The sequence below is a fragment of the Bosea vaviloviae genome (assembly GCF_001741865.1).
GTDB classification, from domain to species: Bacteria; Pseudomonadota; Alphaproteobacteria; order Rhizobiales; family Beijerinckiaceae; genus Allobosea; species Allobosea vaviloviae.
This window is the reverse complement of the sequence record NZ_CP017147.1, coordinates 4997590-5217687: the sequence shown is the minus strand read 5'-3', so window position 1 is coordinate 5217687 and position 220098 is coordinate 4997590. Positions and strand designations below refer to the sequence as shown.

229 protein-coding genes, 5 tRNA genes, 2 pseudogenes and 1 riboswitch (1 of these 237 only partly in view) are annotated in these 220098 nt (G+C 65.2%); of the genes and pseudogenes, 154 read left to right on the top strand and 82 right to left on the bottom strand.

The annotated features are described in order from the left end of the window. Positions 1 to 209 carry the beginning of an NAD(P)/FAD-dependent oxidoreductase gene (locus tag BHK69_RS24045; protein ID WP_069693923.1) on the bottom strand. 1039 nt of this gene lie to the left of the window's left edge, so the window shows 209 of its 1248 coding nt (coding positions 1-209); the start codon lies at positions 207 to 209; its stop codon lies beyond the left edge, outside the window. Positions 210 to 585: 376 nt separating this feature from the next. Here BHK69_RS24045 and BHK69_RS24040 point away from each other — a divergent pair, with 376 nt between their 5' ends. From BHK69_RS24040 to BHK69_RS24005, 8 genes are all read left to right on the top strand, one after another. After that, positions 586 to 1551 (top strand): hypothetical protein, encoded by a 966-nt coding sequence (locus tag BHK69_RS24040; protein WP_069692303.1) that lies wholly within the window; start codon positions 586 to 588, stop codon positions 1549 to 1551. Positions 1552 to 1661: 110 nt separating this feature from the next. Further along, positions 1662 to 2339 (top strand): glutathione S-transferase family protein, encoded by a 678-nt coding sequence (locus BHK69_RS24035; protein ID WP_244548303.1) that lies wholly within the window; start codon positions 1662 to 1664, stop codon positions 2337 to 2339. A 54-nt stretch (positions 2340 to 2393) separates the two neighbouring features. After that, on the top strand, positions 2394 to 3077 hold the full coding sequence (rpe, locus tag BHK69_RS24030) for a ribulose-phosphate 3-epimerase (protein WP_069692302.1): 684 nt from the start codon (positions 2394 to 2396) through the stop codon (positions 3075 to 3077). 158 nt (positions 3078 to 3235) lie between these two features. After that, the gene (gene purB, locus BHK69_RS24025) at positions 3236 to 4543 is read left to right on the top strand and encodes an adenylosuccinate lyase (RefSeq protein ID WP_069692301.1); all 1308 of its coding nucleotides are present in this window, start codon (positions 3236 to 3238) and stop codon (positions 4541 to 4543) included. A gap of 4 nt (positions 4544 to 4547) precedes the next feature. Continuing rightward, on the top strand, positions 4548 to 5027 hold the full coding sequence (locus BHK69_RS24020; RefSeq protein ID WP_069692300.1) for a hypothetical protein: 480 nt from the start codon (positions 4548 to 4550) through the stop codon (positions 5025 to 5027). A gap of 31 nt (positions 5028 to 5058) precedes the next feature. Then, positions 5059 to 5337: a type II toxin-antitoxin system Phd/YefM family antitoxin gene (locus tag BHK69_RS24015; RefSeq protein WP_069692299.1), complete on the top strand. Its 279-nt coding sequence runs from the start codon at positions 5059 to 5061 to the stop codon at positions 5335 to 5337. Continuing rightward, positions 5337 to 5741, top strand: coding sequence for a type II toxin-antitoxin system VapC family toxin (locus BHK69_RS24010; RefSeq protein ID WP_069692298.1), 405 nt, complete (start codon positions 5337 to 5339; stop codon positions 5739 to 5741). Before BHK69_RS24015 ends, BHK69_RS24010 begins: the two co-directional genes overlap by 1 nt. Positions 5742 to 5744: 3 nt before the next feature. Then, a complete protein-coding gene (locus tag BHK69_RS24005; RefSeq protein ID WP_069692297.1) occupies positions 5745 to 6299 on the top strand; it encodes an RBBP9/YdeN family alpha/beta hydrolase in 555 nt (184 codons plus the stop codon). Positions 6300 to 6539: 240 nt separating this feature from the next. Here the strand turns inward: BHK69_RS24005 and BHK69_RS24000 are convergent, their stop codons facing one another. From BHK69_RS24000 to BHK69_RS23950, 11 genes are all read right to left on the bottom strand, one after another. Next, the gene (locus BHK69_RS24000; protein WP_148663564.1) at positions 6540 to 7655 is read right to left on the bottom strand and encodes a branched-chain amino acid ABC transporter substrate-binding protein; all 1116 of its coding nucleotides are present in this window, start codon (positions 7653 to 7655) and stop codon (positions 6540 to 6542) included. Positions 7656 to 7784: 129 nt separating this feature from the next. Next, on the bottom strand, positions 7785 to 8159 hold the full coding sequence (locus tag BHK69_RS23995; RefSeq protein ID WP_069692296.1) for a DUF6867 family protein: 375 nt from the start codon (positions 8157 to 8159) through the stop codon (positions 7785 to 7787). Between the two features lies 1 nt (position 8160). Continuing rightward, on the bottom strand, positions 8161 to 8892 hold the full coding sequence (locus tag BHK69_RS23990; protein ID WP_069692295.1) for an ABC transporter ATP-binding protein: 732 nt from the start codon (positions 8890 to 8892) through the stop codon (positions 8161 to 8163). Next, complete coding sequence (locus BHK69_RS23985) at positions 8892 to 9728, bottom strand: ABC transporter ATP-binding protein (protein WP_069692294.1); 837 nt, start codon at positions 9726 to 9728, stop codon at positions 8892 to 8894. Before BHK69_RS23985 ends, BHK69_RS23990 begins: the two co-directional genes overlap by 1 nt. Continuing rightward, positions 9728 to 11107: a high-affinity branched-chain amino acid ABC transporter permease LivM gene (gene livM / locus BHK69_RS23980; RefSeq protein ID WP_148663563.1), complete on the bottom strand. Its 1380-nt coding sequence runs from the start codon at positions 11105 to 11107 to the stop codon at positions 9728 to 9730. The genes BHK69_RS23985 and livM overlap by 1 nt, the downstream gene beginning before the upstream one ends. A 4-nt stretch (positions 11108 to 11111) precedes the next feature. Beyond that, positions 11112 to 12029 carry a branched-chain amino acid ABC transporter permease gene (locus tag BHK69_RS23975; protein ID WP_069692293.1) on the bottom strand — a complete coding sequence of 306 codons (918 nt, stop codon included), beginning with the start codon at positions 12027 to 12029 and terminating at the stop codon, positions 11112 to 11114. Positions 12030 to 12499: 470 nt separating this feature from the next. Then, positions 12500 to 13510 carry a 4-hydroxyproline epimerase gene (locus BHK69_RS23970; RefSeq protein ID WP_069693919.1) on the bottom strand — a complete coding sequence of 337 codons (1011 nt, stop codon included), beginning with the start codon at positions 13508 to 13510 and terminating at the stop codon, positions 12500 to 12502. 9 nt (positions 13511 to 13519) lie between these two features. Next, complete coding sequence (locus BHK69_RS23965; RefSeq protein ID WP_069692292.1) at positions 13520 to 13927, bottom strand: DUF3574 domain-containing protein; 408 nt, start codon at positions 13925 to 13927, stop codon at positions 13520 to 13522. Between the two features lie 127 nt (positions 13928 to 14054). Next, the gene (locus BHK69_RS23960) at positions 14055 to 15287 is read right to left on the bottom strand and encodes an NAD(P)/FAD-dependent oxidoreductase (protein WP_069692291.1); all 1233 of its coding nucleotides are present in this window, start codon (positions 15285 to 15287) and stop codon (positions 14055 to 14057) included. 10 nt (positions 15288 to 15297) lie between these two features. After that, entirely contained in the window at positions 15298 to 15624 is a 327-nt protein-coding gene (locus tag BHK69_RS23955) for a cupin domain-containing protein (protein ID WP_069692290.1), read from the bottom strand. A gap of 15 nt (positions 15625 to 15639) precedes the next feature. Continuing rightward, entirely contained in the window at positions 15640 to 16542 is a 903-nt protein-coding gene (locus BHK69_RS23950; RefSeq protein ID WP_069692289.1) for a dihydrodipicolinate synthase family protein, read from the bottom strand. A 135-nt stretch (positions 16543 to 16677) separates the two neighbouring features. Between BHK69_RS23950 and BHK69_RS23945 the strand changes: the two genes are divergently transcribed. From BHK69_RS23945 to BHK69_RS23930, 4 genes are all read left to right on the top strand, one after another. After that, positions 16678 to 17382 carry a GntR family transcriptional regulator gene (locus BHK69_RS23945; RefSeq protein ID WP_083269645.1) on the top strand — a complete coding sequence of 235 codons (705 nt, stop codon included), beginning with the start codon at positions 16678 to 16680 and terminating at the stop codon, positions 17380 to 17382. A 141-nt stretch (positions 17383 to 17523) separates the two neighbouring features. Next, positions 17524 to 17736, top strand: coding sequence for an AbrB/MazE/SpoVT family DNA-binding domain-containing protein (locus tag BHK69_RS23940; protein WP_069692288.1), 213 nt, complete (start codon positions 17524 to 17526; stop codon positions 17734 to 17736). 171 nt (positions 17737 to 17907) lie between these two features. Continuing rightward, positions 17908 to 18117, top strand: coding sequence for a PIN domain-containing protein (locus BHK69_RS33515; RefSeq protein WP_342029738.1), 210 nt, complete (start codon positions 17908 to 17910; stop codon positions 18115 to 18117). Positions 18118 to 18238: 121 nt separating this feature from the next. Next, positions 18239 to 18757, top strand: coding sequence for a flavin reductase family protein (locus BHK69_RS23930; RefSeq protein ID WP_069692287.1), 519 nt, complete (start codon positions 18239 to 18241; stop codon positions 18755 to 18757). A 40-nt stretch (positions 18758 to 18797) separates the two neighbouring features. Here the strand turns inward: BHK69_RS23930 and pcaC are convergent, their stop codons facing one another. The 5 genes from pcaC to pcaB are packed head-to-tail and all read right to left on the bottom strand — an operon-like array spanning position 18798 to position 23086. After that, entirely contained in the window at positions 18798 to 19193 is a 396-nt protein-coding gene (gene pcaC / locus BHK69_RS23925) for a 4-carboxymuconolactone decarboxylase (RefSeq protein WP_069692286.1), read from the bottom strand. A 54-nt stretch (positions 19194 to 19247) separates the two neighbouring features. Next, on the bottom strand, positions 19248 to 20027 hold the full coding sequence (gene pcaD / locus BHK69_RS23920) for a 3-oxoadipate enol-lactonase (protein WP_069692285.1): 780 nt from the start codon (positions 20025 to 20027) through the stop codon (positions 19248 to 19250). A 32-nt stretch (positions 20028 to 20059) separates the two neighbouring features. Then, complete coding sequence (locus BHK69_RS23915) at positions 20060 to 20470, bottom strand: aconitase X swivel domain-containing protein (protein ID WP_069692284.1); 411 nt, start codon at positions 20468 to 20470, stop codon at positions 20060 to 20062. Beyond that, on the bottom strand, positions 20461 to 21720 hold the full coding sequence (locus BHK69_RS23910; RefSeq protein ID WP_083269644.1) for an aconitase X: 1260 nt from the start codon (positions 21718 to 21720) through the stop codon (positions 20461 to 20463). Before BHK69_RS23910 ends, BHK69_RS23915 begins: the two co-directional genes overlap by 10 nt. Then, on the bottom strand, positions 21713 to 23086 hold the full coding sequence (gene pcaB / locus BHK69_RS23905; RefSeq protein ID WP_069692283.1) for a 3-carboxy-cis,cis-muconate cycloisomerase: 1374 nt from the start codon (positions 23084 to 23086) through the stop codon (positions 21713 to 21715). Before pcaB ends, BHK69_RS23910 begins: the two co-directional genes overlap by 8 nt. Before the next feature lie 176 nt (positions 23087 to 23262). Here pcaB and BHK69_RS23900 point away from each other — a divergent pair, with 176 nt between their 5' ends. Next, entirely contained in the window at positions 23263 to 23715 is a 453-nt protein-coding gene (locus tag BHK69_RS23900; RefSeq protein ID WP_069692282.1) for an SRPBCC family protein, read from the top strand. Positions 23716 to 23796: 81 nt separating this feature from the next. On the opposite strand, the gene BHK69_RS23895 is transcribed toward BHK69_RS23900, so the two are convergent. Further along, complete coding sequence (locus BHK69_RS23895) at positions 23797 to 25140, bottom strand: methyl-accepting chemotaxis protein (RefSeq protein ID WP_148663562.1); 1344 nt, start codon at positions 25138 to 25140, stop codon at positions 23797 to 23799. A gap of 338 nt (positions 25141 to 25478) precedes the next feature. On the opposite strand from BHK69_RS23895, the gene BHK69_RS23890 reads away from it, so the two are divergent. The 13 genes from BHK69_RS23890 to BHK69_RS23830 all read left to right on the top strand — a co-directional run bounded on the left by BHK69_RS23890 (position 25479) and on the right by BHK69_RS23830 (position 37401). Next, positions 25479 to 25991 carry a (2Fe-2S)-binding protein gene (locus tag BHK69_RS23890; protein ID WP_069692280.1) on the top strand — a complete coding sequence of 171 codons (513 nt, stop codon included), beginning with the start codon at positions 25479 to 25481 and terminating at the stop codon, positions 25989 to 25991. Between the two features lie 85 nt (positions 25992 to 26076). Further along, the gene (locus BHK69_RS23885) at positions 26077 to 28455 is read left to right on the top strand and encodes a xanthine dehydrogenase family protein molybdopterin-binding subunit (protein WP_244548302.1); all 2379 of its coding nucleotides are present in this window, start codon (positions 26077 to 26079) and stop codon (positions 28453 to 28455) included. Positions 28456 to 28553: 98 nt separating this feature from the next. Beyond that, a complete protein-coding gene (locus BHK69_RS23880) occupies positions 28554 to 29357 on the top strand; it encodes an FAD binding domain-containing protein (RefSeq protein ID WP_069692278.1) in 804 nt (267 codons plus the stop codon). Between the two features lie 121 nt (positions 29358 to 29478). Beyond that, the gene (locus BHK69_RS23875) at positions 29479 to 30408 is read left to right on the top strand and encodes an AAA family ATPase (RefSeq protein WP_069692277.1); all 930 of its coding nucleotides are present in this window, start codon (positions 29479 to 29481) and stop codon (positions 30406 to 30408) included. A 125-nt stretch (positions 30409 to 30533) separates the two neighbouring features. Then, positions 30534 to 30911 carry a nuclear transport factor 2 family protein gene (locus BHK69_RS23870; RefSeq protein ID WP_069692276.1) on the top strand — a complete coding sequence of 126 codons (378 nt, stop codon included), beginning with the start codon at positions 30534 to 30536 and terminating at the stop codon, positions 30909 to 30911. Positions 30912 to 31095: 184 nt separating this feature from the next. After that, positions 31096 to 32298 carry a vWA domain-containing protein gene (locus BHK69_RS23865; RefSeq protein WP_069692275.1) on the top strand — a complete coding sequence of 401 codons (1203 nt, stop codon included), beginning with the start codon at positions 31096 to 31098 and terminating at the stop codon, positions 32296 to 32298. Positions 32299 to 32473: 175 nt separating this feature from the next. Next, positions 32474 to 32827: an XdhC family protein gene (locus BHK69_RS23860; protein WP_069692274.1), complete on the top strand. Its 354-nt coding sequence runs from the start codon at positions 32474 to 32476 to the stop codon at positions 32825 to 32827. Beyond that, a complete protein-coding gene (locus BHK69_RS23855) occupies positions 32827 to 33456 on the top strand; it encodes a LysE family translocator (RefSeq protein ID WP_069692273.1) in 630 nt (209 codons plus the stop codon). The genes BHK69_RS23860 and BHK69_RS23855 overlap by 1 nt, the downstream gene beginning before the upstream one ends. 4 nt (positions 33457 to 33460) lie before the next feature. Further along, positions 33461 to 34153 (top strand): XdhC family protein, encoded by a 693-nt coding sequence (locus tag BHK69_RS33250; RefSeq protein ID WP_069692272.1) that lies wholly within the window; start codon positions 33461 to 33463, stop codon positions 34151 to 34153. Between the two features lie 12 nt (positions 34154 to 34165). After that, positions 34166 to 35764: an NTP transferase domain-containing protein gene (locus BHK69_RS23845; protein ID WP_069692271.1), complete on the top strand. Its 1599-nt coding sequence runs from the start codon at positions 34166 to 34168 to the stop codon at positions 35762 to 35764. Positions 35765 to 35833: 69 nt separating this feature from the next. Further along, positions 35834 to 36091, top strand: a complete 258-nt coding sequence (locus BHK69_RS23840) for a type II toxin-antitoxin system Phd/YefM family antitoxin (RefSeq protein ID WP_069692270.1) — start codon at positions 35834 to 35836, stop codon at positions 36089 to 36091. Between the two features lie 235 nt (positions 36092 to 36326). After that, a complete protein-coding gene (locus BHK69_RS23835) occupies positions 36327 to 36596 on the top strand; it encodes an usg protein (RefSeq protein ID WP_069692269.1) in 270 nt (89 codons plus the stop codon). A gap of 289 nt (positions 36597 to 36885) precedes the next feature. Then, entirely contained in the window at positions 36886 to 37401 is a 516-nt protein-coding gene (locus BHK69_RS23830) for an exopolysaccharide biosynthesis protein (protein ID WP_244546526.1), read from the top strand. A gap of 117 nt (positions 37402 to 37518) precedes the next feature. Here the strand turns inward: BHK69_RS23830 and BHK69_RS23825 are convergent, their stop codons facing one another. From BHK69_RS23825 to BHK69_RS23775, 11 genes are all read right to left on the bottom strand, one after another. Beyond that, complete coding sequence (locus tag BHK69_RS23825; RefSeq protein ID WP_069692267.1) at positions 37519 to 39729, bottom strand: putative bifunctional diguanylate cyclase/phosphodiesterase; 2211 nt, start codon at positions 39727 to 39729, stop codon at positions 37519 to 37521. Between the two features lie 87 nt (positions 39730 to 39816). Continuing rightward, positions 39817 to 40566 carry a proteasome-type protease gene (locus BHK69_RS23820; RefSeq protein WP_069692266.1) on the bottom strand — a complete coding sequence of 250 codons (750 nt, stop codon included), beginning with the start codon at positions 40564 to 40566 and terminating at the stop codon, positions 39817 to 39819. Between the two features lie 49 nt (positions 40567 to 40615). Continuing rightward, positions 40616 to 41443: a transglutaminase family protein gene (locus tag BHK69_RS23815; RefSeq protein ID WP_069692265.1), complete on the bottom strand. Its 828-nt coding sequence runs from the start codon at positions 41441 to 41443 to the stop codon at positions 40616 to 40618. An 84-nt stretch (positions 41444 to 41527) separates the two neighbouring features. Beyond that, a complete protein-coding gene (locus BHK69_RS23810) occupies positions 41528 to 42469 on the bottom strand; it encodes an alpha-E domain-containing protein (protein ID WP_069693916.1) in 942 nt (313 codons plus the stop codon). A gap of 73 nt (positions 42470 to 42542) precedes the next feature. Further along, a complete protein-coding gene (locus tag BHK69_RS23805; RefSeq protein ID WP_210188292.1) occupies positions 42543 to 43958 on the bottom strand; it encodes a circularly permuted type 2 ATP-grasp protein in 1416 nt (471 codons plus the stop codon). A 604-nt stretch (positions 43959 to 44562) separates the two neighbouring features. Continuing rightward, complete coding sequence (locus BHK69_RS23800) at positions 44563 to 45666, bottom strand: IS5 family transposase (RefSeq protein ID WP_069693320.1); 1104 nt, start codon at positions 45664 to 45666, stop codon at positions 44563 to 44565. A 77-nt stretch (positions 45667 to 45743) separates the two neighbouring features. After that, a complete protein-coding gene (locus BHK69_RS23795) occupies positions 45744 to 46661 on the bottom strand; it encodes a dihydrodipicolinate synthase family protein (RefSeq protein WP_069692263.1) in 918 nt (305 codons plus the stop codon). 56 nt (positions 46662 to 46717) lie between these two features. Beyond that, on the bottom strand, positions 46718 to 47602 hold the full coding sequence (locus BHK69_RS23790; RefSeq protein WP_069692262.1) for an ABC transporter permease: 885 nt from the start codon (positions 47600 to 47602) through the stop codon (positions 46718 to 46720). 17 nt (positions 47603 to 47619) lie between these two features. Continuing rightward, complete coding sequence (locus BHK69_RS23785; protein ID WP_069692261.1) at positions 47620 to 48579, bottom strand: ABC transporter permease; 960 nt, start codon at positions 48577 to 48579, stop codon at positions 47620 to 47622. Between the two features lie 75 nt (positions 48580 to 48654). After that, on the bottom strand, positions 48655 to 50226 hold the full coding sequence (locus BHK69_RS23780) for an ABC transporter substrate-binding protein (protein ID WP_083269898.1): 1572 nt from the start codon (positions 50224 to 50226) through the stop codon (positions 48655 to 48657). An 18-nt stretch (positions 50227 to 50244) separates the two neighbouring features. After that, on the bottom strand, positions 50245 to 50952 hold the full coding sequence (locus BHK69_RS23775; RefSeq protein ID WP_069692259.1) for a FadR/GntR family transcriptional regulator: 708 nt from the start codon (positions 50950 to 50952) through the stop codon (positions 50245 to 50247). Between the two features lie 136 nt (positions 50953 to 51088). On the opposite strand from BHK69_RS23775, the gene BHK69_RS23770 reads away from it, so the two are divergent. After that, a complete protein-coding gene (locus BHK69_RS23770; protein ID WP_069692258.1) occupies positions 51089 to 52042 on the top strand; it encodes a dihydrodipicolinate synthase family protein in 954 nt (317 codons plus the stop codon). Between the two features lie 76 nt (positions 52043 to 52118). Next, positions 52119 to 53318: a mandelate racemase/muconate lactonizing enzyme family protein gene (locus tag BHK69_RS23765; protein WP_069692257.1), complete on the top strand. Its 1200-nt coding sequence runs from the start codon at positions 52119 to 52121 to the stop codon at positions 53316 to 53318. A 121-nt stretch (positions 53319 to 53439) separates the two neighbouring features. Here BHK69_RS23765 and radC read toward each other — a convergent pair whose 3' ends face one another. Beyond that, a complete protein-coding gene (radC, locus tag BHK69_RS23760; RefSeq protein WP_069692256.1) occupies positions 53440 to 54174 on the bottom strand; it encodes a RadC family protein in 735 nt (244 codons plus the stop codon). After that, positions 54171 to 54995 carry a type I methionyl aminopeptidase gene (gene map / locus BHK69_RS23755; protein ID WP_069692255.1) on the bottom strand — a complete coding sequence of 275 codons (825 nt, stop codon included), beginning with the start codon at positions 54993 to 54995 and terminating at the stop codon, positions 54171 to 54173. The genes radC and map overlap by 4 nt, the downstream gene beginning before the upstream one ends. 156 nt (positions 54996 to 55151) lie before the next feature. Here map and BHK69_RS23750 point away from each other — a divergent pair, with 156 nt between their 5' ends. Continuing rightward, on the top strand, positions 55152 to 55628 hold the full coding sequence (locus BHK69_RS23750; RefSeq protein ID WP_069692254.1) for a CinA family protein: 477 nt from the start codon (positions 55152 to 55154) through the stop codon (positions 55626 to 55628). 6 nt (positions 55629 to 55634) lie between these two features. Here BHK69_RS23750 and BHK69_RS23745 read toward each other — a convergent pair whose 3' ends face one another. Next, positions 55635 to 56630, bottom strand: a complete 996-nt coding sequence (locus tag BHK69_RS23745; protein WP_069692253.1) for a TRAP transporter substrate-binding protein — start codon at positions 56628 to 56630, stop codon at positions 55635 to 55637. A gap of 133 nt (positions 56631 to 56763) precedes the next feature. Between BHK69_RS23745 and BHK69_RS23740 the strand changes: the two genes are divergently transcribed. The 4 genes from BHK69_RS23740 (at position 56764) to gpt (ending at position 61399) form a co-directional block, all read left to right on the top strand. After that, positions 56764 to 57615: an FkbM family methyltransferase gene (locus BHK69_RS23740; RefSeq protein ID WP_069692252.1), complete on the top strand. Its 852-nt coding sequence runs from the start codon at positions 56764 to 56766 to the stop codon at positions 57613 to 57615. Between the two features lie 124 nt (positions 57616 to 57739). Continuing rightward, the gene (locus BHK69_RS23735; RefSeq protein ID WP_069692251.1) at positions 57740 to 58495 is read left to right on the top strand and encodes a competence/damage-inducible protein A; all 756 of its coding nucleotides are present in this window, start codon (positions 57740 to 57742) and stop codon (positions 58493 to 58495) included. A 310-nt stretch (positions 58496 to 58805) separates the two neighbouring features. Beyond that, positions 58806 to 60725 carry a methyl-accepting chemotaxis protein gene (locus BHK69_RS23730; protein WP_069692250.1) on the top strand — a complete coding sequence of 640 codons (1920 nt, stop codon included), beginning with the start codon at positions 58806 to 58808 and terminating at the stop codon, positions 60723 to 60725. A 164-nt stretch (positions 60726 to 60889) separates the two neighbouring features. Then, on the top strand, positions 60890 to 61399 hold the full coding sequence (gene gpt, locus BHK69_RS23725) for a xanthine phosphoribosyltransferase (RefSeq protein ID WP_069692249.1): 510 nt from the start codon (positions 60890 to 60892) through the stop codon (positions 61397 to 61399). Between the two features lie 23 nt (positions 61400 to 61422). Here gpt and BHK69_RS23720 read toward each other — a convergent pair whose 3' ends face one another. After that, positions 61423 to 62385, bottom strand: coding sequence for a DMT family transporter (locus tag BHK69_RS23720; RefSeq protein ID WP_069692248.1), 963 nt, complete (start codon positions 62383 to 62385; stop codon positions 61423 to 61425). A 395-nt stretch (positions 62386 to 62780) separates the two neighbouring features. On the opposite strand from BHK69_RS23720, the gene BHK69_RS23715 reads away from it, so the two are divergent. Both BHK69_RS23715 and BHK69_RS23710 read left to right on the top strand, forming a co-directional pair. Beyond that, complete coding sequence (locus tag BHK69_RS23715) at positions 62781 to 63485, top strand: glutathione S-transferase N-terminal domain-containing protein (protein WP_069692247.1); 705 nt, start codon at positions 62781 to 62783, stop codon at positions 63483 to 63485. A gap of 91 nt (positions 63486 to 63576) precedes the next feature. Beyond that, positions 63577 to 64704 carry a D-alanine--D-alanine ligase family protein gene (locus tag BHK69_RS23710; protein ID WP_069692246.1) on the top strand — a complete coding sequence of 376 codons (1128 nt, stop codon included), beginning with the start codon at positions 63577 to 63579 and terminating at the stop codon, positions 64702 to 64704. 270 nt (positions 64705 to 64974) lie between these two features. On the opposite strand, the gene BHK69_RS23705 is transcribed toward BHK69_RS23710, so the two are convergent. Next, positions 64975 to 65874 carry an EamA family transporter gene (locus BHK69_RS23705; protein ID WP_069693915.1) on the bottom strand — a complete coding sequence of 300 codons (900 nt, stop codon included), beginning with the start codon at positions 65872 to 65874 and terminating at the stop codon, positions 64975 to 64977. Between the two features lie 84 nt (positions 65875 to 65958). On the opposite strand from BHK69_RS23705, the gene BHK69_RS23700 reads away from it, so the two are divergent. The 6 genes from BHK69_RS23700 (at position 65959) to BHK69_RS23675 (ending at position 74831) form a co-directional block, all read left to right on the top strand. Next, positions 65959 to 66435: an Lrp/AsnC family transcriptional regulator gene (locus tag BHK69_RS23700; protein ID WP_069693914.1), complete on the top strand. Its 477-nt coding sequence runs from the start codon at positions 65959 to 65961 to the stop codon at positions 66433 to 66435. Between the two features lie 230 nt (positions 66436 to 66665). Beyond that, positions 66666 to 67166: a MarR family winged helix-turn-helix transcriptional regulator gene (locus BHK69_RS23695; RefSeq protein ID WP_244548300.1), complete on the top strand. Its 501-nt coding sequence runs from the start codon at positions 66666 to 66668 to the stop codon at positions 67164 to 67166. A 7-nt stretch (positions 67167 to 67173) separates the two neighbouring features. After that, positions 67174 to 68394 (top strand): HlyD family secretion protein, encoded by a 1221-nt coding sequence (locus tag BHK69_RS23690; protein ID WP_069692245.1) that lies wholly within the window; start codon positions 67174 to 67176, stop codon positions 68392 to 68394. Further along, on the top strand, positions 68387 to 69937 hold the full coding sequence (locus tag BHK69_RS23685) for a DHA2 family efflux MFS transporter permease subunit (protein WP_069692244.1): 1551 nt from the start codon (positions 68387 to 68389) through the stop codon (positions 69935 to 69937). Before BHK69_RS23690 ends, BHK69_RS23685 begins: the two co-directional genes overlap by 8 nt. An 87-nt stretch (positions 69938 to 70024) precedes the next feature. Further along, on the top strand, positions 70025 to 71887 hold the full coding sequence (locus BHK69_RS23680; protein WP_069692243.1) for a putative bifunctional diguanylate cyclase/phosphodiesterase: 1863 nt from the start codon (positions 70025 to 70027) through the stop codon (positions 71885 to 71887). Between the two features lie 106 nt (positions 71888 to 71993). After that, positions 71994 to 74831: a phosphoenolpyruvate carboxylase gene (locus BHK69_RS23675; protein ID WP_069692242.1), complete on the top strand. Its 2838-nt coding sequence runs from the start codon at positions 71994 to 71996 to the stop codon at positions 74829 to 74831. Between the two features lie 651 nt (positions 74832 to 75482). On the opposite strand, the gene BHK69_RS23665 is transcribed toward BHK69_RS23675, so the two are convergent. Further along, the gene (locus tag BHK69_RS23665; protein ID WP_069692240.1) at positions 75483 to 75788 is read right to left on the bottom strand and encodes a hypothetical protein; all 306 of its coding nucleotides are present in this window, start codon (positions 75786 to 75788) and stop codon (positions 75483 to 75485) included. Positions 75789 to 75894: 106 nt separating this feature from the next. After that, positions 75895 to 76260: a hypothetical protein gene (locus BHK69_RS23660; protein WP_069692239.1), complete on the bottom strand. Its 366-nt coding sequence runs from the start codon at positions 76258 to 76260 to the stop codon at positions 75895 to 75897. Positions 76261 to 76585: 325 nt separating this feature from the next. Here BHK69_RS23660 and BHK69_RS23655 point away from each other — a divergent pair, with 325 nt between their 5' ends. The 3 genes from BHK69_RS23655 to BHK69_RS23645 all read left to right on the top strand — a co-directional run bounded on the left by BHK69_RS23655 (position 76586) and on the right by BHK69_RS23645 (position 79036). Next, positions 76586 to 78151 carry an AMP-binding protein gene (locus tag BHK69_RS23655; protein WP_069692238.1) on the top strand — a complete coding sequence of 522 codons (1566 nt, stop codon included), beginning with the start codon at positions 76586 to 76588 and terminating at the stop codon, positions 78149 to 78151. A gap of 28 nt (positions 78152 to 78179) precedes the next feature. Beyond that, a complete protein-coding gene (locus BHK69_RS23650) occupies positions 78180 to 78857 on the top strand; it encodes a DUF1190 domain-containing protein (protein WP_158516263.1) in 678 nt (225 codons plus the stop codon). A 91-nt stretch (positions 78858 to 78948) separates the two neighbouring features. Beyond that, positions 78949 to 79036, top strand: a tRNA-Leu gene (locus BHK69_RS23645). A gap of 49 nt (positions 79037 to 79085) precedes the next feature. On the opposite strand, the gene BHK69_RS23640 is transcribed toward BHK69_RS23645, so the two are convergent. From BHK69_RS23640 to BHK69_RS23630, 3 genes are all read right to left on the bottom strand, one after another. Continuing rightward, positions 79086 to 79562 (bottom strand): TIGR02391 family protein, encoded by a 477-nt coding sequence (locus BHK69_RS23640; protein WP_069692236.1) that lies wholly within the window; start codon positions 79560 to 79562, stop codon positions 79086 to 79088. Beyond that, complete coding sequence (locus BHK69_RS23635; protein WP_244548299.1) at positions 79559 to 80287, bottom strand: DUF5343 domain-containing protein; 729 nt, start codon at positions 80285 to 80287, stop codon at positions 79559 to 79561. Before BHK69_RS23635 ends, BHK69_RS23640 begins: the two co-directional genes overlap by 4 nt. 168 nt (positions 80288 to 80455) lie before the next feature. Next, positions 80456 to 81112 carry a DUF938 domain-containing protein gene (locus BHK69_RS23630; protein WP_069692235.1) on the bottom strand — a complete coding sequence of 219 codons (657 nt, stop codon included), beginning with the start codon at positions 81110 to 81112 and terminating at the stop codon, positions 80456 to 80458. Between the two features lie 210 nt (positions 81113 to 81322). Here BHK69_RS23630 and BHK69_RS23625 point away from each other — a divergent pair, with 210 nt between their 5' ends. The 3 genes from BHK69_RS23625 (at position 81323) to chrA (ending at position 84929) form a co-directional block, all read left to right on the top strand. Beyond that, positions 81323 to 82585 (top strand): hemolysin family protein, encoded by a 1263-nt coding sequence (locus tag BHK69_RS23625; protein ID WP_069692234.1) that lies wholly within the window; start codon positions 81323 to 81325, stop codon positions 82583 to 82585. Between the two features lie 121 nt (positions 82586 to 82706). Continuing rightward, a complete protein-coding gene (locus tag BHK69_RS23620; RefSeq protein WP_069692233.1) occupies positions 82707 to 83525 on the top strand; it encodes a chromate resistance protein ChrB domain-containing protein in 819 nt (272 codons plus the stop codon). A 9-nt stretch (positions 83526 to 83534) separates the two neighbouring features. Further along, positions 83535 to 84929, top strand: a complete 1395-nt coding sequence (chrA, locus tag BHK69_RS23615) for a chromate efflux transporter (RefSeq protein WP_069692232.1) — start codon at positions 83535 to 83537, stop codon at positions 84927 to 84929. Positions 84930 to 85046: 117 nt separating this feature from the next. Here the strand turns inward: chrA and BHK69_RS23610 are convergent, their stop codons facing one another. After that, positions 85047 to 85364: a hypothetical protein gene (locus BHK69_RS23610; RefSeq protein WP_148663560.1), complete on the bottom strand. Its 318-nt coding sequence runs from the start codon at positions 85362 to 85364 to the stop codon at positions 85047 to 85049. Between the two features lie 230 nt (positions 85365 to 85594). Between BHK69_RS23610 and BHK69_RS23605 the strand changes: the two genes are divergently transcribed. Beyond that, positions 85595 to 85873 carry a type II toxin-antitoxin system ParD family antitoxin gene (locus BHK69_RS23605; RefSeq protein WP_069692230.1) on the top strand — a complete coding sequence of 93 codons (279 nt, stop codon included), beginning with the start codon at positions 85595 to 85597 and terminating at the stop codon, positions 85871 to 85873. Continuing rightward, a pseudogene (locus BHK69_RS33245) lies at positions 85806 to 86158 on the top strand (type II toxin-antitoxin system RelE/ParE family toxin). The gene BHK69_RS23605 and the pseudogene BHK69_RS33245 overlap by 68 nt, the downstream one beginning before the upstream one ends. A gap of 94 nt (positions 86159 to 86252) precedes the next feature. On the opposite strand, the gene BHK69_RS23600 reads toward BHK69_RS33245, so the two are convergent. The 4 genes from BHK69_RS23600 to BHK69_RS23585 all read right to left on the bottom strand — a co-directional run bounded on the left by BHK69_RS23600 (position 86253) and on the right by BHK69_RS23585 (position 89055). Beyond that, the gene (locus tag BHK69_RS23600) at positions 86253 to 87437 is read right to left on the bottom strand and encodes an FAD-dependent monooxygenase (RefSeq protein WP_069692229.1); all 1185 of its coding nucleotides are present in this window, start codon (positions 87435 to 87437) and stop codon (positions 86253 to 86255) included. Positions 87438 to 87479: 42 nt separating this feature from the next. Then, positions 87480 to 87680 carry a hypothetical protein gene (locus BHK69_RS23595; protein WP_069692228.1) on the bottom strand — a complete coding sequence of 67 codons (201 nt, stop codon included), beginning with the start codon at positions 87678 to 87680 and terminating at the stop codon, positions 87480 to 87482. Further along, positions 87677 to 87928, bottom strand: a complete 252-nt coding sequence (locus BHK69_RS23590) for a zinc-finger domain-containing protein (protein ID WP_069692227.1) — start codon at positions 87926 to 87928, stop codon at positions 87677 to 87679. Before BHK69_RS23590 ends, BHK69_RS23595 begins: the two co-directional genes overlap by 4 nt. 146 nt (positions 87929 to 88074) lie before the next feature. Continuing rightward, complete coding sequence (locus tag BHK69_RS23585) at positions 88075 to 89055, bottom strand: acetyltransferase domain-containing protein (protein ID WP_069692226.1); 981 nt, start codon at positions 89053 to 89055, stop codon at positions 88075 to 88077. A 97-nt stretch (positions 89056 to 89152) separates the two neighbouring features. On the opposite strand from BHK69_RS23585, the gene BHK69_RS23580 reads away from it, so the two are divergent. After that, entirely contained in the window at positions 89153 to 89920 is a 768-nt protein-coding gene (locus tag BHK69_RS23580; protein ID WP_069693911.1) for an alpha/beta fold hydrolase, read from the top strand. A 179-nt stretch (positions 89921 to 90099) separates the two neighbouring features. Continuing rightward, on the top strand, positions 90100 to 90948 hold the full coding sequence (cysE, locus tag BHK69_RS23575; RefSeq protein ID WP_069693910.1) for a serine O-acetyltransferase: 849 nt from the start codon (positions 90100 to 90102) through the stop codon (positions 90946 to 90948). A gap of 71 nt (positions 90949 to 91019) precedes the next feature. Here cysE and BHK69_RS23570 read toward each other — a convergent pair whose 3' ends face one another. Beyond that, on the bottom strand, positions 91020 to 91979 hold the full coding sequence (locus tag BHK69_RS23570) for a LysR substrate-binding domain-containing protein (RefSeq protein WP_069692225.1): 960 nt from the start codon (positions 91977 to 91979) through the stop codon (positions 91020 to 91022). A 124-nt stretch (positions 91980 to 92103) separates the two neighbouring features. Here BHK69_RS23570 and glyA point away from each other — a divergent pair, with 124 nt between their 5' ends. The 4 genes from glyA (at position 92104) to BHK69_RS23550 (ending at position 95850) form a co-directional block, all read left to right on the top strand. Further along, positions 92104 to 93426 (top strand): serine hydroxymethyltransferase, encoded by a 1323-nt coding sequence (glyA, locus tag BHK69_RS23565; RefSeq protein ID WP_069693909.1) that lies wholly within the window; start codon positions 92104 to 92106, stop codon positions 93424 to 93426. 61 nt (positions 93427 to 93487) lie between these two features. Beyond that, positions 93488 to 93619, top strand: a riboswitch (TPP riboswitch). A 59-nt stretch (positions 93620 to 93678) separates the two neighbouring features. Then, complete coding sequence (gene thiO / locus BHK69_RS23560; RefSeq protein ID WP_069693908.1) at positions 93679 to 94863, top strand: glycine oxidase ThiO; 1185 nt, start codon at positions 93679 to 93681, stop codon at positions 94861 to 94863. Then, complete coding sequence (gene thiS, locus BHK69_RS23555) at positions 94860 to 95072, top strand: sulfur carrier protein ThiS (protein WP_069692224.1); 213 nt, start codon at positions 94860 to 94862, stop codon at positions 95070 to 95072. Before thiO ends, thiS begins: the two co-directional genes overlap by 4 nt. Position 95073: 1 nt before the next feature. Continuing rightward, positions 95074 to 95850: a thiazole synthase gene (locus BHK69_RS23550; protein ID WP_069692223.1), complete on the top strand. Its 777-nt coding sequence runs from the start codon at positions 95074 to 95076 to the stop codon at positions 95848 to 95850. A gap of 38 nt (positions 95851 to 95888) precedes the next feature. On the opposite strand, the gene BHK69_RS23545 is transcribed toward BHK69_RS23550, so the two are convergent. Beyond that, a complete protein-coding gene (locus BHK69_RS23545; RefSeq protein ID WP_069692222.1) occupies positions 95889 to 97262 on the bottom strand; it encodes a serine hydrolase domain-containing protein in 1374 nt (457 codons plus the stop codon). A 213-nt stretch (positions 97263 to 97475) separates the two neighbouring features. Between BHK69_RS23545 and BHK69_RS23540 the strand changes: the two genes are divergently transcribed. Then, the gene (locus BHK69_RS23540) at positions 97476 to 97688 is read left to right on the top strand and encodes a DUF3126 family protein (protein WP_069692221.1); all 213 of its coding nucleotides are present in this window, start codon (positions 97476 to 97478) and stop codon (positions 97686 to 97688) included. 162 nt (positions 97689 to 97850) lie between these two features. On the opposite strand, the gene BHK69_RS23535 is transcribed toward BHK69_RS23540, so the two are convergent. Further along, on the bottom strand, positions 97851 to 98570 hold the full coding sequence (locus tag BHK69_RS23535) for a hypothetical protein (RefSeq protein WP_148663556.1): 720 nt from the start codon (positions 98568 to 98570) through the stop codon (positions 97851 to 97853). Between the two features lie 278 nt (positions 98571 to 98848). On the opposite strand from BHK69_RS23535, the gene BHK69_RS23530 reads away from it, so the two are divergent. After that, positions 98849 to 99178: a DUF6949 family protein gene (locus BHK69_RS23530; protein WP_069692219.1), complete on the top strand. Its 330-nt coding sequence runs from the start codon at positions 98849 to 98851 to the stop codon at positions 99176 to 99178. Positions 99179 to 99235: 57 nt separating this feature from the next. Next, positions 99236 to 99766: a gamma carbonic anhydrase family protein gene (locus tag BHK69_RS23525; RefSeq protein WP_069692218.1), complete on the top strand. Its 531-nt coding sequence runs from the start codon at positions 99236 to 99238 to the stop codon at positions 99764 to 99766. 313 nt (positions 99767 to 100079) lie between these two features. Here BHK69_RS23525 and BHK69_RS23520 read toward each other — a convergent pair whose 3' ends face one another. The 4 genes from BHK69_RS23520 to BHK69_RS23505 all read right to left on the bottom strand — a co-directional run bounded on the left by BHK69_RS23520 (position 100080) and on the right by BHK69_RS23505 (position 103063). Beyond that, a complete protein-coding gene (locus BHK69_RS23520; RefSeq protein ID WP_244548298.1) occupies positions 100080 to 100712 on the bottom strand; it encodes a transglutaminase-like cysteine peptidase in 633 nt (210 codons plus the stop codon). A gap of 286 nt (positions 100713 to 100998) precedes the next feature. Next, positions 100999 to 101655, bottom strand: coding sequence for an HAD hydrolase-like protein (locus tag BHK69_RS23515; RefSeq protein WP_244548297.1), 657 nt, complete (start codon positions 101653 to 101655; stop codon positions 100999 to 101001). Between the two features lie 159 nt (positions 101656 to 101814). After that, on the bottom strand, positions 101815 to 102429 hold the full coding sequence (locus BHK69_RS23510) for a PilZ domain-containing protein (RefSeq protein ID WP_083269639.1): 615 nt from the start codon (positions 102427 to 102429) through the stop codon (positions 101815 to 101817). A gap of 61 nt (positions 102430 to 102490) precedes the next feature. Then, positions 102491 to 103063 (bottom strand): PAS domain-containing protein, encoded by a 573-nt coding sequence (locus tag BHK69_RS23505; protein ID WP_069692214.1) that lies wholly within the window; start codon positions 103061 to 103063, stop codon positions 102491 to 102493. Positions 103064 to 103459: 396 nt separating this feature from the next. Here BHK69_RS23505 and BHK69_RS23500 point away from each other — a divergent pair, with 396 nt between their 5' ends. Together BHK69_RS23500 and BHK69_RS23495 are read left to right on the top strand one after the other, a co-directional pair. Then, positions 103460 to 104281 (top strand): rhomboid family intramembrane serine protease, encoded by an 822-nt coding sequence (locus BHK69_RS23500; protein WP_069692213.1) that lies wholly within the window; start codon positions 103460 to 103462, stop codon positions 104279 to 104281. A gap of 299 nt (positions 104282 to 104580) precedes the next feature. Continuing rightward, positions 104581 to 105012, top strand: a complete 432-nt coding sequence (locus BHK69_RS23495) for a CBS domain-containing protein (protein ID WP_069692212.1) — start codon at positions 104581 to 104583, stop codon at positions 105010 to 105012. An 84-nt stretch (positions 105013 to 105096) separates the two neighbouring features. Here the strand turns inward: BHK69_RS23495 and BHK69_RS23490 are convergent, their stop codons facing one another. The 3 genes from BHK69_RS23490 to folE form a co-directional block, all read right to left on the bottom strand. Further along, on the bottom strand, positions 105097 to 106122 hold the full coding sequence (locus BHK69_RS23490; RefSeq protein ID WP_069692211.1) for a patatin-like phospholipase family protein: 1026 nt from the start codon (positions 106120 to 106122) through the stop codon (positions 105097 to 105099). A 203-nt stretch (positions 106123 to 106325) separates the two neighbouring features. After that, complete coding sequence (hisI, locus tag BHK69_RS23485) at positions 106326 to 106787, bottom strand: phosphoribosyl-AMP cyclohydrolase (RefSeq protein ID WP_083269638.1); 462 nt, start codon at positions 106785 to 106787, stop codon at positions 106326 to 106328. Positions 106788 to 106874: 87 nt separating this feature from the next. Further along, positions 106875 to 107516, bottom strand: coding sequence for a GTP cyclohydrolase I FolE (gene folE, locus BHK69_RS23480; RefSeq protein WP_069692210.1), 642 nt, complete (start codon positions 107514 to 107516; stop codon positions 106875 to 106877). A 181-nt stretch (positions 107517 to 107697) separates the two neighbouring features. Between folE and BHK69_RS23475 the strand changes: the two genes are divergently transcribed. Continuing rightward, a complete protein-coding gene (locus BHK69_RS23475) occupies positions 107698 to 108144 on the top strand; it encodes an iron-sulfur cluster assembly scaffold protein (protein WP_069692209.1) in 447 nt (148 codons plus the stop codon). A 59-nt stretch (positions 108145 to 108203) separates the two neighbouring features. On the opposite strand, the gene BHK69_RS23470 is transcribed toward BHK69_RS23475, so the two are convergent. Further along, on the bottom strand, positions 108204 to 108935 hold the full coding sequence (locus BHK69_RS23470) for a phosphatase PAP2 family protein (RefSeq protein ID WP_069692208.1): 732 nt from the start codon (positions 108933 to 108935) through the stop codon (positions 108204 to 108206). 119 nt (positions 108936 to 109054) lie between these two features. On the opposite strand from BHK69_RS23470, the gene yidD reads away from it, so the two are divergent. The 6 genes from yidD to BHK69_RS23440 all read left to right on the top strand — a co-directional run bounded on the left by yidD (position 109055) and on the right by BHK69_RS23440 (position 115681). Next, complete coding sequence (yidD, locus tag BHK69_RS23465; RefSeq protein ID WP_210185077.1) at positions 109055 to 109429, top strand: membrane protein insertion efficiency factor YidD; 375 nt, start codon at positions 109055 to 109057, stop codon at positions 109427 to 109429. A gap of 51 nt (positions 109430 to 109480) precedes the next feature. After that, positions 109481 to 111481, top strand: a complete 2001-nt coding sequence (gene thrS / locus BHK69_RS23460) for a threonine--tRNA ligase (protein WP_069692207.1) — start codon at positions 109481 to 109483, stop codon at positions 111479 to 111481. A gap of 102 nt (positions 111482 to 111583) precedes the next feature. Further along, on the top strand, positions 111584 to 112864 hold the full coding sequence (locus BHK69_RS23455; RefSeq protein ID WP_069692206.1) for a DUF2157 domain-containing protein: 1281 nt from the start codon (positions 111584 to 111586) through the stop codon (positions 112862 to 112864). Continuing rightward, complete coding sequence (locus tag BHK69_RS23450) at positions 112864 to 113484, top strand: GDYXXLXY domain-containing protein (protein WP_083269636.1); 621 nt, start codon at positions 112864 to 112866, stop codon at positions 113482 to 113484. The genes BHK69_RS23455 and BHK69_RS23450 overlap by 1 nt, the downstream gene beginning before the upstream one ends. 221 nt (positions 113485 to 113705) lie before the next feature. Continuing rightward, positions 113706 to 114914, top strand: coding sequence for an OpgC family protein (locus BHK69_RS23445; RefSeq protein ID WP_148663555.1), 1209 nt, complete (start codon positions 113706 to 113708; stop codon positions 114912 to 114914). Next, positions 114836 to 115681 (top strand): SGNH/GDSL hydrolase family protein, encoded by an 846-nt coding sequence (locus BHK69_RS23440; protein ID WP_244548296.1) that lies wholly within the window; start codon positions 114836 to 114838, stop codon positions 115679 to 115681. Before BHK69_RS23445 ends, BHK69_RS23440 begins: the two co-directional genes overlap by 79 nt. Positions 115682 to 115869: 188 nt before the next feature. Here BHK69_RS23440 and BHK69_RS23435 read toward each other — a convergent pair whose 3' ends face one another. Next, on the bottom strand, positions 115870 to 116724 hold the full coding sequence (locus BHK69_RS23435) for an RgsD C-terminal domain-containing protein (protein WP_425285580.1): 855 nt from the start codon (positions 116722 to 116724) through the stop codon (positions 115870 to 115872). A gap of 183 nt (positions 116725 to 116907) precedes the next feature. Between BHK69_RS23435 and BHK69_RS23430 the strand changes: the two genes are divergently transcribed. The 3 genes from BHK69_RS23430 (at position 116908) to BHK69_RS23420 (ending at position 118348) form a co-directional block, all read left to right on the top strand. Next, positions 116908 to 117477 carry a nitroreductase family protein gene (locus tag BHK69_RS23430; RefSeq protein ID WP_069692202.1) on the top strand — a complete coding sequence of 190 codons (570 nt, stop codon included), beginning with the start codon at positions 116908 to 116910 and terminating at the stop codon, positions 117475 to 117477. A 6-nt stretch (positions 117478 to 117483) separates the two neighbouring features. Further along, positions 117484 to 118089 (top strand): flavin reductase family protein, encoded by a 606-nt coding sequence (locus tag BHK69_RS23425; protein ID WP_069692201.1) that lies wholly within the window; start codon positions 117484 to 117486, stop codon positions 118087 to 118089. Positions 118090 to 118165: 76 nt separating this feature from the next. Then, on the top strand, positions 118166 to 118348 hold the full coding sequence (locus tag BHK69_RS23420; RefSeq protein ID WP_069692200.1) for a hypothetical protein: 183 nt from the start codon (positions 118166 to 118168) through the stop codon (positions 118346 to 118348). Between the two features lie 58 nt (positions 118349 to 118406). On the opposite strand, the gene BHK69_RS23415 is transcribed toward BHK69_RS23420, so the two are convergent. From BHK69_RS23415 to BHK69_RS23400, 4 genes are all read right to left on the bottom strand, one after another. Next, a complete protein-coding gene (locus tag BHK69_RS23415; protein ID WP_069692199.1) occupies positions 118407 to 118808 on the bottom strand; it encodes a type II toxin-antitoxin system VapC family toxin in 402 nt (133 codons plus the stop codon). After that, on the bottom strand, positions 118805 to 119071 hold the full coding sequence (locus BHK69_RS23410; protein ID WP_069692198.1) for an AbrB/MazE/SpoVT family DNA-binding domain-containing protein: 267 nt from the start codon (positions 119069 to 119071) through the stop codon (positions 118805 to 118807). Before BHK69_RS23410 ends, BHK69_RS23415 begins: the two co-directional genes overlap by 4 nt. A gap of 98 nt (positions 119072 to 119169) precedes the next feature. Then, a complete protein-coding gene (locus tag BHK69_RS23405; RefSeq protein ID WP_069692197.1) occupies positions 119170 to 120048 on the bottom strand; it encodes an HpcH/HpaI aldolase/citrate lyase family protein in 879 nt (292 codons plus the stop codon). Between the two features lie 4 nt (positions 120049 to 120052). Then, positions 120053 to 120550: a MaoC family dehydratase gene (locus BHK69_RS23400; protein ID WP_069692196.1), complete on the bottom strand. Its 498-nt coding sequence runs from the start codon at positions 120548 to 120550 to the stop codon at positions 120053 to 120055. A 152-nt stretch (positions 120551 to 120702) separates the two neighbouring features. On the opposite strand from BHK69_RS23400, the gene BHK69_RS23395 reads away from it, so the two are divergent. The 3 genes from BHK69_RS23395 to BHK69_RS23385 all read left to right on the top strand — a co-directional run bounded on the left by BHK69_RS23395 (position 120703) and on the right by BHK69_RS23385 (position 124322). Beyond that, positions 120703 to 121824, top strand: coding sequence for a hypothetical protein (locus tag BHK69_RS23395; protein ID WP_069692195.1), 1122 nt, complete (start codon positions 120703 to 120705; stop codon positions 121822 to 121824). Further along, positions 121821 to 123035: a DUF2336 domain-containing protein gene (locus BHK69_RS23390; protein ID WP_069692194.1), complete on the top strand. Its 1215-nt coding sequence runs from the start codon at positions 121821 to 121823 to the stop codon at positions 123033 to 123035. Before BHK69_RS23395 ends, BHK69_RS23390 begins: the two co-directional genes overlap by 4 nt. Before the next feature lie 183 nt (positions 123036 to 123218). After that, a complete protein-coding gene (locus tag BHK69_RS23385) occupies positions 123219 to 124322 on the top strand; it encodes an IS5 family transposase (protein ID WP_069693320.1) in 1104 nt (367 codons plus the stop codon). A gap of 147 nt (positions 124323 to 124469) precedes the next feature. On the opposite strand, the gene BHK69_RS23380 is transcribed toward BHK69_RS23385, so the two are convergent. Then, positions 124470 to 125396: a LysR family transcriptional regulator gene (locus tag BHK69_RS23380; protein WP_069692193.1), complete on the bottom strand. Its 927-nt coding sequence runs from the start codon at positions 125394 to 125396 to the stop codon at positions 124470 to 124472. 187 nt (positions 125397 to 125583) lie between these two features. Between BHK69_RS23380 and BHK69_RS23375 the strand changes: the two genes are divergently transcribed. Continuing rightward, on the top strand, positions 125584 to 127134 hold the full coding sequence (locus tag BHK69_RS23375; protein ID WP_069692192.1) for an MFS transporter: 1551 nt from the start codon (positions 125584 to 125586) through the stop codon (positions 127132 to 127134). A 90-nt stretch (positions 127135 to 127224) separates the two neighbouring features. Here the strand turns inward: BHK69_RS23375 and BHK69_RS23370 are convergent, their stop codons facing one another. From BHK69_RS23370 to rlmB, 6 genes are all read right to left on the bottom strand, one after another. Further along, positions 127225 to 127998, bottom strand: a complete 774-nt coding sequence (locus tag BHK69_RS23370; protein WP_069692191.1) for an NAD kinase — start codon at positions 127996 to 127998, stop codon at positions 127225 to 127227. Positions 127999 to 128234: 236 nt separating this feature from the next. After that, entirely contained in the window at positions 128235 to 129104 is an 870-nt protein-coding gene (locus BHK69_RS23365; RefSeq protein ID WP_244548295.1) for an MBL fold metallo-hydrolase, read from the bottom strand. Positions 129105 to 129362: 258 nt separating this feature from the next. Then, positions 129363 to 129791: a hypothetical protein gene (locus BHK69_RS23360; protein WP_148663554.1), complete on the bottom strand. Its 429-nt coding sequence runs from the start codon at positions 129789 to 129791 to the stop codon at positions 129363 to 129365. 127 nt (positions 129792 to 129918) lie between these two features. Next, positions 129919 to 129993 (bottom strand) — tRNA-Thr (locus tag BHK69_RS23355). Positions 129994 to 130168: 175 nt separating this feature from the next. Further along, positions 130169 to 131842, bottom strand: coding sequence for an MFS transporter (locus tag BHK69_RS23350; RefSeq protein WP_069692188.1), 1674 nt, complete (start codon positions 131840 to 131842; stop codon positions 130169 to 130171). 304 nt (positions 131843 to 132146) lie between these two features. Beyond that, entirely contained in the window at positions 132147 to 132956 is an 810-nt protein-coding gene (gene rlmB / locus BHK69_RS23345; RefSeq protein ID WP_148663553.1) for a 23S rRNA (guanosine(2251)-2'-O)-methyltransferase RlmB, read from the bottom strand. A gap of 117 nt (positions 132957 to 133073) precedes the next feature. Between rlmB and BHK69_RS23340 the strand changes: the two genes are divergently transcribed. The 10 genes from BHK69_RS23340 to BHK69_RS23295 all read left to right on the top strand — a co-directional run bounded on the left by BHK69_RS23340 (position 133074) and on the right by BHK69_RS23295 (position 144029). Then, positions 133074 to 133637: an AAA family ATPase gene (locus tag BHK69_RS23340; RefSeq protein WP_069692187.1), complete on the top strand. Its 564-nt coding sequence runs from the start codon at positions 133074 to 133076 to the stop codon at positions 133635 to 133637. A gap of 112 nt (positions 133638 to 133749) precedes the next feature. Beyond that, a tRNA-Tyr gene (locus BHK69_RS23335) sits at positions 133750 to 133834 on the top strand. Positions 133835 to 133968: 134 nt separating this feature from the next. Beyond that, positions 133969 to 134042, top strand: a tRNA-Gly gene (locus BHK69_RS23330). 148 nt (positions 134043 to 134190) lie between these two features. Next, on the top strand, positions 134191 to 135192 hold the full coding sequence (locus tag BHK69_RS23325; protein ID WP_069692186.1) for a toll/interleukin-1 receptor domain-containing protein: 1002 nt from the start codon (positions 134191 to 134193) through the stop codon (positions 135190 to 135192). A 297-nt stretch (positions 135193 to 135489) separates the two neighbouring features. Next, positions 135490 to 137733, top strand: coding sequence for a GmrSD restriction endonuclease domain-containing protein (locus tag BHK69_RS23320; RefSeq protein WP_069692185.1), 2244 nt, complete (start codon positions 135490 to 135492; stop codon positions 137731 to 137733). A gap of 104 nt (positions 137734 to 137837) precedes the next feature. Next, on the top strand, positions 137838 to 139358 hold the full coding sequence (locus BHK69_RS23315; protein ID WP_069692184.1) for a hypothetical protein: 1521 nt from the start codon (positions 137838 to 137840) through the stop codon (positions 139356 to 139358). A 22-nt stretch (positions 139359 to 139380) separates the two neighbouring features. After that, positions 139381 to 140220, top strand: a complete 840-nt coding sequence (locus BHK69_RS23310) for a GIY-YIG nuclease family protein (RefSeq protein WP_069693905.1) — start codon at positions 139381 to 139383, stop codon at positions 140218 to 140220. Positions 140221 to 140434: 214 nt separating this feature from the next. Further along, the gene (locus BHK69_RS23305; RefSeq protein ID WP_069692183.1) at positions 140435 to 140935 is read left to right on the top strand and encodes a hypothetical protein; all 501 of its coding nucleotides are present in this window, start codon (positions 140435 to 140437) and stop codon (positions 140933 to 140935) included. A 239-nt stretch (positions 140936 to 141174) separates the two neighbouring features. Continuing rightward, positions 141175 to 143043, top strand: coding sequence for a TRAP transporter large permease (locus BHK69_RS23300; protein WP_069692182.1), 1869 nt, complete (start codon positions 141175 to 141177; stop codon positions 143041 to 143043). Further along, positions 143043 to 144029, top strand: coding sequence for a TRAP transporter substrate-binding protein (locus BHK69_RS23295; RefSeq protein ID WP_069692181.1), 987 nt, complete (start codon positions 143043 to 143045; stop codon positions 144027 to 144029). The genes BHK69_RS23300 and BHK69_RS23295 overlap by 1 nt, the downstream gene beginning before the upstream one ends. Positions 144030 to 144100: 71 nt before the next feature. Here BHK69_RS23295 and BHK69_RS23290 read toward each other — a convergent pair whose 3' ends face one another. After that, the gene (locus BHK69_RS23290) at positions 144101 to 144394 is read right to left on the bottom strand and encodes an Rdx family protein (RefSeq protein WP_069692180.1); all 294 of its coding nucleotides are present in this window, start codon (positions 144392 to 144394) and stop codon (positions 144101 to 144103) included. Between the two features lie 260 nt (positions 144395 to 144654). Here BHK69_RS23290 and BHK69_RS23285 point away from each other — a divergent pair, with 260 nt between their 5' ends. From BHK69_RS23285 to BHK69_RS23270, 4 genes are all read left to right on the top strand, one after another. After that, positions 144655 to 145797 (top strand): alpha-D-ribose 1-methylphosphonate 5-triphosphate diphosphatase, encoded by a 1143-nt coding sequence (locus BHK69_RS23285; protein ID WP_069692179.1) that lies wholly within the window; start codon positions 144655 to 144657, stop codon positions 145795 to 145797. 120 nt (positions 145798 to 145917) lie between these two features. Beyond that, entirely contained in the window at positions 145918 to 146235 is a 318-nt protein-coding gene (locus BHK69_RS23280; RefSeq protein ID WP_069692178.1) for an ArsR/SmtB family transcription factor, read from the top strand. A gap of 47 nt (positions 146236 to 146282) precedes the next feature. Next, positions 146283 to 147794, top strand: coding sequence for an NAD(P)-binding domain-containing protein (locus tag BHK69_RS23275; RefSeq protein WP_069692177.1), 1512 nt, complete (start codon positions 146283 to 146285; stop codon positions 147792 to 147794). Next, complete coding sequence (locus BHK69_RS23270) at positions 147794 to 149017, top strand: MFS transporter (protein WP_069692176.1); 1224 nt, start codon at positions 147794 to 147796, stop codon at positions 149015 to 149017. Before BHK69_RS23275 ends, BHK69_RS23270 begins: the two co-directional genes overlap by 1 nt. 23 nt (positions 149018 to 149040) lie before the next feature. On the opposite strand, the gene glpD is transcribed toward BHK69_RS23270, so the two are convergent. From glpD to BHK69_RS23255, 3 genes and pseudogenes are all read right to left on the bottom strand, one after another. Next, positions 149041 to 150567, bottom strand: coding sequence for a glycerol-3-phosphate dehydrogenase (gene glpD / locus BHK69_RS23265; protein ID WP_069692175.1), 1527 nt, complete (start codon positions 150565 to 150567; stop codon positions 149041 to 149043). Positions 150568 to 150574: 7 nt separating this feature from the next. Continuing rightward, complete coding sequence (locus tag BHK69_RS23260) at positions 150575 to 151921, bottom strand: nucleotide sugar dehydrogenase (protein WP_083269634.1); 1347 nt, start codon at positions 151919 to 151921, stop codon at positions 150575 to 150577. 126 nt (positions 151922 to 152047) lie between these two features. After that, positions 152048 to 152230, bottom strand: a pseudogene (locus BHK69_RS23255) (transketolase family protein); the annotation flags it as partial. 142 nt (positions 152231 to 152372) lie between these two features. Here BHK69_RS23255 and pncB point away from each other — a divergent pair. From pncB to rpoC, 15 genes are all read left to right on the top strand, one after another. Next, positions 152373 to 153647, top strand: a complete 1275-nt coding sequence (gene pncB, locus BHK69_RS23250) for a nicotinate phosphoribosyltransferase (RefSeq protein ID WP_069692173.1) — start codon at positions 152373 to 152375, stop codon at positions 153645 to 153647. Positions 153648 to 153785: 138 nt separating this feature from the next. Then, complete coding sequence (locus BHK69_RS23245; RefSeq protein WP_244548294.1) at positions 153786 to 155888, top strand: TonB-dependent siderophore receptor; 2103 nt, start codon at positions 153786 to 153788, stop codon at positions 155886 to 155888. Continuing rightward, positions 155885 to 157123 carry an MFS transporter gene (locus BHK69_RS23240; RefSeq protein ID WP_244548293.1) on the top strand — a complete coding sequence of 413 codons (1239 nt, stop codon included), beginning with the start codon at positions 155885 to 155887 and terminating at the stop codon, positions 157121 to 157123. The genes BHK69_RS23245 and BHK69_RS23240 overlap by 4 nt, the downstream gene beginning before the upstream one ends. A 241-nt stretch (positions 157124 to 157364) precedes the next feature. After that, a complete protein-coding gene (gene tuf / locus BHK69_RS23235; protein ID WP_069692171.1) occupies positions 157365 to 158555 on the top strand; it encodes an elongation factor Tu in 1191 nt (396 codons plus the stop codon). A gap of 367 nt (positions 158556 to 158922) precedes the next feature. Then, complete coding sequence (locus BHK69_RS23230) at positions 158923 to 159825, top strand: dihydrodipicolinate synthase family protein (RefSeq protein ID WP_069692170.1); 903 nt, start codon at positions 158923 to 158925, stop codon at positions 159823 to 159825. 61 nt (positions 159826 to 159886) lie between these two features. Then, positions 159887 to 159962: transfer RNA gene (locus BHK69_RS23225), tRNA-Trp, on the top strand. Positions 159963 to 160011: 49 nt separating this feature from the next. Further along, positions 160012 to 160743 (top strand): class I SAM-dependent methyltransferase, encoded by a 732-nt coding sequence (locus BHK69_RS23220; protein ID WP_069692169.1) that lies wholly within the window; start codon positions 160012 to 160014, stop codon positions 160741 to 160743. A 180-nt stretch (positions 160744 to 160923) separates the two neighbouring features. Beyond that, positions 160924 to 161118, top strand: coding sequence for a preprotein translocase subunit SecE (gene secE, locus BHK69_RS23215; protein WP_069692168.1), 195 nt, complete (start codon positions 160924 to 160926; stop codon positions 161116 to 161118). 14 nt (positions 161119 to 161132) lie between these two features. After that, positions 161133 to 161666 carry a transcription termination/antitermination protein NusG gene (gene nusG / locus BHK69_RS23210; RefSeq protein ID WP_069692167.1) on the top strand — a complete coding sequence of 178 codons (534 nt, stop codon included), beginning with the start codon at positions 161133 to 161135 and terminating at the stop codon, positions 161664 to 161666. 208 nt (positions 161667 to 161874) lie between these two features. Continuing rightward, positions 161875 to 162306, top strand: coding sequence for a 50S ribosomal protein L11 (gene rplK, locus BHK69_RS23205; RefSeq protein WP_069692166.1), 432 nt, complete (start codon positions 161875 to 161877; stop codon positions 162304 to 162306). Between the two features lie 13 nt (positions 162307 to 162319). Further along, positions 162320 to 163018, top strand: a complete 699-nt coding sequence (rplA, locus tag BHK69_RS23200; protein WP_069692165.1) for a 50S ribosomal protein L1 — start codon at positions 162320 to 162322, stop codon at positions 163016 to 163018. A gap of 505 nt (positions 163019 to 163523) precedes the next feature. Continuing rightward, positions 163524 to 164039, top strand: a complete 516-nt coding sequence (gene rplJ, locus BHK69_RS23195; protein WP_069692164.1) for a 50S ribosomal protein L10 — start codon at positions 163524 to 163526, stop codon at positions 164037 to 164039. Positions 164040 to 164093: 54 nt separating this feature from the next. After that, the gene (gene rplL, locus BHK69_RS23190; protein WP_069692163.1) at positions 164094 to 164468 is read left to right on the top strand and encodes a 50S ribosomal protein L7/L12; all 375 of its coding nucleotides are present in this window, start codon (positions 164094 to 164096) and stop codon (positions 164466 to 164468) included. A gap of 258 nt (positions 164469 to 164726) precedes the next feature. After that, entirely contained in the window at positions 164727 to 168848 is a 4122-nt protein-coding gene (gene rpoB / locus BHK69_RS23185; RefSeq protein ID WP_069692162.1) for a DNA-directed RNA polymerase subunit beta, read from the top strand. 127 nt (positions 168849 to 168975) lie between these two features. Further along, positions 168976 to 173193: a DNA-directed RNA polymerase subunit beta' gene (gene rpoC / locus BHK69_RS23180; protein WP_069692161.1), complete on the top strand. Its 4218-nt coding sequence runs from the start codon at positions 168976 to 168978 to the stop codon at positions 173191 to 173193. Positions 173194 to 173896: 703 nt separating this feature from the next. On the opposite strand, the gene BHK69_RS23175 is transcribed toward rpoC, so the two are convergent. Both BHK69_RS23175 and BHK69_RS23170 read right to left on the bottom strand, forming a co-directional pair. Further along, the gene (locus tag BHK69_RS23175; protein WP_069692160.1) at positions 173897 to 174883 is read right to left on the bottom strand and encodes an OmpA family protein; all 987 of its coding nucleotides are present in this window, start codon (positions 174881 to 174883) and stop codon (positions 173897 to 173899) included. After that, a complete protein-coding gene (locus BHK69_RS23170; protein ID WP_148663552.1) occupies positions 174880 to 175419 on the bottom strand; it encodes a hypothetical protein in 540 nt (179 codons plus the stop codon). The genes BHK69_RS23175 and BHK69_RS23170 overlap by 4 nt, the downstream gene beginning before the upstream one ends. Positions 175420 to 175857: 438 nt before the next feature. Between BHK69_RS23170 and rpsL the strand changes: the two genes are divergently transcribed. The 46 genes from rpsL to BHK69_RS22940 all read left to right on the top strand — a co-directional run bounded on the left by rpsL (position 175858) and on the right by BHK69_RS22940 (position 209499). Beyond that, complete coding sequence (gene rpsL / locus BHK69_RS23165) at positions 175858 to 176229, top strand: 30S ribosomal protein S12 (protein WP_038358286.1); 372 nt, start codon at positions 175858 to 175860, stop codon at positions 176227 to 176229. A gap of 72 nt (positions 176230 to 176301) precedes the next feature. Continuing rightward, the gene (rpsG, locus tag BHK69_RS23160; RefSeq protein ID WP_069692158.1) at positions 176302 to 176772 is read left to right on the top strand and encodes a 30S ribosomal protein S7; all 471 of its coding nucleotides are present in this window, start codon (positions 176302 to 176304) and stop codon (positions 176770 to 176772) included. Between the two features lie 34 nt (positions 176773 to 176806). After that, a complete protein-coding gene (fusA, locus tag BHK69_RS23155; protein WP_069692157.1) occupies positions 176807 to 178882 on the top strand; it encodes an elongation factor G in 2076 nt (691 codons plus the stop codon). Between the two features lie 54 nt (positions 178883 to 178936). Next, positions 178937 to 180127, top strand: coding sequence for an elongation factor Tu (gene tuf / locus BHK69_RS23150; protein WP_069692156.1), 1191 nt, complete (start codon positions 178937 to 178939; stop codon positions 180125 to 180127). 67 nt (positions 180128 to 180194) lie between these two features. After that, on the top strand, positions 180195 to 180503 hold the full coding sequence (rpsJ, locus tag BHK69_RS23145) for a 30S ribosomal protein S10 (RefSeq protein WP_043237115.1): 309 nt from the start codon (positions 180195 to 180197) through the stop codon (positions 180501 to 180503). A 125-nt stretch (positions 180504 to 180628) separates the two neighbouring features. Then, on the top strand, positions 180629 to 181354 hold the full coding sequence (gene rplC, locus BHK69_RS23140; RefSeq protein ID WP_069692155.1) for a 50S ribosomal protein L3: 726 nt from the start codon (positions 180629 to 180631) through the stop codon (positions 181352 to 181354). After that, positions 181354 to 181974, top strand: coding sequence for a 50S ribosomal protein L4 (rplD, locus tag BHK69_RS23135; protein WP_069692154.1), 621 nt, complete (start codon positions 181354 to 181356; stop codon positions 181972 to 181974). The genes rplC and rplD overlap by 1 nt, the downstream gene beginning before the upstream one ends. Then, entirely contained in the window at positions 181971 to 182282 is a 312-nt protein-coding gene (locus BHK69_RS23130; protein WP_069692153.1) for a 50S ribosomal protein L23, read from the top strand. Before rplD ends, BHK69_RS23130 begins: the two co-directional genes overlap by 4 nt. A 16-nt stretch (positions 182283 to 182298) precedes the next feature. After that, positions 182299 to 183141: a 50S ribosomal protein L2 gene (rplB, locus tag BHK69_RS23125; RefSeq protein WP_069692152.1), complete on the top strand. Its 843-nt coding sequence runs from the start codon at positions 182299 to 182301 to the stop codon at positions 183139 to 183141. An 8-nt stretch (positions 183142 to 183149) separates the two neighbouring features. Continuing rightward, positions 183150 to 183428: a 30S ribosomal protein S19 gene (gene rpsS, locus BHK69_RS23120; RefSeq protein WP_069692151.1), complete on the top strand. Its 279-nt coding sequence runs from the start codon at positions 183150 to 183152 to the stop codon at positions 183426 to 183428. 3 nt (positions 183429 to 183431) lie between these two features. Then, complete coding sequence (gene rplV / locus BHK69_RS23115; protein ID WP_069692150.1) at positions 183432 to 183815, top strand: 50S ribosomal protein L22; 384 nt, start codon at positions 183432 to 183434, stop codon at positions 183813 to 183815. Between the two features lie 10 nt (positions 183816 to 183825). Then, a complete protein-coding gene (rpsC, locus tag BHK69_RS23110) occupies positions 183826 to 184539 on the top strand; it encodes a 30S ribosomal protein S3 (protein WP_069692149.1) in 714 nt (237 codons plus the stop codon). Between the two features lie 18 nt (positions 184540 to 184557). Next, positions 184558 to 184971 carry a 50S ribosomal protein L16 gene (rplP, locus tag BHK69_RS23105; RefSeq protein WP_069692148.1) on the top strand — a complete coding sequence of 138 codons (414 nt, stop codon included), beginning with the start codon at positions 184558 to 184560 and terminating at the stop codon, positions 184969 to 184971. Positions 184972 to 184982: 11 nt separating this feature from the next. Beyond that, the gene (gene rpmC / locus BHK69_RS23100; RefSeq protein ID WP_069692147.1) at positions 184983 to 185195 is read left to right on the top strand and encodes a 50S ribosomal protein L29; all 213 of its coding nucleotides are present in this window, start codon (positions 184983 to 184985) and stop codon (positions 185193 to 185195) included. Between the two features lie 12 nt (positions 185196 to 185207). Beyond that, positions 185208 to 185450: a 30S ribosomal protein S17 gene (gene rpsQ, locus BHK69_RS23095; protein ID WP_069692146.1), complete on the top strand. Its 243-nt coding sequence runs from the start codon at positions 185208 to 185210 to the stop codon at positions 185448 to 185450. Positions 185451 to 185556: 106 nt separating this feature from the next. Beyond that, on the top strand, positions 185557 to 185925 hold the full coding sequence (gene rplN, locus BHK69_RS23090; protein ID WP_069692145.1) for a 50S ribosomal protein L14: 369 nt from the start codon (positions 185557 to 185559) through the stop codon (positions 185923 to 185925). Continuing rightward, positions 185925 to 186242, top strand: a complete 318-nt coding sequence (rplX, locus tag BHK69_RS23085; protein ID WP_069692144.1) for a 50S ribosomal protein L24 — start codon at positions 185925 to 185927, stop codon at positions 186240 to 186242. The genes rplN and rplX overlap by 1 nt, the downstream gene beginning before the upstream one ends. Further along, positions 186235 to 186801, top strand: a complete 567-nt coding sequence (rplE, locus tag BHK69_RS23080; protein ID WP_069692143.1) for a 50S ribosomal protein L5 — start codon at positions 186235 to 186237, stop codon at positions 186799 to 186801. Before rplX ends, rplE begins: the two co-directional genes overlap by 8 nt. 36 nt (positions 186802 to 186837) lie before the next feature. Then, positions 186838 to 187143 (top strand): 30S ribosomal protein S14, encoded by a 306-nt coding sequence (rpsN, locus tag BHK69_RS23075; RefSeq protein ID WP_066612317.1) that lies wholly within the window; start codon positions 186838 to 186840, stop codon positions 187141 to 187143. Between the two features lie 12 nt (positions 187144 to 187155). Continuing rightward, positions 187156 to 187551, top strand: a complete 396-nt coding sequence (gene rpsH, locus BHK69_RS23070) for a 30S ribosomal protein S8 (protein ID WP_083269633.1) — start codon at positions 187156 to 187158, stop codon at positions 187549 to 187551. 33 nt (positions 187552 to 187584) lie between these two features. Next, positions 187585 to 188118, top strand: a complete 534-nt coding sequence (gene rplF / locus BHK69_RS23065; RefSeq protein ID WP_069692141.1) for a 50S ribosomal protein L6 — start codon at positions 187585 to 187587, stop codon at positions 188116 to 188118. Between the two features lie 5 nt (positions 188119 to 188123). Next, positions 188124 to 188489: a 50S ribosomal protein L18 gene (gene rplR / locus BHK69_RS23060; RefSeq protein ID WP_069692140.1), complete on the top strand. Its 366-nt coding sequence runs from the start codon at positions 188124 to 188126 to the stop codon at positions 188487 to 188489. Between the two features lie 172 nt (positions 188490 to 188661). Next, positions 188662 to 189222, top strand: coding sequence for a 30S ribosomal protein S5 (gene rpsE, locus BHK69_RS23055; RefSeq protein ID WP_069692139.1), 561 nt, complete (start codon positions 188662 to 188664; stop codon positions 189220 to 189222). A gap of 10 nt (positions 189223 to 189232) precedes the next feature. Next, positions 189233 to 189427: a 50S ribosomal protein L30 gene (gene rpmD, locus BHK69_RS23050; RefSeq protein WP_069692138.1), complete on the top strand. Its 195-nt coding sequence runs from the start codon at positions 189233 to 189235 to the stop codon at positions 189425 to 189427. Positions 189428 to 189440: 13 nt separating this feature from the next. Then, positions 189441 to 189938 (top strand): 50S ribosomal protein L15, encoded by a 498-nt coding sequence (gene rplO, locus BHK69_RS23045; protein ID WP_069692137.1) that lies wholly within the window; start codon positions 189441 to 189443, stop codon positions 189936 to 189938. A 94-nt stretch (positions 189939 to 190032) separates the two neighbouring features. Continuing rightward, on the top strand, positions 190033 to 191370 hold the full coding sequence (gene secY, locus BHK69_RS23040) for a preprotein translocase subunit SecY (RefSeq protein WP_069692136.1): 1338 nt from the start codon (positions 190033 to 190035) through the stop codon (positions 191368 to 191370). Next, positions 191370 to 191948, top strand: coding sequence for an adenylate kinase (locus BHK69_RS23035; RefSeq protein WP_069692135.1), 579 nt, complete (start codon positions 191370 to 191372; stop codon positions 191946 to 191948). The genes secY and BHK69_RS23035 overlap by 1 nt, the downstream gene beginning before the upstream one ends. Before the next feature lie 240 nt (positions 191949 to 192188). Then, positions 192189 to 192557 carry a 30S ribosomal protein S13 gene (gene rpsM, locus BHK69_RS23030; protein ID WP_069692134.1) on the top strand — a complete coding sequence of 123 codons (369 nt, stop codon included), beginning with the start codon at positions 192189 to 192191 and terminating at the stop codon, positions 192555 to 192557. A gap of 126 nt (positions 192558 to 192683) precedes the next feature. After that, positions 192684 to 193073 (top strand): 30S ribosomal protein S11, encoded by a 390-nt coding sequence (gene rpsK, locus BHK69_RS23025; protein ID WP_043237079.1) that lies wholly within the window; start codon positions 192684 to 192686, stop codon positions 193071 to 193073. Between the two features lie 146 nt (positions 193074 to 193219). Further along, entirely contained in the window at positions 193220 to 194236 is a 1017-nt protein-coding gene (locus BHK69_RS23020) for a DNA-directed RNA polymerase subunit alpha (RefSeq protein WP_069692133.1), read from the top strand. A gap of 130 nt (positions 194237 to 194366) precedes the next feature. Continuing rightward, the gene (gene rplQ / locus BHK69_RS23015; protein ID WP_069692132.1) at positions 194367 to 194783 is read left to right on the top strand and encodes a 50S ribosomal protein L17; all 417 of its coding nucleotides are present in this window, start codon (positions 194367 to 194369) and stop codon (positions 194781 to 194783) included. A 113-nt stretch (positions 194784 to 194896) separates the two neighbouring features. Continuing rightward, on the top strand, positions 194897 to 195448 hold the full coding sequence (locus BHK69_RS23010) for a sugar O-acetyltransferase (protein ID WP_069692131.1): 552 nt from the start codon (positions 194897 to 194899) through the stop codon (positions 195446 to 195448). A gap of 116 nt (positions 195449 to 195564) precedes the next feature. Then, positions 195565 to 196530, top strand: coding sequence for a tripartite tricarboxylate transporter substrate-binding protein (locus BHK69_RS23005; protein WP_069692130.1), 966 nt, complete (start codon positions 195565 to 195567; stop codon positions 196528 to 196530). A gap of 104 nt (positions 196531 to 196634) precedes the next feature. Beyond that, positions 196635 to 198056: a Do family serine endopeptidase gene (locus tag BHK69_RS23000; protein ID WP_069692129.1), complete on the top strand. Its 1422-nt coding sequence runs from the start codon at positions 196635 to 196637 to the stop codon at positions 198054 to 198056. After that, complete coding sequence (locus BHK69_RS22995) at positions 198053 to 199360, top strand: replication-associated recombination protein A (RefSeq protein WP_069692128.1); 1308 nt, start codon at positions 198053 to 198055, stop codon at positions 199358 to 199360. Before BHK69_RS23000 ends, BHK69_RS22995 begins: the two co-directional genes overlap by 4 nt. A 280-nt stretch (positions 199361 to 199640) precedes the next feature. Next, positions 199641 to 200024 (top strand): fluoride efflux transporter CrcB, encoded by a 384-nt coding sequence (gene crcB / locus BHK69_RS22990; protein WP_069693902.1) that lies wholly within the window; start codon positions 199641 to 199643, stop codon positions 200022 to 200024. Beyond that, positions 200021 to 201346: an RluA family pseudouridine synthase gene (locus BHK69_RS22985; RefSeq protein ID WP_069692127.1), complete on the top strand. Its 1326-nt coding sequence runs from the start codon at positions 200021 to 200023 to the stop codon at positions 201344 to 201346. The genes crcB and BHK69_RS22985 overlap by 4 nt, the downstream gene beginning before the upstream one ends. Positions 201347 to 201461: 115 nt before the next feature. Continuing rightward, entirely contained in the window at positions 201462 to 201992 is a 531-nt protein-coding gene (locus BHK69_RS22980; RefSeq protein WP_148663551.1) for a hypothetical protein, read from the top strand. Between the two features lie 30 nt (positions 201993 to 202022). Continuing rightward, a complete protein-coding gene (locus tag BHK69_RS22975; protein WP_069692125.1) occupies positions 202023 to 202223 on the top strand; it encodes a hypothetical protein in 201 nt (66 codons plus the stop codon). 132 nt (positions 202224 to 202355) lie between these two features. Beyond that, positions 202356 to 203033 carry an HAD family hydrolase gene (locus BHK69_RS22970; protein ID WP_069692124.1) on the top strand — a complete coding sequence of 226 codons (678 nt, stop codon included), beginning with the start codon at positions 202356 to 202358 and terminating at the stop codon, positions 203031 to 203033. Between the two features lie 103 nt (positions 203034 to 203136). Further along, positions 203137 to 204219 carry a Tle-like phospholipase domain-containing protein gene (locus BHK69_RS22965; protein ID WP_148663550.1) on the top strand — a complete coding sequence of 361 codons (1083 nt, stop codon included), beginning with the start codon at positions 203137 to 203139 and terminating at the stop codon, positions 204217 to 204219. Positions 204220 to 204550: 331 nt separating this feature from the next. Continuing rightward, positions 204551 to 204988, top strand: a complete 438-nt coding sequence (locus BHK69_RS22960) for a hypothetical protein (protein ID WP_069692122.1) — start codon at positions 204551 to 204553, stop codon at positions 204986 to 204988. A 119-nt stretch (positions 204989 to 205107) separates the two neighbouring features. Next, on the top strand, positions 205108 to 207108 hold the full coding sequence (locus tag BHK69_RS22955; protein ID WP_069692121.1) for an acetyl-CoA carboxylase biotin carboxylase subunit: 2001 nt from the start codon (positions 205108 to 205110) through the stop codon (positions 207106 to 207108). Between the two features lie 27 nt (positions 207109 to 207135). Further along, the gene (locus tag BHK69_RS22950; protein WP_199578974.1) at positions 207136 to 207816 is read left to right on the top strand and encodes a glutathione S-transferase family protein; all 681 of its coding nucleotides are present in this window, start codon (positions 207136 to 207138) and stop codon (positions 207814 to 207816) included. A 175-nt stretch (positions 207817 to 207991) separates the two neighbouring features. After that, positions 207992 to 208519: a hypothetical protein gene (locus BHK69_RS22945; RefSeq protein ID WP_069692119.1), complete on the top strand. Its 528-nt coding sequence runs from the start codon at positions 207992 to 207994 to the stop codon at positions 208517 to 208519. Between the two features lie 191 nt (positions 208520 to 208710). Then, a complete protein-coding gene (locus BHK69_RS22940) occupies positions 208711 to 209499 on the top strand; it encodes a YdcF family protein (RefSeq protein ID WP_069692118.1) in 789 nt (262 codons plus the stop codon). A 76-nt stretch (positions 209500 to 209575) separates the two neighbouring features. Here the strand turns inward: BHK69_RS22940 and BHK69_RS22935 are convergent, their stop codons facing one another. Beyond that, on the bottom strand, positions 209576 to 209842 hold the full coding sequence (locus tag BHK69_RS22935; protein ID WP_069692117.1) for a DUF3253 domain-containing protein: 267 nt from the start codon (positions 209840 to 209842) through the stop codon (positions 209576 to 209578). Further along, on the bottom strand, positions 209835 to 210563 hold the full coding sequence (locus BHK69_RS22930) for a DUF599 domain-containing protein (RefSeq protein ID WP_069692116.1): 729 nt from the start codon (positions 210561 to 210563) through the stop codon (positions 209835 to 209837). Before BHK69_RS22930 ends, BHK69_RS22935 begins: the two co-directional genes overlap by 8 nt. Positions 210564 to 210797: 234 nt before the next feature. Here BHK69_RS22930 and BHK69_RS22925 point away from each other — a divergent pair, with 234 nt between their 5' ends. The 4 genes from BHK69_RS22925 (at position 210798) to BHK69_RS22915 (ending at position 213984) form a co-directional block, all read left to right on the top strand. Next, a complete protein-coding gene (locus tag BHK69_RS22925) occupies positions 210798 to 211220 on the top strand; it encodes a rhodanese-like domain-containing protein (RefSeq protein WP_069692115.1) in 423 nt (140 codons plus the stop codon). 9 nt (positions 211221 to 211229) lie between these two features. Continuing rightward, positions 211230 to 211406 (top strand): hypothetical protein, encoded by a 177-nt coding sequence (locus BHK69_RS32730; protein ID WP_158516262.1) that lies wholly within the window; start codon positions 211230 to 211232, stop codon positions 211404 to 211406. A gap of 42 nt (positions 211407 to 211448) precedes the next feature. Next, positions 211449 to 211790, top strand: a complete 342-nt coding sequence (locus BHK69_RS22920) for a hypothetical protein (RefSeq protein WP_069692114.1) — start codon at positions 211449 to 211451, stop codon at positions 211788 to 211790. 397 nt (positions 211791 to 212187) lie between these two features. Next, the gene (locus BHK69_RS22915) at positions 212188 to 213984 is read left to right on the top strand and encodes an ABC transporter ATP-binding protein (protein WP_069693901.1); all 1797 of its coding nucleotides are present in this window, start codon (positions 212188 to 212190) and stop codon (positions 213982 to 213984) included. A gap of 217 nt (positions 213985 to 214201) precedes the next feature. On the opposite strand, the gene BHK69_RS22910 is transcribed toward BHK69_RS22915, so the two are convergent. The 4 genes from BHK69_RS22910 to BHK69_RS22895 form a co-directional block, all read right to left on the bottom strand. Next, positions 214202 to 214720, bottom strand: a complete 519-nt coding sequence (locus tag BHK69_RS22910) for a gamma-glutamylcyclotransferase family protein (RefSeq protein WP_069692113.1) — start codon at positions 214718 to 214720, stop codon at positions 214202 to 214204. A 190-nt stretch (positions 214721 to 214910) separates the two neighbouring features. Then, complete coding sequence (locus BHK69_RS22905; RefSeq protein ID WP_069692112.1) at positions 214911 to 216083, bottom strand: isovaleryl-CoA dehydrogenase; 1173 nt, start codon at positions 216081 to 216083, stop codon at positions 214911 to 214913. A 173-nt stretch (positions 216084 to 216256) separates the two neighbouring features. Beyond that, the gene (locus BHK69_RS22900) at positions 216257 to 217069 is read right to left on the bottom strand and encodes an enoyl-CoA hydratase (RefSeq protein ID WP_069692111.1); all 813 of its coding nucleotides are present in this window, start codon (positions 217067 to 217069) and stop codon (positions 216257 to 216259) included. Continuing rightward, complete coding sequence (locus tag BHK69_RS22895; RefSeq protein ID WP_069692110.1) at positions 217066 to 217635, bottom strand: GNAT family N-acetyltransferase; 570 nt, start codon at positions 217633 to 217635, stop codon at positions 217066 to 217068. The genes BHK69_RS22900 and BHK69_RS22895 overlap by 4 nt, the downstream gene beginning before the upstream one ends. A gap of 132 nt (positions 217636 to 217767) precedes the next feature. Here BHK69_RS22895 and BHK69_RS22890 point away from each other — a divergent pair, with 132 nt between their 5' ends. Beyond that, positions 217768 to 218196 (top strand): PaaI family thioesterase, encoded by a 429-nt coding sequence (locus BHK69_RS22890; protein ID WP_069692109.1) that lies wholly within the window; start codon positions 217768 to 217770, stop codon positions 218194 to 218196. 195 nt (positions 218197 to 218391) lie between these two features. Here BHK69_RS22890 and BHK69_RS22885 read toward each other — a convergent pair whose 3' ends face one another. Genes BHK69_RS22885 through BHK69_RS22875 form a run of 3 tightly spaced genes read right to left on the bottom strand, consistent with a single transcriptional unit; the run spans position 218392 to position 220011 of the window. Then, positions 218392 to 219234, bottom strand: a complete 843-nt coding sequence (locus BHK69_RS22885) for an NHL repeat-containing protein (protein ID WP_148663549.1) — start codon at positions 219232 to 219234, stop codon at positions 218392 to 218394. Then, positions 219231 to 219677, bottom strand: a complete 447-nt coding sequence (locus BHK69_RS22880) for a carboxymuconolactone decarboxylase family protein (protein ID WP_244548292.1) — start codon at positions 219675 to 219677, stop codon at positions 219231 to 219233. Before BHK69_RS22880 ends, BHK69_RS22885 begins: the two co-directional genes overlap by 4 nt. Then, on the bottom strand, positions 219580 to 220011 hold the full coding sequence (locus BHK69_RS22875) for a MerR family transcriptional regulator (protein ID WP_069692106.1): 432 nt from the start codon (positions 220009 to 220011) through the stop codon (positions 219580 to 219582). Before BHK69_RS22875 ends, BHK69_RS22880 begins: the two co-directional genes overlap by 98 nt. Positions 220012 to 220098 lie beyond the last annotated feature (87 nt).

Below are 220098 nucleotides of genomic sequence, written 5' to 3'. Positions count from 1 at the left end.
ATCGCGTAGCGGATGAGCGCGCCGAAATCATGCGGGAAGCCGTAGGGGTAGACGCCCTCTCGCTGGATCAGCCCGGCATTGCCGTAGCTCGTCTCCTGGCCCGGACCGCGCTTGTCGACGAGCAGCACGGAGCGGCCCGCCTTTTGCAGATGCAGCGCCACCGAAATGCCGACGATCCCTGCGCCGAGGACGATGGTATCCGTCTGCATGTCATGCTCCTGCCAGATCACCTTTCTCACATTCGAACGAACCGTCCGAATGTGAGAAAGGTGATCGATTCTAAAAGTTTAGAGCATTGCTCACGCGAAAAACCGGTGCCCACTTTTTCGCGCAACGCTCTAGCTCGCTGCTGCAGCAAAATAGCCGTTTGCGGGACGATGTCAGCGCCACGGCGTATTTTTGCGGCCTTACGGCCAAAGTTTCGCAAGATTTGCGCCAATCGGCCTGACGCCGTGCGCGCGTCTCGCTTTGCCGGCTTTTTCTCGCAATTTTCTGCGCACGCAGGGCGGGCCTGCGGCGATAGTGCGTGACGCAAGGCGCCGGATCGGCGAGTGTCGCGGCTCTTCCAGTCCAGACCGGGCCTTCATGCTTTCGCGTTTCGCCGCTTCAATTGCCGCCGCTTTGGCCTGGCTCGGCCGTCATGGCACGCAGGGTTTCGCGCTCTCGATCTTCCTCGGACTGGCCTTGCCGCAGTTCTCGGCCGCGGCGCGCCCGGTGCTGCCGATCACGATCTTCTGCTTCACCACGATCGTGTTCATGCGGGCGGATTTCGGCATCATCGCCGGGCTCGTGCGGCGGCCGGGCAAGCTCATCCTGTCCTGTCTCTGGCTGGTCGCGGCGCCGGTCCTGCTGATCGGCGGGGCCTTCCTCCTGCTTGGCCGGGAGGCGCTCGATCCGGGTCTCCTGCTGGGGCTCGCCATCATGGGCGCCGCGCCGCCGATCATGTCGTCGCCGGCGGTCGCGATCCTCTATGGCTTCGAGCCGTCGCTGATCATCGCCTGCGTCATCCTGACCACGATCATCAGCCCTGTCGTCGCGCCCTTCCTGGTCGAATTGCTGGCGGGCACCGCGGTGCCGCTCGACAGCTGGGTGCTGGCGTTCAGGCTTCTGCTCTTCGTCGGCGGCGGCATGGCGGTCGCGGCGGCCCTACGGATCTGGCTCGGCGTCGAGCGGATCAAGGGGATGAAGGCCAATCTCGATGGCTTTGGCGTGCTGATGTATTTCATCTTCGCCATCGCCGCGATGGACGGCGTCACGCAGGCGGCGATCGACGATCCCAAGCGCGTGCTGCTCTTCCTGGCCTGCGTCTTCGCGGTCTCGGGCTTCGGGCTGCTTACGGCCTATCTCGTCTTGCGCCGCCTGCCGGCCTCGGAGCGCTTCATGATCGGCTACGGCTCGGGCCAGCGGAACATGGGCATGATCGTCGCGGCGCTCGGAGCCGGCGTGCCGCCCTCGACCTTCCTGTTCTTTGCCCTGGCGCAGTTCCCGATCTATCTGCAGCCTTGGCTGCTGCGCGGCCTCGCGACGCGTATTCGCCGCAGGGAGCCCTAAAGTCTTGGGCCTAAAGTCTTGGGCCTGCAGTCTGAGGCCTGAAGTCTCCTGCCGCGAGCTGACGGCCCGCTTTGCGAAGGTCGCCCCAACGCAACCGGGGCCTCGCCGTCATGATCACGCTCTATTCCGGGCCGCTCAGCCTGTTCTCCCGCAAGGTCGAGATCGCACTGCGCGAGAAGGCGCTGCCTTTCGAGCGCATCATGGTGCCCTTCAGCCAGACCGCGGGCTATGAGCCGAGGCATCCTGAAGTGCTGGCGCTGAACCCGAAAAGGCAGGTGCCGATCCTGAACGACGAGGGGCTGGTCGTCTATGATTCCACGATCATCCTCGAATATCTCGATGAAGCCTATCCGCAGCCGTCGCTCTATCCCAAGACCCCGGCGGAGCGTGCGCGCTGCCGGCTGGACGAGCTTTTCGCCGACGAAATCCTGTTCATGGCCGTGCGCCCGCTGATGCATCGCAGCGAGCCGCCGACGGCGGACCGCAACAAGCGGGTGGCGCAGGAGACCGATGCGCTGATCGCCGAGGCCGAGCTCGCGCGGCATTATTGCGGGCTCAATGAGCGATTGGCCGGCCGTGACTTCCTCGGCGAGGCGTTGTCCGTGGCCGATATCGGGCTGTTCATGACCCTGCTGTGGGCACTGCGTCTCGGCGCGCCGCCCCTGGCCGACTATGGCGAGCTCGCCGGCTGGTTTGACCGCTTGAGCGGCCGGCCGGCCTTCGCCGTGGCGGCGGAGGAAGTGGCTGAGGCCGACAGGCGGCTGTCATACCCGGTGAAGCGGCGTTGAAAAGCATCTGGATTTGATTGCGGCGCCGGCTTGCGGGCGTTAAACGCTTGGCGCATGAGCGCTCCCATCCGCATCGCCCCATCGATCCTCTCGGCCGATTTCTCGAAACTGGGCGAGGAAGTGCGCGCGATCGACGAGGCAGGAGCCGACTGGATCCATTGCGATGTGATGGACGGGCATTTCGTGCCCAACATCACCTTCGGGCCGGATGTATTGAAGGCGATCCGCCCCTGCACCAAGAAGCTCTTCGACGTGCATCTGATGATCGCGCCGGTCGATCCTTATGTCGAAGCCTTCGCCAAGGCGGGCGCCGATCTCATTTCCTTCCATGTCGAGGCCGGGCCGCATGCCCACCGGACGCTGCAGACGATCCGGGGTCACGGCAAGCAGGCCGGCATCGTGCTCAATCCCGGCACACATGAAAGCGCGATCGAACCGCTGCTCGACGATCTCGACTTGATCCTGCTGATGACGGTCAATCCCGGCTTCGGTGGGCAGAGCTTCATCCGCTCCGTGCTCGAGAAGATCGCCCGGGTGCGCGCCATGATCGGCGAACGGCCGATCGCACTCGAAATCGATGGCGGGGCCAGTCCCGAGACCGCGCCGCTTGCGGCAAAGGCCGGAGCGAATGTCCTCGTCGCCGGCTCTGCCGTGTTCAAGGGCGGGCCGGCCGCCTATGCCAACAATATCTCCGCGATCCGCAAGGCGGCCGAAGCCGCGCGCGGGCAGTGGGTTTGAGATTGACTGAGATGATCGCGTAACCGAACCACCCCGTCATGGTCGGGCTTGTCCCGACCATCCACGTCTTTGCCGCTTGCCATTCTCGTAACGGTTCAAGACGTGGATGCTCGGCACAGGGCCGAGCATGACGGCATGGCAAGAAGGCAAGACCGAACATGATCCCGCGTTATTCCCGCCCCGAGATGGTCGCGATCTGGGAGCCGCAGACCCGCTTCCGGATCTGGTTCGAGATCGAGGCGCACGCCACCGACAAGCTCGCCGAACTCGGCGTGGTGCCGAAGGAGGCTGCGGCCACGATCTGGGCCAAGGCCAAGGACGCGACCTTCGATGTCGCGCGCATCGACGAGATCGAGCGCGTCACCAAGCATGACGTCATCGCGTTTCTCACGCATCTGGCCGAGATCGTCGGGCCGGAAGCCCGCTTCGTCCATCAGGGCATGACCTCCTCCGACATTTTGGACACGACGCTTTCGGTGCAGCTCGCGCGCGCCACCGACCTGCTGATCGCAGATGTCGATGCGCTGCTTGCGGCGATCAAGCGCCGGGCTTTCGAGCACAAGCTGACGCCGACCATCGGCCGTTCGCACGGCATCCATGCCGAGCCGGTGACCTTCGGGCTCAAGCTGGCGCAGGCCTATGCCGAGTTCGACCGCTGCAAGGCTCGCTTGGTCGCGGCCCGGGCCGAGATCGCGACCTGCGCAATTTCGGGCGCGGTCGGCACCTTCGCCAATATCGACCCCTCGGTGGAGGCCTATGTCGCGGAGAAGATGGGGCTGAGTGTCGAGCCGGTCTCGACCCAGGTCATCCCGCGCGACCGGCATGCGATGTATTTCGCCACGCTCGGCGTCGTCGCCTCCAGCGTCGAGCGGCTCGCGACCGAGATCCGCCACTTGCAGCGCACCGAGGTCTATGAGGCGGAGGAGTTCTTCTCGCCTGGCCAGAAGGGCTCCTCGGCGATGCCGCACAAGCGCAACCCGGTGCTGACCGAGAACCTGACCGGGCTTGCCCGCCTCGTGCGCGGCATGGTCGTGCCGGCGCTGGAGAATGTCGCGCTCTGGCATGAGCGCGATATCTCGCATTCCTCGGTCGAGCGCATGATCGGCCCCGACGCCACAGTGACGCTCGATTTCGCGCTCGCCCGCCTCACCGGCGTCGTCGACAAGCTGCTGATCTACCCGCAGAACATGCGCAAGAACCTCGACAGGCTCGGCGGCCTGCACAATTCGCAGCGCGTGCTGCTGGCCCTGACCCAGGCCGGCGCCAGCCGCGAGGAGAGCTATTCGCTCGTCCAGCGCAACGCGATGCGCACCTGGGAGCATGGCGAGGATTTCCTCACCAACCTCAAGAAGGATGCCGAGGTAACAGCGAAGCTGTCAGTGGCGGAACTCGAGGCGATGTTCGACGAAGGCTATCACTTCAAGCATGTCGACACGATCTTCGCACGGGTGTTTGGAGAGGGGTGATGCAATGGCAATCGATCCGTCCGCTCAAAGTGCGGAGCAGCTGTCGACGCTAATTCAGCGCTACCAAGAGCGGGGACTTACAGATCGCGCCGAATACGCAGCCTATGTTGAAGCCTATGCAGCAAAGGCGGTGCCCAAGCTGAAGCTCGACACTACGATTTCGGCCATTCGGGAAGCTGCTCGGATGAAGCAGTTCATCAGCTACGGCGACCTTGCCAGTTCAAACAGTGTTGAATGGTCGTCGGTCCGCCGCTTGATGCCGAAGCACCTCGATAGCATTTTATGGAAATGTCATCATCTCGGCTGGCCCCTCATCACCGCCATAGTTGTCAATAAACAGCACTTGCAAACTGGCGCCATGGAAATGGAATCCCTCGCAGGTTTTTCAGAAGGCGCACGGCGCCTGGGAGTGTCCGTAACTGACGAACCATCGTTCCTACAGCAGCAACAGAAACTGACGTTCGACTGGGCGTCGGAAACTTGAATCAACCAGTCAACCAGTTTAAATTCCTCCGATGATCACCGTCGGCGCCTTTGAAGCCAAGACCAAATTCTCCGAGCTGCTCGACCGCGTCGAGCGGGGCGAGGAGATTGTGATCACGCGCCATGGTCATAGGGTGGCTCGCATCATCAGTGATCCGCCGCTTGACGCCATGGCCGAGCAGAAGGCGCGCGAGACCAAGGCGGCGGAAGTCATGGCCGAGTTTGCGCGCGTCAGGGAGATGCTGCGGGCCGAGGGCGTGAGTTTCACGGTCGATGATATTCTTTCCGCGAGAGATGAAGGCCGGCGTTGATGGCGGTTTTCGATGCGTCGGTCGTTGTCGCGGCGATGTCGCCCGATGAGGGGCAGCCGCGAGCTGTCGCAGCGCTTGCGCCTTATCTCGGGGGCGGCGGCCTGGTTCCCGGCCTCTGGTCTCTTGAGGTGGCGAATGTTCTGCTTACGAAACGTCGAAGGGGTGTCCTTACTCCCGACCATGTCGATGCTGTATGGCGCGCGATCATGCGCATTCCCGTCGAGACGCATCATGCGGCTGCCGCAGAGGTTCAATCCGCCGTGATGCCGCTGGCCGCATTGCATGGCCTGACGAGCTATGATGCCTGCTATCTCGAACTCGCGCTACGATTTACGGTCCCTCTCGCCACCCTCGACAGTAAACTGATCGCGGCTGCGCGAGCTGAAGGCGTCACGGTTCTATAAGCGATGAAATCCTCCGAAGCCGACATCCTCATTATCCCCGGCTGGTCCGGGTCCGGGCCTGATCATTGGCAAAGCCGCTGGGAGACCAGGCTCAAGACGGCGCGGCGCGTCGAGCAGGCGGATTGGCTCAAGCCGCAGCGCGAGGAATGGGCCGCGCGCATCGTCGAGGCGGTGCGGGCCGCCACGCGCCCCGTGGTGCTGGTCGCGCATTCGGCCGGCGTCAGCGCGGTCGCACACGCAGCCGAACATCTCAAACCCGGCGAGGTCGCGGGAGCGTTCCTGGTCTCTCCGGTGTCGGAGGACGCCAAGCGCGCCCTTCCGGATATGGAAGCCGAGTTCGCCGTGCATCGGCGCGAGACGCTGCCCTTTCCGGCCACGGTCATCGCCAGCGCGACCGATCCCTATTGTTCGCAGGACGAGGCCAGAGCGCTGGCCGAAGCCTGGGGCGCGACCTTCGTCGACGCCGGTGACAGCGGCCACCTCAACAGTGATTCCGGACATGGCCCCTGGCCGGACGGGCTCCTGCAGTTCGCGAGTTTTCTCAGGCGCTTGGGCTGAGCAGCTGCGGGCTTGATTCCGCCGTCATTACGAGCGCCCGGGTCTTGCCTTCGGCAAGCCCGAGTACAGGCTCCGCGAAGCAATCCAGGGGATGTGGAGCGAGCCCTCCTGGATTGCTTCGTCGCTCACGCTCCTCGCAATGACGCGGACATATGGTTCGGGCACCTCCAAAAACAAAACCGCCCCGGATTGCTCCGGGGCGGTCTCGTTTCACGCCAGGCGGCGATCAGCTAGTCGAGATCAATTCTCGACATAGGTGATCTTGCCGTCGGTGCCCTTCTTCCAGGTGTAGACGGTGTAATCCGGGCGGGTGATGTCGCCCTTCTTGTCGTAGGTGATGTCGCCGATCACGGTCTTGAAGGTCTTGCCCGAGCGCATGTACTCGGAGACCTTCTTGGGATCGAGCGACTTGGCGCCCTCGGCCGCCTGCTTGAGGATCTCGACGGCGGCGTAGGAGTAGAGCGTGTACGCCTCCGGCTTGAACTTGCGGGCCTCGAACTTCTTGAGGATGGCGGCGGCTTCAGGACGCTTCTGCGGGTCCGGCGGGAAGGTCATCAGCGTGCCTTCGACGCCGGGTCCGCCGATCGTGGCGAACTCGTCGGTGGTGATGCCGTCGCCCGAGATCATCACGGTCTTCAGGCCCTGGTCGCGCATCTGGCGGACGATCAGGCCGCCTTCAGTGTGCAGGCCACCCCAGTAGAGGTAGTCGGCGCCGACGGACTTCAGCTTGGAGATCAGCGCCGAATAATCCTTCTCGCCGGCGTTGACGCCTTCATAGAGCACGTCCTTGACGCCCGCCTTGGTCAGGCCCTTGCGGGTCTCGTCAGCGAGGCCCTGGCCGTAGGTGGTCTTGTCGTGGACGACGGCGATCTTCTTGCCCTTGAGGTTCTTGGCGATATAGGCAGCCGCGACCTCACCCTGCTGGTCGTCGCGACCGCAGGTGCGGAACACGTTCCAGAGACCGCGCTCGGTGATCTTCGGGTTGGTGGCCGAGGGCGAGATCATCGCGATGCCGTTCTCGGCATAAACTTCCGAGGCCGGCATGGTGACGCCGGAGTTGAAGTGGCCGATCACGAACTTGACGCCGTCGCCGACGAACTTGTTGGCGACGGAGACGCCCTGCTTGGGATCGGAGACGTCGTCGCCGACCGACAGCGCGATCTTCTGGCCCAGGATGCCGCCAGCCGCGTTGATGTCGTCGATCGCCTGCTCGGTGCCGTTCTTCAGCTGGGCGCCGAAGGCGGCGTTGGGGCCTGTGATCGGCCCGGCGACGCCGAACTTGATCTGTGCATTCGCCACGCCGGAGAAGGCGAGGACGGCGCCGAGCGCGATACCGCTCAACAGCAGTTTCTTCATGAGATCAGACTCCCCTGTGATTACTATGAACGGGCTGGATGGTCCGCCCGTCTCGGCGCGCGCTGCTACCGTGAAACGCAGTCTTGCGCTTTTTCAACGGTCTGTCACGCGTCAAGCTCGTCGCCATTTTCAGGCTATTTCGGCCTTGATTGTCACGCCTTCGCGCGCTTTCCAGCCGAATGGGCCGGTGCGTTCGAAGAGCCAGCGATATTGGGTCGTCATCTGCCTGGCGCGGTTGTAGCGCCAGCCGGCAAAGCCGAAGGCCATCAGCACGATCGTGTCGACGATGTAGTAGTGCAGCGTCAGCAGCGTCGCCTCGAACAGCGCAAAATGGATGAAGCGCACGGCGAGCCCGAGAACCAGGATGTAGAGCACAAGCTGGAAAGTCGGCTTCCATGCCTTGGCCACGGCGCGGCCCGACATCCAGGCGAGCCAGCCGCCCATCACCACCGTGACCAGCAGGAACAGCCAGACCGTCGGTTCTTCGTAGAGGATGCCTTGCATGTCAGTGCCTCCCGCCTTCGAGATAGGCGGCACGCACCTGCGGATTGGCAAGCAGTTCCTGGCCCGTGCCGCTCATGGTGATGAGGCCGTTGACCATGACATAGCCGCGATGGGCGAGCTTGAGCGCATGGAAGGCGTTCTGCTCGACCAGGAAGACGGTCAGCCCCTCCGTCTTGTTGAGCTCTCGGATCGCCTCGAAGATCTGCTTCACGATCAGCGGGGCAAGCCCCAGCGAGGGCTCGTCGAGCAGGAGGAGCTTGGGCCTGGCCATCAGGGCGCGCGCGATCGCCACCATCTGCTGCTCGCCGCCCGAGAGCGTGCCGCCGCGTTGCTGCAGCCGCTCCTTGATGCGCGGGAAGAGCACGCAGATCTTTTCGAGGTCCTCGTCGAAATGGGCGAGGTCGCGCACGGCCGCGCCCATCTGCAGATTCTCGAAGACGGTCATGCGCGGGAAGATGCGCCTGCCCTCCGGGGATTGAGCGATACCCAGCCTTGCAATCAGGTGGCTCGGCATCTTGGTGATGTCGCGCCCCTCATAGGTGATGCTGCCTTCGCGCGCCTGCGGGTTGCCGAAGATCGTCATCATCAGGGTGGATTTGCCGGCGCCGTTGGCTCCGATCATGGTGACGATCTCGCCGGCGCGGACATCGACGTCGACGCCTTTGAGAGCGATGATCTTGCCGTAATAGGTCTTGACGCCGCGTACGGTGAGAAGAGGCTGGGCTTCGGTCATCACAGTCCGACCTCTGCTTCCACGGCCGCGACCTCGTCGTCGTCGACGCCGAGATAAGCCGCGATCACCTTAGGATCGGCCTGGACCTCGGCTGGCGTGCCGTCGGCGATCTTGGTGCCGTAGTCGAGCACCACAACATGGTCCGAAATCTCCATCACCACCGACATGTCATGCTCGATCAGCAGGAGCGCCGTGCCGATATCCTTGCGGATCGAGAGCAGCAGCTCGTTTAGGTCATGGCTCTCGCGCGGGTTGAGGCCGGCGGCCGGTTCGTCGAGGCAGAGCAGGACCGGCTCGGTGCACATGGCGCGCGCGATCTCGAGGCGGCGCTGATCGCCATAAGGCAGGTCGGCCGCGGGGTCGTCGGCGCGGTCGATCAGCTTGATCTTCTCGAGCCAGAATTTGGCCTTCTCGATCGCCTCCTTCTCGCGCGCCTTGTAGCTGCCGACGCCGAGCACGCCGAGGAAGGTGAAGCCCGAGGCGATCATCAACGGATTGTGCTGGGCGACGAGAAGGTTCTCCAGCACGGTCATGCCGCCGAAGAGGCGGATGTTCTGGAAAGTGCGGGCGACCTTGGCCTTCCAGGAGATCCGGAAATCCGGCATGCGCTCGAGCAGATAGCTCGCGCCGCTGTCATGCGTCAGCGCCATCAAGCCTTCGGTGGGCTTATAAAAGCCGGTGATGCAGTTGAAGACGGTGGTCTTGCCGGCTCCGTTGGGGCCGATCAGCGCGGTGATGTCGCCCTTGCGGGCCTCGAAGGAGAGGTCGTTGACGGCGGTGAGGCCGCCGAAGCGCATGGTGACATGCTCGACCTGGAGAAGCGGAGGCGTCGTCATCAGCCGTGGCCCTCCTGGACCATGTCGGACGAAATCGCCTTCTTTTCCTTGAGGAAGGCCGTCGGCTCGCGCGTCGAGATCAGTCCGCGCGGCTTCCAGATCATGATCACCACCATGGCCAGGCCGAAGATCAGCATGCGGTATTTGGTCGGGTCGAAATCATTGCCGAAGATCGCCTTCAGCCAGTCGAGCTCGCGCAGCAGCTCGGTGCCGCCGATCATGGCGATCGCGGCGATGGCGCAGCCCCAGAGCGAGCCCATGCCGCCGAGCACGACGATCGCCAGGATGATGGCCGATTCCATGAAGACGAAGGATTCCGGTGAGATGAAGCCCTGCCGCGCCGAGAAGAAGGCGCCGGCGAAGCCGCCGAACATGGCGCCGATCGAGAAAGCGGTGAGCTTGGTGTTGGTGGTGTTGATGCCGAGGGAACGGCAGGCGATCTCATCTTCGCGCAAGGCTTCCCAGGCCCGGCCCACCGGTAATCGTCTGAGACGCAGCGAGACGAAGGCGGTCAGCAGGGCAAGCGCCAGGATCAGATAATAGAGGAAGATCGTTCGGTAGAGCGGCGAGAATTCCAGCCCGAACACGGCTGCGAAGCCCTCATCGCTGGCATTGAAGGGGATGCCGAAGAAGCTCGGCCGCGGAATGCCGGAGATGCCGGCATAGCCGTTGGAGAAATCGACCCAGTTGATCAGGACGAGGCGGATGATCTCGCCGAAGGCGAGCGTGACGATGGCGAGATAGTCGCCGCGCAGGCGTAGCACGGGAAAGCCGAGCAGCATGCCCCAGAAGGCAGCGAGAATGCCGGAGAGCGGCAGCAGGAGCCAGAAGGACAGGCCGAAATTCTTGGCCAGCAGCGCGTAGGAATAGGCGCCGACCGCATAGAAGGCGACATAGCCGAGGTCGAGCAGGCCGGCGAGGCCGACGACGATGTTCAGCCCCCAGCCAAGCATGACGTAGATCAGGATCTGGACGCCGAAATTGTCGATCCATTTCAGCGCGCCGCCCCAGCCGGTCAGCATGACCGCGATAAGCGGAAAGGTGATCAGGAAGCCCAGCCCCAGCGCCGAGAAGATGCCGGAGTGGCGCTGGAAGAAGGCGAAGGTGCCGTGCGGCAGGAAGCGCACCAGCGACTTCCTCTCGGCCTTGCCTTGCTGGCGCAGCACGACCAGGAAGCGCCCGATGAAGACGATTGCGACCGCCCAGGCAACGGCCTCCCAGCGCTGGTCGAGCACCAGCACGTTTTCCATGTTCTGGCGTGTGCCCCAGGCGATGATCGGGATGCACAGGCCGAAGGTGACGAGGGCGGCAAAGCCGGCCTCCTTGAGTGCCGTCTTCATGTCGCGCTTCGGCGCGACCGGAGTCGAGGTCGTCGTCATGGCTTCAGACCTTCTCGACTTCGGGGCGGCCAAGGATGCCCGAAGGCATGAAGACCAGCACGATCGCGAGAATGCAGAAGGCCGCGACGTCCTTGTAGTCGATGGTGAAATAGGCTGACCACATCACCTCGATCAGCCCGATCAGCAGGCCGCCGATGACGGCGCCGGGCAGCGAGCCGATGCCGCCGAGCACAGCGGCGGTGAAGGCCTTCACGCCGGGGATGAAGCCGTCATTGAAGCTGACCACGCCGTAGAGCACGAGGTACATCACGCCGGCGACCGCAGCGAGCGCCGCGCCCATCACGAAAGTGATCGAGATCGTGCGGTCGACGTCGATGCCAAGCAGCGCGGCCATCTTGCGGTCCTGCTCGCAGGCGCGCTGGGCTCGCCCGAGCGGCGTCTTCTGGACGATGTACCAGAAGGCCGCCAGCAGCACGGCCGTCGTCACGATGATGACGATCTGCTTGTAGGAGATCTGGACCGAATAGGTCGCGCTGTTGATGAGCGTGATCGAGTCGTTCAGCATCGGCGCGGTCGATTTGTTGCGCGGGCCCTGTACGACCTGGACGAAGTTCGACAGGAAGATCGACATGCCGATCGCCGAGATCAGCGGCGCGAGGCGGAAGGAACCGCGCAGCGGCCGATAGGCGACGCGTTCGATCGCCCAGTTCCACAGCGAGGTGAAGAACATCGCCAAAGCGAGCACGACGATGAGCGCCACCACGATCAGCCCGGCGCCGAACCAGGAGGCGATCAGCATGAAGAAGATCAGCGCGATGAAGGCCGACAGCATGAAGATATCGCCATGGGCGAAGTTCACCATGCCGATGATGCCGAAGACCATCGTGTAGCCGATGGCGATGAGGCCGTAGATCGACCCCAGGGTCAGCCCATTGATGAGCTGCTGGAGAAACACTTCCATCGTCGACGCCTAACCCCTCTCATCCGCTCCCATTCTTTTCGACGGCATGACGCCGACGCATGCGGGATGCGATTGCTACGCAGAGCTACCAATGGCTTGCGGCTTCGACAATCGCGCCGGGCCACAATTCTGTCAAAAGCAATCTGGCACGTTTTGCCTGCTGTTTGTGCAGGCATCTCTGCGGTACGGCGGCGATTTCGCGCAAGATGATTGCGAGGCGGGCACTTCTGCAGCGGGTATTTCGGCCTGATGGGCCGTGAATATCCCCATGAAAAACCGTCTAGGATGATCTTTCTGCGCCCAATCGGCTTCCAACGGAGCGTGACCGTGTCGCGTGACGCAAGATCACGTCGCATTCGGGCGGCTCCGTCCGAATGCGACGTGACCGATTCTAAAAGTCGAGAGCATTGCTCCTGCGAAAAAAACGGTACCCACATTCTCGCGCATTGCTCTTGGGCAGTTTTGCCGCGTCAGGCGCGGTCGGCGAGCTGGAAGCCATGCGCCAACGGGTCACGGTCGTCGATGAAGATGGTGTTGTAACCGGTCATCCGAGCCCAGCCCTCGATCGAGGGAATGATCGCGTCGTGCGGGCCGACCTTCGCCGCCGCCTCGACCCGGCCGCGGAAGAGCGTGCCGATGATGCTCTCATGGACGAAGTCGTCGCCGACCTTGAGCTTTCCCTGCGCGGCCCATTGCGCCATGCGCGAGGAGGTGCCGGTGCCGCAGGGCGAGCGGTCGAGCGCCTTGTCGCCATAGAACACGGCGTTGCGGGCATGCGCCTCGGGCTTCGTCGGCGCGCCGGTCCAGAGGATGTGGGAGAGGCCGTTGATTGCCGGGTTCTCGGGGTGGACGAACTGGTATTTCGCGTTGAGGGCCGCGCGCAGCTTCGGGCTCCAGCGCAGCAGGTCTGAGGGGTTCACCTCGGCGATGTCGCGGATCGCGGCTTGCGGATCGACGATCGCGTAGAAATTGCCGCCATAGGCGACATCGACCTTAACCTCGCCCAGCCCTTCGACCTCGGCGGAGAGGCCGGTCGCGTGCAGATAGGAGGCGATGTTGGTGATGCGGACGCTGTCGACATAGGGCCCGTTGCGGACATAGGTCGCGGTGACGAGGCCGGCGGGCGTGTCGATCTTCAGCACGCCCTCCTGGCGCGGCGTCACCAGCCCGCGCTCCAGCGCCATGGTGACGGTGCCGATGGTGCCGTGGCCGCACATCGGCAGGCAGCCCGAGGTCTCGATGAAGAGGAAGGCGATGTCGGCGTCCTCGCGCGTCGGCGGGTAGAGGATTGCGCCCGACATCATGTCGTGGCCGCGCGGCTCGAACATCAGCCCAGTGCGGATCCAGTCGAACTCAGCCAGGAAATGGGCGCGCTTCTCGACCATGGTGTTGCCCTTCAGGGCGGGGCCGCCGCCGGCGACGAGGCGCACCGGGTTGCCGCAGGTATGGCCGTCGACGCAGAAGAAGGTGTGGGTCGTCATGGCATCCACTCAGAAGGATATGCAGGCCGGCTTCAGGATCGTGCCGACCGATTGCTGGTTGAAACGCTGCTTATAGGCTTCGGCGATTGCCGCGAGTTTGGCGCGCCCCTCGGGCTCGTCCTTCAGGGCGATGACGAGGAGTTTTGCCTGCTCGCGCACCAGGACGCCGCGCGTCGTATCGCGATACTGCCCTTGTCCTGCAAGGATCGTCAGCCCGTCGGGGAAGCGCGGCGTGACCTCCTCGTCGACGAAGCGCCCGAAGGCGGCCTCGCTGACGCCGAGCCTGTCGCCAATGTTGCGGCCGAACAGCAGTTCGGCGACGAGCATCGTTTGCTGGCCGGGAGAACATGAAAGCGGCATGAGGCTGGCGCAGCCGCCAAGGCAGGCGAGGCCGGCCAGAAACAGGATTCGAATCATTGTCTTGGCCTCGTCGGCTCAGAGCTTGATTCAGGTGTCGGGCGGCTGGGCTCGATTGCGAGAGCGAAGGCGGCTTTCGCGCCCGCCATCATCGCGATGCTGAAGATCGGGGCCGCCGTCATCGCCTTCAGAACCGGCGCGGACTGAACGCCGCGAGGTCGATCGCGGGCTTGCGGCTGGCGATCAACGCGGCGACGAGACCTGCCGTCGCGGTCGATTGCGTCATGCCGTAATGGCCGTGGCCGAAGGCGTAGACGACGTGACGATTGCGGCTCGCTTCGCCGATCACGGGCAATGAATCCGGGAGTGAAGGCCGGAAGCCCATCCAGAGCGTGCCGCTCTCGAAGGGCGGCAGGCCGTCGACCAGGCTGGCTGCCTTGTCGTAGAGGCTGCGCGTCCGGGCGTGGTTGGGCGCTGCCTTCAGCCCGCCGAACTCGACTGCGCCGCCGATGCGCAGGCCACTCTCCAATGGCGTCATGACGAAGCCATGGCCCTCGAAACCGACCGGGCGCGAGGTCAGGCCGGTGACGCCTGGAAAGCTGACATTGTAGCCGCGCTCGGTGTCGAGCGGGACCGCATCGCCAAGTGCCGCCGCCAGTGGCTTCGACCAGGCTCCGGCCGCGATCACCGCGCGATCGACGACGCGCTGCCAGCCATCGGGGCCGATCAGGGAGGGGCGCTCGCCCAGCGAGATGTTGCTGACCTGTGCCTTCTCGAAGACCGCGCCGCGCGCCAGCGCCGCCTCGAACAGGGCCAGCGTCAATTGCAGGGGATCGCTGATATGGGCGGTATCGGGATGGAAGGCCGCGCCGACCAAGCGCGGCTTCAGCGCCGGCTCGAACTGGCTGAGCTCCTCGGGGCCGATCATCTCGACCTTGATGCCGAACTCCGCCTGCCGCCTGGCGACATGGCCGGCCTCGTCGAAGGCGGCCTTGTCGGTGAAGACATAGAGCCCGCCCTGGCGATGGATGTGGCGGCTGAGGCCCGCGCTTTCGGCTCGTGCCAGCCAGGCCGGCAAGGCGAGTTGCTGCAGGGCGGCGAGCCCCTGGATCGAACGCTCATAGGCATCCGGCCGCGCCGCCAGTACGAAGCGGACGAGCCAGGGCAGGAGCTTGGGGAAATAGGCCGGGCGGATCGAGAGCGGCCCGAGCGGGTCGAGCAGGAACTTCGGCACCTGCCGCAGGTTTTTGGGACTGGCGATCGGCAGGATGTCGGTATGAGCCATCCAGCCGGCATTGCCGCGCGATGGACCGAAAGCGGGGCCTTCCTTGTCGAGGATCAGGACCTCGTGGCCCTCGTCGAGCAAGGCATGCGCGATCGCGCAGCCGACGATGCCGGCACCGACGACGGCAACCTTCACGACAGGGCCTTCATGGCAGCGACAATTCCTTCAGCGCGCCGGGCTGCTTCACCTCGATCTCGACGAAGGCGATCGGGTGGGCGGAGCCGTTCATGACGTCGTGCTGGACGCCGGCCGGGCGCATATAGGCCTGGCCTTGCGCCAGCGGCACGTCGGTTTCGGATTTTCCGTCATGGATGCGCAGCGTGCCCGCGACCAGCATCACCACGAAATAGGGCCAGCCATGGCTGTGCCAGCCGGTCACGGCGCCGGGCTCGAAATCCCAGCGCGTGATCCGGATCGCCTCGTCATCCTGCTGCAGCGTCGGGATGGCGGGGAGGGTACAGGCGAAGGCCATGGCGTCTCCGGTCTTTTAGAAACTCGGCAGCGTCGGGCGCGTGGCTTCGGCTGCCTTGACGATCGCCGTGAGGCGGGCACGTTCGGAGCCCTGCAGCGCCTGACGCGGAGCGCGGCAGCGGTCATTGGAGCCAATCACCAGCGCCTCGACCAGCTTGATGTTCTGGACGAGTCTCGCCGAGACGTCGAGATCGAGCAGCGGGCGGAACCAGCGATAGATCGCGATCGCCTCGTTCATGCGGCCGGCCTTGGCGAGTTCGTAGATCGCGACGGTCTCGCGCGGATAGGCCACGACCAGCCCCGCGACCCAGCCATCGGCGCCCATGGCGAGGCTTTCCAAGGCGAGGTTGTCGACGCCGGTCAGCAGCTTGAAACGATCGCCGCAGAGCGACCTGATCTCGCTGATGCGGCGGATGTCGTCGGAGGATTCCTTGATGGCCGTGAAGAGCGGCTCATCGGCGAGCTCCGCCAGCATGGTGGGCGGGATATCGACGCCATAGGCGGGCGGATTATTGTAGATCATCACCGGCAGGCCGCCGGCCCTGGCTACGGCCCGGTAATGGACCGCCGTCTCATGCGGCTCGGATTTGTAGGGAATGCCGGGCAGCACCATGAAGCCCGCCGCTCCAGCCTCGGCGCCGGCTTCCGCCAGCTTGCACGAAGCCCTGGTCGAACCCTGCGAGACCGTCAGCAGCACCGGCACCTTGCCGTCGGCGACGCGCAGCGCGGTCCTCAGCACCTCGATCTTCTCGTCAGGCTCCAGCGTCGAGGCCTCGCCGAGCGAACCGCAGACGATCAGGCCGTGCACGCCGGCCTCGATCTGAAGAGCGAAACAACGCTCCATTTCGGGGATGTCGAGACGGTCGTCGTTCGTGAATTTCGTCGTAACCGCAGGTAGAACGCCGGTCCAATGGCTCATGGCACAAAGCTCCTTGCGTGCCGGCCCGTTTCGCTTGCAGATTGCAAACGGGCGAGCTTTGGCTCTCAGCGACATAGGTGATATATCAATGATCGGTCGCACGTCAATCCAGTCTCATCGGCTGGCGGAGAGCGCATGAACCTGCGCCCGGTCTCCGATGCCCGCGCCGATGAGGAGGCGCTTGTCCAGCTTCCGCCGCCGGCAGCGCCCAGCCTGTCCGAGATGGCCTATCGCCGGCTCGAGGAGGCGATCGTGACCTTGTCGCTGCGCCCGGGCGCGGTGCTGACGGAAGCGCAGCTGATCGACCTCGTCGGCGTCGGGCGCACGCCGGTGCGCGAGGCGCTGATCCGGCTGGCGCAGCAGGGGCTGGTCGAGATCCTGCCGCGCAAGGGCGTCGTGGTGGCTGATATCAACGCCATCGACGTGATGGCGGCGCTCGATGCGCGCGAGGTGCTGGAGCGGCTGATCGCGGGGGACGCCGCCAAACGGGCGAGCCCGCGCGAACGCATTCTCATCATCGAGCAGGCCAAGGCGATGCGCGCGGCGGCTGAGACCGGCGACGTCAACGCCTTCATGCGCATCGATACGGAGCTCAACGGCATGGTGGCGGCTGCCGCGCGCAGCCCCTATGCGACGCGCGCCGTCGAGCCGCTGCAGGCGCTGATGCGGCGCGCCTGGTATCATTTCGAGCGGCAGGACGACCTCGTGCCCTCCGCGCATCTGCATGTCGCCTTCGCGCAGGCGATCGCGACGGCCGACCCCGCCGCGGCGATGATCGCGAGCGATGCGCTGATGCTGCATTTCCGCCGCGGCCTGCTTGGCGCGCTGGGGCGGGATTGAGGGCGTTGGGCGGAGCGATACGGGTACAGTTTGAGCGCTTCTGATATATCTTGGTGATCGCGGAGAACGCGCCCATTCGCGAGACTGGTCGGATCGTGCCAGTGTCTTACCGATATTCGATCGATTAGTGATGGGCCGGATATGAGCGCGCGCGCGAAGCTCTCGACGAAATTCCAGATCAGCATCCCCAAATCGGTTCGGGTCGCGCAAGCGTGGCAGGCCGGCCAGGAGTTTGTCTTCATTCCCAAGGGCGCGGGCGTCCTCGTCGTTCCCGTGCCTGAACTCGAGGATCTGCGCGGCTCTGCCCGCGAGGCCGACCCGACCAAATATCGCGATCGCGACGACCGCCATTGATGCGGGTGGTCGATAGCTCGGCCTGGATCGAATGGTTCAGGGATTCGCCGACCGGGGCGCTGCTTGCGCCGCACTGGCCGCCCCGTGCCGACACCATTGTGCCGACATTGGTGCAGTACGAGTTGGCGAAATGGGCTGCGCGGGGAGGTTTCCGACGACTTGGCGGACCGGATGATCGCCTATACCGAGACCTGCCGAGTCGTTGCCCTCGACACCTGCATCGCGCTGCGGGCGGTCGAACTCGCCCGCTCGCACCGGCTCGCCATGGCGGATGCTGTGATTTATGCGACGGCGCTCGATCAGGGCGTTGACTGCCTCACCTGTGATCGCCACTTCGAAGGTCTTGAACACGTTGTCTTCATTGAGAAGGCTCATGATTGAACGAGCCGGTCTGTCGCTCCGCGAACTGGCTTTCGCGGGTGCGTGCGCCTACATCAACGGGCAAGAGTTCACGTAAGCAAGAGTTCATGCGAGCAAGAGTTCATGCGAGCAGGCTGGGCGAATGACCAAGATCGTTGAGGCGGCGCCGCGCCTGACGCCGGCGGCCGATGGGCAGACCTTCCGCGACGCCATGGCGCGGCTCGCGAGCCCGACCCATATCGTCACGACGGCGGGGCAGAACGGCCGCGCCGGCTTGACCGCAACCGCCGTCGCCTCGGTCTCGGATGCGCCGCCGACCGTGCTGGTCTGCATCGAGGGCAACAGCCGCACGCTGGCGGCGATCGCGGCCAATGGCGTCTTCTGCATCAACACATTGCCGGGTGGCTTTGCCGACCTGGCCGAGACTTTTGCCGGGCGTCGCGGCATCGAGGGGGAGGCGCGTTTCGCCTCGGCACGCTGGGGCCGGCTTGCGAGTGGCGCGCCCGTGCTGGAGCAGGCGCTGGCCGCCTTCGATTGTCGACTCATCGCGATCCGGGATGTCGCGACGCATCGCATCGTCATTGGCGAGGTCTTGGCACTGGGCGGCGCGGGGCAGGGTGCCGGCCTGATCTATCGCGACCGGCGCTTCGAGACCGTTTGACACCTCAGAACTTGTTGACGCTTCAAGGCTTGCTGACGCTTCAGGGCTTGCCAGCTTCCGCCTCGATCTCGGCGAAGACGCTGGCCGCTTCCTTGAAGGCGTGGTTGGCGGCGGGCACGCCTGCATAGATCGCCGCCTGCATCAGCACCTCCTTGATCTCGTCCTTCGTCATGCCGTTGTTGAGCGCACCGCGGACGTGGATGCGGAACTCGCCCCAGGCGCCGAGCGCACAGGCGATCGAGAGCACGATGATCGAGCGCTCCCGGCGCACCAGGCCGGGCCGGTTCCAGATGTCGTTCCAGGCGGTGCGGGTGATGAATTCCTGCCACTCGCCGTTGAAGGCGGTGACGCCGGTGCTGGCCTTGTCGACATAGGCGTCGCTCAGCACGGCCCGGCGGGTCCTCATGCCGTTGTCGTAACGGGTCTTCTCGTCCATGGCGGAATCCTTCGGGCAAATCACCGAGATCAGGAAGGCGAGGGAGCGGTCATCTCAAGCTTGCAGGAAGTCGAGCACGGCCGTGGTGAAGGCGGCCGGCTGCTCGAGATTGGAAAGATGGGCGGCGTCGAGCTCGACCGTCTGCGCGCCATGGATGGAATCGGCGATCAGCTGCCCGGCAGCAGGGGGCGTCGCGGGGTCGACCTTGCCAATGACGACAAGCACCGGATTGGTGATCGCGCGGATCGGCTCGCGCTGGTCCATGTCACGGATCGCGGCGCAGCAATTGGCGTAACCGAGCGGTGGTGTGGTGCTGAGCATGTCGCTGACCTTGGCTATGGTCGCGCTGTCGCGCTCGCGGAATTCCTGGCTGAACCAGCGCTCCAGTATCGGCTGGACGAGGCCTGCCATGCCGTTGGCGCGCACGGATTTGATGCGGGTGTTCCAGAGATCGGGCGGGCCCATGCGGGCGCCGGTATTGGCCAGCACCACCCGGTCTAGGCGCTTGCCGGCATGGGTCGCGAGCCATTGGCCGACCATGCCGCCCTTGGAGAGGCCGCACCAATGTGCCTTGGCGATGCCGAGATGGTCGAGGATCGCCAGCGCGTCCTCGCCGAGCATGGCGATCGAATAGGGTTTGTCGGCTGCGGTCGATTGGCCGTGACCGCGTGAATCATAGCGCACGACGCGGAAGGCCTTCGACCATTCCGGGATCTGCGGATCCCACATCGAGAGATTGGTGCCAAGCGAGTTCGAGAGCAGCAGCACGGGCGCGTCGGTCGGGCCGTCGATCCTGATGTTGAAGGGCTCGCCCCTGATGGTCTCGATCGGCATGGCGTTTCTCTTGCGTTGTCAGTTGCGAGTTGTCAGTTGATCGTGATCGTGCCGCTGGCGGACAGCGTGAGCCGCCGGCCGGCCAAAGCCTGCTGCCGCTCGGCGGGAAGCCGCAGCGCCGGCGGCGCTTGCCAGCCCATTTCGCGCGCGACGATGATGCCGAGCAGCAGGATGGCGTCGGGCGCGTCCATCAGGATCGCGGCCGGGGCCTTGCCGGCATGGACGAGTTCCAGCAGCACGGCCGAAGCCGAGGAGGAGCCGATCGTGCCCGGCAGCGCCAGAACCGTGCCGGCGATGCTCGCGCCGCGCTGCGGATGGCGCGCATCGATGATCAGACCGGTTTTGGGATCGACGCCGCCCCAGAAGCTGATGGGTGCCGTGAGCGCCAGACATGGCGCAGAGACCGCTTCGCCAGAGATCAGGATCTCAGCCGTCAATTCCATATCAGGGCCTCCCTGACGAGGCGGCCCGCGACGGCGCTCTCGACGCATTCCGAGAGCGAGCCATAGGTCACGGCATAGCCGGTATTGCCCGGCGCATAATGCGCGAATTTGCCGGAATTGGTCATCAGCACCGCGCCCTCGATCTCGGGCAGGATCGGCGTGACCACGACGCAGGTATCGACCACGAAGACCACGCCGGCGGCTTCCAGCGCGGCGCGGCGACCATTGGCGGCGAGCGGCCCCACCACATGGCGGCCGGTGTTGGCATAGAGCGGCGTGGCGAGCTTGCGGCCTGCGAGCAGCCGCTCGACCTCCGCGATCTCGGCCAGAGAGAGATGCGGCGAGCCGATCGCGACGGCATCGATGCGCTCAGTCGCACCGGCGGTCGAGAGCCGCGCCAGCGCCGCCTGCAACTCCTGTGGGGTCAGGACGAGGCGCTCGCGCGGCGGGACATGCCTGAGCGCGGTTGCAGCGTCAGGCGCTTCCGGCGTCACGCCCGCGACATGGAACAGGCCGACGCCACCGGCTGAGGCTGCGGCAGCGCCCAGCGCCTTCAGCCGGTCCTCATTGGTGCAGCCTTGCAAGCCTTCAATGACCGCAACCGCACTGCCGGCGGCGCGACCGAGATAGGTCCCCAGCACCGGATAAAACACGTCGGAGCTGCGTAGGGACCGTGACAGGCCGCTGACATCGATCAGCAGGGAGGCGGCGCGATTCTCAGGCCGGTGCAGGCCGTAATCGGGTGCGCAGCCGGCAATGGCGCAGGCGATGTCGAGAAAATCGCCATAGCGGTTGGTGCGCGCGCCGAGCACCGAATTGCAGAAGATGACGGCGTTGGACTCGCCCCAGGCGACATCCGTGCCCACAGCCGGGCGATGCCCCGCCTGATAGGGCGCGCAGGTCCAGGAGGGCTCGCAGCCCATCGCCTCATAGGCGCGCATCATCCGCCCCGCCATGTCGCGCTCATGCGCGGGCAGGCGGATCGCGGCGCAGCCGGCGGGCGCGAGCGCGCCGACATTCAAGGTGGCGCGCACCGCAACCCTGGCGCGGCCCGCGACCAGCCTTTCGGCGAAGAGCGTGCCGGAATCGCCATGATAGAGCGCACCGTCGATATGGGCAGAGGCGACCGGGATCAGCCTCGGCGCCCCCATCAGGCGGGCAGCCTCCGCGACGATGCGCAATGCCATGGCGGCGCCTTCGCCTTGCGCGCCTGAGGCGATGCTGCGTTCCTCGGCGGAGAGCTCAATCATCGGAATCCATGTACTCCCGCTCCTCTTCGTAGAGCGCGAGGATGCGGTCGATGATAGCATCGGTTGCGCCGCGATAGGTCGTCGGGTCGAAGAGCTTGTCGATCTCGCCGGGCGCCAGCTTGCCGGCGAGGGCAGGGGTCTCGGCGAGCACGTCCTTGAGATGGCGGCCGCTGGCGATGCAGATGTGGCTGGCCTCCTCGAGCAGATGATGAGCCTCTCCCCGGCCGATGGCGGCGGCGAGGGCGAGCGATACGCGCTCGGCCATGACCAGGCCATTGGTGAGCTCCAGATTCTGCCGCATCCGCTCGGGGAAGACCTGAAGCCCTTCGATCAGCGTCACCATCTGGTTCAAGGCGGAGCCGGTAATGGTGAAGAGCTCCGCCATCGTGCGCCACTCTGCGTGCCAGCCGCCCATGGCGCGCTCGTGCTCCTGCGGTATGATGGCAAGCATGGTCGAGACGAGGCCGGGCGCGCGCTTGGCCGCGGCGAGGATCAGCGTGCACAGCACCGGGTTGCGTTTGTGCGGCATGGCGGAGGAGCCGCCCTTGCCGGGGGCTTCCGGTTCAGCCAGCTCGCCGATCTCGGTTTGCGCCATCAGCGCGATGTCCTGCGCCATCTTGCCGAGATGGCCCATGAAGATGCCGAGACCGGCGGCGATCCGCGCCGGGCGCTGGCGTTCGGTGTGCCAGGGCGTGTTGACGGCGCCGATGGAAGGCATCGTCCTGCCGAAGGCCTGAAGGACGGCTTCGGCGTGCTCGCCGAGCGAGGCCAGCGTGCCTGCTGCTCCGCCGAGCTGATGCGCGGACTGGCCATAGATCATGAAGTCGTCATGGAAGGAGACGACGGGGCCGAGCCAGTTCGCCGCCTTGATGCCGAAGGAGATCGGCACGGCGTGCTGCAGGAACGTGCGGCCGATCATCGGCGTGTGGCGATGGCGCCTCGTCAGTTCGGCCAGGGCGCTCGCAAGACGGGCGGCCCGTTCCAGGAGCAGCCGCCACGCCGCGCCATATTGCTGCGCATGGCCGGAATCGATCACATCCTGGCTGGTGGCGCCGTAGTGCACCCATTTCGCGGCTTCTGCATCGATCGCAGCGACGCTGGCCGTCAACGCCTTGACCAGCGGGATCGCAGGATTGCCGGCCAATGTCGCCGCCTTGCCGATGGCGGCGATGTCGTAGAGCTCCGCCTTGCATTGCGCGCCGATCGCTTCTGCAGCTTCAGTGGGGATGACGCCGGCGGTGGCTTCCGCGCGGGCAAGCGCCGCCTCGAAATCCAGCATGCCTTGCAGCGCCGCGCGGTCGTCGAGCAGCGCTGCCATTTGCGCATCGGCGAACAATTCGCCGAACAGGCCGAGAGGGCCGTTCATCTGTCTACGGACCGGGGCGCGGCGGGCTTACCTTGGGCGCTGTTCACTTTTGTCCCCTTGTGCAGCGAGGGGCTTTCCGCTCATGGATAGCCGACCCGAGCCTTGGATAGACCCGAGGCATGGCCGGCTGCAACAGCGGCGGGGTCGGCTTGATCCAGGAATGAGGGAGTAGCGGCATGGCGATGACGATGAATGGCGAGGTCACCTTGCCGGCTGCCAAGAATGTGGTCTGGGCCAAGCTGAATGATGCGGAGGTGCTCAAGGCCTGCATTCCCGGCTGCGATCAACTGACCAAGGACGACGACACCCATTTCTCGGCGATCGTGAAGGTCAAGCTCGGGCCGGTGAAGGCGACTTTCCGAGGCAAGGTCGAACTCGTCGACCTCGACCCACCCAATGGCTACCGTATCCAGGGCGAGGGCGAGGGCGGCATCGCCGGCTTCGCCAAGGGCGGCGCCAAGGTCGCGCTCAGCGACGCCGAGGGCGGGCAGACGCTGTTGCGCTACGATGTCGAGGCGCAGGTCGGCGGCAAGCTGATGCAGCTCGGCGCGAGGTTGATCGATTCGGTTTCGAAGAAGCTCGCCGACGAGTTTTTCGCCAATTTCGCCAAAGCGGTCAGCGAAGGCTGACCGCGTTCTTCAGTATCAGGGCGGTCAGTGAGGGCTGAGCGCGTCCTTCAACATCAGAATGTTCAGCGAAGGCTGAGCGCGTCAGGACACCTGTCTCAGCGCCGTCAGCGCCTCGCTGACGGTGGCCTCCGCTGCGCCGACTTGAAGTGCGATCTGTGAAGCGACGAGCGTGGCACGTTCGATCGCCCTCGTCGTCGTCTCCAAGCTGTCGCCGACGGCTTGGGCGCTGGCGATCGTGTCATCCGAGCACCCGGCCACATCCGAGGCGTCGCGCGCTATGCCCGAGGTGACGAAGCTCTGCTGGGCGACCGAGTCGGATATCGCCTCGGAATCGCCCCGGATTTCGCCGATCGTCGTGCTGATCGAGGCGGCATGCTGGCCGCATGCCGCGGCGTTTGCCGAGAATTCGGTGATCTGGCGAGAGATCTCCCGCGTCGCACTGGCTGTCTGCGTAGCCAGTGACTTCACCTCCGAGGCGACGACGGCGAAACCGCGCCCGGCTTCCCCCGCTCGGGCGGCCTCGATCGTGGCGTTGAGAGCGAGCAGATTGGTCTGTGCGGCGATGTCTGCGATCAGGCCGAGAACTGAGCCGATGCTGGCGGTCGATTCACGCAATTGCATGATCGCGCTGTTCATCGCCTCCGCGTCGCCGACGGCGCGGGTCGCGATGGCGACGCTTTGGCGGGCGCGATGGCCGATCTCGCCGATATTGGCCGACATCTCTTCGGTCGCGGCTGCCGTCTGGCGGGCGCGGTCTCTCATCGTTTCGGCGGCGCGCGTGACATCGAGGACCTGTGTCCGGATGAACGCTGTCGCGCTCGTGGTCTCGTCTGTGGCGCCGACGAACTGCTCGACGGCGCTGCTGATCGTCGAATCAAGCGTGCCGATCCGTGATTTCAGCATATGCGCGGTGGTGTCGAGCGCGTCGCGGCGATGCCTGGCCTCCGCAGCCTCAAGGGCATGATCCAGCGTGATCGCGGTATTGATGTCCATGACCAGGACGTTCTCGACGATCTCCATGTCTCCCGCGAAACGGCGGGGAAACAGCACAGAGGCCAGGCGCGGCTTCGTGGCGATTGCTCTGAAAAGGGCCCCCGCGATCGCCACGCGGGAACGGGTGCCGACCTTGACGGCGCGCTCCAGCATGCACATGCGCTCCATGGACTTGTGGTAGCGCTCGTCGAAATCACCTTCAAAGATCAGCCTGAAATGCTGCTCCGTGATCTCGTAGAGGTTCTCGGTTAGCGGCGTGATGCTGTCTTTCAGCCCGGGATGGATCTGGCGACCATAGGCGAAGGCCTTGGCGACGATGTCTTCGATGACGAGGTCGACATGCTTGCGATAGCCCCGCAGCGCTGTGCGTTTTTGCTCGCCGTAGCCCGTCGAGCGCAGGCGGCATGCGACCTGTTCGGAAATCGATGTCAAGATCGGCCCCCGCGCCGTCGGCAAAAGCGCTCCAACGAGCCGGCTCACGGTGAGTGGTCCCGGTTAAAATTCCGGCAATGCGATATACGTACGCGGTCTCGCAAATTCTGGCGGAGTTCCCGTCGAACGCCCTGAATCGCCGAGAAACGGTACAAAACAGCCTGCCTTGTCTGGATGCCCCCGGCTTGACCGCGCAAAAACGCGGGTCCACATTCGGTTTCGAGCTATTCCAAGGAAAAGCTGCCCTTCGTCGATCGCGGTCGCGCGAGGGGAGAATACGCTACGGCTTCGAGATGTCTTAGCCGGGCGCCAGACCCGGGTCACAGGAGGAATGCCCCATGGCCACCGTTTCGATGACGGTGAACGGCAAAGCCGTCACCGGCACAATCGATCCCCGTACCTTGCTCGTCCAGTTCCTGCGGGAGAATCTGCGCCTGACGGGCACGCATGTCGGCTGCGACACCAGCCAGTGCGGCGCCTGCGTCGTCCATGTCGACGGCAAGGCGATCAAGTCCTGCACGACGCTGGCGCTGTCGCTCGAGGGGGCTTCCGTGACGACGATCGAGGGGCTGGCGGTCAACGGCTCGCTGCATCCGATGCAGGAGGCTTTCCGCGAGCATCACGGGCTTCAGTGCGGCTATTGCACGCCGGGCATGATCATGGCGGCGGTCGATATCGTGAACCGGCGCGGCCATGCGCTCGACGAGCAGACGATCCGCGAGGATCTCGACGGCAATATCTGCCGCTGCACCGGCTACCACAACATCGTCAAGGCGATCGCAGCCGGGGCTGAAGCGATGGGTGGCAAGGCCATGGATCGCAAGGATCCACCGCGCCAGGCCGCCGAGTAGGGCGTTTCGCCCGCGCCATCCCGCGCGGGATTTTTCTCATGCCATGACGTGCCCGCCAGAGGCGCGCTGCGAGGAGGGAACACCAGTGTCTTCTCAATCAAGCTCCGCCACCGGAATCGGCGCCTCAGTCCGCCGCAAGGAAGACCACCGCTTCATCACCGGCCAGGGCCGCTACACCGACGACATCAACCGCCCCGGCCAGGCCCACGCCTATTTCCTGCGCTCGCCCCACGCGCACGCCACCATCAACACAATCGACACCAAGGCCGCCGCCAAGATGCCCGGCGTGCTTGGAATCTTCACAGGCGACGATCTCACGGCCGATAAGGTCGGCGGGCTGATCTGCGGCTGGATGATCCACAACAAGGACGGTTCGCCGATGCGCGCCGGCGCTCATCCGGCCCTGGCCCAGGGCAAGGTCCGCTATGTTGGCGACCATGTCTGCGTGATCGTCGCCGAGACACTGGCGCAGGCGCGCGACGCGTCGGAGGCGATCGTCGTCGATTACGGCTTGCTGCCGGCGGTGGTCGACACCGCAAGCGCCGCCAAGGCCAAGACCGTGGTCCATGCGGAGGCACCCGACAACACGGTGTTCAACTGGCATCTCGGCAACAAGGACGAGACAGAGAAGGCCTTCAAGGCGGCCAAGCATGTGACGAAGCTCGACATCGTCAACAATCGGCTGGTGCCCAATCCGATGGAGCCGCGTGCGGCCGTCGGCGATTACGATCAGGGTGAGGGGGCATTCACGCTCTACACCACGAGCCAGAACCCCCATGTCGCCCGCCTCGTGCTCTCGGCCTTCATCGGCATCGCGCCCGAGAACAAACTGCGCGTGATCGCGCCCGATGTCGGCGGCGGTTTTGGCTCAAAGATCTTCATCTATGCCGAGGAGACGGTCTGCGTCTGGGCGGCCAAGAAGGTCGGCCGGCCGGTGAAATGGACGTCGGACCGTTCCGAGGCCTTCCTCTCCGACGCGCATGGCCGCGACCATGTCACTCATGCCGAGCTCGCGACCGATGCCGAGGGCAAGATCACGGGCCTCAGGGTCAAGACCACGGCCAATCTCGGCGCTTATCTCTCGACCTTCTCCTCTTCGGTGCCGACCTATCTCTATGCGCCGCTGCTCTCGGGCTCCTACGACATCCCGGCGATCTATGCCGAGGTCGATGCGGTCTACACCAACACGGCTCCCGTCGACGCCTATCGCGGGGCGGGGCGGCCGGAGGCGACCTTCGTGGTCGAGCGCCTGGTCGAGGTCGCGGCGCGCGAACTCGGCAAGGATCCGGCGAAATTCCGGATGCAGAACTACATCAAGAAGTTCCCGCACCAGACGCCGGTGATCATGATGTACGACGCCGGCAATTACGGCGCGGCGATGAAGAAAGCGCTGGAGATCATCGACTACAAGGGCATCGGCAAGCGCAAGCGCGACTCCGCCCGCAACGGCAAGCTGCGCGGCATCGGCTTCTCCTCCTATATCGAGGCTTGCGGCATTGCCCCATCCGCAGCGGTGGGGTCGCTGGGGGCCGGCGTCGGTTTATGGGAATCGGCCGAGGTCAGGGTCAATCCGATCGGTACCGTCGAGGTTTTGACCGGCTCGCACAGCCATGGCCAGGGCCATGAGACGACCTTCGCCCAGCTCGTTTCCGACAAGCTCGGCATCCCGATCGAGAACGTCTCGATCGTCCATGGCGACACCGACAAGGTGCAGATGGGCATGGGCACCTATGGCTCGCGCTCGGGCGCGGTCGGCATGTCGGCGATCTTCAGGGCCGTCGACAAGGTCATCGCCAAGGGCAAGAAGGTCGCGGCCCATGTGCTGGAGGCCGACGAGGCCGATATCGACTTCGCGGATGGGCACTTCAAGGTGAAGGGCACGGACAAGACGCTCGATTTCGGCTCCTGCGCGCTGCAGGCCTATGTCGCGCACAAGTTCAACGGGCAGGACCTCGAACCCGGGCTGAAGGAGGGCGCGTTCTACGACCCGACCAACTTTACCTTTCCGGCCGGCGTCCATATCTGCGAGCTCGAGATCGACCCCGCCACCGGCACGACCCATATCGAGCGCTGGGCGGCAGTGGATGATTTCGGCAATGTCATCAATCCGATGATCGTCGAGGGCCAGGTCCATGGCGGCATCGCCCAGGGTGTCGGGCAAGCGCTGCTGGAAGGGGCGAAGTACAACAGTGACGGGCAGCTCGTGACCGCGAGTTTCATGGATTACTGCATGCCCCGCGCCGACGATCTGCCATCCTTCGATGTCGGCATGACGGTGACGCCATGCCCGTCCAACCCGCTCGGCATCAAGGGGTGCGGCGAGGCCGGCGCCATCGCCGCCCCGCCTGCCGTGATCAACGCCATCACCGACGCGCTCGGCCATGAGGACATCGCCATGCCGGCGACGCCTCAGGCGGTCTGGCGTGCGGCACAGAAGAGCCTCCGGAGGCTGGCGGCGGAGTAATTTTGGCGAATAGCGAGTGGCGAATAGCGAATGATCTTGCCTCATTCGCAATTCGCTATTCGCCACTCGCCCATCATCTTTCGAAAGGGATCATGCCCATGTACGCCTTCACCTTCCATCGCCCGGCCACGGCGCGCCAGGCTGCCGGTCTCCTCGCCAAGAAGGAGGACGCCAAACTGCTCGCCGGCGGGCACACGCTGCTGCCGACGATGAAGCAGCGTCTCGCTTCGCCAGCTGCACTCGTCGATCTCGGCGGCTGCGCCGATCTCAAGGGCATCGAGCGCAAGGGCCGCAATGTCGTGATCGGCGCGATGACGAGCCATGCCGAGGTCGCGGCCTCGCCAGTCGTGCAGGAGGCCATTCCGGGCCTGGCCTATCTCGCCTCGCATATCGGCGACCCGCATGTACGTAACCGCGGCACGATCGGCGGTTCGGTCGCGAACAACGACCCCGCGGCGGACTATCCCGCAGCCTGTCTCGCGCTCGGCGCGACCATCGTCACCAACAAGCGCAAGATCGGGGCGGACGAGTTCTTCACCGGCCTTTACGAGACGGCGCTGGAGGAGGGCGAGATCATCACCAAGATCGCTTTCCCGCTGGCTTCCAAGGCGGCTTATGCGAAATTCCGCAATCCGGCCTCGCGCTATGCGCTTGTCGGCGTCTTCGTCGCCAAGCGCGGCTCCGATGTCCGCGTCGCGGTCACGGGCGCGGGTGAGGGCGGCGTCTTCCGCTGGCCCGAGGCCGAGGCTGCTCTGAAGACGCGCTTCACCGCGAAATCGCTCGATGGCCTCAAGGCCTCGGCCAAGGGCATCAATGCCGACATGCATGCCGATGCCGAATATCGCGCGCATCTGATCGGCGTGATGGCGAAGGACGCCGTGGCGCGCGCGACGGGGAAGTAGGGCGCTGCGCGCAAGCCTGCCGCGTCTTGCCCGGGCTTGACCCGGGCATCCCGGCCAAGCCTAGCTGGTGGTTCATTCCCAAGAGATGCTCGGGGTAAGCCCGAGCATGACGCGAGTTGTCATGCCCACGGCTCTTCCTGTCTCCATCGACGCGACGCTGTCCCTCCTGCAAGGGCAGGGCTACGTCGCCGACCGCTCGCTTGCGACCGTGCTGTTCCTGGCGCTCAGGATGAAGCGGCCGCTGCTGCTGGAAGGCGAGGCCGGCACCGGCAAGACCGAGATCGCGAAAGTGCTTTCGGCCGCTTTGGGGCGCAAGTTGATCCGGCTGCAATGCTATGAGGGGCTCGATCTCGCCTCGGCCGTCTATGAATGGAACTACGCCGGCCAGATGATGGCGATAAGGCTCGCCGAGGCGGGCAGCGCGACGGGCGATCGCGCAAGTCTGGACCGGACCAGTCTGGAGGCCGACATCTTTTCGGAGAAATACCTGGTCAAGCGTCCGCTCTTGCAGGCGCTGGAGCCGCAGGAGGGCGGCGCGCCGATCCTGCTGATCGATGAACTCGACCGCACCGACGAGGCTTTCGAGGCCTTTCTGCTCGAAGTGCTGGCGGATGCGCAGGTGACGATTCCCGAACTCGGCACGATCAAGGCGGCGGAACCGCCGATCGTGATCCTGACCTCGAACCGCACGCGCGAGATCCATGACGCGCTGAAGCGGCGCTGCCTCTATCACTGGGTCGGCTACCCCGATGCCGTCCGCGAGCTCGCCATCCTCAAGGCGCGCGCGCCAGGTGCTCCCGCCAAGCTGGCGAAGCAGGTCGTCTCCTTCGTGCAGGCGATTCGCAAGGAAGAATTGTTCAAGGCGCCCGGCGTCGCCGAGACGCTCGACTGGGCGAGTGCTTTGGTGGAGCTCGACGCGGTCGCGCTCGATCCCGCACTGGTCTCGGACACGCTGGGCGCGCTGCTGAAATACCAGGACGATATCCAGGCGATGCAGGGCTCGAAGGTGAAGGAGCTGCTGGACCAGGTGAAGGCGGAAGCGCGAGGCTAGGTTGGGGCTCAGCCGTCATGGTCGACCTTGTGTCGGCCATCCACGCCTTCGTTCAACCTGGCCGACACGTCGCAAGACGTGGATAGTCGGGACAAGCCCGACCATGACGGAAGAGGAGGGACACCATGTACAATGATCTCAAGGCGATCGAGGCGGCGACCTGGACCTATCTCAACGGGCTTTATGAGGGCGACGTCGACAAGCTCTCCCATGTCTTCCATCCGACCAGCGCGCTGACCTCGGCGCAGGAGGACGGCGCGATCAAGATCCTGCCGCGCGACCAGTGGCTGGAGTGGGTGCGCAGCCGGCCCTCTCCGAAAGCCGCCGGCCTGGCGCGCGGCGACCATATCCTGACCATCGATCTGGTTGGGCCGACGCTGGCGCTGGTCAAGGTCAAATGCCAGATGCCGCCGCGCTATTTCACCGATCTGCTGTCCTTCCTGAAGGTCGATAGCAAATGGCAGGTCGTGCAGAAGGTGTTCATGACCGAGGTAAGGGAGTGAGGCACGCGCCATTGCGTCAAAGGGCGCGGGGAACCCCTTTCCCGTGTGGGAGAGGGGCAGGGGTGAGGGCCGGACGGTGCTTGATTGAGCGATGGCAGGCCCTCATCCGGCGCTCCGCGCCACCTTCTCCCATCCGGGAGAAGGAAGGGCGCGTTGCGGCCTTCACGACCGTCGCGGCTCGCCCATGACTGGCAAGCTCCCCGAAAACGTCGCCTATTTCGCCCGAGCGCTCCGCATCGCCGGTGTGCCCGTCGGCTCGGGTGCGGTGGTCGAGGCGGTCGAGGCGCTGGCCGAAGGGGCGCTCGGCGAGCGCGACGACGTCTATTGGACGCTGCATGCGATCTTCGTGAAGAAGCATGAGGACAGCGTCGTCTACGATCAGGCGTTTCGCCTGTTCTGGCGCAGGCGGGCGCTGATCGAAAAATTGATGGCGCAGATGTCGCCCGTCTCGCCTGGCGGCGACAGCACGCCGCAGAAGGAAGAGGCCGGCGCGCTGCGGGTGGCGGAGGCCTTCGCGCCGCCCAAGCGAGAGGAAGACGAGCCGCCGCGAGAGCTGACCGAACTCAGCGCACAGATGACCGTTTCCGATCGCGAGACATTGAAATCGCGCGATTTCGCCCAGATGAGCGCGGCCGAGATCGCGCGCGCCAAACAGCTGATCGCGGGCTTGAGCCTGCCTGACGACAGAGTGCCGACACGGCGCTTCCAGGCTGCGCATCAGGGCGCGCGCATCGACCCGCGCCGGACCTTTCGCCGCTCCCTGCGGGGCGGCGGCGGTTCGATCGATCTGGCGTTCCGCGAGCGCGCCGAGGTGCATCCGCCTGTCGTCGCGCTGGTCGATATCTCGGGCTCGATGGCGGAGTATTCGCGCATCTTCCTGCATTTCCTGCATGCGCTCACCGAAAAGCGCCACCGCGTGCATTCCTTCGTCTTCGGCACAAGGCTGACCAATGTCACGCGCAGCTTGCGCGCCCGCGACCCCGACGATGCGCTGGCCCTGGCGGGACGCGCCGCGCCCGACTGGGAAGGCGGCACGCGCATCTCGACGGCACTGCACACGTTCAACCGGGTCTGGTCGCGCCGGGTTCTGGCGGGCGGGGCGGTTGTTCTGCTCTTTACCGACGGGTTGGAGCGGCATCTCGACGGGGAGCTCTCCTTCGAAATGGACCGCCTGCACCGCTCCTGCCGCCAGCTCGTCTGGCTCAACCCGCTGCTGCGCTTCGAGGCCTTCGAGGCGCGCGCCAGCGGCATCCGCGCGATGCTGCCCCATGTCGACAGTTTCCGGCCGATCCACACCCTCGCGGCGATGACCGATCTTTGCGCGGCGCTGTCGCCGAATGCAGACCGGATGAGTGATCCGCGCCAGTGGTTGAAGAAGGCCGGGTGAGACATGATGTCTTTGTTCCGTATCCGCGCGAGCGTGCTCGCTTCCCGTCATGGTCGGGCTTGTCCCGACCATCCACGTCTTTGCTGGTCGAGCGTCGTGTTCAAGACGTGGATGCTCGCCACAAGGGCGAGCATGACGGCGCTGGCGACCGCAGATGAGTGAGGAGAATAGCTTCATGATCTCAACCGACACAGACATCCTCAGCCTCGCCGAAGCCTGGGCCAAGTCGGGCCGCGGCGTCGCGCTCGCCACCGTGATAGAAACCTGGGGCTCGGCCCCGCGCCCGGTCGGCTCCCATCTCGTCATCGATGACGAGGGCAATTTCCAGGGTTCGGTCTCGGGCGGCTGCGTCGAGGGCGCGGTCGTTGAGGAGGCGGCCGAGGTCATCGGCGATGGCAAAGCCCGCACGCTCGAATTCGGCGTTGCCGACGAGACCGCCTGGAAGGTCGGGCTCTCCTGCGGCGGGCGGATTCGGGTGTATGTCGAGCGAATTCTGGTCGAGCGGATTGTGGCCGAGAAGGCGAACTGATGGCCTCCTGGGAAACCCTTGTCGCCTTCGCGACGCTGACCATCCTGGTCGCCTATTTCCCGGGGCCGGCGCTGCTCTATACGGCGGCGCAGACGATCTCGCATGGCCGCCGTGCCGGCTTCATGGCGATGCTCGGCATCCATCTCGGCTGCTATCTGCATGTCTTTGCCGCCGCCTTCGGCCTGTCGGCGGTGTTCAAGCATGTGCCGGAGCTCTATGTCGCGGTGAAGCTTGCGGGCGCGCTCTATCTGGTCTGGCTCGGCATCGGCATGATCCGCGCCAAGCTGGCCCAGGGCGACGCTCCCGCGACACAAGCCAAGACGGTCAAGCGCGCCTTGATCGACAGCTTCATCGTTGAAGTGCTGAACCCCAAGGTCGCGCTGTTCTTTATTGCGCTCCTGCCGCAATTCGTCGATCCGACCGGCTCCCTGCCGGTCTGGGCGCAGTTCCTGGTCCTCGGCGCGATCGTCAATTTCGCCTTCTCCTCGGCCGATTTCGTCACGGTCCTGGGGGCGTCCGCCGTGATCAAGACGATGAAGCAGACGCGAGCCGGTTTCGCCTTCGGGCGCTGGCTTGGCGGCTCGATGATGATCGGGCTTGGGCTGAAGCTCGCGACCGACAAGGGCTGACGCGATGGAACTCTCAATCCTGTCTGCGCTCAATGCCGAGCGCACTGGGCGGCGGGCGAGCGTGCTCGTCACCACGATCGCAAGCGGTGCACAGCGGCTGGTCAAAGCGGCCGAGATCGCCGCCGATCCTCTGGCGGAGCTGCTCGACAAGCAATTGCGCATGGCCAAGAGCGCCATGGTCGAGGTCGAGGGCGCGCAGTATTTCCTGACCGTGCAGGCGCCGCATCCGCGCATCGTCATCACCGGCGCCGTCCATGTCTCGCAGGCGATGGCGCCGATGGCGAAGCTGCTCGACCTCGACCTCGTGATCATCGATCCGCGCACTGCCTTCGCCACGCCCGAGCGCTTTCCCGGCGTGCGCCTGCTGACGGAATGGCCGGACGAGGCGATCGCGACGATCGGGCTCGATAGCTACACAGCCTTCGTCGCGCTGACGCATGACCCCAAGATCGACGATCCCGGCCTCGAGGCTGCCTTGCGCTCGGATTGCTTCTATATCGGCGCGCTCGGTAGCCGGAAGACGCATGGCGGGCGCATCGAGCGGCTGGCGGCGGCGGGCTTCGATGAGGCCGCGACCGGGCGTATCCACGCGCCGATCGGGCTCGACATCGGTGCGGTGTCTCCTGCCGAGATCGCGCTCGCGATCCTGGGCGAAATCGTCAACAGCTTGCGCGGCCCGCGCCGCAAACCGGCCTGAGCCACAAGCCAGATGAAATTCGGACCCGTCGCCATCACCGAGGCCGCAGGCTGCATCGCCGCGCACACCGTCCGCGCCGGCGACGTCATCGTCAGGAAGGGCGCGACGATCAGCGCGGAGGATGCAGGCAGGCTCGCTGCCGCCGGGCTGAGCGAACTCGTCGCAGTCAGATTGGAGTCGGGCGATATCGACGAGAATGCCGCAGCGGCGAAGCTGGCTGCGGCGCTGGCGGGGCAGGGCGTCGTCACCGAGACGCCCTTCACTGGCCGCGTTAATCTCTTCGCGGCGGCAGCCGGCGTACTGATGATCGATGTCGCGGCGATCGACCGCTTCAACCGCATCGACGAGGCGATCACCGCCGCGACCCTGCCGGTCATGAAGCCTGTCGTCGCTGGCGAGATGGTCGGCACGGTCAAGATCATCCCCTATGGCTTGGCTGGGAGCCTGGTGAATGAGGCGCTGGCGGCCGTCCCGGCCGCGCCGATTGCGGTTGCTGCCTATCGGCCCGCTTCGGTCGGAGTGATTTCGACGCTCCTGCCGGGGCTCAAGCCCTCGGTCATCGAGAAGACCCTGCGGATTATGGCTGACCGGCTCACGCCGGCCGGGGCAAGCCTCTCCGCCGACAGGCGCGTACCGCATGAGGTTGCGCCATTGGCGCAGGCGATTGCGAAGATGGCGGCGGGGCCAGCCGACATCGTCGTCGTCTTCGGGGCCTCGGCCATCACCGATCGGCGCGATGTGATTCCGCAAGCACTGCTCGCGGCCGGAGGGCGGATCGAGCATCTCGGTATGCCGGTCGATCCCGGGAATCTGCTGCTGATCGGCGAGCTCGCCGGCAAGCCGGTGATCGGCGCGCCCGGCTGTGCCCGTTCGCCCAAGGAGAATGGCTTCGACTGGGTGCTGCAGCGCTGTCTTGCCGGCATTCCCGTCCGCAAGGCCGATATTCAGGCGATGGGCGTCGGCGGCCTCCTGATGGAGATCGTCTCGCGGCCACAGCCACGCGCTCCGGGCCATGCGGAGGCCGCCCCGGTCGCCGGCATCGTGCTCGCGGCCGGCCGCTCGACCCGGATGGGCGAGGCCAACAAGCTGCTGCAGGCTGTGCGCGGCAAGCCGCTGGTACGCCATGCTGTCGAGGCGCAACTGGCGTCGCGGGCCGGGCCTGTCCTGGTGGTGACGGGGCATCAGCAGAAGGAGGTTGCGGCCGCGCTGGCCGGCCTCGATATTCGCCTCGTCCATAATCCCGATTTCGCCAGCGGCCTTGCCAGTTCTGTGAAGGCGGGGCTTGCCGCATTGCCGGCCTCGGCGCCGGGCGTCGTGATTTCGCTCGGCGACATGCCCAATGTGACCGCGCAAGTGATCGATAGGCTGGCCGAAGTCTTCGCCGATAGGCCGGATGCGCTCGCGGTGGTGCCGACACTGCTCGGCCAGCGCGGCAATCCCGTGCTGCTCGCCCGGGCGCTGTTCCCGGCGGTGGCACGATTGACCGGAGATCAGGGCGCAAGGCGCCTGCTCGACGAGGCCGGAGACGCGGTCGCCGAGGTGCCGCTGGACGACCCGGCGATCGCGCTCGACGTCGATACGCCGGAGGCACTGCGGGCGCTGATTGGGTAGGGGATGGCTCGATTTGGACCATGTATTGGTCCAAATTATTGGGACTGCGTTGCAGGACAAGGCTTGCCGATGAACATCTCCGTCAGCGAGGCCAAAGGGCAACTGACCGATCTCGTCCGCCGCGCGGAGGCCGGCGAGGAGGTGGTTCTGACCCGCCATGGTCAGGCAGCCGTCCGGCTGGTTCCGGTCAAGCCGATCGTCGACCGCGCGGAGCGGCGGCGGGTGATCGAGACGGCCCAAGAGATGGCGCGCGGCAAAATCTTGCCGGGGCCGGACGCCGCCCGCAGCCAGGATTTCCTCTATGACGAGGACAGCTTGCCGAAGTGATCGCGGTCGACACCTCCGCGCTGATGGCGATCCTCCTCGAAGAGCCGCAGGCTAGAGCAGGATGCGCCGCCGCTCCCACTCCCGCACTGGACGCAACCATCCTCTGCACATGGCCGGATGCATGCCCTGATTGCTGCGGCTTGGCAGGAGGCTTGCAAGCTTTTGTTAACCACGCGGGCGCACCCTATATCTAACCGGCTCAACTTTCATCGTGACGTGGCGAAGGGAGATGGCAATGGCTTCGGCGGACTTCATCCGGCAGTTGGCGGGATATGGATTGACGACGGCGACGATCCTCTACCGCATGCCCGATCACCCGAAATTGCTGCAGACCTATATCTGGCAGCAATACGATCTCGCCCCGCGTTTCCCGCAGCTGCACGACTTTCTCGATTTCTGGAAGCGGGAGTTGGAAGGCCCGCTTCATTCGGTCACAGTCGCGCATTCGCGCCTGATCCGTCCGGCCGAAATCATCAACGTCAACGGCGTGCTGACGCTGCATTGAAGGCCCGAGAGCTGGACGATTTCAGATGGAATCACAAAGTGATCCATCTGAAATCTGAATCCGTCGCTCATCTAAGAATGAGAGCAGGGATCGACGCAAAAAAACCGGTACCCACTTTTTTGCATCCTGCCCTCGGCGTCGCCGCGCTTGTTGCGCGGGGCCTGCGCATGCTAGGCCGCTGCTCCCGACCCGGCCCGGCCTTGTCCTATTGTCATATCCATTGCGCACTTCCGGACTACTGACGGCGCTCGCCGCCCTGCCTGGAGAGCGCATCGGGGTCGCCACGATCATGTCCGCGCTCAAGGATCGGACCTACGCGCTGCTCGTGGTCCTGCTCGGTTTGCCCAATTGCCTGCCGATGCCGCCGCCGATCCCGCTGGTTTGCGGCCTGGTGCTCGCCTTCGTCGCGGTGCAGATGCTGACTGGCCGCGCCATGCCGTGGCTGCCCCAGGCCGTGCTCGGCAAGAGCGTCGGTAAGCCCGAGCTCAGCCGCGCCGTGGCGCGCGCCGTGCCGGTACTGACGCGGCTCGAGCGCTTCTCGCGGCCCCGCCTGACCGTCCTGGGCAGCGCCTTGGCGACCCCGGTGCTCGGGCTGATCATCCTTGTGCTGGCGCTGGGCCTCGTCGTCGCGGCGCCCTTCATCGGCCAGATCCCGCTAGGCCTCGCCGTCTGCCTGGTCGGCCTGGGTCTGGTCGAGCGCGACGGGTTGTTCATCATCGCCGGCGCCGTCATCGGCGCGGGCGGGCTGATCCTCAGCGCCGGCTTCGCCTATGCGATCGTCAGCGGTCTTTCCGGACTGTTCTAGCTTTTTGCTTTAACGCGTTTTCTTCACGCGAACCGGTGTCCGCTTCGCTCGAAAACGCTCGAGAGCCGGATGAGTGCGAAAAACCGGTGCCCACTTTTTCGTATCCTGCTCTAAGGATCAAGCCGCTGCGAGGCGGGCGGCGAAAGGCGCGTCCTGCGCCAGCAGCCGATCGATCTCGTCCGCCGAGACGGCTTTCGAGAACAGGAAGCCTTGCAATTCGTGGCAGCCGATCGCCTGCAGGAAGCGGTGCTGCTCGGCCGTCTCGACCCCTTCGGCGCAGACGCGCAGGCCGAGCGCGCGACCCAAATGGGCGATCGAGTGGACCAGGATAGCCGATTCCCCTGTCGTCTCCATGTATTCCAGGAAGGAGCGGTCGATCTTGATCTTGTCGAAGGCGAAGCGACGTAGATAGATCAGGCTCGAATAGCCGGTGCCGAAATCGTCCAGCGCGAGGCCGACACCGTGGCTGCGCAGATCCATCATCGCGGCCTCCGCCGCGTCGGCGTCCTCGACGACGACGCCCTCGGTCAACTCCAGTTCGAGACGCGCCGGGTCGAAGCCGGTCTCCTCGAGGATGGCGATGACGTTGGCGACGAAGTCCTTGTGGCGGAACTGGATCGGCGAGACGTTGACCGCGAGCTTGACGCCCTCCCAGCGCAGGGCTTCCGTGCAGGCGCGCCGCAGCACCCAGTCGCTCAGGGGCACGATCAGGCCGCGCTCCTCGGCGATGCCGACGAATTCGGAGGGTGGCACCAGGCCGTGCTCCGGATGCGGCCAGCGCACCAGGGCCTCGACGCCGATGATCGACAAGCCGTCGATCGAGACCTGCGGCTGATAGTGCAGCACCAGCTGGTCGTCGGTGATCGCCTTGCGCAGATCCTCCTCGACCATGCGCTTGAGCTGCAGCGAGCGGTTCATGTGCTCTTCGAAGAAGGAATAGCGGTTCCGGCCTTCGTTCTTGGACTGGTAGAGTGCGGTGTCGGCGAGCCGGAGCAGCAAGCCGCGGTCGCTGCCGTCCTGCGGTGCGAGCGCGATGCCGATCGAGCAGCCGATCGAGGTCTCCACTCCGAAGATGGTGAAGGGCTTGGTCAGGGCCTCGAGAATGCGCTCGCCCAGGGCGGCGCAGCCGGCCGGATCATGGATATTGGTCTGGATGATGCCGAATTCGTCGCCGCCAAGCCGTGCCACGGTGTCGCCCAGCCGCATGATGCCCAGGAGCCTGTCGGCGACCTGGCGGATCAGCTCGTCGCCGGCAGTGTGGCCATAGGTGTCGTTGACCGCCTTGAAGCGGTCGAGGTCGAGCAGCATGACCGCCAGGCTCGCGCCCGAACGGTTGAGCTGCGCCAGTTCCTGATCGAGCCGGAGGTCGAAGGTGCGCCGGTTCGGCAGCAGCGAGAGCTCGTCCTGCCCGGCGAGGCGCTGGATCTGGCGTTCCCTGAGCGCGACCTGGCTTGCGGCGCCGCGCAACCTCTGGATGACATAGGCGAAGATCGCCGCGAAGAGCAGGCCGACCGCGACGAAGCCCCAGAAGAACTGGCGCAGCATGGCGTCGCCCGGGCGTTCGGGCGTCCAGGCCAGCCAGGCCATGATGGCGCCGTCGGGCGCCAGAACCTGGCGGCGTGACACCGGATCCTCAGGCATCCGCCCGGTCAGGCGGACATCGGCGACGCGGTAGCGATCGGCGATGTCGTGCAGCACGGCGCTGGTCAAGCGTCGGTAGCCGACGAGCTTCAGACTGCCGGGCCAGCGGGCGACCACCGGCCCGGCCGCGAGATCGGCGACCAGGACGGCGATGGCCTCTTGGCCGTCATGAATGATGAAGCTGACCGTCGGTTCGGCCAGGTTCGTCGCGGGCGCAGTCGCGGCAGCCGAGCCTCCAGGAAGGCGCTGGCTGAAATGCTTCAGCCCATTATAGCCGGTTTGGCCGGCCTGCGCGCCGGATTCGACACCGGCGAGAACCCGGCCGGTGCCGGTCACGATATAGGCGCCGTCGAATTCCAGGAAGCGCGTGCTGAGGCGCGTGAAAGCGGATTGGAGCGCCGAGAGCGGATCATCGCTCGCGGAGAGGGCGGCCTGCAGCTCCCCGCTTGCCGCGAGGCTGTCGAGCCGCAAGCGGCGCAGCTTGAGTTGGCTGTCGATCGCCGCCTCGATGCGGTCGCGCTGGCGCATCGCCTCGAGCTTGTTGGCGTCGTTGGTGATTGCGAGCACGACGGCGACCAAAGCGGACAGGACCAGCAGGAACGCACAGCCGAGCGTCGCCACGGTGCTCTTGAGCATCCGCGCCGACGAGTCCGCGTTGGTCATCTTCGCGACGGCAGGCGCGCGCATCAGCTATCCGAAAAGGGCATCAGGACATGCAGAATGCCAAGGGTTCGTTGACATCCCGTTGCCGCGCGTGCGGATTCTTCGTGGTTTTCAACCGGCTGGTGGTCCATAGGGCGGTCGCGGTATGGCGGTATGGGCCGCGCGCAACGCTGCCGACCAGCGTTCGCGCAGGTCGTGGAAATAGGGCTCTCCGGCTTCGATCCGGCGGTTGAGCTCAGGCTCGGCGGCGTCGCGGCGCAGCACGATCAAGTCGATCGGCAGGCCGACGCCGAGATTGGAGCGCATCGTCGAATCCATCGAGATCAGGCCGACCTTGAGCGCGTCGTAGAGATGCGTCTTGTAGGTCACGGCGCGGTCGAGGATCGGCTTGCCGTATTTATGCTCGCCGATCTGGAGGAAGGGCGCGTCCATGCCGCATTCGATGAAGTTGCCGGCGCCATAGACCATGAAGAGCCGCATAGGCTGGCCCTGGATCTGGCCGCCGAACAGCATCGAGACGTCGAACTTCACGCCCGCTTCCTTCATGGCGTCGCCATCCATGTCCCTGACTGCGCGAATGGCGCTGCCGACGAGCTGGGCGGCGCGGAACATCGTCGTCGCGTTGAGCAAGGTGTCCATCTCGCCGGTTTCGGGATTGGCCAGCCCCTCATGCAGCAGGCTGACCACCGATTGGGTCACGGAGAGGTTGCCCGCTGTCATCAACCCGAAGGTGCGCTCGCCCGGCGTCGAAAAGACATGTAGCTTGCGAAAGGTCGAGACGTCGTCGAGCCCCGCATTGGTGCGGGTGTCGGCGATCATCACCAGCCCGTCCTGCACGAGGATTCCGGCGCAATAGGTCACGAGGCGGGTCCTTGTCGTGGGATTGGCCGGGAAGCTCCCGGCCGCTCCGTCATTGGTTGGCCTGGAAGCCGGCGGCCTGGCGCGCGCTGACGACCACGGAGAGGCGCTCACCGTCGCCGCCCTTGCGTGCCCCGCGCACCGGAGCGGCATCGGAATAGTCGAGGCCCGAGGCGACGCGCACATGGGTGTCGATCGGGCACAAGCCGTTGGCGCAATCGAAGCCGATCCAGCCATAATCGTCGAGATGGACCTCGGCCCAGGCATGGGCGCCGCTGGCATGGGGCAGGGACGGGCTTTCGGCGACATAGCCGGAGACGTAGCGCGCGGGCACGCCGAGATGGCGGGCGCAAGCCATGAAGACATGGGCGAGATCCTGCGCGATGCCCTTGCGCGCCGCGAAGGCGGCGGCGGCGCCGATCCCGGTGCGGTCGGCGGGCTCCTGGCAGGTCATCTCCTCATGCAGCGTGTCCATCAGGGCATGCATCCTGGCAAGCGGTGTTCCTGCTTCGCGCGTCGTCTCCAGCGCGAAGCTGCGGAGCGCCTCGTCTGGCACGCTCAGCAGCGTGTCACGGCGAAAAACCTCGGGCGGGACGCGCTCGATGCCACCGCGCACCACGCCGGCGAGGTCGGTGGTCTCGATCAGGCCACTGACCTGGATCGCCAGCGTCGCGATCGGGCCATCGGCCGAGAAGGTGTGGATCAGGTTGCCGTAAGGGTCCTGGCCGGCGCGCAGGCGGCCATCGACCGTGGGCTCGATGCGCCAGGACATGACGTGCTGGCCGTCATGGTCGCGCGGCGTCAGCCGCAGGATCTGCGTGATGTGCCGGGCGGGCTCGGCATAGGCGTAAGCGATCGAGTGGGAAATCCGGATCCGCATGGCGTCGCTGGGTCTCGGGCGGTGGGGCGAGGATGGCCTCTCTTTAACGGGCCATGCGGCTGGAAGCGAGCCCGAAGCCCGGTTTCATTGCAGATACTGCTCGATGATGGTGCCTCCAAGGCGATTATTCTCGGTGATGAAGTCGGAGATGAACTCGTGCAGCCCGTGCTGGAAGATGTCGTCGATGCGGGTGTTGTTGAGGTTGGCGAGCGTCTTGCGCGCCTGGCGCTGGGCCGGTCCCTGGCGGCCATAGGCGTCGCCGAGCGCGTCGAGGAAGCGCGAGATGTTCTCGTAGCAGCTCGCCAGCGAGCGCGGCATGCGCCGGTTCAGGATCAGGAGGTCGGCGATCAGCAGCGGTTTCACCGCCTCGCGATAGACCCAGTGATAGGCCGTCAGTGCCGAGACCTCGCGCAGGATCGTGGTCCATTGGAAATAGTCGAGCGAGCCGCCGACCTGCTCATTGGCTGGAAGCAGGACATGGTATTTGACGTCGAGGATCCGGGCCGTGTTGTCGGCGCGCTCGACATAGACGCCGAGCCTGGAGAACCAGTAGCCGTCGTCGCGCAGCATGGTGCGGTAGGCCGAGCCGTCGAAGACCAGCGAGACGTTCTTCACCCAGTCCAGGAAGCGCGCCAGTTCCTCGCGGTCCATGCGCTTCTTCTCGAAGCGTTGCAGTTCTAGCCAGGCGCCGTTCAACGCGTCCCACATCTCCGAGGTCAGCGCGGTGCGCACAGCGCGCGCATTGGAGCGGGCGAGCGCCAGGCAGTTGCGGATCGAGGAGTGGTTGTCGGGGTTGAAGGTCAGGAAGTCGCAGACATTACGCTCATTGGCCTCGCCATAGGCCTTGGCGAAGGCCTCCTCGCAGCCGGCGGTCGAGACCGCGCTCTGCCATTCCGTGCCGGCGCCGCCATAGGCGTGGGGCAGGTTGGTCAATCGCGTCGTCGCATCGAGGATGCGGGCGAGATACTCGGCCCGCTCGACATAGCGGGAGACCCAGTAAAGGCTGTCGGCTGTGCGCGAGAGCATGGTCAGTTCGGGCCTTTTCGTGGCGGGGCGCGGTGCGTCGGCGTTCCGTCCGGCATGAATGCCGCCATTGATGTTATGCATCGAGCACCCAGGTGTCTTTGGTCCCGCCGCCCTGGCTGGAATTGACGACGAGCGAGCCTTCCTTCAGCGCGACGCGGGTGAGGCCGCCGGGCACGCAGGAGATGCCGTTGGCGCCCGAGAGCACATAAGGGCGTAAATCGACATGGCGCGGAGCCACGCCCGAGGCCACGAAGGTCGGGCAGGTCGAGAGCGCCAGGGTGGGCTGGGCGATGAAGCCCTCAGGGCTCGCCTTCAGCTTCTTGCGGAAGGTCTCGATCTGCGCCTTGTTGGCGTGAGGGCCCACAAGCATGCCGTAGCCGCCGGAGCCGTTGACCTCCTTGACGACGAGCTTTTCGAGATTGTCGAGCACATAGGCGTTGGCCTCGGGCTCGCGGCAGCGCCAGGTCGGCACGTTCTTCAGTATCGGCTCCTCGCCGGTGAAGAACTTCACGATCTCGGGCATGTAGCTGTAGACCGCCTTGTCGTCGGCGACGCCGGTGCCGACGGCGTTGGCCAGCGTGACGTTGCCAGCCTTGTAGGCGCCGATCAGCCCGGGCACGCCGAGCACGGAATCGCTGCGGAAGACGAGCGGGTCGATGAAGTCGTCATCGATGCGCCGGTAGATCACATCGACCCGCTTGGGCCCCTGCGTGGTGCGCATATAGACGACGTCGTCCTTGACCAGCAGGTCCGAGCCCTCGACCAACTCGACGCCGAGCTTGTCGGCCAGGAAGGAGTGCTCGTAGAAGGCCGAATTGAACTGGCCGGGCGTCAGCAGGCAGATCGACGGGTCGCTTGGTGCGCTGCGCGGCGCGACCGAGCGCAGGGTCGCCAGCAATTGGTCGGGATAATTGTCGACGGGTGCGACGCGATGCGTGGCGAAGAGCTCCGGGAAGAGCCTGAGCATCACCTCGCGGTTCTCCATCATGTAGGAGACGCCTGAGGGCGTGCGCGCATTGTCCTCCAGCACATAGAAGGTATCGGCATCGACCCGGACCACGTCGATGCCGGCGATGTGGCAGTAGATGCCGTGCGGCACCTGGAAATCGACCATTTCGAGTTGGTAGCAGGCATTGCCATAGACCAGGTCGGGCGGGATGATGCCGGCCTTGAGGCATTCCTTCGGCCCGTAGACATCGGCCAGGAACATGTTCAGCGCGGTCACGCGCTGGCGCAGGCCCGCCTCCAGCTTGGTCCATTCCGGCTTGGTCAAGACCCGGGGAATGATGTCGAAGGGGATCAGTCGCTCGGTCGACTCTTCGTCACCATAGACGGCGAAGGTGATACCGATGCGGCGGAAGAACAGTTCGGCCTGGCTGCGCCGCAGCGCCAGCGTTTCCGGCGGCGCTTCCTTCAGCCAGCGGTCGAGCTCAGCATAGGCCGGCCGTAAATCGGAGCCGGAGCCGGTCATTTCATCGAACGCGACCATCGCAGGTGTTTTCCCCATTTCCGGCAGCCTATGCCTATTCGCGATCGTTCGGGAAGGGGGCGCATGGTCAGGGCTGCGTCGGCGTCTGCCTAATCCTTGAGCAATTCCGGCGTTGGTGCGGCCGGTGCGCTTGTCGAGTCGTCAAAAGGGATGAGGTCCATCGCGCCGAGTTGGGCCGCAGCAGGCCTTCGACAGAATCGCCCGCTGCGGCACGGCCTGCGTCAGGGCCGATCCGCCTGATCGCTTTCGAGCCACTGCCTCAGAGCGACGGCGTGGTTCCGGTGCTCGTCGGGTTTTGATCTTGCATCGGCTTGTCCCGAAAACCGGTTCCCACTTTTCGGGTCGATGCTCGAGAGCATTTTCGAGCGAAGTGGACACCGGTTCGCGTGAAGACAATGCGATAAAACAAGGAGCTAGAGCATTTCCGCGTTTCGGAGAGATCGCGGAAATGCTCTAGCAGGCTGCTGAAGAAGTCTGTTCTGGCTCTTGGTTTAGATGATCTTTGCTGTTTTGGCAGCGACTGGCGCAGCTGGGAAGCGTCGGCGGCTTGTCTTCTGGTGGATGCTGCTGCCGGAGCGTGGTTTGGTCCGCTTGGCGCTGCCCTTCATGCGGTCGCCTGGGCTAGAAGCTTGGGGATGCGGACGAGGTTGTAGGCGGCAACTGCGAAGGTGAAGACCGCCTCGGCCTTGGTCCGGGACCGGACCTTGACCTTGGCCAGCCCGGCCTGGGTCTTGATCCAGCCGAAGACCTCCTCGATGCGCTTGCGGCAACGCTGGCTGATCGCGTAGCCGGGATGGCGGGTGATGCGGCCGTCGATGGCGGTCTTGCGCACCTTGCCGGTCTTGGACACCGCGCCGTTGATGGCGATGTGCGGCGTCACCTGGCGCGCCCGCAGGTCGCCCACGAAGGCCTCGACATCGTAGGCCTTGTCGGCTCCCAACGTGATCCGATGCCGGCTTTCGCGCCGGTCGAGCATCGCAAGCGTTGCCTCGCGCTCGGCCGTGCCGGTGGCGTGGGTCAGCGTCGCGTCCACCACGAGGCCATGGCGGTTCTCCATCAGCGCATGGCCTATGAAGCACAGCCGGCTCTCGTGCCCGTCGCTCTTGCGATAGAGCCGGGCATCGGGATCGGTGGTCGAGGCATGGGTTACATTCGAGCGCTTTTCCTTGCGGAAGTTGCGCTCGCCGTTGCGGCCAGGCCCAGGCGGCTCGTCCGAGCCGTCCTTGCGCCGGAAGCTCTTCATCGAGGCCCAGGCATCGATCAGCGTGCCATCGACGGAGAAGTGGTCGCTCGACAGGAGCTGCTTCACCTGACGCAAAGCCAGCAGCCCCGACAGGAAGGCGTGGGCCACATCCGCTTCCAGAAGCCGGTCGCGGTTGTGCGTGAACACCGTCGGGTGCCAGACCGCGGCATCCATCTCAAGCCCGACGAACCACCGGAACAGCAGATTGTAGTCGATCTGCTCCATCAGCATCCGCTCGGAGCGAACCGAGAAGAACGCCTGCAGCAGCGTCGCGCGCAGCAGCATCTCCGGTGGGATCGAGGGCCGACCCATCTGCGAATACAGCGTCTCGAAGCGACCGTTCAGACCCGCCAGAACCTCGTCCGCCAAAGCCCGGATCGCTCGCAGCGGATGATCCGCAGGAACCCGCTCTTCCAGCCGGATGTAGCTGAACAGGCTATCCGACCGATCCTCACGTCCCCGCATCGCAAGACCCCGCATCTGCCTCAGACAGAGTGAATCATCTCCAAGACGATCCCGCCAGAGACTTCTGCAGCAGCCTGCTAGCCGAGAAGCCCGGTCTGCTTGAGAATGGTTTTGACGGCTGCTGCTTCCTCGGCGTTGAGGGATCGTTGCGGCCGGGCCATCGTGTTGGTGTCGATGACGCCGAGAAGCTGCATCGCCGTCTTGAATGCGCCGACGCCGGCCGAACCGGCGCTGGTGCGGCCGAGCGAGATCCAGACCATCTCGAACAGGCGGCAGAGCCGTTCCTGCTCCTGGCGGGCCTCGTCCCATTTGCCGGCCTGGGTCAGCCGCCAGAGCTTGACGTAGCCTTTGGGGTCCACATTGGCGAGGCCCGGCACCACGCCCTGGGCGCCCATCAGCGCCGCGTTGTCGACCACGATCTCGGAACCCGTCATCGCGAAGAAATCGGAGATGTCCGCCAGGTCTTGTTTGACGAAGCGGAAATTGCCGTCGTCCCCGCTGGAATCCTTCAGGCCTGCCACGGTGCCTTCGCGGGCGAGCGTGACGGTTGTCTTGCGCTCAAGCTTGATGTGGACGCAGACGGGAATGTCATAAGCGATCACCGGGCGGTCGACCGCCTCACGCACATAGCGAAAATGGTCGATGGTCTCGGCCTGGTTGGTGCGGGTGTAGAACGGGGCGGTCACGACCAGCGCGTCGGCGCCGGCGGATTGCGCGACCTTCGCATGCTGGATGACGCGGTCGGTCGTCGGGTCGATCACGCCGGCGAAGATCGGCACGCGGCCATTATTGATCTTGACGGCGTGCTCGATGATCCTCGCGCGCTCGTCATTGTCGTGGAAGACGACTTCGCTGGTCGACCCCAGCACGAACAGGCCGTCGACGCCGCCGTCGAGCAGATGCTCGATCACGCGGGTGAAGGATGGGTAGTCGACCTTGAAATCCAGGGTCAAGGGGGTGACGACCGGGGGAACCACACCGTGAAAACGTGACATGGGCTGAAGCTTTCTCTGCTTGGATGACTCAAGGCTTGGACTATTCAAGGCCTGGATTATTCAAGGTCTGTGCGCGGATCGAAGGCGTCACGGAGGCCGTCGCCGATGAAGTTGATGGCGAGCACGGTCGCCACGAGCGCGGCGCCTGCCGGCATCCATTGTGAGGGGTGCAGTTCCAGCACCACGGTCGAGCGCGCTGCCCTCAGCATGTTGCCCCAGCTTGCTTCGGGCGGAACGATGCCCATGCCGAGAAAGGAGAGGCCGGCTTCGAGGAGGATCGCATTGGCGAACTGCACGGTGGCGTAGACCACGAGGATGTCGAGCGAGTTCGGCAAGGCATGGCGGAAGAGCAGGTGCCCGAGACCGGCGCCGAAGCCGCGGGAGGCGACGACGAAATCGCGTTCGCGAAGTTCCAGCAGGCGCGCCCGCACCATGCGTGACAGCACCGGCCAGGACAGGAGCGAGATCACGAAGATCGTCGGCAGGATGCCGGTGCCGGTGATCGAGGCGAGCACCAGCAGCAGGATGACCGGCGGCAGCGTCATGGCGAGATCGACGAAACGCATGATCGTGCCGTCGAGAACGCGCCCGCCGAAGGCTGCGACCGCGCCGACGAGAAAGCCGATCAGAAGCGAGATCGCCACCGAGACCGATGCTATCAGCAGCGAGGTCCGCCCGCCCTGCAGCAGGCGGGCCAATGTATCGCGGCCGACGCCGTCGGTGCCGAGCCAATGGGCCGCTGTCGGCCCTGAGTTCAGCGCCCGCAGATCGATGCTGTTGGGGGCATAGCGCCACCAGAACGGATAGGTCAGCACGGCAAGCAGCACGGGCACCAGGATGAGCAGTCCCGCGATCGCCGCGCCATTGCGAAAGAAGCGCCCGAGAGCGCGCTGCAGCGGGCTGCGGCCCCGGCTTCGTGAGGTCGCCGCACCTGCGGTCATGGGCGTATCCGCGCTCATCAGCTCACCTGAATGCGCGGATCGACCACCGCATAGGCAAGGTCGGTCAGAAGGTTGACCAGGATGACGCCGACGCCGATCAGCAGCGTCGCTCCCATGATCACGGGATAGTCGCGGGTTTCGACCGCCTTGACCATCAGGAGCCCCATGCCCGGCCAGTCGAAGACGCTTTCGATGAAGATTGCGCCACCGATGGCAATGCCGATGGTCGAGCCGATCAAGGTGATGACGGGGAGGATGGCGTTGCGCAGGGCGTGCCTGACGATCACCGCGAATTCGCCGACGCCCTTGGCCCGTGCCGTGCGCAGATAATCCTGGTTCAACACCTCGATCATCGAAGAGCGCATGTAGCGCATGAACAGCGCGGAATAGACGAGCGCGAGCAGCGAAGCGGGCAAGGTGAGGTGAGCCAGCAGATCGGTGAGCGAGAAGGGCGCGCCTGGCGTCAGCATTCCGCCCGAGGGAGCCCAGCGCAGCACCACAGCAAAAACATAGAGGCCGAGCAGGGCCTTGAGGAAGGCCGGGGTCGAGATGACGAGGAAGGCGAGCACGCCGAGGCCGACATCGATGGCGGAGTTGCGCTTGACCGCGCCGACCACGCCTGCCGCAATGCCCAGCACGATCGCCATGGCCAGGCCGGTCAGCATCAGCAGCAGCGTCGGCCCGGTGCGCTCCATCAGGAGCGGCAGCACGCGCACGCCGGCCCGGTCGATCGAGTAGCCGAGATCGCCACCGAGCGCCGCGCGCAGCCAGGCGAGATACTGCACCGGCCAGGGCTGGTCGAGCCCGAGCCGTTGGCGCAGCGCGTCCATCTCGACCTGGCTCAGCGGGGCCAGCGGATTGAGATAGGCGTCGATCGGGTCACCCGGCGCCAGGCGCAGCAGCACGAAGACCATGATGCTGAGCGCAATCAGCATCATCAGGCCGGCGGCGAGCCGTTTCAGATAGAAGCCAAGCATGGTTTACGCCGTCGTCGAGGGGACGAGGGAGGGCGTGGGCGCCCTCCCGGCTTAGAGGCCGTCTGGAATTCCGGCTCAGGGCGCGATCGACCACTTCTCCGGCGTGGCCGCGAACGGTCCGCCGCCCGGCGCCGGCGTCCAGACGAAGTCCTTGAGCTTGACCGAAGCGACGCCGTAGCGGTTGGCGACCCACATCGTGCCCCAGGGCAGCGTCTTGTTCATGACGGCGCAGACGTCCTGATATTTCGTCGTCGCCTTGGCCTGGTCGGTCTCGGCGACAGCGGCGTTCAGCGCGGCGTTGAGTGCGGGGATCTTGATCTGCAGGAAGTTCTGGCCGACGGGCGGGATCTGGCTCTCGTTCAGCCCGAGATTGAGCGTTCCGGGATCGGGACCATTCTGCAGGCCGGCATAGACCAGCGGGAAATCGGCCGGGTTCGGCGTCCGGGACATGACGATGCCGTTATAACCCGCGGAATCCAAGGCGCGCGGCACGACGTTGATGCCGACCTGGGCGAGCATGGACTGGACCGCGGCCATGACGTTGGCGGTCAGCGGGTTGTTGTAATAGGTGATCCAGGAGATCGGCTTGGTGCCGTTGATCTTGTCCCAGCCGGCCTCCTTGAGCAGTCGCGTCGCCTTGGCCGGGTCATAGGCATATTCGTCGAGCCCCTTCGGGATCAGGCTGCCTTCGACATAGCCGCAATCGGCCTTCTTGGCCGCGCCCTTGTAGAGGCTGTCGATGATCGTGTTGCGGTCGATCGCATGCATCACCGCCTGGCGGACGCGGACGTCGCTCCAGAGCGGCACCTGGTTGTTGAAGCCGATATAGTTGGCGACGTAGGAGGCGCCTTCGATGATGGTGTAGTCCTTGTTGCCCTTGAAGGTCGGGACGTCGTCGGACTCGATATAGGTGAACTGGATCTCGCCGGCCCGCAGCGCCGAGATCGCCGCAGCCGCATTGGCGAAGTAGCGGTTGATCAGCCGGTCGACCTTGGGCTTGCCGCCGCGATAGGTTTCGTTGGCGGCGAGTTCGACGAAGCGGTCGGTCTCGTAGCGCACGAATTTGAACGGGCCGGTGCCGATCGGCTTGGTCGACCACATCGCGTTCTTCGCCATGTCTTCCGGCGCGATCGCGGCCAGCGCATGCGCCGGCAGGATCATCATCTTGGTCAAGCTGACGATCAGGGCGTTGTCGGGCCGCGACAGCTTGACGACGACGGTGCGCGGGTCCTTGACCTCGACGCTGTCGACGGCGGACAGCCGCGCCGACAGCAGGCTTGCGGTCTTCGGGTTCTTGTTGAGCTCGATGGTGAATTTCACATCGGCTGCGGTGAACTTCTGGCCGTCATGCCAGCTCTCTTCCGCCAGCTTGAAGGTATAGCTCAGCTTGTCCTGGCTGATCTCCCAGCTCGCAGCCAGTGCCGGCACGAGCTTGGTCAGGCCGGCGTCGTAAGTGACCAGCGGCTCGAAATAGGTGCTCAGCCAAGTGTAGCCCGCGGGCGCCGTCATCGGGTTGAAATTGCCCTGCAGGCCGCCGGGGCCAACGTCGAAGCCGCCGGTGATCGTCTTCATCTGGGCGAAAGCCGGCGTCATCATCGTGCCGACCAGCAACGCTGCACCGATCAGCGCCTTACGATACGTCCTCATGGTCATGGTAACCTCCCATTAGCTCGCCTTGCTGGCTGCTATTATTTTTGAGATGCCGTGATAGTGGTGGTCGAGGCGCTCGCGCGCCGTCTCCGCGTCGCGCTCTGCGACGGCTTCGACGATCTCGTGGTGATCGCGCCAGGTGGCGACGGGATCGCGGTTTTCGAGATTGAAGAAGTCCGAGGCCTTGACGAAGGCCTGCCAGAAGATGTCGAGCAGCTTCAGCAGGAGCTGATTGTTCTGGCAGCGGAACAAGGTGCGGTGGAAGCGCCGGTCCTCTTCCAGAAAGCTTTTGCCCGCATCGACCCTGACCTTCATCTGGGCCGTGATGGCGCGCAATTCGGCGATGTCGTCGGCGCCGATCACCTCCACCGTCCTGCCGATCAGCGCGCCTTCCAGCGCGCGGCGAATGGTCAGGAGTTCCTCGAAATCGTCGAGCCGGCCGCGCAGGCCGAAGGCGAGGTTGTCGAGCAGCGGAGCGAATGAGAAGTCGCTGACGAAGATGCCGATACCGCGCCTGGTCTCGACGATGCCGACGGATTCCAGCGCCTTGACCGCCTCGCGCACCGAATTGCGGCTCACGCCGAGCTGTTGGGCGAGGTCGTTTTCAGGCGGCAGCGGGCTGCCCGGAGGCAGGCCGCTCTCGTCGATGTAAGCCTTGACGCTTTCGAGCACCGAGGCGTGCAGCGATTGCGGTTTCACCAGAGGCTTGATCGTCCGGTTCACGGGCCTTCGACCTCGTCATTGCTGGTGCGCGGGGTGCCCTCCTCAAAGAGCACTGGCGGATGCCGTCCGTTGGTTGATCGATATTTACTTGTAGGATATCCCTTAAGTCAACAAGGCGGCGAGACGGGAAACGACGATGGCCGGGAAGCTCGAACGAGCGGGCAGGTGGGGCAAATTGCGCGGCAACTGGGCGACGCTGCTGCTGCCGATCGCGCCCGACGGCGCAATCGATCTGTCTGGATTGGCCGATGAAATCGAGGTTCTGATCGCCGCCAAAGTCGACGGCATCTATTCGAACGGCACCGCCGGCGAGTGCTGCAACCAGACCGAGGCCGAATTCGACGCAATCCAAGGCGTCCTGGCCGAGCGCTGCAGCCGGTCGAGGACGCCCTTCGTCATCGGCGCCTGCCAGCCCGATCCGAGCCTGGCGCTCGACCGGCTGCGCCGGGCCGTTGCGCATGCGCCCGATGGGATCCAGGTCATCCTGCCGGATTGGTGGCCGGTCTCCGATCCCGAGGCGGTGGACTTCCTGCAGATGGCGGCCGAGGCCGCGGGAGACATCCCGCTCGTGCTCTACAATCCGCCGCATGCGAAGCGCGTGCTGTCGCCGGCCACGCTGGCAAGTGTGCTGAAACAGGTGCCCGCGGTCGTCGGTGTCAAGCTCGCTGACGGCGATGCCGACTGGTACGCGGAGGCCGATAAGCATCTGCGGGACTGGGCGCTGTATGTGCCGGGCCACCATCTCGCGACCGGGGTCGAGGCTGGCGTCGCGGCCGGAGCCTTCTCCAATGTCGCTTGCCTCAGCCCACGCGGCGCGCAGCTATGGACCGAGATGATGCGGACAGACATCTCAGGTGCACGCGAGATCGAGCAGCGCATCTGCGATTTCATGGATGCTCATATCCTGCCGTTCCGGCGCGACCATGGCTATTCCAACGCCGCCCTCGACAAGCTGCTCGCCGCAATCGGCAATTGGGCGCCCGTCGGTCCACGCTTGCGCAGGCCCTATCGCTGGATCGACCCCGCCGAGGCCGAGCGGCTGAGGCCGATCGCCCGGCGCATGATGCCGGAGATCATGGACGCGCGCTGAGCCTGGCCATGCGTTGCCGTGGTCGAAACCGTTGCCGTGGTCGAAACGGTGGCCGTGGTCGAAACGAGGGAGCCCGATGGCTAAGATCACCAGAGTTCGCTGCGTCCTCTTGAGTTCGCCCTATGCCGATGCGGATGAGCGCGAGATCAAGGCCTGTTTCCCGAACGGGCCGAAGCGCACGATCGGCATGGTGGAGGTGACGCTGGACAATGGCGTAACCGGCATCGGCGAAGGCTATCTCGCCGTGTTCGCGCCGCTGGTCTTCAAATCGATCGTCGATCTCTGCACGCCATTGATGCTGGGCAAGGACGGCCTCGACATTCCCCGGCGGGTCAAGGATCTGCGTTCGCTGTGCGATTACTGGTCGCTCCAGGGCGCGGCGCGCCATGTCATCAGCGCGTTCGAGGCCGCCTTGCAGGACGCCAGGGGCAAGAGCCTCGGCGTGCCGGTCTATGATCTGCTCGGCGGCGCGAAGAACGACTCGATCCAGATCTATGGCAGTGGCGGCTGCTGCGATGCCAGGCACCAGTTCATCCGCGAGCTCGACCTGCTGAGCGCGAAGGGCATCGGCATCTACAAGATCCGCTCGCTCAAGCGCGACATCTGGCGCACCGTCTGGGCGCTGGAGGTCTCGGCCAAACGCGGCATTCGTGTGGCCGTCGACATGTGCCAGAATCTGGCCGATCCGCCACAGCCCGTGGACGATGTCGTCGCCTTCGTCGAGGCCGTGCACGCCAGGACGGAGCAGCGCATGCTGTTCCTCGAAGAGGCCGTCGGCCCCGACAGTCCCGAGGCGTTCCGCGAGCTGCGCCAGCGCATCGACGTGCCTGTCTGCGGCGGCGAGATCATCACGACGCCGAAAGAGATGATCGAGCGCATGCGCGCCGGCGCCTATGCCTTCGTCCAGCCCGACGCCTCGGTGATCGGCGGGATCAGCGCGGTGATGGAGATCTTCACTGTGGCCGACGCGCTCAAGATCGACGTCGTCGTGCATGCCTGGGGCGGAGCAGCCGCGATCATGGCGAATTACCATGCCGCCTTTGCCGGCGGTGGCGGGCTGGTCGAATTCCCGATGCTCGATTTCCCGCTCGGCCGCGAGATGATCGGCGACCAGGGGCGGATCGAAAACGGCCGCCTGCTGCGCCCGACCGCGCCGGGCCTCGGCCTGACGCTGACGCCCGAGATCGAAGCGCGCTATCCCTTCGACGAGAGCGCCGTCTATTGCTGCGTCCTGAACGATTGGGGTCCGCCGCCGGACGACCACTGGGAGCCTTGACGCGCGCTTAGGGCGTTGCGCGACAAAGTGGGAACCGGTTTTTCGCAAGAGCAATGCTCTCACCTTTTGGAAAGGATCGCGTCGCATTCGGACGGAAGCGTCCGAATGCGACGCTATCTAGTTAGATCAGCCGCATCTCCTTCAAACTCGCATGGCCGTTTTTGCCGACGATGACGTGGTCATGCACGGCGATGCCAAGCGGAGCTGCGATGTCGACGATCGCCTTTGTTATCTGGATGTCCGCCTGCGATGGCGCCGGGTCGCCGGAGGGGTGGTTGTGGACGAGGATCAGCGCCGTTGCCGAGAGTTCCAGCGCCCGGCGCATGACCTCGCGCGGATAGACCGGCGTGTGGTCGACCGTGCCGGTCTGCTGCACCTCGTCGGCGATCACTGCGTTCTTCTTGTCGAGAAAGAGGATGCGGAACTGCTCGCGCTCGGCGAAGGCCATCGCCATGCGGCAATAATCGAGCACGGCCGACCAGGACGAGAGCACGGCGCGCTTGGCGACCGCGCCCTTGGCCATGCGCGTCAGCGCGGCTTCGACGATCTTGAGGTCGAGCGCCACGCCCGCGCCGACACCCTTGACCTCGGTGAGCCGCGTGGAGGGGGCGGCGAGCACCTCGGCGAAGGAACCGAAGCGCTGGATCAGCTCCTTGGCGAGCGGCTTGACGTCGCGCTGCGGGATCGAGCGGAAGAGCAGCAGTTCGAGCAGTTCGTAATCGGGCAGGGCGCCCGCGCCCGCATCCTGGAAGCGGGCGCGCAAGCGGTCGCGATGGCCGTGATAATGCGGGGCGGCGTCGGGAAGGGCGCCTGACGGGGCGGCGCGGTTTGGAACCTTGCCGCCCTCTGCCGTCATCGCAGCGCGAGCGGATTGTCGCGTCCGGTCGGCGACAGCGTGAAGATCTCGCAGCCGGTTTCGGTGACGCCGATGGTGTGCTCGAACTGGGCCGAGAGCGAGCGGTCGCGCGTTACGGCGGTCCAGCCGTCGGAGAGGACTTTCACCCCGGATTTGCCGAGATTGATCATCGGCTCGATGGTGAAGATCATGCCGGTCTTGAGCTGCGGGCCTTCGCCGGGTGAGCCGTAATGCAGGATGTTGGGCGCGTCGTGGAAGACCTGGCCGACGCCGTGGCCGCAGAAATCCCGGACCACCGAGCAGCGCTCGCCTTCGGCATAGCGCTGGATGGCGAAGCCGATATCGCCTGTGGTCGCGCCGGCGCGCACGGCCTTGATGCCGCGCAGCAGGCTCTCATAGGTGATGTCGATCAGGCGCTCGGCCTTGCGCGAAATTTCGCCGACGCCGTACATCCGGCTGGAATCGCCATGCCAGCCATCGACGATCAATGTGTAGTCGATATTGAGGACGTCGCCCTCGCGCAGTGGCTTGTCGTCGGGGATGCCGTGGCAGACGACATGGTTGATCGAGGTGCAGATCGACTTGGTGTAGCCGCGATAGAACAGGGTCGCCGGATAGGCGCCGTTGTCCATGGCGAACTGGAAGGCGAGATCGTCGAGGCGCTGGGTGGTGACGCCCGGCTTGACGTAGTCGCCGAGCATGTCGAGGCCTGCGGCGGTCAACCGGCCAGCCTTGTGCATGGCCGCGAAGGCCTCGGCGCCGTGCAGCTTGATCACCGGATCGCGCATGCGCGACCGTCCCAGGGTTTCGTCGAATGTCATCGTGACGCTATGGCTCCTTGCCGACCATATCTATTGGGTTTGGCGTATGGTGCAAGACGGTTGCAATGCGGGCCGGGTCGCTTGACGCGCATTGGGATTGGGTCTGCAGCCGGTATCAGGCATGCGATCGCAGCGCCGAAAAGAGTTGGAGCGGGCATGCAGGGATTGTTGGAACTGGCGGGGCAGATCGGGACGCGGCTCAAGGCGCGCGGCGAGACCGTGGCCGTGGCGGAATCCTCGGCTGGCGGCCTGATCGCGGCCTCGCTCCTGGCCCAGCCCGGCGCATCCGCCTTCTTCGTCAGCGGCGCCGTCGTCTACACCAGGCAGGCGCGCGAGGGCTTGATGGGCATCTCGCTTGCGGAGATGGAGGGCATCCGCTCGGCCAGCGAGCCCTATGCCCTGCTGCTGGCGCGGCGGTTGCGCGAGCGCTTCGGCGCGAGCTGGGGGTTGGCGGAAACCGGCGCTTCCGGGCCCTCGGGCAACAGCTATGGCGATGCGCCGGGCCATAGCTGCCTGGCGATCTCCGGACCTGTCGAACTGGTCAGGACGATCGAGACCGGCTCCGGCGACCGCATCGCCAATATGCGCATCTTTGCAGCATCGGCTCTGGGGCTTCTGCACGACAACCTGTGAGCGGGTTCAGCGCGGGCGCGCCAGGAAGTCCGTCAGGACTTGCTGCGCCGCCGGATCGGCTATGGTTTTCCATTGCGCCACGGATTGCGCGGCTGCGGCCCGCAAGGCCTCCATCACCTCCTTGGGCGGCGCCTCGTCGATCGCGACGCCATTGTCGCGCATGCGCTTGTAGTTGATCGCAACGCGGCCGCTCATCGCCTGCCATTGATGCGCGCTCGTCTCGGCTGCGGCAGTCTCAACGGCGGCTTGCGTCGCGGTGTCGAGCTTCTGCCAGGCGTCGAGCGAGACCGAGGCGAAGCTCAGGGGCACGGCGTAGAGGATCTCCGAGAAGTTGCGGGTGTATTTCCACAATTGCCGGCCGGCCCCGCCATCGCCGGAGGAAAGCACAGCGTTGATCTCGCCGGAGTCCAGCTTGGGGTTGAGGTCGGAGAAGGAGACGATGCCGGCGCTTGCCGCGACCTGCGCCAGCACCTCGGTTCCGGTCTTGTCATAGGTCCTGATCTTCAGCGCCTTCAGCGCCGCAAGGTCCGTCAGCGGTGCCGCCGACCAGATGCCCGAGGGCGGCCAGGGCGAGATGTAGAGCAGCTTCTGCCCGCGCGCCGCGAAGAGGCTTTCGTACAGTGGCTTGGCGGCGTCATAGAGCGCTTTGGCATCCGCCGGCGAAGCGGTGACGAAGGGCAGGGAGGAGAGCAGGAAGAGCGGAGCCTCGTCGCCCAGCGCGCCGCCAAAGCTGTTGGCCATGGCGAAGCGCCCGTCCGAGACCGCTTTCAGCTGCTCGCGCGTACGCAGTCCCGATTTCGCGTCGGGAATCGGGTTGATCGTGAGCTTTCCGGCTGCCTTCGCCTTCACCGCCTCGGCGAAGAAGGCGTCCGCCTCGCCGGGCAGCGACGAGGCCGGATATTCGTTGATGACGTCCCAGCGCGCCTCTTGCGCCAAAGCGGGGTGCGCCAAGGCAGAGCAGATCAGGCCTAGAGCCAAGGCAAGCGTTGGGAGAAATCGCATCGACAGGCTCCGTGGCTTAAGCGCCGGGTGTGGCGTGGCAGGGTGCAATGCCAGACCGGCTGGGGGAAGACGGATGGAAGCAAAAGCTGTTCCGGCTGGCGCGCACGCGACATGGGGTGTATCACGCCGCCCCATGGCCATCACCGATCAGACACAAGCCGAGGCGAAGCCTTTCGGCGCCTTCGCTCCCCGCGGCGTTCTCGCACGCATCATCGCCTGGACGCGCTGCGCGCCCGACAGCTTCCTCGGCCGCAAGACCGCCTATGCGCTGCGCCGCCTGGGATTGCGCTCGCTCGCCGGCGCACCGGTCGACATCGAATCGCTCGGCGCGAAGATGCGGCTCTATCCGGACGGCAATGTCTGCGAGAAGCGCGTGCTGTTCACGCCGCAATATTTCGACCAGCGCGAGCGCGATCTGCTCGCCGGCCGCATTCGCGAGGGTTTCCGCTTCATCGATATCGGCGCGAATATCGGGGCTTACTCCCTGTTCGTTGCGGCGAAGGCGGGGCCGGGCGCCCGGATTCTCGCGGTCGAGCCGCAGCCCGATGTGTTCGCGCGGCTCGCCTTCAACATCGCGCAGAACCCGTTCGGCACGGTCAAGGCGATCGCCTGCGCGCTCGCCGACAAGCCGGGCGAGCTGACGCTGTTCCTTGACCCGGCCAATAAGGGCGAGTCGAGCGTGCGCATCCTGCGCTCCAGCACGGGCGCCACCGTCAAGGTGCCGGCAACGACGCTGCTCGCCTTGCTCCAGAGCGAGGGCTATGAGCGGCTCGATGCGGTCAAGCTCGATGTCGAGGGCGCCGAGGATCTGATCCTCGAACCCTTCCTGCGCGACGCGCCGGAAGCGCTCTGGCCGAGCTTCATCATCATCGAGGATTCGCGCGAGCGCTGGCAGATGGATCTGGTGGGGCTGTTGACGCAGCGCGGCTACCGCATGCTGGCGCAGACGCGGCTGAACCTCGTCTTCGAGCGCGACGCCGCCTGAGGTTCGCCCTGCCGCGCATGAGGGGCGCGCGGGCGACGGCTTGAGCCCGGTTGCCGGAGGCCCTAGCTGTAGGGGAGAAACGGCCGTCCGCGCTTTGCCGGCCGCCCAGCCAGAGGCACCGGCCATGACGTCCAGCAGCGAAACCACGCCCGTGACGGCGGCGATCCTGGTGATCGGCGACGAGATTCTCAGCGGCCGGACCAAGGACAAGAATATCGGCTATATCGCCGAATATCTCACCAATATCGGCATCGATCTGCGCGAGGTGCGCGTGGTGTCCGATATCCAGGATGAGATCGTCCAGGCGCTGAATGCGCTGCGCGCCCGCTTCACCTATGTCTTCACCACCGGCGGCATCGGCCCGACGCATGACGACATCACCGCCGATGCGGTAGCAGCGGCCTTCGGCGTCTCGATCGACCACGATCCGCGCGCCATCGCGATGCTGTCCGAGCGCTTTCCTCCCGACCAGCTCAACGAGGCAAGGCTGCGCATGGCCCGCATTCCGGCCGGCGCGGATTTGATCGCCAACTCGGTCTCCAAGGCGCCGGGCTTCAACATCGGCAATGTCTATGTCATGGCCGGCGTGCCCTCGATCATGCAGGCGATGCTCGATGTCGTCGCGCCGACGCTGCGGACCGGGGTCAGGATGCTGTCGGATACGGTGCGCGCCGGCTTGCGCGAGGGTGATATCGGCACGGCGCTGGCGGAGGTGGCGAAGGCGCATCCCGAGGTCTCGATCGGCTCCTACCCGTTCTTCTCGGAAGCGGGTCCCGACACCAACATCGTCGTGCGCTCGCGCGACCCCGAAAAGCTCGCGGTCGCGATGGCGGCTGTCCAGGCGATGATCGACAGCGAACGCGCGAGGCTTGCTGTCTAGCCTCAGAACCACACCGTCATCCTGGCCGAAGCGAAGCGGAGCGCCGGGATCCATCGGAGGCCAGGCCTTTTAAAGGATTGGCCCTACGATGGATCCCGGGACGACCTTCGGTCGCCCGGGATGACGGCGTGGTTCTGCGTATGGACGGCGCGACAATGACCTAAGGTAATCAATCTACAGGTTGTATTAACCGAGTTGTGGCAATTTTAAGTTGCATAACTCCCGGCTCCTTTCCTGGTGGTTGTCGCCGGCATCCCGCCGCCGAAACCTGCCATGCGAGCGTGTCCGGGGGCAGCTTAAGGGGGGATCCATGTCGCGCCTTTCCAGCCTGTTTTCGAACCGCCATGTCACCGGCCAACTCGATGCGATCAACCGTTCGCAAGCGGTGATCGAGTTCGATCTCACCGGCAAGGTTCTGAACGCCAACGAGAATTTCCTGGCGACGCTGGGTTACACGCTGGCCGAGATCAAAGGCCAGCACCACAGCATGTTCGTCTCGCCGGCTGAGCGCGAAACGCCGGCATACAAGCAGTTCTGGCTCGATCTCGGCCGCGGCGAGTACTCGCGCGGGCAATATCTGCGCATCGGCAAGGGCGGCAAGGAGATCTGGATCCAGGCGAGCTACAACCCGATCCTCGGCGCCGGCGGCAAGCCGGTCGGCGTGGTCAAGTTCGCCACCGACATCACGCAGGAGAAGAACCGTCTCGCGGATCTGGAAGGCCAGCAGCAGGCGATCAACAAGGCTCAGGCCGTGATCGAGTTCGATCTCACCGGCAAGGTGCTGCATGCCAATGAGAACTTCCTGGCGGTGCTCGGCTACTCCCTCTCCGAGGTGGTCGGCCGGCATCATTCCATGTTCGTCGATCCCGCTGAGCGCGAAACCTCGGCCTATCGCCAGTTCTGGGAGCGCCTCGGGCGCGGCGAATACGACGCAGCGCAATATCGCCGCGTCGGCAAGGCCGGCAATCAGATCTGGATCCAGGCGAGCTACAATCCGATCATGGATGCCAAGGGGCAGCCCTATAAAGTGGTGAAATTCGCCACCGACATCACGGCGAGCTTCAAGGGCCAGCAGCTCGAGGCGGCGGTGCGCGAAACCGGCGAGGTGATCGCCCGCGCCAAGGACAAGGACCTGACGGGGCGCGTCTCGCTTGAGGGCAAGAGCGGCGAGATCGCCCAGCTCTGCGCCGGGGTGAACGATCTGATCGATACGATGGCGGCGGTGGTGTCCTCCGTCCGCGAGATTTCCGGCCGGATCGACGCGGCTTCGACCAGCATCTCCTCGGACAGCGCCCAACTCGCGGAGCGGACCGAGGCCAACGCCTCGAGCCTGCAGGAAACGGCGGCGACGACCGAGGAACTCGCGGCCTCGGTCAAGCACAGCGCCGGCAATTCGCGCGCCGCCGTGGCGCTCGGCGAAGAGGCGACCCAGGTCGCGGTCCGCGGCGGGGCGATCGTTACCGAGGCCGTCAGCGCGATGGAGCGGATCGAGAAGGCCTCGTCCAGCATTTCCGAGATCATCGCGATGATCGACGAGATCGCCTTCCAGACGAATCTGCTTGCGCTCAATGCGGCGGTCGAGGCCGCCCGTGCCGGCGATGCCGGCCGGGGTTTCGCCGTGGTCGCCTCCGAAGTGCGGGCGCTCGCCAAGCGCTGCAGCGAATCCGCCAATGGCGTCAAATCGCTGATCGCCAACTCGACGCAGCAGATCCAGACCGGCGTGCAGCTCGTCAAGGATGCCGGCACGACGCTGCGCGAGATCGTCTCGGCCGCCTCGAAGGTCTCGACCACAGTCAGCGAGATCTCGCAGGCCAGCATCGAGCAGGCCAACGGCATCGACGAGATGGCGCGTACCGTCGCGCATATGGACGAGATGACCCAGCAGAACGCGCTCCTGGCCGATCAGAGCGCCAAGGTCGCGCGCGATCTCCAGCACGACACCTCGGCGCTCAGCGCGATGGTCGCGGCCTTCACGCTCGACGCTGGCGCGGACTTCGCGGCACGGATCGCAGGCGAGATCAGGCAGGCCGCGCCGCAGCTCCAGCGCCGCGCGCCGGCGCCTGCTCTTGCCCGCATGCCCGTTTCTGTCTCCATGCCCGCTCCGCGCGCGGCCCCGCCTGGCGGTAGCCGGCGGCAGCGCCGAGGGCTGGTCGGAGTTTTAGAGCCCGTTGTCTTGGCTCGGAACCACACCGTCATTCCGGGGCGCCCCGCAGCGGCGAGCCCGGAATGACGGAGAGGTTCCGGGCATGAAAAGCAGGTTCTGAACGGCGATCCGCCGCCTGCTATCCCGGCCTTCTGGGGATGGCGGGCGGCGGCCTCTTGTCAGCGCGGCGGGGATAGGGTTTGCCATCAGAGCGGCGCCATATGCGCCAAATGAAGCCCGGAGCCCGCGCCATGGCCGAACCGACCTCCAACAAGGCCTTTCCCGTATCCTGGGACCAGTTTCACCGCGACGCGCGCGCTCTCGCCTGGCGATTGGCCGAGAAGGGGCCCTTCGAGGCCATCGTCTGCATCACGCGCGGCGGGCTCGTGCCGGCCGCGATCATCTGCCGGGAGCTCGGCTTGCGGCTGATCGAGACGGTCTGCGTCGCGAGCTATCACGACTACAAGAACCAGTCCGAGCTCAAGGTGCTGAAGGATGTCGCGCCCTCGATCAAGGCGATCGGCGACGGCAAGGGCCGAGGCGTGCTCGTCGTCGACGATTTGACCGACACCGGCAAGACTGCCCGCGTCGTGCGCGAGATGCTGCCCAACGCGCATTTCGCCACGGTCTACGCCAAGCCTGCCGGCGTGCCGACGGTCGACACCTTCATCACCGAGGTCAGCCAGGACACCTGGATCTATTTCCCCTGGGATATGGGGCTCGCCTATGTCGAGCCGATCGCCAAGGACCACAAGGGCTGAAGCGCCAAGCGGCAGCTGAGGCTTCAGGCCACGCTGCGTGAGCGCAGCGCCACGGTCATGCCGGTGATGACCAGCAGCATGCCGATGATTTCCGCCGTCGAGGGCCACTCGCCGAGCAGGACCGCCCCAGTGAGCGCCGTGATCGCCGGGTTCAACGGCAGGAACAGGGTCGCGCGCGCCGCTCCCAGCAGCGCCACCGTCTGGGTGTAGAGAAACAGCGCCCCGACGCCGACCAGAGCGCCCTGGTAGAAGGCCTGCAGGGCAAGCGCGCCCCAGGCGACCTCGTCGAGCCGGATCGGCAGCGCCAGGGTGACGACGGGCAGGAACAGCAGCGAGAGCAGGCAGGTCGCGATGGTGACGTCGATCGCGTCCGCGCCCCAGCGCTTCGCCAGCAGCCCGAACACTGTCCACATCATCGCGGTGAGCACGAACAGCAGGTCACCGATCCAGGCACTGTCGTGGGCGGGGGCATGTCCAAGGGACTGTGAGGAAAGCGCCTGCCAGGAGAAGACTCCAACGCCCGCCAGCACCAGCGCGAGCCCGGCCAGCCGCATCCGACCCGGCCGTTCGCCCGCCAGGGCATAAGCGAGAATGGCAGTGAAAACCGGGATCAATCCCGGCGTGATGGTCGCGGAATGCAGCGCCGGGGCGAAGGAGGCGCCGGCGATGAGCACCAGCGAATAGGGCGCGCCGGCAAGCGCTGTGAGCACCAGAGCGCGGCGCCAGCCGATCCGCCCGATCGGAAACGGCCGCATCCGCCGCAGTGCGAAGGGCAGCAGCAGGAGTGCGGCGGTCACAAAACGCAGGATCGTGACATCGGCCGCGGTCAATCCGTCGGCGACCGACTGGCGCGAGACCACGGCCTGGATGCCCCAGATCAGGCTGGTCGTCAGGCCACAGGCGATGCCGAGCCAGGGCGTCCGGCCGGCGGGCACGGCGAGGCGTGTGGCGGCGGCAAGTTGAGGCGGCGGAACGGCCTGGTTCACGGGGTGTGCTTTCCGGACGAGGCCGTGCGTCGCGCGCCTCTGCAAGAGCAGGATGCGAAAAAGTGGGAACCGGTTTTTCGCATTGATCCTGCTCTCACTCTTGGGTGAGAGACGGATTCAGATTTCAGATGGAAGCACGGAGTGATCCCATCTGAAATCATCCGGCTCTAGGGTGGCACTGCTATGCCGGCACGGCGGCCTTTGCTGCAAGCGCGCGCGCCATGGGGCGGTCCCGAGCTCGGCGCATGGCCGCCTCACAACCCGTATGTTCAAGCCCCCTTGGCTGCATGGCCGCATTTGCAGCCACGCATCTATGCGCGGTGCGCGCCGGCCTCTAGCTTTCGCGAAATTACGCCGCTTCGCTGCGGTGTCGCTCCTTCGACGAGGCCAGTGCCATGACCGATCTCTCCGCTTTCCCGATCTCCAAGCGCTGGCCGGCCCAGCATCCCGACCGTATCCAGCTCTATTCGCTGCCGACGCCCAATGGTGTGAAGGTTTCGATCGCGCTGGAGGAGCTCGAACTGCCCTACGAGCCGCATCTGATCGATATCGGCAAGAACGAGACCTGGGGCCCGGAGTTCCTCTCGCTGAACCCCAATGGCAAGATCCCGGCGATCATCGATCCCAATGGCCCCGGCGGAAAGCCTTTCGGGCTGTGGGAATCGGGCGCGATCCTGGTCTATCTCGCCGAGAAGACCGGCAAGCTCATCCCGAGCGATGCTGGCCTGCGCTACGAGACCCTGCAATGGGTCTTCTTCCAGATGGCGGGGGTGGGGCCGATGTTCGGCCAGCTCGGCTTCTTCCACAAATTTGCAGGCAAGGAGTATGAGGACAAGCGTCCGCGCGACCGCTACGCCAATGAAAGCAAGCGCCTGCTCGGCGTGCTGGAGACCAGGCTCACCGGCCGCGACTGGATCATGGGAAGCGAGTACAGCATCGCCGACATCGCCTTGCTCGGCTGGGTGCGCAACCTGGTCGGCTTCTATGGTGCTGGCGAGCTCGTCGACTATGCCAGCCTGAAGCAGGTGCCGCTCTGGCTCGAGCGCGGCCTGGCGCGGCCGGCGGTGCAGCGCGGCCTGGACAGCCCCAAGCGCGGGTAAGGGGGCAAGGCTCCGGCGACCGGACTTGCAGGCGTGGCGCAACAGAAAAACCGGTGTCCACTTTTTCGCGCAATGCTCTAGAACGCGGATCATGACAGAGAAAATCCGAGTCGCGGTCCTCTACGGGGGCAAATCCGGGGAGCATGAGGTTTCGCTGCAATCGGCGGCCTCGGTGATCCAGCATCTCGACCGGGACCGTTTCGACGTGATCCCGATCAGCATCGACAAGCAGGGCAAGTGGCAGTGGAACGACCTGCGCCTCATCGAGGAGGCGAAGGGGCGGGCGCTGCCGATCTTCGGCGATGCCCCGGAAATGCGGCTCTCGCCTCAGGCGGATGGGCGTGCCGCGCTCCTGCCGGTGACCGGCTCGGCAGCGAATCCGCGCCAGATCGACGTGGTCTTCCCGGTGATGCACGGCCCGCTCTGCGAGGACGGCGCAGTGCAGGGCGCGCTGGAACTCGCTGGCGTCGCCTATGTCGGCGCCGGCGTGCTGGGTTCGGCGATCGGCATGGACAAGGACATCGCCAAGCGCCTGGCCTTGTTCGCTGGATTGCCGGTGCTGCCCTATCTGGCGCTGGCGAAGCGCGATTATGAGCGCGACCCGGCCCGCTGGGTCCAGGCCGTACGCGAGAAGCTGACGCTGCCCGTCTTCGTGAAGCCCTGCAATATGGGCTCAAGCGTCGGCGTGCATAAGGTGAAGCAGTGGGAGGCGCTGGAGGCGGCGCTGCAAGACGCCTTCCTCTATGACCTCAAGGTCCTGGTCGAGCAGGGCATCGATGTCCGCGAGATCGAGGTGGCGGTGCTCGAGGGCGAGCCGCTGTTCACCAGCGTGGCGAGCGAGATCAACGCCAACCCCAAGCATGAATTTTATTCCTACGAGGCCAAATACCTCGATCAGGACGGCGCGACCGTCGATCTGCCGGCCAAGCTCGACGCGGCGCAAATGGAGCGGGTCAGGCAGCTCGCGAATGATGCCTTCGTCGCGCTCGAATGCAGCGGCCTGGCGCGGGTCGATTTCTTCCTCGACCGCCGGGGTGGAGACTTCTACTTCAACGAAATCAACACCTTGCCGGGCTTCACCTCGATCAGCATGTATCCCAAGATGATGGAAGCCTCCGGGCTGCCCTACCGCGAGCTGCTGAGCCGCCTGATCGAACTCGCTCTGGAGAAGCAAGCGCGCAAGCATGGGCTGAAGACGGATTATCAGGACCAGCTCTGAGGCGGGGTGGCTCCCGCGCTCTTTTTCCCTTCTCCCACCCATCTCGGGCTTGCCCGAGATGGGCAACCCAAAGTGTCAAAGTCGGCAACAGCCGACTTTGATGCGGGAGAAGGTGGCGCGCAGCGCCGGATGAGGGGGCGCCGTGCCCTGTCCGGTTGGCGTCGCGTTCAGCGAGGCGGAGGGCTCACAGCGCCCCCTCATCCGTCTCGGCTTCGCCGAGCCACCTTCTCCCGCGAGGGGAGAAGGGCCCACGCCCGCTTGACCAAGGGGCTATCCCGCGCTCGCCTTTGGCGGCGCGTGGACCGCAACGCCGGCTATGACCAGCGCCACGCCGAGAATGTCTTGCAGGCTTGGAATCTGGGCGAGGACGATCGCCGCAATGACGGTTGCCGTCGCAGGCAGGATCGCCAGGCAGAGCGCGAAGGTCTGACGCGGCAAGCGGGACATCGCAAGCTGGTCGGCTATGTAGGGAATGACCGACGAGCATAGTCCGACCGCGATGCCGGCAAGCACCAGGTTGGGCGCGCCAAACGCCCTGGCCGCCTCGCTGAAGCCGACCGGCATCAGGATGACGAAGGCAATGGCCATGGCGGCGCCAAGACGCTCGACGCCGCCATTCGCTCCGCCCTCCGCCGCTTTGTGACCGAGCACGATATAGCCCACGAAAAGCGCTCCATTCAGGCTTGCCCAGAGCAAGCCCAGCGCGTCCGTCGACCCTTTCAAGTCGATCATGATGAAGACGCCGAGCACCGCCAGAAGCAGCGCCAGGGCGTTGCGGCGCGTGCGCAGCCCGTAGAGGGCGACAGCAATCGTGCCGACGAACTCCATGGCCGCCACGAGGCTCATGGGGAGGCGGTCGAGCGCCAGATAGAAGGCCGTGTTCATGGCTGCGAGGCAGGCGCCGAGGCCGAACAGCAGCAGCCTCGTCTTCGCGTCGGCCTGCCGGATCGTTCGCCATGGCTTGGTGAAGGGCGCGAAGATGAGAGCAGCGGACGCGATCCGGAACCACGCCACGCCAAGAACTCCGACCGCTGGAAACAGCAGCACGGCGAAGGAGGGCCCGAGATAGTGGAAAATGGCACTGACCCCGAACCAGGCATAAGGCGGGACGGCTTCAGCGGCTCGATTGAGCGTCAGCTTCGATGATGGCACGAGTTGCTCCCTTGTCATCATCATGAGAGGATAATTCGCTCGGTTAAATGCCTGATGCGAGGAGAGTTTCCGTTTCCTCCTTGCAAATACATGGTGATTTCGATGAAGCGCCTTCGATATGAAAATGGTGGGTTGGACGCGACGGATCTCCGGCTGCTCGATGCGCTCGCCGCCGATGCGCGGATCAGCATCGCGGAGCTGGCGCGTCTCGTCGGGCTGTCTTCGCCGAGCGTGTCTGAAAGGGTCAGGCGGCTGGAGGAGGCCGGCGTGATCGAGGGCTACACCGTCACGATCAACCCCAAGGCGCTCGGCCTGCCGCTCGCGGCCTGGCTCCGTATCCGGCCGATTCCCGGCCAGCTTCACAATGTGACCGAAATCCTTCGGGGGATTCCGGAGATCGTCGAATGCGATCGCATCACCGGCGAAGATTGCTTCATCGCTCGCGCCCATGTCGAGACTGTCGAGGCGCTGGAGCAGTTGATCGACAAGCTCATCCCCTATTCGATGACGAACACGTCGATCATCCAGTCGTCTCCCGTCCAGCGCAGATTGCCGCCACTGAGGCTGCCGATCGCGTAACCCTGTCCGTGCATGGTGGAGAGGGCGTCGCGCTCCTTTTCCTTCTCCCGCATCAAAGTCGGCTGTTGCCGACTTTGACACTTTGAGTTGCCCATCTCGGGCAAGCCAGATGGGTGGGAGAAGGGAGGACAGCCGCGCGCCCTGGCGGCATGGCGGCCCTGCGCTGTCGGCTGCGACAAAACGCATCGCTCCCGTTGGAAGTCCTAGGCGTCAATATTATAAGCATGCCTATGAACAGCATGCCTAATGACCCGACAGGGCATCCGCCGCCATCCGTCGGCTTCCTCCTGCACGATGTGGCGCGTTTGCTGCGCAAGCGTTTCGAGCAGCATGGCCGGGCGCGCAGCCTCGGCCTGACGCGCTCGCAATGGCAGGTGCTCGCCTATCTCACCCATAATGAGGGCATTCAGCAGGGCGGGCTCGCCGAATTGCTGGAGGTCGAGCCGATCACGCTCGGGCGCATCGTCGACAAGCTCGAAGCCTGCGGCCTGGTCGAGCGGCGCGCGCATGCGACGGACCGGCGGATTTGGCGGCTCTTCCTGACCGAGAAGGCCGCGCCGAAGCTCGCCGAGATGCGCGGGATTGGCGAGATGACCCGGGCCGAAGCCTTCGGCGAAATCTCGGATGCCGAGCGCGAACATCTTCTCGCCCTTCTGGGGGCGATGAAATCGAATCTGACCGCCGCCTGCAGCAGCGCGCCGCGTGCGGACAAGCAGACCAGCCATGGATGAAGCAGCCATGAAGTCCGAATCCCAGGCCAATGACGAACCGACGCCGGCCAGCAACGTGACCGAGATCCGCCGAGCCGCGAGCAAGCTCGCCCCTTCGGCCGAGGCGACACCTCAGGCGGAAGCGCCGGCCAGCAAGGGTGTCGCCGCGAAACGGGCCGGTGCGCGGCGGCGGGCGCTGTTTGCGCTGCTGCCCGTCGCGCTCGTCGTCGGCGGCTATTTCTATGTTGTCGGCGGGCAGGTCATGTCGACCGAGAACGCCTATGTTCAGGCCGATATCGTCGGCCTCTCGACCGATTTCGCCGGCATCGTCAGTGACATCGGAGTTCGCGACAATCAGGTCGTGAAGGCAGGCGATGTCCTGTTCACGCTCGACGACCAGCAGTTCCGCCTCGCTCTCGACCGGGCGGATGCGCAGATCGGCATCGTCAAGAACGACATTGCCGCGCTGCAGGCGAGCTACAAGGGCGTGCAGAGCCAGATCGTTCAGGCGAAGATCGACATTGATTTCTATACGGTGGCGTTCAAGCGCCAGCAGGATCTGGCGACGAAATCCTATGCCTCGCAGGCGATCTTCGATCAGGCGAAGCATGATCTTGACGGCGCGGTCCAGAAGCTCGCCCTGCTCCAGACCCAACTTGCCGGGATCGGCGCCAATCTCAATGGCGATCCCGAGGCGCCGGCAACCGAGCATCCCCGCTACAAGGACGCCGTCGCCGCGCGCGGCGAGGCCGCCCGCCAATTGGCGCATACGGTGGTCAGGGCGCCGATGGACGGCATCGTGACGAATGTGCCGTCCCTGCAGAAGGGGCAGTATCTCGCCGCGGCGACGAACGCCTTCAGCCTGGTCTCGACCGACCATGTCTGGATCCAGGCCAGCCCCAAGGAAACCGAACTCACCTGGGTGCGCCCGGGGCAGAAGGTGACGGTCGCGGTCGATAGCTATCCGGGCCAGGACTGGACCGGCGTCGTCGACAGCATCAGCCCGGCCTCGGCGGCGAGCTTCTCGCTGCTGCCCGCCCAGAACACCAGCGGAAACTGGGTCAAGGTCGTCCAGCGCATCGCCATGCGCGTGCGCATCGAAACCCCGGCGGACAAGCCGCAATTGCGCGCCGGCATGAGCGTGGTGCTCGACATCGACACCGGCCATGCGCGCGGCCTGCCGAGCTTCGCCTCCTGGCCGTCTGGAAAGTCCTGGCCGTTTGGCAAATCAGAGCCGCGCCATGGCTGATCCCGCCGCGCCGGCGTTCGTCCGCGTCGCCAATCGCGGCGCGATCACCGCCTGCGTGATCCTCTCCGTGGTCATGCAGGCGCTCGATACGACGATCGCCAATGTCGCGCTGCCCTATATCCAGGGCAGCGTCTCGGCGAGCGCGGACCAGATCAACTGGGTCCTGACCTCCTATATCGTCGCAGCTGCGATCATGACGCCGCCCTCGGGCTTCCTGGCTGCGCGCTTCGGGCGCAAACGCGTGCTCTCGGCCGCGATCGTCGGCTTCGTCCTGGCCTCGATGCTGTGCGGCGCGGCGCAGTCGCTGTCGCAGATCGTCGGCTTCCGCCTGCTGCAAGGCTTCTTCGGCGCGGCGCTGGTGCCGATCTCCCAGGGTATCCTGCTCGATATCTACACGCCCGAGGAGCGCGGCTCGGCGATGGCGCTGTTTGGCGTCTCGGTGATGGTCGGCCCGGTGCTCGGCCCGGTGATCGGCGGCTGGCTGACCGAGAACATCTCCTGGCGCTGGGTCTTCTACATCAACCTGCCGCTCGGCGCGCTCGCCTTCACGGGCGTTGCGATCTACCTCAAGGAAACCGCCACCAACGCCACCGCGAAGCTCGACTGGATCGGCTTCGGGGCGCTCAGCCTCGGTATCGCCTCGCTGCAGATCTTCCTCGATCGCGGAGCGCAGCTCGACTGGTTCGATTCCGGCGAGATCATCATCGAGGCCGCGGTCTGCGCCGCCGCCTTCTACATCCTCGTGGTTCACACCTTCACGGCGCAGAACTCGTTCATCAAGCCACGCCTGTTCCTCGACCGGAATTTCAGCGTCGGCATGATCTTCATCTTCGTCGTCGGCATCACCTATCTCGCCTCGATGGCATTGATGACGCCCTATCTGCAGACGCTGATGGGCTATCCGGTCGTCACCGCCGGCGTCGTCATGGGGCCGCGCGGGCTTGGCACCATGGCCTGCATGTTCCTCGTAGGGCGCCTGATCGGCAAGGTCGATATCCGCCTGCTGCTGACGGCCGGCCTCGGCGTCAGCGCCTGGGCGATGTACGATATGTCCGGCTGGACGCCCGATGTCTCGCAGACCACGATCATGGTCACGGGCTTCATCCAGGGCGCGGGGCTGGGCCTTCTCTTCGTGCCGCTGACGACGGTGACCTTCGCGACCTTGCCGGCGCAGTTCCGTGGCGACGGCACGGGGCTCTACAACCTGTCGCGCAATATCGGCTCCAGCGTCGGCATTTCCTTCGTCGCCTATCTCCTGACCCGCAACACGCAGGTCAACCACGCGGAGATAGCCAACTACGTCACTCCCTATAATCGCGTCTTCGAGAACCCGGCGATCAAGCAGGCCTGGGATCCGCTGAAGCTCGCCGGCCGCGCCGCGCTCGACGAAATGGTCACCAAGCAAGCCACGGTCATCGCCTATATCGACGATTTCAAGCTGCTGATGTTGTTGTGCCTGGCCGCGATCCCGCTGGTCATCCTGCTGCGCAGCCCGAAGCGGCAGGAGGCTCCCACTGAGGATCATGCGATGGTGATGGAGTAGCGCCGCCCCATTGCAGCTAACAAAGGCTTAATCGACCGCGCTCTAGCATGGCGCCCTGAGCGGATACTCCGTTGAAAGAGCCTGATAGTGCGCGACCACCCCTTGCCAGAACCCGAGCCGGCGCGTTCCGCGGCCTGGCGCGAGTCCGGCATCGTCACGACGCAGCGCGACGGCGAACTGGCTCGCCTGCTGGAGCAGGTCGAGCGGTTGCAGTGGGAGGTGGAGGAGACATCCCGGCTCCTGCGCGGGCGCGACGAGGCACTGGCGCATAGCAAGAAGATCTTCGATCGCTCCTCCGAAGCTGCGAAAATCGGCGTCTGGGAATGTGATCTGACCGATGCCGATTCCCTGCGCTGGACCGACGCCGTCTACGATCTCTTCGAGCTCCCGCGCGGCTCCAAGCTCGACCGACTCAGAATCGTCGAGATGTACGACCCGGAATCGCGCGCCGCGATGCAGACCCTGCGCAGCAAGGCTATCCGCGAGCAGGGCGGCTTCACGCTCGACGCCAAGATCACGACCGCGCTCGGCAAGGAGCGTTGGATGCGGCTCACCGCCGATGTCGAGAGCGAAAACGGCGTCGCGGTGCGCATCTTCGGCATGAAGCAGGACATCACCGAGGAGCGGGCGCTCTGGGACAAGACGCGGTTCCTGGCGGAAATCGACCTCATGACCGGGCTCGCCAATCGCAGCCAGTTCCAGGCGATCTTGTCGGGCCAGAAGGGAGAGCCTGCCGGTCCGCTCCTGCTCGTCGATCTCGACGGCTTCAAGCAGGTCAACGACACCTTCGGCCATGGGCTCGGCGACGAATGCCTGAAGCAGGTTGCGCTGCGCCTGCGCGGCGTCTGCGCCGAGGCGCGATTGGTGGCGCGGATCGGCGGCGACGAGTTCGCGGTGCTGATGGGCGTGGCTTCCGATCGACTGGAGGCGGAGGCTCTGACCGAGCGCATCCTCGACGCTTTGCGTCGCCCGATCGCCTGGGGCGCGCATGTCTTCCAGCTTGGCGCGTCGGTGGGGATCGCGATCCCGCAAGGCTTCGACGCCTCGAGCTCGGCGGAGCTGTTCAGCCATGCCGATATCGCGCTCTATGCAGCCAAGGCGGCCGGCAAGAATACTTTCAGGGTCTTCGATCCGCAGATGAAGAGCGAGGGCGAGCGGCGCTTCGAGACTATCCGGGATATCGGCCGCGCCCTGATCGAGAACCAGCTCGAACTGCACTACCAGCCCAAGCTGCAGCTCTCCGACCAGAGCCTGTCGGGTTTCGAGGCGCTCCTGCGCCGGCGCATGCCCGATGGGCGGGTGGTCGCGGCGGGGGCCTTCCAGGCGGCCCTGAACGATCCCGACCTTTCGGCGCGGCTGGGCAAATGGGTGGTCGAGAAGGCCTTGCGCCAGGCCGGGCTCTGGCATCGCGCCGGCTTCGATTTCGGCAGCCTCGCGATCAATCTCAGCGCCTCGCAGCTCCATGACCATCATTTCGCGGAGACGCTGATCGAGAGCGTCGCCGAGCAGGGCCTGAGGCCCGGCATGATCGAGATCGAGGTGACCGAGGGCGTTTTCCTCGACGATGAATCCGGCCCGATGAAGCGCATCCTCGAGCGCCTGAAGCAGAGCGGCATGCGTGTTGCGCTCGATGATTTCGGAACGGGCTACGCCTCGCTCGTGCATCTGCGCAGCTATCCGATCGACGTGATCAAGATCGACAAATCCTTCGTGCAGCGTTTCCTCAGCTCGGCGCAGGATCGCGCCATCCTGGAGACGATCCTGCGCCTGGGGGCGAGCCTGGGCATGGACATCGTCGCCGAAGGCATCGAGACGGCGGCACAATTGCAGGCGTTGAAGGCGCTGGGCTGCCCGTTTGGCCAGGGCTTCCTGTTCTCGCCGGCGGTGCCAGCCTCGCGCGCCGTCGACTGGCTGCTGCCGGTCAGTTGCCGCCAGACCCGCGTGGCGTGATCTTCGTCTTCGCCTGGGTCTTCATCTTCGTCTTGGTCTTGCATCGCAGGTATCTTGCATCGCAGGTCCAAAACTTGCCTGCTCCATCTGTGAGGGAGTGCGGGTGATGACAGATGGGCTCGACGAGCAAGGTGGATCGGCGGCGCTGGCGCTGGAGCTCCAGGGCGCAATCGAGCAGGCGCGCAAGGATGCGCACGAAGACCCGTTCGGAAATCCCGTGCTCAGGCTCACGCTCTGGCTGACGCGGCGGATGGATCGCGGCGAGCTGGCATTGGACGCTGCGCATGCTCTCGTGCGCCATCTTGGCCGCGAGGCATTATACGAGCGGGCGGGGCGCGTAGCGGCCTATGTCGGGCTGACGGATGATGGCGATGTGCCGCTGCTGGCGCTGGCCGAGCGGCTGGCTGCTGCGGCCGAGGGCGAACCCGAGCCCTTTGCGCATTTCCGCATTGCGACCGCCCGGCCACGTTTCGCTGCCGTGTTCACGGCCCATCCGACTTTCGGCATGAGCCGGAAGCTGGCGCATGCGCTGGCCGACGTCGCCTCGGGCGAGGCGGCGGGCGCGGCTGTGATCGAGAATGAGGCGCTCTCCTTCCGGCCCGACGGCGCGATCACGCTGCAGGACGAATTCGAACAGGCGCGTTTCGCCGTGCGCCATGCCCGCGATGCGCTCGACCGCTTGAACGCGGCCTTGCTGACGGCGGCACGTTCGCGCTGGCCGGAGCGCTGGCACGAGCTCGCGCCGCGGCCCTTGATCCTGGCCTCCTGGGTCGGCTGCGACACGGATGGGCGCACCGATATCGGCTGGTGGGACACGCTGCGCTACCGGCTCGAATCCAAGCGCGGACAGTTCGTGCGCATTCTGGAGAAGCTGCCTCAGGTGGCCGCGACGGTCGAGGTGCGGGCGCTGGTGTCGGCCGCGCTCGCCGCTGTCGAGCGCCAGCTCGCGCTCGCGCCGCCGATCGGTACGCAACCGGCGCTGACCGCGCTGCAGGCCTTCGCCCTGGCTCTGGTCGGCGAGCGCGAGGCGGCCTTGCCGGAGGCCTCCGGATTGATCGCGGCGCTCGATCGCGCAATCGCGGCGGCCCGAGCCGATGACGAGACGGCGATGGCTCTGTGCCTGGTCAAGGCAGGTTGCGTTGCCCATGGCGTCTCGATCGCGCTGCCGCATTTCCGGCTCAACGCCTCGCAGCTCCACAATGCGATGCGCGGCGTCATCCCGCTCGATGAGGAACCTGCCTTGCCGGCGCAGCGGCGCGCCTTCCTCAGCGCCGCCAACGCCCTGCTCGGCAAGGTCGAGCCCGCGGTGGTCGATTTCGGCGCGCTCGCGGCCGAGCGCGCCTCGGCCGCGCGGATGATGATGACGATCGCGCAGATCGTGAAGCATCTCGACGGAACGCGCCCGGTGCGCTTTCTCGTGGCGGAAACCGAGACGGGCTACACGCTGCTCTGCGCGCTCTGGCTGGCGAAGCGCTTCGGCATCTCCGACAAGGTCGAGATCTCGCCGCTATTCGAGACCTCGGATGCGCTGGAACAGGGGCCGCGCATCATCGACGAGGCGCTGCGCAGCCCGCATTTCCGCGACTATCTCAAACAGCATGGCCGGCTCTGCATCCAGTTCGGCTATTCCGATTCCGGGCGCTATATCGGCCAGGTCGCGGCGACCTTCTGGGTCGAGCGCCTGCGTATCCGCATCTGCGAATTGCTGACGCGCTACGGGCTGAGCGATATCGAGCTCGTGATCTTCGACACCCATGGCGAGTCGGCGGGGCGCGGCGCGCATCCGCGCAGCCTCAGCGATCGCCTGGCCTATCTCGATCCGGCTTTCGCGCGGCAGGCCTTCAAGCGGGCGGGCATCGCGACGGTGCGCGAGACGAGCTTCCAGGGCAGCGACGGCTATCTGCTCTTCGGCACGCGGCAGATCGCGGCGGCGACAGTCGGGCGTATCGCCGAGGCCGTCTTCGGCGAAGGCCGGGATGCGGGCAAGGATGCGGCCGCCGACCCGATCTATCAGGAGCCGGATTTCGCCTCGGAGTTCTTTCAGACCGTGCGCGAGGAGATGACCGCGCTGGTCGATGATCCCGGCTATGCCGCGCTGATCGGCACCTTCGGTCCCTCGCTGCTCGACAAGACCGGCTCGCGCCCGGCGGCGCGGCAGAGCGATGCGGGCGGGCCGACCCGCATCCGCCATCCGCGCGAGCTGCGCGCCATCCCCAACAACGCGATTCTGCAACAACTCGGCTGGCTCGCCAACAGCGTGCATGGTCTCGGCCAGGCGGCCGGGCGCGCGCCCGACCTGTTTCGCGCCATGCGCGAACGCTCCGACCGCTTCGAGCGCGCCTACAGCCTGGCCAGCCATGCGATGGCCAATAGCGATCTCGACGTGCTGCGCGCCTATCTCGACACGCTCGACCCCGGCAACTGGTTCGACCGCGCGCGCCGGACGACGCGCGAGGGCCGGCGCGACGAACTGCTCGCGGTCGCCGATGCGCTGGCGCGGCTCGAACTCGCGCCGGCGTTGAGGCGCCTGTTCTGGCGACTCTCATCGGACTGGCTGAAGCTGCAGACGGTGGCGGGCGACACGCCGCGCATGTCGGTCAGGCTGGTCGCGCTACATGCGCTGCGGCTGGCGGTGATGCACCGGATCTGGCTCTCGGCGGCGCATATCCCGGATTTCCGGCCCCATGCCGGCTTGACGCGCGAGGCCCTGATCGAGCGCATCCTGCGGCTCGACATCCCGGCCTCGCTGCTTCTGCTCGGCGAGATCTTCCCGCTCAATCCCGATCCGACGATCGGGCTGGATTTCGGCGAGCCGCCGGGACCGCGCGAAGGCGGGACTTATGAAGCGTTGCACCGCGAGGTCTTCGCGCCGATGCGGGCCTGCTTCGACCTGCTGCGCCAAATCTCGGGCGCGATCCAGCACGAAATCGGGGCGTTCGGGTAGGCTTTCGGCCGCGTTCACCGCCCCGTCATTCCGGGGCAGGTCGCAGGCCTGAGCCCGGAACCCATGAACACGAAGCGTCATTCTCGGGCGCAGCGAAGCGGAGCCCCGAGAATTTCGGGCAAAAGATGCTCGGGTCAAGCCCACTGCTGCCCCGTTGGGGTTTTGGCCCCTGAGCGGATCTCCCCTCGCGGGTAAGATGAAGCGAAGTGTCGGATGAATGGCGCGGGGAACCCTTCTCCCGTGTGGGAGAAGGGCAGGGATGAGGGCCTGCCGCTGATTATTGAGGAGCGACCGCGCCGCAGCGCGGGCTTCATCCTGAAAGCGCAGGAGACGATGCGGAGCCGCTTGCGCGATCTGGTGGTCTGGCCTGCCCTCACCCCTGCCCCTCTCCCACACGGGAGAGGGGTTCCCCGCGCCTGTCTCATTCGTCACCGCCCGCTGGAAAACCTTCATTGCACGGAGCTTTTCGATCGGGCGCTCGCGGCGAACCGGACAGTCGTGGGTCAAGCCCGAGCATGACGGGGCTCCATCGGCTTTGGGTCCCGGGCTCTTCGCGGAGTTTATCCTTGGGCCGACCAAAGGTCGGACCCGAGGGCGAAGCCCCGGAATGACCCGTGGTTCCGTGCTCAGGCCGCGAGCTCTCGAGCCAGATTACGCCGCCCGGTCGAGCTCGACCACGACCGCAGTGTATTCCGGCGGGTGCGGGGCGAGCTTGGTCCGGGCGTCGTCGATCCAGCTGGCGAGCTTGATCACTTGCCCCAGGCTGGCGCTTTCTTCGTCGGGCTTTGCCGGCTCGATGATGGTGAGCCCGCCAGCGTCGAAGAAAAAGGTATGGTCGCCGAACACATCGCTGAGCTGGTCCGTGATCGGGTGGTTCTCCGGCAGGGCCTGGGTGCTTGGGATTTGGGCGTTCAACTGGTTCAGGGCGTGGTCGATGCGCGCTTCGGTCAGCTTCATGATCCTGTCCTTTCGTTTGGGGGAAAAGTTGACGAGCGCGCGGCGCACGATCGTCGGTCGGTTCCATGGTCCGACAAGACCTGGTTCCCACAAGACCTGGTCCCGATCAGACCTGTTCCTCGGCGACCAGGGTCAATTCACCGTCATCGTCGATGGCGGCGGCGATCACTTGCGCCGAGCTGAGGCCCTTGGCTTTCAGCGCCGAGGCGGCCATCGGCATCGCATCGATCGCCCGGCGCAGCTCCTGCAATTCATCCTGGCTGGTCTGCGAGGCGAGCGCATTGACCTGGGCCCGCAGCTCCGGCGACAGATTGCCCTTGTCGAGAACGGTGACGCTCTTGACGCCCGGAGCGGATTGGTTGCCGGGAGCTTGCGGCCGAGTCGGGGCGGGCGGATCCTGCTGGGCGCGGGCAGTGCCGCTGGCGGCGAAGGCGAGCGGCAGGCAAATCGCGATTATCGTCAGCTTACGCATGATCTCTCCTTTCCATGAGGGTCTGGAGCGGGAGAGGTCATCTCCCGATAACGAATCGATGCTAGCGGCCAATTCTGGTCAGCGTCTGTCGTTCGTCTGGCCGTTCGATGAAACCAATGCGACCGAACTGTGGGCAGGGCGGATAGCGTCGTCGTCTCCATCGAAACCCGGCCACATCCCATTGCAGCATCAGACCGGATCGTAATCGGCCTGATGCTGCAGTGCGTTGATCTTGCATCGGCTTGTCCCGAAAACCGGTTCCCACTTTTCGGGCTGATGCTTTAGGTTGAGAGCAAGAAGACGAGCCAGCCGGGAGAAGCAGCAAATGGCCGCCACGGAATTCGACGCGCCCGCGGCGCGGATCACGCTGTTCCGTGCGCTGATCCAGGCGAGCGCTCGCCACGGCCGGGCCCGCACGGCGCTGGAGGATCCCGAGCGCCAGCCGATCAGCTTCGGGCGGCTCGTGCTGGGCGCGCTGGTGTTGGGGCGCAAGCTCGCCGGCGTCACGCAAGCGGGTGAGCGTGTCGGCCTGCTGCTGCCCAATATGCAGGGCATGGCGGTGACGCTGTTCGGACTCTCCGCCTTCGGCCGCGTGCCGGCGCTGCTGAACTTCACCGCCGGGGTGAAAAACCTGCGGGCGGCAGCCGAGCTGGCCGGGCTCAGGACCATCATCACCTCGCGCCGCTTCATCGACCAGGCCAAGCTCGACGACGAGATCGCGGCCTTGGGCGAGGGCCGGCGGGTGATCTATCTTGAGGAGGTCCGCAAGCAGATCACCAGCCTCGACAAGGCCTATGGTGCGCTGCTCAGCCTCGCGCCTGGGCTCGCGCATCGCGCTTACGAGGCCAAGCCGGACGATGCGGCGGTGGTGCTGTTCACCTCGGGCACGGAGGGTAGGCCGAAGGGCGTCGTGCTCTCCCATGCCAATCTGGTCTCGAACGCCCGCCAGATCTTCCAGCTCGCCGCCGGCTTCCTGTCCGAGCGCGACATCGTCATGAACCCGCTGCCGGCCTTCCATTCCTTCGGGCTGACGGCGGGGCTCCTGATGCCGCTGCTGCAGGGCATGAAGGTCGTGCTCTATCCGAGCCCGCTGCACTACAAGCAGGTCCCCAAGCTGATCGGCGAGATGGGCTGCAGCTTCCTGTTCGCGACCGACACGTTCCTGCAAGGCTATGCGCGCGCTGCCGATCCCGACGACCTGAAGAGCGTGCGCTATGTCGTCGCCGGGGCCGAGCGGGTGAAGCCCGAGACGCGCCGGATGTGGGAGCCTTACGGCACCACGATCCTGGAAGGCTATGGCTGCACCGAATGCTCGCCCGTGCTCGCCTGCAACACGCCCGTCGCCACGCGCGAGGGCAGCGTCGGGCGTTTGCTGCCGGGCATCGAGGCGAGGCTCGATCCGGTCGAGGGCATCACCGAGGGCGGCAAGCTTTGCGTGCGGGGCCCGAATGTCATGGCCGGCTATCTCAGCGCCGAGGAGCCGGGCAGGATCGTGCCGCCGGAAGGCGGCTGGCACGACACCGGCGATATCGTCGCGATCGATGACGGCTTCGTGGTGATCAAGGGCCGGGCCAAGCGCTTCGCCAAGCTCGGCGGCGAGATGGTCTCGCTTGCTGCGGTCGAAGCGATGGTTGCGGGACTATGGCCGGAGCAGAACCATGTCGTGGTGGCGCTGCCCGATGCGCGCAAGGGCGAGCAGCTCGTCCTCGTCACCGAAAAGCCCGATGCCGAAAAGCGCGCCTTGCTAGACGAGGCGAAGGCGCAGGGCTTTCCCGAATTATGGGTGCCGCGCGCGATCCTGGTGACCAACTCGATTCCGGTGCTCGGCAACGGCAAGATCGACTATGGCGCGACGCGCGAGCTCGCGGCCTCGCGCCGTTCGCTGCTGTGAAGCCACAATCTTGGCTATGGTGCGCCGCATGATCATGGTTTCCGCATCCTCGCTCCTCTCCACAATCCGCATCGCGGCGCTTGCGCCGGCGCTCTATCTGGGTTCGCCGGCCGATCTCGCGGCGCAAGGCAAGAGTGTGATCCAGGGCAAGAATGCGGTTTATGAGCGGCGCGACGAATGCGTCGAGGCCGGCCTGCTGAGCGCCGCGCAATGCGAGTTCGCCTATCGCAATGCCCGCGCCGAATTCGAGCAAAAGGCGCCGCGCTATGCCTCGCGCGCGTCCTGCGAGCAGGTCCATAAGCGCTGCGGCGCACAATTGGTCGCGACCGGCGGCTGGGATACGCTCGGACGCGGTGGCGCGACCTATGTGCCGCGCTTCAGCGGCGTGCGCCTGACGGGCGAGGGCGCTGCCTTGCGGGCCTTGCCGGTGGTCGCGGGTTCCGGGCGGATCGTCTTCGCCGGGCGTTCGGTGACGGAGCTGCAGGACAAGGTGGCGGGCCGGCAAAACGTGTCCGGACCGACCGAGGCGCGCAGCAGCCGGCATGGCCACCAGACGCAAGCCGCAGGACCTTACGTGAAACGTGGCGACCGTGACGACACGGTGCGCGTGCCGATGGAGCAGAAGAGCATCGGCTCCAATGTCGCGCCGGGCCTCTATGTCGATCCCGACGGCGTCGAATGGTACAAGCCCGCCCGCCGGCATTGAACGGCTTGCGTGGAGGAGCTTGGAACGGCTTGCGCCGAAGCGCTTGCAGCGGCTTGCGCCGGGAGCCCGCGCCCGCTACCCCTGCGGGCAGGCGGACGTGGCGAAACTGGTAGACGCAAGAGACTTAAAATCTCTCGGCCCGAAAGGCTGTGCGGGTTCGATCCCCGCCGTCCGCACCAATCTTGCATTCTTTCCGTGAAGCCAGCCGCCGCCGTCAGTCCGTAGCGGTTAGGGCGCCTTGCGACCTTCTATGGTCCGCAACAGAACGGACGCAATCGAAAGGTGGTCAAGACACACGTCAATCGGATCGACCACATTATCGTGCCCGCGAGGATTGCGAATTCCTGCCATGGCACCTGCAAAGATATAGCGGAAGCCCTTTTGTTCGTCCTTTTCGCTGAGTGTCGCCAAGTCGTTGAGACGAATTCGAGGCGCTGCTTCATTCAAAGCGTTCATCATCAAGCTAAAGCCTATGTCTTCAAGACCAGAGATGACTTTGACACGATTATCTATTAATTTGAATGCTTCAAATGTGGCTTGTGCGTAGTGCCCGTCATCAAAGAGCTTGATCGAGACGGCTGCGAGGTCGGTGTGGATATTCCGCTCGTCGAACGGGTGAATTGCTCCCTTCTCTGCGGCTGGTTGCTGACCAAAGTTCTTCGCCCCTCGGGCGATCCTTTCGAAAGCGGTAAGCGCGGCGGTCATGGGAATAAGTTGGCCCGGATGCTCTTGAATATGGCGTCGTAAGTGGCCTGCGTTCCCTCGGCCGGAAGGTTGATTTCTATCCGCACGGTCAGCGCCATTTCGCCCTTCTCACGAGAAGGGACGATTGCCGGCTTCAATTCGCTAGTCGCGTTAGGCGAGGCGGCTTGGAGCACCGGCTTCGCCTTGGTTTTACTTCGGGGAGAAGAACCCGATTTTGGTTTTGGTCCGTTTGGCTGACTCTCGCTTTTGTAGCCGCTCAGGTCGCGCAAGGCCATGAAAACCCCGGCCTGACGCTGACCAATAATGTCACTCGTTTTGTCCGCGCTTCGAAAGAAGCTGATTAGGGAATTTCGGTCCATCGCCCATGCGTCGTCGCCGCGAAGGTCAAATAAGTCCGCATAAGCAGCGCGCGTGAGATCGCTGAACGCCTTTTCAAATTCGGCCTCGTCGTGCGTCGTCATGACGCCGTGGCCCTTTTCCGTTCGCTTTCCCTCTTCGTCAATCAGGCCGAGATGTTGAAGGACGTTGATGACGTAGCTTTCATTCTTGGGGGCTAGCCCTAGCTTCTTAACGGTATCTGACGACACAGTCGCAGGAAAGTTTTTCCGCAAGAAGCCGATCATTTGGGTGACGTTGTTGACGCCTGAAATGTAAGGATGGCTCGGCATTCTCTCCCCCAATTTTTTTGACTGACTATCGATCCACTGAGTCATCTTGAGGGTCAACTATGCTATCGGCAAATTTCGGGCTTTTCCTCTGCGATATGCTGACATTCAAGAGCGCCCAATCCACACAGGGGCGCCTGTCACTCTTTCACACGGACTCCAGTAACTGAGGCTTTCGGCGCGAGATTTCTCGGTCGAAATCAGAGTTTCGCACTCGTGCTGTCACGATCAGCGCCTCGCCTCCTTCCTGAAAATCACGCTCAGATTATTCGCAGGCATCTCGATGACCTCAGGCACGGAGAAGCCCGCCTCTTTTGCCAATGCTGCGACCTCATCGAGATCGCGCAGGCCCCAGTCCGGGTTGCGGCTGCGCAGGCTTGCGTCGAAGGCGGCGTTGCTGGGCTCGAGCGTGCGGCCGGGGCGACGGTAGGGGCCGTAGAGATAGAGCGCCGCGCCGGCTTTCAGGATGCGCCCGGCCTGGCGGATCAGGCCCTGCGTCGCTGCCCAGGGCGCGATATGGATCATGTTGATGCAGAGGATCGCGTCGGCGTGCACGACGGGCCAGGCCGGAGCCGCCGCGTCGATCAACAGGGGCGGGCGGATATTCTGCGCGCCTTGCGTCCAGGCTTTGATGCTCTCCAACGCCTCACGCGAGGGGTCGCTGGGCTGGAAGATGAGGCCCGGCAGGGCGCTGGCGAAATGCAGGGCATGCTCACCCGAGCCGCTGGCGATCTCCAGCACGAGTCCGTTCGCGGGCAGCACCTCGCGCAGCACGGCAAGGATCGCGTCGCGGTTGCGCTGCGTGGCAGGCGCGAAGAGGCGCTGCTCACTGCGTGTTGTTTCGCTCGCGGCCGGCTGCCACGGTCCGCTTGTCTTGCTCGTCATGCCTGTCCTGCCTTTCGACCGGGCCATGCGATCACTGGGCCATGCGATCACCGGGTCTTGCGATCACCGGGGTTTTGCAAATCACCGGCCCTTGCGAATCTTTGCTGCGCCCCATCGCCACGCAATCGCGATACGCTATAAGGGCTTTTGAAGCAGGCCGCTGACGAGTGCGGCTTTGCATGGCGCGGGCTGGTTTTGTTAACCGAGGTATTGATCGTCGTGGCATTGACCGTGATCAACGGTCTTCTGTCCATGTCCGAATTGGCCGTCGTCTCATCCCGCCCCGCCAGGCTCAAGGTTCTCAGCGATCAAGGCAATAAGGGCGCGGCGATCGCGATCCGCCTGACCGAGAATCCGGGCCGCTTCCTCTCGACCGTCCAGATCGGCATCACGCTTGTGGGCGTGCTCTCGGGCGCCTTCTCGGGCGCGACCCTGGGCGCGCGGCTGGCCGACTGGCTGGCGGAGCAAGGCCTGTCGCGCACGGCTTCGGACGGACTTGGCGTCGGTGCGGTGGTGGTGGCGATCACCTATCTCTCGCTGATCCTGGGTGAACTGGTGCCCAAGCAGATCGCCTTGCGCGATCCCGAGCGCGTCGCGGCGCGCGCCGCGCCCGCCATGCTGTTCCTCTCCAAGATCGGCGCGCCCTTGGTCTTCCTGCTCGATCTCTCGGGGCGCGCCGTGCTGAGCCTGCTCGGCCAGAAGGGCGAGCCGGAGGAGAAGGTCACCGAGGAGGAGGTCCGCACCATCATCGCCGAGGCCGAGACGGCCGGCGTGCTGGAGCGCGACGAGCGCGAGATGATCTCGGGCGTGATGCGGCTCGCCGACCGTTCGGCGCGCGCGCTGATGACGCCGCGCCGGGAGGTCGAGGTGATCGATCTCGCCGACAGCGTCGACGAGATCCGGGCCCAGTTGCGCGCGACGCGCCGCTCGCGGCTGCCGGTCCAGGACGGCGAGCCCGACTCGATCATCGGCGTCGTCATCGTCAAGGATATGATCGATCTGCTCTCGGACGGCGGGGCGCATGATCTGCGCCAGCTCGTCGACGAGGCGCCGGTGGTGATGGACACGGCCAATGCGCTGCGGATCCTGCGCGATATCCGCGCCTCCAAGGTGCATATGGCGCTGGTCTTCGACGAGTACGGGCATTTCGAGGGTATCATCACGCCCGGTGACGTGCTGGAGGCGATTATCGGCGCCTTCCAGGAGGAGGAGGAGAGCGAGCCGCCGATCGTGACGCGCGCCGACGGCTCCTTTCTCGTCGCCGGCTGGATGCAGGTCGACGAGTTCTCGCATGAGCTCGGCATCCACATCCCGCGCGATGCCGATTTCCAGACCGTGGCGGGCTTCATCCTGGCTGAGCTCAACCATCTCCCCAATGTCGGCGAATCGTTTGATCGCGGCCACTGGCGCTATGAGGTGGTCGATCTCGACGGGCGCCGGATCGACAAGGTGCTGGTCAGCCGGATCGAGTGAGACGGGCGTTGACGGCGATCGCGGCGTCGTGGTCTAAAGTCCCCAAGGGGTTCACCGCGACGACCCCGTGAGGCTTCGGCCCAAGGTTCGCGTCCAGATTCCTTGCTTCAGGATGGACGCCATGTCTTCCAATATCGAGATCAGCACTGCCCAATTGTCCCGGCTCGTCGGCCTGCCCGACGCTCCGGTGCTCATCGACGTTCGCATTCCACAGGATTTCGACGCCGACCCACGCTTGCTGCCAGCCTCCGAACGGCGCAGCCACACCGATGTGGCCGCCTGGGCCAGAGGCTATGCCGGTCGGCGCGTCGTGGTCTCCTGCCAGCGTGGTCTCAAGCTCAGCGAGGGCGTTGCTGCCTGGCTGAGGCATGAGGGCGTCGAGGCCGAAAACCTCGCGGGCGGGTTCGAGGCCTGGCGCGACGCGGGCGGGATGCTGGTGGCACCGGCCAAGGTCCCCCCGCGCAATGCCGCCGGCAATACCGTCTGGGTGACGCGGACCCGGCCCAAGGTCGACCGCATCGCCTGTCCCTGGCTGATCCGGCGTTTCGTCGATCGCGATGCGGTCTTCCTGTTCGTCTCGCCGTCGGAGGTCGCAGACGTGGCCGATCGTTTCGGCGCGACGCCCTTCGATATCGACGGCGTGTTCTGGAGCCATCGTGGCGCGCGCTGCAGCTTCGACGTCATGATCGAGGAGTTCGGCTTGTCGAGCCCGCCGCTCGACAGACTGGCAACGATCGTGCGGGCGGCCGATACGGCGGAGCTCGATCTCGCGCCGCAGGCGGCGGGGCTGCTCGCGGCCTCGCTGGGCCTGTCGCGCATGTTCAAGGATGATCTCGCGCAATTGGAGGCCGGCATGCTGCTTTATGACGCGTTCTATCGCTGGTGCCGCGATGCGAGCGAGGAAAGCCATAACTGGCCCGCAAGCTCGGCCAAGATCTGAGGCGCGGCGATGACGATCGCGACGACAACGGCTTCGGTCGAAGCAACGCCTGCCATGCCGACGCTGGCGGAAGCCACCCGCGTCTGGGCGAAGATCGGGCTGCTGTCATTCGGCGGGCCGGCCGGGCAGATCGCCCTGATGCATAAGGAGCTGGTCGAGGAGCGGCGCTGGATCGGCGAGCAGCGTTTCCTGCATGCGCTCAATTACTGCATGCTCCTGCCGGGCCCGGAGGCGCAGCAGCTTGCCGTCTATATCGGCTGGCTGATGCATCGCACGTTCGGCGGGCTCATCGCCGGCCTGCTGTTCATCATCCCCGGCGCGCTGGTGATGCTCGGGCTCAGCACGCTCTATGTGCTCTACCGGCAGGTTCCACTCGTCGACGGGATCTTCTTCGGGGTGAAGGCCGCGGTGCTTGCCGTGGTCATCGAGGCGGGCTTGCGGATCAGCCGGCGGGCGCTGAAGAACCGCGCCATGGTGGCGGTGGCGATCGCAGCCTTCATCGCGATCTTCCTGTTCAAGACACCGTTTCCGCTGATCATCCTGGCGGCCGGTCTGATCGGTTGGCTCGGCCATCGCGCCAGGCCCGATCTGTTTGGAGCTGGCGCGGGGCATGGCGCGGCGGGGCCCGATGTCGTCGGGCTGGTCGATCAGATGTTCGCGCGCGGCGAGATGGCGCATGCGCGCCCTTCAGCGGGCAAGGCGCTGCGGGTCCTGGCCGTCTGGCTGCCGCTCTGGCTCGGGCCGGTGTGCCTGCTCTGGCTGATGACGGGGAGCGCGAGCGTCTGGACGCATCTGGGGACATTCTTCAGCACCATGGCTGTCGTCACCTTCGGCGGCGCCTATGCGGTGCTGGCCTATGTCGCGCAGGCCGCGGTTGAGACCTATGGCTGGCTCGTCGCCGGCGAGATGGTCGATGGGCTCGGCCTTGCCGAGACGACGCCCGGTCCGTTGATCCTGGTGCTGCAATTCGTCGGCTTCCTGGCAGGATTTCGTGCGCCGGGCAGCCTGCCGCCGCTGCTCGCGGGCGGGCTAGGCGCGTTCTTGACGCTCTGGGTCACCTTCGCGCCCTGCTTCCTCTGGATCTTCCTGGGCGCGCCCTATGTCGAGGCGCTGCGCGGCAACAAGGCGCTGTCGGCGGCGCTGAGCACGATCACGGCTGCGGTCGTCGGCGTGATCATGAACCTCGCGCTCTGGTTCGGCCTGCATGTCCTGTTCAGGCAGGTGCGCCGGGTCGAGCTGCTGTTCGCCAGCCCCGACTGGCCCGTGCTGGCCTCGCTTGACTGGCGCGCGGCGCTGCTCTCGGCTGCCGCGATGGTCGCGATGCTGCGCTTCAAGACCGGGATGATCCCGACGCTCGCGGCCTGCGCGGCGGCAGGCATGGTGCTGACGCGGCTTCCGGCCTGATCTTCGCACCGCGTTTCAGCGCGTTTTCGAGCGAAGTGGTCGCCGGTTCGCGTGAAGAAAACGCGTTAAAACAAAGAGCTGGAGCCGTTGAACGATCCAATTGGATCGGAAACGGCTCTAGCGGCGCGGCGGCTCGCCGGGCTCGATGATGCGGTACTCGGCGTCGATCACATCGACGCGCTCAGCCGGCCGTCTCTGCGCGGCGAAGGGATCGGGCCGGCCGAAGCCGGCAGCCTTCAGCCGGCTGCGCAAGCGCCATGCGGCGACCGCACCGACGATCATGACGACCGGAATCAGGATCAGCGCGAGGCTGGCTGCGAGCAGGAACAGGGTGACGCCGACAACCAGGCTCGCCGCCATGGCAAGCCATGTCATCCAACGCGGACCGCGCTGGGGGCGGCCGCCGAGCTGTTCATGGAGATTGACGCGGATCATCTGGCCCTCGTCCAATGGATCGAGGATGACAGATAGGGATGAAATGCGGCGAAGACGAGAGCGGTGCGCCCGTTTGAAGCGGATGACTCTGACGAATTCATGCTGAAAGCTGGAATCATTCCGTTCCACCGGGAGCTTCCGGCAAAGTCGTTGACCTCCTCTCGCTCACTCTCAATTTTGTGAGAGATATCATAAAGTGATATAAAGCGCTATGAACGAGGAGGCTGGACATGGCTTCAAGCTATACGCTTGGCTCCCATTATGAGAGCTTTATCAAGGAGATGGTCGAAAGCGGTCGCTACTCCACAGCCAGCGAGGTGATGCGCGACAGCCTGCGGTTGATGGAAGAGCGCGAGCAGATGCGGTCTGCCAAGCTGGAGGCGTTGCGCCAGCTTGTCCGCGAGGGCCTGGATAGCGGGCCAAGCGAAGACCACGACATGGATGACATTCTCGCGACTGCCCGCAGGGAGCGTCAGCGCGAAAAAGCCGGCCGCGCGAATGGCAAATAGGGCGCGACGCCTTCCAGCCGCGCGCCGGGACCTGATCGGGATCTGGCGTTTCATCGCAGACGACAACGAAGCTGCCGCCGACCGGTTGCTGGCGCGGATCGAGCAGTCGATCGTCATGCTCCGTGAACACCCCTTTGCGGGCGCGACCGGCCAGAACTGGCGATGAATATTCGCAGCTTCCCTGTCGGCAACTATGTGCTGTTTTACCGGCCGCTCGCCGATGGGATCGAGCTGGTTCGGGTGCTGAGCGGCTACCAGGACATCCAGCCCGAAGACGTCGAGTGACAGTCGCTGCCCAGAGAGGGCAGTTGGGCTGTCGCAGAGCAGGATACGAAAAAGTGGGCACCGGTTTTTCGCGTTGATCCGGCTCTAGTCGAATTCAGACCGGGGCGCGCCAGTCATAGAGCCAGTCGTAGCGACGGCGCATGCCGTCGGGGCCGAGACGCCGCATCACCAGGTCGCGGCCAAAACTCCAAGGCCGGCCGAGATGGTAGGCGCGGCCATTGCTGCGGCTGGTCGCCTGGACGCGGGCGACGCGCTCGGTGCGTGCCTTGGCATAGGCCGCCATCGCAGCCGGCACGCCGGAGGCGCCGTCGCGCTCCAGATGCGTCGCGAGTTCATGCGCCAGCACCGCCGCGTCCTCGATCGCCAGCGCCGCGCCCTGGGCGAAGAAGGGCAGCACGGGATGAGCGGCGTCGCCGAGCAGCGCGATCCGGCCCTGCGCCATCGCGGCCGGCGGTCTGTCGAACAGCGACCAGACCTGCCATGGGCCGGCCGCGCCGGCGAGGCGGTGGAGATCGGGAGCGGCACCAGCGAGATGGCTCGTCAGCAGGCGGGCATCGCCGTCGCGGCTCCAGCCTTCGCGTGCCTCCTTGGCTTCCCGGATGATGACGAGATTGATCTCGCGCCCGTTTGCGACGGGATAATGCACGGCATGGCGGCCCGCACCGAGATGGAGCGTGATGTCGGCTGCGGGCTTGTCGCTGCCGGCCGGGACAAGGCTGCGCCAAGCCTCGAAGCCGGTGAAGGCGGGGGACGCGGCGTCGCCGCTGAGCTCTCTGAGCCGGGACCAGAGCCCGTCAGCGCCGACTACGCCGAGCGCCTGCACGGTCTCGATCTGCCCGGCATCGCTGACCAGGGTCGCAGTGATGCTGTCCTGGGTCTGGGCGATCTCCTGCAGGCCCCGGCCGACGACGAGGCGGATATTGGGGAGCTGGCGGGCGGCGTCGAGCAGCAGCATGTGCAGATCGGAGCGCTTCAGCACGCGAAAGGGCGTTTCCGCCGGCGCGACCGCCATCGGCATGCCTGCGATCTCGGCCCCGTTCCGCCAGCGCCGGATGACGAGCCTGTCGACCGTGACGCCGACGCGCTTCAACGCGAAGCCGAGATCGAGAGCCGCGAGCACGCGCCCGGCATTGGGCGATAATTGCAGGCCGGCGCCGGTCTCACCGAAGCCGGTGCGCTTCTCAGCCAGCGTCACCGCGATGCCGCGCCGGGCGAGCGCGATGGCGGCCGTCAGACCGCCGATTCCGGCGCCGGCGATCAGGATATGGGGAGTTGGCACGGCATATCCGGCTGAAGATGTGTTGGTAGGCGGACCGAAACGTCAGTCCTTGTTGTTGCTGCCGTCGCGATCGGGCGGCAGGTCCGGGCGGGGCGAGCCTGGCTCGGCCCAACTGCGGGCATAGGGCTCGGCCTTGCCGCCGAGGCGCGGCGCGGTCTCCTGGGACACTGACTGGCAGCCGGCGAGAAGCGTCGCCAACAACAGAACCGCGCCGGTGACCGTGCGGATCCGGCTCATCGTCATGCGGCCTGCGAGGTCTCGTGATGCGCGCATTCAGGCGGCGTGCAGGCGCCGCCCTTCAGCGACGGATCGTATTTGAACAGCGTCGAACAATAGGGGCAGACGATCTCGTGGTCGGAGCCCATGTCGAGGAAGACATGGGGATGGTCGAAGGGAGGCTTGGCGCCGATGCACATGAACTCATGCGCGCCGACATGGATCACGGCCACGCCGGAATCATTGTGGAAATGCGGAATGCCCGTCTCGGCCATGATCGTCGCTCTGCAAATGGGATGTCGTGCTGCGAATGGAATATCTTGCAGTGATGCTGGCACAAACTAGCGTGCGCCGCCTGCCCGCGCCAGTGCGCGATTGCCTCAGGGCGATGCTTGAGGGCGATTCTTGCCGCGTCGCGGGGTCAGCGAAAGCAAACCTCGGCGAGAGCCGAGACGCGGCTGCGCTCCTCCGGGCTGAGCGCATTCTCGAGCACTTTTCGCCAGAGATCTTCGCGCTTGATGGCGTCGACCGTGCAGCCGCAGCGCGCCCGGCAGGCGCTGGCGTCGTGCGCTCCTTGCATGCAGCTACGCTCGCAGGACTGCATGAAGGGCTTTTCGTCCAAGGGTCGCGCGATCACAAACTGCATCGCCAGCATGAGTGCCCCGATGAAGAGCGGCTGGTGCACGAGATAGACCAGCAGGCTGTTGCGGCCGCCCCAGGCCACGACCCGCGCGGGCAAGGCGCGCGGCTGCCAGCCGGCGAGGCGCGAGTGCGCGAGACGCGGCAGCGCCAGCCGCGCCAGCACTATCCCGGTCAGAACCCAGCCGAACCAGGGGAAAACAGGCACGAAATCGGCGGAGGGTGGAATCTTCTGGGCCAGTCCGAGCCAGAGCAGCCATGACTGGTCGAGGACGGGATGGGCGAGATACGGCACGGCGAAGACGAAGAGCGCGGCCAGCGCGACGGCAAGCGTCGGCAGCCATAGGAAGGGCAGGGCGATGACGCTCGCCAGCGCGACCTGATGCAGGATGCCGAAGAAGATGAAGCTGTCGGGCATGGCGAACCAGGTGCCGACCGTCACCAGCGCGGCCGCGCCCGCGACCATGGCGAGGCGCTTGAGATAGGCGTGACGGTTCAGATAGACTTGGCGATTCAGCCCGTTGCGGGTCGCGAGTACCAGGCTGACGCCGACCAGCGTCAGGAAGCTCGCGGCGATCGAGCGGGCGAACCAGTGCCAGCCCGGCTCGACCGGGGTGTCGACGTCGATCAGCTCGAAAAAGGCGAGGTCGTAGGTGAAGTGGAAGACGAACATCGCCAGTAGGGCGATGCCGCGCGCCAGATCGATGAACGCGAAACGCGGTCGGGCGACGGTCTGTGTCGGGCTGATATCGGCAGTGCTCATATCCATCTTCATAGGCAAGCGGCGTCAGGGCCGCTACCCAAAGCAGCGGCTGCATGGCAGGGAGAAGGCAACGCCAACGGCCCAAGCGATCGCGATCATGCAGAGTTTCTCATCCGACGGAGTCAATCTCGCCTATATCGACCTCGCGCCGACAAGCGAGGTTGCGCGCGGCGAGACGGTCATGCTCGTCCACGGCTTCGGCTCCAGCCATATGGTCAACTGGGTCAACACCCAATGGACGAAAACGCTGACCCATGCCGGATACCGTGTCGTCGCGCTCGACAATCGCGGCCATGGCCAGAGCGAGAAGCTCTATGAGCCGGCCGCCTATTCCTCGCAGATCATGGCCGAGGATGTGCGCTGCCTGATGGACCATCTCGATATCTCGCAGGCCGCGGTGATGGGCTATTCGATGGGCGCGCGGATCTCGGCGCATCTGGCGCTGGCGCATCCAGATCGCCTGCGGGCGCTGCTGCTCGGCGGGCTCGGCATCCATCTGGTCGAGGGCGTCGGCCTGCCGCTCGGCATTGCGGATGCCATGGAGGCGCCCTCGCTCGATGTCCTGACCGACCCGATGCAGCGGATGTTCCGCGCCTTTGCCGATGCGACCAAGAGCGATCTCAGGGCGCTCGCCGCCTGCATCAGGGGCTCGCGCCAGACCTTGACCGCTGCACAAGTCGGGCAGATCGCGGTGCCGACCCTGGTCAGCGTCGGCACGAAGGACGATGTCGCGGGTTCCGGGCCGGAGCTTGCGGCGTTGATCCCGAATGCCGAAGCGTTCGACATCGAAGGCCGCGACCACAATCTCGCCGTCGGCGACAAGAGCCACAAACAGGCGGTGCTGGATTTCCTGGCGCGGGTCTGAACGGGCGGGCCGGCGGGCGGGAAAGCGGAGTCCCTTCAGGGTTTTGCGCCCGGCGGCTGCGGTCTTGATTCAAGCGGGTGCGGGGCCGATCTGACACTTCCGCGCTTTCGCGTTTGGCGGTTCGCCACCGCAATGTGCTAGAGTTTGAATTCGTCTTACGTCTCCATCGGAGAATGATCATGCCGTCTGGGCGCTCCGTCATAGAAGCACGCGATCCCGCTACCGGGCTCGACCGTGTCGATCCCGTCTGGGCCAGGTTGCGGCGCGAGGCTGAAGCTGCGGTCGCCAGCGAGCCGTCGCTTGCCAGTCTGATCACGGCCTCCGTGCTGAACCAGCCGAGCTTCGAGGCGGCGGTCAGCCACCGCGTCGCGATGCGCCTCGGGCATGTGGCTGTTCCAGCCGATCTGATCGCGCAGGCTTTCGAGGAGGCGCTTATTGCCGATCCGGAGATCAGTCAGGGCATACGGGCCGATGCGCTCGCGGTGATGGACCGCGACCCGGCCTGCTACCGGGTGCTGGAGCCGGTGCTGTTCTTCAAGGGCTTCCACGCCTTGCAGGCCCATAGGCTGGCTCATTGGCTGCACCGGCAGGGGCGGCGCGATTTCGCGCTTTATCTGCAGAGCCGCTCATCGGAAGTGTTCCAGACCGATATCAACCCGGCCGCGGTGATCGGCAAGGGCATCTTCCTCGACCATGCCACCGGCCTCGTCGTCGGCGAGACCACGGTGATCGAGGACGATGTCTCGATGCTGCAGGACGTGACGCTGGGCGGAACCGGCAAGCAGGGCGGCGACCGCCACCCCAAGATCCGCAAGGGTGTGCTGATCGGCGCCGGCGCCAAGATCCTCGGCAATATCGAGATCGGCCAATGCGCCCGCGTCGCAGCAGGCTCGGTCGTGCTGCAGGCCGTGCCGCGCAACAAGACCGTCGCCGGCGTGCCGGCCAAGGTCGTCGGCGAGGCCGGCTGCGCCGAGCCGTCGCGCTCGATGGATCAGATCCTGGCCGGGGATTGCGGCAGCGCGATCTGAGCTGATTGCGCCTGCATTTCGAGAGCATTGCGCGAAAAAGTGGGTACCGGTTTTTCGCAAGAGCAATGCGCTCAGCTTTTAGGATCGATCACGTTTTTCGCATTCGGACCAAGCCGTCCGAATGCGACGTGATCGAGCAGGCTGCGCGCGATCTCGCGCCGGCTGGCATGCGCGCTTGCTTGTGAGTTCAGGACGAGCGTCAGCGCGTCTCCGGTCGGCATCGCGTCCATGAAGGGGGCGGCAAGCCTGCCGTCGCGCAGATGCGGCGCAATCAGGCTCATCCGGCCCATCAGCACACCGGAGCCCGAGAGCGCGGCGTCGAGCGCCAGGCTGTAGAGCGAGAAGGAAGGGCCGCGGGCCGGGTCGATCGTCCCGATGCACCCCGTGAAGGCGAGCCAGCGCCGCCAATCATCCCGCCAGACAGCGTCATGCAGCAAGGTCGCGCGCGCCAGATCATTGACGCTTGTGAGCGTGCGCGCCAGTGCCGGCGCGCAGACCGGCAGGATCGCGTCCGGACCCAACGTCAGCGCATCGACGGGGCGCGCCTCGGGGCCGAGATAAAACAGCGCCAGATCATGCGGCTCGCGGCGTGGATCCGGCGGTTGCTCCATCGCGGAGACCGAGATCTGCAGTCCGGGAAACGCCGCCTGCAGCGCGGCCAGGCGCGGCGAGAGCCAGAGCTGGGCGATGCAGGGCAGGGCGGCGATGGTCAGTGCGCGGCCTTCATGCCCGGCGTTCAAGTCCTGCCCTGCGCGTAAGTCCTGCACGGCTTGTCCCAGCGTATCGAAGCCGCGCGTCAGCTTGGGCAGGGCGTTGCGCGCGCCCTCCGTAAGTTCCACCCGCTGGGCGAGGCGGCGAAACAGCGGGAAGCCGAGCCATGCCTCCAACTGCCGGATCTGCTGCGTCACCGCGCCGGCCGTGACGCCGAGCTCTTCGGCTGCCTTGACGAAGCTCTCGCAGCGCGCCGCCGCCTCGAAGGCCCGCAAGGCGTTGAGGGAGGGCAGGCGCGGGCGCGGCGGCTTAACGGGCATGACGGGTCCTCTCTTAGGCTGAGATTTTCTCTGCCTGCGAGCGAGGATTACTCGTTTGCGCCGCGCCGCGCAAACCGGTCATATCCTTCGCATCATGCGGAATTATCGCGAGGAGGATCGATCGATGACGGCTCTGGGCAGGCGCGACTGGGTTCCGCAAGCGAGCGAGGATTACGTGCTCGGCATCGCCGCCGAGACGGCCGGCCAGTCGCTCGACGCGGTCGAGGCGCGGATCGCGGCGCTGACGGTCGAGAACCGCAACATCCATGAGCGCGACTGCATCAACCTCAACCCCGCGACCAATGTGATGAACCCCAAGGCCGAGGCCGTGCTTGCGGCGGGGCTCGGCGCCCGGCCCTCGCTCGGCTATCCCGGCGACAAATACGAGATGGGGCTGGAGGCGATCGAAAAGATCGAGATCATCGCCGCCGAACTCGCCGCCGAGGTCTTTGGCGCGAAATATGCCGAGATCCGCGTGCCCTCGGGCGCCATTGCCAATCTCTATGCGTTCATGGTCGCGGCCAAGCCCGGCGACTGCATCATCGCGCCGCCGGGCGCGATCGGCGGCCATGTCACGCATCACGGCGCCGGCGCCGCAGGGCTTTACGGCATCGTTACCCATCCCGCCCCAGTCGACCCGGTGAACTACACCGTCGACCTTGCGCGCCTGCGTGAGGATGCCTTGCGATTGAAGCCCAAGCTGATCTCGATCGGCGGCAGCCTCAACCTCTTCGCCCATCCGATCCGCGAGATCCGCGCGATTGCCGACGAAATCGGCGCGATCGTGCTGTTCGACGCGGCGCATATGTCGGGCATGATCGCCGGCCATGGCTGGCAGCAGCCGCTGGAGGAGGGCGCTCATCTGATGACGATGAGCACCTATAAGAGCCTGGGCGGGCCGCCTTCGGGTCTGATCGTCACCAATGACGCCGAGATCGCCAAGCGGCTCGACGCTGTCGCCTATCCCGGTCTGACCGCGAATTTCGATGCGGCGAAATCGGCCTCGCTGGCGATCACCTTGCTCGACTGGAAGGCGCATGGCCGTGCTTACGCGCAGATGATGGCTGAGACGGCCAAGGCGCTGGGCGAGGCGCTGGTCGAGCGGCAGGTGCCGGTCTTCGCGCGCGATCGCGGCCTGACGACCTCGCATCAATTCGCGATCGAGGCTCACAGCTATGGCGGCGGCCAGGCGGCCGCCAAGACGCTGCGTGCCATCAACATCCTGAGCTGCGGCATCGGCCTGCCCCTGCCGGAGGTGGCGGGCGACGTCAACGGGCTCAGGCTCGGCACGCCCGAGATCGTGCGCTTCGGCATGACGCCCGCCGATATGCCCGAACTCGCAGGCTATATCGCTGAAGGCCTCAGCGGTTCGCGGCCGGCGGAGGTCGTGGCTAAAGATGTGACGGCGTTCCGCGGGCGCTTCCGTGAGCTGCATTTCATGCGGTGAGGGCTGGCGCTGCCTGCATCCAGGCAGGCTTGACCATCGGCCACCGAGCTTTCACAGTCGTCGTCATTCCAGGGAGATCCCCGGCAAGGGGCTGAGACACCGCTGGCAGACCGGGGCAACCCGGATAAGCGCGCGGAAATCCTTCGAACCTGATCCGGTTCATACCGGCGGAGGGATGGATTTCCCGGCATGAAGCCGGCGGCCCGCAAGGCTGCAGATATCCTCGCCCCCCGTTGCGGCGAGGAGTTTGCGATGAGAGGCCCGCCCGACACCAGTTTGCGCCGCCAGCAGGCCGGCCCGCCCGATGCTCCGGCGCCGCCGGCCTCGACGGATGTCGCCATCATCGGCGGCGGCGTGATCGGCCTGATGACCGGCTGGCGATTGCTGCGCGCCGGCCTGCGGGTCGCGCTCTTCGAGCGCGGCACGGTCGGCCAAGGCGCGAGCCTCGCCGCCACCGGGATGCTGGCGGCGGCTGCCGAATTCGAGCCCGGCGGCGAGGAGCATGTCGCGCTCGCCCTGGAGAGCCAGCGCCTCTGGCCCGGCTTTGCCGCCGAATTATCGGCCGATGGCGGGCTCGATATCGACTATCGCAGGGATGGCATCCTGCTTGTCGCCACGACGCGCGACGAGGTGGCGCGGCTGCGCTTTCGCCAGGAGATGCAGCGGCAGGCCGGGCTTGTGACGGAGTGGCTGGACGGGGCTGCCTGCCGAGGCTTTGAGCCCGGCCTGCGGCCCTCCGTCGTGGCCGGCATCCATTGTCCTGGAGATCACCAAGTCGACCCGGCCAAGGTGATCGCCGCCCTGCGGCAGGCCTTCATCGAACGCGGCGGCATCCTGCTCGAAGGCTCGGCGGCAACGCCCTGGCTGCAAGCCGGGCGCGCCGTGGGCGTCACGACGAAGCAAGGGCCGGTGAAGGCTACGATCATCGTGGCTGCAGGCGGGGCCTGGACCGAGATAACGGGGCTTTCCCTGCCGTTGCGGCCGCTCAAGGGGCAGTCGCTGGCGCTGGCATGCCCGCCGGACCGGCCGCTCCTTTCGCGCATGGTCTGGACCGACCAGGTCCATCTCGCCCCCAAGAGCGACGGGACGCTGATTGTCGGCGCGACCATGGAGGAGTGCGGCTTCGACGATGCCGTGACGGCCGGCGGCGTCTACGCGCTGCTCGAAGGCGCGCGGCGCATCCTGCCCGGCATCGAGGACCTGCCGATCGCCGCGATCTGGTCGGGCTTCCGCCCCACCAGCGCGGACGACGCGCCGATCCTCGGCGCGACCCGGATTCCAGGCCTGCTCCTCGCCACGGGACATCATCGCAACGGCTATCTGCTGGCCCCTGTCACCGCGGAGGCGATCACGCAGCTCATCACCGAGGGAGGCATCAAGGGGCCAGCCGCATCCTTCGGACCGGAGCGCTTTTCAGCACAGGAGGCAGTGGCATGAAGCTCATCGTCAATGGACGCGATCACGACAGCGCGGCCGAGGATCTGCTGGCGCTATGGCAGGAGCGCACGGCCGAGCTTGATCTGCCGGGCCCCCAGGGCTTCGCCATCGCGCTGAACGGGATGGTGGTGAAGCAGTCGCAATGGCAGGTCTCGCCTCTGGCGTCCGGCGACCGCGTCGAAATCATTCGCGCTTTTCAAGGAGGTTGAGATGAGTGTCGCGGAACAGCCCTTCATCCTGGCCGGAACGCAACTCGGCTCCCGCCTGCTGATCGGAACGGCCGGCTATCCCAACCAGCGCATCATGGTGGATGCCGTTGCCGCCAGCGGCGCGGAGATCGTGACCCTGTCGCTGCGCCGGATCTCGCTGGCGGGCCATGGCTCCGACACGGCGCAGCTCTTATCCAGCTATCGCTTCCTGCCCAACACAGCCGGCTGCGAGACGGCGCGCGACGCTGTCCTGACGGCGGAGCTCGCCCGTGAGGCGCTTGGAACCAACTGGATCAAGCTCGAAGTCATCGGCGATCGCGAGACGCTCTATCCTGATGTCGGGGAGCTGCTGGAGGCGACGCGCCAGCTCGTCGAGATGGGCTTCGTCGTGCTGCCCTATTGCAATGACGATCCGGTGGTCTGCGCGCGCCTGGCCGATCTCGGAGCCGCTGCCGTGATGCCGATGGGCTCGCTGATCGGCTCCGGCATGGGCGTCGCCAACCCTGCCAATCTCGAATTGATCTGCGCGCGCTCGGCCGTTCCCGTGATCGTCGATGCCGGGCTGGGCACGGCGTCGGATGCCGCCATCGCGATGGAGTGCGGCGCGAGCGCGGTGCTGCTCAACACCGCGATCGCCAAGGCGAAGGATCCGGTCCGCATGGCGCGCGCCATGCGCCACGCCGTCGAGGCCGGTTGGGATGCGCGCGGGGCCGGGCGCATTCCGCGCCGCGGCCGCGCCGAGGCCTCGAGCCCGCAGCTCGGGCTCGTCGGTTCGTGACCGCGCTAGCGCCACGCTCGTCCAGGGTGGCAAAAGCGCTAGGCTTTGCCGCTCTGATAGCGCGCAAGCATCTCCGCCTTCAGCGCTGCCTCCGAGACGACATGCGCGCCGCCGAGCCAGACCGACTCGATGCGGCCGGCATCGTCGCGCACCAGCCGTGCCGTTTCGCCGGGGCTGTTGAAGGAGGAGGCCTTGACGAAGCGGCCGCGATCGGGCGCTTCGATCGCGATCTCTCCGGCATCAAGGAGAGGGCTGAACAGGGTCGGGTTGGCAACCAGCACCTTGTCGGCGAAGGGCACGAGGTCGCCGGGGTTCCAGATCGTCCACCAGCGGCCGGCCCAATCCTTGGTTGCGGCCGAGGGCGCGCCCAGCTCCTGGAAGCGCTTGAGGATCTGGACGATGCCGTCGAGCCAGGGATGGGCGAGGCCGTCGATGGCGTTGGTCAGCACCGAGATCGTCAGATCCTGCTCCGGCAGGACGGCTGTGCGGGTGATGAAGCCCTGGAAGCCGCCGGAATGGCCGAACCAGGCCCAGTCGCCTTCGCCACCGGAGATGGTGCCGAGTCCGTAATGGCGGCCGAGGCTGCTTTCCTCATCGGCCCAGAGCCGGCGGCTCATCTCGCGGCGATTGAGGGGCGAGAGGATGCTGCGCTCGGCCTTGGGCGAGAGCTGCGCGAAATAGCGCGCGACATCGGCGGCCGTGGCGACGAAGCCGGCTGCCGACATCATCGCCTGGCAAGGGTTGTCGCCGGGGACGACGACGCGATGTCCGAGCGGCCATTTCGGGCTGTGGCCCCGAGCCATCGGGCCAGTCCAGAGGCCGATATCGGGCATGGTTTCAGCAAGCCCGACTGCCGCTACGACCTCCCTGGCGATCCAGTCGGCATAGGGCTCGCCCGTCACCGCCTCGATCACCAGGCCAAGCAGGCCGAAGCCGTGATTGGAGTATTTGAGCCGCTGCGAGGCGGGCAGGATGGGCGGCAATGCCAGGTCGGCGAGAAGTTCGCCCTTGTCGCAATAGGGCTTACGGTCGAAGAACTGGCCGTTGTCGGGGCCGTCGCGCGTCAGGCCGGCGCTGTTGGAGAGGAGCTGCGCCAGCGTCACGGCCGCGACCTCGGGATGGAGGCGGGGCACGAAGCTGCCGGCCTTGTCGTCGAGGCGCAGCCGCCCGGCTTCGACCAGGCGCAGGATGCCGGCCGAGGTGAAGCTCTTCGAATGCGAGGCGATGCGGAAGCCGTGGCGCGGCGTCAGCGCCTCGCCGGTCGCGATGTCGGCCTTGCCGAAGGCGGCTTCCAGAACGATCTCCCGCCCGCTCGCGATCGCGACGGAGCATCCCGGCTGGTCGTGATGGCGGAGCTGAAACTCGAGCCAGCTGGAGACATAGGCGAGGGCGGCAGGCAGCCACGGCGTCATGGGGCGATCCATCATGAGCGAAGGGAGCGCTCACTATTGCAGATCGCGCCGGCGCGCGCAGGCGCGCCAGGCGGCTACCGCCATGCGGGAATGGGTGGGTGGCACTCGCGATGACGAGCACGGGAGCCGTCGATTGGCGGCTCGACCGCCTTCCGGCTTGCCCTTCCGGCCCCGCCATGGCATCCGTCCCGACAACCGATAAGGACCGATACCGTGGACAAGACAGAACTCGCCAAGCTTGAAGGCTACCTGCGCCGCACCTTCGCCAATCATGCGATCAGCGTGCGGGCGCGCATGAAGAAGAACGATTCGGCCGAGGTTTATCTGGCCGACGAGTTCATCGGCATCATCCATGTCGATGACGAGGACGGCGACCGCTCGTTCAACTTCACCATGGCAATCCTCGACGTCGACCTCGAGGACTGAGCCGCCGGCCTCGAAGCGCTACTCCGGAGGCCGTCTGACGCGGCTTCCTGCGCTTCCGGTGCTCACGGACGAAAAGTCCGCTCCGCTCCGGTTCTCGAAAGCCGCGCCAGCCGACTCACCGGAGCGCACCTCGAGACCGGCTTGCGGCGTGCCTAGGAATGCTCAGCGCAGCATGCCGTCGATGGTACGGCGGACGCCGCCGATCATCAGCTCCCAATCGGCGATGATCCTGCGCGGGAAGCGGATGTTGACGTCGATGCCGCGGTGGCGAAACGTCACCCGGCAGAGCTCGTCGAGCGCGGCGCCTGCCGCGGTGTCGAGCGGGCAGCGCGCCGCGAAGCCGCGCCCGTCGGGCACGGAGACATAGAGTTCGTCGCCCTCATAGGGCGAGCCTTTGCGGAAGCCGCGCACCACCAGACCGCCGGGGTTGGACCAGACCGTCGGCGTCAGGAAACGGGCATAGACGGCAAGTTGCGTCGCTGGCTCGTTGACCTTGTCGGGCGGGCTCAGCGTGACCAGCAGGCGGTTGCGGTTCTGGGCCGGACCGAGATCAGGCCAACCCAGCCTGAGGCGCACCATGCCGACGAGGCGGCTCGAATCGTCGGCCTCGGCGCCTGTCAGGTCCTGCGGCACCATCAGCACGCTGTTGCCGATGCGGGCGGGCTGGAGCATCGTCTCCGTCTCGCGGCCCTTATGAGTGGCGTAGAGACCAAGGCCGGTCGCGGCCGCACCAAGCAGCATGATGGCGAAGGCCGCCTTCACCAGCGCAGAATCGGCGCGTGGCAGCGGCGGCGGAGGCCGCCTCAGGCGCGAGCGGACCATGGTCGCCAGATCGGCGGCCAATTGGGCGGAATGCTCTTGCGACAAGGAGTCTTGGGACAAGGACGCGGTCACGTGCGGGGCCCTTTGAGCCTGACGCCGGAAAGCTGGGACATGGTTCCGGACGACATCGTGCTCTCCCTGACGGGAGACGGATGGATCGATGCGTCCAGTGAAGCAGAGGTCGCTTAAGGGAGCGTAAACCATGATCGCGCAGGCGGCGGCGCGCTGCCGGGGCCTGGGAAAAGCGGCGGCGGCCGGTTAACCATTGCTTATGAGTTTTCTTCACAGTTCGTAAACCATGCGGCAAGGTGGAAGGGTCCGGTTCGGAGTGCCCGCCCTTGTTGATCGAGCCCGCTGCCTATGATGCGCTGCAGGCGCTGTTCATCGGCTTCGCCTTTGCCGGCTTGCTTGCCAGCGCGTTCGAGTTGTTCACGACGCAGCGCGCCGATTTCCGCTTGCTGCAGGCCGGCGGGCTGGCGGCGGTCGCCAGCGTTCCCGTCGTCGTCTTCAGCGCGCCCTTCCTGATCCTGCGCAACACCGTGCGTGGCCGACGCATCGAGGGGCGGCCCTTCATCTTCGTCATGCTGGCGAGCATGATCGCCTCGCTTTGGAGCATGGCCTCGGGACGCGTGGTGCTCGACCTGCTGCATCTTCTCGGCGGCGCTTGACGGAAGGCTGGCCGGGCCTGCAATCCTTCATGGCAAATCCTGGAAGGATATTGGCCGATGCCGCTCTACTCGCTTGACGGAACCGCCCCGGAGACCCCGCCCGAAGGCGGCTGGTGGCTCGCGCCCGAGGCGCATCTGATCGGCCGGGTCAGGATCGGCGCCGAGGTCGGCATCTGGTTCGGAGCGGTCCTGCGCGGCGACAATGAATGGATCGAGATCGGCGCAGGCAGCAATATCCAGGAAGGCTGCGTGCTGCACACCGATATGGGCTTTCCGCTGCGTGTCGGCGCCGGCTGCACGATCGGCCACCGCGCCATCCTGCATGGCTGCATCATCGGCGAGAACAGCCTGGTGGGCATGGGGGCGACGGTGCTGAACGGCGCCAGGATCGGCGCCAACTGCCTCGTCGGCGCCAATGCGCTGGTGACGGAAGGCAAGGAATTTCCCGACAATTCGCTGATTGTCGGCTCGCCGGCGCGGGCCGTGCGCACGCTCGATGCGGCGGCCGCCGCCGGCATCACCGCCTCGGCGCGGGGCTATGTCGCGCGCTGGAAGCAGTTTGCAGCCGGGTTGCAGCGCCTCGGCTGAGCCGGATGATGTCAGCTGGAATCACGCAGTGATCTCAGCTGACATCTGAATCCGTCTCTCAACAAAAAGTGAGAGCAGGACTCGAAAACCGGGAACCGGTTTTCGAGTCCTGCTCTGAGCCTGAAAATGGATCGGGCCGGTTCCCCGGGGAAGAGGAACCGGCCCTATGGCGAAACCCAGTCTTGGGGGACGGGTGGGGACGTGACCGAGCCTCGCCGTCAGTTGGGAGACCAGCGGCGGTGCAGAGCCGCGAGCAAGTCTCCAAGAGGGTGTTGCGGCGCCCGCAGCAGGGCGCTCGCGTGATGAATAGGTGTCAGCGCACCGAGGCGACGGTCGGCGTCTGGGCGCCGCCGAGCGAGGTCCAGCCCGTCTGGTACTGGGATTCGCGCTTCACATAGACATAGCCTGTCTGGTTCCAGGGCAGGATCGCGTTGCGCTTGTTGTCGAGGATGAAGTCGCCGCGATCGGTGCGGATCATCAGCACGGCATGGCCGGCGTTCTCCTCGTCGATCACGACCGTCATCAGCATGGCGCGGCGCGGAATGCCGGCCTCGGCCAGGCGCTTGCGCTTCAGCAGCGCATAGTCCTCGCAGTCGCCCTTGCCGTCATCGGGCAGGTCCCAGCGGTCGACGACGCCCCAATGCTCCTGATCGGTCACCGGCTCGATCTCGCGATTGATCTTGCCGTTGACCGCAACGACGGTCTTCCACAGCTTCGCGGTCATCTCGACGCGCTCGGGCTCGCCGGTGTTGACCCGGCATTCCGACGGCATGCGTTTGCAGAAGTCGCTCCAGGCATAGGGCGCACGTGCCTCGCCCGAGGCAGAAATCGGCAGGCTCGCGACCGGAACGCCGCCCGGCGACTGGGCCTTAACCTGCGTCGCACCGGCGCCGATGATCAAAGCAACCAGCGCGGGTCCGATAAAGTTGCGGTGAATTGAAAGCATGATGTCCCCTTTCCTTGTCCCGGGGATGACCATGCTCAGTGCGGATGGATTTGGATTGAAATGAATACAAGCAAATTTATGTATTTCGCCATTCCGGCCCTGGCATGAAAGTCAGTATAAATCGACGCAAAATGGGAAGGTAAGAAATGTGAGCGCTGGTTTTAGCGTGTATTAACTATGAGATGCCGGCTAACGCATCCAGGTTTGATTAACTTTAGCGAAGTGTGTCGAGGATGCCCCGTTCCGCCATGGCGCTTGCCTGCCGATCGGGAACGGATGTCGCCGATCAGCGCGCTTCAGCGCCCGGAGCGATGCAGAGACCGACGATGATCTCGTCGAGATGCCTGAACAGGGAGGCAGGCCGCTGCGCCTGCAGCGCGTCGGGATTGGTGAAGCCCCAGGCGACGGCGCCGAAGGCCATGCCGGCCTCGCGGGCGGCCTCGGCATCCCTGATCTCATCGCCGATGCAGATGCATTGCCGATGCGGGATGTGGGCCTCCTTCGCCAGCCGCCTGAACTTCGTCGCCTTGCCGAACAAACCCGCCCCGCAGGCATAATGCGCGATCAGGGCCGCGGTCTCGGGTCCCAGCGAGCGCCGGATATTGCGCTCGGAGTTCGAGCTCGCGATGGCCAGGACATAGCCCTCCTGCCTCAGCCTGAGCAGCATGGCATGAATGCCGTCGAAGAGCGGGATCTGCTCGCTGTCGCGGGCGGCGAGGCTGCGGATGTGGCGAGCGATGAAGGGCAGCTTCCAACTCGCCACGCCGAGATGGGCAATGACCTGTCGCGCGCTCTGGCCTCTCAGCGTATCGACCTCATGCTCCGCGACGCGCCGAAAGCGGTAGCGGTCGGCGACGCCGTTCATCACCCCCACGAACCAGGGGTAGGTGTCGGCGAGGGTTCCGTCGAAATCGAAGATGACAAGTCGATAGGCGGTGACCAAGGCGTCGCGGCGTCCCAGTGATACGGGTCACTGCTTTGGTCGTAGTCTGCGCGTCGCGCAAGAGCCGGCTATGCAGTTTGCGGCTGCGGAGTGGCCTCAGATCACGCCGCATTCGGACGGAAACGCCCGAATGCGAAAAAACGGGACCGATTCTAAAAGCTAGAGCTCAAGATTCTCGTCGAGCAGGTCGGCCGAGAGCGGGAAGCGGAATTCGGCGGCAAAACCGCCGTCGAAGCGGCGCACGATCTTGGCGGGCGTCGAGCCGATCTTCACCGGCATGTTCATGGGCAAATCGAGATCGGTCGAGAAGGCCGCGCCCGACAGCGAGATGTCGATGATGCGCACGACATGCTCGATGCCGTCCTCCATCATCAGGATCGAGCGTGGATTGCGCGGCACGATGCGCTCGTGACGGCGATCTTCGGGCAGGCCCAATTCGTCGCGGTTGGCGAGCCAGGTGAGCTGGGCGGTGAATTTCTCGCGTTTGCGGCTGGTCGCGGTGATGGTCATCGCGAAGCCCTCCATCGTGGTGCGCACGGCGACACCCTCGATGCGGCCTAGATGCTCCAGATAGACGATGACGCGATCACCCGGCGCCGCCTTGGCAGGCGCGGCGAGATGCAGGCCTCCGGGCGAGATATCGACCGACTGGCAGGGGTACTCCATGCGGTTGGGCAGCATGTAGCGGCCCAGCAGGACGACCTTCATACGATAGTGTCGCCTGCGCTCGGCGGCACGGGAGACCGTACGGGGCGTTTGCAATGCGCTCAACATCAATGACCAGCCTGATTCCGGCTGACCCTAGTCGCGTTCGGGTTAACGCTTGGTTAGGCTTTCAGAGTCTGCCGCCGGGAAGGACCATCAATTTTGGCGGCCCCGCGCGCATCGGCGGTTCCGGGGTGCGCTGAGACGAAACGGGCGGCCAGAGCATGCGCAGCGAGATCATGCGCATCGCGGCCAATGTGTCGAGGCCGAGCCAGGCCGGCGTGACCGCCGGCGACAGCGCGCCGAGCACGCGCGCATGGGTTCGACCGCGATAGCGCAGGGGCAGCAGCAAAAGTTCGAGATAGACCGGCGCGCCGGTCTTCGTCTCGCCCGAGAGACCGGCGACGGCGCCTGCCGTCTCGTCCATCACGGTCTGGACGAGGCGGCGCATCTCGCCTTGCGATTCGACATCTGGCCACAGCGCGGTGAAGGCGCGACCGCGCAGTTCATTGCCGATGAGGGCGCAGAGCCGCGTCCCCGCCAGCCGGAAAACCGGGCCGATCGGCTCGTTTTCCAGCACGAAGGTATCGGCCAGCGCATGTCGCAGCGCGCCGGGTTCGATCTCGCCACGTTCGGGGGCGGCGCGGTCGCCGCGCAACGCGTCCCAATATTCGTGGACCAGTCGGGTGCTCGTATTCTTCATTGCGCGTCCAATGCTGCCTGTCGTCCCCCTCCGGCACGGCTTGCGTGCCGCGATGGGCCACAAGCGTCAGGAGGAAGGACAATCGGGTCCTCACGGGAATCGAGGACGCAGTCGGCATGCCGTCTTGCCATGCCGGGGGGAGGGCGGCCTGCGCAGGGGTCGGTTAAGGTTAATGAATGGTTAGGATTGTGGATAACTCGTTAGAATGTATCATAAATTTTAGCGGTTCCGCGGGGGCGGAGGGGAAGTGACCCCGGCGCAGGTCTTAACGGCCCGTGCCGGTCGCAGCCTGGAGGAGGGAGAGCCGCAAGGCTCTCCCTTTTTTATGTCTCCGGGCGTTCGCGTTTACGTGCGCAGGCTTGCGTCGGCCCGCGCCATCGGCAAGGGTTGTCCTCAATGTCGGACACATCCTCCGGTCCTGGCGCCCCTTCCGGGCGCGAGCCGATCCTGAACCTTCCCGCTGTCATTATCTGGCTGGTAGCGCTGCTGGCGCTGATCCAGGCCGGGCGCAGCTTGCTGTCCGACTATGACGACTACCTGGTGATGTCCTGGTTCGCCTTCGTGCCGGCGCGATTGACCATCTGGTTCGCGCCCGACCGGCTGGAGGAGGTCCTGAGCGGGCTGGCGCAGTCGCTGCAGGGGCAGGATCTTGCCGACCGGCTCGGCCTCGCCCGACTGCTCCTGGCCGATGGCGGCCCCAGGCTCTGGACGTTGCTCAGCTATGGCCTGCTGCACGGCTCCTGGGTGCATCTGATTTCGAACGTCGTCTGGCTCGCGGCTTTCGGCAGCCCTGTCGCGCGCCGACTCGGAACGGGGCGCTTCCTCAACCTGATGGGCCTGTCGACCATCGGCGGTGCGCTGCTGCACTGGTGGTCGCGCGATCTCGACGTGCTGCCGCTGGTGGGCGCTTCGGCCGGCGTCGCCGGCGCTACCGCTGCGGCCGCGCGCTTCGTCTTTGCGCCTGGCCTGCGCTTTGGTGCGCTCGGAGATGACGCGGTCGTCAAGGCAATTCCCGCCGAGCGCATCGGCCAGATCTGGCGCAATTCGCGGGCGCTCCTGTTCATCGGGATCTGGTTCATCACCAATATCCTGTTCGGTTCCGGGCTCGTGCCGATCTTCGGCGAGGAGACCAGCATCGCCTGGGAGGCCCATATCGGCGGCTTCCTCGTCGGCCTGCTGGTGTTTCCGCTGCTGGACAAGGGCGCGGTCAAAACCTGACGCGGTAGGGCTTTTGATTCTGCATCGGCTTGTCCCGAAAACCGGTACCCACCTTTTTCGCATCCGGCTCTCATCTAAGAGTGAAAGCAGGATCAATGCGAAAAACCGGTTTCCACTTTTTCGCATCCTGCTCTATGGCCAGAGGAGCCTTGCCTGCGCCCCGGTCTTCCCGCACACTTGCGTCATTGCGAAGGACCTGGAACTGCCTCCTTGGCGAGTCGATCCGTCAGCGGCCGGACTCCAGTCCCGCTGAACGCGTGCCGGTCAACGGCGCCACCTGAAAAAGGAGGATCGTTTCGATGAACGTCGCTCAACTTCTCGGTGACAAGGGCCATGATGTGATCTCGGTGCTCCCGCACCGCACATTGGCCGAAGCCGTGCGTACCCTCAGCGAAAAGCGCATCGGCGCGGTGGTGGTAACGGGCGCGGACGGGGCACTCGTCGGCATCCTGTCGGAGCGTGACATCATCCGCGCGCTCGGCGCGAACGGTGCGGCGGCGCTGGAAATGCCGGTCTCGCGGGTGATGACCGCCAAGGTCGTGACCTGCCGGCCGCAGACCAGCATGGACGAACTGATGGAGATGATGACGTCGGGCCGGTTCCGGCATGTCCCGATCGTCGATGACGGCAGGATCGTCGGCATCGTCTCGATCGGCGACGTCGTGAAGCACCGCGTCGCCGAGATCGAGGCGGAGAGCCGGGCGATGCGCGACTATATCGCGATGGCCTGAAGGCTCTCATCAAGGAGTTAGAGCAGGATTAATACGAAAAACCGGTTCCCATTTTTTCGCATCCTGCTCTAGGCCGCGGCCTGCTCAGTCGACGCTGACTGTTCGGCTTGCGACCATGACCTCGATCTCGTCCAGGACCCGCTGGGTGGCCTGGCGACCAAGTTCGAAGGCCTCGTCGGCGCGGTGGAAATCGAACAGCCCGATGCGGCCGAGCTTTGGGCCGATCATCACGTCGGGCGGATCGCCGGCGAGACGCGAGCGCGAGATCCGGTCCTGCGTGATGTTGAAGGCGTCGATCATGACGCCGGCGAGCCCCGGCCGGTCGTTGCTGGGGCGGCCGACCATGCCGCGCACGCGCTTGGCCGCACCGGTGATGCCGCCGAACCAGCGCGATGTCGGCGGCGTATCGAGTTCAGGCTCAGGATCGGGTTCGGCCGCGTGGCTCTGGATGGTGGTGCCGCGCCCGGTGAGATCGCTGTTGAGATTGACGCAGATGACGACGTCGGCGCCCATCGCGCGCGCGGCCGTAACCGGCACCGGGTTGACCAGCGCGCCGTCCATCAGCCAACGCCCGCCGAGCTTCACGGGGTCGAAGACGCCGGGCAGGGCATAGGAGGCGCGCAGCGCCTCGACCAGCGGGCCATGCGTCAGCCAGATCTCGTGGCCGGAGCCGAGTTCGGTCGCGATCGCGAGGAAACGCACCGGCAGCGCCTCGATGCGGGTGTTGGTGAGGTCGCGCTCCAGGAGCCGCTTGAGCCGCCCGCCGGCGATGAGACCGGCTCCGCCGATATGGAAATCCATCAGCCCGACGACACGGCGCTTGGTCAGGCTGATCGCGAAGTCCGACAGCTCCGCGAGCTTGCCGGCGGCGAAGCAGCCGCCGACGACGGCGCCGATCGAGGTTCCCGCGATCACGTCGGGGCGATAGCCGGCTTCCGTCAGCGCCTGAATCACGCCGATATGGGCCCAGCCGCGCGCCGCTCCGCCACCGAGCGCAAGCCCGATCCGAGGCCTGCCGCGTCGTGGCGGTGCCGCGGTGGTCATGTCGTTCATCGTGGCTCCACCTCCGCCTAACCCAAAGGCATGCTTGGCGATGTCATCCCACAACATGAACCCGATCCTCCGCGGATCCCACAACATGGACCCGATCGTCCGCGGGAGAAACAGAGTCGCAGGCGAGGATGAGGGAATCATGAATAGGGCCGGCTGACCCTTGCGGATATCTGCGGCATTTGTCGAAAACATGAAGGCTTGGTGAAAGGATCACCAACGCTGCGGCTGATCCTGCTCTTACTCTTGGATGAGAGACGGATTCAGATGTCAGATGGGATCACTTCGTGAGCCCATCTGACATCTGAATCCGTCTCTAGCGGCCGGAAGCCGGTGTCCCGCTGTGCGTCGCGGCCCAGTGGCTGGCGCCGGTAGAAGCAGGAATGCCGCCCGGTGTGGCAGCAGCCGCCGTCGCCGGCGACGTTCACCTTGAGCCAGATCGCGTCCTGGTCGCAATCGACCCGCATCTCGACGATCGTCTGAATCTGCCCCGAAGTCGCGCCTTTATGCCAGAGTTCCTTGCGCGAGCGCGACCAATACCAGGCCTCGCCTGTCTCGATGCTGCGCTGCAAGGCCTCGGCATTCATATGCGCGACCATCAGCAATTCGCCCGTCACCGCGTCGGTCGTGACGCAAGTGACGAGGCCGTTCGCGTCGAACCGGGGGCTGAGCGCATCGCCCTCCTCGAGGGCTTGCTTGTCCGTGGCGACCGGGAAGAGGCTCATGGGGGCTCCGGAAGGGCAAAGGGCGCGTCGACTTGACGCGCCCTTGTAGGGATGCAGGCAAGCGCTGCCAATCGGCCTTCTGCCGGGCTATAGGCCGGGCGACTTGACCATGGTGAAGAAGCGGACCTGCTCGGCGGGATCCTTGAAGATGCCGGTATATTGCGTCGTCATGGTCGAGGAGCCCTGCTTCTGCACGCCGCGCATCGACATGCACATATGCTCGGCCTCGATCAGCACGGCGACGCCGCGGGGCTTCAGCACCTTGTCGATGACCTGAGCGATCTGCGCTGTCATCGTCTCCTGCGTCTGCAGGCGGCGCGCATAGAGGTCGACGATGCGGGCGAGCTTGGACAGGCCGACCACGCCCTTGGACGGGTAGTAGCCGATATGCGCCTTGCCGACGAAAGGCACCATGTGGTGCTCGCAATGCGAATAAAACGGGATGTCGCGCACCAGGACCATGTCCTTATAGCCCTCGACCTCCTCGAAGACGCGTTCGAGAACCTCATGCGCGTCCTCGTGATAGCCCTTGTAGAATTCCCTATAGGCCTTGGTGACGCGGCGTGGCGTGTCGGTGAGGCCTTCGCGCGAGGGATCGTCACCGGCCCAGAGGATCAGCGTGCGCACCGCTTCCTCGGCCTGTTCCTGCGTCGGCTTCTTGATCAGAAACTTGTCTGCAGAGGGGCTGAGCACCCGCTCGACGGACAAGGACTTAACCACAGGGTTCATGTGGTGCCTCCCGTTTTCGATGACATGTCCCGCGGCTGGGCCGGCCAAAAACCGGTGCACGGGGCTGCGACAAGTTTCACTCCTGTGGCGGGATGCGCTTTCACGCTCTCCCACCCGCTGACGATCCACCCTATATTGGGCGGGTGCGCCGGTCACTCCAGACCCCGGTGGAGACCGAGATATGTTGAGCGACGTCTATAACAAGCGGATTCTCGAACTTGCCGGCAATATTCCGCTGCTGGAAAGGCTGCCGGCTCCCGATGCCTCCGCCAAGGCGCATTCCAAGCTATGCGGCTCGACGGTGACAGTCGATGTCAGCATGGAGGGCGATGTCGTCACAGCCTTCGGGCATGAGGTGAAGGCCTGCGCGCTCGGACAGGCCTCGTCCTCGATCATGGCGCGTCATGTCGTGGGCTCGACGGCCGACGAACTGCGCCACGTCCGCGAGCAGGCGCGGGCCATCCTGAAAGAGAATGCCGAGCCGCCGAACGGGAAATGGAGCGATCTGTCCGTGCTCGTGCCGGTGCGCGACTACAAGGCGCGCCATGCCTCGACCATGCTGACCTTCGATGCGGTGGTGGATGCGATCGGCCAGATCGAAGCGCGGCGGCAGCAGGCGGCCGAATAGGCCTTCTTTTCGGACCGTTTTCTTCAAGCGAACCGGTGCCCGCTTCGCTTGAAATCACTTCAAGTCAGGCCGAACGCCTTTCTGATCTCGGGGCGCGTCTCGTCGAAGCGGTTGCGGAAGGCACGCTCAGCCAGGAGCGCCTTGGCGATGGCGCGTCCGGCCTTGTCGCCGGCGGTGAGATCGGAAGGGTAATGGAAGCCGCAGACGAGGCGGCTCTCGTCATAGCTCTTGACCCGCTCCTCGAATTTCGCGGCGAGCTCGGGCACGGCCTCGGACAGCAATTCGGCATAGAGCGCGGCGGTGGCGGCATGGCCGGAGGGGAAGGAGGTGCCGTCGGGACGGCCGCCGGGGCAGGGCTTGATCCTGACCTTGTTCCAGACGGTGAAGGGTCTTTGCCGGCTGGTCAGGCGGCGGACGCTGAGCAGCACGATGCTGGCCTCGACCTGCGCCTCCTTGAACAGGAGCCGCATCTCGCGATGCGCGGCGTCGACATAGCTGTGGTCGATGCCGTCGAGGAAGCGGTTGAGGGTCTGGTACTGATCGGCGATCGCGGCCTTCTCGCGCTCGGGCGTCCGGGTCGAGGAGATTTGCAATACGCGGTCGAACTCGGCCTTGTTCTCGGGCGAATTCTGGGCCGGTGGCAGGCCGATGATCTTGGCGACGTCGATCTTTCCCGGATCGAGCCAGATCAGATAGGAACGCTGCTGGGCCGCGGCGGGCATGGCGAAGCCAAGCCCCAGGGACAGGCCGAGGCCGGCGATGGCGTAACGAAAGCGCTGAGCGTGATTCATGTGTCGTCGTTTTGAGAAAAGCGGACCAAGTGACGGACTACCGGAAACAGCCGATGGAGCCAAATTGGCACGAGCCTACTGAACAAAGGCTTTCAGCCCGCCGGTCGTCCGCTGCCCGGATGGTCGCGCACCTGCCGCGCAGCGTCGCGCATGGGCTGATCCGGGGCTACCAGCTCAGCCTGTCCTTGCTGGTCGGGCGGCATTGCCGGCACTGGCCAAGCTGTTCGGCCTATACCGACGAGGCGATCCAGCGCCACGGGCTGTGGCGCGGTGGCTGGATCGGCTTTGCCCGGATCTGCCGCTGCAATCCTTACGGCACCAGCGGCATCGATCTCGTCTGCGAGGAATTGCCGCCGGACGCGACGTGGTATAGGCCGTGGTCCTATGGCCGCTGGCGCGGCGTGAACGCGCCCCCTTCCGAAGGTGTGACAGCGGCCTTCGATTCCGACGCGCAACCGGCTGCGGGCGACGGAAGCGGCACCCCGCATCCGTAGCCGGCCTTGACTTACGGGGCTCGTATCCCCGAGTGAGCAGGAAAGCGATCGATGACGATCTCCCTGACATTTCCCGATGGCGCCAAGCGCGAATTTCCTTCCGGCATCACCGGAAAGGCGATCGCCGGGGGCATTTCTCCCTCTCTGCTGAAGCGCACCGTTGCGATGGCGCTCGACGGCGCGGTCGTCGATCTCGGCGACCCGATCGAGAAGGACTCGAAGATCGAGTTCCTGACCCGCGAGGATCCGCGCGCGCTCGAGCTCATCCGTCATGACTGCGCCCACGTTCTGGCGGAGGCCGTGCAGGCCCTCTATCCCGGCACGCAGGTGACGATCGGCCCGGTGATCGAGGGCGGCTTCTTCTACGATTTCGCCCGCAACGAACCCTTCACGCCGGAGGATTTCGAGCCGATCGAGAAGAAGATGCGCGAGATCATCGCGCGCGACGCGCCCTTCACCAGGGAAGAGTGGAGCCGCGACAAGGCCAAGGCCTTCTTCAAGGAGAAGGGCGAGGCCTACAAGGTCGAGCTCGTCGATGCGATTCCGGCTGACCAGACGCTGAAGATGTATGCGCAGGGCGACTGGATCGACCTCTGCCGCGGCCCGCACATGACCTCTGTCGGCAAGGTCGGCAATGCCTTCAAGCTGATGAAGGTGGCTGGCGCCTATTGGCGCGGCGACAGCAACAACGCCATGCTGACGCGCATCTACGGCACGGCCTTTGCCAAGCAGGAGGAGCTCGACGCCCATCTCAGGCAGATCGAGGAGGCGGAGAAGCGCGACCACCGCAAGCTCGGCCGCGAGATGAACCTGTTCCACTTCCAGGAGGAGGGGCCGGGCGTCGTGTTCTGGCACTCCAAGGGCTGGCGGCTGTTCCAGGAAATCCTGACCTATATGCGCCGGCGGCTCGCTGCCGATTATGAGGAGGTCAACGCGCCGCAGATCCTCGACAAGTCGCTCTGGGAGACGTCTGGCCACTGGGGCTGGTACCAGGACAACATGTTCGCGGTGAAATCGGCGAGCGCGTTCGAGAACCCCAACGACCCGACGCGCGACCAGAAGGTCTTCGCGCTGAAGCCGATGAACTGCCCGGGCCATGTCCAGATCTTCAAGCATGGCTTGAAGAGCTATCGCGATCTGCCGATCCGGCTTGCCGAATTCGGGGCGGTGCATCGCTATGAGCCTTCGGGTGCCTTGCATGGGCTGATGCGCGTGCGCGGCTTCACCCAGGACGACGCGCATATCTTCTGCTCGGAAGATCATCTCGCGGCGGAGTGCCTGAAGATCAACGAGTTGATCCTCTCGGTCTATGCCGACTTCGGCTTCACCGACGATCTCGTCATCAAGCTCTCGACGCGACCGGACAAGCGCGTCGGGACGGATGCGATGTGGGACCATGCCGAGGACGTGATGAACCGCGTACTGGTGGAGATCGCGGCGCAGTCCGGCAACCGGATCAAGACCGAGATCAATCCAGGCGAGGGCGCTTTCTACGGGCCGAAATTCGAATATGTCCTGCGCGACGCCATCGGCCGCGACTGGCAATGCGGCACCACGCAGGTCGATTTCAACCTGCCCGAGCGCTTCGGGGCCTTCTATATCGGCTCGGATGGCGAGAAGAAGACGCCGAGCATGGTCCATCGCGCCATTTGCGGCTCGCTGGAGCGCTTCGCCGGTATCCTGATCGAGCATCATGCCGGGCATTTCCCGCTCTGGCTCGCGCCCGAGCAGATCCTGGTCTGCCCGATCACCTCGGAGGCCGACGCCTATGCCGAGCAGGTCACGATCGCCTGCATGAATGCGGGCCTCAGGGCACGCGCCGATCTTCGCAACGAGAAGATCAGCTACAAGGTGCGCGAGCATTCGCTGGCCAAGGTCCCGGTGATCCTGGCCGTCGGCAAGCGCGAGGCGGAGGAGAAGACCGTGACGATCCGCCGACTCGGCAGCCAGGCGCAAAACGTAATGACGCTCGACGCGATGCTGGAGGCGCTGAGCGACGAGGCGACGCCGCCGGACCTGAAGCGGCTCAAGGCTCAGAGGGCGGCCGCCTGATCTGGGCCGCCGCCTTTCAGCCCTCAGGATGAGGGCTGAAAGGCGGGGAGGACGGTTGGCCGGCTCTCGCCAAGGCGAAAGCCGCATGCCAGATTGCCGGCCATGTTGACTGGCTCCTATCGCAAACGACTCGATGCCGACCTGATCCGCTGGGTCGGGGAGGGACTTCTCCCAGCCGACAGCGCGGCCTCCATCCGCCAATCGCTCGCCCGCGAGGGCTTCAAGCTGCCGGCGCTGCTTGGCATGTTCGGCGGGCTCCTGATCGCTTCCAGCGTCGTGGCTTTTGTGGCGGCGAACTGGGAGGAGATGCCGCGGCTGGTGAAGCTCGGCATGATCCTGGTTGGTCTTGCAGCTGCGCTCGGCATCGGGGCAAGGCTGCGGGCTCGAGGCTCGGCGCTGGGCGCCGATGCGGCCTTGACCTGCGGCACGCTGATCTTCGGCGCCGGCATCGCGCTCATCGGCCAGATGTACCACCTCCCGGCCGATTGGCCCGCCGGCGCGTCCCTGGTCGCGATCGGGGCATTGCTCGTCGCGCTGCTGCTGCGCTCCAACGGCGCGCTCATTGTCGCCTTCGTCGCAATGGCGGCGTGGAGCACCGGGCGCTGGGAGGAGAGCCGCGGAGCGCTGCACCTGCCCTTCTTCCTGCTTTACCTGCCGGCGCTCTGGCTTGCGCTTGGCCGCACAAATCGCTTCGTCCACCATGCCGCCGTGCTGGCGCTGGCGCTGTGGTTCGCGCTGCTGCCGGGCGACTGGCTCTATGGCCGCTTCGACTATGGCGTGCTCGCCTATGCGCTTGGTCTCGCGACCGTCTATGTCGTGCTCGGCGCAGTCGCGCTCGATCGCGGCGGGCCGGCGCTGCTGACCTGCTGCCTGCCCTGGGGGCTGCTTGCCTTGATGGCCGTGCTCAGCGTCGAGCTGATCCGCATCCTCGATGCTTCGGAGTCACGTGCCGGCAGCGCGGTTTGGTTGAACTACCTAGCCTATGGCCTTGCCGTTCCGGCGATCGCGGCGCTTCTGGCGCTGGCGCGTGAAAGGCGCTTCGCCCTGCCGCTGGCAACCGCGCTGCTGATCGCGCTGATCGTGCCGTTGGTGTTCTGGAGCGGGCGCGTCGTCGGGCTGCCGGGCAAGGCCGTCGTCGCTGGCCTGATCCTCGTCGCCGCGATCGGCTTCGTGGTCGCCGGCGTCTCGGGCGGGGTCCGGCGGATCATGCTGGCAGGCTCGGCCCTGTTCGGCCTTGCCATCCTGATCCTGCTTGGACAGACCATCGGTACGCTGCTCGACCAGTCCGTATTCTTCCTGGTGGCGGGCGGCCTGCTGCTCGCCCTGGCGGGCGGTGCGCGCAAGCTGTTTGCGCGGCTGAGCCCGCCGGTGGAGGCGCGCTGATGCGTATCGCAAGCGCCGACCGCCTCATTGCCCGTGTGCCGCTACTCTGGCGCGCGCTTCTGGCCATTCTCGCCTTGTGCGGCGTGCTGCTCGCGCTGGTCGAGAGCAGAGCCGGCATCCTGCGCTCGGGAACCGAGGTTCGGTTGCGGACGGTGCCGGTCGATCCACGCGACCTGTTCCGGGGCGATTATGTCGTGCTCGGCTACGAGATCAGCACGCTCGACCCGGCAAAGCTTGGCGGCGAGAGCGACTTCCGGCGCGGCGAGACCGTCCATGTCCGGCTCGCCCCGGGGCCGGACGGTTTTGCGCGCGCTGTCGCCCTCTCCAGGAGCCGCCCGGCAGGTACGGCAACGGAGCCAGTGATCACAGGGCGCGTCGTCGGCATCAATGCTTGCGGCGCCAATGAGAGCGGCGCCATGGACTGCTCGCAGGAGCGGCGCGGTTTGCGCGTCGCCTATGGGCTTGAAAGCTATTTCGTGCCGCAAGGCTCAGGCCTGGCGATCGAACGCACCGAGCGTCAGCGCATCGAGGTCGTGGCGGCGGTGTCGCCCTCCGGCGAAGCCGCAATCAAGCGCCTGCTGATCGACGGCAAGCTCGTTCACGCCGAGCCACCCTACTGAGACTGCGCGCCTCGCTCGTGACGAGCGCTCGTCATCCTCGGCGCTGATCCTACGCAACTCTGTTGCTGGCCACACCGCTGACACGCGGTTGTGATCTCGTGTTTGGTGACCCGTGATCGCTTCGCCTTTATATGAACACGAGATGAACAACATGAGCAGGTAGCGTTCATGTTGCTGCGGGGGAGCCAACTTCCGCTGTGGATTGCTTGGAGGAACGCCAAGTGTCGCAAGCGTTAATGTTCGGGCGCTTTCTGGCTTTTGGGCGGCACGCCGCGGCGGCGGGCCCGCAGCCCGGCCGCGATGCGCGCATCGACATCATCCGCGGCCTGGCGCTGCTGGTCATCTTCATTAACCACATGCCTGGCAATGTTCTCGCGGGCTACACGCCGCATAATTTCGGCTTCTCGGACGCGGCCGACGCCTTCGTGCTGTTGGCGGGCGTCTCGGCAGCCCTGGCCTATGGGTCCTTGATCGACCGGCATGGGCTGGCATTCGGCATCCGCAGGATCGCCTTGCGGCTGCGGACGCTCTACGTCGCTCATATCGCAGTTTTCCTGATCGTCTGCGGCGTCGTCGCGGCGGCAGTCACGCGCACGCAGAACCCGCTCTATATCGAGGCGATCAACATCCAGCCCTTCTTCAGCGACACGCCGACGGCCCTGCTCCACGCGCTGACGCTGCAATACCAGCCGAATTATCTCGATATCCTGCCGCTCTATGTCGCGCTTCTGGCGTTGTTCCCGCTGATCTATCTCGGCGTCCGCCTCAGCCCGGCCCTGACGCTCATTCTCTCGGCGGCTCTCTGGCAGGGCGCAGTCTTCCTTGAGCTGAACCTGCCCAATACGGGCTCCGCCGGCTGGTTCTTCAATCCCTTCGCCTGGCAGTTCCTCTTCACGATGGGCGTGGTGATCGGCCGGAGCCGGCAGCTCGGCCTTGTCGCCCCGCGTCTGAGGCCGCTCGATATCGCGGCGGCGGGCTATCTCGCCTTCGCCGTGATCGTCAAAACCGCTTCGGGCAACCCGTTCGGCATTGCCGCGATGAATGACTGGATCGACACCGTGCAGCTTGGGATGGACAAGACCAATCTCGGCTGGGAGCGCGTGCTCCATGTCGCGGCGCTGGCCTGGCTGGTGATCCGCTTCGTGCCGGCTGGCTCCGCCATGCTGAACTCGCTTGGCGCGCGCCTTCTTACAGGCATCGGCCGGCATTCTCTCGAGGTCTTCTGCGTCGGCATCGTGCTCGCGATCATCGGCCAGGTCATCCTGGCGGAAACCGCCTTCGCTTTGGGCGTTCAGTTGCTCGTTTGCGCTATCGGCGTTATGATATTGATCGGGTTAGGGGTTTTCCTCTCTTGGCATCATTCGGCATCGTCTCGCAATGCGCCCGCCAAACCGTCCCTCACGCTCGGCGCGTCGGGGCCGCAACGCTGATCGCGTTGCTGTTCGCCGGTCCAGTCCTCGCCGGGCCGATGCCGGCGGGTGCGATCACCGATTTACGCTGCCGCTACGGCGCGGCGCTGCAGCCGTTCCTGCCGGTGCTGCCGGCGGCCAGGAAGGTGCTGCAGGAGACCGGCTCGGTGACGATCGTCGCGCTCGGCTCGTCGGCGACGGCGGGGTCCGGCGCCAGCGCTACCGACAAGAGCTATCCCGCAGTGCTGGAAGCGGAGCTGAAGCGGCGCCTTCCCAATGCCGAGGTCAAGGTCATCAACAAGGGCGTCGGCGGCCAGTCGGCCTACGACATGCTGTTGCGCATGGATGCCGATGTGATCGAGGAGAAGCCCTCGATCGTCATCTGGCAGACGGTGGTCAACGACGTGGTCCGCGATGTCGGCGAGGAGAAGCTCGCCAAGATCCTGCGCAAGGGCATCAGGAAGGTCCACGAAGCCGGCATCGACATGGTCGTGATGGACCTGCAATGGTTGCCGCGTGAGGACCGCTATCCGAAATATGAGGGCTACCGCGCCGTCCTGACCAAGACCGCGCAGGAACACGCGGTCTCGATCTTCCCGCGCTATGCAATGATGCGCAACTGGGCGAGGTCGAAGCAGTTCTCCTCGGAGGAACTGGTCGGCATGGACGGCCTGCATATGGTCGATTCCAGCTATCGCTGCCTGGCGATCCGCATGGCCGACGGCCTCGTCAGCGGATTGACCGGGGAGAAGTCGGACTTCACGGACAAGCCCCGCTCGACCAATTGAGCCTGGCTCGACTTCAGAGCATTGCGCGGAAAAGTGGGTACCGGTTTTTCGCATTCGGACGTTGCCGTCCGAATGCGACGTGATCTTAGAGCATTTCCGCGTTTCTCCGAATCGCTGAAATGCTCTACCTCCTTGTTTTATCGCGTTTTCTTCACGCGAACCGGTGTCGACTTCGCTCGAAAACGCTTCTAGCGCGACAGCACTTCGATATCGCGGTCGAGACCCGTCTCCACCTTGAAGTCGCGCGAATGGACCTGGCCTTCCTGCCTGGCGATCAGCACATAATCGCCTTCCGCCAGGACAACTTGTGGAAAGGCGCCGATCGCCTCGCGGATGACGTCGCCGCCGGGCGTCAGCACACTGAAGGCGGTGCCGGCGAAAGCCTCGCCGCCGGGCGATGCGACCAGCTTCAGCGTCACGCGCGCGGCGCGGTGATGCAAGGTGGCGTCCGTGACCTTGCCCGACTCGACCTTCACGTCGGCGCGCTGGATCGCGTTCGAATCGCCATAGGTCGAAACGACGTGATAGGTGCCCTCCGGCAAGCGGATGAGCTCGCCGGCTTTGGCATTGGAGACGACGAGACGCCCTTCCGAATTGCCCTGGAGCGGGACGAAGACCGAGAAGTTGAGCTGGTTGGCGGCAATCGGATTGTCGCCGATCGAGCCCGCCAGCGACAAGCCGCCGGCACTGATCGAGATCTGGTCGCGCAGGCCTTGAAGGCCGAGCGTGATGCGCTTGGTGCCGCTGGCGAAGCCATAGGCGGCGTGCAGCAGGTAGGTGCCGGGCTCAAGCATGAAGACGGGCTGGGCATCGGTCGAGCGCGCGACGATGCGCGGCGGCGAACCGTCGGCGGTCTCGCTCAGGACGCGCCAGACCAAGCCGGAGCGGATCGGTTTGCGGTCGCCGGAGAATTGCGCGCCGAGCGTCAGCGAAGCAGGGGCCGTGGCGACGCCGACACCGGTATCGCCTGGCGCGAACGGAGCGATCTGCGGCGATTGGGCGAATACAGGATTCGAGGATAGGGCCAGCGCCAGAACGAGCATGCGCCCGGCCAGCCGCGCCCCTCTCTGGAACCCCTCGAATTGAAACATGCTCATGGCCCTCGGCACCCCTGCATGCGTGTCTGAGCAGGTTTGCTTGTCCTCATCATGGCGAACCACTAGTTCAGGAGACCTCGCGCTGCCGGCTCTCCGTGCCGGCAGCCTCAACTCGCGCCCGGATGCTTCATGACCGATACGCTCGCCCTGCTCAAGCTGCGCCGCTCGGTGCCACCGCAATTCCTGACTGCGCCCGGGCCCGATGAGAGCCAGCTTGGCGATATCCTGACCATCGGCACGCGCGTGCCCGACCATGGCAAACTCGCTCCGTGGCGCTTCATCGTCTTTTCCGGCGCGGGGCGCGACAAGGCGGCCGAGATCGTGGCGCAGGCCTTCAAGGCGAAAAATCCAGAGGCCGATGCCGATAAGGTCGCCTTCGAGCGCAACCGCCTGCTGCAGGCGCCGGTGATCGTCGCCGTCGTCTCCACCGCCAGGCCGCATGTGAAGATCCCGGAATGGGAGCAGGAACTCTCGGCCGGCGCTGTCTGCATGAACATGCTGGTCGCTGCCCATGCGATGGGGTTCGGTGCATCCTGGCTGACCAACTGGTTCTCGTTCGATCGCGCCGTGCTGACCGCGCTCGGGCTCGGCACCGACGAGCGCATCGCCGGCTTCATCCATATCGGCACGCCGACCGCCGCGCCGGCCGATCGCGAGCGGCCGGTACTCGCCGACATCGTCAGCCATTACGGAGCATGACGCGTCATGATCTATTCGACCGCGTTGCAGGATCACGGGCTGCCGCATGATCCGTTCAAGGCGATCGTCACGCCGCGCCCGATCGGCTGGATCACGACGCTGAACGCCAAGGGCGAGGTCAACCTCTCGCCCTACAGCTTCTTCAACGCGGTCTCGTCGCGGCCGCACATCGTGATGTTCGGCTCGGAAGACAAGAAGGACGCCGTCTCCTTCGTCGAGGAGACCGGCGAATTCACCTGTTCGCTCGTCACCAAGGCGTTGGCACAGCAGATGAACCTGACCTCGGCGCCGCTGCCGGCGGGCCAGAGCGAATACGCCTATGCCGGGCTGGAGATGGCCGCTTCCACATTCGTCAAACCGCCGCGCGTGGCGGGCAGCCCGGCGGCGCTGGAATGCAAGCTGCTTTCGGTGCAGCAGCTCGTCGATCTCGATGGCAAGCTGGTCCCACGCTGGATGGTGCTGGGGCAGGTCGTCGGCATCTTCATGGACGACGCCTATGTTCGCGGCGGCCGCTTCGACACTGCAGCCGCCAACCCGATCGCGCGTTGCGGCTATGCCGATTATGCTGAGGTCGACCACCTGTTCTCGATCATCCGCCCGACTGGCGGCTAGAGTATTGCGCGAAAAAGGCAGGTACCGGTTTTTCGCGGGAGCAATGCTCTCAATTTTTAGGATCTAAGGAGGGGCCTTGCCGCAGCCGAGCGAACCGGACGACGACTGGAAAACCACGGTGAACCTGCTCGGGATCATCGTCATCCTGCTCGTGCTCGGCGCCGGAGTCTGGCTGATCTTCGAGCTCGACCGGGCGCGCAAGGCGCAGGATTGCCTGTCCTCGACGATGCGGGCCTGCCGGCGCATCGAGACGCAGTGAGCGGAAGCGGTTTCGGAATAAGCTGAATCATTGGAATCGCCTGCGGCGATTTATTCGATCAGTTTGAGAGCGGGCGGGCGGCTTCTCCTTGCGCCTGCATCCGCTTTACGGCCTTCTTGCCGAAGGAGACGAAGCTGTCGGCGCCGAGCCAACGTCCTTCATAGGCGATAACGCCATCAGCAAAGTCGCCGCCGGCCATCAACTGGCCCAAGCCGGCTTCCGCTGCTGGGCGGTTCACAATGACATTCGCGCTATCCAGCAGGCGCCTGATCGCCTCGGCGATATCGGCGGCCGGAATCTTGTAGCCTTGCGACAGCACCCAGATCAATTCGCACAGGGCCGGTAGTGCCAGCGCCACCAATTCCGCCTGCGCCAGCTCCCGCTGGGCGATCCTGCTTTGCAGCGCATCGTCGCCGGTCAGCGCCCGGACAAGAACGTTGGTATCGGCTGTGATCTTCATCTCTTGCCGGCCCAGCTTTTGCCGGCCCGGCCCTGCGCGGCAATCTCGCTCATCTCCTCGATCGACAGCGAAGGACCATTCTCCCGCTTCAGAAGATCGAAGACATCCGAGATTGCACCGGCGGGCCTGGCGGCCTGTACGGAGACCCGGCCATCGGGCAGCTTGTCCACGGTGAGCTTGTCGCCAGGATGCACGCCGAGATGCTGAAGCAGGTCCTTGCGCGAGGTGACCTGGCCTTTGGCGGTGACAGTGAGCGTGGCCATCGTGTGCTCTCGCATTGGTGGCCGCAATGTCAGGCTGAACTGCCTTACCGGCAAGGCGCTGCGCGTGACGCCGCCTTCCGTACCGCGAGGTTCCCGTGTCAGGCGGTGAGCCTGTCGGCGCGCGCCTTCAATCGCTGCGCCCTGACGAGATGGGGTCGATCGAGCATTTCGCCGTCGAGCCCGATCACGCCGAGGCCGGGATTGGCGGCGAACAGCGCGATGATCGCCTCCGCTTTGGCGAGTTCGGCGGGGGCGGGCGAGAAGACCTCGTTGGCGGCGGCGACCTGCGCCGGGTGGATCGCCATCTTGCCGGTGAAACCGTCGCGCCGTGCCGCGAGGCACTCGGCGCGGAAGCCGGCATCGTCGCGGAAATTGGTGAAGACGGTGTCGATCGCGTCGACCTGCGCGGCGGCGGCTGCGAACAAGGTGAGCGAACGGGCGAGGCGATAGGGGTCGGCATAGGAGCCGTCGCTCAGGCGATTGGCTTCGGCGCCGAGATCGGCCGAGAGATCCTCCGCCCCCCAGGTCAGGCCGTTGAGGCGGTGGCTCGCACCGGCATAGCTGCCCAGGCCGAAGATACCCTTGCCGGTCTCGGTGGCGATCGGGATGATCTTGGTCGCGCCGTCGGGCAGGTCGTTCTCGGCCTCGCGCACCGCGATGCGGGCGGCGAGATGGCCGACATCGATGCCGCCCTCGGATTTGGGCAGCATGATCGCGTCGGGCGCGCCTTGCATCACGACGTCGAGATCGGCCTGGGTCAGCCCGGTCGACAGCGCGTTGACCCGCACGATCAGGCGCGGGCGCCTGGGCAGGGCGCGGGCGGCTTTCAGGAAGGCCAGCGCGATCTCGCGGGCCTGCGGTTTGGCGTCGAGCGCGACGGAATCCTCGAGATCGAGGATCAGCGCGTCGGCGCCGCTCTCCAGACCCTTCTGCTGCTTCTTGGGGCTGTCGCCCGGCACGAACAGGAGCGAGCGCATCAGCTCAGACCGCGATCGTGGCGGGCGCGGGCCGCCGGCGCATGAAGGCCTGGCGGCGGCATTGCGCGACCAGCGTGCCGTCCTGCTTGTAGGCCTTGTGCTGGAACTCGACGATGCCGGCATCGGGCCGCGAGCGCGACTCGCGCTTGGCCATGATCTCGGTGGTGCAATTGATGGTGTCGCCCTCGAAAAGCGGGGCGGGGAAGGTCACGTCGGTCATGCCGAGATTACCGATCGTGGTGCCGACCGTGGTGTCGTTGACCGAGATGCCGATCATCAGCCCGAGCGTGAAGAGCGAGTTCATCAGCGGCTTGCCCCATTCGGTCTCGGTCGCGCAGAAATGTGCATCGATATGAAGCGGTTGCGGGTTCAACGTCATGTTGGAGAACAGCATGTTGTCCATCTGCGTCACGGTCCGGGTCAGGCCGTGCTCGATGACCGAGCCGACATGGAAGTCCTCGAAATAGATCCCGCCGCGCTTGTGACGTTTGACCTCGGTCATCGACGCTTCTCCACGAGCTCGAATCGTGCCGGTGAGCCGGCTCCGCGATTCCTCACTTTAACGGTTCGCTTACCATAATCAGTCCAGTCTCCACAGGCGCTCGTCGATATCGCGAGGGCACCTTGGCGGCAGGCTCGCGCCCGAGATACCCAATGTTCCTGTTCAGCACGCCGCAGACCAGCGAAGCTCCAGCCGCCAACCCGGTCGTCAACGCCATTCGCGAGGGCGCGCGGAAGACCGGTGCAGGCTTCGACTACCTCCTCAAGACGGCCCAGCGCGAATCGTCGCTGGAGCCCGACGCCAAGGCCAAGACCTCGAGCGCGACCGGGCTGTTCCAGTTCATCGAGCAGACCTGGTTGTCCATAGTCAAGCAAGAGGGGCCAAAGCAGGGGCTCTCGGGCTATGCCAGTGCGATCAGCGAAGGCAGCGACGGCCGCCTGACGGTGGCGGACCCCGCAGCGCGCGAAAAGATCCTGCAGCTCCGCAACGACCCGCAGGTCGCCGCCGTGATGGCCGGCGCGTTGACGCAGAAGAACAGCGACCAACTCGCTTCGGTGCTCGGCCGGCAGCCGCAGGCCGGGGAGCTCTATATCGCCCATGTGCTCGGCGCACGCGGGGCGTCCGACCTGATCAAGGCCGCCGCCAGCGACCCGACGCGCACCGCTGCCAAGGATTTTCCCGATGCCGCCGCGGCCAATCGCGGCCTGTTCTATGACAAGACCGGGCGGGCACGCTCGGTGCAGGAGCTTTATGGCGTGCTCTCGGCGAGCCATGCCAGCACGCAGCTTGCGGCCTCGACGGCCGTTGCCGCTGCTGCCTCCGGCACTGCGGCCGGTGCTGCGGGGCAGGGCGTTGACCAGCCCGCGCCGATCGCCGCAGCGCTCGCGCCCGGGCGCGCGAAGGGACTGATCGGGCTGTTCTCCACGGAAGGCTCGCGCGAGCCGGTCTCGAAAGCCGTCGCGAATCTCTGGACCACGCCCAGGATGGACGCCACGACACGCCTGGCTTCGCTCGATCCGGCTGATCGTTATTTCCCGCGCCAGACCCAGACGCAGAGCGATACCGCGTCTGCTCCGGCGGCCGCGGCACAGGCTACGACCAATGCACTGTCCGCGCCGGTGCGAGCGGTCAATGCGCCCTTGCCGCCGTCGCGACCTGTCGAGCTGACACAGCCGGCGAGCGCCCAGGCCAAGCCCGTTTCCAAGCCTGTTTCCAAGCAAAGGCGCGCGCCGCTCGACCTGTCCTCCTTCATGCTTCCGCGGGCGCGCTCGTGATCGTCCGTCGCTTCCTGCTCTGGGCCCGCACGGCCAATGCCGAGGCGCGGGCCTCCGGCGCAGCGGCACTGGCTGGCGCCTATCTGCGCTCGGGCATGGCCGATGAGGACCGGCGCGAGGCGGAGACGGCGCTGATTTCGCTGGTGGACGATCCTTCGCCGCTGGTGCGGCGCGCCATCGCCGAGGAGATGGCGGCCTCGGCGCTGGCGCCGCGCACGCTGGTGCTGAGCCTGATCGCCGAACAGAGCGATGTCGCGGCCTTGGTGCTCGCCCATTCGCCGGTGCTGACGGAGGCCGATCTCGTCGACGCCGCAGCGGTCGGCGACGACCTGGCCCAGCGCGCCATTGCGCTCAGGCCCCATCTCACGGCCTCGGTCGCTGCCGCTCTCGCCGAGGTGGGCGGAGACGAGGCGCTGGTGACGCTTGCCGGAAATCCGACGGCCGACATTCCCGATTTCTCGCTGGAACGCATGGTCGAGCGCGCTGGTACCTGCGGGCCGTTGCGCGAGGCGCTACTCGCCCGCGACGACCTGCCGGGAGGCCTCAGGCAGATGATCGCGACGATGGTGTCCAACACGTTGATGAGCTTCGTGACCGATTGCGGCTGGCTGACGCCTGAGCGCAGCGCGCGGTTGACCCGCGAGGCGACAGAGCGCGTTGCGGTTGCGCTCGCTGCGGGCGGCGAAGCCAGCGATGCGCCGGCGATCGTCGAGGTGCTGCGCACTGACGGCAGGTTGACGCCAGGCCTGATGCTGCGCTCGCTCCTGAGCGGCGAGCCGGCGCTGGCCGAGGCCGCTTTCGTCATGCTTTCGGAGTTGCCGCAGCCGCGTGTGGCGGCATTGCTGCGCGACCGGCGTGGCACGGGCCTCAAGGCGCTCTATCGCAAGGCCGGCTTGCCGCGCGCGCTGCAGCCCGCCTTCACCGCCGCGATCACCGCACTGAACCTGCGTGGCTTCGATGCGGGCGGCAATGGGCGCGGTGTCGACCGGACAATCCTGCGCGAGGTGCTGATTGCCTGCGAGACGCTTGACGGCCCCGACAACGACGCGCTGATGGGGCTGCTGCGGCGGATGGATTCCGAAGCGGCGCGCGAGGAAGCCCGCACCATGGCCGACGCGCTTGCCGACGATGCAGCGTTGGCGCTGTTCGTCGAGGCGGATCCCGCGCTGCTGGTCGAACTCGAAATCGGCGATCTGCGCCACGCGGCGTGAGAGCTTCGCGCGGGCTCTCGAGCGAGCTTGTGAAGCCTTCTGTGCGTGAGGGCGGCCTCTGACCCTGCCCTAACTGGCGTGTCCACTTCGCTCGAAAACGCTCTAGCAGGCTGCTGCAGAAGTCTCTGGCGGGATCGTCTTGGAGATGATTCACTCTGTCTGAGGCAGATGCGGGGTCTTGCGATGCGGGGACGTGAGGATCGGTCGGATAGCCTGTTCAGCTACATCCGGCTGGAAGAGCGGGTTCCTGCGGATCATCCGCTGCGAGCGATCCGGGCTTTGGCGGACGAGGTTCTGGCGGGTCTGAACGGTCGCTTCGAGACGCTGTATTCGCAGATGGGTCGGCCCTCGATCCCACCGGAGATGCTGCTGCGCGCGACGCTGCTGCAGGCGTTCTTCTCGGTTCGCTCCGAGCGGATGCTGATGGAGCAGATCGACTACAATCTGCTGTTCCGGTGGTTCGTCGGGCTTGAGATGGATGCCGCGGTCTGGCACCCGACGGTGTTCACGCACAACCGCGACCGGCTTCTGGAAGCGGATGTGGCCCACGCCTTCCTGTCGGGGCTGCTGGCTTTGCGTCAGGTGAAGCAGCTCCTGTCGAGCGACCACTTCTCCGTCGATGGCACGCTGATCGATGCCTGGGCCTCGATGAAGAGCTTCCGGCGCAAGGACGGCTCGGACGAGCCGCCTGGGCCTGGCCGCAACGGCGAGCGCAACTTCCGCAAGGAAAAGCGCTCGAATGTAACCCATGCCTCGACCACCGATCCCGATGCCCGGCTCTATCGCAAGAGCGACGGGCACGAGAGCCGGCTGTGCTTCATAGGCCATGCGCTGATGGAGAACCGCCATGGCCTCGTGGTGGACGCGACGCTGACCCACGCCACCGGCACGGCCGAGCGCGAGGCAACGCTTGCGATGCTCGACCGGCGCGAAAGCCGGCATCGGATCACGTTGGGAGCCGACAAGGCCTACGATGTCGAGGCCTTCGTGGGCGACCTGCGGGCGCGCCAGGTGACGCCGCACATCGCCATCAACGGCGCGGTGTCCAAGACCGGCAAGGTGCGCAAGACCGCCATCGACGGCCGCATCACCCGCCATCCCGGCTACGCGATCAGCCAGCGTTGCCGCAAGCGCATCGAGGAGGTCTTCGGCTGGATCAAGACCCAGGCCGGGCTGGCCAAGGTCAAGGTCCGGTCCCGGACCAAGGCCGAGGCGGTCTTCACCTTCGCAGTTGCCGCCTACAACCTCGTCCGCATCCCCAAGCTTCTAGCCCAGGCGACCGCATGAAGGGCAGCGCCAAGCGGACCAAGCCACGCTCCGGCAGCAGCATCCACCAGAAGACAAGCCGCCGACGCTTCCCAGCTGCGCCAGTCGCTGCCAAAACAGCAAAGACCATCTAAACCAAGAGCCAGAACAGACTTCTTCAGCAGCCTGCTAGAAAGCGCGATAGGCGTCTGCCGGGCTCTCGCACCGCGCCGCGAAAAGCCTGTCGCCGACGAAATCGACGAAGACCCTGACCTTTGGCGAAAGATTGCGGTTCGAGGGCCAGATCAGGCTGAACTGGCCGGGACCGTCGATCCGGTCGTCGAGCAGGGTCCGCAATGTGCCGTTCGCCAGCGGCTCGCGCGCCAGAAAATCCGGCAAGCAGCCGATGCCGAGGCCGGCGATGGTGGCGCCGCGCAGCGCCTCCATATTGTTGCAGGTCAGGACCGTGCGCGTGCGCAGTTCCGGCTCTCCGGCAGGTAGGGTCAGCGGCCAGGGCTGGACCTTGCCGCTGTTGGGATAGCGGAAGCGGACGCCAAGATGCCGGTCGAGATCGCGCGGGCATGCGGGTGTGCCATGGCGTTCCAGATAGGCCGGCGCGGCGCAGAGCAGCATCTGGAAGGGGCGTAGGCTGCGCGCCATCAGGCGCGAATCCGGCAAGACGCCGCTGCGGATCGCGACATCGGCGCCCTCATCGATCAGGTCGATGATGCGGTCGTTGAAATCGAGATCGATCTCGATCTCGGGATAGCGCGTCATGAATTCAGGCAGCACCGGCAACAGCAGATGATAGCTGACGATCGGCGTGCTGATGCGCAGCCGACCGCGCGGCACTTCGATCGTGCGGGCGAGCATCGCGCGGGCGTCGTCGAGATCGTCGAGAATGCGCCGGCAGCGCTCGTGGAAGGCGCGTCCCTCCTCGGTCAGCCGCAGGCTGCGCGTCGAGCGCTGGAACAGCCGGATTGCGAGCTGCTGCTCGAGCTTGGTCACGGCCTTGCCGACAGCCGAAGCCGACAGCCCGAGCACGCGGCCCGCCGCGACGAAGCTGCCGAGATCGGCGGTGCGCACGAAGGCCATCAGACCCGTCAGTGAATCCATGCTTGCCCCTGTCGGAACTTGGCCCTCTCGGAGCGCGCGGTTATTCGAGCGTTTTGTTCCGCTGATATCGGATCAAGAGGCCCGTTGGCAGTCATTACCTCAAGATTATCCTGTCTCGACCGGAAAGCGAGCCTCGGCCGCTGCAAGCCGGCCATCCCGCCGGATGCCGAACAGGACAATCATAGCCATGACGCAAACCACCACGCGGCCGAACATGCCCAAACAAGCGCTCGTGCTTTTCTCCGTCTGCCTTGCCGCCGCGGCGATGCCGCTGACCTTCACCGGGCCGGCTGTGGCGCTCCCTGCCATTGGTCGGGCGCTCGGCGGCAGCCCGATCGCACTCAACTGGGTCACCAACGCCTTCATGCTGACCTTCGGATCGAGCCTGATGGCGGCAGGCGCGCTCGCCGATGCCTATGGCCGCAAGCGCATCTTCCTCGTCGGCGTGGGCGCATTCGCCGTGCTCTCGATGGCGCTCGCCGTCGCGCCCGATATCCTCTGGTTCGATCTGGGACGCGCAGCTCAGGGCGTGGCGGCGGCAGCCGCCTTTTCGGGTGGCATGGCGGCACTTGCCCAGGAGTTCGACGGGCCGGCGCGCATCCGCGCATTCAGCATCGTCGGCACCAGCTTTGGCGTCGGTCTCGCCTTCGGGCCGATCGCGTCGGGCCTGATGATCGATGCCTTCGGCTGGCGCAGCATCTTTGGGCTCGTGGTCGCGCTGGCGGTGCTGGCCTTCGCGCTCGGCATGCGCGCTCTACGGGAATCGCGCGATCCGGAGGCGAGCGGACTCGATTGGCCGGGCGCAATCAGCTTCACCCTGGCGCTCGCGCTCTTCACCTATGGCGTGCTGCTGGCGCCCGAGCGCGGCTGGACTGAGCCGACCGTGATGGGCCTGCTGGCCGGCGCGGTTGCGCTGTTCGTCGCCTTCGGCGTGATCGAGCGGAGCGTCGCCCGACCGATGCTGGACCTGACCCTGTTCCGCTATCCGCGCTTCGTCGGCGTGCAGTTGCTGGCGGCAGCGCCTGCCTATGCCTTCGTGGTGTTGTTGATCCTGCTGCCGGTGCGTTTCATCGGCATCGAGGGCCTGAGCGAGATCGCCGCTGGCCGCCTGATGATCGCCTTGTCGGCGCCGCTGCTCGTGCTTCCGATTGCAGCTGGCCTGCTGACGCGCTGGTTCTCGCCGGCGACGATCTGCGGCGTCGGGCTTCTGATCGCGGCTCTCGGCCTGTTCTGGCTGAGCCGGATGTCGGTCGGTGGCGAGGCCATGGGCGTCGTCCTGCCGATGGCACTGATCGGCATCGGCATCAGCCTGCCCTGGGGGCTGATGGACGGGCTTGCCGTCAGCGTCGTGCCCAAGGAGCGCGCGGGCATGGCGACCGGCATCTTCAGCACCACCCGCGTCGCTGGCGAGGGCGTGGCGCTCGCCGTGGTCAGCGCCGTGCTCTCGGCCCTGACAGCGGGACATCTGGCGGCGGGCGGTGCGGCTGCGAATACTGGCCCGGCCGCGCAACGCCTCGTCACCGGCGATCTGGCGGGCGCAACGGCCGCCTTGCCGCAGATTGGTCATGCGATGTTGCTTCAGGGCTACGGCGCCGCCTTCGCCACGCTCCTCCTGATGCTCTGCGCCGTCACCGTCGTCACGGCTATCGTCGTCTTCGTCTTCCTTGGGCGTGGGACGAAGCAGGTTGCCGAGCTGGCGGAAACGACCGAAGAGCGTCTGTGCACCTCGCAGGCCTGAGGCCGCTCCTCATTCGCGATATGGCGCGTTCGGCGGGTCAACGGATGGGGCGGCGCCGTCGTCGCATGAACCGACCCGCTGGGGCGCCCTTCAATACCCGAACTGCTCCCGCAGGATTCGCTCGTCCAGGCTGTGGCCGGGGTCGTGCAGCATGACGAGGTCGACGCTGCGGTCGATCTCGATCTCGACCAGGACGACGTTCTCGATCTGGGTATGGTCGGCGACGGCACTGACCGGCCGCTTGGCTGCCTCCAGCACCTCGATCGTGACCTTGGCATGGTCGGGCAAAAGCGCGCCGCGCCAGCGCCTGGGCCGGAAGGCCGAGATCGGGGTCAAGGCGAGCAGCGGCGCATCGAGCGGCAGGATCGGGCCGTTGGCCGAGAGGTTGTAGGCGGTCGATCCCGCCGGCGTCGCCAGCAGCACGCCGTCGGCGACGAGCTCGCTCAGCCGGACCTGGCCATCGACCGAGAGGCGCAGCTTCGCCGCCTGGTAGGAGCGGCGCAGCAGCGAGACCTCGTTGATCGCCTTGGCCTGGACCACATCGCCGTTCTGGTCGACGGCGCGCATCGAGAGCGGGTGGACGACGCTGCGCTGCGCGGCCTCCAGTTTCTTGCTCAACCCTCGTTCCCGGAACTCGTTCATCAGGAAGCCGACAGAACCGCGATTCATGCCGTAGATCGGCTTGCCGGTGCCGAGGAAGCGATGCAGCGTCTGCAGCATCAGCCCGTCGCCGCCGAGCGCGACGATGACGTCGGCCGTCGCGGGATCGGCGTTGCCATAGCGGTCGGCGAGCTTGAGCAAGGCGGCTTCCGCCTCCGGCGTCTCGCTGGCGATGAAGGAGATGGCGGTGAAACGTGCGGTCATCGCATGTCCTGACGGCACTCCGCATGGGAGCCGTGCCGTGCTTAGCATGGCCGGAGCGAGGCCCGCGAGACCGCGTCGACAAAAAAGACCGGGGCTAGAGCCGTTTCCGATCCAGTTGGATCGTTCAACAGCTCTAGCTCTTTGTTTGACGCGTTTTCTTCACGCGAACCGGTGCCCACTTCGCTCGAAAACGCTCTTGGTCCCGGCCTTTCGGATGATCGGCAGGAAAGCGCCCGTCAGATCGCCGTGCTCCACTGCACCGGCACCATCTCGAAGCCGTTGCCGGCCTTGGCGATGTAGCCCGTAGCCGGGAAGGGGGCGTGGTAGAACGCGACCTGCATCTTGTCAGCCGAGACCATGTCGAGCAGCTTGCGGCGCGTCGCTGCGGCCTGCGGCCCGTCCATGTCGAACACGGCCGACCAATCCGGGTTGCGCACGAACAGCGCCGGGTGGTTGGTGGTGTCGGACATGATCATCAGCTTGCCCGCGCCGGAGCTAAGCGCGAAGGTGGTGTGTCCCGGCGTGTGGCCAGGCGCGGCGATCGCGGTCAGGCCCGGCAGGATCTCCTTGCCGCCCTCGAACTGCTTCACATCCTTGGCGATGGGCGAAAAGACGCGGCGGACGCCGGCGAAGGCGCCCTTCATGCCTTCCGGCGCGGCGCTCATCTTGGCGTCGTCCATCCAGAAGGCCCATTCGGCGGCCGGCACCATCACCTCGGCATTCGGGAAGACGGTGCTGCCGTCCTTCAGGCGGAAGCCGTTGATGTGGTCGCCGTGGAAATGGCTGAAGACCACGGTCGAGACGTTCTTGGGATCGAAGCCGGCAGCCTTGAAATTGGCCATCCAGGTGCCCGATGTCGGTGCGCCGGAATCGCCGTTGCCGGTGTCGATCAGGGTCAGCTTGCCGGCGCTCTCGATGGCGAGCGTGGTGAAGGTGATGTTCAGTGCGTCGGCTGGCAGGAAGGCCTGCTCCATCGCCTTCTTGACGTCTGCGAGTTCGGCGTTCTTGACGAAGCCTTCGAGCGGCCGCTTGCCGAAGCCGTCATTGATGGCGGTCAGCGTGACGTCGCCGATCTTGTAACGATAGAATCCGGGGGCCTGGTTCACGGGGGCTCCTTGCGCTTGGGCCGGACGGGGGCCGGCGGGTAGGTCGAAAGTCGTGGCGGCAGCGAGGGCGCCTGCGCTGGCGAGAACGGCACGGCGCGATGGCTCGAATTTCATCATGGATATTTTTCCCCCTTGGCTTGGCTCGGTTCAGCCTCGCTGGACCCTAAAGGCCGGCGTGGCAGGTTCAACAGCGCCGTGGTGGCGCAGGGTCAAGTTTCCGTGAACGCAGCCTTGCCCGAAGATGCAGCGGGCTTGCGTTCAGGGCCTCGAGGCGGGGCGCTGCCGGGGCGTGTGGTCGTCCTGCCGCGCGAAGGCGCGCAGCATCGCCGCGCACAGCGCCAGTGACCCGATCACGCCGTTGCCGGTGCATTCGGCGACCAGAGCCTGGAAGGCCGCAGTGTTCTCGCCGGTCATGCATTGCAGGCTCCAGCCCCATTCCGGAGCCTTCTGACGCAACAGCCCGACGGCGACCTCGATGTCGCCGGAGACGGTGCCCAGCGTTTTCCACAGCGAGCCCTGCTGGTAGATGCCGCCCGCAGGCGCGCGCCGGCTGACCAGATTGGTGGGCTTGCGCCGGACGGTGTAACCCAGCGCCTCGTAGATCTCGGCGTCGAGCATGCGGTCGGGCTTGCTCGCCTCCTCGCAGCGTTCGGCCAGCGCCAGCAAATGTTCCGGTCGAGTGTCCATCATCCTCGTCCAGGCAGTTCCTTGCGATGCGTGCCGCCGGCAGCAGCCTTGCTTCGGCTCCCGACGTCGTCACTCGGCATCGTCACCAGCAAAACGCAGGCCGCCTGCATCGAGGCTCGATCGTGACTGGTGCCGGTTGAGGGGATTGAACCCCCGACCTTCGGTTTACAAAACCGCTGCTCTACCGCTGAGCTAAACCGGCTCGCCGCGACCGGTCCTGCGGTTACCAGTCCGCCGGGCCGACGGCAAGTTCGAAATCGGTCGAAGGCCGGAGCAAAGCGCCCTGCGGCAGGCCATGAAATACGCCAGCAAAAAGCCCCGCCTCGAAAGGCGGGGCTCGGTCAAGCGCAAGCGATCAGATCACGTGCTCTCGCGGATCACTTGTTCTCATAGGTCATGATGTCGCGATCCTTGGTCTCGGGCACGAAGAGCATGCCGATGACGAAGGTCATCATCGCGATCACGATCGGGTACCAGAGGCCGTAATAGATGTCGCCGGTTCCGGCGACCATCGCAAACGAGGTCGCGGGCAGCAGGCCGCCGAACCAGCCATTGCCGATATGGTAGGGCAGCGACATGCCGGTGTAGCGGATGCGGGTCGGGAAGAGTTCGACCAGCGCGGCCGCGATCGGGCCGTAGACCATTGTCACGTAGATGACGAGGATCGTCAGGATGCCGATGATCGTCAGCGACTGCGTCGTGAACAGTGCGTTCATGAAGCCGACCTTAACGATGCGGGCGTCGCCGGGGGCGGGATAGCCGGCTGCGACCGCTTCCCTGGCGATGCTGGCGGCGAAGGTGGCGTCGATCACGACGTCCTTGCCGTTGACGGTGACCTTCGCGGGCGTGCCGACGGGGGCGGGCGCCTGGGTGTAGACGATGGCCTGCGTGGCCAGCGTGCGGCGGGCGACATCGCAAGGCGCGGTGAAGGTGCGCACGCCGACAGGATCGAAGACTGAACCGCAGGTTGCGGGATCGGCCACGACCTGGACCTTGACGTTCTCATGCGCCGCAGCGAGGCCGGGATTGGCGGCCTTGGTCAGGGCGGTGAAGAGCGGGAAATAGGTCAGGGCGGCGATCATGCAGCCGGCGAGGATGATCGGCTTGCGGCCGACCTTGTCCGACAGCGAACCGAAAACGATGAAGCCGCCGGTGCCGAGGATGAGCGACCAGGCGATCAGCACGTTGGCGGTGTAAAGATCGACCTTGAGGATGCTCTGGATGAAGAACAGGGCGTAGAACTGGCCAGTGTACCAGACGACGGCCTGGCCGGCGGTGAGGCCAAACAGCGCCAGGATGGCGATGCGGGCGTTCTTCCAGGTGCCGAAGGCTTCAGTCAGCGGCGCCTTCGAGCCGGTGCCCTCTTCCTTCATCTTCTTGAAGGCCGGGGATTCCTGCATCTGGAGACGAATCCAGACCGAGATGGCGAGCAGGAAGATCGAGGCCAGGAACGGAATGCGCCAGCCCCAGGCGGCGAAGTCGGCCTCGCCCATGTTGACGCGGATGCCCAGGATGACGATCAGCGAGAGCAGCAGGCCAAGCGTCGCGGTGGTCTGGATCCACGAGGTGTAGAAGCCGCGACGGCCCGGAGGTGCGTGCTCGGCGACATAGACCGCCGCACCGCCATACTCGCCGCCCAGAGCCAGGCCCTGCAGCATGCGCAGTGCGATCAGGATGACCGGAGCCGCCCAGCCGATGGTGTTGTAGCCGGGCAGCAGGCCGACCAGGAAGGTCGAGGCGCCCATGATCACGATGGTGATCAGGAAGGTGTATTTGCGGCCGACGAGGTCACCCAGGCGGCCGAAGAAGATCGCGCCGAAGGGGCGGACCAGGAAGCCGGCGGCAAAGGCGAGCAGCGCGAAGATGGCGCGGGTGTTGGGATCGAAGGCTGAGAAGAAGTGCGCGCCGATCATGACGGCGAGCGAGCCGTAGAGATAAAAATCGTACCACTCGAAAACGGTGCCCAGAGACGAGGCGAGAATGACGCGCTTCTCTTCCTTGGTCATCGGGCGCGGCGCCGCCGCGGCCCCTGCATTTGCTGCCATGCTCATGGCGTTCTCCCCTGCTCATTGCCCGACAGTCGGAAAATCCGGACTGCCCGATTGCACGCGGCTCGTTTTCTTGCGAAGCGTAGCCCCATGTCGCCGGACCGAGGCCATAGGCGCCCCATTTCCGGTCTGACCGAAGCAATGCGCGCACGAATTACGCAGTGCAATCAGGCAGATGGTCTTGCATCTTTAGGCTTACGACCTTTGGCTGAGAGCTCTGGTCGGCCATCGGCACGAGCATGCGGGGACGGGCGTGCTGCTGCCGGCGGTTCCCGGCCGATAGCGTGCCGGTCGAGCTGGGACCGCCTCAGCGCCGCCGGCTGGCGGCGTAGAGCGCAATCGCGGTCGCGTTCGAGACGTTGAGGCTGGTGATCGTGCCCGGCACTTCGAGCCGCGCCACATGATCGCAGAGATCGCGGCTGCGCTGGCGCAGGCCCTTGCCCTCTGCGCCCATCACCATGACGAGCGGGCGACGGAGCTCGACATCGTCGAAGGCGACCTCGCCATCCGAATCAAAACCGATGCGCAGGAAGCCGCGCTTGCCGAGTTCGTCGAGCGCGTCGCCGAGATTGCGCACGGCGATCAGCGGCACATGCTCGAGCGCGCCCGAGGCCGATTTCGCCAGCACGCCGGTCGCGGCCGGGGAATGGCGGATGGTGACGATCACCGCCGCTGCCGCGAAGGCGGCGGCCGAGCGCAGGATCGCACCGACATTGTGCGGGTCGGTGATCTGGTCGAGCGCCAGGACGACAGCATCGTCGGGCAGGCTGTCGAGATCGGGCGAGGGCAGGGGATCGCAGACCAGATAAAGCCCCTGATGCACCGAATCGGGCGTCAGCAGCCGGTCGATCTCGGACGGGCGGACGAGCTCGGCCTGCAGCGGCAACTCGCCGATCTCCTCGGTCAAGCGCTTCAGCGCGTTCTCGGTGGCGAGCAGGCGGCGATGGCGGCGCTTGGGATTGCGCAAGGCCTCGATGACGGGATGGACGCCGTAGAGCACGGCCTCGTCGATATCGCCGGGGCGATGCGGCGGCGGGCCGTCGGAATGGTGCGGCCGGCGGCCGCCGGCATGGTGGCCAGCGGGTCTTCCCGGCTTGGGGCGGAACGGCGCAGGCATCATCGGTCTCCAGGGGGCGGATCTGTGCCGTGCCATGACACGCGCCGCTTGACCAGTGCCGAGGAGCCACGGCGGCGCGATCCAGACGAGATACAATGCAAGAAGGAGATATTATCGATGACGGATGCAAGCGAGCGCCTGATCATCGTCACCGGCGGGCCGGGATCCGGCAAGACGACGCTGCTTGCGGCGCTGGCGGCCCGCGGGATCGCGATCTCGCCTGAAGCTGGGCGCGCGATCATCCGCGACCAGATCGCGATCGATGGCGCCGGCCTGCCTTGGGCTCATCGCGAGCTCTTCGCCGAATTGATGCTCGCCTTCGACATGCAGGCTTATCAGGCGGCGCAGAATCGCGGCGGCAGCGTCGTCTTCGACCGTGGCATTCCCGATATCGCGGGCTATCTGCGATTATGCGGATTGCCGGTGCCGGCGCATCTTGTCCGGGCGCTCGAGCAGTTCCGCTATGCCACCGAGGTCTTCATCGCGCCGCCCTGGCGCGACATCTTCGAGAACGACGCCGAGCGCCGGCAGGATTTCGACGAGGCGCGGCGCACCCATGACGCCATGCTCGCGGTCTATCGCGAGCATGGCTATGCGCTGACGGTGCTTCCCTTGGGGAGCGTCGAGGCGCGCGCGGACGTGGTCGCCGCACGGATCGGTGCAATGCGACATTCGGTGTGAGACTGAGGGTTGACACGCCGGAGCCCGGTCACCATAAGTCCGGCCGCGCCTGTCGCCCGTCACGCAAGTGACACAGGCGGTCGCCTGCGGTTCAACCGCAACAGGCGCGGGCGGGGGAATGTCCCGAGCGGCAAAGGGGGCGGACTGTAAATCCGCTGGCTATGCCTTCGCAGGTTCGAGTCCTGCTTCCCCCACCATCTCTTTCCTGCCCGACAGCGGCAAGACGAAGCGGTCTCGGCGCGCTTTTGGTCGTCGGAAGCCGGCCGGTTTCCAACACCGCGCCCCGGCATCTTGACATCGCCTCATTCATCGCCGATTTCGGTCTGGCGATGCGGGTGTAGCTCAATGGTAGAGCAGCAGCCTTCCAAGCTGAATACGAGGGTTCGATTCCCTCCACCCGCTCCACTCCTTTTTCTATTACATCGCAGATATTTACGGTCGATCGCTTGAGCGATTTTCGGAATAGCCGAAATCGAGCGATACAACGGGCATACAACGAGTCCCGCGACTCATCCCGCCGTTCCGATGCGATTGCCAGGACGCGACTCACGGAATGGAACGCTTCGATGCCCGTCACGGCGGGGACTTGAAGGCCCAAGGACTCGACATGACCGACTTCTTCATCAGTTACACGGGTGTCGATAGGGAATGGGCCGAGTGGATCGCCTACATTCTTGAAGAGGCGGGCTTCTCCACCGTCGTTCAGGCATGGGACTTCCGTCCCGGCAGCAATTTCGTCCTTGCGATGCAAAAGGCATCCGAAACCGCCGAGCGAACGGTAATGGTCCTGTCGCCGGATTATCTCAAATCCGAGATGGCGGCGCCGGAATGGGCGAGCGCATTCGCTCGCGACCCGCAGGGATTGGAGCGGAAGCTGCTTCCGATCATGGTGCGCGCATGCGAGCCGCAGGGTCTGCTGAAGGCGATCGTCCAGGTTCGCATCGTCGGCATGGACGAGGATGCGTCAAGGCAAGCGATCCTGTCAGGCGTCAACAGGACGAGGGCCAAGCCATCGCAGCGCCCGAGCTTCCCGGGGGCGGCATCCGCCTCAGAGCACAAGCATTTTCCCGGTCCGGAAATCGCGCCGACAAGGGCGCCCCGGCCATTGCTGCCCCGCCTCGGCGTCGCACCGACCGACGCCGACCGGCGCAGGTTCGCGAAACGAGCGTTCGCCAGCATCCGCGCCACGTTCGAACGCAATCTCAACCAGGTGGTGGAGGAGGGGAACGGTCGACTCGACTTCGATGTTACGGATGCCACGGCAACGGACTTCCGCGCCGAACTCTACCTTGATGGCGGTACCAAGGGCCAATGCCGGGTTTGGCTCGGCGGCATGATGGGCGAAAACAACATTTGTTTCGCCGAAGGCAGGACCAGCGGCGACGCTTGCAATGAGATTCTGGCTCCTTCCTTAAGCGGGGAGCTTTCGTTGTCGGCGACGATGTCGATGGGTCATACGGATTTCGAGAGACGCACGGACATGAAGAAGCTCACGCCGGAGCAGGCCGCCGATTACCTCTGGGAGCGGTTCACGAGGGCTTTCAGGTCGAAATAAGGTTTGGGACTCGCTTCGACGTCAGCAGCGCTAGCCCATTCTGTCCCAGGTATCTCCGCCGCCGTCTCGATCTAGGCGGTTTCGCTGTCCAGAGGATTGGGCCAAGCATTCCATTCCGCAGGGGGCCAACTACTCGGCGGCTTCCCGCGCTCCGATGTCGCTGACCGCGCCTGGTTCGACAGAATGTCGAGGGGCGACGAAGCCACTGTTCATAACGTTGCGTCACACGCCGGCCCGCTATCGACAGTTCTCGATTGCAACCCCTAGTAGTTGGGGCAGATTTTTAGGGGGCGGCACTTGGCGATCTTCACGACGACGGCATATCCGCTTTCCTCGCTGGTCGAGGATATCGAACTCGGAAAGATCGGGCTGCCGGACATCCAACGTCCCTTCGTCTGGCCGAACAAGAACGTCCGGAACCTGTTCGACTCGCTCTATCGCGGGTATCCGGCCGGTTACCTGTTGTTTTGGGAAACGGGCGCCGAAGGCGCGATGAAGACGATCGGCACGAAGGAGCATCAGAAGGCTCCCTCGCTCGCGATCGTCGACGGCCAACAACGCCTGACCTCCCTGTTTGCGGTCGTGAAGGGCCGCGAGGTGCTTCGTGCCAACTTCAGGAAGGAACGCATCAAGATCGCCTTCAATCCGCTTCAGGAACGCTTCGACGTCACCGACGCGTCGATCGTCAAGGACAAGGCCTACATCCCCGACATCTCGGTGCTGTGGAGCCCCGAGTTCAGCGTCTTCGACTTTGCGGATACCTTCATCGACGAACTCAAGGCGGTGCGGGAGCTGTCGTCGGAGGAAAGCCGGCGAGCGAAGTCGGCTATCGGAAAGCTGCTAAACCTGCCGCAGTATTCGTTCACCGCCTTGACGCTCAACGCGAGCGTGGACGCCGAGGTCGTGGCCGAGGTCTTCGTCAGGATCAACGGCGAGGGCAAGAAGCTGAACCAGGCCGACTTCATCATGACCCTGATGTCGGTGTTCTGGGACGAGGGGCGCGCCGAGTTGGAGCGCTTCGCGCAGGACGCCTCCATGGCGAACCAAGGTCAGCCGACCGGCTACAACCACTTCCTCAAGCCATCGCCCGACCAGATGCTGCGGGTGACGGTCGGCCTGGGGCTGAAGCGCGCGAGGCTCCAGAACGTCTATAGCGTCCTGCGCGGGCGCGATGCGGTCACCGGCGAAGTCGACGTCGCGAAGCGGGACGCGCAGTTCGCTCTTCTGACCCAGGCCCAGTCGCGTTCGCTCAACCTCTCGAACTGGCATCATTTCCTGGGCGCGCTCACCCTGGCCGGCTATCGCCATGAAGGGATGATCTCGTCGCAGACGGCGATCGTCTACTCCTACGTCCTCTATCTGATCGGCCTAGTCGATCACGGCGTCGACAAGCAGGACCTCCGACAAGCGATAGCCGAGTTCTTCTTCATGGCGTCGCTCACAGGCCGGTATACCAGCAGCCCGGAGACGAAATTCGACTTCGACTTGGCGCAGTTGCGCGGGCTGCCGGACGCGTCGACCTATCTGTCGCGATTGCGCCAGATCTGCGCGACTACCCTGACGAACGATTACTGGGAAATCTCGCTTCCGAGCGACCTGGCGACCTCCGCGGGCAGGAGCCCCTCGCGGTTCGCCTATCAGGCTTCGTTGATCCTGCTCGGGGCGAGGGCGCTCTACAGCCCGCTAAAGATCGCCGACATGATCGACCCGGCCGTGAAGGGAACGAAGGCCACCTTCGAGCAGCACCACCTCTTTCCGAAGGGCTACCTGGCGAAGCTGGGCGTGACGGATCTTCGTCAGGTCAACCAGATCGCGAATTACGCCGTGGTGGAATGGCCGGACAATCTCAAGATCAGCCATCAGGCGCCGGCCGCCTACGCGCCGGCATTGCACGCCGGCTTCTCCCCCAAGGATCGCGACGACATGTTGCGGTGGCATGCGCTGCCGGTGAACTGGTGGGAGATGCCCTTCGAGGACTTTCTCCGCGAGCGCCGCGTGTTGATGGCTCGGCTGGTGCGGGACGCCTATCGCGAACTCTGCGGCGACGTGAAGCCCTCCGCAGCAGTGAAGGTCTCCGTCGAGGAGTTGATCGCGTCTGGCGAGAGCGACGCCGTCGAGTTCAAGGCGACGCTTCGGACGAACCTGCACACGGGGCTCGTCGACGAGACGATGCATCTTGCCGCGCTCAAGACCATCGCCGGATTCCTCAACGCCAAGGGCGGCACCCTGGTCATCGGTGTCGCCGACGACGGCAAGGTCGTCGGCCTGACTGCGGACAATTTTCCGAACGACGACAAGATGGGGTTGCATCTTGTCAACCTTATCCGTGACCGCATCGGCGCGCTCTTCCTCCCTTATGTCCATCCTCATTTCGACGAGCAGGACGGCGAGCGGGTCATGGTCGTCCAGTGCGAGAAGGGGCCGAAGCCGGCCTTCCTCAAGGACGGGTCGAACCAGCGGTTCTTCGTCCGTGGGATGAACGCGACGACCGAGCTCTCGGGCAGCGCTGTGACCGATTACGTGAAGGCTAGGTTCCCGTAAGGCCGGTCCCTTGGCCATCTGCCGGCAGGTCGAGGCGGGCTGTCGCGACCTGAGGCGAGCTTGTTCGATACGTTCCGAGAAGGTCGGCCCAAGATGGGGATCGCATGATGAAGCTAGGCCGTTTCAAACGCCGGGCGATGATGATTGTGGCCGGATGCGCGCTGGTCGGAGGGTTGGCCATGGCGTCCTGCTCCGGGCCCGATCAGTTGTATCATCGCGTCTGCGCTGATGGTCCGAGTGGCGGCGACTGCATCAAGCGCGAACACTTCGTGCAGACGCGCGGCGACGATTGCGCCGGGGCCGGGCGGGCCATGTGCTTCGGTACGGGAAACGACGGCTGGGACACCGGCTTGCTGGGCACCCACCCGGGGATGACGCCCAGCCCCTTCGAATACGCGGCCTTGGAATACCGCTCCGACGTCGATGCGACGGCGCAACGCTGGCAGCCCCAACAGATGGAGGCGATCGTCGATCGGATTGCGGCGATCCGGCGTGGTGGCCAGCAGGTCTACCTGGTAACCTTCGTTCACGGCTGGCACCATAATGCGCAGGAGACGCGAGGCAGGGAGGACGCTGCCCCGCAGAACAGGAACCTGCGCTATTTCAAGCATATCTTGGCCAAGAGCGTCGCGGAGTTGGCCGCGAGGGGTAGCAGGAATCACCGGGTGGTCGGCGTCTATGTCGGCTGGAACGGTGGCGACGCGACTTCGATGCTCACGATCGGCGACCGCGCCAGGGCCGCGGACCGCATTGGCACCTCCAACGACTTCGCCACCGATCTCTCACGGCTGGCGGACGCAGCGGGCTCAAGTGCCGCCGAGGCGGGGGCCGAGGGCAGGATGCTGGTGATCGGCCACTCGTTCGGCGGGCGCATCGTGTCACGGTTCATGCTGCGGCAAGTCGCCGAAGGCAGGGGGTGGGCGCCGCTGGGCCCGCGGACACTCGTCTCGACGATCAACCCCGCGATCGGGGCCGATGCCTTCGACGCGCTCATGGCCCTTCCACCGGCCGATACGTCGCTTCCGCCTTCCTGGGTCAACTTCACCTCGACGGACGATTACGCGACGGGCATCGTGTTTTCCACCGCCGCGACGATCGGGCGCGTGGCAATCTTCGGCTATGGTGTCACCGACCGGGTTCTTTCGGCCAGCGGATACCAAGCTATCGGTCACTATCGCCCCTACGTGACTCATCGTCTGGCGATCGACCATTTCAAAGCCCAGGAAAAGCCGGGGCTTGGACTGGTGGCAGTCACCCAGCGAGGCTGGCCTGGGCCTTGCCACGTCGCGCTCGGCGAGGAGACGTATCCGCCTGTTCTTGATGGGCGTCGCACTGATTGGTTCAGGATTCCGACCGGGGTAAAGACGGCGCGGAAGGCAGTCTGGTTCGGTGGCCGTGAAACGGAATGTGTCTCGCGGCATTATGTCTCCACCCTGTCGACGGGAGGAGATGAAGGCCGGGACTTACATTCCGTTCCCGGCCGGATGTGGAACGTTACGGGCGACCGTAACCTCGTCGATGCCGAAGGGCTAAATGACACCTCGACGCCCTTGCACAATGCCTTCGTTCAGACGTTGCTGACCCGGATGTTGCTTGAGCTCACGTTTGCGCAGGCGGTGCCCTGAAACCATAATTACGGAGCATGACTTGCCAGAGTTCGAAGGTGACCGTTCGGGCGCGGACAGCTTCCTGAGGAGGCATCCGGGGCAGTTCTACGTCTACGTGCTGTGCAGGCCGGACGGGCGTCCATTTTATGTTGGCAAGGGGCTCAACCGACGCGCCTTCGAGCATGAGGCGGAAGCGTTGCGCCGTCATCCGATCGGAGAGGCCAATCCGTTTAAATGCAATGTGATCCGGAAGATTGTTCGCGAGGGCGGTTCCGTGCGTTACCGGATCGACTCCTTCTTTGATCAAGAGCGGCAGATGTCGTGCCTCGAACGGGAGGCGGCACTGATCCTCGAATACAGGCGCCTTCATGAGGGCGGGGTCCTTACGAACTTGGCCGGCGGCTTAGGCAATCTGTCCGGAGCCGCACCGTTCAGCCTGGGTCGTCATGCGGCGACGTTATCCGGTGAGCCGGAGAACAACCCGGCGCGCGCCACGCTCAACCGGTTCCTGCAAGGCATCGGACCGGTCGGGAGCGTGCCGATCAAGCCGGTCGCGCAAATCTCCAGAATATTGTCGACGACCCCGCATCCAAATCCAAGATCGCCCACAGTCCGGTGTGCCTACGCGCTCATAGCGAGCGCATCGGCGACTGCCACGCGGTTCGTCACCGACGTCTCGATCCCGAGAACGTTCGAATACCAGGGCGTGCAGGCGGTCATCGAGAATGGGGTGGCGCGCGACCTGCTCAAGGCGGGAATGGCCAGCTTGATGCCGGCCGCCGATCCCAAGGCCGAACGGTTCGTCCTGACCCACGCTCAGGTCGAACTGCTAATGGGGCTCTACGGCTCCGAGGCGCTCGTCGCGCGCGGCTTGCTATGACGGATAATGCCCTCGCTGGAGATCGCCGATGAAACCGCCTGTCCGCGTCCTTAGCAGCCAGGCGATTCCCCGCCCCACGGCGGGGCGTTTCCGAAGGTTTCCCGAAGGGTCGGGGCGCCCGACCCTACCGTTCCTGCCGCCCCGACCCCAGATCACGGTCGCGCACGCGCGTTCGGGCGGCCACACGACCGACACGGACTCGAGAGGAGAAGCGATGACCAACCCCTTCCAGAAGTCCGCCGACGCCCTCGTCGGACGCCTCGGCGAGATCGCGGACGACAGGCGGCGCGCCCAGGAGGCCGTCGAGGCCAAGCGGCGGGAGAGGGAGCGGTCCTTCGACCGCGTGACCGCCTTGTTTGCCGTCTCCGCGGCCAAGGTCGAGGAGTGCCTGCGCCGGGCGAACGACGCCTTCGATGGCAGCGGCGTGACCCTGACCAAGAAAGTGATCCCGATCTCCGACACCGCCGGGTCGATCACGATGACGCTCTCCGGCGCCGGAGGGCAACCCGCCGCGTTCCGGATCGTGGGGAACGCGGGCTTCCGGCTCTTCGTCCACGAACTGGACGATCCGAAGTACGGCCCGTTCGACCTCGCGGACGCCGAGACCCTTCCCTACGAGGAGATGGTCGATCAGTTCATCCGATCGGTGACGGCGGGGCTGGCGGGCCGAGACCGGATCGAGGGCGTCACGAGCGCGGCCGTCGAAGGTCCGTAAGGAGAGCGGCCGGTCTCGATCTTGTCGGCGATTTGTCGGAAAGGGCCTGTGATAGGGCCGGATCCACGCTCCCGGTCCCGCCGTGCCCCGAGAACCACCACCCTACCACGGGTCGCACCGGGTAGGGCACTCTGGAGATCTGAACAGGTCAGCCAAATCGATTTTTGGCTGAACGCGGCACATGCAAATGCGCAGCCGCCTCTTGCGTTCGCGCGCATTCTCGTCACTGCGTTAGCGCCATGACGAGCCTTGCGACATCATCATTGGTACCGAAGCCGTCGCTGCGCCGCCGAGCCGAGCGTGGGCTGTCTTGCCTCGTCACGGGGCTGGAATGGCTGGGAGCCATCATCCTTGCGGTGCTCTTCGCCGTGGTGATGGCGGCGGTGCTGCGCCGCTATGTGTTTGGCGGTGGATTCGTCTGGTCCGACGAATTGGCGATCTGGCTGAACGTGGCGCTGGTCGCCGTTGGCGCGCCTTTGGCCGCGACGAGCGCACTGGCGATGCGACTTGACGTGATCGTGCGCCTGCTGCCCGCTGGAGTGCAGCGCCTGGCTTCGATTTTTGCCGATGCGGTCGCGGTTCACGGCTCGCTCGTGCTCGCCTTCGGCGGCGCCAGCGTCGTGGCGCTCGTCGGCGGCAGCTCGACTGTTCTTGGCCTGCCGGAAAGCTTGCGCTTCGCCGCCTTCGCGCTCGGCGGCGGGCTGACCGTTGTCGTTGTGCTGTGGCGGGCCGCGCTGGACAGCTCCTGGCCGGCGGCCCTGGCCTCGCTGCTTCTCGGCATCGGCTTTTATCTGGCGGCGCAGAGCGTCACGGGATTTTTCGTGGAAACGCCGAGCCTGGTCGCGGCCTCGCTCGCCGGACTCGGGCTGATCCTGGGCGCGCCGCTGCCCTATGCGCTGCTTGCCGGCGTTTCGCTCAGCGGCGCCTTTGGCGGGCTCTTGCCCGAGCCGGCCATCGTCCAGAACACGGTCTCGGGCGTCTCGAAATTCCTGCTGCTGGCGATCCCGTTCTTCCTGCTCGCGGGCGAATTGCTGACGGCGGGAGGATTGGCCGAGCGGCTGGTGCGCTTCGCCGCCTCGCTGGTCGGGCATTGGCGGGCGGGGCTGGCGCAGACGACACTGATGTCCAGCGTGCTGTTTTCGGGCGCGTCGGGCTCCTCGGTGGCCAACGCCGCCTTCGGCGCCAAGGTGATGGCGCCGGCCTTGATCGCGCGCGGTTACCCGCCGGCCCATGCGGCGGGGATCGTGGCCGGCGTCTCGATGCTCGACAACATCATCCCGCCTTCGATCGCCTTCCTGATCCTGGCGACGGCGACCAATCTGTCGGTCGGCTCGCTGCTGGTCGGAGGCTTCGTCGCCGGCGGGGTCCTGGCGCTGGCGTTGGCGATCGGCATCCATCTCAGCGTGCGCGAGGTGGTCGATGCTGCGCCCAAGGCCAGCGGGCAGGAGAGGGCCAAGAGCTTCGTCAGTGCGCTGCCGGCGATCGGGCTCGGCGTCGTCGTCGTGGTCGGCATCCGCTTCGGCGTCGTCACCGTCACCGAGGCTTCGGCGCTAGCAGTGGCCTATGCGCTCGTCGCCTGCCTGGCGCTGCGCAGCCTGAATATCGGCACGGTCTTCGGCGCCTTGCGCAAATCGGCGACGGAAGCTGCGGCCGTGGGCATGCTGATCGGGGCGTCGGCGCCCTTCGCCTTCCTGCTCGCGGTCGATCGGGTCTCCGACCAGATGGCGGGGCTGGTGACGGCGCTTGGCGGTGGACCCTATGCGGTGATGCTGCTCGCCAATCTCGTCCTGCTGGTGGCCGGGCTCTTCCTCGATATCGGCGCGGCGATCCTGCTGCTGGCGCCGCTGCTCCTGCCCGTTGCGATCTCGGCCGGGCTCGATCCGATCCAGTTCGGTGTCATCCTGGTGGTCAACCTGATGATCCATGGCCTGACCCCGCCATTGGGCATTCTGGTCTATGTCGTCAGCGGCATCACCCGCGTTCCGGCAAGCGCCGTCTTCCGCGCCGTTCTGCCCTTGCTGGCGACGCTTCTGGTCGCGCTTGCCATATTGTGCCTGGGGGCGGCCGCCTGGCCCTCGCTTCCACCATCCTTCAAGGAGTTGTTCTGATGTCGCCGACCCGCCGCGAGATCACGGCTAGCCTATTGGCCGCGCCCGCGCTGCTCTCCACCCATACGGCCCATGCCGCCGGCCGGCCCGTGACGGTCGCCTCGCTCTTCGGCGAGGACAAGCCCGAGACCAGGGTCTGGCGCAAGATCGCCGAGATTCTGAACCGGACCGCGCCCGGCCGCTTCGACCTGCGCATCGTCGGCAATGCCGCGCTGGGCGGCGAGAAGGAGGTCGCCGAGGGTGTCCGGCTGGGTTCGGTCCAGGCCTCGCTCTCGACGATCTCTGCCTTGTCGGGCTGGGTTCCCGACAGCCAGATCCTCGATCTGCCCTTCCTGTTCCGCGACCGGGGCCATCTCAAGCGCGTGCTGGCGGGACCGCTTGGCGACGAGCTCAAGGGCAAGTTCGAGGGGCAGGGCTTCGTCGTGCTCGGCTTCATCAATTACGGCGCGCGCCATCTCCTGGCCAAGGAGCCGATCACCACGCCCGCAGGCATCAAAGGCAAGCGCATCCGCGTGATCCAGAGCCCGCTGCACACGGAACTCTGGTCGGGGCTCGGCGCCTATCCGACGCCGATCCCGATCCCGGAGACCTATAACGCGCTGAAGACCGGCGTGGTCGATGCGATGGACCTAACCAAATCGGCCTATGTCGGCTTCAAGCTGCACGAGGTTGTGCCCTATCTGATCGAGACCGGCCATATCTGGGCTTCGGGCGTGATCTATGTCTCGGCGGCGTTCTGGAAGGGGCTTTCAGCCGCGGACAAGGCGGCACTGTCGGCCGCTGCCGCCGAGGGGGCAGGCTATTTCGACGACCTGATCGTCGCCGACGAGGAGGCTTCGATGGCGAAGGCTGCGGCGGAAGGCGGCAAGGTCGTGCAGCCGCAGAACCGGCCGGCCTGGGAGGAGGGCGCGCGCAAGGTCTGGACCTCGTTTGCGCCCAAGCTCGGCGGCATCGACAAGATCGAGGCGGTAGCGAAGAGCGCGTGAGGCGTGATCGATTCTAAAAGCTGCGGACGTTGCTCACGCGAAAACCGGTACTCAGTTTTTCGCGCAGTGCTCTACTGCGCGGCCCGGTCGAGATGGCCGAGGTCGCGGCTGGGGTCGAGCCGGTCGCGGACGCGCTGCTTCAGCGCCTTGACGTCGGGAAAGCCGTCATCGGCGACGCGGTCCCAGATCAGCGTGTCGTCGTAATGGATCTGGAAGCTGCCGCCGCTGCCCGGCCGCAAGGCGACTTCGCCGAGATCGGGACCGAAGGTGTGAAGCAGCTCCTGCGCCATCCAGGCCGAGCGCAGCAGCCAGTTGCACTGCGTGCAGTAGGTGATGGCGATACGCGGCGGTTTCACGTCACTCATTGGCTTTCGCTCCGTAGCGGTCTGGCGGTGAACCGGTTGCCCAACCGGGCGCGCGGTTCTTGCGCAAGCCTCTCGCCGACACAAGCCTCTCGCCGACACAAGCCTCTTGCCGGCATATGAGGCGCGGGGCAAGCGGTGACCGTGCCATGCTGCCGGCCGAGTCTCGTTGTCATCGCATCGTCATCCGTCACTTTCATTCGCAGGCATTTGCATTCGCAGGGTGTTCGCGCCGATTCGTCGCGCTGGCCGAGAGGAATGAGATGTCGATCGTGATCGCAGGTGGCAGGGCGCTGCTGGAGGAGCTGGTCGAGGCCGATATCGTCGTCGCGGGCGGCAGGATCGCGGAGCCGGGCGCGCCTGCTCCTGCCGGTGCCTTGCGGCTCGACGCTTCCGGCCTGCTCGTGCTGCCGGGCATCGTCGATTGCCATGGCGACGCCTTCGAGCGCCACATCATGCCGCGTCCCGGCGTCTCCTTCGATATCGATCTCGCCTTGCGCGACGCCGATCGCGCCATGCTGGCGAGCGGCATCACGACAGCCTTCCATGGCGTGACCTGGTCCTGGGAGCCCGGCCTGCGCGGCGCCGACAATGCGCGCTCGCTGATCGAGGCGATGGCGCGCCTGGCCCCCGAGCTCGGCGCGGACACGCGTTTCCATCTGCGCCACGAGACCTTCAATCTCGATGCCGAAGCCGAGATTCTCGACTGGCTCGCTACGGGTCGGGTCGGCGTGCTCGCCTTCAACGACCATACCGAGGGCTTGATGAAGGAGGGTGTCCGTCCGGCCAAGGTCGCCAAGATGGTCGAACGCACCGGGCTGTCGTCAGCCGATTTCATGATGCTGGCCGAGGCGGTCTATTCCCGCCGCGATGAGGTCGCGGGCTCGGTCTCGCGGCTGGCGCAAGCGGCGCTCGAGGCTGGCGTGCCGACCTTGTCGCATGACGACATGACGCCGCAGATGCGGGCCTGGTATCGCTCGCTCGGCGTGCGCGTCGCCGAATTCCCGATCGATGTGGCGACGGCGCGAGAGGCTGCCGCCCATGGCGAGGCGATCGTGTTCGGCGCGCCCAATGTCGTGCGCGGCGGCTCGCATCTGGGCTGCCCCGGGGCCGAGGACATGGTGCGCCAGGGGCTCTGCACGATCCTGGCCTCGGACTACTATTACCCGGCGCTGGCGCTGGCTCCGTTCGTCCTGGCGCGCAAGGGCGCGGCGGCGTTCACGGAGGCCTGGAAGCTGGTCTCGGAAGCGCCGGCGCAGGCGCTGGGGTTGCACGATCGCGGCATGATCGCGCCCGGCAAGCGCGCCGATCTCATCCTGGTTGCGGAGGGGCCACAGCCGCGCGTCGTCGCGACGATCGCCGGCGGCAGGCTCGTCCATCTCGCGGAGCAACGCATTCTGGCATGACGCTGCCTGGCATGACGCTGCCGGTCGCGCGGCCAGGGCTGCCCGCCGTGGAAATCTTGTTATTCTATAATTCTGGAAATACGGATTGACGACCTGCCGAGATTGGATCATCGTGTTTGCATGAATACGCAAGACGCCGCCGCCAGACTCGAGGCCCTGGGCAATCCGACCCGGCTCTCGCTCTTTCGCTTGCTGGTCCGCGCCGGCCATGACGGGCTCTCCGTCGGCCAGTGCCAGCAACGGCTCGAGATCGCGGCCTCGACCCTGTCGCACCACCTCAAGACGCTGATCATCGTGGGGCTCGTCAGCCAGGAGCGCGACGGCACCACGCTGATCTGCCGGGCCAATTTCGACCTGATGAACGCGTTGCTGCAGTTCCTCGTGGCCGAGTGCTGCGTCGAGAGCCGCTGTGGCCCAAACGAGCAGGACGCGGCCTGATCTCGCTGCCTTCTATTTCGATTATTCCAGAATTTGAGGATCATGAGATGGCGGAGATCAAGACCATTGCGATCATCGGGGCAGGGCCGGTTGGGCTGGCGGCGGCGGCCCATGCCACCGAACGCGGCCTGAGACCGGTCGTGCTGGAGCAGGGCAGTGCGGTCGGGCATGGCGTGCGGCATTGGGCGCATGTGCCGATGTTCTCGCCCTGGGCTTTCAACATCGATGGCGCGGCGGAGCGGCTGCTGGTCGCATCCGGCTGGAGCCGTCCAGATCCTGGCGGATACCCGACCGGCGGCGAGCTGATCGATCGGTATCTTGCGCCGCTGGCAGAACGCACGGCGCTGCGCCATGCGATCCATTTCGATGCGCGCGTGCTCTCCGTGACCCGGTCCAGATTCGACAAGGTCCGGACGGCCGGACGCGATTCCGCGCCCTTTGCTCTGCGCTATGGCAGCGGAACCGGCGAAAAAACCCTGCTGGCGGACGCCGTGATCGACGCCTCCGGCACATGGTTCTCGCCCAACCCGGCCGGTTCGGGTGGGCTAGCGGCGCTGGGGGAGCGCGAGGCCGCTGCTGCGGTCAGCTACGGCATGCCCGATGTGCTGGGCGGGGCGCGGGCGCGCTATGCCAGCAAGCGGATTGCGGTTTTGGGCGGAGGACATTCCGCCATCGGCACGCTGATCGCGCTCGCCGATCTGCAGGAGCGCGCGCCCGAAACCCGGATCATCTGGCTTTATCGCGGCACCCTGCTGTCCAAGGCCTTTGGCGGTGGGGCGGCCGATCAATTGGCCGCGCGCGGCGAACTGGGCACGCGCATCGCAAAGCTCGTCGAGCGGGGCCTGATCGCGGTCGAGACCGGCTTCCAGCTCGAACGGATCGAACGTGTGGACGCCGGTCTGCAGCTAGAGCAATTTCCGATCCGGTCGGATCGTTCAATTGCTCCAGATTCTTGTTTTGACGCGTTTTCTTCACGCGAACCGGTATCCACTTCGCTTGAAAACGCTCTAGCGGCGGCCAATAGCGGCGGACGCGATGTGACGGTCGACGAGTTGATCGTCGCGACCGGGTTCCGGCCCGATCTCGCTTTGCTACGTGAACTCAGGGTCCAGCTCGATCCGGCCCTGGAATGCCCACCCGCCCTTGCGCCTCTGATCGATCCCAACGAGCATTCCTGCGGCACGGTGCGCCCGCATGGAGCGGCCGAACTCGCCCATCCCGAGCCCGGCTTCTACATAGCGGGCATGAAGGCTTATGGCCGGGCGCCGACTTTCCTGCTGGCCACTGGCCATGAGCAGGTCCGCTCGATCGTGGCGGAGATCGCGGGCGATCGCGCGGCGGCGCGGCGGGTCGAGCTCGTGCTGCCCGAGACCGGCGTCTGCAGCACGACGCCGGACGGCCCTGCCGTGGCCGACACCGGCTGCTGTGGCGGCCCGGCTCCCGCGGCAGTCGATGCCTGCTGCGCGGATGATGCCCGGGCGAAGGCCTCGGGTGAAGCTGGTTGTGGCTGTGGAGGCACGCCGGTTCGCAGTGCCGCTCATGAGGTGGCCGAAGCCTGATGCTGCGCTCTTTGCTGCCGTCGCCCACTCCGTCCGGGGGGAGAGAGCTGTCCCTCATCCTCGCCCTCGGCGTTACCCAGGTCGTCGGCTATGGCTGCCTGTATTATGCCTTCGCCGTGCTCGCGCCAGGCATGACGGCGAGCTTCGGCTGGGCTCCGGAATGGACCTATGGCGGCTTCGCTGCCGGCTTGCTGGCCGGCGGGCTGATCGCACCGCTCGCGGGCCGTCTGATCGACCGGCATGGCACCCGCATGATCATGAGCCTGGGTTCGGGCCTAGCTGGCCTTTCGCTGCTGGCGCTGGCGGAAGCACGCGGGCCGATTGGCTATTTCACCGCCATGATCGCGCTCGAGGCGGTCTCGACCATGGTGCTGTACGACGCCGCCTTCACCGCCTTGACGCAGGCCAAGGGCGGTGGCGCGCGGCGCGCCATCAGCCAGCTCACCTTGATCGGTGGCTTTGCCTCGACCCTGTTCTGGCCGCTGACGACAGCCCTGCTGAACGGGTTCGACTGGCGCGAGATCTACCGGCTCTATGCCGTGCTGCAATTCGTGCTCTGCTTGCCCCTGCATCTGTTCCTGCTGCCCGGGCGCCCTCATCGCCTGCCGGTTGTGACGCCCGTAGCCACTGCGGTGACTGCACCGGAGGATGGCTATCTCGAAGGCGAGGCGCGGCGACATGCCTTCATGCTGCTTGCGCTGGCTTTCTCGCTGCAGGGCTTCGTGATTTCGGCCATGTCGGTGCATATGCTGACGATGCTGCAGGGGCTGGGCCTGAGCGCCGGGCTCGCTGTCGGTATCGGCGCGATCGTCGGCCCTTCGCAGGTCGCTGGGCGTCTAGCCGAGATGCTCTTCGGCACCGCGCTCGACCCTGTCACGACGGCCTGGGTTTCGGCTGCGCTGATGCCGTTCGGCTTCCTCATGCTGATGATCGGCAATACGACTGCGACGCTCGCCGGGCTCTTCGCCATCGCTTATGGCGTCAGCATGGGCCTGAGCTCGATCGTACGGGGAACTGTGCCGCTGCAGCTCTTCGGCCCGGCTGGATATGGCGCGATGCTGGGTAAGCTTTCGGCGCCGGGGCTCGCGGTGAAAGCCGCCGCTCCGCTGGCCTTCGCCATCCTGATCGAGCGGGCGGGCTTGATGCCGAGCAGCTTGCTTCTCATCGCCTTGTCGGCACTTGCCGCCGTTGCGCTCTTCTTGCTGGCGCGCAGGGTGCGCTGAGCCACCGTCCAGCCTCGATGCCTTCAGACGGCCGGCTCGGTCGTCGCCTTCGCTTCAGCCAGCATGAAGGCGTCCAGGGCGTCGCGCTCCTCCACTGAGAGGCGCAAGCCCAGCTTGCCGCGCCGCCAGAGCACGTCCGCGCCGCGCTTCGCCCATTCCTTGCGGATCAGATAGCGCAGCTCGCGCTCATGAAGGTCGGCGCCGAAATGGCGGCCGAGATCGCTCATGCCTTGCGCGCCGGCGAGAATCTCGTGCGCCTTCGTGCCATAGGCGCGCACCAATCGCGTCACGGTCGATCGAGCCAGCCAGGGATGGGCGGCGGCGATCTCGTTGACCAGCGCCTCGAAGCCGGTCACCGGGAAATCGCCGCCGGGCAATGTGCCGTAGACGGTCCAGGCGGGCCGGCCGGCCCAGCCGGCATGTGGCGCGAGCTTGTCCAGAGCTGCTTCGGCGAGGCGGCGATAGGTCGTGATCTTGCCGCCGAAGACCGAGAGCAGCGGGGCTTCGCCCTTGGGCGCGTCGAGCGTCAGCACATAGTCGCGCGTCGCTTCCTGCGCCTTGGAGGCGCCGTCGTCATAGAGCGGACGCACGCCGGAATAGGTCCAGACGACCTGCTCCGGCGTGACGGCTGCGCGAAAATACTCGCTTGCGGCGGCGCAGAGATAATCGATCTCCTCGGGCGTCGCTTTCGCTTGCGCAGGATCGCCCTGGTAGTCGCGGTCCGTGGTGCCGATCAGGGTGAAGTCGTGCTCATAGGGGATCGCGAAGATGATGCGGCCATCGGCGTTCTGGAAGATGTAGCAGCGGTCGTGCTCGTAGAGTTTGGGCACGACGATATGGCTGCCCTGGACCATGCGGACGGCGGCCTTGGTGTTCGAGCGCACGACGCCGCCCAAAACCTCGCCGACCCAGGGGCCGGCGGCGTTGACCAGCGCCTTGGCGGTGACAGTGATGCGGCCGGCTTCGCCTTCCCCGACGATCCGCCAGAGGTCGCCGTCGCGATCGGCCGAGACGACCTTTGTTCGTGTGTGGACCGCGGCTCCCCTGGCGGCTGCATCAGCCGCGTTCAGCACGACGAGGCGGGAATCCTCGACCCAGCAATCGGAATATTCGAAAGCCCGCGCATGGTCGTCCTTGAGCGGCCGGCCGGCAGGATCATGAGCAAGATCGAGTGTCTTCGTCGCCGGCAGGAGCTTTCGTCCGCCGATATGGTCGTAGAGGAAAAGCCCGAGCCGGAGCAGCCAGGCGGGGCGCAGGCCGGCATGGTGCGGCAGCACGAAGCGCAGCGGCCGGATGATGTGCGGCGCGAGCCGCCAGAGCCGCTCGCGCTCCATCAAGGCTTCGCGCACCAGCCGAAATTCATAGTGCTCGAGATAGCGCAGCCCGCCATGGATCAATTTGGTCGAGGCCGAGGAGGTGGCGCTGGCGAGGTCGTCCTTCTCGAACAGCACGACCGAGGCTCCGCGCCCGGTGGCGTCGCGGGCGATGCCGCAACCATTGATGCCACCGCCGATGACCGCGAGATCGTAAGCTGGCTCAGCGTTCTTCATCGTCGTATCAGGCCTTGAAGATGGTCTTGCCCGCAAGCCCATGCCGCGCACAGGCATTGCGGGTATCCACCACAAGCTTGGCGTGGCGGACGACGAGGCCGTAATCGACATCGTCATGGTCCGTCGCGATCAGCACGGCGTCGAAGGCGGCGAGCATCTCGGCGCTCAGCGCCTGGCTCTTGCGGGCAGTCAGGCCGCCATGCTTCCGCGTCGGCCGGATCTCGGCGATATGCGGATCGTGATAGGCGGCGCTCGCACCGCGTGCCTCGATCAATTCGATCAGCTTGAGGGCAGGGCTCTCGCGCATGTCCTCGATATTCTTCTTGTAGGCGATGCCGAGGACGAGGATGCGCGCACCGCTGAAGCCGCGGCCGAGTTGCGTATCCACAAGCTCCGCCAGCCGGTCGACGACGCGATAGGGCATATCGGTGTTGATCTGGCCGGCGAGCTCGATGAAGCGCGTCGTGACGTCGAATTCGCGTGCTTTCCAGGTCAGGTAGAACGGGTCGATCGGGATGCAGTGCCCCCCTAAGCCCGGACCCGGATAGAACGGCATGTAGCCGAAGGGTTTCGTCTTGGCGGCGTCGATCACCTCCCAGATGTCGATACCCATCGCGGCGTAGACCTGCTTCAACTCGTTGACGAGCGCGATGTTGACGGCGCGGAAGATGTTCTCGGTCAGCTTCACCGCCTCGGCGGTCGCGGTCGAGGAGACCGGCACGGTCTTGACCACGAGCGCGGCGTAGAGCGCATCAGCCATGGCGAGCGCATCGGGGCCGTCGCCGCCGACGACCTTGGGAATGTCGGAAGTGCCGAACTCCCCATTGCCGGGGTCCTCGCGCTCGGGCGAATAGGCGAGGAAGAAATCCTGCCCGCTCTTGAGGCCGGTGGCGGTCTCGAGGATCGGGCGCATCAATTCGTCGGTGGTGCCGGGATAGGTGGTCGATTCGAGCACGATCAACTGGCCTGGCCGCAGGCGCCTGGCGATCGCTTCCGTGGTCTGGCGGACATAGGAGAGATCGGGCTCGCGATGGCGCGAGAGTGGCGTCGGCACGCAGATCAGCAGCGCATCGGGCTCGGCCAATCGGTCGAAATCCGTCGTGGCATTGAAGCGCTGCGTCTTCAGGCCCTCGACGATCAGCTCCATCGGAATGTGCTTGATCGTCTCCTTGCCGGCATTGATCTGATCGACCCGCGGCTGGTCGATGTCGAAGCCGACGACCTTGATGCCCCGGCGCAGCGCCGCCAGCGCCAGCGGGATGCCGACATAGCCGAGGCCGACGATCCCGAGCACGACCTCCCTGCCGTGGACGCGGTCGATGAAACTCTGCGCCGCTTGTGATGTCGCGCTCAATCCAGGCTCCCGACAACGCGGCGCATGCGAGCGCGCCGACGAGGCTTGCTCCTTGCCGAGTTGGCCGAGCCTGTCAACGCAGCTCCCGTTATCGCGAGCGAAGCGAAGCCATGACGGCTTGCCTCGTCAGAGCCAGCTCTTGATGCTCGCGACCATCGCGTCGGTCGAGATGCCGTAGCGGTCGTGCAGCGTCGGCAGCGCGCCGGCATCCAGGAAGCCGTCGGGCAGGGCGATCTGGCGGAAGGCGGGCGGGTGGATGTTGGCCCGCATCAGGGCGCCCGCCACCGCCTCGCCGAGCTCGCCGATGAGCGGGCGTCGAGACAAGCGCCTCATCTGCCGAAGCGGCATGCGCGCCCGTCTGCGCGTCCCGACGCAAGACGATTGTCAAAAAGGCGCGACCTCGCCTAGTCATGTGCTGCCCTTTGAGCATCACGGACCCTGCGGCCCCGCCATGACCGTCACCGATATCGCGTCGCGCACCTATAATCATGGCTGGCGGCTTGATCCGATCATCCGCAGCCTGCTCGACACCGATTTCTACAAACTCCTGATGCTGCAGATGATCCGGGCCTTCCATCCGGAGGTGCAGGTCACCTTCTCGCTGATCAACCGTTCGCGCCATATCCGGCTCGCCGATATCGTCGACGAGGCCGAGTTGCGCGCGCAGCTCGACCATGCGCGCGAGGTCCGCTTCTCGAAGAAGGAATTGATCTGGCTGGCGGGCAACAGCTTCTACGGCAAGACGCAGATGTTCTCGCCGGATTTCATCACCTGGCTCGCGGATTTCCGCCTGCCCGAATACGATCTGCGTCGCGTCGACGGGCAGTTCGAACTGCATTTCGAGGGGCCCTGGACGCATGCCACGATGTGGGAGGTTCCGGCGCTCGCCATCATCAACGAATTGCGCGCCCGCCGCGTCATGGTCGGCCAGAAGCGTTTCTCGCTCGATGTGCTCTATGCCCGCGCCAAGGCGAAGATGTGGGACAAGGTCGACCGGCTGCAGAAGCTGCCGAATCTGCGGCTCTCCGATTTCGGTACGCGCCGGCGCCACGGCCATCTCTGGCAGCGCTGGTGCGTCGAGGCATTGAAGGAGGGGCTGGGCTCGGCCTTCAGCGGCACCTCCAACGTGCTGCTGGCGATGGACAACGACCTGGAGGCGATCGGCACCAACGCGCATGAATTGCCGATGGTGCTGGCTGCGCTGGCCGAAAGCGATGAGGAGTTGCTGCGCGCGCCCTATCGCGTGCTTGACGAATGGCGCCAGGTCTATGGCGGCAATCTGCTGATTGCGTTGCCCGACGCCTTCGGCACGACGGCCTTCCTGCGGCACGCGCCCGACTGGGTCGCCGACTGGACCGGCTTCCGGCCCGATTCCGCTCCGCCGATCCCGGCCGGCGAGGAGATCATGGCGTGGTGGCGCACCAAGGGCCGCGATCCCAGGGAGAAGCTGCTGGTCTTCTCCGACGGGCTCGATGTTTCCGCGATCGAGCGCGTCTACCACCATTTCGACGGCAAGGTCCGGATGGCCTTCGGTTGGGGCACCGACCTCACCAACGACCTCGTCGGCTGCTCACCGGACGGTTCGCGCGAACTCGACCCGATGTCGCTGGTCTGCAAGGTGAGCAAGGCCAATGGCCGCCCAGCGGTGAAGCTCTCCGACAATCCCGAGAAGGTCTCGGGCGCGGCGGATGTGGTGGCGCGGTATCGGCGAGTGTTCGGCGGCTAGAGGCTGTTATGAATTAATATAAAGAGTATATTCTTGCGATGTGTTTTTAGAATAACTCAAATAAATGAATCTATACTGGATTCAGTTCCGGTAAATTGTTAGTCGGCGGGCATTCAATCTTTTGAAGGCATCGCCGTTGTGACTCTCCGTTTCGTCTTGCTGGCCTCGTCGGCCCTGTTGTTCGCTCCTTCCGCCGCCAAGGCCCAGGCCGAGAGGGCGCCTGCGATCCAGCTCGAAGAGGTGATCGTCCAGGGGGCGGGCGGCACGGGCGGAGTGGTCAGCGCGAATGGCTATGTCGCGACCGCGACGCGCAGCGCCACCAAGACCGATACGCCGGTGCTGGAGATCCCGCAGTCGATCTCGACGGTGACGCAAACGCAGCTGGAGCAGCGCAAGCCGCAGGCCTTGCTGGACGCCCTGTCCTATACGCCGGGCGCGCGCGTCGGCACCTATGGCTTCGATCCGCGCTACGACGCCTTCACGATTCGCGGTGTCGACGTCACGCAGAACGCCGTGTTCCGCGACGGGCTGCGCCAGATCGGCAGCCCCAACGGCCTGTTCCGGCTGGAGCCCTATGGGCTGGAGGCGATCTCGGTGCTGCGCGGGCCGGCGGGGGCGATCTACGGCGCCAGCACCGCCGCCGGCATCGTCGACTTGATCTCGAAGCGGCCGACCGAGACGCCCTTCCGCGAGATCGAGGTCCAAGGCGGTTCCTTCGGCCGCAAGCAGTTCAGTTTCGACCTGTCCGGCCCGGCCAATGCCGACAAGACCTTGCTCTACCGTCTGACGGGCCTGGTGCGCGACGCCAACAACCAGATCAGCGCGATCAAGGACGATCGGGTCTTCATCGCGCCCGCCTTCACCTGGAAGCCCAACGAGCTCACCAAGCTGACCTTGCTCGCCGAATACATGGATTCGACCACCGGCGGCACGGCGGCCTATGTCAACGAATACGGCCCCTATACCGATCGGCAGGGCAGCCTGCTCTACAAGTCGATCGGCGCGACCAGGGTCTTCGGTGGCGACAAGCGCTACAATGACTTCCGCCAGCAGCAGGGGCGCATCGGCTACGAGTTCGAGCACTCCTTCGGCGAGATGTTCACGCTGCGCCAGCGCGCCCGTTACTCCGCGCTCGCCTCGAACCAGCAATATGTCTACCTCACGGATTCCGGGCTGACGAAGGAGCGCACGCAAGGCGTCTCGGTCGACACCAGCCTCGAGACCAGGCTGAACACGGGGCCGCTCGCGCACCGCATCCTCACCGGCGTCGATTTCAGCTACCTGCATTATCGCGGCAAGGAGGGCTATGGCGGGGTCCCGGTCGGCTACAACGCCAACCTCGGCTACCGCACGGCGCAGACGCAGACGCTGGTCGGCCTCTACGCGCAGGACCAGATCAGCTGGCAGAACTGGCGATTGACCCTGGGTGGACGCCAGGACTGGTTCTCCAGCAATTTCGAGGCGGGCTCGGCAGGCGTCGTGCCAACCGAGACGAAGCAGACCGGCAACAAGGCGACCGGGCGCGCCGCCTTGAGCTACGTCACCGATCTCGGCCTCGCCCCTTATGTCAGCTATGCGACATCCTTTGTGCCCAATTCGGGCACGGTCCTGTCCGGTGCGGTCGCCGTGCCCGCCACGGGCGAGCAGATCGAGGCTGGCGTCAAATACGATCTGCCGGGCTACAACGCCTCGCTGCGCGCGGCGGTGTTCGAGCTGCGCCAGGACAATGCGGTCGTCTACGAGGTCGTCAACGGCTATAATCGCCAGGTCCAGCTCGGCTTGCGCTCGCAGGGCTTCGAGATCGAAGGTGTCGCCTCTCTCGCCAATGGGCTCAGCATCCAGGCCTCCTACGCCTATAACGACGCGCGCATCCTCAAGCTCACCGACGAGACGGTGGGCAACCGCCTGACCAGCATTCCCTATCACATGGCCTCGGTCTGGCTGGACTACACGGTGCAGGAGGGGCCGGCGCGCGGCCTCGGCCTTGGTGCGGGCGTGCGTTATGTCGGTTCGAGCCTCGGCGACAATCTGAACCGGCCGGTCCTCGACAATGCGCCGCGGACCTTGCTCGACGCGTCCCTGCGCTACGATCTCGAGAACCTCGACCCGCGCTTCAAGGGCGTCCGGTTCCAGGTCAATGCCACCAATCTCCTCGACAAGGTCGAGCAGACCTGCACCGGCGGCTTCTGCTATTTCGACGAGGGCCGGAAGGTCATCGCCAGCCTGCGTTACCGCTGGTGAGCCAGGTCCTCGCCGCGGGCGTGTGGGCGAAGCGCCTGTCTTCTCCGCTGGGCATCGTGCTCGCGCTCGGCGGGCTTTATGTCGGGCAGAGCATCCTTGGCGGGCTTGCCTTCATCGCGCTGCCGAGCGTGCTGCGCGAGCGTGGCGTGGCGCTTGATCAGATCGGGCTCGTCCACCTCATCAGCCTGCCCTGGGCGCTGAAGATAGTCTGGGCGGCGGCCGTCGAGCGTTACCGCCTGCCGCCGGCAGGCGCCACGCGCTCGCGCCAGATCGTTGCCGTCTGCGGTCTCCTCACCGTGCTGGGGTTGACTGCAGTCAGCGCCATCGGGCCGGCGCATTGGCTGCCCCTGCTCGCCGTTCTCGTCGCCATCGCCTTCGCGGCCTCGACGGCCGATATCGCCTGCGATGGCCATGCGGTCGAGACGCTCGCGCTGCGGCATCACGGCTGGGGCAATGCGGCGCAGGTCGGCGGGGCCTATCTCGGCTCGGCGATCGGCTCGGGGCTGTTCCTCATCCTCGTCGCACGGTTCGGCTGGAGCAGCGCGGTCCTGGCTGCCGCTGGCATGATCGTCGCGCTGCTGCTGCCATTCCTGCTGTCGCCGGCTCCGATCTCACCGGGGCTGCGCAGCCATCGCCCATCGCTGCGCTTCGCCTTGCAGCGCTCGCAGATGCGCCAGGGGCTGATCCTGGCTGCGGTCTATGTCGTGCTGCAGAAATGGGGGGTGAGCATGATGGGGCCGTTCCTGATCGATGTCGGGCTGGACCTCGAATCTATCGGGCTGGTCAACGGGTTCGGCGGACTGGCCATCGGGCTGGTCTGCGCGTTGCTCGGCGGCGGCCTCGTCCGCTGGATGGGGGCGAGGCGGGTCATGCTTCTCGCGCTGCTGCTGCAGGGCGCTGCGCTCGGGCTTTTGGCCCTCGCGGCGTCTCTGGGCACGGTACCTCGCGGCGCAATGGTCGGGCTCGCTTTGGCGAGCTCTTCGGGGATCATGGCGCTCGGCTTCGTCGCGCTCTACGCGCAGTTCATGGCGATCGCGGATCCGCGCCAGGCCGGGATCGACTTCACGCTGCTGCAAGGCATGGACGCCATCGTCAGCATGGCCGGCGGCCTCGGCGCCGGATGGGTGGCGCAGCATCTGGGCTTTGCCAGCTATTTCCTGATCGCCGCCGTCCTGGCCGTCCTCGCGGCGCCGGTCGTGGCCTGGCTGGCGACGAGGGCGACAAGCGCGGCGTGATGATCCAGATGCTGGCGATGTTGCGAGCACGCCGTCCAATGGCTTCCCCGCGACGGCGCATTTGCTGAAGCGTATTGGCGGTCGCTGGAGCGTGCCGGCCTAGCTCTGCGGCTGTCGCCCTCGTGATGCGGCTCCGCAAGGCCTGCCGGTGGCGAAGCCGCAACTTGCATCCTCCACCAAAAACCCCTAATGCGACCGCGCTTTTCAGGCCTCGTAGGGCCGTTGTCAGGAAACAGGTGTCATGGCCAAAGAGAAATTCGCGCGCACGAAGCCGCATTGCAACATTGGAACGATTGGTCACGTTGACCATGGCAAGACGTCTTTGACGGCAGCGATCACGAAGATTCTGGCCGAGACGGGCGGTGCCACGTTCACGGCGTATGACCAGATCGACAAGGCGCCGGAAGAGAAGGCCCGCGGCATCACGATCTCGACGGCTCACGTCGAGTACGAGACGGCGGCTCGCCACTATGCCCACGTCGACTGCCCCGGCCACGCCGACTATGTGAAGAACATGATCACGGGTGCGGCGCAGATGGACGGCGCGATCCTGGTTGTGTCGGCTGCCGATGGCCCGATGCCGCAGACCCGCGAGCACATCCTGCTGGCCAAGCAGGTCGGCGTGCCCGCGATGGTTGTGTTCATGAACAAGGTCGACCTGGTCGACGACGCCGAGCTGCTCGAGCTGGTCGAGATGGAGATCCGCGAGCTTCTGTCGAAGTACGACTTCCCGGGCGACGACATCCCGATCACCAAGGGTTCAGCGAAGGTTGCGCTGGACAATGGCGACAAGACCATCGGCCATGACGCGGTGATCGCGCTGATGAAGACGGTCGACGAGTACATCCCGCAGCCGGCGCGTCCGCTGGACCTGCCGTTCCTGATGCCGGTCGAGGACGTGTTCTCGATCTCGGGTCGCGGCACGGTCGTGACGGGTCGCGTCGAGCGCGGCATCGTCAAGGTCGGCGAGGAAATCGAGATCGTTGGCCTGAAGGACACGGTCAAGACGACGGTGACGGGCGTCGAGATGTTCCGCAAGCTGCTCGACCAGGGCCAGGCCGGCGACAACATCGGCGCGCTGCTGCGCGGCACGAAGCGCGAGGACGTCGAGCGCGGCCAGATCCTGTGCAAGCCGGGTTCGGTGAAGCCGCACACCAAGTTCAAGGCCGAGGCCTACATCCTGACCAAGGAGGAGGGCGGTCGTCATACCCCGTTCTTCACCAACTACCGCCCGCAGTTCTACTTCCGCACGACGGACGTGACCGGCGTGGTGCACCTGCCTGAGGGCACCGAGATGGTGATGCCTGGCGACAACATCGCCATGGAAGTGCACCTGATCGTGCCGATCGCGATGGAGGAGAAGCTGCGCTTCGCCATCCGCGAAGGCGGCCGCACGGTTGGAGCCGGCGTTGTTGCTTCGATCATAGCGTGATCGAAGCAACAACGACGCCAGCGGAAACCGCAGGCTTTTGCGGTGCAGGCGTCGTCGCAAGCATCATCGCTTGATTCAAGAATCGGCTGCAAAGCTTTGAAAGGGCGGTGGAAACACCGCCCTTTTCTGTTTCTGCCCACGGCATGCCTATGCCCATGCCGCGCGGCTGGCTCGCCGAAGCGCTATGCGCTGCCCGCGAATTCAAAGCTCTACAGCATCAGACCGAATATCGTATTCGGTCTGATGCTGTAGAGCTTTGATTCTGCATAGGCTTGCCCCGAAAGCCGGTTCCCACTTTTCGGGCCGATGCTCTAGATCCATCTGAGAGAGCGGACCCAGCCGCTCCGATCATGGAGGAGCATGCCCGATGCATTTCAAGCCACCCTTTCCCGGCATCCATTCGATCGTCTTTGCCCTGTTCGACGCGCAGGAGCGGCTGGATCGGGATGCGATGCGCCGGCAGACACAGATCAGCCTCGATCTCGATGTGCAGGGCATGGCGGCGCTTGGCCTCGCCACCGAGGTCTCGAAGCTCACCATTGCCGAGCGCCGCACGGTCATGGAATGGATGGCGGAGGACGTTGCCGGCCGCAAGCCGCTCGCCTTCACCATCTTCGGCTCGTCGGTGGCGGAACAGATCGATCTCGTCCGTGTCGCGGAGCGGAATGGCGCCGATTGGGTGATTCTCCAGCCGCCCATGGTCGGCAGCTTCGGCGCAGCCGAGTATATCCGCTTCTTCGGGCGCGTCGCCGAGGCGACCTCGTTACCGGTCGCGATCCAGAACGCCCCTGCCTATATGGGCCGCGGCCTGTCGGCGGAGGACATTCGCGAACTGGTGCGGCAGCACCCGAACATCTGCCTCATCAAGGGAGAGGGCTCCGTCGTCGAGATCGAGCGGCTGATCGCGGTCACCGAAGGGCGCTTGCCGATCCTGAATGGCCGGGGTGGGCTCGAATTGATCGACAATCTCCGCGCCGGCTGCGTCGGCATGATCCTGGCGCCAGACACGATCGACTATGCGCTGCGCGCCTATAATCACTATATTGCGAGGGATGAAGCGAAGGCCGAGGCCGTCTACCGGGAGGTGCTGCCGGCCATTATCTTCATCATGCAGTCGATCGAGGCCCTGCTCTGCTATGGCAAGCGGATATTCGGGGCGCGGGCGGGGATCGCCATCCATGATCGCGGCCCGGCGCTGCGGCCGACGGAATTCGGCCTGAAGCTGGTCGAGCGCTATGCCAGGGAACTCGGACCCTATCGCACAGGATGATGATCGGCTGCGTTTTCGACTTGAAAACCTCCGCGCCTTGAGGCAAAGCATCGCCGACTACAGGGGTGTAGCTCAGTTGGTAGAGTACCGGTCTCCAAAACCGGTTGTCGTAGGTTCGAGCCCTACCGCCCCTGCCAGTCCCGCACGAAGCCGGTTTCCGGCGCCGGTTGGTTCTGTAGATCGCCGATGACGCAGAACATCTACGATACGCCGGCTTTCTTCAGTGCCTACAGCCAGCTGCCGCGTTCGGTCCACGGCCTCGCCGGCGCGCCGGAATGGCCGGTGCTGCAAAGCTTCCTTCCCGATCTGCGCGGCCTCAGAGTTCTCGATCTCGGCTGCGGCTTTGGCTGGTTCTGCCGCTGGGCGCGGGAGAACGGCGCGGCGAGCGTGCTCGGCGTCGATGTCTCCGAGCGCATGCTGGCACGGGCGCGGGCAGAGACCGGGGACAAAGCCGCCAGCTATGAGCGGGCCGATCTGGAGCGCTTCGCGCCCGCACCCGCCAGCTTCGATCTCGCCTATAGCTCGCTTGCCTTTCACTATCTGACGGACCTGGGCGGGTTGCTCGAGAGGGTCGGGCAGGCGTTGCCGCCCGGCGGCATGCTGGTCTGCTCGGTCGAACATCCCTTGATGACGGCTCCTGCTCATCAGGGCTGGTCGCTCGATCCCGACGGGCAGCCGGCCTGGCCGGTGAACGGCTATCTGGCGGAAGGGCCGCGCAGGACGGACTGGCTGGCGAAGGGCGTGATCAAGCAGCACCGCACGATCGCGACCTATCTCGATTTGCTCCACCGCGCCGGCTTTGCCCTGACGCATTGCGTGGAATGGGCTCCGAGCGAGGATCAGGTCGCGGCCCATCCGGAATGGGCGAAGGAGCGGGAGCGGCCATCCTTCCTGCTGCTGGGCTGCAAACGCCTCTAGCTCCTGTCTGGGGCTGCTCGCAGGCCCTTGAAAAGGCGCTTGGCTAACGCTGCAGCCCGTTGTAAGAGGCACGTCATGACGGCGCGCGGCTCCACGAGCCCCGCGCCGCGAATGTTTCAGGACGGCCGATTCGGCCTTCGGCGAGGGCCGGAGCGCGGTTTTGGAACCCGAGGTGATACGATGGCTAAGACCAACCCCTTCAGCTTCCTGCAGGACGTTCGCACCGAAGCGACGAAGGTCACCTGGCCGTCTCGGCGCGAGACGCTGATCACGACGGGTCTCGTGCTCGCCATGGTGGTCGTCTCGAGCCTGTTCTTCCTTTTCACCGATACGATCATTCGCTGGTCGCTCGGCATCATCCTCGGCGCACGCTGAACGGAATCAGACACGTGACAACTCGCTGGTACATCGTCCACGCCTATTCCAACTTCGAGAACAAGGTCGCGCAGTCGATCCGCGATCAGGCGGCGCAGCGCAATCTCGCCGACAAGTTCGACGAGGTCCTGGTGCCGACCGAGAAGGTCGTCGAGGTTCGGCGCGGCCGCAAGGTCGATGCCGAGCGCAAGTTCTTCCCCGGCTATGTGCTGGTGAAGTGCGAGATGACCGACGAGGTCTATCACCTGATCAAGAACACGCCGAAGGTCACCGGCTTCCTGGGCGCCGACAAGGCCAAGCCCATGCCGATCCCCGAGGTCGAGGCGATGCGGATCAAGGGCCAGGTCGCCGAGGGCATCGAGCGGCCCAAGCCGACGGTCGTCTTCGAGATCGGCGAGCAGGTGAAGGTCTCCGACGGGCCCTTCGCCTCGTTCAACGGCGTGGTCGAGGATGTCGATCACGGTCGCGCCCGGCTCAAGGTCGCGGTCTCGATCTTCGGCCGCGCGACCCCGGTCGAGCTCGAATACGGGCAGGTCGAGAAGCTCTGAGCATTATCGGAAGGCCTTTCGGGGCTTCCCTTCGGCGCCGCCCTGTGTCATAGGCGGCGCCTCAACCGCGTGGGAGGCGTGCCGGTCGCCAGCCGGATCAACGGCGCCGCACCACGCTCTGCAACCACCCTGACCCCGAGCGAAGCAGTTCGCGGGCAGGGCGTCGTCGTTCCGATAGGCGTCGGAGCGGACGGCAGGAGCAGCCATCATGGCAAAGAAGATCACGGGTTACGTGAAGCTTCAGGTTCCGGCGGGCGCGGCCAATCCGTCGCCGCCGATCGGTCCGGCGCTGGGTCAGCGCGGCCTCAACATCATGGAATTCTGCAAGGCCTTCAACGCGAAGACCGCGCAGATGGAAAAGGGCATGCCGATCCCGGTGATCATCACCGCGTATCAGGATCGCTCCTTCACCTTCGAGATGAAGCAGCCGCCGGTCTCGTACTGGCTGAAGAAGGCCGCTGGCCTGACTGCCGGCTCGAAGACGCCTGGTCGCGGCGGCAATGTCGGCAAGGTCACCGTCGCTCAGATCACTGAGATCGCCGAGAAGAAGATGGCCGATCTCAACTGCGATTCGATCGAATCCGCCTCGTCCATGATCAAGGGCTCCGCCCGGTCCATGGGCCTGGAAGTCGTGGGCTGAGGGGAAACAGACGATGGCACATGTCGCAAAGCGCGTCGTGAAGGCCCGTGAGGGCATCGACCGCACCAAGCTCTACCCGCTCGATCTCGCTGTCGCGATGGTCAAGGAGCGCGCCAACGCCAAGTTCGACGAGACCGTTGAGGTCGCGATGAACCTGGGCGTCGATCCGCGCCACGCCGACCAGATGGTCCGCGGCGTCTGCAATCTGCCCAACGGCTCGGGCCGCGTCCTGCGCGTCGCCGTGTTTGCTCGCGGCGCCAAGGCGGAAGAGGCCAAGAAGGCCGGGGCCGACATCGTCGGCGCCGAAGAGCTGGTCGATCTCGTCTCCAAGGGCACGATCGAGTTCGATCGCTGCATCGCGACCCCGGACATGATGCCGCTGGTCGGCCGTCTCGGTAAGGTGCTGGGCCCGCGCGGCCTGATGCCGAACCCGAAGGTCGGCACGGTCACCATGGACATCACCACTGCGGTTGCGGCGTCCAAGGGCGGTTCAGTCGAGTTCCGCGTCGAGAAGGCCGGCATCGTGCATGCCGCCGTCGGCAAGGTCTCGTTCACGGCCGACAAGCTCGCCGAGAACATCAAGGCGTTCGCCGATTCCGTCGCCAAGGCCAAGCCGGCCGGAGCCAAGGGCACCTATATCCAGCGCGTCGCGATTTCCTCGACCATGGGTCCGGGCGTCAAGATCGAGCCCAACACGGTGATGGGCGGCTGAGAGGCCTGACGGCCGGCTTCGCGCCGGCCGTTGCCCGGGCTTGATCCGACGGGGTCAAGTCCCCACTTGGCAGAAGCAGGCGAAAGCGTTAAGACGCAGGCCTGTTTCCATAAGTGATGTGGGCTCCAGCGTGCTTCGCACGAGGGGGTCTGTTTCGCGTTTTTCGGCGGTTTGCCGCCGAAGAATGGGTGTTTGGGGCGCGAAGAGCGATCTTTGGGCCCGAATCATCCAGTCCTGTCTGAGACTGCAGGTGCTCCTCGGCTTCGGCTGGGGGCATAATTTCGCCAAGAGGCCTGCATAGACGGTGCAAGAGCTCAAGCGGGATCGCAAGGTCCCGAAGACGGTTCGAACCATCTCGCCCGATCGCGGCCGGCAACGGTCAAGAGCGGGGACAGGGCACTGAGCGTCGCTCTTATCCAGCGCCGGTGTCAACCGGGGTTTCTTGAGAGCGACACGTGCAACCGGCGGCAAGCCCTCAAGCCTGCCGCCTACCGGAGAGAGCCCAGTGGATAGAACGGCAAAGAATGATGCCGTCGCGACGCTGAACGGTGTGTTTGCGAACACGTCGGTCGTCGTCGTGGCCCACTATGCGGGTTTGACGGTGGCCCAGTTCCAGAAGCTTCGTCGCGAGATGAAGGCCAATGGCGCCACCGTGAAGGTCGCAAAGAACCGGCTGGCCAAGATCGCTCTTGAAGGCACCGACGTCGCGTCCATCAGCAACCTGCTGACGGGTCCCACCCTGATCGCTTATTCCAACGATCCGGTCGCGGCGCCGAAGGTCGCCACCGCTTTCGCCAAGGACAATGACAAGCTCGTCATCCTCGGCGGCGCGATGGGCAAGACCGCCCTGAACCCCGACGGCATCAAGGCCCTGGCCACGATGCCCTCGCTCGACGAACTGCGCGCCAAGTTGCTCGGCCTGCTTCAGGCTCCTGCAACCAAGCTTGCCCAGCTCTCGACCGCGCCTGCTGCGAAGCTCGCGCGCGTGTTTCAGGCATATGCCGACAAGGATGCGGCCTGAACGGCCAGTTACCCCTGATCAACGTTCGAACCTCTTTTACGTAGGAACTTAACCATGGCTGATCTTGCTAAGCTCGTTGACGAGCTGTCGTCCCTCACGGTCCTCGAGGCCGCCGACCTCGCCAAGCTTCTCGAAGAGAAGTGGGGCGTCTCCGCCGCCGCCGCCGTTGCGGTTGCCGGCCCCGCCGCTGGCCCCGCTGCTGCTGCTGTCGAAGAGCAGACCGAGTTCAACGTCATTCTTGCCGCCGTCGGCGACAAGAAGATTGAAGTCATCAAGGAAGTCCGCGCCATCACCGGCCTGGGCCTCAAGGAAGCCAAGGACCTGGTCGAGGCCGCTCCGAAGGCTGTCAAGGAGTCTGTGACCAAGGACGAGGCCGAGAAGCTCAAGAAGCAGCTCGAGGCCGTCGGCGCCAAGGTCGAGCTCAAGTGAGCTGGGCCGGCATGATGCCGGTCCGACCCTAGTCAACACAGACAGTCCCGGGGCGGTTTTCCGCCTCCGGGGCTGTTGCGTCGTTTCCGTACTTGCGTGCGGACAGGTTGAGAAAGCTTCCGGCGCAACCTTGCGTTGTGGGCTCCAGTTCAGATGATGTCGGCGCGATGATGCGCCGAACGGCTCACCCGGCGGCCAAGCCGCCTTTGACTGCGGCAGACTGCCGGGTGAGCCGTCCGAGAGATTGCGAGGAACAAAATGGTCAATTCGCTCCAGGGCCGCAGGCGCGTCCGCAAGTTCTTCGGAAAACTCAAGGAAGTGGCGCAGATGCCGAACCTCATCGAGGTTCAGAAGGCGTCCTACGACCAATTCCTGATGGTCGACGAGCCCAAGGGCGGCCGCGGCGACGAAGGCCTGCAGTCCGTCTTCAAATCGGTCTTCCCGATCGGCGATTTCTCGGGCGCTTCGCTGCTCGAATTCGTCAAGTACACCTTCGAGCCGCCGAAATACGACGTCGACGAGTGCCGCCAGCGCGGCATGACCTTCTCTGCGCCGCTCAAGGTGACTTTGCGCCTGATCGTGTTCGATATCGATCCCGACACCCAGGCGAAGTCGGTCAAGGACATCAAGGAGCAGGATGTCTACATGGGCGACATGCCGCTCATGACCGATAACGGCACCTTCATCGTCAACGGCACCGAGCGCGTCATCGTCTCGCAGATGCACCGTTCGCCGGGCGTGTTCTTCGACCACGACAAGGGCAAGACCCATTCCTCGGGCAAGCTGCTCTTCGCCGCGCGCATCATCCCCTATCGCGGGTCCTGGCTCGACATCGAATTCGACGCCAAGGACATCGTCTACGCCCGTATCGACCGGAAGCGTAAGATCCCGGTCACGTCGCTGCTGTTCGCGCTCGGCATGGACGGCGAGGAGATCCTCAGCCGCTTCTACGCCCATATCAACTATGTCCGCGATCCCAAGGGCTGGCGCGTTCCCTATGACGCGGAGCGCATGAAGGGCTTCAAGGCCACCGCCGACATGATCGACGCCGACACCGGCGAGGTCGTGGTCGAGGCCGGCAAGAAGCTCGTCGCACGCACCGCCCGGCAGCTTGCCGAGAAGGGCCTCAAGTTCCTGCGCGCCACGGACGAGGACCTTTACACCCAGTACATCGCCGAGGATCTGGTCAACCCTGCCACCGGCGAAGTCTTCGCCGAGGCCGGCGAGGAGATCACCGAGAAGTCGTTGAAGCTGCTCACCGATGCGGGCTTCGACGAGATCCCGGTGCTCGACATCGACCACATCACGGTCGGCCCCTATATCCGCAACACGCTCAACGTGGACAAGAACTCGCGCCGTGAAGAGGCGCTCTTCGACATCTACCGCGTGATGCGTCCCGGCGAGCCGCCGACGCTCGAGACCGCCGAGAACATGTTCCAGTCGCTGTTCTTCGACTCGGAGCGCTATGACCTGTCGGCCGTCGGCCGCGTCAAGATGAACATGCGCCTCGACCTCGACGCCGAGGACACCGTGCGCATCCTGCGCAAGGAGGACATCTTCGCGGTCGTCAAGGCGCTGGTCGACCTGCGCGACGGCAAGGGCGAGATCGACGACATCGACCATCTCGGCAACCGCCGCGTCCGCTCGGTCGGCGAGCTGATGGAGAACCAGTATCGCCTGGGTCTGCTGCGCATGGAGCGCGCCATCAAGGAGCGCATGTCCTCGGTCGATATCGACACCGTGATGCCGCAGGACCTGATCAACGCCAAGCCGGCAGCTGCCGCCGTGCGCGAGTTCTTCGGCTCGTCGCAGCTCTCGCAGTTCATGGACCAGACCAACCCGCTCTCGGAAGTCACGCATAAGCGCCGCCTTTCGGCGCTTGGACCGGGCGGTCTGACCCGCGAGCGCGCCGGCTTCGAGGTGCGCGACGTGCACCCGACCCATTACGGCCGCATCTGCCCGATCGAGACGCCGGAAGGCCCGAATATCGGTCTGATCAACTCGCTCGCCACCTTCGCGCGGGTGAACAAGTACGGCTTCATCGAGAGCCCCTATCGCCGCATCCGCGACGGCAAGCAGACCGAGGAGATCATCTACCTCTCGGCGATGGAGGAGGCGAAGTACAACGTCGCCCAGGCCAATGCCGCCGTCGACAAGGAAGGCCGTCTCACCGACGATCTGATCGTCTGCCGCCGCGCTGGCGAGGTCATCGTCACGCCGGTCGACAAGGTCGATTTCCAGGACGTGTCGCCCAAGCAGCTCGTTTCTGTCGCTGCGGCGCTGATCCCGTTCCTCGAGAACGACGACGCGAACCGCGCGCTGATGGGCTCGAACATGCAGCGCCAGGCGGTGCCGCTGGTTCGCGCCGACGCGCCGTTCGTCGGCACCGGCATGGAAGCTGTCGTCGCCCGCGACTCGGGCGCTGCGATCGCTGCCCGCCGTGGCGGCATCGTCGACCAGGTCGATGCGACGCGTATCGTTATCCGCGCGTCCGACGAGATGGATCCGACCAAGCCGGGCGTCGACATCTATCGCCTGCAGAAGTTCCAGCGCTCCAACCAGTCGACCTGCATCACGCAGCGTCCGCTGGTGCGCGTCGGCGACGTCATCAAGAAGGGTGACATCGTCGCAGACGGCCCGTCGACCGAGTTCGGCGAGCTCGCGCTCGGCCGCAACGTGCTCGTCGCGTTCATGCCGTGGAACGGCTACAACTTCGAAGACTCGATCCTGCTCTCGGAGAAGATCGTCTCGGAAGACATCTTCACCTCGATCCATATCGAGGAATTCGAGGTCATGGCCCGCGACACCAAGCTGGGTCCGGAGGAAATCACGCGCGACATCCCGAACGTCTCGGAAGAAGCGCTGAAGAACCTGGACGAAGCCGGCATCGTCTATATCGGCGCCGAAGTGGCGGCTGGCGACATCCTCGTCGGCAAGATCACGCCCAAGGGCGAAAGCCCGATGACGCCGGAAGAGAAGCTGCTGCGCGCCATCTTCGGCGAGAAGGCCTCGGACGTGCGCGACACCTCGCTGCGGGTGCCGCCGGGCGTGCAGGGCACGATCGTCGAAGTGCGCGTGTTCAACCGCCATGGCGTCGACAAGGATGAGCGCGCCCAGGCGATCGAGCGCGAGGAGATCGAGCGTCTCGCCAAGGACCGCGACGACGAGCAGGCGATCCTCGACCGCAACACCTTCGCCCGTCTCGCCGACATCCTGAACGGCAAGACCGGTCTTGCCGGCCCCAAGGGCTTCAAGAAGGACACGGTCATCACCCGCGAGGGCATGAGCGAGTTCCCGCGTTCGCAGTGGTGGCTGTTTGCGGTCGGCGACGATCCGCTGATGACCGAGATCGAAGCGATGCGGAAGCAGTACGACGAGTCGAAGAAGCGCCTCGAGCAGCGCTTCCTCGACAAGGTCGAGAAGCTGCAGCGTGGCGACGAACTGCCTCCGGGCGTGATGAAGATGGTCAAGGTCTTCGTCGCGGTGAAGCGCAAGATCCAGCCGGGCGACAAGATGGCCGGCCGTCACGGCAACAAGGGCGTGGTCTCGCGCATCGTTGCGGCCGAGGACATGCCGTTCCTCGAGGACGGCACCCATGCCGACATCGTGCTGAACCCGCTGGGCGTGCCTTCGCGCATGAACGTCGGCCAGATCCTGGAGACCCATCTCGGATGGGCCGCTGCAGGTCTGGGCAAGCAGATTGGCGCAGCGCTCGACGCCTATAAGAAGGGCCATGACGTCAAGGCGCTGCGGGCTTCGTTCGACGCTGTCTACGACGACAACGAGATCATCGCGTCGATGGACGAGAACGAGCTCGTCGAGATGGGCCAGAACCTGCGTCGCGGCGTACCGATGGCGACACCGGTGTTCAACGGCGCCAAGGAGGCCGATATCGAGCGGCTGCTGGAGCAGGCGGGACTTCACTCGTCTGGCCAGTCGACGCTCTATGACGGCCGTACCGGCGAGCCCTTCGACCGCAAGGTCACGGTCGGCTACATCTATATGCTGAAGCTGCACCACCTGGTCGACGACAAGATCCATGCCCGTTCGATCGGCCCGTACTCGCTCGTCACCCAGCAGCCGCTGGGCGGCAAGGCGCAGTTCGGCGGTCAGCGCTTCGGCGAGATGGAGGTCTGGGCGCTCGAGGCTTACGGCGCCGCCTACACGCTGCAGGAAATGCTGACGGTGAAGTCGGACGACGTCGCGGGCCGCACCAAGGTCTACGAGTCGATCGTGCGCGGCGAGGACAACTTCGAAGCGGGCATCCCCGAGAGCTTCAACGTGCTCGTCAAGGAAATGCGCTCGCTCGGCCTCAACGTCGAGTTGATCAGCAACAAGGTGAAGCCGGGCGAGTTGCCGCCGGCTGAAGCGGCCGAGTAAGCCGCACGGCGCGTCGCTCAAGACGCGCCGGGAACGAGATAATGCCTGCGGCACTCACGCCGCAGGCCGATGGTTATGATAGCCGGGCAGGGCGGTCTTATCCCCCGCCGGCGGTAGGAGACAGGCGATGAAGCAAGAGGTCATGAACCTTTTCGGCCAGCAGCCGGTGCAGCAGGCCTTCGACGCGATCAAGATTTCGATCGCGAGCCCGGAGAAGATCCTGTCCTGGTCTTATGGCGAGATCAAAAAGCCGGAGACCATCAACTACCGGACCTTCAAGCCCGAGCGCGACGGCCTGTTCTGCGCCCGCATCTTCGGGCCGATCAAGGACTACGAGTGCCTGTGCGGCAAGTACAAGCGCATGAAGTTCAAGGGCGTCATCTGCGAGAAGTGCGGCGTGGAAGTCACGCTTGCGCGCGTCCGGCGCGAGCGCATGGGCCATATCGAGCTCGCCGCCCCCGTCGCGCATATCTGGTTCCTGAAGTCGCTGCCCTCGCGCATCGGCCTCCTGATGGACATGCCGCTCAAGGATCTCGAGCGGATTCTCTATTTCGAGTCCTATGTCGTCATCGAGCCGGGCCTGACGCCTCTCAAGGACCGTCAGATCCTGTCCGAGGAAGAGTATGTCCGCTGCCAGGAAGAGTATGGCGCCGACACCTTCACGGCGATGATCGGCGCGGAAGCCATCCGCGAGATGCTGCGCGCGCTCGACCTCGACCAGATCAACGCCGATCTCAAGCATGAGATCGCGACGACGACGTCGGAGCTGAAGCCCAAGAAGCTGATGAAGCGCCTCAAGATCATCGAGGCGTTCCAGCAGTCCGGCAACAAGCCGGAATGGATGGTCATGACCATCATTCCGGTGATCCCGCCCGATCTGCGCCCGCTGGTGCCGCTCGATGGCGGCCGCTTCGCGACCTCGGACCTGAACGACCTGTATCGCCGCGTCATCAACCGCAACAACCGCCTGAAGCGGCTGATCGAATTGCGCGCGCCCGACATCATCATCCGCAACGAGAAGCGGATGCTGCAGGAATCGGTCGATGCGCTGTTCGACAACGGCCGCCGTGGCCGCGTCATCACGGGCGCCAACAAGCGTCCGTTGAAGTCGCTCGCCGATATGCTGAAGGGCAAGCAGGGCCGCTTCCGCCAGAACCTGCTCGGCAAGCGCGTCGACTATTCCGGCCGTTCGGTCATCGTGGTCGGCCCGGAGATGAAGCTGCACCAGTGCGGGCTGCCCAAGAAGATGGCGCTCGAGCTGTTCAAGCCGTTCATCTATGCGCGCCTCGACGCCAAGGGCTACTCGACCACGGTCAAGCAGGCCAAGAAGCTGGTCGAGAAGGAGAAGCCCGAGGTCTGGGACATCCTGGACGAGGTCATCCGCGAGCATCCGGTGCTGCTGAACCGCGCCCCGACGCTGCACAGGCTCGGCATCCAGGCCTTCGAGCCGGTGCTGATCGAAGGCAAGGCGATCCAGCTTCACCCGCTGGTCTGCGCCGCCTTCAACGCCGACTTCGACGGCGACCAGATGGCCGTGCACGTTCCGCTGTCGCTGGAAGCGCAGCTGGAAGCGCGCGTCCTGATGATGTCGACCAACAACATCCTGCACCCGGCCAACGGTCTTCCGATCATCGTGCCGTCGCAGGACATCGTGCTCGGCCTCTACTATCTCTCGATCGTCTCTGACGGCGAGCCGGGCCAGGGCAAGATCTTCGGCGACTTCGGCGAGCTCGAATACGCGCTGCACGAGAAGGTCGTGACGCTGCATTCGAAGATCAAATACCGCTGGACCGGCATCGATCAGGACGGCAAGTCCTACACCAAGATCTACGACACCACGCCTGGTCGCGTCATTCTCTCGACCGCGCTGCCCAAGCACCCGAACATGACCTTCGACGTCAGCAACCGCCTGATGACGAAGAAGGAAATCTCGGGAATGATCGACGCCGTCTATCGCGGCTGCGGTCAGAAGGAATCGGTGATCTTCTGCGACCGCATCATGTCGCTGGGCTTCACCCACGCCTTCAAGGCCGGCATCTCCTTCGGCAAGGACGACATGGTCGTGCCGGAGAACAAATGGGAGATCGTCGACACCACCCGCGCGCTCGCCAAGGATTACGAGCAGCAGTACCAGGACGGCCTGATCACTCAGGGCGAGAAGTACAACAAGGTCGTCGACGCCTGGGCGAAGTGCTCCGACAAGCTCGCCCAGGAGATGATGGCCCGCATCTCGACCGTGAAAAAGGACGAGAATGGTCGCGATAAGCCGATCAACTCGATCTACATGATGAGCCACTCCGGAGCGCGTGGTTCGCCAGCCCAGATGAAGCAGCTCGCGGCGATGCGCGGCCTGATGGCCAAGCCCTCGGGCGAGATCATCGAGTCGCCGATCATCTCGAACTTCAAGGAAGGCCTCGACGTTCTCGAGTACTTCAACTCGACCCACGGCGCCCGCAAGGGCCTCGCCGATACCGCGCTCAAGACGGCCAACTCCGGCTATCTCACGCGCCGTCTCGTCGACGTGGCGCAGGATGCCATCATCTCCGAAGTCGATTGCGGCTCGGAGAGCGGCATCAAGATGCGCGCCATCATCGACGCGGGTCAGGTCGTCGCATCGCTCGGTATCCGCATCCTCGGCCGCTCGGCGGCAGAAGATGTCACCGACATCGACGGCAAGGTCCTGGTGCCGAAGGGCACGATGATCGACGAGCACCACATCGAGGCGATCAACGCCGCCGGTGTGCAGGAGGTGAAGATTCGTTCGGTGCTGACCTGCGCCACCAAGAACGGCGTCTGCGCCACCTGCTACGGACGCGATCTTGCTCGCGGCACGCCCGTCAACATGGGCGAGGCCGTCGGCGTCATCGCGGCGCAGTCGATCGGCGAGCCGGGTACGCAGCTCACCATGCGCACCTTCCACATCGGTGGCGCGGCGACGATCGCCGACCAGTCCTTCGTCGAGTCGAATTTCGAAGGCGTGGTCAAGATCCGCAACCGCAACCTCGCCCGGAATTCGGACGGCGACCTGATCGCAATGGCGCGCAACATCGCCGTCGTGATCGTGGGGCCGGACGGCGCCGAGCGCGCGGTTCACCGCGTCCAGTTCGGCTCGAAGCTGCGCATCGACGAGGGCGACAAGGTCAAGCGCGGCCAGCGCCTGATCGAGTGGGATCCCTATTCCCGCCCGATCCTGGCCGAGGTCGACGGCTCCGTCGGCTTCGAGGACCTGGTCGACGGCATGTCGATCACCGAGACGACCGACGAAGCGACGGGCATCAACAAGCGCGTCGTCATCGACTGGCGCGGCTCGGCCCGTACGTCCGATCTGCGCCCGGCTCTGACGGTGCATGGCCCGGACGGCAAGATCGCCAAGCTCGCGCGTGGCGGCGAAGCCCGCTACATCCTGCCTGTCGACGGCATCATCTCGGTCGAGCCCGGCGCCCATATCAAGGCGGGTGACGTGCTGGCCCGTGTCTCGACGGACTCCGCCAAGACCCGCGACATCACCGGCGGTCTGCCGCGGGTGGCGGAGCTGTTCGAGGCCCGTCGTCCCAAGGATGCGGCGATCATCGCCGAGAAGGCCGGCGTCATCGGCTTCGGCAAGGACTACAAGAACAAGCGCCGGGTCACGCTGACCCCGCATGACGGTTCCGAGGGGCTCGAGTACCTGATCCCCAAGGGCAAGCACATCCATCTCCAGGACGGCGACGTCGTGGAGACGGGCGACTACATCCTCGATGGCAACCCGGCCCCGCACGACATCCTGGCGATCAAGGGCGTCGAGGAGCTGGCGGCTTATCTGGTGAACGAGATCCAGGAGGTCTATCGCCTCCAGGGCGTGGGCATCAACGACAAGCACATCGAGGTCATCGTCCGGCAGATGCTGCAGAAGATCGAAATCACCGAGTCGGGCGACACCGACATCCTGACCGGTGACCAGATCGACCGCATCGAGCTGCAGGAGATCAATGCGAAGATGAAGGAGGAGGGCAAGAAGCCCGCTTCCGGCGTCCCTGTGCTGCTCGGCATCACCAAGGCGAGCTTGCAGACGCGCTCCTTCATCTCGGCGGCGTCGTTCCAGGAGACCACCCGCGTCCTCACCGAGGCGGCGGTCAACGGCAAGTACGACACGCTGGAAGGCCTCAAGGAGAACGTCATCGTCGGCTCGCTGATCCCGGCCGGCACCGGCGCGCAAGTCGCCCGCATCAAGCAGGTGGCGACGCGTCGCGACGATCTCATCGTCGGCCAGAAGGCGGACGCGGCGGCGAAGGCCGCGGCTTCCGCCGCCAAGGCTGCAGCCGCCACGGCGGCCGCAGTGGCGGCGGCGCTGCCCGCGGCTGAATAAGACGCGCCGCGTTTGCGCGAACGAACAGGGCCGCCCCTTGGGGCGGCCTTTTTTCGTTGTGCGCCCAGCATGGGCGCACTCTTGTGGGTGCAAGTCCCATCGTGAGTTGTTCACAACGAGCAAAGTGAAGCGCAACTGCATGAGGGTGACCGAGTGTGGGGAGGAAGCGTGGAGCGAAGCTGCGGGCCGATGCACAAGAACCGGATAGAAGGCGCTGCCGACCAGGGCGAGCGGGCAACGAACCGTGAAGCTCTCGTGATCAAGGGGAAGCGGCGTAGATCCGGCGGTCGTGCGGTGAAGGAGTGCGTTCTTACCTGGGGAGATCTCGCCTCATGCCTGAAAGGGCGACGGTGTCGAGCCGGAGCGAGAAGTCAGCAGAGGCCATAGTAGCTGCCGTAGGGGAGCGAAGGGCCGAAGCAGTGGAAGGGAGAGCCTGCTGGTTATCGGATTTGAACGGTCTCAGATGTTCGCGCCAGCGAAGCTCGCCGTTTCGGCAGATAGGGTGAAGCCCGAAAGGCCACGGCAGCGAGAAATCAAATCCGCCGAACCAGATTGCGCAAACCCAGGCGCCAAGCCGCGAGACCTACAAGCTTGGCGACCTCAACTGCTCCAACCGCCCGGTGCGGACCCGCATGCCGGGTGGTGTGGGAGGGGCGGAGCCTCACGGCTCCCCCCTATCCCGATCTGGGGCATACTGGACCTGTTATTGCGGCAGCAGCTCCACGCGGCGGTTCTTCGCGCGGCCATCCTCTGTCGTGTTGCTGGCGACTGGTGCGAGAAGGCCGAGACCGGCTGCGCGCAGTCGGCCTGGCGCGATGCCGTGAGTCTTGGCGAGCTCGGCGACGACCGTCGCGGCACGCGCCTGCGATAGCTTCTGATTGGATTCCACCCCGCCGACATTGTCGGTGTGGCCCACGACATGGACGCTCTGGGTGGGATTCGCCTTGAGAAATTTCGCGATCTCGTCGAGCGTCGGCCGCGAACCGGGCTGGAGCGTCGCCTTGTTGAAGTCGAACAACAGGCCGTAGAGAGCGACCTTGCCGGCTTGGTCCAGACTGCGGGCAATCTCGGCGGCCGAGACCAGCACCATCTGCTGTTTCAGTGCGCCGGATTCGAGCATGTCGACGCGCACCACCACCTGGCCCTTCTGCAGGCGCGTTCTGGGGTGATGGCCGTCCTTGTACTCGACGATGAAGATCGCAAGATGCATCTTCACGCCGTTCTCCTCCTTTTCTGCGGCGATATAGCGGGCCTCTTCCGGGCTGTAGCCGAGGAGCGCCCCGCCTGGTCCTTCATTCTCGAAGACCTTCCCCATCAGCCAGCCGACCTCGGCCTGCTTGGCCTCGAACAGGAATGTGAAGCCCTTGTCGGCCAGCTCGACGCGGTAGTTGCGGGAGACCTCCGCGGCGGACGGGCCTGGCGGCACGACATAGGCGCTGCGGCTGAGCCGGCCCTCCAGATCGAGTTTGGTCGCAAACTGGCCGCGCTTGGCGGTGAAGTCGTAACCTTTGACTGTCCCGGTCGGCAGGATGTATTCGGCGAAGTTCTTGCCGTCGCATTCGAGTATCTCGGAACGCTCGAAGCGCTTGAGGCCGGCAAGGTCGCGGCAGCCCTTGGCGTCGGCCGCGACGACGGGGCCGACAGCGAGCAGTAGCAGCGTCGTGGCGGCAAGGAGACGGATCGGGTTCATGGCTGGGCGCTCCTACGGCGGGGCTGCATTAGGGGGCTCGGCACGGCGTAATCGCCATATTCAATCGTCTGATAGCTGTCGTCGCCGAGGACGACGCGGCGCGGCAGGCCGTCTGCGCGTCCGATCCAGACTTCCGATGTGCTCGTGCCGCCCGGACTCAAGGGGTTGGTCTGCGTGAAGGTGTATCGATCGACCTGAACGCCGTGGCGGGTGTCCGCCGTCGGCCCCTTGCAGTTCGAGGGTGGAAACTGCTTGAGCGCACTTTCGGCGAGATCGCGCCTGCGGGCGCTGGTCATGGGCACCGTGCGCCACGGGCCGTCGCCGTACTCTCGCACATACATTGCCTCGCGTAGTGAGATCGCTTCGGTCATCACCGTCTCGGCGCCTGCGGATCCTTGCAGCGTGCGCTGACGAACGCCGGGCTGGTCGGCCACGGCGAGCATCGCTTTGATGATCGTGTCGCAGACGGGAGTGGCATGCGCGCCGCCGCCGTCCATGAGCAGCAGAAATACGATACAAGGCAGTCTCATGTACATGTCGATACGAACCTCTCGCTGCGTCACCATGGCCCGCGAGGAGAGGGCTGTGAAGCTACGTCGCCACGCGTTACACGTTGGTCGCGGCAGCTTTCATTCAGGTTCAATCACGCCGAGGCATAAACGCTTGCCATTCAGGGGTTGACGCGACTCGGGTTGCGAGTCATAAGCGCGCCACTGTCGAAGGTTGTCGGACACGTTTGTCGCTTGCCTCGTTGCGAGCGAATGTCGCGACCGAAACGCCTTCGGAATTCCAGCGTCGATTGACGACATGGTGAGAAGCATGAATGCGGAGTGATCCGTGTTCCTCTGCTGGCGAATGCGCCTGAGGTTTCCCTGCCGGGAACCGATGGCGCAGTTTCGTTTGTGCCGTGGCTTCGCTTGATCTGGGCCGTCGATTTAGAGATTTCCAAACGCTCAGTGGAGCGAGAGGCCAGAATGCCGACAATCAGCCAGCTCATTCGCAAGCCGCGTTCGCCCGTCAAGGCGCGCAACACCGCTCCGGCGCTTGAATCCTGCCCGCAGAAGCGCGGCGTCTGCACGCGCGTTTATACGACGACGCCGAAGAAGCCGAACTCCGCGTTGCGTAAGGTCGCCAAGGTGCGCCTGACCAACGGCTTCGAAGTGATCGGCTATATTCCTGGTGAGGGTCACAACCTCCAGGAGCACTCGGTCGTCATGATCCGCGGCGGCCGCGTCAAGGACTTGCCCGGCGTGCGTTATCACATCCTTCGCGGTGTGCTCGACACGCAGGGCGTGAAGAACCGTAAGCAGCGCCGTTCGAAGTACGGCGCCAAGCGTCCGAAGTGAGTTCTGCCAGACTGGCGGGGCGATGAGCCCCAGCCTGTTCGCAGCTTTTGAGATTTGACCGGAGACTAGACGATGTCCCGCCGCCATAGCGCTGAAAAGCGTGAGATCATTCCCGATCCGAAGTTCCACGATATCATCGTGACGAAGTTCATGAATTCGGTGATGTACGAAGGCAAGAAGTCGACCGCCGAGCGGATCGTCTACGGCGCCTTCGAGATCATTGAGGGCAAGCTGAAGAGCGACCCGCTCGCCGTCTTCAAGACCGCGCTCGAGAATGTCGCCCCGGCGATCGAAGTCCGTTCGCGTCGCGTCGGCGGCGCCACCTACCAGGTTCCGGTCGAGGTTCGCACCGAGCGCCGTCAGGCGCTGGCGATCCGCTGGCTGATCACGGCTGCTCGCGGCCGCAACGACAAGACGATGGTCGAGCGGCTCTCTTCGGAGCTGATGGATGCCGCCAACAACCGCGGAAATGCCGTGAAGAAGCGTGAAGACACGCACCGGATGGCGGAAGCCAACCGCGCCTTCTCGCATTATCGCTGGTAACCGTTCGTCAGACTGAGAAAGACAGAGCGCTCCTATGGCACGCACTCATCCCATCGACCGATACCGCAATTTCGGCATCATGGCGCATATCGACGCCGGCAAGACGACGACGACCGAGCGCGTGCTGTATTATACCGGCAAGTCGCACAAGATCGGCGAAGTCCATGACGGCGCCGCCACCATGGACTGGATGGAGCAGGAGCAGGAGCGTGGCATCACGATCACCTCGGCTGCGACCACCTGTCTGTGGCGCGACCATCGCCTGAACATCATCGACACCCCCGGCCACGTCGACTTCACCATTGAAGTCGAGCGTTCGCTGCGCGTGCTCGACGGTGCCGTCTGCGTGCTCGACGGCAACCAGGGCGTCGAGCCCCAGACCGAGACCGTCTGGCGCCAGGCCGACAAATACGACGTGCCGCGCATCGTGTTCGTCAACAAGATGGACAAGACCGGCGCCGATTTCTATCGCTGCGTCCAGGACATCATCGATCGCGTCGCCGGCAAGCCCGTGTGCCTGCAGATCCCGATCGGTGCCGAGTCGGATTTCGTCGGCGTCGTCGACCTGATCAAGATGAAGGCGATCGTCTGGAACGGCGAAGCGCTGGGCGCGTCCTTCGAAGAGAAGGAGATCCCCGCTGATCTCGCCGACAAGGCCGCCGAGTATCGCAACAAGCTCGTCGAAGCCGCCGTCGACATGGACGATGTGGCGATGGAAGCTTATCTTGAAGGCACCGAGCCCGACGCCGAGACGCTGCGTAAGCTGATCCGCACCGCGGTCCAGCGTCGCGCCTTCCATCCCGTGCTCTGCGGTTCGGCCTTCAAGAACAAGGGCGTCCAGCCCCTGCTCGACGCGGTCGTCGACTTCCTGCCCTCGCCGGTCGATCGTGGCGAGATCAAGGGCATCGACTTCAAGACCGAGGAAGAGACCGTTCGTCACCCGACGGACGAGGATCCCTTCTCCATGCTCGCCTTCAAGATCATGGACGACCCCTTTGTCGGCACCATCACCTTCTGCCGCGTCTATTCGGGCAAGGTCGAGACCGGCGCGGGCGTCATCAACTCGACCCGCGACAAGAAAGAGCGTGTCGGCCGCATGCTGCTGATGCACGCGAACAACCGTGAAGACATCAAGGAGGCTTTCGCCGGCGACATCGTCGCCTTGGCCGGCCTCAAGGACGTCCGCACCGGCGACACGCTGTGCGACCCCGTCAAGGCTGTCATCCTGGAGCGTATGGAATTCCCCGAGCCGGTCATCACGATCGCGATCGAGCCGAAGTCCAAGGCCGACCAGGAGAAGCTTGGCCTGGCTCTGGCGAAGCTTGCCAACGAGGATCCCTCGTTCCGGGTTTCGACCGACCAGGAGAGCGGCCAGACCATTCTCAAGGGCATGGGCGAGCTGCATCTCGACATCAAGGTCGACATCCTGCGCCGGACCTACAAGGTGGACGCCAATATCGGCGCCCCCCAGGTGGCCTATCGCGAGACGATCACCAAGAAGGCCGAGATCGACTACACCCACAAGAAGCAGACCGGCGGTACCGGCCAGTTCGCCCGCGTCAAGCTGGTGATCGAACCGAACGAGACCGGCAAGGGCTTCGAGTTCGAGTCGAAGGTCGTCGGCGGAACGGTTCCGAAGGAATACATCCCCGGCGTCGAAAAGGGCCTGAACTCGGTCATCGGCTCCGGCGTGATCGCCGGCTTCCCGGTCGTCGACGTCAAGGTCACGCTGATCGACGGCGCGTTCCACGAGGTCGACTCCTCGGCGCTCGCCTTCGAAATCGCCTCGCGCGCCGCTTTGCGCGAAGGTCTGCAGAAGGGCGGCTCCGTGCTGCTCGAGCCGATCATGAAGGTCGAAGTGGTGACCCCGGAAGACTATACCGGTTCGGTCATCGGCGATCTGAACTCGCGTCGTGGCCAGATCCAGGGCCAGGATATGCGCGGCAATGCGGTCGTCGTGAATGCGATGGTCCCGCTCGCCAACATGTTCGGCTACGTCAACCAGTTGCGCTCGTTCAGCCAGGGACGCGCCAACTACACGATGCAGTTCGACCACTACGAGCAAGTGCCTTCGGCGGTCGCCGCCGAGGTCCAGGCCAAGTACGCCTGAACCGACAAAACTATTCGCTGAACATTGAAAACGACCTGACGGACGGAGGCTACGATGGCCAAAGAGAAATTCGCGCGCACGAAGCCGCATTGCAACATTGGAACGATTGGTCACGTTGACCATGGCAAGACGTCTTTGACGGCAGCGATCACGAAGGTTTTGGCCGAGTCTGGCGGTGCCACGTTCACGGCGTATGACCAGATCGACAAGGCGCCGGAAGAGAAGGCCCGTGGCATCACGATCTCGACGGCTCACGTCGAGTACGAGACGGTTGCGCGCCACTATGCGCACGTCGACTGCCCCGGCCACGCCGACTATGTGAAAAACATGATCACGGGCGCGGCGCAGATGGACGGCGCGATCCTGGTTGTGTCGGCAGCTGATGGCCCGATGCCGCAGACCCGCGAGCACATCCTGCTGGCGCGCCAGGTCGGTGTTCCCGCGCTGGTGGTGTTCATGAACAAGGTCGACCTGGTCGACGACGCCGAGCTGCTCGAGCTGGTCGAGATGGAGATCCGCGAGCTTCTGTCGAAGTACGACTTCCCGGGCGACGACATCCCGATCACCAAGGGTTCGGCGAAGGTTGCGCTGGACAATGGCGACAAGACCATCGGCCATGACGCGGTGCTGGCGCTGATGAAGACGGTCGACGAGTACATCCCGCAGCCGGCGCGTCCGCTGGACCTGCCGTTCCTGATGCCGGTCGAGGACGTGTTCTCGATCTCGGGTCGCGGCACGGTCGTGACGGGTCGCGTCGAGCGCGGCATCGTCAAGGTCGGTGAGGAAATCGAGATCGTTGGCCTGAAGGACACGGTCAAGACGACGGTGACGGGCGTCGAGATGTTCCGCAAGCTGCTCGACCAGGGCCAGGCCGGCGACAACATCGGCGCGCTGCTGCGCGGCACGAAGCGCGAGGACGTGGAGCGCGGCCAGATCCTGTGCAAGCCGGGTTCGGTGAAGCCGCACACCAAGTTCAAGGCCGAGGCCTACATCCTGACCAAGGAGGAGGGCGGTCGTCATACCCCGTTCTTCACCAACTACCGCCCGCAGTTCTACTTCCGCACGACGGACGTGACCGGCGTGGTGCACCTGCCTGAGGGCACCGAGATGGTGATGCCTGGCGACAACATCGCCATGGAAGTGCACCTGATCGTGCCGATCGCGATGGAGGAGAAGCTGCGCTTCGCCATCCGCGAAGGCGGCCGCACCGTCGGTGCCGGCGTCGTCGCAAGCATCATCGCGTAACGCGTTTTCGTGAGGGCGAAGGCCCTACCGGGCCTTTGCCTTTTCACGTCACGGAGAACACAAGACCATGAACGGTCAGAACATCCGGATCCGCCTCAAGGCGTTCGATCACCGCATTCTCGACGCTTCGACGCGCGAGATCGTGTCGACGGCCAAGAGGACGGGCGCCCAGGTCCGCGGGCCCATCCCGCTGCCCACGCTCATCGAGAAGTTCACGGTCAACCGCTCGCCGCACATCGACAAGAAGTCGCGCGAGCAGTTTGAGATGCGGACCCACAAGCGGGTTCTCGATATCGTCGACCCGACCCCTCAGACGGTTGACGCCCTGATGAAGCTTGATCTCGCCGCCGGCGTCGACGTCGAAATCAAGTTGTAAGTTGACCATGGTCCAGACGACGATCCGATATTCCCGTCGTCCGGCCATGTTCTGATTTTTAGCCGGGTCCTCTGTCTCCTGCGTTTTGGCAGGATGAACATGACCCCAAGGGAAGGTATGCACCGATGCGTTCCGGTGTGATTGCACAGAAAGTCGGGATGACCCGCATCTTCACGGATGCCGGCGAACATATCCCGGTCACCGTGCTGAAGCTCGATAACTGCCAGGTTGTCGCGCATCGTACGGTTGAGAAGAACGGCTATGTCGCCGTTCAGCTCGGGTCGGGCTTGGCCAAGGTCAAGAACGTCTCGAAGGCTGAGCGCGGGCATTTCGCCGTCGCCAAGGTCGAGCCCAAGCGCAAGATCGTCGAGTTCCGCGTCAGCGACGACGCGTTGATCCCGGTCGGCGCCGAGCTGACGGCTGACCACTTCGTCGTCGGCCAGTTCGTTGACGTCAGCGGCACGACCATCGGCAAGGGCTTCGCCGGCGGCATGAAGCGCTGGAACTTCGGCGGCCTTCGCGCCACGCACGGTGTTTCGGTCTCGCATCGCTCGATCGGTTCGACCGGTGGCCGTCAGGACCCGGGCAAGACCTTCAAGAACAAGAAGATGCCGGGCCATCTCGGCGCCGAGCGCGTCACCACGCAGAACCTGCGCGTCGTCCAGACGGATGTCGAGCGCGGCCTGATCCTGGTCGAAGGTGCGGTTCCCGGTCATGCCGGTGGCTGGATCCACGTCCGCGACGCCGTCAAGCGCGCGCTGCCCAAGGATGCGCCCCTGCCGGGCAAGTTCAAGGTTGCCGGCGGCGAAACGCAGGCTCCCGCGACCGAGACCGTTGAGGAGAACGCGTGATGAAGCTCGATATCACCACCCTCGAGGGCGGCTCTGCCGGCTCCGTCGAATTGTCGGATGCGATCTTCGGCCTTGAGCCGCGCGCCGACATCCTGGCCCGCATGGTGCGCTATCAGCTCGCCAAGCGCCGCGCCGGGACGCACAAGTCCAAGGGCCGCTCGGAAGTCGATCGCACCCGCAAGAAGATCTACAAGCAGAAGGGCACCGGCGGCGCTCGCCACGGCGCAGCTTCCGCTCCGCAGTTCCGCGGCGGCGGCAAGGCCTTCGGCCCGATCGTGCGCGACCATGCGCATGATCTGCCCAAGAAGGTCCGCGCTCTGGCTCTTCGTCATGCGCTCTCGGCCAAGGCCAAGGGTTCCGAGATCATCATCATCGATGATGTGAAGCTCTCCGAGCCCAAGACCAAGCTGCTGCTCGGCCACTTCAGCAAGCTGGACCTGTCCAGCGTGCTGGTGATCGGCGGCGCCGAGATCGACGTGAACTTCGGCCTGGCCGCGCGTTCGATCCCGAATGTCGACGTCCTGCCGATCCAGGGCATCAACGTTTATGACATCCTGCGTCGCGACAAGCTCGTCTTGACTCGCGCGGCTGTCGATGCGCTGGAGGCGCGCTTCAAATGAGCCAGGCTGCAAAGAATCTGGATCCGCGCCACTACGACGTCATTCGTAGCCCGGTGATCACCGAGAAGGCGACGATGCTCTCCGAGCATAACAAAGTCGTCTTCGAGGTCTCCAAGACTGCGACCAAGCCGCAGATCAAGGCCGCGATCGAAAAGCTGTTCGACGTCAAGGTGAAGAGCGTCAACACGCTCGTCACCGAAGGGAAGATGAAGGTCTTCCGTGGCCGCCTCGGCCAGCGTTCGGACGTCAAGAAGGCAATCGTGACGCTCGAAGATGGTCATTCCATCGACGTGACCACGGGTCTGTGAAGGGAGGATCTGCATCATGGCTTTGAAGAGTTTCAAGCCGACCACGCCGAGCCTTCGCCAGCTCGTGATCGTCGACCGCAGCGAGCTCTATAAGGGCAAGCCGCTCAAGGTGCTGACCGAGGGCAAGTCGTCCTCGGGCGGCCGCAACAATCTCGGCCGCATCACCGTCCGCTTCCGCGGCGGCGGTCACAAGCGCACGCTGCGCCTGATCGACTTCAAGCGTCGTGGCAAGGATGGCATTCCGGCCGTGGTGGAACGGATCGAATACGATCCCAACCGCACCGCCTTCATCGCGCTGATCAAGTACAGCGACGGCGAGCAGGCCTATATCCTGGCCCCGCAGCGCCTCGCCGTCGGCGACAGCGTGATCTCGGGCCCGTCGGTCGATGTCAAGCCTGGCAACGCCGCCCCGATGGGCACGCTGCCGATCGGCACCATCGTCCACAATGTCGAGCTCAAGATCGGCAAGGGCGGGGCGCTGGCGCGGTCTGCGGGCAACTACGCCCAGATCGTCGGCCGCGACCAGGGCTATGTCATCGTCCGTCTGAACTCGGGCGAGCAGCGCCTGATCAGCGGCCTGTGCTATGCGACTGTGGGCGCGGTTTCCAACCCCGACCACATGAACCGGAATGACGGCAAGGCAGGGCGTTCGCGCTGGCTCGGTCGTCGTCCGCATAACCGCGGCGTCTCGATGAACCCTGTCGACCATCCCCATGGCGGCGGCGAAGGCCGCACCTCCGGTGGTCGTCACCCGGTTACCCCCTGGGGCAAGCCGACCAAGGGTAAGAAGACCCGCTCGAACAAGCGGACCGATACGTTCATCGTGTCGAGCCGTCACGCCCGCAAGAAGAAGAACTGAGGTCCGTCATGGCGCGTTCGCTTTGGAAAGGTCCGTTTGTCGACGGATACCTTCTGAAAAAGGCCGAGGTTGCCCGTTCGGCGGCTCGGTCTGAGGTCATCAAGATTTGGAGCCGTCGCTCCACGATCCTTCCGCAGTTCGTCGGTCTGACGTTCGGCGTCTACAACGGCCACAAGCATGTGCCGGTGTCCGTGTCCGAGGAGATGGTGGGCCATAAGTTCGGCGAGTTCTCGCCGACGCGCACCTTCCACGGCCACGCCGCCGACAAGAAGGCGAAGAGGAAGTAAGCCATGGGAAAAGCATCCTTCCCCCGTGCGCTGCCTGACAACGAAGCCGTTGCGATTGCTCGCAACCTTCGCGTCAGCCCGCAGAAGCTCAACCTCCTCGCCCAGCTGATCCGTGGCAAGAAGGTCTCGACTGCGCTCGCCGACCTCGAATTCTCGCGCAAGCGGATTTCGCTGGACGTGCGCAAGTGCCTTCAGAGCGCGATCGCCAACGCTGAGAACAACCATGATCTCGACGTCGATGATCTCGTCGTGGCGCAGGCCTTCGTCGGCAAGGCGCTGGTCATGAAGCGTTTCCACGCTCGCGCCCGCGGCCGTGGCGCCCGCATCCTGAAGCCCTTCGCCAACATCACGATCGTGGTGCGCGAAGTCGCGGCGGCCAAGGCCTGAGGAGAGAACGATGGGTCAGAAAATCAATCCGATCGGGCTTCGCCTCGGCATCAACCGCACCTGGGATTCGCGCTGGTTCGCGCAGAAGGGTGAGTACGGCAAGCTTCTGCATGAGGATATGGCGATCCGCGCCGCCCTCATGAAGCTGCTGAAGCAGGCTGCGATCTCCAAGATCATCATCGAGCGTCCGCACAAGAAGTGCCGCGTCACCATCCACTCGGCTCGTCCGGGCGTGGTGATCGGCAAGAAGGGCGCCGATATCGAGAAGCTGCGCAAGACGGTGATGACGCTCACCAAGGCCGATGTTGCCATCAACATCGTCGAGGTGCGCAAGCCCGAGATCGACGCGACCCTGGTCGCCGACTCGATCGCGCAGCAGCTCGAGCGCCGCGTCGCGTTCCGTCGCGCCATGAAGCGGGCCGTTCAGTCGGCCATGCGTCTGGGCGCCGAGGGCATCCGCATCAACTGCTCGGGCCGCCTCGGCGGCGCCGAAATCGCGCGTCTGGAATGGTATCGCGAAGGTCGCGTGCCGCTGCACACGCTGCGCGCCGATGTGGATTATGGTGTGGCGACTGCCTTCACCACCTACGGCACGTGCGGCATCAAGGTCTGGATCTTCAAGGGCGAGATCCTCGAACACGACCCGATGGCCCAGGACAAGCGCATGGCAGATGAAGGCAGCAGCCGTTCCGGCGGTGGCCATCGTCGTGACCATGCCGCGTAAGGCTGATCGAGAAGAGCCATGTTGCAACCAAAGAAGACTAAGTTCCGCAAGCAGTTCAAGGGGCGCATTTCCGGCGTCGCCAAGGGCGGCACGGATCTGAATTTCGGCCAGTTCGGCCTCAAGGCGCTGATGCCGGAACGCGTCACCGCGCGCCAGATCGAGGCGGCTCGCCGCGCGATCACGCGTGCCATGAAGCGCGCCGGCCGTGTCTGGATCCGAATTTTCCCGGACGTGCCGGTTTCGAAGAAGCCGACCGAAGTCCGCATGGGCAAGGGCAAGGGCGCGCCTGAATTCTGGGCAGCCAAGGTCAAGCCGGGCCGGATCATGTTCGAGATCGACGGCGTGCCGGAAGAGACCGCGCGCGAGGCCATGCGCCTCGGCGCAGCCAAGCTGCCGATCAAGACCCGCTTCATCCAACGCATCGCCGAGTAAGGGAGGACGACATGAAGACCGCAAAACGCCTGTCCGACCTGAAGGTCATGAGCGTGGATCTGCTGCAGGAAGAGCTCCTGAAGCTGAAGAAGGAGCAGTTCAACCTGCGTTTCCAACGCGCCACCGGCCAGCTCGAGAATACCGCTCGGGTCACCGAAGTGCGCAAGGATATCGCCCGCATCAAAACACTGCAGCGGTCCAAGACCGCCGCAGTGAGCGCCTGAGGAGTTTGAGACATGCCGAAGCGCGTGCTGCAGGGCGTCGTCGTCAGCGACAAGCAAAATAAAACAGTTGTGGTGAAGGTCGAGCGGCGCTATACGCACCCGCTCCTCAAGAAGACCGTTCGCCGCACGAAAAACTATCATGCCCACGACGAGGCTCAGGTCTCGAAGGTTGGCGATCAGGTCTGGATCGAGGAGTCCAAGCCCATTTCCAAGTTGAAAAACTGGGTTGTGCTCGACAACGCTCCCAAGGCGTAAGTCAAATTTGAGGCCAGGGGGCGATCGACCCCCGTCAGTCGTAGTCCCGGCGGCGCTAATGCCTGCCGGGAAACCGCGCTGATATGCATATGGAAGGATCAAGGCCATGATCCAGGTGCAGACGAATCTCGAGGTCGCGGATAACTCCGGCGCCCGTCGTGTGATGTGCATCAAGGTTCTCGGCGGGTCGAAGCGGCGTTACGCCCGCGTTGGCGACATCATTGTCGTTTCGATCAAGGAAGCCATTCCCCGCGGCCGCGTGAAGAAGGGCGACGTCATGAAGGCGGTCGTCGTTCGCACCGCCAAGGACGTCAAGCGCGCCGATGGTTCGGTGATTCGGTTCGACCGCAATGCGGCCGTTCTGATCAACAACCAGAAGGAGCCTGTCGGCACTCGTATCTTCGGACCGGTTCCGCGCGAACTTCGCGCCAAGAACCACATGAAGATCATCTCGCTTGCGCCAGAGGTGCTGTAATGGCTGCGAAGATCAAGAAGGGCGACAAGGTCGTCGTGCTGGCCGGCCGTGACAAGGGCAAGGCCGGTGAAGTGCTCCAGGTTATCCCGAAGGATGCCCGCGCCGTGGTGCGTGGCGTCATGATGGTCAAGAAGCACACCAAGGCTTCTGCCCAGTCGGAAGGCGGCATCATCTCCAAGGAAGCCACCATCGACCTGTCGAACCTCGCCGTGGCCGATCCCAAGGATGGCAAGCCGACTCGCGTCGGTTTCAAAGTTCTGGACGACGGTCGCAAGGTCCGTTTCGCCAAGCGTTCGGGGGATCTGATCGATGGCTGAGAATCAGCAGGCGGCTCTCACGCCGCGTATGAAGCAGCATTATGAGGACGTGGTCCGTCCGGCGATGATCGCCGAGTTCGGCTACAAGAATGCCATGGAAGTGCCGACCATCGAGAAGGTCGTCATCAACATGGGTGTCGGTGAAGCGACGGCCGACCGCAAGAAGGTCGACAACGCCGCCGGCGATCTCGCCCTCATTGCCGGCCAGCGGCCGGTCATCACCAAGTCCCGCCTCGCCATCGCCGGCTTCAAGCTGCGCGAGAATATGGCGGTCGGCTGTAAGGTCACGCTGCGCAAGACCAAGATGTTCGAGTTCGTTGACCGGCTCGTCACCATCGCCTTGCCTCGTGTCCGCGACTTCCGGGGCCTCAACCCCAAGTCGTTCGACGGGCGCGGCAATTTCGCGCTCGGGATCAAGGAGCACATCGTGTTTCCTGAGATCAACTACGACAAGGTCGACGCCGTGTGGGGTATGGACGTGATCGTCTGCACGACTGCGAAGTCGGACGACGAGGCACGCGCCTTGCTCAAGCACTTCAACTTCCCGTTCCGGCAGTGAGCCTTACCGCTCATACGCGGAAACCAGGAGAGATCGATGGCTAAGAAAAGCTCCGTCGAGAACAACAACCACCGCAAGGCTCTCGTGAAGAAATTCGCGGGCAAGCGCGCGCGGCTTCTCGCGATCGCCAATGACGACAGCCAGTCCATGGACGAGCGGTTCCTCGCTCGCCTCAAGCTGGCTGAACTGCCGCGCAATTCGGCTCCTACCCGGGTGCGCAACCGCTGCGAAGTCACGGGGCGTCCGCGCGCCGTTTACCGCAAGCTGAAGATGTCGCGCATTGCCTTGCGCGAGCTCGGCAACAAGGGGCTGGTTCCCGGCCTCGTCAAGTCGAGCTGGTGAGGAGGACGCATCGTGATCATTGATCCGCTTGGAGATATGCTGACCCGCATCCGCAATGCGCAGATGCGGCGCAAGTCGCGCGTTTCGACGCCTGGTTCGAAGCTCAGGGCCCGTGTGCTCGACGTGCTTCAGACCGAGGGCTACATCCGTGGCTACACCCAGACCGAGTTCGGCAATGGCCGGACCGAGTTCGATATCGAGCTGAAGTACCACGAGGGGCAGCCGGTCATCCGGTCGATCTCCCGTGTGTCGAAGCCCGGCCGCCGCGTCTATTCTTCGGTGGAGACGATGCCGCGCGTGGCCGATGGCCTTGGCGTGACCATCATCTCGACGCCGAAGGGTGTGATGCCCGATCATCTTGCCCGCGAGCAGAACGTGGGCGGCGAAGTGCTTTGCAAGGTCTTCTGACCTTCCGCGCCGCTCATTTTCAGGAGAAATCCAATGTCTCGTATCGGTAAGAAGCCTGTTCCGGTTCCCGCTGGCGTCACCGCCAACGTCGCCGGCCAGCTCGTCAAGATCAAGGGCTCGAAGGGGGAACTCTCCTTCGAGGTGCCGGAGGACGTCTCGGTCGCCATGGACAATGGCGCCATCGCCGTCCAGCCGCGCTCGCAGACCAAGCGTGCTCGCTCGCTCTGGGGCACCTCGCGTGCTCGTGTCGCCAATCTGGTGCTGGGCGTCACCACGGGTTTCGAGAAGAAGCTCGAGATCAACGGCGTCGGCTACAAGGCCGCCGTCAATGGCAAGGTGCTCAAGCTGTCGCTCGGCTACAGCCACGACATCGACTATCCGATCCCGGAAGGTGTCGCGATCGTCACGCCGAAGCCGACCGAAATCGTGATCACCGGCATCGATAAGCAGGTGGTCGGCCAGACCGCCGCCGAGATCCGCGATTATCGCGGCCCCGAGCCCTATAAGGGCAAGGGCGTCAAGTACGCCGGCGAATTCATCTTCCGCAAGGAAGGGAAGAAGAAGTAAGCGCCATGAGCAGCAAGCAGACAGAAAACACTGCGCGCCGTCGGGCTCGCGTCCGCCGCGCCATCAAGGCGGTCGCCAATGGCCGCGCTCGCCTGTCGGTGCACCGCACCGGCAAGCAGATCTACGCCCAGGTCATCGACGACACGAAGGGGGTCACTCTCGCTTCGGCTTCGTCGCTGGACAAGGACATCCGCGCCGACATCAAGTCGGGTGCGAATGTCGAGGCCGCGACCGCGATCGGCAAGCTGATCGCCGAGCGCGCCGTCAAGGCGGGTGTGAAGGACGTGGTCTTCGATCGCGGTTCCTACATGTATCACGGCCGCGTCAAGGCGCTGGCCGAGGCGGCCCGCGAGGGCGGCCTGAACTTCTGACGCGCATTCCGTTCGGCCGGAAACGGCCGGACGAAAGCTGAAGAACTGAGCGTGTTCCTGTCGAGATGTGGAATCCACTCTCGCAGGGCACGCTTCAACGTCGTTCCATCCGGAACGCTCGAGCGAGCGGCGAACGCCTTGGAGCGTCGTCCGCGCAAGTAAGAGGACTAAAATGGCGAGAGAACCTCGTGACCGCGATCGCGAAGAGCGCGATTCGGAATTCGTGGACAAGCTGGTCCACATCAACCGCGTCGCCAAGGTGGTGAAGGGTGGGCGTCGCTTCGGCTTCGCCGCGCTCGTCGTCGTCGGCGATCAGAAGGGCCGCGTCGGCTTCGGCCACGGCAAGGCCCGCGAAGTGCCGGAAGCGATCCGTAAGGCGACTGAGGCCGCCAAGCGTGGTCTCGTCCGCATTCCGCTGCGCGAAGGCCGCACGCTCCATCACGATGTCCAGGGCCGTCACGGCGCTGGCAAGGTCGTGCTGCGCGCTGCCCCGGCCGGTACCGGCATCATCGCCGGCGGCCCGATGCGCGCCGTCTTCGAGGCGGTCGGCATGCAGGACGTGGTGTCGAAGTCGCTCGGCTCCTCGAACCCCTACAACCTCGTCCGCGCGACGTTCGACGCGCTGAAGAACGAGGACAGCCCGCGCGGCGTCGCCGCGCGTCGGTCCCTGAAGGTTTCGGCCCTGCAGACGCGTCGTCGCGATGCTGGCACCGATGCCGCGGCCGAAGTGTGAGGGTGGGATCATGGCAAAAGCTGAAACCACCGTCGTCGTCGAGCAGATCGGTAGCCCGATCCGCCGCGAGGCTTCGCAGCGCCAGACCCTGATCGGTCTTGGCCTGAACAAGATCCGCCGGCGCTCGACCCTGGTCGACACGCCCTCCGTGCGTGGCATGATCGACAAGGTCAGGCACCTCGTCCGCGTCATCGACGTGAAGTGAGGGGAATCGTCCGATGAAACTCACAGACATTCGTGACAACGAAGGCGCGCATAAGTCGCGCATCCGTGTCGGCCGCGGTATCGGCTCCGGCAAGGGCAAGACCGGCGGACGCGGCGTCAAGGGCCAGAAGGCTCGTGCCGGCGTGGCGGTCAAGGGCTTCGAAGGCGGCCAGATGCCGCTCTATCGCCGCCTGCCCAAGCGTGGCTTCCACAACCTGTTCTCCAAGGATCTGAACGAGGTCAATCTCGGCCGAATCCAGCAGGCAGTCGAAGCCGGCAAGCTCGACGCCAAGGGCGCGGTCACGATCGAGGCGCTTGTCGCCGCCGGCGTGATCACCCGTCAGGCGACCGACGGCGTCAAGATCCTGGGCGTCGGCGAACTCAAGGCGAAGCTCGCCTTCGAGGTGGCCGGTGCGTCGAAGTCGGCGGTTGCCGCCATCGAGAAGGCCGGCGGTTCGGTGAAGATCCTGGCGCCTGCGAAGATCCTGGCGCCTGCCGCTTCACAGGCGTGAGCCAAGCTCTTACATGAGCGTTTGCGAACGGCGGCCGGGCCAGAAGCCCAGGCCGCCGTTTGACTGTTTATGATACCATCCAAGGACCGGACGCATGGCATCGGCGGCTGAACAGCTTGCTTCAAACCTGAATTTCGGCGCGTTCGCCAAGGCGGATGAGCTGAAGAAACGCATCTGGTTCACGCTCGGCGCGCTGATCATCTACCGGCTCGGCACCTATGTCCCGCTGCCCGGGATGAATCCCGACGCCGTCTCGGATCTGTTCAAGCAGTCCCAGTCCGGCGTGCTTGGCCTGTTCAACATGTTTTCCGGCGGCGCGGTCGGCCGGCTCGCGATCTTCGCGCTTGCGATCATGCCGTACATCTCGGCCTCGATCATCGTGCAGCTGCTCTCCAGCGTGATCCCGACCTTCGAGGCGCTGAAGAAGGAAGGCGAGCAGGGCCGCAAGGTCCTGAACCAGTACACGCGCTACCTGACGCTGGTTCTCGCGGTCTTCCAGGCTTATGGCATCGGCGTCGGCCTGCAGGGCTCGGGCAATCTCGTGCTGGAGCCGGGTCCGTTCTTCCTGCTCTCGACCACGATCACGCTGGTCGGCGGCACGATGTTCCTGCTCTGGCTCGGCGAGCAGATCACCAGCCGTGGCATCGGCAACGGCACCTCGATGATCATCTTCTCGGGCATCATCGCCGAATTCCCGTCGCAGCTTGCCCAGACCCTCGAACTCGGCCGCCAGGGCGCGATCTCGACCGGCCTGCTGCTGCTGATCCTGGTGATGGCGATCTGTGTCATCGCCTTCTGCGTTTTCATGGAGCGCGCCCAGCGCCGGCTCCTGATCAACTATCCCAAGCGCCAGGTCGGCAACCGGATGTATGAGGGCCAGACCTCGTTCCTGCCGCTGAAGCTCAACACGGCCGGCGTGATTCCGCCGATCTTCGCGTCCTCGCTGCTGCTGCTGCCGACCACGATCGCGAGCTTCTCGCAGGCCTCGGGCGGCACGGGCCTCCTGTCGGTGATCGCGACCTATCTGGCCCATGGCCGGCCGCTGTTCATGTTCCTCTATGCGGCGCTGATCATCTTCTTCTGCTTCTTCTACACCGCGATCGTGTTCAATCCGGTGGAGACGGCCGACAATCTCAAGAAGCATGGCGGCTTCATGCCCGGCATCCGCCCGGGCGAGCGCACCGCCGAGCATATCGACCGGGTGCTGACGCGCATCACCGTGCTCGGAGCCGGCTATTTGACTATCGTCTGCCTTATCCCCGAGTTCATGATCACCTATGCCCAGATACCGATCATTCTCCTGGGCGGCACGTCGTTGCTGATCGTGGTGACGACGACGATGGATACCGTGGCGCAGGTTCACGGACATTTGCTGGCCCATCAGTATGAGGGGCTGGTCAAGAAGGCCAAGCTGCGAGGGGCGAAGCGCTGATGCGATTGATTTTCTTGGGGCCGCCGGGGGCGGGTAAGGGCACTCAAGCGGCGCGTATCGTCGAAGCGCACGGCATTCCTCAGCTTTCCACGGGCGACATGCTGCGCGCTGCCGTCGCCGCCGGTACGCCGATCGGCATCAAGGCGAAGTCGGTGATGGATTCCGGCGCGCTGGTTTCGGACGATATCGTCATCGGCATCGTCGCCGAGCGAATCGAGCATGCGGATGCCAAGAAGGGCTTCATCCTCGACGGCTTCCCGCGCACCTTGGCTCAGGCAGAGGCGCTCGACGCGATGCTGGCGTCCAAAGGGCTCAAGCTCGACAAGGTGCTGGAGCTCAAGGTCGACCAGACCAAGCTCGTCGACCGCATCGTCAAGCGCGCCGAAGAGGCGAGGGCGGCCGGGCAGCCGGTGCGCAAGGACGACGATCCTGAGGTCTTCAAGACCCGGCTCGAGGCCTATAATCGCGATACCGCGGTCGTCGCGCCCTATTACGCCAAGCGTGGGCAACTGACCGATATCGACGGCATGCAGCCGATCGACGCCGTGACTGCGGCGATCGAGAAGGCCTTGGCCTGATACTGATTTTTGCTTTGGCACGATTCTTGGTCGCGGCGGGTTGACTCGTTGCGCTCAAGCGACTAACGACCCGACTTCCGGTTTCATGCAGCGATGCCGACACCTTCGCAAGAGGGGACGGCGTCGCGTTTACGCATGTGACCGTTTCAACGCCTCGCAGAGGCCGGCCTCCACCGGCGCGAGGTTATTTTTCACCGCCGTCGCGCCATCGGGCGTCTCGGCCGACATGGAGAAGAGACCATGGCTCGTATCGCGGGCGTCAACATTCCCACCGGCAAGCGCGTCGTCATTGGCTTGCAGTACATCCACGGCATCGGCGCCCAGAAGGCCAAGGAGATCTGCTCCAAGGTCGGCATCGCTGATGAGCGCCGGGTCAACCAGCTGACCGACGCCGAAGTCCTGCAGATCCGCGAGACGATCGACCGCGACTACCTCGTCGAGGGCGATCTGCGCCGTGAAGTCTCGATGAACATCAAGCGTCTGATGGATCTCGGCTGCTATCGCGGCCTGCGCCATCGCCGCTCGCTGCCGGTTCGCGGCCAGCGCACGCACACCAACGCCCGTACCCGCAAGGGCAAGGCGAAGCCGATCGCCGGCAAGAAGAAGTAATTTCGGGCGAATAGCGAAATGGCGAGTGGCGAGTGGATTTGATCCGTTCGCTATTCGCCACTCGCCATTCGCTTTTCTACTCCCCAGCGCCTGGCATGACGGGCGCGCTCGAAGGATGAAAGACCTATGGCCAAGGAAGCCCAACGCGTTCGTCGCCGCGAACGTAAGAACATCGTCTCCGGCGTTGCCCATGTGAACGCCTCGTTCAACAACACCATGATCACCATCACCGACGCGCAGGGCAACACGATCTCGTGGTCGTCCGCCGGCACGATGGGCTTCAAGGGCTCGCGTAAGTCGACCCCCTATGCCGCCCAGGTTGCCGCTGAAGACGCCGCCCGCAAGGCTGCCGAGCACGGCATGCGCACGCTGGAAGTCGAAGTCACCGGCCCGGGTTCGGGTCGTGAGTCGGCGCTGCGCGCCCTGCAGGCTGCCGGCTTCACCGTGACCTCGATCCGCGACGTGACGCCGATCCCGCATAACGGTTGCCGTCCGCGCAAGCGCCGTCGCGTCTGACGTCTGACCCAAGGCATGATGCCGAAAAGCGGGGACCGGTTCTCGGCATCATGTTCTAGCTCTCGATTCTCTGGCGCCCGCACCGGCGGGCGCCTGTCCGGGGCGGCCCGCCGCCGCCATTGAATTCAAGCACCAGGAGTGCGGTCGTGATCAGCAAGAACTGGCAGGATCTGTCAAAGCCCAACAAGCTCGAAATCAAGGTCGGCGACGACCCGAAGCGTCACGCCACCGTGATCGCGCGCCCGCTGGAGCGCGGCTTCGGCATGACGCTCGGCAACGCGCTGCGTCGCGTGCTGCTCTCCTCGCTCCAGGGCGCGGCCGTCACCGCCGTCCAGATCGACGGCGTGCTGCATGAATTCTCCTCCATCCCCGGCGTGCGCGAGGACGTCACCGATATCGTCCTCAACATCAAGGCGGTCGCGGTCAAGATGCAGGGCGAAGGCCCCAAGCGCATGACCCTGCGCAAGACGGGCCCCGGCACCGTCACCGCCGGTGACATCAACACCATTGGCGACGTTTCGATCCTGAACCCCGATCTCGTGCTCTGCACGCTGGACGAGGGCTCCGAGATCCGCATGGAGTTCACCGTCAACACCGGCAAGGGCTATGTCCCCTCCGAACAGAACCGTCCGGAAGACGCGCCGATCGGCCTGATCCCGGTCGATAGCCTGTATTCGCCGGTCAAGAAGGTCTCCTACCGCGTCGAGAACACCCGCGAGGGCCAGAACCTCGATCGCGACATGCTGACCCTGCAGATCGAGACCAACGGCTCGGTCACCCCCGAGGACGCGCTGGCGCTGGCCGCCCGCATCCTGCAGGACCAGCTCGCCGTCTTCATCACCTTCGAGGAGCCGCGCAAGGAAGAGGCCGTTTCGACCGCGCCGCAGCTGCCCTTCAACCCGGCGCTGCTCAAGAAGGTCGACGAGCTCGAGCTGTCGGTGCGTTCGGCGAACTGCCTGAAGAACGACAACATCGTCTATATCGGCGACCTGATCCAGAAGTCGGAGGGCGAGATGCTGCGCACCCCGAACTTCGGCCGCAAGTCGCTGAACGAGATCAAGGAAGTGCTCGCCACCATGGGCCTCCATCTCGGCATGGACGTCACCGGCTGGCCGCCGGAGAACATCGAAGAGCTCGCGAAGCGCTTCGAGGAGCATTACTGAGACTGCGAATGGCGAGATGGCGAATGGCGAGTTGATCGTTCTTATTCGCCACTCGCCATTCACTATTCGCCCTATCACAACGAACGGCCGTACCGTGGCACGGCGGCCGTAAAATCAATGGAGAGCCAAAATGCGTCACGGTTTCCGCGGTCGTCGTTTCAACCGCTCGGTCGAGCATCGCAAGGCGATGTTTGCCAACATGTCCCAGGCCCTGATCAAGCACGAGCAGATCACCACCACGCTGCCGAAGGCTAAGGACCTGCGTCCGGTCGTCGAGAAGCTGATCACGCTCGCCAAGCGCGGCGACCTGCATGCCCGCCGCCAGGCGATCGCGCAGATCAAGGACGTCGCTCTGGTCGGCAAGCTCTTTGCGGTGCTGGGCCCGCGCTACAAGGAGCGCAATGGCGGCTATCTGCGCATCATGAAGGCGGGCTTCCGCTTCGGCGACAACGCTCCGCTCGCCGTGATCGAGTTCGTCGATCGCGATGTCGAGGCCAAGGGCAAGGATTCCGGCCCGGTCTTCACGGCGGAAGACGAGGCGGCCTGAGCCGTTTCTCTATCGCAGGCAATTTTGAAAGGGCGGTCTTCGGGCCGCCCTTTTTCGTTTCCATAGGTTCGTCGGATCCCGCAGCGCGGCGCAATGAGAAGGACAGCGAGCCCATGGAGCGAAGCGAGAAGGACAAGATGCTGGCGGGCGAGCTTTACGACGCCGGTGACGCCGAGCTGCAGGCCGCGCTTGCGGCCACCCGGGACTGGCTGGTGCGCTACAACGCGGCGCTCGCGACACCGACGCGGGAGCGCCGTATGCTGCTGGCGGAGCGCCTGGCGGCCGTAGGCGAGGGCAGCACCATCCGCCCACCCTTTCATTGTGATTATGGCTTCAACATCAGTGTGGGCGCAGGCGTCTTCCTGAACTTCAACTGCGTGATTCTCGACGTTGTCGCCGTGACGATCGGCGATCGGACGCAGATCGGGCCTGGTGTCCAGATCCTGACCGCCGATCATCCGCGCGATCCCGCCCAGCGCGAGGCGGGGCTGGAATTCGGGCGCCCCGTCACGATCGGCCGCAATGTCTGGATCGGAGGCGGTGCGTTGATTTTGCCTGGCGTCACGATCGGCGACGACGCGATCATCGGCGCGGGCAGCGTGGTCACGCGCGATGTTGCGACCGGTGCGACCGTGGTGGGCAATCCGGCGCGGCCGCTGCGTTGAGGGACTAACCGCCAAGGACTCGGCGAAGGAGATCGGGAAACGCGTTTCGTTCCATCGAGGGGTGGGCTAGCCTGCACGAAGGCCTGTCCTACAAGGCAGCACGCTGGGAGAGAAACATGCTGAAATCGATCGCCTCCATCTCCGCCCTGGCTGCCGCGCTGTCGGTGTCGGCGCCTGCCGCCGCGCAGGAGAGCTACCCCTCCAAGCCGATCACCATGATCGTGCCCTTCGCGGCGGGCGGCTCGTCGGACGTCATCGCGCGCCTTGTCGGTGACGAGATGGGGCGGGCGCTCGGGCAGCGCATCGTGATGGAGAATATGGGCGGGGCAGGCGGGGCGACGGCCTTGACGCGCGCCTCCCGCGCCGAGCCGGATGGCTACACGATCGTGATCGGCAATAGCGGCACCAATGCCGCCTCCTATACGATCTATCCCGACCTCAAATACACCAATGCGGATTTCGCGCCGATCGGCCTCGTCGCCAAGACCTCGCCGATGATCGCGCTGAAGCTCGATTTCCCGGCCAAGGACCTGATGGAGTTCGTCGCTTACGCCAAGGCCAATCCGGGCAAGGTCAGCCTCGGGCATGCCGGCGTCGGCTCGTCGAATTATCTGATCTGCCGCAATTTCGTGAAGGCGGCCGGCGTCGATGTGGCGCTGGTCAGCTATCGTGGTGCAGGGCCGGCGCTGAACGACCTGATGGGCGGGCAGATCGACGGTGTCTGCGATGCTGCGACATCCTTGTACGGCGCGGTCGAAAGCAAGAAGGTGAAGGCCCTGGCGGTGGCGACGCCGGGACGGCTTGCGAGCCTGCCCGACGTTCCGACCTCGAAGGAGGCCGGTCTGCCGGCCTTCGAGGCGCAGGGTTGGAACGCGCTGTTTGCCCCGAAGAACACGCCGCAGCCGATCATCGCCAAGCTGAATGAGGCTTTGAAAACAGCGCTTTCGAGCCAGACGCTGCAGGGTCGATTCAAGGAGCTCTCTTCGGTTCCGCCCACGGCCGAGGAGGTGACGCCTGCCTTCGTCGCAGGCTTCGTGCCCGGCGAGATCGAGCGCTACCGCTTGCTGCTGCAGGATAAGTGAGGCAAGGCATCCGGCGCCTCATTGCGCTGCGAGACGCTGGAAAAGCTGAGCCGGCCGGCCTATTTCTCGGCCAGCGCTGTCGAGGCGCTGCAGAGGAGGCGTTGATGCCAGGCCGTTCGAGACCCATCCACCTTGCCGTAGCGCTCGCCTTGCTGATGGCGGTCGCGATGGAGAGTGCCGTCCAGGCCCAGCCGAAGCAGGCCCCCGAAACCCGCCAGCAGATCACGCTCTCTTTTGCGCCGATCGTGCGCCAGAGCGTGGCGAGCGTCGTCAATGTCTATGGCGCGCGTGTCGAGAAGCAGCCGCGCAACCCCTTCATGGACGATCCGTTCTTCCGCCGCTTCTTCGGCGATCGCGGCTTCGGCGTGCCGCAGGAGCGCGTGCAGCGCTCGCTCGGCTCCGGCGTCGTGGTCGATGCCTCGGGCCTCGTCGTCACCAACAACCACGTCATCGAGGGCATGAGCGAGGTCAAGGTCGCCTTCGCCGACAAGCGCGAGGTCGAGGCGACGATCCTGCTGCGCGACCCGCGCACCGATCTCGCGGTGCTGAAGCTCAAGGGCGTCAAGGATCTCGCCGCGATCGAGCTCGCCGATTCCGACAAGGTCGAGATCGGCGACCTGGTGCTGGCGATCGGCAATCCCTTCGGCGTCGGCCAGACGGTGACGCAAGGCATCGTCTCGGCGCTGGCGCGTACGCAGATCGGCGTCGGCGACGCGCAGTCCTTCATCCAGACCGACGCCGCGATCAACCCCGGCAATTCCGGTGGCGCGCTGGTCGACATGCAGGGCCGCGTCGTCGGCATCAACACCGCGATCTTCTCGCGCTCGGGCGGCAGCATCGGCATCGGTTTTGCCATCCCCTCCGCCATGGTGCGCGTCGTGGTCGAGAGCGCGCGAGCGGGTGCGACGACGGTGCGCAGGCCCTGGTTCGGAGCCCGGCTCCAGGCCTTGACGAACGATGTCGCCGACGGGCTCGGGCTCGACCGGCCGGCAGGTTCCGTCGTCGCCAGCGTGGTCGAGAAGGGGCCGGCTGCTGAAGCCGGCCTGCGTCGCTCCGACGTGATCCTGGCGATCGACGGCCTCGGGGTCGATGATCCCGAGGCCTTCGGCTATCGCTTCGCCACCCGCCCGCTCAACGGTACGGCCGGGCTGACCGTGCTGCGCGGCGGCAAGCGATTGACGCTGCCGGTCAAGTTGATCCCGGCGCCGGAAACGCGCCCGCGCGACGCCGTCGTCCTGGCGGGGCGCTCGCCTTTGACCGGGCTCACGGTGATGAACCTGTCGCCGGCCGTCTCCGAGGAGCTTTCGATCGATGCCGCGACCGAGGGCGTCGCCGTCAGCGAGATCGAGGAGGGCAGCGTGGCAGCGCGCGTCGGCTTCCAGAAGGGTGACATCATCCAGGCACTCAACGGTGAGCGCATGGCGACGTCGCGGGATATCGAAAACGCCACCAAGGAGCGCAAGCGCGCCTGGGAAGTGACGATCTCGCGCGCTGGCCAGACCGTGACCTCGGTCTTCCCCGGGTGAGCGATCTCTTCGCCGCCTCCGGGCTGGACAAATCCGGGCCGCGCCCGCTCGCCGACCGCCTGCGCCCGACGACGCTGGCGGAGGTCGCAGGGCAGGAGCATCTGACCGGGCATGACGGGGCGCTGACCCGGCTCGTCGCCTCCGGCTCGCTCGGCAGCCTGATCTTCTGGGGCCCGCCCGGCACCGGCAAGACCACCGTCGCGCGCCTGCTCGCGGGGCAGGTCGATCTCGGCTTCGAGCAGATCAGCGCGATCTTCTCCGGCATCGCCGACCTGAAGAAAGTGTTCGAGCTGGCGCGCGGACGCAGGTTCGGCGGCAAGGGCACCTTGCTCTTCGTCGACGAGATCCATCGCTTCAACCGCGCCCAGCTCGACGCCTTCCTGCCGGTGATGGAGGACGGCACGATCACGCTGGTCGGGGCGACCACCGAGAACCCGTCCTTTGCGCTCAACGCCGCGCTTTTGTCGCGCGCCCGGGTGCTGACCTTCAAGTCGCTGGACGAAGGCTCGCTGCTTTTCCTGCTCGGCCGGGCCGAGCTTCTGGAAAACCGGTCCTTGCCGCTGACTCCGGAGGCGCGCCTGGCGCTTGCCCGCTTCGCCGATGGCGACGGGCGCGCCGTGCTGACGCTGGCCGAGGAGCTCTGGCGCGCCGCCAAGCCCGATGAGGTCTTCGACGAGGCGGGGCTGGCCGAGGTCATCCAGCGCCGCGCGCCGATCTATGACAAGGCGCAGGACGGCCACTACAATCTGATCTCGGCTCTGCACAAGACGATCCGCGGCTCCGATCCCGACGCGGCGCTGTACTATTTCGCCCGCATGCTCGATGCCGGCGAGGATCCGCGCTTTCTGGCGCGGCGGCTGGTGCGGATGGCGGTGGAGGATATCGGGATGGCCGATCCGCAGGCGCTGCTGCATGCGCGTGCCGCCGCCGAGACCTATGAGCAGCTTGGCTCGCCCGAGGGCGAGCTCGCGCTCGCCAATGCGGTGATCTATCTCGCCACCGCGCCGAAATCGAACGCGGCCTATATGGCCTACAAGGCGGCGGTGCGGGCGGCCAAGCAGGGCGGCTCGCTGATGCCGCCCAAGACGATCCTCAACGCGCCGACCAAGCTGATGAAGGAAGAAGGCTACGGCGCGGACTATTCCTACGACCACGACGCGCCCGACGCCTTCTCCGGCCAGAACTACTGGCCCGACGCGCTCGGCCGGCAGCGCTTCTACGATCCGCCCGAGCGCGGCTTCGAGCGCGAGATCCGCAAGCGGCTGGAGTATTGGGAGAAGCTGCGGCGGGAGCGGGGGGAGTAGCAGGGACGCGCTCTTTCCCTTGTCCGCTCGGGGGAGAAGGTGGTTCCGCGCAGCGGAGACGGATGAGGGCAGAGTCTCAACCTAAGACAAGAAAAAGGGCTGCTTGCGCCTCCCTTCCCTCATCCGTCTGCTCCGCAGACGCCTTCTCCCACCCATGTCGGATGTTTCCGACATGGGCATGAGCTTTGCCAAGATCGGGCAAGCCCGATCTTGGTGGGGAGAAGGGAAAGAGCGAGCGATTTCGTTTGTGCGCTGCCGCCTCGCGCTCTATGCGAAACGGATGATCTCCACCTTCCTCGTCTTTCTCGGCGCCGGCATCGGCGGCGTGCTGCGGCACGGCGTCAATCTCGCCTCGCTCAAATGGGCCGGTCCCGGCTTTCCCTATGGCACGCTCGCGATCAATGTCGTCGGCTCAGGCCTGATGGGTCTGGTCGCGGGCTGGTTCGCCTTCAAGGCCGGCGAGGGCGCGCCGCAGGATCTGCGGCTGTTCCTGACTACCGGCATCCTGGGCGGCTTCACCACCTTTTCCGCCTTTTCGCTCGACGCGATCCTGCTCTGGGAGCGGGGCGAGGCGATGCTGGCTGCGGGCTATGTCCTCGGCTCTGTCGTGGTGTCGCTTGCGGCGCTGGTCGGCGGTCTTGCGATCATGCGGGGGCTGACATGAGAACTGGAAACAAGGGACCGGGCGGCCCCAAGGGTAGCGGACCGAAGCGCGGCGGCAGGCCGCCGGCCTCGGGCGCGCCCAGGGACCCTGCAGCAAAGGGGAAGCGCCCGAGCCATGATGCGCGCCGCTCGGCGCGGGCTTCGGCCAGGCCCCGGCCGGAGCGGGAGGAGGGCGTCGTGCGCACCGAGCCGACGCGCAACCCGGCTCCGCATCATCCCGTGCCGCGCCCGGCCGGCCCACGCAAGCCTGCGGCGCCACGCAAAGCGCCAGTGACGGATGCGCCGACGCGCGCCGAGGTCAAGGCCGAGACCGCGCAGGTGCTCGCCACCGGCGTGCAGCAGCTTGTGGTGACGGCGGACGAGAACGAGATGCGGATCGACCGCTTTCTGGAAAACCGGTTTCCGCAGCTCTCCTTCAGCCATATCCAGCGTATCGTCCGGAAGGGCGAATTGCGCGTCAACGGCAAGCGCGCCGACAGCAAGGACCGGCTCGAAGAGGGCCAGACCGTGCGCATCCCGCCGCTCAAGCTCGAACCGCAGGAGCAGCGGCCACGCTCGCTCAAGGCCGATGACGACACGCTCGGCTTCCTGCGCTCGATCACGCTCTATGAGGATGACGATGTCATCGTGCTGAACAAGCCGGCCGGGCTCGCCGTGCAAGGCGGCTCGGGCACCACGCGCCATGTCGACCAGATGCTCGACGCGATGATGGGCAAGGACGGCCAGAAGCCGCGCCTGGTGCACCGGCTCGACAAGGACACCGCCGGCTGCCTCGTCATCGCGAAATCGCGCTTTGCCGCGGCGACTTTGGCCAAGACCTTCCGTTCGCGCTCGGCACGCAAGGTCTATTGGGCGCTGGTCGCGGGCGTGCCGCGCGTACGCCAGGGCCGGATCTCGACCTATCTCGCCCGCGAGGAGGCCTATGACGGCGATCAGCGCATGGCGGTTGCCAAGCATGGCGACGACGGCGCGATGCACGCCGTGACCTATTACGCCGTGGTCGAGACCGCGGCGCAGAAGCTCGGTTGGCTCTCGCTCAAGCCGGTGACGGGCCGCACCCACCAATTGCGCGCCCATGCCGCCCATATCGGCCATCCGATCGTCGGCGACCCGAAATACTTCAACATCAAGAACTGGGAACTGCCCGGCGGCATCCAGAACAAGCTGCATCTGCTGGCGCGGCGCATCGTGCTGCCGCATCCGCGCGGCAAGGGCACGATCGATGTCAGCGCGCCGCTGCCGCCGCATATGCGCCAGTCCTGGAACCTGCTTGGCTTCGAGGATGAGCGCTACGATCCGATTGTCGACGCGCCCGACGAGTAGGGATGGCGGGTCTCGTTTCGTTCGGGCTGCTGACGAAGCGTAAGAGAACAGTTGCAGAACAAACTGGATTATGTTCTAGTTCTGTTCCCATCACTCTTACGCAGGTGCTCCGATGATGCGTTTTGCCGTTCTCTTCACTGGCCTGTCTCTGTCCCTTTGCGTCGCGGCTCCGGCTGTTGCGCAGGCGCCCGCGCCGCGCCAGGCGGCTTCGGCCGCGACCACCCCTGATGATCCCGTGCCGCGCGAAGCCCGCGCCAAGGCGCGCCAGGAATGCCTTGCCGACAATGTCGCGCTCTCGGGCGATGATTTGCGCGCGGCGATGCGCGACTGTCTCCAGGCCAAATTTCCCGGCGTGCAGCTTTACGCTCGCGACGGGGTGACGCGCGACGGCAAGCCGACCGCGGTTGCGGCCCGCGCCGCCTGCAAGGAGGAGGTCGACGGCCGCAAGCTCGAAGGCTCCACCCGTACGGCCGCGCTCGTCGCCTGCTTCAATGCTAAACGCCCCGATCTCGCCCAGCGCGCGACCTGCCGCAAGGAGGCGCGCGAAAAGGGCCTCGACGGCGATGATCTGCGCAAGGCCGTCGACAGCTGCGCCCGCGAGGCCAAGTCCGGCGCGCAGCCGACCCCGGCTGCGACGAGGTCCTGAAGCGGCGGCGTTGTCCACGCACGACAAGGCATGACGCTGAAACTGGTTGCCAGTTTTCAGCGTCATGCTCCAGAGGTGGTCATGGACTATGGGGATGATTTGACGCTGGCGATTTTGCGCGAATGCCAGGAGTTCGAGGACACAAAGAGTTCGAGGACGCAAGCCTTCCGGCTTGCTACGAAGAACGACGCCGCAGTCGCGCAAAAGCGCCGCGCCCTACGGGTGAGGTGAAAACGGCGGAGCTGCAGCGTCGCATCGCTTGCCGATACCGACGGTATCGCCTGCGCAATGCTCCTCCCATCTCCACCGTTTTGACCTCATCAAATCCTTCCCATAGTCCATAACAACCTCTAAAGCCGCGCCATGGATCTCGTCATCTTCGACCTCGACGGCACGTTGATCGATTCCGAAGCGATCATTCTCGGCGCCCAATACGAAACCTTCGCCAAGCATAGGCTCGTCCATCCCGGCCGCGAAGCCGGGCTCGGGATCGTCGGATTGACGCTCGACATCGCCTTGATGCGCTTGGCCGGGCTCGACAAGCCCGATGATGCGCTGACCCAGACCTATAGGGATGTGTTCGGCGCGATGCGCCATCAGGCCGAGACCGATCCGGCGCTGGCCGAGCCGCTTTATCCCGGTGTCGCCGAGATGCTCTCGGTTCTCTCCGCCCGGTCCGGTTTGAAGCTCGGCATCGCCACCGGCAAATCACGCCGGGGTGCGGAGTACATCATCGAGCGCTATGGCTGGAATGCGTTGTTCACCACGATCCAGACTGCCGACGACGCACCCTCCAAGCCGCATCCCGGCATGATCCTGCAGGCGCTGGCCGAGACCGGTGCGAAGCCTGAGCGTTGCGCGATGGTCGGGGACAGTTCCTTCGATATCGAAATGGCGGTGGCCGCCGGCGTCACCCCGATCGCGGTGTCCTGGGGTTTCCAGCCCGCGACGAGCCTCGTCGCGCTGGGCGCCCGGCATGTGCTGGGCGAGATGTCCGAGCTGCCGGGGCTGCTCGACGCGTTGGCAACGGAGCCTGCCTGAACTCACCCCTGCTGTCTTGCCCGCTTCTGTCTTGCCCGCTCCTGTCTTGCCAGCGCATGCGGTAACGCTACGTTAGGTTGAGGGCGGGGCGGCGATGATGAGAGTGACGGTCCGAGTCGGGAAGCTGGCGACGGCGTTTATCCTCACGGTCGCCCTTGCTGCGTGCGGGACGATCGAGATCGTCCAGGACAAGAACTATGCGCGCGTGCGTGTCGGCGCCGAGGATGCGAATGCGCTGCCGGCCAGAGATGTCGCTCCTTATGTTGTCGGCTATGCGCTGCTCTCGCTGGCTGCTTATGACGACGTGCGCTACGGCGTTGCCAAGCCGTTGGCGGCCGGGTCGAAAGAGGCGGTCGCGCAGCGCGACGACGACCAGGCCTTCGGGACATTGGCGCGGCCCTGGCTTGCTCCCTGGGCCCTGGCCGAGACGCTGATCAATGACTGCCGTGGCGCGCCGGGCTCGCGTCGTGATTTCGGCTTCGGCGGGCGCAAGGGCGATTGCGCCTCGGACGAGTCGCCGAGGGGCCGCATTCTCGACGGGCTGGGCTTGCAGGTCTGGACGCATGGCAGCAGAGGATCGCGGTTCTGCCGCGAGGTGATCCTCGCCTTTCGCGGCACCGACCGCGGCCAGCGCGACGACTGGCTCTCGAATTTCCGGTCTCTGACGCGGGTTTTGCTGCTCTACGATCAATACGAGCAGGTGCAGGACCATGTCGGCCCGATCCTCGACCGTGTCGAACGCTATCCTTGTTATCGCCGGGGCCGCACCGAAATCGTCGCCATCGGCCACTCGCTCGGCGGCGGGCTGGCGCAGCAGGCGGCCTATCGCGACGGCCGCGTCCGGCGCGTCTTCGCCTTCGATCCGAGTTTCGTCACCGGCTATTACGATCTCGATCCAAACAAGCGTGTCGACAATTCCAGGGGGCTCAAGATCGAGCGCGTCTACGAGCATGGCGAGATCCTGGCCTATCCGCGCCTGCTGCTGCGCAATGTCTATCCTCCTTCGGCCTGCGATCCGCAGATCAGGCATATCCGCTTCAACCTGATCGATGGCGGCTCGATCTTTGCGCAGCACTCGCTGGCCACGCTGACGGCAGGGCTCCTGGAACTGGCGAAGGGCAAGGCCGGCCCGCGAGAGCCGGATGATTTCAGATGGCATCACTGTGTGATCCCATCTGAAATCTGAATCCGTCTCTCATCTAAGAGTGAGAGCAGGATCAATGCGAAAAACCGGTTCCCACTTTTTCGCATCCTGCTCTAGGCAATGACGGCTTTCTGCCCGTCTCGCCCTACGCGTTCGAGCGGACGGGCGAATGCCTGCCGGCCGATGCCATCGCCCGTGCGGGTCCGTGAGCCGGCGCTGATCGTAACGTCTGCGCAACCACGTCGCATCAGCTCTGTTTAACCTGAATAATCGTTCAGATTTGGACGTTAACCACCTGCTGGGGGTGGAGATCCATGGTGTTCCTGCAACAGGAACATACCGGCATAAAACAAAGCCGGACGAGGATTGAACAATGATTGGTCATGAGCTTCGTGAATTCGTCGATCGCGTGATGGATCATCACGTGATCGACGATGAAGACGTCAAGATGCTTCAGCGTGAGATCTTGGCTGATGTCGTGATGACACGCGATATCATCGATGTGCTGGTCGCGCTCGATCGGGCGGTGCCTGAGGCCTGCGCGGCTTTCGCCGATTACCTGGTCACGCTCACCGTCGACTACGCCGTCTGGGAAAGCCGCCCGACGGGGATCATCGACCGTGACAAGGCGCATTGGCTGGTGACCACGCTGAGCGCCGGGGACGGGCCGAGCGCTACGGCCCAGCGCATCGCCTTCGAGATCGTGCGCGAGGCGGAACGCTGCGACGAAGCCCTGATCGGCTTTGCGCTGCGCAAGGGCTCGGAGAAGCTTCGCGGCCTCGGCGCCGAGCGCATGCTGCTGGCGAGCTGAGCCCATCTGCGCACAACCGCTTGCCAGCGGCTGAACTTTTGCATCAATGGACGCCGGCTGCGGCGTTCACTAAACCCCGGCGGCCAATGATTTGGTGAGACGGCCGGGAGACGCCATCGATGTTCACGAAGATCCTGATCGCGAACCGTGGCGAGATCGCCTGCCGTGTCATCAAAACGGCGCGCCGCATGGGCATCAAGACGGTCGCCGTCTATTCCGATGCCGATCGCGATGCGCTCCATGTCGAGATGGCCGATGAGGCCGTGCATATCGGCCCGCCCGCTGCGGCCCAGTCCTATCTGCTGATCGACAAGATCGTCGCCGCCTGCAAGGCGACCGGCGCGCAGGCCGTCCATCCCGGCTACGGTTTCCTGTCCGAGCGCGAAGCCTTCGCCCAGGCGCTGAAGGATAACGGCATCGTCTTCATCGGCCCCAATCCCGGCGCCATCGCCGCGATGGGCGACAAGATCGAATCGAAGAAGGCCGCTGCCGCCGCCAACGTCTCGACCGTCCCGGGCCATCTCGGCATCATCGAGACCCCCGAGCATGCGGTGACGATCGCCGACGAGATCGGCTATCCCGTCATGATCAAGGCCTCGGCCGGCGGTGGCGGCAAGGGCATGCGCATCGCCTATTCCGCCGGCGAGGTGGCGGAAGGCTTCGCCCGCGCCAAGTCCGAGGCTGCGTCCTCCTTCGGCGACGACCGCGTCTTCGTCGAGAAATTCATCGTCGATCCCCGCCATATCGAAATCCAGGTGCTCGGCGACAAGCACGGCAACGTCATCTATCTCGGCGAGCGCGAATGCTCGGTCCAGCGCCGCAACCAGAAGGTCGTCGAGGAGGCGCCGTCGCCGCTGCTCGACGAGGCGACGCGCCGCAAGATGGGCGAGCAGGCGGTCGCGCTGGCCAAGGCGGTGAACTACGACAGCGCCGGCACGGTCGAGTTCGTCGCAGGCCAGGACAAGTCGTTCTACTTTCTCGAGATGAATACGCGCCTCCAGGTCGAGCATCCCGTCACCGAGATGATCACCGGCGTCGATCTCGTCGAGGAGATGATCCGCGTCGCCTATGGCGAGAAGCTCAGGCTGAGTCAGGCCGATGTGAAGCTCAACGGCTGGGCGGTGGAATCCCGAGTCTATGCCGAGGATCCGACGCGCAACTTCCTGCCTTCTACCGGCCGGCTCGTGACCTATCGCCCGCCTGCGGAAGGGCGCGACGGCGATGCCATGGTGCGCAACGACACCGGCGTCTTCGAGGGTGGCGAGATCTCGATCTATTACGACCCGATGATCGCCAAGCTCGTCACCCATGCGCCGACCCGGCTGGCTGCGATCGAGGCGCAAGGCCGCGCACTCGACGCCTTCGCCATTGACGGCATCCGCCACAACATCCCCTTCGTCTCGGCCTTGATGCACCACCCGCGCTGGATTGCCGGCAATCTCTCGACCGGCTTTATCGCCGAGGAGTTTCCGGACGGCTTTGCGCTGCCGCAGCCCAAGGGCGAGGTTGCGCTCCGGATGGCGGCGATCGCGATCGCCTGCGACCATCGCCTGAACCAGCGCAAGCGCAATGTCTCGGCGCAGATGGAAGGCTGGCGCAAAGTCGCCTTCGACCGCACGCGCATCGTCCAGCTCGGAGCCGAGCGCTTCGAGGGTGAGGTTTCCGAGCAGGCTGGCGCGGTCGTCATCGCCTTCGGCGAGCGCAGCATCACGGTCGTCAGCGATTGGCGGCCGGGCGAGCCGGTCTGGCGCGGTACGCTCGATGGAGTGAGCGTGGCAGCCCAGGTGAGGGCGATCCTCAACGGTGTCGCGCTCGGCCATGCCGGCGCCTATGCGAACGCCCATGTCTACACGGTGCGCGAGGCGGAGCTCGCGGCGCTGATGCCGGAGAAGGTCGCGGCCGATACCGGCAAGTTCCTGCTCTGCCCGATGCCGGGGCTGGTCAAGGCGGTTTCCGTCACGGTCGGCCAGGAGGTCAAGGCGGGCGAGGCGCTCTGCATGGTCGAAGCCATGAAGATGGAAAACGTGCTGCGCGCGGAGAAGGACGTCACCATCGCCAAGATCCTGGCGAAGGAGGGTGATTCACTCGCTGTCGATGCCGTCATCATGGAATTCGCCTGAGGGGAGGGGCGGGCTTTCCCCCCGTCCTTGTCAAATGCGGCCGCTGGCCCGAGAGTTGCCGGCAAGACGAGAACAGGACTGGTAGTTATGCTGACGATCTGGGGGCGCATCAGCTCCATCAATGTGCAGAAGGTGGTCTGGACTGCAGGCGAGGTTGGTCAAACCTTCGAGCGCATCGACCTTGGCGGCGCATTCGGCGGTACGCACGAGCCGACCTTTCTCGCCAAGAACCCCAACGCTCAGATTCCCGTGCTGGAAGACGGCGATGTCTGCATCTGGGAATCCAACAGCATCGTGCGCTACCTGGCGGCGCGCTATGGCGCCGGCTGGATTTGGGAGGAGGATCCGGCGCTGCGCACGGAGGCCGACCGCTGGATGGACTGGATGATCTCTGAATTGCAGCCCTCGATGACGCCGGCCTTCTGGGGGTTGGTGCGGAAAGCGCCGGGGCATACCGACCCAGAGGTGATCGCGGCTTCCATCGCCAAGACCGAGGTCAAGATGGATATCCTGGAGGGGCACTTGGCGACGCGAAGCTTTCTCGCGGGCGAGCGTTTCGGCATGGCCGACATCACGGTCGGTTGCGGCGCGCATCGCTGGCTGAACATGCCGGTCGAGCGCCCAATGCGGCCGCATCTGCAGCGCTGGTACGAGACCCTCTTCGCGCGCCCGGCCGCCAAGCCTGCCTTGCCGTTGCCGATTTCGTGAGATGACGCCTAGAGTCGGATGATTTCAGATGGATTCACGAAGTGATCCGATCTGAAATCTGAATCCGTCTCTCATCAAGGAGTTAGAGCAGGATTAATGCGAAAATCGGTTCCCACTTTTTCGCGCAATGCTCTAGCGGCCTTGATCTGGCCGTCTCGGCGCGGATGATGAACCGATGATCCCGCTGAACGCCCTCCCGCTCTTCCTGTTGATGGCCAGCGCCACGCCGCTCTGGGCGCAAGCTCCCTCGCCGCCGCCCGCAGGCAACACGGTGCTCGCGAGCGACCGGGCGCAATTGGCGACCTGCCTGCGCGAGGGCCGTACTGCAGCGCCATCCTGCATCGGCATGATTGCGGTCGCTTGCGTGCGTGCGACCGGCGTCGATCAGCGCGCGGCCGAGGCCGGTTGTGCACGCCGGGAGGAGGCGGTCTGGCGCGAGCGGCTGCTGCTGGCGCTGCGCTTGAAGGGGCGCTCGCTCGACGCAGGCCAGCGCAACCGGGTCGTCGCCCTGCAGGTCGCTTGGGAGAGTTTCGTCGCGCAGAAATGCGCCTTCTACGGAACGACGCAGCGGGAAGGCTGGCAGCTCGGCCGGCAAGCGGGCTGCGAACTGCGCGAGGTCGCCAACCGCGCGATCGAGCTCGAAGCGTCGCTGCCGCAGGCTCCGCCACGACAGCCGCAAGCGCCGCCGCGCATCATCCGCTGAGGTGGCGGACCCCTTCGCGTTAGCAAGCCGTCAGCATGAAGGCCCTCGATCACGTCGCATTCGGACGGTTCCGTCCGAATGCGAAAAACGTGATCGATTCTAAATATTTAGAGCATTGCTCACGCGAAAAACCGGTACCCACTTTTTCGCGCAATGCTCTATATCCGGCTGAGTTGTGCCGGAGGCCGTCGATGTTCTTCACTCTCTCCAAGCTCGTCTGGTTCGTCTTCTCTCCGGTCAATCTGGCGATCCTGCTGGCGGGGCTTGCTGCTTTGCTGGCCTTCACGCGCCTCGCCCGGTTCGGGCGCTGGCTCGGCGTTCTCGCCTTGCTCGCTTTGTCATTGATGGCGTTCAGCCCGTTGCCGCGCATCGTCATCCGCCCGCTCGAGAACCGCTTTCCCCAGCAGGACGCGGCGAAGGGACCGGTCGCCGGCATCGTCGTGCTGGGCGGCGCCATCGGGGTTGCGCGCGGCGATGTGGTGCTGACCTCGGCGGCCGCACGCATGACCAAGGCGGTCGAGATCGCGCGGCTGCATCCCGAGGCCAAGATCGTTTTCGCCGGCGGCGCCGGCAATCTGGTCTCACCGGTCACCGAGACCGAAGCCGATGGCGCGCGATTGCTGTTCGAGGGGCTCGGCCTGCCAGCGGAGCGGCTCGTGCTGGAGGACAGGTCGCGCAACACCCGCGAGAACGCCGTCTTCACCCGCCGGCTGGTCGAGCCCAAGCCCGGCGAGCGCTGGCTGCTGGTGACCTCCGCCTGGCACATGCCGCGCGCGATGGGCGTGTTCCGCAAGGCGGGCTTTGCGGTCGAGGCCTTTCCCGTCGATTACTGGTCGGAGAACGAACCGGCCGATTTCATCAGGCCCTATGGCCGGGCGCCGCGCGGCCTGAACATCGCCGATGACGGCTTCAAGGAATGGGTCGGGCTGCTGGCTTATTGGCTGGCGGGGTATACCGACGCGTTGTTTCCGGGGCCGTGACGGGTGAATGGGGAGTGGCGAATGGCGAGTAGATAAGAGCTCCGCCTACTATTCGCCATTCGCCATTCGCCATTCGCTACTCGCCGCTCGGCAGCGACAGCCGATACACCCCGCGAAAATCATCCGGATCCACCGGCTTGCCCTTGCGGGTGATGACGAGGCGGCCCTCCTTCATCAGCCTGACCGCGATCTTGCGCGCCGGCTGCATCAGCGGCCCCCAGCCATCGGGATGATCGCCGCCGACGGCGCGAGCGGCGTCGGTCGGGCTGATCGTGCCGCCTGGACCACGCTCAGTGACGAGGCGCAGTATTGCCGCTTCGAGGGCGTCCAGCGGGTCACTCATCACTAGCCTTGCGCGCTGCGGCCTGGTCGATCAGGGCGTTGGCATAGCTGAAGACGCGGGCGGCGTCCGAGGCGAACTGGCGGCGATACATCGCGATCAGGACCGCGGCCGTGAAGATCATGAAGGTCGCGGGCCCGAGGAACCAGCCCATATAGGCGAGCGCGAAGAAGAAGGCGCGCTGGCCGCGGTTGAAATGGCGGCCGGCGGCGATGTTCATCTCGGTCATTTCATGGACGGCGCGGGCGGCGTCGCGGTCGTCATGGCTCTTGGCCGGGGGCAGGGCGCCGATCAGAATGACGCAGTAGTTGAACAGCCGGTAGGCCCAGGCGAATTTGAAGAAGGCGTAGCCGAAGATCACCGCGAGCCCGATCACCTTCATCTCCCAGGCGGCGCGGGTGGTCGGCGTGCCGAAGGGCAGGTCGGCAAAGAGGGCGACGACGCGGTCGGTCGATTGTAGCAGGGAGAGCGAGCCGCCGATCGCGATCAGCGAAGTCGAGGCAAAGAAGGCGGTGCCGTTCTGCAACCCGTTCATCACTTGCGTGTCGACGATGCGGTTGTCGCGGCCCATGGCTTCGCGCACCCAGCGCGCGCGGCGCAGGTTCATCCGCATGTTCAGGCTCCTCGCCGCATGCGGGCCGAGCTCCACCGCGAAATGATAGCCGATCCACGATGCCACGAAGAAGGCGAAGCCGACGATGTCGAAGGTGCCGAATCCGATCATTCCATCTCCTAGAGCGTTTCGCGTTTCTCCGAATCGCGAAACGCTCTAGCTCCTTGTTTTATCGCATTTTCTTCACGCGAACCGGTGTCCACTTCGCTCGAAAATGCTCTAGAATCCCACACTGCTCGGTGCGGACCTGCTTGCCAAGATCGCTCTCGCAGGGCAGGGCGCAGGGCAGGACGATTGACCGCGACGCCCCGAGCCGACACGGTGCCGCGACAACGGAGACCTGCCATGCCGCAGATCATCACCAAGGGCTACAAGGCGTTGCTGGTTGAGGCCGAGGCAGCTGTGGAAACGCTCTCGGTAGAGGAGGCCAGGGCGCTGCATGGCCGCGACGATGTCGTCTTCGTCGATCTGCGCGATCCGCGCGAACTGGAGCGGGAAGGGCGCATGCCCGAGGCCTTCCATTGTCCGCGCGGCATGTTGGAGTTCTGGATCGATCCCGAGAGCCCCTATGCCAAGCCGGTCTTCAGCCAGGACAAGCGCTTCGTCTTCTTCTGTGCCGGGGGCTGGCGCTCGGCGCTGGCGGCCTTGACCGCCCAGGAGATGGGGCTGAAGCCGGTCGCCCATATCGCCGGCGGTTTCGGCGCCTGGAAGAAGGCCGGCGCGCCCTTCGACGCAGCGGAGTCGAAAGACGCCGGCGGCAAGAACTGAGCGGCCGACTTGTCCCATATCCTGATCGTCTTCCTCGTCGTCGCCTTTCTGTTCCGCAAGCCGGTCGGGCGCATCCTGGCGCGGCAATTTCCCGACCGCGACAAGCGCCATCGCGTGGTGGGGACGATCATCCTGGCCTTCGTGCTGGTGATCGCGGTGAGATTGCTGGCATTGTTCTGGAAGTGAGGCGCGCTCTACCGCGCCTGGGTCGCATGAACCGAGAGTGAGATGTTTCGTCGAACCAAGCTGATCCTAGCCCTGCTGGCCGCTTCGATCGCGAGCGGGGCCACATTTGCCCTCGCGCAGGACAGCCAGTCTCAAAGCTGGTCCGAGGTGAAATGCGCCCGTTACAAGAAGGCCTGGTCCGAGGCCCTGACGCGCCGGGGCACGCAGGGCCTGGGGCGGGAGTTCCTCGACAACCATGAAGCCTTCCTCGCATCGGGCTGCATGGCGCAAGCCAATGTCTGCCCGAAATCGGCTGAGGAGCTCGAGCTCGCGAACATCATGGTCATCCTGGCGATGAATGCGGGAACGGCGAGCACCTTCCTGCCCTTCTCCTGTCGCAAGTGATCTTGCCGCGGCGATCCTGCTCTATCTCCTTGTTTTATCGCATTTTCTTCACGCGAACCGGTGCCCACTTCGCTCGAAAATGCTCCAGCGAAGCGTGAAGCTGGCTCGCCCGGCGCTTTGCGCAAGCGCCCCATGCGAAAATTGCGACTTGCGCGATTCGTGCCTGCCCGTTTATCGTGCACCTCTTGGCTCCAACATCGGAAAGGGAGGGCTGAATGAGTTTCATCGTCATCGCCGCTCCCCGAATGCCGTCGTCCCGTTAAGTCGGACGACCGCGCGGCCCGCCTGATCCAGGGCGGCCTGAGCCAGCAATCCCATCGCGTTTTCAGAAGACCGAGGCGTTGCCCGGGCTTCGCTTGAATTGGAGTCGGCTGCCGTCGCGGCGCCGAATGAATCGATGTCCCGTCAGACCCAAACCGGGCGGCCCGAGCCGTTCCGGGCCGTTCTCGGCTTCACTTTCCGCCATTGGGCGCGCGCGCCGAGCCGCGTCGCCTCCGTCGTCGTGACCGTCATGGTCGCCACCGCGGCCGATCTGTTCATGCCGCTCTATGCCGGCCGCCTCGTCGATGCGGTCGCAGGCGAGCGCACGGCCGGACTCGCCATCGCCTTGCATGCGCTTGGCGTGATGATCGCGCTCGGCGCGGTGACAGTGCTTGCCCGCCATCTCAGCTTCATCGGCATCACCGGCATGACGCTGCGGACGATGAGCGATGTCGCGCAGGAGGCCTTCGCGCGGCTGCAGCGCTTCTCGACCGATTGGCATGCGAACAACTTCGCCGGCTCGACCGTGCGCAAGATCACGCGCGGCATGTGGGCGCTCGACCTCCTGACCGATACGGTCCTGATCGCGCTCCTGCCTTCGCTGATCGTGCTCGTCGGCACGACGATGCTGCTGGCCTGGCATTGGCCGGTGATGGGCGCGGTCGTGCTGGCTGGGGCTCTGCTCTATGTCGGCGTCACGGTGGCGCTGTCGCTGAACTATGTCGCGCCGGCGGCCCGGCTCGCCAATAGCTGGGACACGCGCATCGGCGGCGCCCTTGCCGACGCGATCTCGTGCAATCCCGTGGTCAAGGCCTATGGCGCGGAATTGCGCGAGGATTCGCGCCTTTCAGGCGTGCTGGCGAAATGGTCGCTGCGCACGCGGCGGAACTGGGTGCGCGGCACGACCTCGGGCACGGCGCAGCAGCTCGTGCTGCTGGTCATGCGCGGCTCGGTGGTGGGGTTGGCGATCTGGCTCTGGGCGAGCGGGCAGGCGAGCCCCGGCGACATCGCCTTCGTGCTGACCTCCTATTCGGTCGTGCACGGCTATCTGCGCGATGTCGGCCAGCATGTGCACAACCTGCAGCGCTCGGTGAACGACATGGAGGAGCTCGTCGCCATGCATGGCCAACCCTATGGCGTGCCCGACGCCAAGGGCGCGACCGAGATGGCGGTGACGGCGGGCGAGATCGCTTTCGAGGACGTGACCTTCCACTATGGGGGGCATGTCGAGCCGCTCTATCGCGACTTCTCGCTCACGATCCGCGCGGGCGAGAAGGTCGGCCTCGTCGGGCGCTCGGGGTCCGGCAAGACGACCTTCGTCAAGCTGGTGCAGCGGCTCTACGACGTCACGCAGGGGCGCATCGCGATCGACGGTGTCGATATCGCCTCGGCGACGCAGGCCTCCTTGCGCGGGCAGATCGCGATCGTGCAGCAGGAGCCGGTGCTGTTCCACCGCTCGCTGGCCGAGAACATCGCCTATGGCCGGCCCGGCGCCTCCTCGGCGCAGATCGAGCAGGCGGCGGAACTCGCCAACGCGCATGAGTTCATCATGCGCCTGCCCAAGGGCTATGCCACGCTGGTCGGCGAGCGCGGCGTCAAGCTCTCGGGCGGCGAGCGCCAGCGTGTCGCATTGGCGCGCGCCTTCCTGGCGGATGCGCCGATCCTGATCCTGGACGAGGCGACCTCGAGCCTCGATTCGGAATCGGAGGCGCTGATCCAGCAGGCGATGGAGCGGCTGATGGAAGGCCGCACCACCATCGTCATCGCGCACCGGCTCTCGACCGTGCGTGCGATGGACCGCATCCTGGTCTTCGATCGCGGCCGCGTGGTCGAGGAAGGCCCGCATGAGGCGCTGCTCCAGCGCGAGAATGGCGCCTATCGCGCGCTGTTCGAGAAGCAGGTCAGCGAGATGGCGAAGGGGCTGGCGGTGTAGAATCCTTCTCCCCTTGGGGGAGAAGGTGTCTGCGCAGCAGACGGATGAGGGAAGGGTCGCGTAAGCGGCCCTTTTCTTGTTTTCGTTGCGGCTCTGCCCTCATCCGTCACGGCTTCGCCGTGCCACCTTCTCCCCATCAAGATCGGGCTTGCCCGATCTTGAAAGATTTGATGCCCATGTCGGATATATCCGACATGGGCGGGAGAAGGACAGCCCGTCACTTCGGCGCGAGTGCCCGCGGCCGCACGCCGGGGACCGGCCCAGGTGGAAGCTCTGCGCTCACATCCTGATTCAACGTCTTCACATCCAGATTCGGCTTGCTCAGGAAACGATTCATCGCGGCGAGGTAAGCCTCTGGCAACGCCCAGTGTTTTGCGCTGGCGATGACGTCTTCGAGATAGCCTGGTTTGGGCCGGCCGACCTCACTGGCGCGCCCGATATAGACCAGCGCGCGCTTGGCTCCGCCCGGCACGATCACCGGCTGGTTGATCTTCACATAAAGCCCGCTGGCGATATCCTCGAACTTGTCGAGGGTGCGGACATCGCTGAGCGCGCAATCCCAGAGCACGCCGTGGACCTCCTCACGCGGATCACGGACGGCGGAGGCGTAGCCGTCGCGCGTCACGATGAAGCGATGGCGCGGCAGGCGCGCGAGCCCGAGCGGCTTCGAGCGCGGGCAGCGCGTCGCCATCGCGGCGATATCCATATTGGCGCCATAGGCGAAGTAGAGGGGCATTCAGGTCACCACGTCATTCTCGGGAGGTATTCGCTCGTCATGGTCGGGCCTGTCCCGACCATCCACGTCTTCGCCGGTCGATGAGGGGTGTTCAAGACGTGGATGCTCGCCACAAGGGCGAGCATGACGCCGTGGAGACATCCCGTCCGGAGATGCGCGGGTCAAGCCCGAGCATGACGGTCTGTGGCCGTCACTTCGTCTTCTGGAACAATTCCCGCCCGATCAGCATGCGCCGGATCTCGCTGGTGCCGGCACCGATCTCGTAGAGTTTGGCGTCGCGCAGCAAACGCCCGGTCGGGTAGTCGTTGATGTAACCGTTGCCGCCGAGCAATTGGATCGCGTCGAGCGCGATCTGCGTCGCCTTCTCGGCCGAGATCAGGATCGCGCCGGCGGCGTCCTCGCGGGTGGTCTCGCCGCGGTCGCAGGCTTTTGCGACGGCGTACACATAGGCCTTGCAGGCGTTCATCATCACATACATGTCGGCGAGCTTGCCCTGGACGAGCTGGAACTCGCCGATTGCCTGGCCGAACTGCTTGCGCTCATGGACATAGGGCATGACCACGTCGAGCGCCGCCTGCATGATGCCGAGCGGTCCGGCCGAGAGCACGACGCGCTCATAATCGAGCCCCGACATCAGCACATTGACGCCGCGCCCGACTGAGCCGAGCAGGTTCTCTTCGGGAACCTCGCACTCCTCGAAGACGAGTTCGCAGGTGTCGGAGCCGCGCATGCCGAGTTTGTCGAGCTTCTGGGCGGTCGAGAAACCCTTCATGCCCTTCTCGATCAGGAAGGCCGAGATGCCGCGCGAACCGGCCTCCGGATCGGTCTTGGCGTAGACCACCAGCGTCTCGGCGACCGGGCCGTTGGTGATCCACATCTTGTTGCCGGTGAGCACATAGCGGTCGCCCTTCTTGACCGCCTTCGTCTTCATCGAGACGACATCGGAGCCTGCTCCCGGCTCGGACATGGCGAGCGCGCCGACATGCTCGCCGGAGATCAGCTTGGGCAGGTATTTCGCCTTCTGCGCCGCATTGCCGTTGCGGGCGATCTGGTTGATGCAGAGGTTGGAATGGGCGCCGTAGCTCAGGCCCACCGAAGCCGAGGCGCGCGAAACCTCCTCGATTGCCACGACATGCTCGAGATAGCCGAGCCCTGCACCGCCATCCTCCTCCTTCACCGTGATGCCGTGCAGGCCGAGCGCGCCCATTTGCGGCCAGAGATCGCGCGGGAAGGTGTTGGTCTTGTCGATCTCTTCGGCGCGCGGCGCGATCTTCTCCTGCGCGAAGGCGTGGACCGTGTCGCGGATCGCGTCGGCGGTCTCGCCGAGGTCGAAATTAAAGGGGCGCGGTGCGTTGGCGAGCATGGTCTGATCTCCCGGATTGGCTGGCGCGCTGTGATCGCTCTTAGCTTGCGTTATAGCCCGGAAACGGAGCCTGTCAGCGCGCAGAACCGTGCGGAACCGCCCAGGAGGGGAGTGCTTTGATGCCGCATCGGCCCGAGAACCGGTTCCCGCTTTTCGGGCTGTGCCCTATCTAGCTAGCTCTCCCACACCGGTGGGCGCTTATCCATGAAGGCGCCGATGCCCTCCTCGGCGTCGCGCGCGAGCATGTTCTCGACCATCACCGCCGAGGCGTGATCATAAGCCGCGCTCAAGCCCATCTCGCGCTGCTCGTAGAAGGCACGCTTGCCGATCTTGACGGTGGCCGGGGATTTCGAGGCGATCACACCGGCAAGGCGCTGCGCCTCCGCCAGGGCCTCGCCCGCCGGGACGACGCGGTTCACCAGTCCCATCCGCGCGGCCTCAGGCGCCGGCACCATCTCGCCGAGCAGCAACATCTCCAGCGCGTGCTTGGCCGCGAGATTGCGCGAGAGCGCCACCATCGGCGTCGAGCAGAACAGGCCGATATGGACGCCCGGCGTGCAGAATTTTGCCTGCGAGCCCGCGGCTGCGAGATCGCAGCTCGCCACGAGCTGGCAGCCGGCGGCTGTCGCGGTGCCTTCGACGGCAGCGATCACAGGCTGGGGCAGGCTGGTGATCTGCTGCATCATCGCCGAGCAGCGCCCGAGGATGTCGGTGAAATAGGCGCGGCCGCGATCCGCATCGGCGCGATGCGCGCTCATCTCCTTCAGATCATGCCCGGCGCAGAACACCGGTCCCGCGGCGCTGAGCACGACGGCGCGCACGCTGCGGTCGCCTGCGATCATGGTGAAGGCCTCGCTCAGCGCCGCCAGCATCGCCTCGCTCAGCGGATTGCGCGATTGCGGGCGGTTCAGCGTCAGCGTCGCGACGCCGTCCACATCGCTGCGCAGCAGCGCTGGCGCGGTTTGGGGTCCGGTATGGGCATTCATGGCATGGTCTTTCGCGTCGGCGTTGCCTTACTTCGTTGGGGGGCCTCACCTCGTTCAAAGGTCCATACATCAACGATAGCGCCAGCCCAGCTGGTTGTCCCGTTTGGCATAGCACCCAGTTTCTGGGCAACGCGGGTTGAACTTACATTTTGCGGATCAATATAGGCAGTGACGCGCTGTAGTTGCCTCATCTCGAACAGCCAATTCAGCGCAGCTCGCGCGCTTTCTGTCGCGTACCCCTTTCCCCATCCGCGCTTGGCGATCGCATAGACGAATAGCGGTTCGCGGATGCCATAAGGATGAAAGAAGCCAACTCGACCAACGAAGCCGTCGCGATCCTCGAGTGCCATCATTCCGTAGCCGCGTAAGGCCCACTGCCCGAGTGCGTTGGCCATGCGATTCCAGACATCGCTCTCTGACGGAGGCGGACCTTCATGCATGAACTCCGCGACGTCTGGATCGTGGGCGAGAGCCATCAGTTGAGGGTGGTCTTCTGGCCTGATCGCCCGCAAGGTCAGTCTCGCGGTTTGGAGCAAAGGAATCTGGAAGCTGTAGACGCCTGACATTGCGTGTCTTCCTTGGAAGGGCTTGAGGCCCTGAAATCTGCAAGCTGATTTCGCGCACCCTGCTATTGTCCGGGCTGGACAGTCATGCTGCAAGGGCAGGAAAGCTCATTCCGAGAGGCGCGCCCGAGCACCATGACCACCCGCATGACCGTCGCCGAACTGGAGGCTTTTCTCGAACAGGTGTTCCCGCAGCTCCACTATGGCGGGCGCACCTATTTCATCGAGGATGTCGGGCCGATGAGCGCGCGCATGCGCTGCGACTATCATGAGCGCCATTTGCGCCCCGGCGGTACGATCTCGGGGCCGACCATGATGGCATTGGCGGATCTGGCGCTCTATGCGGCCATCCTGGCCCAGATCGGCCCGGTCGCGCTCGCGGTGACGACGAGCCTCAACTACAATTTCCTGCGCAAGCCCGGGCAGGCGGCGCTGATCGCCGAGGCGAGGCTGCTCAAGCTCGGCAGGCGGCTGGCGGTCGGCGAGGTCTCGCTGTTCTCGCAAGGCGAGAGCGAGATGGTTTGCCACGCGACGGGGACTTATTCGATCCCCGCCGAGCGCTGAGAGACCTGCGCCCTAGATGCCGTTTTCGATCCGAGGGAAACACGGACCCGTCATTGCGAGAAGCGAAGCGACGAAGCAATCCAGGAGGACGTAGAGTTCTGCCGCTCCTGGATTGCTTCGCGGAGCCTGTACTCGGGCTTGCCGAAGGCAAGACCCGGTGCTCGCAATGACGGTTCAGTCAGGTCGAAAACCGCACTAATCGGGAATTGAGATCCGATAGATCGTCCCGTCTCCCCAGGCGGCGGTCAGCAGGGAACGGCCATCCGGGGTCAGGGTCAGCCCGACCGGGCTCCTCAAGCCCTCCGCAATGGCGCGGTTGCGGCCATCGGGAAGAATTTCGCGAACCGTGGTGCCTCCGTAGTCTACGACGAAAACGCGTCCTTCCCTAGTCATCGCGACGCCCGGACCGGGGGTGGCGAAGGCGGAGCCGGCCTCGATGCGCGTGCCGTCGGGGCGAAGGATCGTAACGCCACCGCCGAGATTCGAGACGACATGGCCGCCGTCCGGCGTTTGCACGGCTCCGACCGGGATGTTCAGTCCGTCGATCACCGCGACGAGCTGCCGGGTTTCTGTCACCGCAAGGATCTGATTGGTGCGCCGATTGGCGATGATCAGCCGTCCCGCACGGTCGAAACTGAGGCCGGCTGGCGTGGCGAGCCCAGTCACATGAACGCTTCGGGCACCATCTGGGGTGAAACGATAGATTTCATCGCGAGAATAGGACGCAACATAGATCGAGTCGTCAGGCCCGATCGTCAGTCCCGATGGGCCGGAGAGCTCATCGGCGAAGGTGGAGCGATTGCCTTGGGGGTCAATCCGGGAGACCCGTCCGGCACTCCATTCCGCGACATAGAGATTCCCGGTCGAATCAAAACCCATTCCGACCGGAGAACTGAACCCGCTCCACAAGGCTTGAGGGCGCGCGGGTGAGGGGCTTTCCTGCGCGATGGACGGCGAGGCGAACGGAGCCGGAAGGGGAGCCAGGGAGAGGGCAGCGAGGCTGCCGGCGATAACGATGCGGACGTTGGACATCATCATGCCGCGCGCTCCCGCCCGGCGTCGCCTCTGGCTGCAAAGACCTCCTTCGCGGCGAAAAGCCCGTTCACCGCGGCGGGAAAGCCGGCATAGACGGCCATCTGAATCAGGACCTCGACGATCTCCTCTCGGCTGACCCCGACATTCAGGCACGCCTCGATATGGACCTTCAATTGCGGTGTGGCATTCCCGAGTGCGGCCAGTGCCGCAATGGTTGCAATCTCGCGGCTTCGGAGATCGAGGCCCGGGCGGGAATAGATGTCGCCGAAGGGGAACTCGATCACGTAGCGCGCGAAATCCGGAGCGATATTGGCGAGCTGATTGACAACCTTCTCGCCGGCATGGCCGTCAATCTCGGAGAGGGCGCGCAAGCCCCTCTCGAACCGCTCGTTTGCGCCGTTCTGTTGCAGCATCATCGTTCTTCTCCACCATGTCGGAGCCGGCATAGCCGGCGATTTTGGTGTCGAGGACGGCAAGGCAGGCCTGAAGCTCGGCGATATGGGTCCGGACCTTGGCCCGGTGCTCCTCCAGCAGGATGCGGCGATCCAGCTGGGTCTCCGGGCCGCGCTCGCGCAAACGCGCATAACGCAGCTTGTCGCGGATCGGCATGCCGGTCGTCTTGAGACGGCCGAGAAACTCGATCCAGACCAGGATGGAGGCATCGTATTCGCGCTGCTGCGAGGAGGCGCGCGATGCGTAGGGCAGCAACCCGATCCGCTCGTAATAGCGGATCGTGTGCGTCGATAATCCCGTGCGCCTCGCGAGGTCCCCGATCTTCATGGTTTGCCTTGTTCGTCGTGACGCTGATCTGGATACAAGTTCGAGCGCACTCTAAGTCAAGGGCCAGTTGCATAGGCGGATTCGGCG

Excerpts from the sequence above, each read along its gene's own strand:
- BHK69_RS22975 (WP_069692125.1), top strand. The coding sequence starts at position 202,023 with ATGACGCTGAAACTGGTTGCCAGTTTTCAGCGTCATGCTCCAGAGGTG.
- rplV (WP_069692150.1), top strand. The coding sequence starts at position 183,432 with ATGGGAAAAGCATCCTTCCCCCGTGCGCTGCCTGACAACGAAGCCGTT.
- BHK69_RS23640 (WP_069692236.1), bottom strand. The coding sequence starts at position 79,562 with ATGACCGCCGCGCTTACCGCTTTCGAAAGGATCGCCCGAGGGGCGAAG.
- BHK69_RS23930 (WP_069692287.1), top strand. The coding sequence starts at position 18,239 with ATGACCAAGATCGTTGAGGCGGCGCCGCGCCTGACGCCGGCGGCCGAT.
- BHK69_RS23230 (WP_069692170.1), top strand. The coding sequence starts at position 158,923 with ATGCATTTCAAGCCACCCTTTCCCGGCATCCATTCGATCGTCTTTGCC.
- BHK69_RS22880 (WP_244548292.1), bottom strand. The coding sequence starts at position 219,677 with ATGCCGGCTCCGACATGGTGGAGAAGAACGATGATGCTGCAACAGAAC.
- BHK69_RS23870 (WP_069692276.1), top strand. The coding sequence starts at position 30,534 with ATGTACAATGATCTCAAGGCGATCGAGGCGGCGACCTGGACCTATCTC.
- BHK69_RS23520 (WP_244548298.1), bottom strand. The coding sequence starts at position 100,712 with ATGCTTTCAATTCACCGCAACTTTATCGGACCCGCGCTGGTTGCTTTG.
- BHK69_RS23620 (WP_069692233.1), top strand. The coding sequence starts at position 82,707 with ATGTCTTCCAATATCGAGATCAGCACTGCCCAATTGTCCCGGCTCGTC.
- BHK69_RS23630 (WP_069692235.1), bottom strand. The coding sequence starts at position 81,112 with ATGACGAGCAAGACAAGCGGACCGTGGCAGCCGGCCGCGAGCGAAACA.
- BHK69_RS23385 (WP_069693320.1), top strand. The coding sequence starts at position 123,219 with ATGCGGGGACGTGAGGATCGGTCGGATAGCCTGTTCAGCTACATCCGG.
- BHK69_RS23900 (WP_069692282.1), top strand. The coding sequence starts at position 23,263 with ATGGCGATGACGATGAATGGCGAGGTCACCTTGCCGGCTGCCAAGAAT.
- BHK69_RS33515 (WP_342029738.1), top strand. The coding sequence starts at position 17,908 with ATGATCGCCTATACCGAGACCTGCCGAGTCGTTGCCCTCGACACCTGC.
- BHK69_RS23495 (WP_069692212.1), top strand. The coding sequence starts at position 104,581 with ATGAACGTCGCTCAACTTCTCGGTGACAAGGGCCATGATGTGATCTCG.
- thiS (WP_069692224.1), top strand. The coding sequence starts at position 94,860 with ATGAAGCTCATCGTCAATGGACGCGATCACGACAGCGCGGCCGAGGAT.
- BHK69_RS23800 (WP_069693320.1), bottom strand. The coding sequence starts at position 45,666 with ATGCGGGGACGTGAGGATCGGTCGGATAGCCTGTTCAGCTACATCCGG.
- BHK69_RS22905 (WP_069692112.1), bottom strand. The coding sequence starts at position 216,083 with ATGCTCGCCAACGCACCGCGCCCCTTTAATTTCGACCTCGGCGAGACC.
- pcaB (WP_069692283.1), bottom strand. The coding sequence starts at position 23,086 with ATGAACGGCCCTCTCGGCCTGTTCGGCGAATTGTTCGCCGATGCGCAA.
- BHK69_RS23170 (WP_148663552.1), bottom strand. The coding sequence starts at position 175,419 with ATGTACATGAGACTGCCTTGTATCGTATTTCTGCTGCTCATGGACGGC.
- BHK69_RS23010 (WP_069692131.1), top strand. The coding sequence starts at position 194,897 with ATGGAGCGAAGCGAGAAGGACAAGATGCTGGCGGGCGAGCTTTACGAC.
- BHK69_RS23690 (WP_069692245.1), top strand. The coding sequence starts at position 67,174 with ATGAAGTCCGAATCCCAGGCCAATGACGAACCGACGCCGGCCAGCAAC.
- BHK69_RS23605 (WP_069692230.1), top strand. The coding sequence starts at position 85,595 with ATGGCTTCAAGCTATACGCTTGGCTCCCATTATGAGAGCTTTATCAAG.
- BHK69_RS23735 (WP_069692251.1), top strand. The coding sequence starts at position 57,740 with ATGACGTCCAGCAGCGAAACCACGCCCGTGACGGCGGCGATCCTGGTG.
- BHK69_RS23845 (WP_069692271.1), top strand. The coding sequence starts at position 34,166 with ATGAAATTCGGACCCGTCGCCATCACCGAGGCCGCAGGCTGCATCGCC.
- BHK69_RS23275 (WP_069692177.1), top strand. The coding sequence starts at position 146,283 with ATGGCGGAGATCAAGACCATTGCGATCATCGGGGCAGGGCCGGTTGGG.
- BHK69_RS23350 (WP_069692188.1), bottom strand. The coding sequence starts at position 131,842 with ATGAGCATGGCAGCAAATGCAGGGGCCGCGGCGGCGCCGCGCCCGATG.
- BHK69_RS23280 (WP_069692178.1), top strand. The coding sequence starts at position 145,918 with ATGAATACGCAAGACGCCGCCGCCAGACTCGAGGCCCTGGGCAATCCG.
- BHK69_RS23370 (WP_069692191.1), bottom strand. The coding sequence starts at position 127,998 with ATGACCGCACGTTTCACCGCCATCTCCTTCATCGCCAGCGAGACGCCG.
- BHK69_RS23875 (WP_069692277.1), top strand. The coding sequence starts at position 29,479 with ATGCCCACGGCTCTTCCTGTCTCCATCGACGCGACGCTGTCCCTCCTG.
- BHK69_RS23950 (WP_069692289.1), bottom strand. The coding sequence starts at position 16,542 with ATGAGCCATTGGACCGGCGTTCTACCTGCGGTTACGACGAAATTCACG.
- rpsK (WP_043237079.1), top strand. The coding sequence starts at position 192,684 with ATGGCCAAGGAAGCCCAACGCGTTCGTCGCCGCGAACGTAAGAACATC.
- rpmD (WP_069692138.1), top strand. The coding sequence starts at position 189,233 with ATGGCAAAAGCTGAAACCACCGTCGTCGTCGAGCAGATCGGTAGCCCG.
- BHK69_RS23945 (WP_083269645.1), top strand. The coding sequence starts at position 16,678 with ATGAACCTGCGCCCGGTCTCCGATGCCCGCGCCGATGAGGAGGCGCTT.
- BHK69_RS22930 (WP_069692116.1), bottom strand. The coding sequence starts at position 210,563 with ATGATCGGATTCGGCACCTTCGACATCGTCGGCTTCGCCTTCTTCGTG.
- BHK69_RS24035 (WP_244548303.1), top strand. The coding sequence starts at position 1,662 with ATGATCACGCTCTATTCCGGGCCGCTCAGCCTGTTCTCCCGCAAGGTC.
- BHK69_RS23660 (WP_069692239.1), bottom strand. The coding sequence starts at position 76,260 with ATGCGTAAGCTGACGATAATCGCGATTTGCCTGCCGCTCGCCTTCGCC.
- BHK69_RS22895 (WP_069692110.1), bottom strand. The coding sequence starts at position 217,635 with ATGTCAGGCGTCTACAGCTTCCAGATTCCTTTGCTCCAAACCGCGAGA.
- secE (WP_069692168.1), top strand. The coding sequence starts at position 160,924 with ATGGCTAAGACCAACCCCTTCAGCTTCCTGCAGGACGTTCGCACCGAA.
- BHK69_RS23765 (WP_069692257.1), top strand. The coding sequence starts at position 52,119 with ATGGCTAAGATCACCAGAGTTCGCTGCGTCCTCTTGAGTTCGCCCTAT.
- BHK69_RS22900 (WP_069692111.1), bottom strand. The coding sequence starts at position 217,069 with ATGAATGCCCATACCGGACCCCAAACCGCGCCAGCGCTGCTGCGCAGC.
- BHK69_RS23695 (WP_244548300.1), top strand. The coding sequence starts at position 66,666 with ATGAACAGCATGCCTAATGACCCGACAGGGCATCCGCCGCCATCCGTC.
- BHK69_RS23580 (WP_069693911.1), top strand. The coding sequence starts at position 89,153 with ATGCAGAGTTTCTCATCCGACGGAGTCAATCTCGCCTATATCGACCTC.
- BHK69_RS23730 (WP_069692250.1), top strand. The coding sequence starts at position 58,806 with ATGTCGCGCCTTTCCAGCCTGTTTTCGAACCGCCATGTCACCGGCCAA.
- BHK69_RS22985 (WP_069692127.1), top strand. The coding sequence starts at position 200,021 with ATGAGAACTGGAAACAAGGGACCGGGCGGCCCCAAGGGTAGCGGACCG.
- rpmC (WP_069692147.1), top strand. The coding sequence starts at position 184,983 with ATGAAGACCGCAAAACGCCTGTCCGACCTGAAGGTCATGAGCGTGGAT.
- BHK69_RS23500 (WP_069692213.1), top strand. The coding sequence starts at position 103,460 with ATGTCGGACACATCCTCCGGTCCTGGCGCCCCTTCCGGGCGCGAGCCG.
- BHK69_RS22940 (WP_069692118.1), top strand. The coding sequence starts at position 208,711 with ATGTTCTTCACTCTCTCCAAGCTCGTCTGGTTCGTCTTCTCTCCGGTC.
- BHK69_RS23305 (WP_069692183.1), top strand. The coding sequence starts at position 140,435 with ATGACCAACCCCTTCCAGAAGTCCGCCGACGCCCTCGTCGGACGCCTC.
- BHK69_RS23340 (WP_069692187.1), top strand. The coding sequence starts at position 133,074 with ATGACGGATGCAAGCGAGCGCCTGATCATCGTCACCGGCGGGCCGGGA.
- rpsQ (WP_069692146.1), top strand. The coding sequence starts at position 185,208 with ATGCCGAAGCGCGTGCTGCAGGGCGTCGTCGTCAGCGACAAGCAAAAT.
- pncB (WP_069692173.1), top strand. The coding sequence starts at position 152,373 with ATGACCGTCACCGATATCGCGTCGCGCACCTATAATCATGGCTGGCGG.
- BHK69_RS23470 (WP_069692208.1), bottom strand. The coding sequence starts at position 108,935 with ATGAATCACGCTCAGCGCTTTCGTTACGCCATCGCCGGCCTCGGCCTG.
- purB (WP_069692301.1), top strand. The coding sequence starts at position 3,236 with ATGATCCCGCGTTATTCCCGCCCCGAGATGGTCGCGATCTGGGAGCCG.
- BHK69_RS23475 (WP_069692209.1), top strand. The coding sequence starts at position 107,698 with ATGTTGAGCGACGTCTATAACAAGCGGATTCTCGAACTTGCCGGCAAT.
- hisI (WP_083269638.1), bottom strand. The coding sequence starts at position 106,787 with ATGAGCCTCTTCCCGGTCGCCACGGACAAGCAAGCCCTCGAGGAGGGC.
- BHK69_RS23450 (WP_083269636.1), top strand. The coding sequence starts at position 112,864 with ATGCGTATCGCAAGCGCCGACCGCCTCATTGCCCGTGTGCCGCTACTC.
- rlmB (WP_148663553.1), bottom strand. The coding sequence starts at position 132,956 with ATGCCTGCGCCGTTCCGCCCCAAGCCGGGAAGACCCGCTGGCCACCAT.
- BHK69_RS23910 (WP_083269644.1), bottom strand. The coding sequence starts at position 21,720 with ATGATTGAGCTCTCCGCCGAGGAACGCAGCATCGCCTCAGGCGCGCAA.
- BHK69_RS33250 (WP_069692272.1), top strand. The coding sequence starts at position 33,461 with ATGGAACTCTCAATCCTGTCTGCGCTCAATGCCGAGCGCACTGGGCGG.
- BHK69_RS23740 (WP_069692252.1), top strand. The coding sequence starts at position 56,764 with ATGGCCATCACCGATCAGACACAAGCCGAGGCGAAGCCTTTCGGCGCC.
- BHK69_RS24005 (WP_069692297.1), top strand. The coding sequence starts at position 5,745 with ATGAAATCCTCCGAAGCCGACATCCTCATTATCCCCGGCTGGTCCGGG.
- BHK69_RS23380 (WP_069692193.1), bottom strand. The coding sequence starts at position 125,396 with ATGGATTCACTGACGGGTCTGATGGCCTTCGTGCGCACCGCCGATCTC.
- BHK69_RS23995 (WP_069692296.1), bottom strand. The coding sequence starts at position 8,159 with ATGCAAGGCATCCTCTACGAAGAACCGACGGTCTGGCTGTTCCTGCTG.
- BHK69_RS22925 (WP_069692115.1), top strand. The coding sequence starts at position 210,798 with ATGCCGCAGATCATCACCAAGGGCTACAAGGCGTTGCTGGTTGAGGCC.
- BHK69_RS22960 (WP_069692122.1), top strand. The coding sequence starts at position 204,551 with ATGATTGGTCATGAGCTTCGTGAATTCGTCGATCGCGTGATGGATCAT.
- BHK69_RS23835 (WP_069692269.1), top strand. The coding sequence starts at position 36,327 with ATGGCTTCGGCGGACTTCATCCGGCAGTTGGCGGGATATGGATTGACG.
- BHK69_RS23430 (WP_069692202.1), top strand. The coding sequence starts at position 116,908 with ATGACCGATACGCTCGCCCTGCTCAAGCTGCGCCGCTCGGTGCCACCG.
- secY (WP_069692136.1), top strand. The coding sequence starts at position 190,033 with ATGGCATCGGCGGCTGAACAGCTTGCTTCAAACCTGAATTTCGGCGCG.
- BHK69_RS23505 (WP_069692214.1), bottom strand. The coding sequence starts at position 103,063 with ATGAAGAATACGAGCACCCGACTGGTCCACGAATATTGGGACGCGTTG.
- BHK69_RS22970 (WP_069692124.1), top strand. The coding sequence starts at position 202,356 with ATGGATCTCGTCATCTTCGACCTCGACGGCACGTTGATCGATTCCGAA.
- BHK69_RS23490 (WP_069692211.1), bottom strand. The coding sequence starts at position 106,122 with ATGTTGTGGGATGACATCGCCAAGCATGCCTTTGGGTTAGGCGGAGGT.
- thrS (WP_069692207.1), top strand. The coding sequence starts at position 109,481 with ATGACGATCTCCCTGACATTTCCCGATGGCGCCAAGCGCGAATTTCCT.
- rpsS (WP_069692151.1), top strand. The coding sequence starts at position 183,150 with ATGGCGCGTTCGCTTTGGAAAGGTCCGTTTGTCGACGGATACCTTCTG.
- rpsJ (WP_043237115.1), top strand. The coding sequence starts at position 180,195 with ATGAACGGTCAGAACATCCGGATCCGCCTCAAGGCGTTCGATCACCGC.
- BHK69_RS23855 (WP_069692273.1), top strand. The coding sequence starts at position 32,827 with ATGGCCTCCTGGGAAACCCTTGTCGCCTTCGCGACGCTGACCATCCTG.
- BHK69_RS22890 (WP_069692109.1), top strand. The coding sequence starts at position 217,768 with ATGACCACCCGCATGACCGTCGCCGAACTGGAGGCTTTTCTCGAACAG.
- BHK69_RS22915 (WP_069693901.1), top strand. The coding sequence starts at position 212,188 with ATGTCCCGTCAGACCCAAACCGGGCGGCCCGAGCCGTTCCGGGCCGTT.
- rplK (WP_069692166.1), top strand. The coding sequence starts at position 161,875 with ATGGCAAAGAAGATCACGGGTTACGTGAAGCTTCAGGTTCCGGCGGGC.
- BHK69_RS23405 (WP_069692197.1), bottom strand. The coding sequence starts at position 120,048 with ATGCGCTCGCTCCTGTTCGTGCCGGGCGACAGCCCCAAGAAGCAGCAG.
- BHK69_RS23840 (WP_069692270.1), top strand. The coding sequence starts at position 35,834 with ATGAACATCTCCGTCAGCGAGGCCAAAGGGCAACTGACCGATCTCGTC.
- BHK69_RS23590 (WP_069692227.1), bottom strand. The coding sequence starts at position 87,928 with ATGGCCGAGACGGGCATTCCGCATTTCCACAATGATTCCGGCGTGGCC.
- rplB (WP_069692152.1), top strand. The coding sequence starts at position 182,299 with ATGGCTTTGAAGAGTTTCAAGCCGACCACGCCGAGCCTTCGCCAGCTC.
- rplP (WP_069692148.1), top strand. The coding sequence starts at position 184,558 with ATGTTGCAACCAAAGAAGACTAAGTTCCGCAAGCAGTTCAAGGGGCGC.
- BHK69_RS23425 (WP_069692201.1), top strand. The coding sequence starts at position 117,484 with ATGATCTATTCGACCGCGTTGCAGGATCACGGGCTGCCGCATGATCCG.
- rpe (WP_069692302.1), top strand. The coding sequence starts at position 2,394 with ATGAGCGCTCCCATCCGCATCGCCCCATCGATCCTCTCGGCCGATTTC.
- BHK69_RS22980 (WP_148663551.1), top strand. The coding sequence starts at position 201,462 with ATGCGTTTTGCCGTTCTCTTCACTGGCCTGTCTCTGTCCCTTTGCGTC.
- BHK69_RS23510 (WP_083269639.1), bottom strand. The coding sequence starts at position 102,429 with ATGTTGAGCGCATTGCAAACGCCCCGTACGGTCTCCCGTGCCGCCGAG.
- BHK69_RS23700 (WP_069693914.1), top strand. The coding sequence starts at position 65,959 with ATGAAGCGCCTTCGATATGAAAATGGTGGGTTGGACGCGACGGATCTC.
- radC (WP_069692256.1), bottom strand. The coding sequence starts at position 54,174 with ATGACGGCAGAGGGCGGCAAGGTTCCAAACCGCGCCGCCCCGTCAGGC.
- BHK69_RS23990 (WP_069692295.1), bottom strand. The coding sequence starts at position 8,892 with ATGACCGAAGCCCAGCCTCTTCTCACCGTACGCGGCGTCAAGACCTAT.
- rplA (WP_069692165.1), top strand. The coding sequence starts at position 162,320 with ATGGCACATGTCGCAAAGCGCGTCGTGAAGGCCCGTGAGGGCATCGAC.
- BHK69_RS23550 (WP_069692223.1), top strand. The coding sequence starts at position 95,074 with ATGAGTGTCGCGGAACAGCCCTTCATCCTGGCCGGAACGCAACTCGGC.
- BHK69_RS23130 (WP_069692153.1), top strand. The coding sequence starts at position 181,971 with ATGAGCCAGGCTGCAAAGAATCTGGATCCGCGCCACTACGACGTCATT.
- BHK69_RS23975 (WP_069692293.1), bottom strand. The coding sequence starts at position 12,029 with ATGGAAGTGTTTCTCCAGCAGCTCATCAATGGGCTGACCCTGGGGTCG.
- rplF (WP_069692141.1), top strand. The coding sequence starts at position 187,585 with ATGTCTCGTATCGGTAAGAAGCCTGTTCCGGTTCCCGCTGGCGTCACC.
- BHK69_RS23035 (WP_069692135.1), top strand. The coding sequence starts at position 191,370 with ATGCGATTGATTTTCTTGGGGCCGCCGGGGGCGGGTAAGGGCACTCAA.
- BHK69_RS23610 (WP_148663560.1), bottom strand. The coding sequence starts at position 85,364 with ATGATCCGCGTCAATCTCCATGAACAGCTCGGCGGCCGCCCCCAGCGC.
- BHK69_RS24020 (WP_069692300.1), top strand. The coding sequence starts at position 4,548 with ATGGCAATCGATCCGTCCGCTCAAAGTGCGGAGCAGCTGTCGACGCTA.
- BHK69_RS23685 (WP_069692244.1), top strand. The coding sequence starts at position 68,387 with ATGGCTGATCCCGCCGCGCCGGCGTTCGTCCGCGTCGCCAATCGCGGC.
- rplL (WP_069692163.1), top strand. The coding sequence starts at position 164,094 with ATGGCTGATCTTGCTAAGCTCGTTGACGAGCTGTCGTCCCTCACGGTC.
- BHK69_RS22920 (WP_069692114.1), top strand. The coding sequence starts at position 211,449 with ATGTTTCGTCGAACCAAGCTGATCCTAGCCCTGCTGGCCGCTTCGATC.
- rplQ (WP_069692132.1), top strand. The coding sequence starts at position 194,367 with ATGCGTCACGGTTTCCGCGGTCGTCGTTTCAACCGCTCGGTCGAGCAT.
- BHK69_RS23375 (WP_069692192.1), top strand. The coding sequence starts at position 125,584 with ATGACGCAAACCACCACGCGGCCGAACATGCCCAAACAAGCGCTCGTG.
- BHK69_RS23315 (WP_069692184.1), top strand. The coding sequence starts at position 137,838 with ATGATGAAGCTAGGCCGTTTCAAACGCCGGGCGATGATGATTGTGGCC.
- thiO (WP_069693908.1), top strand. The coding sequence starts at position 93,679 with ATGAGAGGCCCGCCCGACACCAGTTTGCGCCGCCAGCAGGCCGGCCCG.
- BHK69_RS23220 (WP_069692169.1), top strand. The coding sequence starts at position 160,012 with ATGACGCAGAACATCTACGATACGCCGGCTTTCTTCAGTGCCTACAGC.
- tuf (WP_069692156.1), top strand. The coding sequence starts at position 178,937 with ATGGCCAAAGAGAAATTCGCGCGCACGAAGCCGCATTGCAACATTGGA.
- BHK69_RS23795 (WP_069692263.1), bottom strand. The coding sequence starts at position 46,661 with ATGTCACGTTTTCACGGTGTGGTTCCCCCGGTCGTCACCCCCTTGACC.
- BHK69_RS23570 (WP_069692225.1), bottom strand. The coding sequence starts at position 91,979 with ATGCCCGTTAAGCCGCCGCGCCCGCGCCTGCCCTCCCTCAACGCCTTG.
- gpt (WP_069692249.1), top strand. The coding sequence starts at position 60,890 with ATGGCCGAACCGACCTCCAACAAGGCCTTTCCCGTATCCTGGGACCAG.
- BHK69_RS23290 (WP_069692180.1), bottom strand. The coding sequence starts at position 144,394 with ATGAGTGACGTGAAACCGCCGCGTATCGCCATCACCTACTGCACGCAG.
- BHK69_RS23985 (WP_069692294.1), bottom strand. The coding sequence starts at position 9,728 with ATGACGACGCCTCCGCTTCTCCAGGTCGAGCATGTCACCATGCGCTTC.
- rplE (WP_069692143.1), top strand. The coding sequence starts at position 186,235 with ATGGCTGAGAATCAGCAGGCGGCTCTCACGCCGCGTATGAAGCAGCAT.
- BHK69_RS23005 (WP_069692130.1), top strand. The coding sequence starts at position 195,565 with ATGCTGAAATCGATCGCCTCCATCTCCGCCCTGGCTGCCGCGCTGTCG.
- BHK69_RS23860 (WP_069692274.1), top strand. The coding sequence starts at position 32,474 with ATGATCTCAACCGACACAGACATCCTCAGCCTCGCCGAAGCCTGGGCC.
- BHK69_RS24010 (WP_069692298.1), top strand. The coding sequence starts at position 5,337 with ATGGCGGTTTTCGATGCGTCGGTCGTTGTCGCGGCGATGTCGCCCGAT.
- BHK69_RS23770 (WP_069692258.1), top strand. The coding sequence starts at position 51,089 with ATGGCCGGGAAGCTCGAACGAGCGGGCAGGTGGGGCAAATTGCGCGGC.
- rpoC (WP_069692161.1), top strand. The coding sequence starts at position 168,976 with ATGAAGCAAGAGGTCATGAACCTTTTCGGCCAGCAGCCGGTGCAGCAG.
- BHK69_RS23295 (WP_069692181.1), top strand. The coding sequence starts at position 143,043 with ATGTCGCCGACCCGCCGCGAGATCACGGCTAGCCTATTGGCCGCGCCC.
- BHK69_RS23715 (WP_069692247.1), top strand. The coding sequence starts at position 62,781 with ATGACCGATCTCTCCGCTTTCCCGATCTCCAAGCGCTGGCCGGCCCAG.
- BHK69_RS23285 (WP_069692179.1), top strand. The coding sequence starts at position 144,655 with ATGTCGATCGTGATCGCAGGTGGCAGGGCGCTGCTGGAGGAGCTGGTC.
- map (WP_069692255.1), bottom strand. The coding sequence starts at position 54,995 with ATGACATTCGACGAAACCCTGGGACGGTCGCGCATGCGCGATCCGGTG.
- BHK69_RS24015 (WP_069692299.1), top strand. The coding sequence starts at position 5,059 with ATGATCACCGTCGGCGCCTTTGAAGCCAAGACCAAATTCTCCGAGCTG.
- BHK69_RS23665 (WP_069692240.1), bottom strand. The coding sequence starts at position 75,788 with ATGAAGCTGACCGAAGCGCGCATCGACCACGCCCTGAACCAGTTGAAC.
- BHK69_RS23955 (WP_069692290.1), bottom strand. The coding sequence starts at position 15,624 with ATGGCCTTCGCCTGTACCCTCCCCGCCATCCCGACGCTGCAGCAGGAT.
- BHK69_RS23585 (WP_069692226.1), bottom strand. The coding sequence starts at position 89,055 with ATGAGCACTGCCGATATCAGCCCGACACAGACCGTCGCCCGACCGCGT.
- crcB (WP_069693902.1), top strand. The coding sequence starts at position 199,641 with ATGATCTCCACCTTCCTCGTCTTTCTCGGCGCCGGCATCGGCGGCGTG.
- fusA (WP_069692157.1), top strand. The coding sequence starts at position 176,807 with ATGGCACGCACTCATCCCATCGACCGATACCGCAATTTCGGCATCATG.
- BHK69_RS23650 (WP_158516263.1), top strand. The coding sequence starts at position 78,180 with ATGATCATGGTTTCCGCATCCTCGCTCCTCTCCACAATCCGCATCGCG.
- BHK69_RS22910 (WP_069692113.1), bottom strand. The coding sequence starts at position 214,720 with ATGCCCCTCTACTTCGCCTATGGCGCCAATATGGATATCGCCGCGATG.
- BHK69_RS23805 (WP_210188292.1), bottom strand. The coding sequence starts at position 43,958 with ATGGTCGCGTTCGATGAAATGACCGGCTCCGGCTCCGATTTACGGCCG.
- BHK69_RS23780 (WP_083269898.1), bottom strand. The coding sequence starts at position 50,226 with ATGAGGACGTATCGTAAGGCGCTGATCGGTGCAGCGTTGCTGGTCGGC.
- BHK69_RS23830 (WP_244546526.1), top strand. The coding sequence starts at position 36,886 with ATGTCCGCGCTCAAGGATCGGACCTACGCGCTGCTCGTGGTCCTGCTC.
- pcaD (WP_069692285.1), bottom strand. The coding sequence starts at position 20,027 with ATGCCGATCGAGACCATCAGGGGCGAGCCCTTCAACATCAGGATCGAC.
- BHK69_RS23750 (WP_069692254.1), top strand. The coding sequence starts at position 55,152 with ATGCAGGGATTGTTGGAACTGGCGGGGCAGATCGGGACGCGGCTCAAG.
- rplR (WP_069692140.1), top strand. The coding sequence starts at position 188,124 with ATGAGCAGCAAGCAGACAGAAAACACTGCGCGCCGTCGGGCTCGCGTC.
- BHK69_RS23400 (WP_069692196.1), bottom strand. The coding sequence starts at position 120,550 with ATGACCGAGGTCAAACGTCACAAGCGCGGCGGGATCTATTTCGAGGAC.
- BHK69_RS23880 (WP_069692278.1), top strand. The coding sequence starts at position 28,554 with ATGTACGCCTTCACCTTCCATCGCCCGGCCACGGCGCGCCAGGCTGCC.
- BHK69_RS23595 (WP_069692228.1), bottom strand. The coding sequence starts at position 87,680 with ATGACGATGAGCCGGATCCGCACGGTCACCGGCGCGGTTCTGTTGTTG.
- BHK69_RS23395 (WP_069692195.1), top strand. The coding sequence starts at position 120,703 with ATGTTCCTGTTCAGCACGCCGCAGACCAGCGAAGCTCCAGCCGCCAAC.
- glpD (WP_069692175.1), bottom strand. The coding sequence starts at position 150,567 with ATGAAGAACGCTGAGCCAGCTTACGATCTCGCGGTCATCGGCGGTGGC.
- rpsL (WP_038358286.1), top strand. The coding sequence starts at position 175,858 with ATGCCGACAATCAGCCAGCTCATTCGCAAGCCGCGTTCGCCCGTCAAG.
- BHK69_RS23455 (WP_069692206.1), top strand. The coding sequence starts at position 111,584 with ATGTTGACTGGCTCCTATCGCAAACGACTCGATGCCGACCTGATCCGC.
- BHK69_RS23000 (WP_069692129.1), top strand. The coding sequence starts at position 196,635 with ATGCCAGGCCGTTCGAGACCCATCCACCTTGCCGTAGCGCTCGCCTTG.
- glyA (WP_069693909.1), top strand. The coding sequence starts at position 92,104 with ATGACGGCTCTGGGCAGGCGCGACTGGGTTCCGCAAGCGAGCGAGGAT.
- rplC (WP_069692155.1), top strand. The coding sequence starts at position 180,629 with ATGCGTTCCGGTGTGATTGCACAGAAAGTCGGGATGACCCGCATCTTC.
- cysE (WP_069693910.1), top strand. The coding sequence starts at position 90,100 with ATGCCGTCTGGGCGCTCCGTCATAGAAGCACGCGATCCCGCTACCGGG.
- BHK69_RS23825 (WP_069692267.1), bottom strand. The coding sequence starts at position 39,729 with ATGCGCGCGCCTGCCGTCGCGAAGATGACCAACGCGGACTCGTCGGCG.
- rpoB (WP_069692162.1), top strand. The coding sequence starts at position 164,727 with ATGGTCAATTCGCTCCAGGGCCGCAGGCGCGTCCGCAAGTTCTTCGGA.
- BHK69_RS22885 (WP_148663549.1), bottom strand. The coding sequence starts at position 219,234 with ATGATGATGTCCAACGTCCGCATCGTTATCGCCGGCAGCCTCGCTGCC.
- BHK69_RS23915 (WP_069692284.1), bottom strand. The coding sequence starts at position 20,470 with ATGGAATTGACGGCTGAGATCCTGATCTCTGGCGAAGCGGTCTCTGCG.
- BHK69_RS23525 (WP_069692218.1), top strand. The coding sequence starts at position 99,236 with ATGCCGCTCTACTCGCTTGACGGAACCGCCCCGGAGACCCCGCCCGAA.
- rpsM (WP_069692134.1), top strand. The coding sequence starts at position 192,189 with ATGGCTCGTATCGCGGGCGTCAACATTCCCACCGGCAAGCGCGTCGTC.
- rplO (WP_069692137.1), top strand. The coding sequence starts at position 189,441 with ATGAAACTCACAGACATTCGTGACAACGAAGGCGCGCATAAGTCGCGC.
- BHK69_RS23940 (WP_069692288.1), top strand. The coding sequence starts at position 17,524 with ATGAGCGCGCGCGCGAAGCTCTCGACGAAATTCCAGATCAGCATCCCC.
- BHK69_RS23810 (WP_069693916.1), bottom strand. The coding sequence starts at position 42,469 with ATGCTCTCGCGCACAGCCGACAGCCTTTACTGGGTCTCCCGCTATGTC.
- BHK69_RS23360 (WP_148663554.1), bottom strand. The coding sequence starts at position 129,791 with ATGGACACTCGACCGGAACATTTGCTGGCGCTGGCCGAACGCTGCGAG.
- BHK69_RS23655 (WP_069692238.1), top strand. The coding sequence starts at position 76,586 with ATGGCCGCCACGGAATTCGACGCGCCCGCGGCGCGGATCACGCTGTTC.
- BHK69_RS23300 (WP_069692182.1), top strand. The coding sequence starts at position 141,175 with ATGACGAGCCTTGCGACATCATCATTGGTACCGAAGCCGTCGCTGCGC.
- BHK69_RS23710 (WP_069692246.1), top strand. The coding sequence starts at position 63,577 with ATGACAGAGAAAATCCGAGTCGCGGTCCTCTACGGGGGCAAATCCGGG.
- BHK69_RS24040 (WP_069692303.1), top strand. The coding sequence starts at position 586 with ATGCTTTCGCGTTTCGCCGCTTCAATTGCCGCCGCTTTGGCCTGGCTC.
- BHK69_RS23865 (WP_069692275.1), top strand. The coding sequence starts at position 31,096 with ATGACTGGCAAGCTCCCCGAAAACGTCGCCTATTTCGCCCGAGCGCTC.
- BHK69_RS23410 (WP_069692198.1), bottom strand. The coding sequence starts at position 119,071 with ATGGCCACGCTCACTGTCACCGCCAAAGGCCAGGTCACCTCGCGCAAG.
- BHK69_RS23790 (WP_069692262.1), bottom strand. The coding sequence starts at position 47,602 with ATGACCGCAGGTGCGGCGACCTCACGAAGCCGGGGCCGCAGCCCGCTG.
- BHK69_RS23545 (WP_069692222.1), bottom strand. The coding sequence starts at position 97,262 with ATGACGCCGTGGCTGCCTGCCGCCCTCGCCTATGTCTCCAGCTGGCTC.
- BHK69_RS23815 (WP_069692265.1), bottom strand. The coding sequence starts at position 41,443 with ATGCGGATCCGGATTTCCCACTCGATCGCTTACGCCTATGCCGAGCCC.
- BHK69_RS22955 (WP_069692121.1), top strand. The coding sequence starts at position 205,108 with ATGTTCACGAAGATCCTGATCGCGAACCGTGGCGAGATCGCCTGCCGT.
- BHK69_RS22875 (WP_069692106.1), bottom strand. The coding sequence starts at position 220,011 with ATGAAGATCGGGGACCTCGCGAGGCGCACGGGATTATCGACGCACACG.
- rpsN (WP_066612317.1), top strand. The coding sequence starts at position 186,838 with ATGGCTAAGAAAAGCTCCGTCGAGAACAACAACCACCGCAAGGCTCTC.
- chrA (WP_069692232.1), top strand. The coding sequence starts at position 83,535 with ATGACGATCGCGACGACAACGGCTTCGGTCGAAGCAACGCCTGCCATG.
- BHK69_RS23785 (WP_069692261.1), bottom strand. The coding sequence starts at position 48,579 with ATGCTTGGCTTCTATCTGAAACGGCTCGCCGCCGGCCTGATGATGCTG.
- BHK69_RS23890 (WP_069692280.1), top strand. The coding sequence starts at position 25,479 with ATGGCCACCGTTTCGATGACGGTGAACGGCAAAGCCGTCACCGGCACA.
- BHK69_RS23270 (WP_069692176.1), top strand. The coding sequence starts at position 147,794 with ATGCTGCGCTCTTTGCTGCCGTCGCCCACTCCGTCCGGGGGGAGAGAG.
- rplX (WP_069692144.1), top strand. The coding sequence starts at position 185,925 with ATGGCTGCGAAGATCAAGAAGGGCGACAAGGTCGTCGTGCTGGCCGGC.
- rpsE (WP_069692139.1), top strand. The coding sequence starts at position 188,662 with ATGGCGAGAGAACCTCGTGACCGCGATCGCGAAGAGCGCGATTCGGAA.
- BHK69_RS23415 (WP_069692199.1), bottom strand. The coding sequence starts at position 118,808 with ATGAAGATCACAGCCGATACCAACGTTCTTGTCCGGGCGCTGACCGGC.
- BHK69_RS23705 (WP_069693915.1), bottom strand. The coding sequence starts at position 65,874 with ATGACAAGGGAGCAACTCGTGCCATCATCGAAGCTGACGCTCAATCGA.
- BHK69_RS22945 (WP_069692119.1), top strand. The coding sequence starts at position 207,992 with ATGATCCCGCTGAACGCCCTCCCGCTCTTCCTGTTGATGGCCAGCGCC.
- BHK69_RS22935 (WP_069692117.1), bottom strand. The coding sequence starts at position 209,842 with ATGAGTGACCCGCTGGACGCCCTCGAAGCGGCAATACTGCGCCTCGTC.
- yidD (WP_210185077.1), top strand. The coding sequence starts at position 109,055 with ATGGTCGCGCACCTGCCGCGCAGCGTCGCGCATGGGCTGATCCGGGGC.
- BHK69_RS24000 (WP_148663564.1), bottom strand. The coding sequence starts at position 7,655 with ATGAAGAAACTGCTGTTGAGCGGTATCGCGCTCGGCGCCGTCCTCGCC.
- rpsC (WP_069692149.1), top strand. The coding sequence starts at position 183,826 with ATGGGTCAGAAAATCAATCCGATCGGGCTTCGCCTCGGCATCAACCGC.
- BHK69_RS23325 (WP_069692186.1), top strand. The coding sequence starts at position 134,191 with ATGGAACGCTTCGATGCCCGTCACGGCGGGGACTTGAAGGCCCAAGGA.
- pcaC (WP_069692286.1), bottom strand. The coding sequence starts at position 19,193 with ATGGACGAGAAGACCCGTTACGACAACGGCATGAGGACCCGCCGGGCC.
- BHK69_RS23970 (WP_069693919.1), bottom strand. The coding sequence starts at position 13,510 with ATGACGACCCACACCTTCTTCTGCGTCGACGGCCATACCTGCGGCAAC.
- BHK69_RS23965 (WP_069692292.1), bottom strand. The coding sequence starts at position 13,927 with ATGATTCGAATCCTGTTTCTGGCCGGCCTCGCCTGCCTTGGCGGCTGC.
- BHK69_RS23745 (WP_069692253.1), bottom strand. The coding sequence starts at position 56,630 with ATGCGATTTCTCCCAACGCTTGCCTTGGCTCTAGGCCTGATCTGCTCT.
- livM (WP_148663563.1), bottom strand. The coding sequence starts at position 11,107 with ATGACGACGACCTCGACTCCGGTCGCGCCGAAGCGCGACATGAAGACG.
- rpsG (WP_069692158.1), top strand. The coding sequence starts at position 176,302 with ATGTCCCGCCGCCATAGCGCTGAAAAGCGTGAGATCATTCCCGATCCG.
- BHK69_RS23675 (WP_069692242.1), top strand. The coding sequence starts at position 71,994 with ATGACAGATGGGCTCGACGAGCAAGGTGGATCGGCGGCGCTGGCGCTG.
- rplN (WP_069692145.1), top strand. The coding sequence starts at position 185,557 with ATGATCCAGGTGCAGACGAATCTCGAGGTCGCGGATAACTCCGGCGCC.
- folE (WP_069692210.1), bottom strand. The coding sequence starts at position 107,516 with ATGAACCCTGTGGTTAAGTCCTTGTCCGTCGAGCGGGTGCTCAGCCCC.
- BHK69_RS23435 (WP_425285580.1), bottom strand. The coding sequence starts at position 116,724 with ATGCTCGTTCTGGCGCTGGCCCTATCCTCGAATCCTGTATTCGCCCAA.
- tuf (WP_069692171.1), top strand. The coding sequence starts at position 157,365 with ATGGCCAAAGAGAAATTCGCGCGCACGAAGCCGCATTGCAACATTGGA.
- BHK69_RS23175 (WP_069692160.1), bottom strand. The coding sequence starts at position 174,883 with ATGAACCCGATCCGTCTCCTTGCCGCCACGACGCTGCTACTGCTCGCT.
- rplD (WP_069692154.1), top strand. The coding sequence starts at position 181,354 with ATGAAGCTCGATATCACCACCCTCGAGGGCGGCTCTGCCGGCTCCGTC.